The organism is Streptomyces sp. NPDC043896 (assembly GCF_056435605.1).
On record NZ_JBWKEE010000015.1, the window covers coordinates 1 to 196,886 of the forward strand.

Below are 196,886 nucleotides of genomic sequence, written 5' to 3' on the forward strand. Positions count from 1 at the left end.
ACGCCTCGCCGGTGGCGAGGACGCGTCCGACGTCGTAGCGGATAGCGGGCCGCCGATTCTTTGAGCCGGGCGGCCTGCCGGGGCCGGGGCGGGTGAGTTTTGGTGCACCGGCTGGCGTGCCGGTCTTCGCGCGCAGGTTCCTGAACCCGCGGCGGACCCGAGCAGGGGTGAGTCTGTTCGGTTCCGCCGGCCTCTCCCACGGGCCGCGAAGATCACGCGTGAGGGGGCGGGCGAGGCGGAGCTGAGCGTGCGCGGCCAGGCAGGAAGGACTGCCAACACCGATCGACGTCCTGGGTGGTGGCAGCGGTGCCGGACCACCACAGCCAGACGGGCTTGTTCACTCCGCCGCTGGGCAGCTTCTCGACCGTCAACCGGATCACGGCCTCGATGACCGGCAGAGGGCCTTCGTGATCACCCCAGGCTGCCCTACGGGTCAGCCGGGGGTGGAGCCGGTCCCAGCCCTGCGCGGTCGCCACCCCGTACCGGGAGGTGTTGGTGACGGTCACCGCGGTGACCTCGCCCCATGTGGCCTCGTCGCCGAAGACGAACTCACCGCCGTGCTTGGGCGGCCGTCCACCCTGCGGCGGGCAGATCCACGGAACCGGCACGGGCTTGCGCATCACCCGGTCGGAGCGGAGCCTGCCCAGAACCTCCACGGGCAGGTCGGCCAGGAGGTGGGCGATGCGGGGCGCGTCGTAGCCCGCGTCCAGCACGACCAAGACTTCCGGGTCCCCGTCCCGCCACTGGCCAGCATCCACAAGACGTTGGACGACATCACGGACTTGGCTGGCGGTGACCGCGGCCAAGTCGGCGCCGGGCTCCAGCCGGATCGCATCCAGCAGCGCGGTCCACGAAGTCCGGCCTCTCTCCAACGCGGCGACGATCGAGTACGGCCAGCCGGGCACCATCTGATGCTTGCCCGACCGAAGGTGTGGCAGAAGGAGCGGTCTGAGGAGGTGTCGGCGTCCGGCCGCAACCATGGTGAGACGTCCACCGCCAGCACCAGCCGACCGTCGCCGGCTCGGGGAAGCGGGACACCAGTCTGCCCGCCGCAGCCGGGCGACATCGAACCGACCGTGGTTGATCCCGGAGTACAAGGCTCCGTGCCCGCGCCGGTGCTCGGGAGCGAGCGCCAGGTCCACGAGGGTGCGGACCAAACCGTCGGTGCACAGCAGCGCGTCGCACAGCTCGAACAGGGCGTCGCTCCGCGCAGTCAGGCACGCGTACAACTCGGACCTGAACTCCGTCACCACCGACAAGGCGTCTCTTTGAACCTTGTGCCCGACCCGTCCCACGCTCCCGGCCTCCGTGCTCCGTTGTCGCTCAGCACAGGACCGGCCCGCGACCCCTCACACATCTGGTGAACTGGGAAAACACCGAACGAGCTCGATCCCCGTTCGATGGTGGACCAGCTACCAGCGGTGCGGGGCCCACGGGTCGTCGTACCCCACCGGATCGGACGCTTCGGGGTGGAGCATCTTTCGGATGCAGCGCCGCAGACCTGTCTCGCCGGATTCGCCGGCGGCGGCCATCCAGGGCAGGGCGTCCATGGTGTGGGCGCGCTCGTCGGTGGCGAGGTCGTCGACGGCGGCGCGCAAGTCGTCGGAGGCGGGTTCCTCGGTGAGGCAGAGCCAGCCGATCGCGGCTGCCAGCCGGACCTCGGGCGCCTGTCTTCGGTCCCGCCACCGCTCCCCTATCCACTCGGCGGTCGGCGGGTGGGGGTGAGCGCGGGTGGCTTCGGCGGTGGCGAGGACCAGGGCGGCGCGGACGATCGGATCCTGCTCGGCGGCCAACCGGATGCGGAAGGCTGCACGGACCGCGCGCTCGGGGTCGGCGTCGGTGGCCAGGGCGTAAGCGGCGCGGATCCTGATTGCAGGGTCGGCGTCGTCGAGAAGGGGCTTCAGAAGGGCGGTGTCGGCAGTGATCGCGGCCCGGGCAGCTGCGACCGACCAGCCCGCCGGGTAGCCGCTCACCTCGACGCCGTAGCCGTCGTAGAGGTCGTCGTGGGTCTCGGCGCGATGGAGCAGTAGTTGGCCGCGGGACGCGACGCCGAAGTAACCGGCGCGGGCCGGGCAGGACACTTCGGCGAGCGCGTCGGCACGGTGAGGGTGGCCGGTATCGGCGGCGATCCGGATCAGAGACGGGACGGCGAGCACGGCAGCAGCCCGCATGTCGTTGGCGCACATGCCGCTCACCACGCCCGTTCCGGTGCGACCGGGCGAGTCGCCGGTACGCAGCAGGCGGACGACCTCCCTGACACGATTCCCCTCAGGGAAGTGCTCCCAGGGAACTTCGCCGAGCAGAAATCCATGCTTGGCTTCGGGCCGGATGTCGGCCATCACCGCCCGCACGTCGAACGGCCCGCCCACGAACGGGGACAGCTCGGCCCCGTCCACCAGCGCCCGGCACATCGCGAACGTAGGATCAGTCCGCCACTCACCCACCCCGCACCGCCCCATCGCAAAGTCCGATCCGAGCTGATCATGCCCGAGCGGACCGACATCGGTGTCGACGTACTGCCCTCGCGCCGCGGGGTAGACACGAGGCCGACCCTTCCCGAGGCAGGCCCGTGAACGGTGCACGTCAGGCCCGCCTATTCGGAGCCGGACGTTAAACGACAAGGTCAGGGCAGTCGGCTCGAAGGGAAACACGGTGCAGCCGTGTCGGCTGGTGTGCGAGTCTCCGCGGGCGTCACCCACGAGAGCCAGGGGCTCGAGCCTCGTGCGCGGCATCCCGCCCATCCGCTCCCGTAGCGGACCCCCGTCGACGGCGGCCCGCCAAACTCCATGCGGACAAGGGGTACGACTATGACCACCTGCGCCGGTGGCTGCGCTCCCTGAGTATCACCCTGCGTATCGCACGCAAGGGCATAGAGTCCTCCCAGCGGCTGGGGCGCCGCCGCTGGACCGTGGAGCGGACAGCGGCATGGCTGGCCGGGTGCCGTCGCCTGCACCGCCGCTACGAACGCAAGGCCGAGCACTTCCTCGCCTTCGCCGGGATCGCCGCCGCCCTGATCTGCTACCGCAGGCTGGCATGATCCGTACTGTCATTCGAACAGTCCTGCCCGGCGCTGGCCTGCCGCTGAGCATCGGGCCAGGCACCCACACCGACGAGGTACCCCATGACCGACTACCTGGCCGCCGCCATGGCAATGCTCGGACCGGCCCAGAACCGCTACGCGGACCCGTCCGCCTGGGACCGGCTTCACAAAGACCTCGGGGTGTACTTGCCGTCTGACTACCAGGTCCTCATCGACGCCTACGCTCCGGTCAAGCTCAACAGTCACCTGTACCTCCATCACCCGGCAACCGCGCGGTGGAACCTGGGCGCCGAGATACGGAACACTGCCCAGGCTTGGTCACAGGTGGCCTGGGATGCCGCCGACCCGGACGAGAACCCGCGTGTCCTGTTCGGCCTGGAGGAGCTTGCGTTCGGGACCGAGAACGGCCTGTGGCCGATCATCAGCAGTGACCGAGGCGAGACAGTGTTCCTTGTCCAAGGGCCGAATGCTCCCTACCTCCTCGTGGAGGACGGGGAAGGCGGATGGTGGCAGTACAGCATGGGCTTTGCCGAATGGCTGTACCGCTACCTGATCGGCGAGGACATGGCCGGTCCCAACAGCTCCGCCTTCTACCCAGGCCCGGTGAAGCTGCAGCACCTCCCGATGTCCGCTGGCGAACGCCCCAAGTCTTGGTACGGCCCAGACCGCGGAATGTGATGCACCGATATCACAGCCAGCCCCAAACGAGATGGCTCTTAGCGGAAGCTTGCCCAGCCGATCAGGAGGCTTGCCTGCGGCGGAAGCGGGAGCGCCGGGTGCGGCCTTCGCGGCGGTCGCGGCGTCTCCGATCCAAGTCTCTGCGGCCAGCGAATCCGCAGGCCAGACATCCTGAATGACGGTTCTTCAGCGGGGATGGCGAGGGCCCGCCGACCGGGACTTGCGGGGCTAACCACCACGCGGGGCACCCTCATCCCACAATGGCGGACGGCCCCAGTGTCAAGTCCTCGCGAATCCGTGTTCTTAAGCCCTCTGACCAGGCGCAGGACGGATATTCGCGAGAGCTGGGCCGCACCCGGTCCGCAGTCGCACTGTTGCTCGCACTCACCCACTCCGGCCTCGTCCTGCGCAGCTACCCGCCCAAGTCGCTTTCGGTGGCGCCGTAGACCGCGCCCAGGCCCTCGGACGTCTGAGGGCCGGGGCTCGAAGGCCGAAGGCGCGGGCTCTCACCCCTTGTAGGAGTCGATGAGCCTGGACAGGTGCTCACCCGCGACCGTCAGCGGGGTCTCGCTCCTGGAGACCTGTGCGGTGAGCTCGGCGCCTTCGAGGGTGCTGATGACGGTGCTGGCCAGGTCGTGCGCGTCACCCTCCGGGAACCCGGCTGCGCGAAGCCTGTCTGCCACCATGTCCCGCCAGTGCTGGAAGGCTTGGGCAACGGCCTGCTCGATGGCGGAGGCTCGCCCGACGGTTTCCAGCGCGGTCGCACTGATCGGGCAGCCGTCCATCCACTCGGAGTCGCGCAGGTGGCGGGCAAGCGCGCGGGCGCAGGCGGCCACGGCCTTGGCCGGGTCGGCTTCCGCGGACAGCGACGCCGCCAGCAGATCGGCGAACTCCTGGTCGGCGTGCTGGACTGCCGCCACGCCCACGGCCTGCTTGCCGCCGGGGAAGAAGTGGTAGACCGAGCCGAGCGTGGCCTGGGCCTCCTGGGCGACCTGCTTGATGCCGGTCCCCTCGTACCCCTGCCGCTGCATCAGCAGGGAGGCCGCACGGACGATGCGCTCGCGGGTACCCGGCTGTGGTGTGTTCGCCATACCGCCGAGCTTACTAGATAAAGCGTTCGTTCTAGCTTGTGGGCCGCGTGACCGCCGTGCTAGCTTCCGACTCGTTAGAACGTTCTTTTTAGAAGTTCTCGAAGACGAGGAGCTGGTGATGGAACACAAGCGGATCACCGTCAACGGCCTGGACCTGGCCTACGTCGACGCAGGGGAAGGGCCGCTCGCCCTGATGCTGCACGGCTTCGACACACCCAGGCTCTACCGGTACCTCATGCCTGCGCTGGCCGAGGCGGGATACCACGCCGTAGTCCCCACCATGCGGGGCTTCGCCCCCTCCCAGGTGCCGCCGGACGGCAGCATGCGCCTTCCCGACCTGATCGCCGACGCCAACGCCCTGCACGACGCGCTCGGCGGCGGCTCCGACGCGGTCCTGATTGGGCACGACTGGGGCGGCTTTACCACCTGGGGAGCCGCCGCGGCCGCACCTGAGCGGTGGGCGAAGGTGGTCGTCAACGACGTCCCGCCGCTGCCGTTCTACGAACGCGACAGCGCGGATCCCGGCAGGATCGAGCGGTACGTCCACTTCTACTTCTTCCAGATGGCCATCGCCGACCAGCTCGTCGCAGCCAACGACCTCGCCTACCTCGACTGGCTCTGGGACCACTGGACGGGAACCGTCCCCGGCTACGACTCCGCCGAGGACCGCAAGGCCATGAAGGAAGGACTCAACACGCCCGAGAGGCTCCACCTCGGCCTGGAGCTGTACCGACAGAACTTCCCCGCCGCAACCTTCGGCACCCCGCAATGGGAAATGACCCGCGTCCTGGACAAGCTGCCCTCCCAGCCCACCCTCTACCTCCACGGAACCGAGGACCCCGTGGTCGACGAGGAGGCCCTCGCCGACATCATCGCCATGCTGCCCCCCGGATCGGACGGCGCGATGATCGAAGGCGCCGGCCACCACCTCCTCGCCGAGAAACCGCAGGAAGTCAACGAGCGCATCCTCGCCTTCCTGGCGCGCTGATCACCCCTGCGGCGCAGGCCGTCCGCCTCCCGAAGGCCGGCCTGCGTCGTGGCGAGCAGCACATCCACCGGAAGCCGGGCCTGCGCACGAGGCCCGGTGAACCCGCCCTCGAAGGCCAGCTCGACTGGACCGGCCCCACCGCCTGGCCCGGTCTCATCGGGCAGGCCATCCTCGGCCCCCGCTCCGCCGCCACCCAGGCCGGCATCGGCCGCCAGGTCCTCATCGGCGACTTCTCCCCCGAGGACTGCCTCTACCTCGACCTCGCCGTCCTCCGCTCCCTCGAACTCCGCCGCACCGGCCGCACCCCTCCCCCGACGAACCCCACCTCCTCAGGTCCGTCCTGCTGGACGCCTTCGACCTCCCCTCGCCACCGCCAGCCTCTCCCACCAGGCCGCCGCCGCCCGCCTCGCCGACGTTCCTTCGTCCGCGAGAACCCGTACGGGCTGTGGCCGTACCACCTGCCCGCAATTACGCTGGCGCCACCGCCGGTCCGGGCCTCACCGGGAGGACAGAGGGCCTGGACCGACACGCACGACGTCGTCGGCCTGGGCTGCCTTCGGAGCGACATCGTCATGCACAGAATCACGAGGCGCTTCATCTTGCCTCGGGCCTTCGAGGTTCTCAGCAGTTCGTGGTCGGGGGCTTAGCAGACGCCCTTGGCCCTCAGCGGTCGTGTTGTTGAAGACGGCGCGGATGCGGGGGTGGTCCGGGTGCTCAGGCACGGCCAGGTGGGGCGGCAGGGGAGCCGGTCGGCGAGGCCGGTGACGGTCGTGCGTGAGGTTCGTGTTGACCCAGTCGATGATCTTGCCCGTTACCGGGGTCGGAGGCCACCCGCAGTGGTGGAGGGGTCAGGGGGGCGCGGGCAAGGTGCGACGGAGCCGGTCGAGCCGGCGGATGGCCGGGGTGGCGGCTACCCCGTGCAGGACCACAGACAGCAGCACCGTGAACGCGGTGGTGGCCCACAACAGCGTGGCGTGCCTGTCGAAGCGGGCGCTGTGGCCGAGAGCGTACGCAAGGTAGAACAACGAGCCGATCCCGCGGATACCGAACACTGACGTCACCAGGCGCTCCCGAGGGCCGGCACTCGTACCGAGCAGGCTCAGCCACGCGGTAGCGGGGCGTACGAGAAGAATGAGAAGGAGTGCGACGGCGGCGGCCTGCCAGGTCAGGTGGGCCAGCCCGTGGGTGACGAGGTAGCCGCCGAGGAGGAAGAGCAGGAAGACCGTCAGCAGCCGTTCGATCTGTTCGGTGAACTCGTGCAGGACCTTGTGGTAGCCGTGGCTGCGTTCGGCGGCGCGGATAGTGCAGGCAGTGACGAAGACGGCGAGGAAGCCGTATCCGTGCAGCAGTTCTGCCGCCCCGTAGGCAACGAACGTCGCGCCCAGGGCGACGAATCCCTCCATGTGCTCGGAGAGCCGCAGTGCCGAGGGCCGGGCGCGGAAGAACAGCAGGCCCAGTAGCCATCCGGCGACCATGCCGACCGTGATACCGATGGCCGTCCGGGCCAGCAGGTCGACGAGGAACCAGTGCCCAATCCAATCCGTCGACGCCCCGCCCGCTGGGACCGCGGCAACGGCGAGGGCGGCCAGGACGAAGGGGAAGGCCAGTCCGTCGTTCAGGCCTGCCTCGGCGGTCAGGGAGAAGCGGACTTCGTCCTCGTCGTCTTCCGCGTCGGTAGGCTCGCCCACTCTGACCTCGGCCGCCAGCACGGGGTCGGTGGGCGAGAGTACGGCGGCCAGGAGGAACGCCGGCGCGAGCGGCCAGCCCAGGAGCAGCGCCGCCAGGGCGGCGGTTGCCGCGATGGTCAGGGGCAGGGCGATGCCCAACAGCCGCCAGGGACCCATCCACCGCCGCCACCCGATGGGCCGGTTGAGGGCGAGTCCGGCGCCCATCAGGGAGACGATCACGCACAGCTCGGTGGCGTGCTCGACCCAGAGCCGGTGCCGCGCCGGTTCCACCACCGGGCCCGCCACCGGAAGCACAGCGACCAGCATCCCTGCCGCGAGGAACACCATCGGCATGGACAGCGGCCGGCGAAAAACGAGCCGGGGGAGGACGGCCGCGCCGAGCGCGCCGATTCCCATGGCCAGATACACGGCTTCGGAGAGCGTCACCCGGGCCATCCTGTCCGACATCCGCCTTCGCAAGCCGGACCACGGCCCTCCCACGCCGCAGTTCCTGCGAGCACCGGCACCCGAAGCGGTAGGAGCCCTCGCCGGGAAGGCGTCCGGATGAGTGCACGCGGCGTGGCGCCGTGGCCAGCTGGCCAGGCCGCCAAGCCCGTGGGTCAGCAAGGTCGCGAAGACAGGGAGGATGAGGGTGCCGGCGGTCGCCGTCATGTAGCCGGGGTTGCCGCCCACGTCTCCGCGCAGCCGCCCGGGCACCTCCTCACCCAGGCCACCGCGCTCACCGTGGAAGCAGGCGCAGATGGCCAGCCTCGCCAGCGCGCTGAACCAGGCGCTGCGCGACGCGATGGCCTACGGCGGTGTCTTCCCTGTCACCAACGGGCTGGCCGCGCACTTCGGTCCCAGGCGGTGTTTCGACACCCCGCTGTCGGAGTCCGGCATCGTCGGCTGCGCGGTCGGCATGGCCATGAACGAGCTTCTGCCCGTGGTGGAGATCCAGTTCGACGCGTTCGTTTACCCGGTCTTCGGAGCAGATCACCAGCCACGTCGCCAAGATGCGCAACGCACGATCGGTCGCGTCGGCCTCCCGATGGTCATCCGGATCCCGTACGGCGGCGGGATCGGGGCCGTCGAGCACCACAGCGACTCTTCCGAGGCGTACTACACGCACACCCCCGGCCTGACCGTCATCACGCCCTCCACCGTCACCGATGCCTACTCGCTGCTGCGGGAGGCCATCGATTATCCCGACCCGGTGATCTTCCTCGAACCCAAGCGCCCGTACTGGTCCGCGGACGACACCCCGCACCCACGGCGGACCGAGCCGTTCGGGCAGGCCGTCGTCCGCCGCCGCGGCACCAACGCCACGCTCATCGCCTATGGCCCCACCGTCGACATCGCCCTCAATGCCGCCGGGCACGGCAGGGCATCCGGCTGGGACCTGGAGGTCATAGACCTGCGCACGCTTGTCCCGCTCGACGAGCACACCCTGGCGGCCAGCATCCGCCGGACCGGACGAGCGGACGTGATTCACGAGGCAGCCGGTTTCAGCGGCTTCGGCGCCGAACTCGCCGCCCGGCCTACCGAATCCTGCTTCTGCCACCTCGAAGCGCCGATCCGGCGCGTCACCGGCCGGGACACCCCCTACCCGGCGCCCCGGCTGGAGGAGTACTACCTTCCAGACCCCGACCGCGTCCTGGACGCAGCTCGCTTCCTGTTGGAGTACACGTGAATCCCCGCCCCGGGCCGTCAGCGGTCCTTGACGGTGACACCCAGCGCCTGCGCGAACGCCGGTGCGAGGTCCAGCAGCTGACCGTGGTCGATCGTGGCGCCCTTGAGGGCCTCGACGCCTTCGCTGATCCCCAGGGCCGCGCCGCGCAGATCGACCTTCCTCAGCTGGGCCTTGCCCAGCCGCACTCCCTCCAGGGTCGAGCCCGGGAAGGTCACGTTCGTGAGCGTGGCGCCGCCGAAGTCCACATCTCGCAGCAAGCAGTCCACGAAGCGGACCTCCTGCAGGGTGGCTGTGCGCCAGTTCACCGAGTCGAACTTGCAGTTGAAGAACGTCACCCGGCGCATCTCGGCGCTGAACGCCTCCACTCCGGCCAGCGCCCCGCAGACGACCTCGGCGTCCAGCCAGTTCGTCTCCGCCAGGTCGGTGCCCACCCAGCGCACGGTGTGGAACCACACCTCGTTGAACCGGGCCCGCCGCATCCGCCCGCCGTTGAACGTCACCGACGTGAACGCCGCCTCGGTGAACCGCGCGCTGCCGGCATCCGCCTCCTCGAACGTGCTGCCGTCGGCGTGGACGGTGTCGTAGTCGCCTTCCCGCTCCAAGTCGCCGCGCAGCGGCTCCAGGTAGCTCGCGTAGGGCAGATCGGCCAGTGCACGGCGGGCGGCAGACACTGCGGACCTCACAGACATCGAAGAAGGCACACGGCACCGGTCGGACCCGGCGACGGCCTCGCACACCGGGCCCCGGCAGGAGATCCCGACTCTATCGGCGTACCCCTCGGCCAGGACACCAAATGAGCCAACACCTCGCCACCACGAGCCGCCTCGCCGACTCTTCCCTGCACTAGCATCAGTCCGGTCCGTGGAAGCCGGCGGCCGCAACGGTCGAGCACGCGGGGGTCGACGTGCTCGAATGGACCCGGACGAACCTGTCTACCATGCGCGGCCTACTCACCGGCTACGGCGCCCAAGGGGCTGGGGCTCCCCGGCCTGCGGGTCGGCTGGTGCTTCGCTCCGGAGGAGCTCATCGAGGAACTCGTGGTCTTGCGCGGACTACACCACCCTGGCCCTGTCGCCCCTGGTGGAGACAGCCGCGCTGCACGCGGTGCGGGGCGCGGACGCCTTGCTGGAGCCGAAGATGCGCCTCGTGCGCGAGGACGTGGAGCGGGTCGCCGCTTGGGTGGACGACCACCAGGAGCACGTCGGCCGGGTGCGCCCGCACGGCGGTGCCGTGGCCTTCCCCCGACTTCACGGAGTCGACGACGAGGTCTTCTGCGACCGGCTCATGCGGGAACAGGGCGTCCTCCTCGTCCCCGGCAGCTGCTTCGGTTCACCCGGCCACGTCCGGCTGGGATTCGGCGTTCCGGCCGACCAGCTCGACAACGGTCTGCTCGCCATGCCCGGCCTCCTGCGGCAGGGCCTGGGGACCTAGTGCTGCTCCGCGGAAGTTCGTGGCGGGGCGGTCAGTAGGATCGGGCGATGTTCAAGTTCGAGGTGGCTGCTGAGGGTCTGGACCCGCTGATCGTCCAGTTCGAACCAGCGGGTAACGAGATGGTTGTGGCCCCGGGGGACCACATCACTATTGAGTGGCCGGAGATCTATCCAGGTCGAACCGGGGTGGGGACCTTTGTGCACGGCCCCGGTCGGTTGACCATCCTTGAGCCGAACTTTCTGCCAGGCCAGTGTTGGGCGCGAGTGTGGAACTCTGACGGTGAAGAGATCACGTACTGACGGCCCTTGCTCTGCCTGTGGGGATGGGACTGGTCAGCTGGTCTTGAGTGGAGCGCCGTCGTAGGTCCAGCGGTAGGGCTTCGCGGTCTCGTTGTGCTGGATGACGTAGGTGTCCATCTTGTCGATGAGGTCGTCGCGGCTGCGGAAGTCGCCGTGTCGCAGGGCGCGGCGGGTCAGCGCGGAGAAGAACAGCTCGACCTGGTTGAGCCAGGAGGCGTGCGGGGGTGTCCAGTGGACATGCCATCGCGGGTGGGCGGCCAGCCAAGCTTTGGTGTGTCCGGCGGTGTGTGAAGAGCCGTTGTCCAGCACGACGTGTATCTCCTTGCCGGGGTCGATGACGGTATCGAGCCAGGCGAGGAAGGCGGTAGATGTTGCCGCGTCGTTCCGGGTGATGGTCTCGGTGAGGACCTGCCCGCTGGTGATGTCCAGGGCCGCAACGATGCAGGCGGTGCCGTGCCGGCGGTACTCGAACTCCTGCCGGACCGGCACGCCAGGCGCAGGCGCCTGGCCCGGATGGCGGCGGGAACGGGCCGCGATCGCCGTCTTCTCGTCGATGGACAGGACCACCGCGCCATCGGGCGGGTCAAGGTAGAGGCCGCACACATCGGCGACGCGGTCCCAGAAGTCCGGAGTGTCCCGGCGGGTGAGCCAGCCCCGCACCCGATGCGGCTGGGACGGTGAGACCGCAGCGAAGACCGTGCCCGCGACCTGCGCGGCGATCGCCCGGTGGGACCAGGTCGACTCCGGATGTGGAGGAGCACTGGTGGCAGCGGCGACGAGGGCAACCCGCACTTCGGGGCCATAACGCCGTGGACGGCCCGGACGGGCGGCATCAGCCAGCCCGTCCAGGACCAGAACGGCGAACCGGCCCCGCCACTTGCGGACCGTGTTCACGCTCACTCCCAGCTCCCGGGCAATGGCCCCATTGCTCTCCCCAGCCGCCGCGGCAAGCACGATCCGGGCCCGCAGCACCTGCCGGACCTGGGACTTCACCGCGGTCACCGTGTGGATCAGCCGCTGGCGGACCCCCGCATCCAGCTCGACCACGACCGCTTGCCCGCTTCCCGCCATCCCCCCGCCCTACGACCACCCCGAGAGGCGATCATGGCGTGAGGCCGACGGGCCGGGCAGGATGGGGGCCGTGCCGAAGAACCCGCCCGAGTCCATGCAGCACCACCTCCGCCAACGCCTGACGGCCCACGCGAAGGAACACTGGCCGCAGCTGAACGGCGTCACCGTCCGCTTCCGCACCGGATTCGCCTACGTGGACGGTCAGTTGCCGGCACGGGAATCACTGCCCCTGTGCCGGCTGCGATTCGGTGGAGTCCTGCACACCTGGGGATTCGCGCTCTACCTCGCCAGCAGCGGTCGCTACGAGGACAACATCCTGCCCAGCGGCTTGCCCTCCGGCTCACCCGAAGAGGCCCTCGACTGCGCATGCACCCTCTACCTCGGCGAACCCCTCACCTGACCAACACCCCTCCACGAACTTCCGCGGAGCAGCACTTTCTTACCGTTCATCTGATCGTTGGTTGATGTGTGTCGTTGACTGACGCGCAGTGGGCGCGGATCGAGCCGTTGCTGCCGGACCGGACGCCTCGGCGGGGTGGGCGGTGGCGTGATCACCGCCAGGTGATCGACGCGATCGCGTTCAAGCACCGCACCGGAACGCCGTGGATGGATCTGCCCGAGCGCTTCGGTTCGTGGAAGGGCGCCTACAGCAGGCCGCGGATGTGGGCGATCGACGGCACGTGGGAACGTGTCTTCGCCGCCCTGCTGGCCCAGGCCGACGCCGAAGGCGACCTGGACTGGGTCGTCGCGGTCGATTCCACGATCGTCCGTGCTCGTCAGCACGCCGCCGGGGCCCGTCAAAAGGGGCTCCGGCCGGCGAGCCGGCCGACCATGCCCTCGGGCGGTCCCGCGGCGGACTGACCACGAGAATCCACCTTGCCGCCGATGGCCGCTGGCCTTCGTCCTCGCTCCCGGCCAGGCTGGTGACGCACCGGCGTTCACCCAGGCCATGGCCGCAATCCGGGTGGTGAGGCCCAGAGCCAGGCCGCGAACCCGGCGCGCCGTCGTGCTGGCTGACAAGGCGTACCGGGGGGACTTGCCCACGGCCTCTGACCTGGGCAAACGAAAGATCGCCGGATTCGGGCGTTGCCACCTCCGGTCAGTCCTACGGTCTCCCTCCGAGTGCAACCGTGCAGACAACCCTCCAGCCGCCCTCCGGTGCAACCCTTTCCTTGCCTCAGCGCGACCGGTGCTGGACCGCGTACGTGTCGTACGGCACGACAGGCCCCATCGGGGGCAGGTTGGTCAGTGGTGCCGGTGCGGGTGAAGCCGGTTTGACCAGGACGCGGCCGGAGGCCGGGTTGGCGGGGCGGTGCATGGATTCCACCCGTTCCAGGCCGGCGGTGGTAAAGGCGAAGGCGACGGACCTGATGGGCGGCGTCGGTGGCGTAGCCGTTTGCCCACGTCCGTTGTGGGAGTAGATCCGGGCAGCGCGGCTTCGACCTTGCGCCCTCGTCCGCATGACCGCCGGCGCCCAGCCTGCCCGTGGCCTCGACGGGGGAGCCGACCGGGCGAGCCGCGGCAGCTCGGTGCGCGCGACGCGGGTCACAGGAACGCTCGCAGCGGACCGACCTGCGCACAGGCCGCCAGTTCCGCCCCGGCGTACGGGAAACGCGCGAGTTCCCCGATTCCTGCACCGCTCGCAGTGGAACCCGTCCGGACATCGGACTACCGTCTCTGGGGAGCCGACAGGTTCCTCAGATCAGTGCTGGCTCGATCCATGGGCCGCAGGGTGGTCACCTTGGCCTCGTTGCCGTTTGGCCTGGCTGCGCTTGGGCCCCCGGCAACGCTGCGTCCACCTGTCGTCGCCGGGGCGGGCCAAGCACATCCCTGATGCCAGCCCAGACACGGATCGGGGCCGCGCGGCAAGAGCTGCGCGGCCCCGATCTCGGTCTTCCCACCTCCGACCGCCGCTCGCGCCTGACGCTTCGAGCGCGGTCGCCGAATCTGCGGGCGGTGGTGGAGACGGTCAGGCCAGGTTGATGTTCTCCGCCTGCGGGCCCTTCTGGCCCTGGGTGACGTCGAACGTCACGGCCTGGCCCTCCTGGAGCTCACGGAAGCCAGAGGAGTTGATCGCCGAGTAGTGGGCGAAGACGTCCGGACCGCCACCGTCCTGCGCGATGAAGCCGAAGCCCTTCTCCGCGTTGAACCACTTCACAGTGCCCGTAGCCATATCCATGCCTTCCAGTCGATGTACGCCTCCGCGACGTGCGGAAGGCGGAGGTGATCGCCCTGGTCCCTGCGGCACAGCACAGCAAAATGCCCACGCCTCGGCGCGGGCACAACGGCAACCTACGAACCACGACAGCTAACCCAGACGGTACACGCACACACATCCTGTCACCAGACCAGAAAGGTCGCGTCATAGCAGCGCCACGCGCCGGGCTCTGACGACGGTAGGCCGCTTCAGGATGCGGCGGGCGGCCTCGCTTCTTCGGCTGCCCGGCGGTATTCGGCGTTGAGTCGCTGAGCCTCTTCGAGCTGGTCCTCGAGGATGACGATCCGGCAGGCGGCCTCGATCGGGGTGCCCTGGTCGACGAGCTCCCGGGCCCGGGCGGCGATCCGCAGCTGGTAGCGGGAGTAGCGCCGGTGTCCTCCGGCGGAACGGAGCGGGGTGATGAGGCGGGCTTCGCCGATGGCGCGGAGGAAGCCCTGGGTGGTGCCGAGCATGTCGGCGGCCCGGCCCATGGTGTAGGCGGGGTAGTCGTCGTCGTCCAGGTGGCCGTCGAGGGGGCCTGTCGGATCCGGTGCTGTCATGGAACCTCTCTCGTGGAACGCGTGGAGGGGCCCTGGCGCCTATGGCACCAGGGCCCCGAAGGAACTGCTACACCATCTGCCGACCCTGATACTGCGTCGGCCTTCTGTGTCCGCCTGCCCGACCGGAATGCTGTCGGGGCTGCGGGGATCGCGGTTGCTTGACCGGAGACCACCTCACTATCGATGTCCTGCGGTACCCGGGCTCCAACTTCCGCCCGGGCGATCCTGATGGCGTCCCGTTCCTCCGTTCTTCCCTCGGTGATCAACTTCTTCAACTGCGGGTACTGCGAACTACTTGTCTTGCCGGTACTGCGTACTGCTCGTGGCCTGATCCAGCGCCACGTTCCGGCGGCCGGCCCCGTCGCCCGTCCTGCGTCTGCTCGGGCTGGATTCCCACTGCCGGACCTCCCGGTGCGCGCGCCCGCAGCCGACGCCTTCACCGAGGTAACGCTCACTGACCTTCACTGCGGGGTACTGCGAACTGCATTTACTGCGGGTACTGCCACTGCATCAACTGCGGCACTGCTTGCGGCAGCCCCTGATTGTGCGGGCCACCGGGTGCGGTCACCAGTCCCGTCGCCGTCCTGCAACCAGCCTGGCTCCGAAACTCCGTCACCGCACCGTCCAACCAACTGCAACTGCGGGTGTTGCGGTCCTGCTGCCCGGCAGTTCGTCTCTGCCGGGCCCTTCGATCTCTTTGGGCTACGAGAGAAACCATACCGGTGCCGCACCTCAATGTCTACTTCAGCCAACATAGATTTTTGTGGATTCGAAGACGAGGTAATCGGTCTCGAACAGCGACACCGAGGGGACGCGGAGGCGACCGATGCCGGCTGGCCCACCCACGGCCGGGGCGCGAGCACCGCGCGGACAAGCCCGGCACGGGAGCAGGTCAAGGGCGACGCCCCCAGGCCAAGGGGAAGATCAAGGACACCTTCAAGCACTGAGACTCCGCCTCAGGCGACGGGTCCGGGACCGCGGTAGCGGTCCCGGACCCGTTTCTCATGCGCCCGCGCGCCGGGGCGCCGGTCAGGCGGCGGCGGGCTGGGGGTGGCCGAAGAGGAGGTCGTAACCGGGCGGGAGCTGGAGGAGGACCTCGCGGGTGAGGACGTCACCGGCTGCGGCGGCAGCGGTGGACAGAACCGCGCCGATGTCCCACAGGGCGGTCTCCTCGGTGGCGCCCTCGATCCAGGCCGCCGTCGCCCGCACGAACCGTTCGGGAGAGAGTGGTTCGGCGGCCTGCAGCGGGTTGAGGAGGATCAGGGCGTATGTCTCGGGGAGCCGGGCGGCGAGCTCGGCCCGAACTGTTCCGACCAAGTGAGCGCCGAGCAGGGCCAGGACGACACGGGCAACGCGGTCGGCTTCCTCAGCGGTTGCGTACTCGCCGCGTTCCCGGACGTGGGCCAGGAACGACTCCCTGCGCATCGACATCGACATCACCTCCGGGGAGGGGTGAGAAAGATCAGGGTGGTGACGGAGGGCGGGTACCGGAGGGGGATCGGCGCTTCCCCGCCCTCCGCTGACTGCGGGTGCGCCTCAGGCGGAGATCTGCTTCGGACCGGCGTCGGCGCGGATGCTGATCTTCCGCGGCTTGGCGCGCTCGGCGATCGGGATCCGCAGGGTCAGGACACCCGCGTCGTAGTCCGCCTCGATGTGCTCGGTGTCCAGGGTGTCGGCCAGCATGATCTGGCGGGAGAAGACACCCAGCGGCCGCTCGGAGAGTTCCATCTTCACGGAGTCGGCCTTCAGGGCCGGGCGGCGCTCCGCCTTCACGGTCAGCATGTTCCGCTCGACGTCGATGTCGATCGCGTCGGTGCTCACACCGGGCAGGTCGAACGCGATCACGTACGCGTCGCCGTCGCGGTAGGCGTCCATCGGCATGACCGACGGCTTCGACCACGTCCCGGACGTACCCGACAGCTGCTGGACGATCCGGTCCATCTCGCGGAACGGGTCGGTGCGCATCAACATCGCGAAACACCTCCAGTTGGTTCAGGCAGAAACTGCCAATGCGCTTCAACGTGCCACCGTTGTAACATGTCATCGGAACGATGACAAACAGGACGTCATCTGGAGGATGACAAGACGACGGAGTACGCCGTGACCCCAGCAGATACACCCCCCGCACCCGTGTCCTTCCACGCCGCCGCAGCAGCCCTGGAGGCCATCAACCGGTCCGTGGAGCAGGCACAGCAGCCCTCAACAGCAGCCCCGGCCGCAGCGCCTCCCGGCGCGGCCTCCGGTCCGCACCCGGCGCTGGCCGCGCTGCTGATGCTGCGCGAGGTCCGCGAGCAGCTCGCCGGCTGGGAGAGCTCACTGATCGAAACCGCTCGGGGGCAGGGCGCCAGCTGGGCTGACCTCGCGGGCCCCCTGGGCGTGGCCAGTCGGCAGGCCGCCGAACGCCGCTACCTGCGCCTGCGCCCCGGCACCGCCGGAAGCACCGGCGAGGAACGCGTCCAGGCCACCCGCGACACCCGCGCCGGCGACCGCACCGTCAACGCCTGGGCCAGAGACAACGCAGCCGACCTGCGCCGCCTCGCCGGACAGATCACCGCCCTCACCGGCCTCCCCGCCAGCGCCGGCCCCTCAGTCTGCGAGCTGAACCAGGCCCTCGCCGACAACGACGCCGCCCGCCTGGTGCAACCCCTGGCCGCCACACGGACACACCTGCGGCCCCAGGACGCGCACCTCGCCGAACGCATCGACGCCCTCACCCGGCACACCGAGCAGCTCCGGCAGGACACACGCGACCGGCGGAGCACGTGAAACACCCCCTCGCCTCCCCGCCCGCAGCAGCGGGCAGTACGCGAACTCCGCTCCGAGAGACACCGCTCACGACGCCTGCCCCGTCCCCACGACCTCCGGTGACGCACCCACCGGGTGCCCAGAACTCATACTGAAGTCGCCACCGGACCGATGGCGGGTGCCGGCCAGATCAGCTTCTCCCGAAGCCCGCCCGCACCGCCGACCACATCACACACGCCTCGACGGAGGAGTTGGTGCTGGTGTTGGCGGGAGCGGGCGTACGGTCCACGGCATGCTCCTGGTACTCGGGGGAAGTGGTCGGGCCGGTGGTCACGCAGCCGGCCCCGGCGGAGGGCCGGGGCCGGCGGGGCGAGCGCCAGAGACGCGCGGCCCGGGGCGGTCCGGGATGTCCGGTCCGCCCCCCGCGGGGGTTCGTTTTCGCGGTACGGTCAGCGGGCGGCCCGCCCCCGCTTCTCTCGGGGACGGGCCGCTGCGCGTACCGGGGGCGGTCAGACGCCTTCGGGTCGGTAACCCTCGGCGATCTTCTCGGCGGCCCACTTCTGGCGGATCCGACCGCCAGGGCGAACGGCTCGGGAGCGTACGGCCCGTGCTCAGAACTCGACCGCAACCCGGAAGAGTGCGGGATGGGCGATGGCGAAGTCAGGGGAGGTGGCCAGGCGCTGTTGGAAGCGGGGGTCGTTGACTGCTGTGCGCCATGCGTCGGGGCTGTCCCAGTGCGCGATGCTGACCAGCTGGAAGCGAGCGTCCGGGTTCACCGCACGGTGCAACCGGCTGTCCCGGAAGCCGGGCGCCTCGCTCATCAGCTCTGCGCGGCCGAACCAGTACGGCAGGAATTCATCGATCCGCTCGGCAGGCAGCTCGAAGGCATTGACGAAGGTCACTCCCGGCCCTCCGCCCGAGCCGTTTCCCACCGTGCGGAATTCGGCCGCCACCTCGTACCAGCCGCCGTGCACGGTGGCATAGCCGGCCGCGGTGGCTGCCGACGCGGTGAAGCCGGGATCCGCCAGCGCTTCGTCCCGGGCTTCGATGCTGTCCCAGTGCGCCACGTTGACCAGGCCGAGCCGGGACTCCGCAGACAGTCTGCGATGCAGCCGCGCGTCCCGGAAACCGGGGGCGGCGTGGATGAGCCCGACGCGTTCCCGCCAGCGTCCGATGGACTCGTCGATCCGGTCCTCGGGCAGTTCCCACGCGTCGATCAGGGTGATTCCGGAATCAGTCACCGCACCATCATGAAACCTCAACCACGGTTCAGGTCAAGGGGATCCGGTCACGCCACCGGACGAGCGACGCGACTACGTCCAGGACCTGCCTGCGCATGATGGGCCCGTCCCGGCCGGCGGCCGGATCCGCACGACCCGTTCTCATGCACGGGAGGCGCCAGGTCCGCTTCCCGAAGGACGTGGGCGCCTCGGTCAGGGAGGCGACGACAACGTGCACGGACGCGTCCAGCGGTGGCGACTTTTTGCCGGCTCCGGCTGCCTTGAGCATCTGGTACGCCCTCGCTGCGGGTCAGGAGCAGGAGCCGTCGCGACGCGCCCGGTCGGCGTCGGCCGACCGGGCGTGGAGAACCTCTGGGCGGGGCGGCGTTCGGGAGGGAAGTGGCCCTGCCGTCGGGCGGTCAGCGGTTGTCGCCGAGTTCTCGGTGCATCTGGGGTTGGTCGTCCTGGCCGTGGGTGAGCGCGGCCTTCTCCATGTCGCGGGACGCGGCGGAGGCGATGCCGAGGAGTTCCTCGTACGGGTGGGCTCCGGTGGCGTTCTCCGCGCTGCCGCCGAGAAGGGGGCCGCCGATCCCGCTGACGACCTTGTGTCCGGCGGCGATCGGCTTGCCCGCCGTGGCCAGGACGCTCTGGGGCAGGCCGGCCATGTCGGCGTGGTCGACAGCTGGATCCCGCAAGGACGCTTTCGTCAGCCCCGGTGAGTGCGCGGCGTGTCCCTGAGACGGGCAGGGTGTCACCTGGCCCGCTCAGCCGATCGCGGCTGCGGCCCACCGGGCGAAACCGGCCACATTGTGCGGGCAACGCCATCGGGACCCCTCCTCCGGGATCTGCTCGGGGTAGCGGTGAGTTCGGCGGCGTCGCGGCCGAGCCGCTTCATCTCGTACGCGGTGCAGATGACCCGGCAGTGCGGGGCGTGCGCCTCGGCCTCCCGCGCGGTGCGCACCGCCCTCCGGCACCTGGTCACCCTCGCCCGCTGGCCCTGCGGGCGAGGGATCCGGTCGACGGAACGCATGAAGATGCGCGGTCGGCCTGTGCCGGGCAGGGTGATGCACCCAGCCCTTTCGCATCGGAGGTACGACGGCGATGCCGCAGAAGGCCATCACGGTGCCGGGTCCCCCGACCGCCCGGACCGGCACCGTCGCGGTCCTCGGCCGTCCGGGCGACCTGGTCCGCCTGGGCTCGGTCGCCGCCGCATACGGCGTCGTCCAGCTCCTCCTCGTCGTACCGGGCACCGGGCTGGGGTGGGACGAGACGGTGTACGTCAGCCAGGTGTCCGCCCAGGCCCCGGCCGCGTTCTTCAGTGCCCCGCGCGCCCGCGGCGTCACCTACCTGGTGGCCCCGGTCACCGCGCTCACTTCCTCCGTAGTGGCGCTGCGGGTCTACCTGGCCTTGCTGTCGGCGGCGGGGTTGCTGCTCGCGCTGTGGGTGTGGCGGGGACTGCTGCCCACCCGCGTGCTCGCTCTGGCGGGCGGCGTGTTCGCGGGGCTGTGGATCACCCTCTTCTACGGTCCCCAGGCCATGCCCAATCTCTGGGTGGCCCTCGGCGCACTCTTCACCGTCGGGTGTTTCCTGAAGGCCGCACGCGATCCCGGGGACCGCCCCGCGGGGGTGGGTGCCGCCGCGGGGGCGGGTGCCGCCGCGGGGGTGGCGTTCGTCGCGCTCATGCGTCCCGGTGACGCGGTGTGGATGGTCCTGCCCCTGCTCTGCGCCGCGTTGGCGGTCCCCCGTCGGCGGGTCGTCCTCGTGGCGGCGCTGGTGGCCGGGCTCGTGGTGGGCGGCGCGGAGTGGGTCGTGGAGGCCCACCTCCGCTACGGCGGTCTCCTGCCCAGGCTCCGCAGAGCGAGCGAGATCCAGGGCGGCCTGGGCTGGAACCCGGCCTTCGCCGACCAGCTGCGCGCACTCGGCGGGCGGACCCTGTGCCGTCCCTGCGACGTGCCGTGGTCGCGGCCCGTCACGGGCCTGTGGTGGTTCGCCCTGCCCCCGCTGGCCGCGGGCGGTCTCCTCGCCGCATACCGCGGTGGCATGGGGAAGCCCGTCGCCCTGCCCGCCGCGGTCGCGCTCTTCCTCGCCGTGCCCTACCTCCTGATGATCGGCTACGCGGCTCCCCGCTTCCTGCTGCCCTCGTACGCCCTGCTCGCGATCCCCGTCGCGCTGTGTCTGGACCGGCTGTTCGCCGCATGCCGGAGCCGCCCGCTGGCCCTGAGCGGGCTGTGCGCCATCCTGGTGGCCCATCTGGCCCTGCAGTGCCTCATCGCCGGCGGCGCGGCCGCCCGCAGCCGCGCCGACCGGGCGGCGTTCACCGCAGTCGCCGGCGAACTGCGCCGTCTGGGCGTACGCCCGCCGTGCACCCTCAGCGGCACCGAGGCGGTCCGTGCCGCCTTCGCCACCGGCTGCGCCGCCCGTCAGGTGTACGGCGGCCACGACGGCAGCATCACCGCGCGCGAGCTCGTCTCCCTGGCGCGTACGCGGCCGACGGCGGTGCTCGTGTCGGGCAACTCCGCACCGCCCCGGTGGGCCCGCGCCTGGCGCCCCCGTCTCCTGCCCGACCTGCCGGGCCACCCCGGGTACCGCGCGTACCTGGCACCCGCGCCGTCCCCGGCACAGCGCGTTCGCTTCGTGGCGCTCGGCCGGCGGATGCCATCCGCTTACCCCGGGGCCCGCGGGGCCTTGCTACTTCTTCGCGGTCCGGCTGACGCCGGAAGCGATCTGAGAGACCCGCGGCATGGAAATGCCGAGGGCGTTGGCCACCTCGGCCAGGGACTTGGTGGCACGGAGCTCGACGACGGCGTCTTGCCGTGTCGCGCGCAGTTCGGCCTGGAGATCGGGGACGGCGTCAAGGACAGTGCCGACTGCGCGGGCGCGGTCGGTTGGGTCTGGAATGGCTGCAAGATCGGCGATCACGGAGCGGATCGCGTCTACGGCAGGCGAAGTCTCGATCATGAAAGTTAGGGTACCCCTAAGCAAAGAGTTAGGGGTACCCAAAATCAATGTCGGCGCGGACGGTGGTGGACTGCGCCGGTGTCACCTTCGTCGGCGTGGCCCTGGTACACGTACTCGCGCCGAGGCCGCGGCCGGCCGGGACCTGGTGCCGGGCGGGCCGCTGCCCTCGCGTCCGCCGCTTCTCCTGGAAGCCACCGACCCCACGAACGCCTTCACGGCGGCTCCCGCCCTCCAGCACGGCATCGGCGCCTGACCGCGACCAGCCCCGGGGTGGAAGGACGGGAGACGCCCGGTGTGGTGTTCGCTCCGGCCGTCCCCATTCGTCTGTGGGCTGGCTGCCGGGGCGTGGCGTCGTCGCGGCTGGTGAGGCCGTACGGTCGCGGGTGGGTCGGCACTGGGCCGCCCAGGCCTGGACGGGAGGCGTGCACGGCTCTCTTCTGCGGGCGGCCGCGGCCAGGGGCCAGCGGGAAGGCGAGGACCAGGAGGACGACACCGGCGCGGCCGCAGCGTCGGCGCTGCTGCACTTCTCCAGCCCGCCGCGTGACGCCGCCACGATCGCCACGTTTCTGCGCACCCGCCTCTACCGGCCGGAGTCGCTGGTGTGGCTGGAGGGCTACCCGTCCCTGATCCGGTGGCGGGCCGGGAACGAGATCGTCGGACTTCATGCCGTCCCTTGCGACGTCGAGGCCGGCGTCACCAAGGCGTTCCCGCTGGGGCGGTGGGTGTGCACCAGCAGCACAGGGCCCTGCGCACCGGGGAGCTCGAGGCGCGGCGCGAGACCCTGCTGGACGCGCCGGAGGCCGGGATGATCTGGGAAGCCGGCGAGGAGGCGTGGGAGGCCAGGCTCGCCGTGCTGAGGTCCTACCGGCGCGCTACCGAGCACCTGGCGCCGCACCCCGGCAGGACGCGGTGTGGGGCGAGGACGGCGCCATGGTGTCCGTCCGGCCAGTACATGACCAACTCCGGCGCAAGGGCGCCAGAAGACGGGCTCGGGAGGACGGGGACACCGCAGCGACCCGAGGCGCGCAGCTCGCCGCGATCGACAAGGACTGGAACTGCCCCTGGGCACTGGACTGGTGCAGGCACCAGCCCGTCCTGGCGAGCCGGGTCGACGCCGACGGCCAGCTGCCCGGTCGCGGCCAGCCGTACGGCGAAGGGCCCGAGCAAGGCGCGGCAGACATCCCAGCGCGGCCTGGCAGCCCTCGCCCAGTGGGTGGAACGGGAAGGCGCCCACCGGCCAGTACCCCGCGCCCACGGCGAGGAGATCACGGTCGAGGGCGAAGCGGAGCCGGTGATCGTGAAGCTGGGCGTATGGGTCGCGAACACTCAGAGCCGATGCGACGAACTCACCGCCGACCAGCTCGCCGCCCTCGCACAGGTGCAGCACCCTGGAAGCGTCAGTGATCCACCAGATCCGCTGCACGTGGGCAGGCCGTATCAGCCTTCCTCGCGCAGGACCCTGACACTGGTCGCGTGGGTGTCGACGGCATCTGGCACGACCATGCCGCTCTCGACGCCGGTACGGAGGTAGTTCAGGACGTCCGCGGTCAGTCGTTCACCGGGTAGGGCGGCTGGGATGCCGGGCGGGTAGGGAGTGAGCATCTCGGCGGCGATTCGCCCTTCGGCCCGTTCCCAAGGGACTTGCTCGGTAGGCCCGAAGAAGGCGTCCCTGGGCAGTGCCGCCTGCTCCAGCCGGAGTTCGGCGGGCGAGGGGACCTGCACGGGCTGTTCGGTGCGCAGTTGAGGGGCGCGGGCGGCGAAATCGGCGAGTGCGGTGAGCAGGGTGTCGGCTGTGTGGTCGTCGTCGGCGTGGGTGAGCTGGGCGCTGATGCGGCGGTGGTCGGATATGTGGAGGTTGATGCGGTGGTGCCTGCGCAGCCAGTCGGCGGCTCGGTATCCCGTGACCTGCAAGGCGCTGATGTCGATGATGATCTGGAGGGGGTCGAGGTCGGTGGCTTTTCCGGGGCCGCAGAAGTCGATGCGGTCGTGGACGTGGAGGCCCTCGATGTGAGAGATCCGGTCGCGGACCTGGCCTGCGAGGGCGAGCGCGTCGTCGTAGAGGGCTTTGCCGTGTTCGACCATCTGTCGTCGCCAGCCGTCGAGGGCCGCGTAGACGAGAACGGAGGGGCTGGTGGTCCCCAGCAGGTCCTCGCGGCTTTTGAGGACTTCGGGTGCCACCAGGTTGCCCTGGAGGTGGAAGACCGAGCTCTGTTCGATTCCGGAGCCCATCTTGTGGACCGAGGTGACGCAGACGTCGGCGCCGGCGTCCATCGCCCAGGTCGGCAGGTCGGGGTGGAAGGGCAGGTGGGCCCCCCACGCCTCGTCGACGATGAGGGGGACGCCGCGGCGGTGGCAGACCTCGGCGATGGCCGCGAGGTCCGAGCAGGTGCCGTAGGGCGTGGGGGTGGTGACCAGCGCGCCGCGTGCGCCTGGGTGGCGGGCCAGAGCCTCTTCGAACGCCTCGGCGGATGGAGGGTGGGCCAGGTGCCGTTCGGCGTCCCACTGCGGATCGACCCAGACGGGGCGGATGCCGGACAGGACCAACCCGGAGATCACCGACTTGTGGGCGTCCCGTCCCACCAGCAGCTCCTCGTGCGGCCCCGCAACAGAAAGCATGGCGGACTTGACGGACAGCGAACTGCCGCAGGTGGAGAAGAAGGCGTGCTCGGCGCCGACGGCGTCGGCCATGAGTGCCTGGGCTTCCTCGACAATCCCTTGGGAGGAAGTACGGTCGTCCAGGCCGCTGGTGGCCAGAATGTCCGAACGGAACACCCCGTCGCCGAGAACGGCGCGCACACGGGGGTCCGCACCCCGTCCCTGCTTGTGTCCGGGCGGAGTGAACGGCGTCTGGCCCGATGCGTGGTAGGTGGCCAATGCGTCCAGTACGGGTGTCCTCGACTGATCCATGCTTGCCCGCCTGCCCACCGCAATGGTGCGGAAACGGTGTTCTCACGCCCTCACTTGGTACTGGGGGATGTCCCGACCAGGGGTACTGCTTTCGACGGGGGAATCGCGCCCTGCTCCTTATGTGACGGACGAACCGCAGGGGCCCGCGACAGGTGATGAGCTGCGGAGGACGATGGCGAAGGCCGTGGCCCGGCTGAACGCTGAGGTCTCCCGCGTGCAGGACACCGTCTCAGCCTCGGCGGTGATCGAGCAGGCCAAGGGCGGCTTCCTGCTCCTGCACTCCGACGACAGCGTCACAGCAGGTACGGCCACCGTGATCCTGGCCCGCTACCAGCCCGGCACCCGCACCCTGACCTGGGCGCGGGCCGGCCATCTGCCGCCCCTGCTCGTTCACGACGGCCGAGCCCGCTACCTGGACCTACCGGAAGGCGTTTTCCTGGGCGCCACCCACGACGCCCGATACGCCGAAGCCACTCCCGCTCTGGGTTGGGGCGATGAGTTGCTCCTCTACACGGACGGCCTGACCGAAGGCCTGGCGAGGACCTCGGCGACAGCCTGGCCCGTCTGGTCCGCGCGGTCACCGCCACCCTCGGCTGGGACCGGCCTCAGCGATCTGGTGACCGCCCTGGCAGCCCCGGGCGAACGCCGGGACGATGTGTGCGTTCTCCGCATCACCTCCAGCCGGCGCCACGGGGCAAGGGGCGGTGAGGCGCCCGGACCACTCAGCGGTCAGGGGTGGAAGAGGACCTTCACCATGTTGTCCCGCTTCTTCTGGAAGTCCTCGTACGCCTGTGGGGCGTCGTCCAGGGGCAGGTGGTGGGTGGCGAAGCCCTCGACGCCGAGGGGGTCTGCGTCGGTCAGCAGGGGCAGCAGGTCGTCGACCCACCGGCGGACGTTGGCCTGGCCCATGCGCAGCTGGATCTGCTTGTCGGACAAGGTGAGCAGCGGCAGCGGATCGGCGGCTCCGCCGTAGACGCCGGAGAGGGAGACGGTGCCGCCGCGGCGTACGAGTTCGTCCGGCGGCTCTTCGGGAACCCGGATGGGGAGGGTGTCCGCGAAGGGGACGCGCAGGTACTCGGCCTGTCCGCCGGGCACCTGACCGTAGAGCTTCGTGTACCCGAAGAGGCTCGCGCCGCTGCCGTGCTCGCGGACCTGGGTCGTCTCGCACTGCGAGTGCAGGCCCCGCTCGCACATGAAGCACCTGCCGCAGGACACGTTGAACGGGACGACGACCCGGTCTCCGGCCTTCAGTTCCCGTGCCCCGGGCCCCACCTCGGCGACGACTCCCATCGGCTCGTGGCCGAGGACGTCCCCCGCGTCCAGGAACGGGCCGAGCACCTCGTACAGGTGCAGGTCCGATCCGCACAGGCCCGTCGTCGTCACTTCGATCACGGCGTCGGTGGGATCGACGATCCGCGGGTCCGGGACGGTCACCACCTCGATCTTGCGGCGGCTCTGCCAGGTCACGGCTCTCATCGCACCTCGCCTCCTCGGTCAGGTATGCGTGTTCCGCCGCCTCGCGCAGGCCCTGCAGGGCTCAGTGCGCCTTGCCGCCGTGGGAGGGGTCCTTCGGGTCGACGCCGGTGACAGCGCTCGCGTCCCTGGTCCCGCTGGGACGCCGGCTGCGCCCCTTGGGGCCGGTGTCGTGCATACCCTCGTCACCGCCCCCGGCCTTGGCCTGCCGCTCGCCGCGGCGGCCCGAGCTGTCCACGGGCCGCCCGTGCGGGTTGCCGGCCTCCTCCTTGGAGACGCGGCGTCCGGCACCCCTCTGCGGAGCGTGCTCGTCCGGGTGGAACGAGCGCCGCGCGCTCGGGTTGTCCTGCGTGTGAGTCGCGTCCACATCGGGAGACCAGCCGTGCTGCGCGGTCCCCTTGTACGGACTGGCACCCTCACCGTGCTTGGGGTGGGACCTCGGTTCCTTCGTCATGACACTCGCCTTGCCTTCCGGCCCACGGTCTTCGCTGGGCCCGCGGATCTTCCAGTTGCCGAAGCGCGGATTCACAGCCGCTATGCGGCGGCTGTCCACTCACGGCCAGCCCATGCCTCCCGCGCTGTCAGTTGGAGAGGGCTTCGAGGAGTTCGCCGACCTGCGGGTCGGGCAGGGAGCGGGCGACGTCGGCCTGGGCGACGATGCCGACCAAGGTGTGGCCGTCGATCACGGGCAGGCGCCGGACCTTGTGCTCGGTCATGGTGCGCAGGATCTCGGCGGTGTCGTCGTCGGCGCCGATGGTGACCGCCTCGCCCTGGGCGAACTCGCCGGCGGTGCATGTGGCGGGGTTCTTGCCGGCGCCGAGGACCTTCACGACGATGTCGCGGTCGGTGAGCATGCCCCTCAGGCGCTGGTCGCTGCCACAGATCGGCAGCGCACCCACCCCGAGCTCGGTCATCTTCTTCGCCGCGTCCAGGATGCTGTCCTCAGCACCGATGCAGGTGGCGTCGGGGGTCATGATCTCGCGTGCGGTGGTCACGGTGTCTCCCGAGATTCCTCGGCCACCGGGCCGGCGGCCTGATATCCGCGCGCCTGCCCCTTACCGGACGTTCCAAGCGGCCCACGCCCGGCCCGTTCGACAGAGGCTCCCCGGACCGTGAGACGGGGGCCGCGCGGCGGGTGATGGAGGCGAAGCCGGGTAGGCGCGTACACAGGAAGGGTCGACGGACGGTGTGAGGAGGGTTGCGGCAGCCGAGAGACCGCTGGCCCACTACCACCGGCGCGTGCTGGAGCGCCGGGTGCCTGGTCCAGGGAGCGGCCGTCCGGAAGTCCGGCCCGGTTCGGACTGGATCGGCGAAGAGACGTCGACGGATGCGTTCTGCGCGACCGGCGCCGAACTCGTCGTACCCGATGCCACCGTGGCGGCCTTGGCCCGTCCCGTGAGCCGCAGCTCTTCTGCCACACCTGCGCTGCGCGTGTCGCCGCCTGTGGATCGCACCGTCAGATGCCCAGCACCTGCTCTGCCCTGCCCTGCCCTCGACCATGCCGCCGCTCTGCGCGTCCTACTCGGTCCCGCTCCCAAAGGCCAGCAGGTTGCCGACGGTGCCCCGCCTCGGATCCCGACGCCCCGTGCAACGACTGGAAGGACTGGGCGCACCCGCCGCCCGAGCAGGCACGAGTCGGGCTGGTCCACTCGGCTCCCACAACCTGCTACACCGCGTCACTGCCAGTGCGGCTCCGCGGCCGCTCGGCGACAGGCTGTCGGAGCACACAGCACGCCACAAGCCGAGGCGGACCGGCGGTCACGAGGGGGGCGCTGCCGTGTGGTCAGGGTGGTGGGGAGTTCGGCGGATCGTTTTGAGGCGGACCTCCAGGAGGTGGTCCCGCCCCCGCCCACCTCCTCGACGACTTACCGTTCCACTGCGGCGAAGGGCTGGTCGTAGGTGGAGTTGTATGCCTCGACGATCTGAAACGTCCAGTGGCCCGGGATGACTTGCGGCCCACGATTTCACGCTCCACCCGATCGGCCTGCTCCTCGTGCCCCGCCTCGCGCAGGAGCCGCACCGCGTCGCCGAGCTCGAAGTCCGCGGTCCCGGTCAGCTGGTGGAACCCGTAGAGGTGTCCACGGGCCCGCTCCGTGGTTTCCAGCGCCTTCGACAACTCACCCAGAGTGCGCACCGTCTTCTCGTCGAAACCGTCCGGACCGTGGTGCGCCGGATCCAGCTCGTGGTTGCTGTCCGCAACCGACGTTCTGCCCGTGGGACGCTCCACCGGTCGGAGGGTGGGGCCAAGTGGCACAAGAAAGTACCCCGGGATGCTTCGGCCACGACACGGATCCTTCGCACCATCGCATCATGCGGGCCGAATCCCCTGTCCAGCCATAGGACAAGAAGACGAAGAAGAATCGAATGCATGTCCCCTGTGTGCTCGGGCACATGCTGCTTCGGAGGTTGATACCTATGGTTCCCCTGCTTCTCGTTCTTCTGCTGGTCCTTCTCCTCTTCGGCGCGGGTTTCGCGGTGAAGATTCTCTGGTGGGTGGCTATCGCAGTCCTGATTCTTTGGCTGATCGGTTTCGTCGCCCGGCCCAAGGGTGGTAGCGGCCGCTGGTACCGCTGGTAGCCGGCCAGCAGTACCGCAGGTCAGACACACTGCGTGGTGGTGCCGGCACCACTTGGGCGAGGCCGCCCGGCCACCACCATGTCGTTGTCCGCACACCGTCGTGAACCCGGAACGACTGGCTGCGGACATCGGGGGCACGCGAAAAAGCAGCCAAGGCGGTCGCCGTGACACAGCGGGGACCTGCTCGCCTCCAAAGGCCGACGGCCGACCCGGTCCCGCATTTTTGTTTCGACCCGGGTGTGTGCAGCGGTGAAAGCGGGGCATGCGAGCGTCCGGGCGGAACGCAATACATCCGCCAAGTACAACGTACGAAACAAGAAAGATCGGCGGGAAGCGCTTTCCCGCCGTCCTCTATTGACCGAGGAGTTGTTTTCGCGTGACTGAACATGTGTGGAGTTACAAGTCGACGTCGGGCCACCTGGCCGGTACCGATCTGACCGGCTACAAGGTCGAGGCGACCGACGGCAGTATCGGCAAGGTCGACAAGCACTCCGACGAAGTCGGTGACGCCTACCTGGTGGTCGACACGGGCGTATGGATCTTCGGCAAGGAGGTCCTCCTGCCGGCGAGCACCGTCGTCAAGGTCGACCCTGAGGACAAGAAGGTCTTCGTCGACCGCTCCAAGGAACAAATCAAGAACGCCCCCGAATTCCACCGGGACAAGCACCTCGGTGACGCCGGCTACCGGGAGGAGCTGGGTACCTACTACGGAACCGGCGCCCCCTTCGGCGGCCGACCCGCCTGATCGCATCCCCGCATCACGAGGCCGGGCCCGGCACCCCTTGGGTGCCGGGCCCGGCCTCGTGACGGGTTCAACCACCCTCGCATTCGAAGACCTCGGCCAAGCCAGCCGCCCACCTCCCCCAACCACCCGTCGACACCGGTACTGCGCGGACGCGAATGTGGCCCTACAAGTCCATTTCGAATACTTCGTCGATGCTGACGTAGCGACATTCTCCGGATGCGGGATTCACTTCGATAGGCATGTTTCCCCCAAGTCCCCATGAATCCCCCAGGGTGGGGCGATAGCTGACGTAGAAATTCTCTCCGCGCACCTGAACGGCAGTAACGATGAAGCCATTCCCGATGAACGCCTGAGCCATTTCTTTGACCTCGGTTGTGTCCATTTTCAACCCTCATGAACATGTAGGCGTCATATAGTATAACATTCCGCGACGGACCTGACTGGGAATCAATAAGCATCACTTGGCCATTCCTGTTGATCACGTTGAAGAAATGGCCGACTCCTTCAGGGTTGGCCTGTGTTTTCTTTCGCTGCCCAAAGACTATACCTTGCGCGCCGCGACCAGCCCGATCGATCGACCAACCGACCGCACGATGCCGGCAAAGCTCTCTCGCTGTCGGAAGCGCTTGCCGAGAACTTTCTCGATGGACTGGTGATGCTGGGCGTGATGTCTGGTGCGGCTTTCCACCCTCTTCCCGCAAGTACGCTGTCTGATTCGATCGCGCAGACCATGCAATTGCTCTTTCCGCCGACCGAATTGATCAGTTTCTGCAGGCGCCCGAGCCAGATCCAAGGCTCCTGCACCACCGGCCAGTACAGCGCCGGTGCCGACGACATGAGGGTCGAGGTCGCCCGGCTGACCAACACCGGCGGACCTGGTGTCAAGGAGGGTGCCAAGGCCGCCCTCGCCGACGGCACTGGCAAGGCCCTTGCGACTTTCCTCCAGATCAACCAATACACGCAACGCCTTGATGACGGGAGGGTCATCGCCGCCCAGCTCGCCACCGCGGGCGGGGACGAGGTGCGGGCCGCCGCCAAGATCGCCACGGTCGGACGCCCAACCAACTGCACGAGTTCGTCGCCACCGGCCAGTACATGGCCCAGCGCAAGGACGGCCTCGCAGACCACCACAAGAACCAGATCGAAACGCTCCTCGCCGCAGGCGACGAGGGTCGTCGGCAAACTCGCCGCCAACGGCATCGAGGCAGTAATAGAGAACAGGAAGTTCCTGCGCTCGAAGGCTCAGATCAACCTGCCTGACGTTGGTGGCATCCGCCTAAAGTCGGATACGCCGTCAGGGAATGTGGCCGCATACGGCGGAATCAAGTATTGGATGCCTCAGACCCCAGAGCCCCCTGAGCGCCTCGACCGCTGCGGCACGTACCCCGGCATAGGGGCTCTGCGTGCTGATGTGCAGGACGCGCTGGCGTACGTCCTGCTGCTCGGCTTCCTTCCAGCGAGTGCGCAGGTAGTCCAGGACGTCCTGGTCGGTGCCGGCGAGCGCGCGGGCGGCGGCCTCCTGGTGCCAGGGGCTCAGGAGCTTCATCGCCTGCATCGCCGGCTCGCGGCCCTTCCTGGCCGTGGAGACGACGTCGACGTCGGGCCTGCCCACTTCCTGGGCGAGGAGGGTGGCTGTGTCCTGCAGTTCCAGGGCGTCGGCCTGGGAGGCGGCTGAGGCGGAGATGACCTGGTCCGTGGCGGACTTTGCCGAGCGGGCCCGCTCGATGGCAGCCTCAGTGCGAGTGGCCAGGTCGGCAGCTTCGTCCTCGTTGGCGAGATCAAGGACCTCCCGGGCCTTCTTCACCGCGGCCGTTGCTGCCTGCGCCGCGGTCTTGGCGGCCTCGGCGTTCTTCTTGGCCCGGTCCGCGTACGTGGCGGCGTTGCCGGCCTGACGGGCGGCTCCCTCCGCGAAGTCCGCGGCGTTCTCGGCTTGCGCGGCCGCGGAGTTCGCGGAGTGCTTCGCACTGTAGGCCGCGCTGGCCGAGCGGCTTGCCAACGAGGACGAGCGGTCGGCAGCGGCTCGCGCGGCGTTGGCGTGGCGACGTACTCACCCGCGGCCTGACGAGCCTCGCCCGAGTGGACGCCCGCCTGGTCGGCGTAGCCGTTCGCCTCCTCGGCGGCGGCCGCGGCGGCATCGGCGTTTGCCGCCGCGCCCTTGACCGCGCTTGACGCCTCACCAGCAGCTCTGACGGCCTTGCCCGCAGAATCCGCCGCGGCGGCAGACTCCCGTGCGAACTCGGCTGCGGCACGCGCGGAGCTCCGCCTCACAGCAGCCTCGGCTACCAAAGCCCAGCCCCCGTACGAAACGGACCGCAGCCTGACCAACACAGAGAACCTGTCCGCCAAACAGGAACAACCTCAAGTCCGCGTTCGCTGTGCGCGGCTCCGTTGAGGACTGCCCGCGGTGCGAGGACCAGTAGCCGGACGCAGCGCCCAGCGCTACGCCGTCGACGCTGCGGTGCCCGGCGTCTCCGAGGCGGAGCGCCGAGCGGCCGCGGTGCGCACCTCCGTGGCCTGTCGGCGTGTATGTCCCGCATGGCGGGCGGATCGGCCTCGTGCGCCCGCCCGCACCGCCTCCGCCCGCGACCAATACCGCCCGTACTGGCATCCGCCGGCGGGACCAAGCCGGTACGGGCCAGCCGGCCTCGTCACGAATACCGCTGGCCGACGGGGGCGACGGGGGCAGCGGGCCACAGTGCTGCGCACGGCGCCAGCTGCGTACCGGGCGATCCCTTGGCGGCGGGGGCCACCGACAGGGATAGCCCGATCATCCATGTCGCCACGCCGGGGCCGGGCCGGCGGTCTGGGTCCGGGATCGCGCGTGTCTAAGCCGCCCTTTCGGGTGTTCCCGGTGTCGCGGTTCGCGCGGTCTGGAGCAGTTCCTGGCGGGTGCCGCGCCGTGACATGAGGTGCAGCCGGTACCCGCCGGGCTTGTGCGCTTCGTCGGCCAGGTGCTTGACGACGCCCTTGCACACGAACTCCTTGAGCTTCGCGCCGGGCCCGCCGTCGATGTTGAACCGCACCGCGACGTCGAAGCGGTTGGCGAACTGGAAGATGCCGTCGTGTCGGCCCAGGCTGATGTACTGGGCGCCGAACGCCTGGTTGAGCCTCTCGGGCTGCGCGCCGGCGATGCGGCTGAGAACCGTGTCCGCGGCTCGCGCGCCCAGCGGCATCGCGGCCTGGCAGCTCATCCGCAGGGGCAGCCCCGAGGGCGCCGGCGAGTCTCCCGCCGCGATGATGCGTACGTCGTCCACGCTGGTGAGGGTCTCGTCGGTGAGCAGGCGGCCCAGGGCGTCGGTGCTCAGGCCGCTGCGGGTTGCCAGGTCGGGCACGCCGAAGCCGGCGGTCCAGATGGTGACCTCGCTGGGCAGTTCGCGGCCGTCGGCGAGGCGTACGGCGTTGCCGGTCACGGCCGTCACCTTGGTGTCGGCTCCGTCGATGACCGTCACACCGAGCTTGGCCAGACGTCCGCCGACGGAGCGCCGGCCACGGGTGTGGAGGTACGGGCCGAGTACGCCGCCGCAGACCAGGGTCACGCTGCGGCCGGCCTCCGCCAGCTCGGCGGCGGTCTCGATGCCGGTTGGGCCGGCGCCGACCACGGTGACCCGGGCGGCGGCGGGCGCGGCGTCGAGGACCGGGCGCAACCGCTGTGCCTCTTCCAGAGGGAGATCGGGTAGGCGAACTCTGCCGCTCCGGGCACGCTGGGGTCGGCGCTGCCGCTGCCCACCGCGTAGATCAGGTGGTCGTAACCGATCGTGGCGCCGGAGGCCACGGTCACGGTTCGGTTGGCCGCGTCGATCCGGGTTGCGGTATCGGTTCTCAGCCGGACGCCTTCGGCCAGGACGTCCGCGTAGTCGACAACGGCGGTGTCGGTCCCGCCGACCAGCTGGTGGAGGCGGATCCGGTGGACGAAGTCCGGGCGGGGGTTGATCAGCGTCACGGTGATGCCGGGGTGCTGCGTGAGGCGGTTGGCAGCCATGACGCCGGCGTATCCGCCGCCGATCACGACGACGTCGATGTTCTCGGTCATGGTGTTCTTCCTCCGGGTTTGACGAGAGCGGCATCCAGTCGCCGCATGATCATCGGATGTGACGGTCTGTATGGGCGATGGGCCGTCAGGCGTGAGGCTGGAGATGTCCTGGACCGGCCGGCCATGGGGCCCGGCCGGGGTCAGCGGGTTGCGGCGGCCGGGCCGCCGTGCGCTTCTGCCGAGAGGTCCTGCCAGTCGTCCCAGGTCTTGAGCCGGTCGGCGTAGACCTGCTGGAGCAGAGGGTGGAAGCCCTGTCCGAAGAGCACCCGCAGAGGCGGGTTGCCGGAGTCGACGATCTTGAGGAGTGCCTGGGCGGCGGCCGACGGGTCGCCGGCGGGCTGCTTGCTCATGACGGCGGCGAGGCTTCGACGCAGCCCGTCGTAAACCGGGTTGGGCTGTGCCATGTGGCCGTTGGCGAGGGGGTCGGGGTTCTCGCCGGACCTGGTGGCGAAGCCGGCGGGCTCGATCACGGTCACCTTGAGGGCAAGCTCGGCGACCTCTTCAACGAGCCGCCGGTCGAAGCGGCTCTCTCTGACCCCGCACTGGCCGACGACGCCGCCGGCCGGGTCGACACGCTGATCCGCACCTTGCTGAAGTACTCACCGGAGTCACTCCCCCTGGGCAGGAGGCTGATACGCCTGACCGTCGACCCTCCCGCGACCGACGGCGACGAACCGACCGGCCCCCGCCGCACCCAACGCCGGATCATGTGGCTGGAACAGGCCTGCGAACCCCTGCGCGCAACCCTGGGCGAGGAGGCGTTCGAGCGCCTGATCTCCGCCCTGACCATCGTCGTCGGCTGGGAAGCCCAGATCGCCCTGCGCGACGTACGCGGCCTCGACCCCCAGGCCGAAGAAGAAACCATCACCTGGGCCGCACGCGTCCTGGTGGAAGCAGCCATCAGGGAGAACGACCGTCGATAGCCGCCAGGCGTGATCAGCGCCCGCTCAGCCCCGGCCCGATCTGTGCGGGCGTGGTGCGCGGCATGCACGGCGACGGCCAACTCGGCGTCCGCCTCGCGGTCCGTACCGTCATCCTCTTCCACGCGGAGGACGCTGCCCGCGCCGGCTGTCTCGCCGAGCCTGCCGGCCCAGGCGGCGCCGCACCGATCAGAGAAACCGGAACGCACGCAACGCGGCGGGTCAGCCGTCCAGCTGACAGATCATCTGCGATCACTCGCGAGCCGGGTGTCAGCACGGCCGTGACCGTGTCCTTGGCAGCCTGCGTGCGGACGGCAGAGCCTGGAACCCGATGCCAGGCCTCAGATGTTCGAGGATTGCGCCGGCGGGGCTGGTCAGCCTTCGATGCCGGTGGTGGTGTGGGCGGCGCCGACCGGTTTGGATTCGGGGGAGCCGCGCTGGCGGAGGTAGATGGAGAGGACGACCATGGCGGCGACGGCGAGGAGTTCGGACTGCCAGTTCTGCAGGGTCCGGTTCCAGAAGTCGGGGGTGGCGATGTACCCGGCCCAGCTGACGGGGTCCTCGAGCCGGCGGAGCTGCTGGTCGTTGTAGGCGGCGGCGCCGGTGATGGACTGGGCCAGCAAGGACAGGATGAACAGGGTGCCCATGACGGCGCCCAGGGAGCGGGCGTAGAGGGTCTGGCGCCAGTCCTTGGTGCCCGCCCAGCGGGGCGAGTCGGAGCGGGCGTGGTCGCCCATGCGCTGCTCCTGCTCGCTTTCGATGCCGGTCTTGTGGACCTTCTTTGACTCCGGAGAACCGCGCTGGACGAGGTAGACGGTGCCGAAGACGTAGAGGAAGAACTGCAGGAACTCCGACTGCCAGTTCTCGGTGACGTCCACGGCGAAGTCCGAGGACGTCACGTACTCGCCGAAGCTGAGCGGCTGGAGGCCTTCGACCGTCATCTGCTCGTTGAAGTCGGCGTGCCCGGCGATCGCCTGGCAGACGAGCACCACCAGGAAGGCGATGCCGAAGGCGAGGGTCAGGCTGTTCTCCCGCCAGAACCCTCTGCGCGGTTCGCGGCCGTCGGTCATCGCTGGAGCACCCCGATGGTGATGAAGTAGCCCAGCCCTCCGAGGATGACCACCAGGGTCGTGACGAACAGGATCCGCACGCTTCACGCCCCCTTGATCAGACAGCTGTAGGGCCGACCCGGACGCGGTGTGCAGCCGGCGGCCACCACCTTCCAGCCGGTGGTGAACAGCGACAGGAACAAGGTGTCGCCTGCCATCCGCACCATCGCCTGCCGCCCGTACGCCTCGGTTTCCTGGATCCCGCGTGTCCTGGGCAGCTCCTGCGACGCGAATGCGGCGGGGCAGGCCTTCCGCTCGTCCTGCTCCAGCTGCTGACGTGTTTTCGGAGCCAGCAGCTCGCAGGCCCGGACGTGACCGCCGGCCGCCGCGGCGGCTTCGAAAGCGGCTGCCGCCGCGGCCGCGGCTTCCTGCCGCGGCCCCGGGCCTGCGCACCCCGTCGCTCCGAGCGCCACCGCGGCCGCCAGGAACAGCGCCCACCAGGGGCTGCCGGCTCCGGCCCGCCAAGGCCGCGACCGGGTCACTGCGAATCTGCGCCGGGGACGGCCGGCGGATCGCGCGGTGCCTGCTTCATCCCTGCCTCCGGCTCGTCGCCCGGTTCTGTGAGCCGGTTGCGGCCCATCCCCTTGCGGACCTCGGGGAACCAGTGCTGTTCCTCCTCCTCGACGTGGTGGCGGACCTGCTCCATGAGCACGCTCGTCTTCGCCTTGCACCGCTCGACGCCCGGGCCCATTTCCTTGATCTCCGGCAGCATCCACACCGCCGCGTGCTGTTCCTCGCTGCTCCTCGCCGCTCTCCAGGATGTGGTCCGTCGTGTCCGGTGCGGCCTCGCGGGCGGCCTCACGGGCGGCCGGGTCGAAGAACTTCTTCCCGATCCAGGCGTGGACGGTGACCTCCTCGATCACCTCGTCGGCGATCCGGCGGCGTTCGGCCGTGTCGTCGTCGGAGGTCTTCTCGGAGCGCGCGAACGGCTTCTCGACCGTCTTGTGGACTTCGCGCAGCAGCACGATCGCGTCCATGCGGGTGCTCGTGGTCAGGTGTTGACGCGGCTGTTGGCGCCGTCGTGGCCGTCGGCCTGGTCGTCGTCGAACCAGTAGTCGCCGGCCGCCAGGTAGCGGAAGGAGTGGCCGCTGTGCGCGGGCAGGACGACCGTGGCCGCACGCATGCCGTCGCCCCGGACCCGCAGCGGGTGCGCGGCGGGGTTCCAGTGGTTGAAGTCCCCGACGACACTGACCGGACCGTCCGGGTTGTCGGCGGGAAGTACGAAGGTGACCTGGGTGCGGCCCTTGAGCTGTTTGCGTTCGAGCACCTGGGGCACTCCTGGTGGGTGAGGCTGGCAGAGGCCCGAGCACCCTCGCACGGTGCATTCCGGTACCGCCCGGCACACGCCGCCGCAGGCGTCACCTTCACTCGCCTGGTGGCCGGACGCAGTCACCTCCCCCTGCCGGACCCATCGCGCCGGGGTGCGTTTCGACGTCGCTCCGTACCTGCCGATTGGCGAGTACGGCCCCTGCCCGTCGCGGTTGCGGCCGCAGTTCGAGGGCGGGATCCGGCGGTTCAGCACGCAAGCAAGCCCGTGTCCCGAGTCGGCGTCCGTCGGATCACCGCTCCGCCTGGTCGGGCGTGATCTTCACGTCTCCGTGGGCTCCTGATCGGTGTGTTCTTGTGCCTGCGCCCAGGTGATCGCCCATTCGTCGAGTGGACCGAGGGCTTCACGGAGGGCTGTCCCCAGCCGAGTCAGCTCGTAGCCATCGGCCGAGGGGGCGATGATCCCGCTCGATGCGAGTTCGCGGAGCCGCTGGTAGAGGACGCTGGATGACAGCCCTTCGCACCGTGCCAGCAGCGCGCGGGCGCCGAGCGGACCCGCACGCAGTTCCCAGAGAATTCGCAGCGCCCACCGACGGCCGAACAGGTCCAGCGCGGCCATGAGGGGACGGCCGGTAGTCGATCCGCGAACCGGTGTGCCTGGGCGCGGTGTCGGCATGGCCCTTACTCTCCTTGTGTTTCGTTATTCGAAACACTAGCATCCACCACCACTTTCGCGACTATTACGTGACCAACCACCTTCCGCTGGTCAAGAATTGGCCCGGCCCGCTTGCATGGCGCTACAGCTTCGACGTGGCGGCGACCGAGGGAGAAGCGGCGTATTTCGCGGTCTTCGAAGCCGACTTCGCCGACGTCGCCGCCATGGACGCGGCGCTGACGTCGCCGCACGGCGAGCGGCTGGCAGCCGATGTCGCCAACTACGCCACCGGCGGTGCGGTCATCATCCACTATCCGGTACAGGACGGCACCGGCTGAGGCAGGACGGTACGCTCCGGGACGCGTTCGGTCGGCCGCTTGTAGGGCTTTGTTAGACGGTCTTGTCACGTCGGGTGTCTGGTAGTGCGCTGGTTGTACGAGGGCTGGGGAGCTTGCTGCGGTTCGGGGCCGGTTGGAGGAGTTCGCTTCGGAGGTGTTCGCGCCGTTGGTGCGGCGGGACTGGCTGGAGAAGGGCCAGTTGTATCTGCGGGGTCTGCTGCTGGACGGCCGCAGGAAGTCGATGCAGCCGATGGCCGCACGTCTCGGGGTGGACCATCAGCGGTTGCAGCAGTTCTTGACGTCCTCGACCTGGCCGGTCGCCGGCGTGCGGGCCCGGCTGGCCTGGCGGGCAGTGGCCGTGGTCCGCCCTGAGGTGTGGGTGGTGGACGACACCGGTTTCCCCAAGGACGGTGTCTGTTCGCCCGGGGTGGCCCGGCAGTACTCCGGCACCCTAGGCAAGGTCGGCAACTGCCAGATCGGCGTCAGTGTCCACGCCGCCTCAGACACGGCCTCGTGCCCGTTGTCCTGGCGGCTGTTCCTGCCACAGTCGTGGGACAGACCCGAGGCGGCCGCACGCCGGGCTGCCTGCCGGATCCCCCAGGACGAGCATCACCGCCCGAAGTGGCAGCTTGCCCTGGAGATGCTGGACGAGCTGTCGGGGATCGGTCTGCGGCCCGCCGCGCTGGTCGCCGACACCGGCTACGGCGCGAACGCCGACTTCCGCCGCGGTCTGGAAGACCGTGGACTTGCCTACGTCCTGCAGGTGAAAGGCGAGATGACCGCCCACGGTGAGGAAGCGGTGCCGCATCAGGCGGCCTACTCGGGGCCCGGCCCCGAGACGCTGCCCCGTTACCGCACCCGGCCGGTCTCCTTACGCGAGCATGTGCCGGCCGCCGGACGCCGGCGGGGCCGGGCCGTGACCTGGCGCAAGGGCTCGAAAGCAGCGTTGAGCTCACACTTCGTCCTCCTGCGGGTCCGCCTCGCAGGCCGGCGGCCCAAGCCTGCCGAGGACGGCACGATCGGTCTGGTCTGGCTGATCGCGCAGTGGCCCGAGGGCGAGGCGGAACCGGTGAAGTACTGGATCTCGAACCTGCCCGCGAACATCCCCGCCAAAGACCTCGTGCGGCTGGCGAAGTCCCGGTGGCGGATCGAGCACGACTACCGCGTACTGAAGACAGCCTTGGGCCTGGACCATTTCGAGGGACGTTCGTTCATCGGCTGGCACCGGCACGTCACCCTGGTCACCGCCGCCCACCTGTTCCTGACCGAACAGCCGAGCAGCCCAAAAGCCCCTGCCAGAGCCTGACCCTCTACCAGGCCCTGGACCTCCTCCAACACCTCATCGCCACCTGGACCGGCACCTGCCCCACCTGCCAGCAGACCGTCCCACCGCAGCCCTACGACACCAGCTGACAAAGCACTAGTAAGGCGTGTATCGAAAGCACGGACAGGCCGGGCGGGGTGATGTCCCGGTCCGGCCCGTCCGCTCTCTGCCAAAGGTCGAGCTGAGATTGGTGTGTCGTGTGCGTGGGTGTGCAGCCGAGACCGTCGTTGACCCGTCGCATGTGCGCGTTGCTGTCGGCGGCGTCGGTCAGGAGGTCGCCGAGGTCCGGATAGTCCCTGTGGGCCTGTCGGATCTACTCGGCCTTCATCCATCGGCCGAGGCCGTGACCTCGGTGCTCGGCAGCACCCCCGTGCCGTAGTGCTGGCCGTCACCTGTGCCGTTGGCGGGGATGACAAGTTCGGTGAAGGCGGCGATCGCGCCGCATAGTTGAGCTCGGTCGCCTCTGACTGACTGACCCGATGGGGAACGCCGCGGCTTGCCGGGGCGTTTCCTCAGTTCAGCGCAAGCCGTCTGTGTCGTCGTGCTCTTCGCCAACTGGCAGTGGCCGACGGTCCTCCACCGGGTCATCGCTGTAGATGACCGCGGAGACCGCGCTGTCGTAGGCATCGTCGAGGCCGTTACCGCTTGCGCCGAGTATGTTCTCCCAGTCAATTCCCATACCTGCGAGCCTACCCGTAGTGTTCGAGGAACCGAGCGATGTGGTCGTTGAGCACGTCCGCCTGGGCAAAGATCGCAGCCGCTGCCGTCTTGTCGTAGCGAGTGGCCAGGCCGCGCCATCGCGGACAACTCGTCCTCCCCCTCCGCGTCGTCGGCGAGGACCAGGTGCGGGCCGTCGAGGCGGAACCGGACCGTGGGGCGGCCGGCGCCGACCACGGCCAGCGAGGCCGCCGGCATGCCCACAGGTACTTCGATCTTGTCGTGGGCGAGCAGCCACGCGACCACCGCCGACCGGTCGAACTGCGGGTGCACGTCCGTGCCGCCGGACGGGGCGGGGAAGTCGGCGTACTGGCGCCGCCAGGCGTCCACCGCAGCCCGGCCCACCCCAGCATCCGCGCCACCTCCGCCGGCAGCACCCAGTCCCGGCCCGGGACCACCGACTCCAGGCCAGCGAGCGGGGACCGGCTTCCCGCGCGGGCGGCGCGCACCCGCCTGCCAGTCGACCCAGGGGCGGACGACGGGGGGCAGGGCGACCTCCTCGGCGTTGAACAAGGGCACCGAGGTCACGCACCCTGCCGCTTGTAGTCGACCGTCACCGATCCCACGGGTGAGACGAAACCAAGTCGCACCGCGGCGTCGAAATCGACGCGGCGAACCCCCGATCCGGCGGGCGGCCTGGTTAGGGCCGAGGGGGACGTGCCGGTCGAGGAGGACCGGCAGGTCCCGGCGGCGGCCGGGGGCGGCCACCTGGTCCGGGTGGACGTCGGGGCACTCGGCGTCCCCGCCGAGGCGGACCAGCAGACCCGCGCGGGCAAGGTGACCGACCGCCGCCGCGGTGGGGGTCGTGGAACTCGTCCGTATACCAGTAGCGTCGCTCGTCCGTGAAGGCGATCAGCGCGTAGTGGACATGGAACAGCGCGACGTGTGTTCTGTCACCGGTGCCGATCGTCGCGCTGTGGAAGTTCTGCGGGTACCACTGCTCCGTGAAGTCCTCGACCTGTCCGCGGGCGGCCCGGGCCGTGGCCTATCAGGCGGCACGACAGTCTTTGAGGGCAACGCCAGGTAGCGGCACCTCGCTGACGTGACGGAACCCCGTCCATCCCCGCTCCAGGCGGAAGGCGCTCTGCGAGCCGTCCACCTCCACCCCCATCCCGAACAGGCCGCTTCGATGCACGAACCTACTGGTGAGCAATCTTCGACGGCACAGGGCTGCGCCGCCAGCTCCGCGACGACGGGTCCGGCAGGCCACCGCTCCGCGCGGAGCGGCGCAGAATCCTGTGGCAGTGCGTGCGTTCGGCCTCTACAGTCGCGGCATGGCCGGCGAGGACGCGAGCTCAAGGCAGCCGGGCATCACCGCGATGCTCAAGAACCAGACCAGTGCCTGCAAGGCAGCACGCGAGGCCATCGCCGCCGGCGGCGAAGTGAGGATCTACGACGGACAGGCGCCGGTGTGGATGGTCCTTGGCATCGCTGCGACCAGGCTGAGGCGGTCGCTCAAGATCGGCCGGACGACCCTCGGTCTCGACGAGAGTGTGGAGATCCTCCGTGCTCGGCACCGTGACGGGAAACTGCGTACCGGCAACATCGTCGCCGCAGACCGGTCCTGGTTCTTCACCCTGTACTTCGACGCCACCGGAACCGAGCTCCTGGCCTGCAGCGCCGTCAAGAGCCAGCCTCCCACGCGGCCCCCGGCCCGGTCACGGCCGACCGCCAGCTGACGGCCAGGAGCACCGTACTGCGTACCGGGCGGCTGCCCCTCCCCTGCGCCAAGCACGGGCCTGTGGATACCCCATGTCAGCGAGCAGGCGCCTTTAGTCCTCCAGCAGATCCTCCAGCGGCACACCCCGGTGCTGGGCAGCCTCGGCGATCATGCAGGCGCTCTGGCGGCCGAGTCCCGAGAGGACCTCCCCTGAACTCTGTCGTCATGATGTCGTGCATCAGCCCGGGAGCGGGAGACGAAGACTGCTTCGCCGAAAGCCGGTTCAGGCGACAGCACCCCGGCGGTGTCAGTGACTCCCTCTACGCTTCCAGCCGTGAACATGGATGATCTTTCATGGCAGTCCGGCAACTACGGAGGGCTTGCTCCCCGGAAAGTGGATCTCCTGCTGGAGCACGGTCACCTGGACCTGATGATCCGGGCTGCGAAGGATCGCGGTGAGTGGTTCTGCGCGGAGCGCGCGGCGCAGGAGTTGTGCCGGGCGAGCGCGTTCGCGCAGGCCGTGGAAGTTGTGGAGCCGTTCGCCGCTCTCGGCTGGCGGCCGGCCCTGTGGGCGAAGGCGGACGTTCTGTTGCGGGCGGGCCGGACAAACGAGGCCCTGTATCTGGTCCGTCCGGACGAGGAGGGACGTGCCTCGGAGTATGTGTGCCGGGACTTCGCCGAACTGCTCGTCAGAGCGGGGCGTGTTGACGAGGCCATCGATCTGCTCGTGCCGCATCTCGGGGGGTGGTGGATCCGGTCGGTACTGGTGGAGATCACAGAAGGGCAGGGCCGCGATGAGCGGGTACTGAAGCTGATCGCCTCGCACGCCGGTACCGCGCGGCAGGCGCTCGAGAAGGACCGTTGGGCGTCCACCGACGACCAGGCCCTGGTACTCCAGGCCCGGATGCTGGAACGCATGGGCCGCGTTGACGAGGCAGTCCGCGTCCTCGGTGCGGACATAGCCGCGAAACGCTACGGTACCCAGAACACCCTGACTGGCTATGCCGAACTGCTGTCACGCCACGACCGGCTCGACGACCTGCGCAATCTGGCCACCGGAAAATACGCACACGCCGTCCTGGACATCTTCGCCGGTGCCCTCCGCGACCGCGGCCGGGCCGACGAGGCCGAGGCGGTGATGCGTGAGGCCATCGCCAGGGACGACTGGGTTGGGTATCGGGCCTGGCTCTCCTCGACCCTGCTCCAGGACGGCCGGCTGGACGACGCGATCACCGTGGCCGAACCCGGCTTCAGCTGGTACGACTGCTCCAACCTCCTGGCCCCACTTGTCCACGCACTTTCCGACCGCCCCGAGGAACTGCTCTACCTCCTGGACCACCCCCTCACGGTTCCCCACCACGGCCACGAAGAGTTCCGCCACGCATGGCGGGCCCTCGCCCTCGCCGGCCTCGGTCGCGCCGAGGAAGCGATCGCCGTGGTCGAAGCCCACCCGGACCCGTTCAACGACCCCCGCCTCGTCAGAGCCGACCTCCTCAGTACCGCCGGCCACCTCGCACAAGCCGCGGCGGAACTGCGGGACCTGAACACCGTCGAAGCACGTGAGGAACTGTTCGAGGTCCTGGTCAAGCAAGGGCGAGCGGCCGAGGCGATCACCGCCCACCCCACCGTCGCCGAACAGCGTGCCGCCAGGGCGAAGACCGCATCCGTCCCCCTGAGGGAGGACGGGTACTCCGCGGAACCCCCTTTCTAGACGACGCCTTCAATTGGTCTTGCTCGATGGATCATGGCGCCGTGATACACCGCCCGCCAGCCGCACCCTCCGCACCCGCCGCGCCCCGGCGGCTGGGTCACCTGGCCATGCCGGCCGCCGCGCTCGTCGACGCCGCCATCACCGGCATGGCCCGGGACACCTGGGCAGACGCCGACCCGCCGGCAGCCGTTCGTACGACTCGGCCAGCGACCCCCGCACCCTGCGCAGGTCATTCGGGTTGCTCTCCAGTGCGCGCCGAGTGCCGTGGTCAGGCCGCGGCTCCGCCGACGGGTACCGGACCGGAGAGGCTCTGCGCGAGCGGGTCCGGCACGCGGCGGCGCAGGGGCGCGAAAGCCAGCAGGTAGCACAGACCGCCGACCGGCATGAGGTCCAGGTTCGTCGCCATCGCGGCCGTGCCCACGACGAAGAGCAGCGCCGAGCGGATGGCGCCCGGGCCCCTGAGCGTGGCGAGCAGCGTGATCATTCCGAGGTAGAGGAAGAGCGGCCCGACGGTGTAAACGGCCGGCATCACCCCTGGGATGTCCTGGATCCGGGCGAAGATCTCCTGCATCTCCGGCTTGTCGTCAGCCCGGATTCCCGCGTACAGGTCGATCGCGGCCTGAGCGGCGGCCGCGCTCACGCCGACCAGCCCGGCGATCGCGCCCGCCCCCGCTGTCCGCCGCCGGGCCGGTCCGCCGGTAGCGGCCGCCGTGCGACGCAGCCCCTCGCAGGCCACCCCGAAGAACAACACGCCGAGGAGGAAGGCGAAGTGACCGACGACCCACGCGGTGCCGGGCTCCTTGGAGCCCTCCACCAGCAGGCGTACGGACCCGTACACGATGAGGAGTACGGGTGCCGCGATGAAAGAGAACCGGGTGAGTGCTGCCGCTCGCTGTGTCATGCCCCCACCCTGCCGCCCGTCCCGCCCCGCGACCATGGGTGATGACCCGGACACAGCCCTACCTGACAGGCAGGCTGACCTAGGGTCACCCTCAGGGGCATCGGGGCGGCTGACTCGATGGTGCACATGGCCGGTGCGGGCTGCGCTGTCGTTGTGCGCGACGGCGCCCGGATTCGGATCGTGCCCTCAGGCGCCGTACCGGCCGCGACGGGCGCGCGAAGCCGGGAGAAGAGGGTCGCGGCTCCTTATGCGCGCTAGGGGACGTGCGAAGGCGTACCTGCGGGTCGCGGGCTTTGTCGGCGTCGAAGGTCTGGCTGACCGCGGCGTGGGCCCCGCGGCGGCGGCGCGGACCCCGCATCGTGGAGCAGGGTGTCGAGGCTCCGCGGGTGTCAGGGGCCTGAGCTCGCTCAGAGGGCGACGACCGATCCACGGGGGGCGGCACCCTTCCCGGATCCGGAGCCCGCTATCGGCCGCGCCCCTGACACGGCGTCGGCGTGGACTGCTGCCGGTGCGCAGGCACCGCCGGCTCCGTCGGGGCCGCTTGCCCCGGCGCGGGCCCAGCGGTGGTGGTGGCGGGAACGGGGGCGGGCCGGTGGAACGCGGGGCTGGTGTCCTCGACAGGCCGGATGGTGAGCGGGTGGCGTCGGGGGTCAGGTGCGCGGGCGGCTGTTGTGCCCGCCCCGCACCCTGCCGCCACCGGTCCCGCTTGGTGGTTTCGCGGACACCGGCGACACCGGGACGGTAGTGAGAGACGAGGCGGGGTATGAGCCGGGCGTGAGCGTGGAGGGACGGCGCGGGCCGGACCCGCAGGAAGCCCTGCTGGCGGGCCTGAGTGTGGACGCGAGCCGGCCCGAGCAGCCCGTACTGCTCGACGGGGCCGGACGGCCGATTCGCACCTGGCGGGAGAACTACCCCTATGACCGCAAGATCCGGAGGTCCGAGTACGAGCGGAGCAAGCGGATCCTGCAGATCGAGCTGCTGAAGCTGCAGCGCTGGGTCAAGGACACCGGAGCGCGGGTCGTGGTGGTCTGCGAGGGGCGGGACGCGGCGGGCAAGGGCGGCACGATCCAGCGTTTCACCGAACGCCTCAACCCGCGCGGGGCGCGGATCGTGGCCCTGGACAAGCCGAGCGAGCGGCAGGCCGGCCAGTGGTACTTCCAGCGCTACGTCGCCCATCTGCCCGGCCCCGGGGAGATCGTCTTCTTCGACCGGTCCTGGTACAACCGGGCCGGTGTGGAGAAGGTCATGGGTTTCTGCAGCGACGAGCAGTACCGCCTCTTCCTCCACCAGTGCCCGGCCTTCGAGGCCATGCTCGTCGAGGACGGCATCCTGCTGGTCAAGTTCTGGTTCTCCGTCTCCCGCGCCGAGCAGCGCACCCGCTTCGCCATCCGCCGGGTCGACCCCGTGCGCCAGTGGAAGCTCTCACCCACCGACCTGGCCTCCCTGGACCGGTGGGACGCCTACACCACCGCCAAAGTGGAGATGTTCCGTGCCACGGACACGGCCCATGCCCCCTGGACCGTGGTGAAGAGCAATGACAAGCGCCGCGCCCGCCTGGAAGCGATGCGCAGCCTGCTGTGGCGGGTCGATTACGCCAACAAGGACGTAACGGCGGCCGGCCGCCCGGACCCCTTGATCGTCGGAGCCGCCAACACCCTCCTCGAAGCCGGCGAGGACCCCGCCGGGCTGTCCCCCACACCTTTGGCAGGCCTGACCGACGGCCCCGGCCACCACCCAGCGGCGCCCGACGGTCCGCCACGGGACAGCACACCCCCCGGCCCAGCCCCCTTCTGAAGCGTCGTTCTCCTCCGCCGCAGCCGTGTACTAGTTCTTCCGCACCCGTCACGCACGTGCGCGCTCCCGCCTGATTACCCCGTCACCGTTCGCGCCCCCTGGGCCCCGGACCGCGAGCACACCGGCGCGCCAGGGGGCCCGTGCGTCCGGGCGGAGGTAAAGGCTGCGGCCGGAGCCCGCATCATCACCGCAGGTCAGGCGCCCAGGCTCCCACGATGGCAGGACGTACGTTCGACAGCGGGTGGTGGGGTACCTGTCAGTGGGGTAGGTATGAGGTAGCCATTGGCGATATCCGCGCTGCCGCGTCCCCGCTCTCGGGGGGCACCCCGGTACGGGCCTCCTCAATCACGCGGCCCCTGCGCCGCGCACTTCTTTCCCGCGGTAGCGCGCGGAAGGGGAGGGCTCCGGACCACACCCAGGGCGGCAGCCATGCACGCCAGGCACCCCGATGCCCCCGTCACATCCTGCACCGGCACCCCGGCCTCCGATGGCCGGCCTGCTGCCGAGGCAGTCTGCTGGAAGCAGCCCCACCACACCCTGGTCCGCGCACACGGGGAGTTCGACCGGGAGACCGCCCACATTCTGCGCGACGCCCTGAGCGCCCTCGACGGAGAGGCCACCGTCGTCGACCTCAGCCAGGTCACCTTCGCCGACACCGCCCTCCTCCATGTCCTCCTCGACGCCCGTGCCGACCACGAGCTCGTCCTCGCCGGCCCCCTCCCCCACCACCTCCACCTGCTCCTCGACACAAGCGGCACCCGCGACTGCTTCGCCTACACCCCCGACACCGCGCCCGACACCACGTCCGCGTCCTCGGGCCCGGGCCCGGGCCGCCACTGATCTACACCAGGAAGCCGACCTGACCCACGAGGAGGCACCGGCCTGGTCGTCGTCGGCGACGCAGGCAGTGGCGGGGGCGGCCGACGACGCGCCGTTCGCCGGCCCCACGGCGCATGCTCCGCACCGCGCATACCCCGATCCTTCCGTACTTACGGTCATCAACCGAAGTGGGGCGCGGCCCGGTCGGACGAATCGTGACCGCCACCAGGCGGCCGTCCTGGTCATGGACCGCGATCACGCAGCCGCCGTCGCACGGTATCCGGCACCATCGGTCGGCCGTGCGCGGTCCGCCTCCGTTCCCTTCGCCGTCCAGGGCCGCCTTCACCTCGTCGTGGTCCATCCCGAACCGCAGCGGCCCCACGGCCCCCAGAGGATCGAGCACCCAACGCGCCCGCTCCTCCGGCTTCCTGCCCCATCAGCCCATTCCGGCTCCCTCCCCCGCCACCTCAGGCGTCCACTGCCTCGTGGTCCTCTGGAGGCTGCGCAGCTCTTCTGACAACGCCGCTGGTCAGCAAGTCACCGGGAAACGGCACGTACCTGATGCCGACGCGAGCAGTCCGCGCACGATCTAGGTCCGCCATTGTCCTCATTGGGCCCTACGGTCGTCACATTGCGAGGGAGACGACGAAAGGACGAGACCGATGAGGCACTCTGCACCCGAGGGTTACACCAGCGTCGCGCCGTGGGTGGTCACCGATGACACGGGGGCGCTGCTCAACTTCATCACCAATGCCTTCGACGGCGAGGAACTCGCACGGGTGCCGGTGGAGGACGGCACCATCGGCCACGGTGAGATCCGAGTCGGCGACACGGTGGTCCTGGCCTTCGACCGACGGCCCGACTGGCCAGTGATGCCCTCGCTGCTGAGGATCTACGTCCCGGACGCGGACGCCGCCATGGCCGCTGCCGTCGCACACGGGGCGCAGGTGATCACCGAGCCCGCTGACAGCGCCTGGGGTGATCGTGGCGGCCGGGTGCGGGATCCGTTCGGCAACATCTGGTGGGTGGTGAGCCGGGTCGAGGACGTCGCACCGGACCGCGCCTGGGAGCGCATGTCCGAGCCGAGGTACGCCGAGGCGATGCGTCTCGCCCAGGAGACGCTGGACGCGACGCTGAGCGGACGGGACTCAGGGGTGGCGAGTGCCCCGCGGCGCCCGGCACAGTGAACCCTTCCGGGCTCGTGGTGGCGACTGCGAGCCCGGACAGGCCCGCACGGCAGCGAGGGCCCTTGGTGGGCGGGTTCGAGCCGAGGGGATCAACGGGGTGACGGGGTGCCCGCGTTGCATCGCCGTGGGGTCGGCGAGCAGCCGGGAGGCCGGCCGCGGCAAGGAACTGCTTTCACGGTTTTCGTCATGCCCGAGGGCGGTGCTCCGTCTTCCGTGTCGAGGGCGTGGGAACAGCGCCCTCCGCACCGGTCCGCGTGGATACGACGCCACCGCGGCCGTAACGAAGGAGTACCAGCATGGCGCTTCACCGCCGTGTCAGAAGCAGGTCCGTGAAGATCGCCGCAGGGGTGACCGCCCTCACGGGCGGCGTCCTGGCGGCCGGGCTGACCGTTGGCCCGGCCGGCGCGGCGGCACCCGGGAGCGTGTGCGTCCGCGGCTCGCTCGCCTTCGACGCCGTCGATTCGGAGACCGCGGGCAAGCCGCTGGTCACCTCGGTCGCCCGCAACGCCAACGGGGAGCTGTGGGGCAGGGCCACGGCGTCCGGGCCGGAATCCCGTCTGGCCACCCCGGGCTGACCTCGTACAAGGACGGCACCTTCAACGCCTGCCACACCACCGCCGGCAAGCCGGTGAAGGAGCTGCGGGTGAGGTTCCTGTCGTCGTCCACCCGTAGCTGGAGGGTCGTCAGCGACGCGAAGACACTGCAGGAGTACAGCTTCTTCTCCGCGGCCCGCCCCGGCTCCTCCGCCGTGCAGGACCTGGGCACGGTGAAGGTGCCCACCGACATGGCCCTGGCCTGGAAGACCGTCGACACCACCGACAAGCTGTGGTGGAAGCGCGCGAACACCCAGGCTCCGTGCTGGACCCGCAACGAGACCGCCGGCGAGTGCACCACTTTAACGTACGTGTGGAAGAACGGCGGCAGGAAGGGTTCCTGGTGGGACGGCGGTACCGGCTACGTCACGCTCGCCGGACTCGACCCGTTCAGACAGCGGGACGGCGGGCGTGGAAGAGGCCCCAGCGCAGCAGGCTGCGGCGGCTGATGTCGACCCAGAGGGGGAGGTTGTCCAGAAGTCCGTCGAGGTAGGCGTCGCTGATGACCTCGCGCAGTTCGCCGCTGCGGCGGCGTACCTCCTGATCGAGGCGTGCGTAGTGGGTGACCAGGTGCTCGGTGCGGTCTTCGAAGTCGGCCTTCAGGCCGAGCTTCGACAGGTGCTCCTGGTAGAACGACGGGGTGGCGAGGTCCTCGACCCCGAGCCGGGAGAGCGCGGGCCGCAGGTCCTGGGCCGGGGCCCCCTCGGCGGCCATGATGTCGGAGAACACCAGCGCTCCGCCCGGCTTGAGGACCCGCGCCGCCTCACGCAGCGCACCGGCCCGGTCGGCCACGTGGCACAGGACCTCCAGCGACCAGACCGCGTCGAAGCGACCGCTCTCGTAGGGGAGGTGGCTCACGGAGCCGGTCTCGACCTCGATCAGACGGTCGAGCCCTTGCCGGGCGTTGGCGGCGCGGTGGCGGCGGTTGTGCGCCTCGCTGAGGTCCAGGGCCACCACCCGGCAGCCGAAGCGCTCGGCGAGCGCGCGGGACGAGCCTCCGTACCCGGAACCGAGGTCGAGCACCGTCGCGTTCGGGCCCAGCAGGTCCGCGATGCGGTCCGCGGCGTGCTCCACCGTGCGGCGCGAGGCGTCCGCGATCGCCTCTCCCGGGTGGGCGTACACGCCGATGTGGATGTCCTCACCGCCCCAGACCGCGTCATAGAAGGCATCGACATCGCCGGTGTCGTAGTAGAGACGGGTGGCCGCCTCATGGGCAGGAGTGGTGGCCGCGTACGTGGCGTCATCGGTCATGAGGGGTGCATTCCCCACATCCGGCGCCGTCGACCCCCATCGGCCGGCCAATCACCCACAGACCGGCAGACCGGTCCCCACCGCGCGGGGCGGCCCGGTTCGTCGTGTGAGTCCGGCCGTGGTAGCCGGGCAGGCAGGGGGCCACACCGCTGGGGACCGTTGCCTCACCACGCTCGCCGTCCGGTGGGCGCCGTCATGCATTCGATGAGGTAGTCGCCCGATTCAGGGTCGGTGACGACACCGTGGGCCTCGCTGCCGAAGCCGGGGAAGGCCCGGTCGAAGGCTTCGAGGGCGGTGAGGTAGCGCAGCAGGGGGCCTTCGGGGGTGCCGAGGGATTCGCCGGGCATCAGGACGGGGATTCCGGGCGGTGTGACGGTGACCATGGCCGCCGCGATCCTTCCGGCGGCGTCGGCCAGGCGGACGCGTTCGGTGCCGCCGCGGATGAGCTGCTGGTAGCAGTGGCGGGGCGGGTGGACAGGGGTGGGCAGGTCGTGGAAGGCCTCGTCAAGAGCGGTGATGAACGCGCCGCGGGTGAGATGCTGGTGCATCTGCGTGCACAGTTCGCGCAGGGTGGTGTCGCGGTAGCGGGACCGGTGGCGTTCCGTGAGGGCGGGCAGGACCCGGTCGAGGGGTGCGTCGGTGTCGTAGAGGGCTTTGAAGTCCATCAGGGCGTCCATGAGGGTGCCCCACTTGCCCTTGGTGATGCCCATGGAGAACAGGACGAGGGTGGTGTAGCTGTCGGTCTTCTCGACGACGATGCCGCGGGTGGCGAGGTATTCGGTCAGGACCCGGGCGGGGATGCCCCAGTCCTGGGTCTGGCCGGTGGCGGTGACTCCGGGGCAGGTGAGGGTGACCTTGACGGGGTCGAGGAGGCAGTGTCCGTCGGTGAGACCGTCGAAGCCGTGCCAGGCGGCGCCGGGTTCGAGCTTCCAGCAGGCGGGCTCTGTGGTCAGGAGGGCGACGGGCGCGTCAACGAGGGGGAGGCGGCCTCCGGTCGCGGGGTCGGTGACGTGTTCGGGCTGCCAGACGCCGAAGAACCAGTCCGGGCGGTCCGCGGCGGCGGTGATGCGTCGGGTGGTGCGGACGACCGCCTGGCGGAAGCGGATCGCCTCGGTGACGGCCTCGTCGATCAGCCACCGGCCCTGCGGGCCGTCCATCATCGCGGCGGCCACGTCGAGGGAGGCGATGGCGGGATAGAAGGCGGAGGTGGTGCCGTGCATCATGAACGCCTCGTTGAAGCGGTCGTGTTCCACCGGCGCGCGCGGGGCAGGGCGGACGTAGACCATCGCGCACTGGGAGAGCGCGGCGAGGAGCTTGTGGGTGGAGTGGGTGGCGAACACGGTGGGACGGTCGTCGGCCGGGAGCGTGTCCGCGCTCACGGCCATGCCGTAGCGCCCCTCGTAGAGGGGGTGGAAGCGGGCGTAGGCGAACCACGCCTCGTCGAAGTGGAGCCGCGGGGTGACGGGGGCGAGGGCGCGGGCGGTGGCCACGGTGTCGTAGCACAGTCCGTCGTACGTGGAGTTGGTGAGGACCGCGTACTGAGCGTCGGGCGAGACGGCGGCTTCGGTGAACGGGTTGGCGGCGATACGGGCGGCGATGGCGTCCGGGGCGATGGCGGCGGGCGGGAGCGGTCCGGCGAGTCCGTATCCGTTACGGGTGGGCACCAGGTAGACGGGGCGGGCGCCGGAGACGACCAGGCCGTGCAGTACGGACTTGTGGCAGTTGCGGTCGACCAGGGCGATCTCGTCTGCGGTGACGCTGTAGTGGCCGACCATGCGGTTGCACGTGGAGTCGCCGTGCAGAACGAAGTAGGTGCGCTCGGCACCGAAGACCCGGGCGGCATTGCGTTCGGCCTCGCCGATAGGACCGCTGTGCTCGTAGAGCGAGCCGAGCTCTCCGACGGAGATCGACAGGTCGGTACGGAAGAGGCGCTCACCGTAGTAGTCGAAGAACGCCCGGCCGGCCGGCGACTTCAGGAACGCAACCCCACCCGAGTGGGCGGGGGTGTGCCACGAGTACTCGTGTGCGTCCTCGAAGCGCTTCAGGGCCCGGAAGAACGGAGGCAGGACGTCCGTCACGTAGGTGCGGGCGGCGGCCGCGACACGGCCCGCGATGAAGACGGGGTGTCCTCCAACGGCCAGATGTATCCGACGACCGTCTCCGATACCCACAAGGGAAGGTGCTCCAGGTCGTGGTCGGAGCTGTCGGTCATCAGCAGGAACACGGGCAGATCCTTGAAACGGTGCCGGATCCGGTCCAGCACCTCGGCCCCGCCCGTCGGCATCCGGCGCCCGTCGGGCGCCGCTCCCGCCGCTCCCTCCGGCTCGCGGTCGACGGGGCCGGGCCGGGAGGGGAGGTCCCAGGCCACCACCGCGGCCGCGATGCCCGATTCCGTCTGCAGCATCGCCCGGGCGTCACGCGCGTCGCCGGCCCGCCGCAGCTCCAGGCCCCGGTTCTCCAACTCCTTGCCGATCCGCCTCAACTGCTCGGCACTCACCCCGCCACCCAGGGAGTCCTCCCGCACCGCCAGCAGCACCGTGCCGTTCGCCATCGATCCGCCCGCCTTCCCGCACACACGAGCACCCCTGTCAGGCCGGGGCGAAGAACCACCCCGGCACCGGTCGGAGCAAATGTGCAGGGCGCAACCAGTCTGGTCCGCCGATACGCACCGCAGACGACCTGGACGGAGGGTTTCACCCGCACGGGGACGGGAATCGCACGGCGATTTGACCAGGCCACGCCCACTCCGGGCGGGTGGCGGGACCGCCCCAGGGCCGCCGCCCCGGCCCTCCTGGGCAGACGCCCCGGACGACACCGCTGACTCCCGGCCGGCGGCAGCCACGACGCATCGGAGTCCGCGGAGTGGCCGGCCTCCCGGCGACATGCTCCACACCGTGCGCCGCCGTCGTGCAGGGTGTTCGCTCTGTGGGGCCGGGCGAGCAGGGCCTTCGATCAGGCCGGGGGCTTCGCCGCGCATGGTCCCGTGGACCGCGCTATCCGGGTGGCGCCGTTACGGCCCCGGGAAACGGTCCGGTTTAGAGGTACTCGATATACAGGTTCTCGGCGTAGCCGCCCCAGCCGCAGTCCCACACGGAGGCCTGCTCGGTGACGTTGTTGCGGTACGCCTTGCTGCCGTAGAACCTGGCGGCACCCTGGAGATTGGCGCACACGCCGACGACCCGGAAGTACCCGGCGCCGCCGCTGCACCAACCGACGGCCTTGTGACCGCTGTTCGCCGTATAGGTGGTGCAACCCGTCAGCCCTGCGGCCTGCGCCTGGGCCTGGGGTGCCAGGGCAGTCGTCGTCCCCAGCAGCGCGGTCAACGCGAGTCCTGAGGCACCAAGTAACTTCGCGATCTTCTGCATGTCGTCGCCCCTTCGAATCCGTGAACTCGAACTCTTCACGCGGTCCGGCCGCTCGCCGGACACCCGGCGCGCCAAGCTAGCAACGACGGCGTGAGTACGTCTTCCGCTCCGGAGGTCCTCTCGGAGATGCACACAATCGGAACCTCCGGCATCGGCGGAAGGCGACCGGAGGGACAGCGCTTGACCGCCGCCCTCGTAGCCGCGGTACTGAGGGCGTCCCCGCTGGCGCCGTCGTCCGAGCAGGTGCGCCGCGCTCCTGGCGCCGTGTGACCGCCTGCCCGCTCTCCCGGTCGTCGAGGTGGTCGTCAGCCGGGGCAGGGCGGCCCGGATGCCGCGTACGGTCCTGGTTTCCGGCAAAGGTGCGGCGCGGTCACTTTTTTACGGACCGTGCGCAACCGTTCCGCCGTTCTGCATGTCACACCATGCAGGAGCGACCAACTCCAATGACCGCCAGGGGGAAACATGAAACTCACCCGTTCCGTCCTTGCCACGACCGCATTCGCCGCGCTGGCCCTGGGGGCCACGACCGCGCTGGCGGCGCCCGCGACCGCCGCGCCCAACACCACGCCGCAGAAGGTCTGCGGAAGCGCCTACAAGACCGTCAACTCGGCCGCCATCGGCTCACTGGGCACCGTCTACCTGACGTACAACGCCTCGAACGGCAAGAACTGCGTCGCGACCATCCGCAACAACCCGGGTACGGCCGTCGACATGGCCCTCTGGATCGAAGTCCCCGAAACCTGGGAGCGGGGCGAGGACTTCGGCCGCTATACCTCGTACGCGGGCCCGGCCTACGTGTACGGCAAGGGCCACTGCGTCGACTGGGGCGGGGGCATCAGCAACGTGCACGTGCAGGTGTACAACTCCAACTGCGGCGCGCGCAAGGAGCACCGGGTCACCGAGGTCCGCTGACCCGAGCTCCTGCTGACCGCACCGCGACGTTCTGAGCCGTCGTGCGGTCGTCGGGGGCAGGACCTGCGACCCGACGGCCGCACGGGAACCGTTGTGGTCCGGCTCGCCCCGGCAGACTCGCCGAGTTCTGCCGGGGCGAGGGCGTGTCCGGCCTCCTCGTTCGAGCCCGTCTGTCACCGGTGCGCGTGCACCGGAAGCCCCGCGGGCGAACCCCGCCCGGGGCCGGTGTCAGCAGGTGGTGGGCGGGGTCTTGTCGGCGAAGCGGTCGGCGAGCCAGGGTGCGCCCTCGGTGCTGGTGGCCGCCGCGGCGGCGATGTGGCCGGGCACGTGGTTGGTGCTGAACTTCACGACGGTCCCCTTGTTGCACCAGTCGGCGGCCAGCTGCCGGCCGACCCGGTGCGGGATGACGTCGTCGAGGCTGCTGTGGGACAGCAGGACGGGCACCGCGGGCTTACGCACACCGAGCCGCTGGTCGGCGACGATGGCCTTCCAGGGCGCGTACGTCAGGCGCTCGGTCAGGGGCCGGCCGTCGGCGGTCAGGAACCGGGAATTCAGGAACGGGTACTTGGCGATGGCCTGGGTGGTGCACTGGTTGTCCCGCAGGTCGCTCGTGATCCTCTTCCCGTTCCAGTTGAGGTACGGGTCGATGTCGATGCCGTACGAGGCGCCGAGGCCGGACAGGGAGTAGTTGAAGAACGCGCCGTAGGCGGAGCCGTCGAGGTTGGCCGCGACCGCTTCCAGGTCCGCGGGGGGAGCGCCGACGACGGCGCCCTTGATCCGGAGCTCCGGTGCGTAGGCCGGTGCGAGTTCGGCCGCGGAGGCGGCGCCGCCGCCTCCCTGGGAGTACCCGTAGAGGGCGACCGGCCCGGCGGCCGGCAGCGACGCCTCGGGCAGCCGCTGGGCGGCCCGGACGGAGTCCAGGACCGCGCGTCCCTCGGCCTCGCGGTCCATGTAGGTGTGGACCCCGGGGGTGCCGAGACCCTGGTAGTCGGTGACCACGACGGCCCAGCCCCGGTCGAGGAGGTGCTTGACGGGCAGCGCCTCGTATTCCGTGCCGTCGGCCATCTGACGTGAGGGGGCGCACTTGTCGGCCAGCCCCTGGGTGCCGGGGGCGAAGGCGACGATCGGACGTGGCCCGGTGTGGGCGGCGTTCGGGACCAGCACGGTGCCGGTGACCGCGATCGGCGCGCCGGTACGGTCGGTACTGCGGTAGATGATCCGCCAGGCGGCGGCGTCGACCTTGACCAGCTTCAGTGCGTCCAGGTAGAAGGCGGACCGCTCCGCGCCGATGACATCACCGCTGCCTGCACGGGGGACGGCCGGCGGCCGGTGGAGTGCGGGGCGTTCCACGGCGCGGCCCGCCGCCGAGACCGGCTGGGCACCGGCCGGCCAGGCAGCCAGGGCCAGGGTCGAACAGGCGGTCACCATCGCAGCGGCCGAGCGCATCAGGGCTTTCACGCGTCCACACTCCCTTCGCAAAGGAACCACACCGCACGGAACCCAAAGTCGATCTTCGACGCCGAGAGGGCGGCTGACATGCGCGACCAGCCGGAACGTCCCCCGAATGCCCGGCCCGCCCGCCGCAACGGCACCCGAAGACCTCGGCAGCCGGTCCCGGTAGCCAGGAGGGCGCGCCGGGTGTGCCTGCCGAGGATCGGGGCCGCGGGCGAGGCTGCGAGGCGCGATGGGGCTGGGTTCCGAGGCCGTGGTCCGGCAGGCCGGTCTGCTGGCCCGGCGGGGCTGGTACCCGCACTGGGACGAGACCCGCTCCACCGCCACGGCTCCCTCACCGCCGGCGAGGAGGGCGGCAGCGCTGCTGCCTGGCTTCGGGCGGGCCTCCCCCGCCGGGATGACCGTGGCGATCCGCCGCACGGCTGAATCCGCGGCGGGCGCGGCCGGGACGGCGGGCGTGGCGTCGGGATGTGTGCGGGTCGTCGGGCGACGATGGCGCCGTGCGACTTGATCACGTGTCCTATGCGGTGGCCCGCGACAGCTTCGTCTCGACCGTCCAGTGGATCGGATCGGCCCTCGGAGCCGGGTTCGTCGACGGGGGCGTGCACCCGCGATTCGGCACCCGCAACTTCATTCTCCCGCTGAGCGGCGGCACCTACGTCGAGGTCGTCACCACCCTCGACCACCCCGCCGCCGACCGCGCGCCCTTCGGCCAGGCGGTCGCGCGGCGCGCCGCCGAGGGCGGTGGCTGGCTCGGCTGGGTGGTCTCCGTCGACGACATCGCCCCGGTCGAAGCCCGCCTTGGCCGCACTTCGTCCGAGGGGCACCGTGTCCGGCCCGACGGGTTCGACCTGAGGTGGAAGCAGATCGGCCTGCTGGAACTGCTGGAGGACCCGCAACTGCCCTACTTCCTGCAGTGGCTGGTCCCCAGCGAGGAGCGACCGAGCGCCGGCCCCCGCACCTCCACCACCATCCACGGGGTCTCCATCGCCGGCGACGCCGCCTCCATCGCCGAATTCCTCGGCGAACCGGCCGACCATCCCCTCGACCAGATCGACGTGACCTGGGTCGAGGACGAGGAACCGGGCCTGGTCTCGGTCGAGTTCGCCACCGCCCACGGCCCGGTCACGATCTGACCCCAGGGCCCGACCGTCCCGCGGGAGCGGCCGACTGGGATCTCCTGTCGGAAGAATGTCGCCGGCGGAACCCCGGCCCGGGACAACCGGGAGAGGGGTGGTCGGTGGGGAGCGGTGGACTCCTCACGGTCGGAGCCTGCGACGGCCTTGAGTCTTGCGGTGGGGTGGTTCGCGGGCTGGGGGCGGTGCGCGCCGCGCGTGATGTGGTCAGTCGGCCACGGCCTCGATCAGGGAGTACGGGGCGGCCCCCGCGAGCGGGGTGACCGACGTGACGCGCAGATCCGCCCGGCGGCACACCTCCTCGAAGTCTTCGCGGGTGCGTTCCCTGCCGCCGACGTTGACCATCATGTTGAGGTCGCTCAGGTAGGTGCCCGCGTCCTCGGCGCCGACGACTTCGGGAAGGACCGGCTCCACGATCAGGACGACGCCGCCGGGCGGCAGCGCCCGGCGGCAGTGGCGCAGGATCGTGACCGCCTGGGCGTCCGTCCAGTCGTGCAGGATGCTCTTCACGAGGTACACGTCCGAGCCCTGCGGGACCGATTCGAAGAAGTCCCCGGCGACGAGGGAACAGCGTTGCTCCAGCCCGTGCCGCGCCAGTGTCTTCCCGGCCTCTGCCAGGCCGTCGGCGGTATCGAAGATGACGCCGGCCAGGCCTGGGTGTGCTTCGAGGACGGCGGCCAGGAGGGTGCCGCTGCCTCCGCCGACGTCCGTGACCGAGGCGAACCGGCTGAAGTCGAAGGCGCTCGGCAGCACGCCGGCGGTCTCGGTGGTGACCTGGCTCATGGCCGCGTTGAAGTCGGTGGAGAGCTCGGGGTGGCGGGCGAGGTGGCTGAAGAAGTCCGTGCCGAAGACGGTGTCGAAGGCGATCTCCCCCGTACGGACACTGGTGTCGAGGTGCTCCCAGGCGCGGACGATCGCCGGATCGGTGAACATCCGGACGAACGACGCGAGGGAGTCGGGGTGGCCGGGGCCGAGGAGCGCTCCCGCCGGGGTCAACGAGAAGGTGTCGGGGGTGTGTTCCGCGAGCAGGCCGAGGGCGGTCAGGGCGCGCAGCAGGCGTGTCATGGGCTGGTGCGCGGTCCCGGCTCCGGCGGCCACCTCGGCAGCCGTGCGCGGCTGGTCGCCGATCAGTTCCACGACTCCCAGGCGGACCGCCGCGCGCAGGGTGTGTGCGGCCATGGTCCCGCAGGCGAGCTGGACGACGAGTTCCCGGCCCGCCGCCGTCTGTGCCGCTCGGATCTCGGTGTTCATCACGGGTCTTGCTTCCTTCCTTCGATCCGACCGATCACCGGTCGGTCCGGTCAGGGCTCGGTGGACTCGGTCAGGCCGGCCAGCGCGCCGGGCGTGCACCCGGCGAGGGCCTGGACGTCGCGGTGGAGATGGGGCTGGTCGGCGTATCCGCACGCCACGGCGACGTCGCCGGCGCGTTCGCCCGCGAGGAGCGCCCGGGCGGCGTGGTCGAAGCGGACCAGCATGGCGGCGCGCTTGGGGGTCAGGCCGACCTGGGAGCTGAACCGGGCCCAGAGGCGCTTGCGGCTCCATCCGCAGGACGCGGCCAGGTCACCGACCCGCACTCGGCCCCGGCCGGCCACGATGGCGTCCCAGACGGCGGCGACCTCGGGCGCCATGGGTGGCGCTCCTGCGGCCCTCCGTCTGAGGAAGCCGTCCGTGAGCGCGAGGCGTTCCTGCCAGGACGCGGTGTCGGCCAGCTGCTCGCGCAGCAGCCGGGCGTGCCGCCCCCACAGGTCTTCGAGTCCGGTGATGGAGCCGTCCAGTTCGAGCGGGGAAACGCCCAGCAGGGCATAGGCGGCCCTGGGTGACAACGCCACCTCGACGCATTCGACGCCCTCGCCGCGGATACGGGCCGGACCCGGCGCCAGGGAGGCGACGAGACCCCTCAGTGGCCGCTGCCCGGAGGCGTTCTCCACCGTGAGCGGTCCGGCTCCGAGCCCGATGACGACGATCACGGCGGGCTGCGGGAGCACGCGCATGCGCAGCCCGCCGGCCATGCGGTCCCGGAATCCGGCCATCCGTACGCCGTCGAGAGACATGCCGCCCAGGGGGCGGGCCACCTCCCAGCGGTCGGATGCAGTGCGCTCCGGGGGTGCGTCCCCCGCGTCGTGTCTGGACATACCCAAAGGCTCGCTTAAGCCGCCGGTCTTGTCTTGGACGAAAGTTCCACGGCCGTTCCGCCGTCGGTTCGGCGGTTCTGGGGTGTACGGGGCGCAATGGCTCGGAGAGGCACGGTGGTGCCGCACACCGGGGTCGGCCAGCGGGCGTCGTGTCGGGGTGTCAGCGGGTGCGGCGGATGCGGATCGGGCCCCGGGCCTCGTCCGGCCGGACGGGGTGGCCGCCCTGGGTGATCTCGACCTCGCCCGCCGCGACCAGCCGGCGGGCCGCGCGGCGCACCGGGTCCATCAGCGCGCGCCAGCCGTCGTCGTCCCCTCCGTACGCCGCCCGTGCGGCGTCCGAGGGGCAGATCGTGGCGCCCGGCCCACGGCGGTCCAGGAGGTCGAGGATGGTCCGCTCCAGACGCCGTCCCGTCCGGTGCTCGTCGTCCGCCACTCCCCCAGTGTCACATCAGCGGTCGTCGGCCGTCGCAGCTGTTCGGGCGGGCCTGTCCCGTCTGACGTGGGACGGGATCGGCGGCGTGCGCTCGCGGGCGGGCATCCTGCGGAACCGCCGAAGGCGAGTGGACGGCGCGTTCCCGGGTAGGCGCGCCGGAGGACATCTCCTGACGACCGCCGCGACCGTGGAACCGGAGGCGAAGATGAATGCGTCCAAGATCGCCTACAAGCCCGTCGGGCTCATGCTGGGTGCCCTGAGCGGCATGGTGGCCGGCACGGCCTTCAAGCAGGCTTGGAAGATGATCAGCCGAGAGAACGATGCGCCGGACGCCACGGATGAGGACCGCACCTGGCGGGAAGTGCTGACCGCCGCGGCCCTTCAGGGCGCGGTCTTCGCCGTGGTCAAGGCCGCCGTCGACCGCGGCGGGGCAGCCGCCACCCGGCGCGTGACCGGCACCTGGCCCGGCTGACCGCCGCTGGAGGAACGCCGCGCCGCGCACCGGCACGCCTCCGACGGGCACGTGTCATCTGTCGCCGCGCCGTCCCGGTCGGCGGCGGCCAGGTCCTCGCCGGGAACGGCTTCTCGGCGGCGGTGATGCCGTACCCGGGCGAACGCAGGCGGCCGCCCGGGCGGTGAGCAGCCGGTGTCCAGGGTGTGGTCCGGGTCCGGTTCGCCGAGGGCGTTTTCCATGTCCGGCTGCGATTCGCCGGGCTCGGCGCCCTGTGCCGGCTGATGCGCCTCGTCCCCCGGGCTTCGTTCCCGCTCTTGAGCGACCTCCTCTCGGACGAGCGCCGCCTTCCCCGGATCCGGGCCGTCATGCCGCCTCTTCGCCCGCCCGTTCAGGGGTTGGCGAGGAGGTGCTCGATCGGAGACCAGTCCAGGTGGTGCTCCTCCGTGCCCGGCGGTACCAGGGCGTACGTCGTGGTCAGCCAGGCCGAGAGGCGGGCTCGGTCGACGCTGAGGAGGGCATGGCCTTCATGGGGACCGAGCCGCAGCCACACCCGGCCGTGGTGCGGGGTGGTCTGCGTGGGCCAGACGAGGACGTCCCCGCCGCCGGCCAAGGTGCGGGTCCCGGTGGCCATCACGTCCCGTCCCAGCGTCCAGACGATGTCGCTGCCGCGCGGGGTGTGGAAGCTGGCCTGGACCTGCAGAGGGCGGCTGCAGCGGTAGAGGAAGGTGACCGGCACCGCGATCGGACGCCAGGCGTGCGGCAGGTACTGGTGGGCCATGGTGGACCAGCCGGCGTCGTCATGGCGCGCGGCGCCGGGGCTGGGCGTGATGTGCACGGCATCGAGTCCTGGGTCGTCGGGGCAACGTCGCGCCCACGCGTGTACCCGTGAACCGGACTCTCAAGCGGACCGGCCCGCCTTCCGCGGGGTGATCCCGTCATGCCGCGGGGGGTGTGGTGAGGCGGGTGCATTCCGCCACCACGGCGCGCAGGTCGCCGGTGGTGTGCAGGAGGCGGCGTTGGAGGCGGGCACCGTTGCCCCGTTCGAGGAGGCGGGCGACGCCCGCGCGTGCGAGGTCGAGATCGCCGTGGTCGTCGAGGGCGTCCCGTACGTGGTCCAGCAGGACGTCGCAGACCGCCGCCGCGGGAGCGGGGTCCATGCCGCGGGGGTCGAGCAGCGGGCCGTCCAGGCCCGACTTGGCCGCCTGCCAGGCGGCGAGGCGCAGCACGCCGCTTCCGATGCGGGCCGGCGGCAGACCGGCACGCCAGTCGCGGGCGGCGGTCTCCACCAGGGCACGGGCGAGAGCGGCGAGCAGGACGGGGGTTTCGGGTTCGAGGCAGACGTCGGCGACGCGGATCTCGACCGTGGGGTAGCGGGCGGAGAGCCGGGCGTCGAAGTAGATCATGCCGTCGTCGCGCAGGACACCGGTGGCGAGCATGTCGCCCACCTGCTGGTGGTAGTTCTCGGCGCTGCCGAAGACGTCGGTGGGCCCGGCGGAGGGCAGGCGGTTCCACACCCGGCTGCGGTAGCTGCCGTAGGCGCTGTCCTGGCCCTGCCAGAAGGGTGAGTTGGCGCTGAGGGCGGTCAGGACGGGGAGCCACGGGCGGATGCGGTCGAGGACGGCCACGCCCTCGTCGTCCGAGGCGACGGACACGTGGACGTGGCAGCCGCAGGTGAGCTGCTCCTGGGCGGTCAGGCCGAATTGCCGGCTGACCCAGCGGTAGCGTTCGCCGGGCACCGTGGACGGGCGCACCGGCAGCGGTGAGGTGGCCAGCGCGGCGACGGCTCCGCCCGCTTCGGCGGCGTGCCGCGCCGCCTCGGCCCGCCAGCGGAGGATCTCCTCGGCCAGCTCCCCCATCAGCAGGACGGGCCGGGTCGAGAACTCCACCTGCTCCCGCTTGAGCTCTGGCTCCAGGGCCCCTTCCGCCGGTCCGTTCGCCGCGTTCCCCTCGCGGGACGCGGCAGACATCACCGCGGCCGAGAGGGCGAGTGGTTCCCCCGTCCCGGGGTCGACCAGCAGGAGTTCTTCCTCCACTCCCACGCTGCGCATACGTCACGTTCCTTTCGTCGGCTTCGTACGCCCGGTCCATGCCCTTTTCGGGCGGAAGGCGGCCGGGCTGGTTCGCCCCGCGCGTCTCACGTGCCCCGGCAGTCACGGTCGTACCCCTCTCGGGCGCGCGAGTCCACACCGGACACGGTGGGGGGGCGGCGGATCATCCCTCGGTGTGGCGGCGCGGCCCCCTGCGGGGGCTACCGCTCCGTCCCGGGCGCGGATGCGCGCAGGGCCGCGGTGCGGGCCCGCACCTGGTCGGCGGACAGGTAGGCGTCCGTGTACTCGAACTGCCGCAGGGTCGGCGGCTCGGCGGGCTGCAATCCCGTCCTGACGAAGTCGTCGCCGGCCGTCGCGTTGAGCAGCCAGTTGGTCAGCACCCGGGTCTTGGCGACGCCTGTGCGCAGCGCCGACCAGTGGTACCCGCGGGCCACGGCCTGGGCGGGGAGGCCCCGCAGCGGGATGCCGAGGGGTTTGGACACCGCGTCGGCACCGCCCAGGTCGACGACGAGCCCCAGGTCCTTGTGGACGTAGGGCCGCAGGGGCTGCCGGCGCAGCGTGGCGATCAGGTTGTCCGCGAGCGTGCGCCCCTGGCGCAGGGCGTGCTGCGCCGTGGGCGGGCAGATCGCGCCTTCCTCCCCCGCGGTGAGGTCCGGCACGGCCGCGGCGTCTCCCAGCGCGAACACCCCGTCGGCACCGGGCACGGTCATTTCCGGGGTCACCAGCAGCCTTCCCCGGACGGTCTCCGCGTCGAGCGTGGCGACGAGCGGGCTCGCGGCGACTCCGGCCGTCCAGATGAGGGTCCTGCTGGGCAGCACCCGGCCGTCGGTCAGCACGATCTCGGTGGGCCCGGCCTGGGCGACGCTGACGCCGAGGGAGACCTGGACGCCCCGTCGCCGCATGATGCCGAGGGCCGCCCGCCCCAGGGAGTCGCCGAGTTCGGGCATGAGCTTCGGGGCGAGGTCGAGGAGGTGCCAGCTGATCTGCCGGGGGTCCAGGCGGGGGTAGCGCTTCACGGCGTGGTGGGTGAGCCGCTGCAGGCAGGCGGCCGTCTCCGTGCCGGCGTAGCCGCCGCCGACCACGACGAAGCACAGGCGTGCGGCCCGCTCCGCCTCGTCCTCGCTCGCGTCGGCCAGGTCGAGCTGGGAGATGACGTGGTCGCGGAGGCAGGCGGCTTCGGCCAGGGTCTTCATGCCCCGGGCGTGCTCGGTGAGTCCGGGGACGTCGAAGGTGCGGGTGACGCTTCCGGGGGCCAGTACGAGGTGGTCGTACGCGTGGTCCGTCAGCTCGCCGGTGATCTTCCGTACGACGCAGGTCTTCGCCCGGAGGTCGACGCCGACGACGGTGCCGGGGATGATGCGGGTCCGGTGGCGGCTGCTGCGGCGCAGCGAGACGGCGACGGACTGGGGGGTCAGGACGCCGGATGCCACCTGGGGCAGCAGCGGCAGGTACAGCTGGTAGGAGTTCGGGGTGACCAGGGCGATGTCCGCTTCCGCCGGGGCGAGCCCGCGCTCGAGCCGTCGGACGCATTCGACTCCGGCGAAGCCGGCTCCCACCACGAGGATCTTCGGTCGTGCCACGGTGTCCGTCCCTTCTCGGGCCTGCCATGTCACTCCGCCCCTGCCCCGTCGGCGCCGGTCCGCACCCGGCAGGTCCGTCGTGTGAGCGGTCGGCCGCACGTTCGGGGGTTTCGGCCGGATCCTGGCGGAAACACGCGAAGACGTCGCACAGGCCGATGAGGTACCGGTCCCGTCGAGGGAGGGGTGAAGGGCGTGGCGGTTCGAGCGGTGGGCTGGGCCCGGTCGATTCCTGTCCACCGGGGGGTCCGTGAGGCCCGCCGGTGGTGCCTGTCCCATCTGAACACCCTGCCGTGGGCCGAGGACGCGCCCGACACGGTCCACTCCGTCCTGCTCACGGTCTCCGAGCTGATCACCAACGCCCACGTGCACGCGCAGAGCAGTGCCCACCTCGTCCTGACCTGGGACGGCAGCTGTGTGCACGTCAGCGTGGCGGACGACGACCCGCGCATACCGACCCCCGGGCAGGCCTCCACCCGGGCGACGTCGGGCCGGGGCCTGGCCATCGTCGACGCCCTGGCCGACCGGTGGGACGCCCACGCCTTTCACGGCGGCAAGACGATCACGGCGTGTTTCCATCCGCCGGAGCTGCCCTCCCCGCACGGGCGGACCGGCGACGACGCCGGGAAGCCGCCGGCCGGACGGCCCTGAGGCATGGGGCGCCGGTCGCCTCCGGGTGCCCCGGAGGCGACCGGTCCGCGTGGCGGTCGCCGTGCCGCTCGGTGATGCCCGGGATCCGGCCGATGGACTCGGCGATCGCGGGGGCGTGGGTGCCGCGCCAAGCCCACCGGGCGCTACGGACTGCGGCTGTTCGTGTGGGGCACACTCGTCGGGCGCTCCGAAGATCAGCCCCACCCCCACTCCGTCTGAGGACGCGATGCGGGACCGGCGGCCCCGAAGCAAGGACGAGGCACGATGAAGATCGCGACAGACGACCTTTCCGGACCCGAGATCGCCGGGTTCCTCGATGAGCACGTCCAGCAGATGCGGTCCATCTCGCCCCCGGAGAGCAAGCACGCGCTCGATCTCGACGCCCTCCGCCGGCCGGAGGTCACGTTCTGGACGGTGCGGGACGGTGACCTCCTGGTGGGCTGCGGCGCGCTCAAGGAGCTGGACGCGGGACATGCCGAGCTGAAGTCGATGCGCACCACGGCGGCGCGCAAGCGCAGCGGGGTCGCGTCCGTGCTGCTGGAGCACATCATCACCGAGGCCAGGCGCATGGGGTTCACGCGGCTGAGCCTGGAGACCGGCAGCGCCGAGTTCTTCCTGCCGGCCAGAAGGCTGTACGAGAAGTTCGGCTTCGTCCCCTGTGCACCGTTCGCGGACTACGAGCCCGACGCGAACAGCACGTTCATGACGAGAAGGCTCTGAACGGCGGGCGTCCGTCCGTGTTCGGTGCCGCTGACGGCCTGACAGGCCGGCCGGCTACGCGCCAGGAGCCCGGTACCGGACCTGCTCCGCTCCGCGCAGGGCGTCCAGCGTTTCGTCGACGCTCAGGAGGACGGTCGTCTCGAACGAGCTGAGCGCACCGCCTCCGCTGATCGCCAGCGCGACCGAGGCCATGGACACGTTGTCCGGGGCTTCCCAGAGGTTGTAGCCGTCGTGCGTGCCGAAGGCGTACCAGAAGCCGTGCAGCCTTCCGCCAACGGATTCGATGTAGGAACGAGCGGCCTCCGCGCGGTCCTCGGGGTGGCCGATCAGCCTCGCCCACGTCTCAGGCGTGTAGCTGAACCTCGACAGGTAGAGCGGCATCGTGTCTCCCTTTCGTCGCGCCCATGCATGCCCGCGCCGGACGGGAGAGGGGCCGGGGAGGAGCACGGTTCGCCCGAACAGCCGGACGGCCGGCCCGGGCGAGGGCTTCAAGGCGGTGGCCGCCGGCACCTGGCCGCCGGCACCTGGTCACCGCCCCCTTGTCGCCGCGACGGAGGCGGGCGGACCATGGGGGCATGGAGCGGCGACTGACGGCTCATCGGATCCGCGTACTGACGGAGCGGGCCCTGCGGCCCGGGAGCGGGTTCCCGGCCCGGCGCGCCGCGGCCCGGCTGTGCCGGCCGGAGGCCGTCCTGCTGTCGGGCTCCGGCCTCGTCGAGCAGTTGGTCCGGATCCTGCGGTCCGCACCCGACCCCGGCATCGCGGCCCAGGCCGCCCGGACCCTGGCCGACCCCCGGGTCAGCGGCCGTCCGGAACTTCTCGCCTCGGCCGTCGTCGCCATGATCAAGCGGCCGGACCATGTGGGCGACCCGGCCGCCGAACTCGGCGCCCGCGTCCTGGACTTCCTCCTCGGCCCCCAGGCGGGCGCGACCCGTCTGGAGGCGTTCCTCGGAGCCGTTCAGCCCCGGTCCGACTGGCGGACGAGCCCGGATACAGTGGCCTTCTGCTTTGTCGAGAAGGCCTGCGCCACCCCGGACGACACGGTGCGGGCACGCGCCGGGGCGTTCCTGAGCGGGACCGCCGAGCCGCACCTGCTGCGTGCGCTGGACAGGGTCGTGCTCTTGGACATCTGCAAGACGTTCCACCTGCCGGCCCTGCACACCCTGCCCCCGCGCTGGGAGTCGCGGCCCCTGTGGAACGGCAGCGAGCCCTCCCCCCGGCTCCGTCCGCACCTGGCCAATCCCCGCCTGCCCTTGCGCCCGCCCCAGGACACGTCGTACTTCGGCGCGTTGGAGGCATGGGCGGGCCCGCTGCTGGCCGTCCTCTCGGAGCGGCAGGATCTGATCGGGGACCATCTGGCCGTCCACGGGCCGGAGCCGACGGTGAGCGCCCTGCTGGCGGGGGCCGCGAAGGCCGACGGCCCGGCCGGTTTCGCCGCCGACTGCCGTCGTGCCCTGTGTGCGCTGCCGCCAGGTCCCGCCAGGGAGGAGCTGTGCCGGTGTGCGGCACGCGACGGCTCGGCCGTGGGGCGGAGCGTCGTACGGGAGACCGGCTGGGTCTGGGACGGCGACGAGGCCGCGTTCTGCTGGTTCACCGAGCAGTGGGATCGGTACGACGCCCTCGACCCGGACGGTGCCCGCCTGCGCGCGTTCGGCCTGACCCGCAAGGGCGACCGCGGGCTGTTCCGGCGCGCCGAGCGGATCGCCGGGGAGACCGGCCGCCCGAACCCGATTCCGAAACCGCCCCCGTTCCCGCAATCCGCTCCGCCGAGCTCCTCCCCCTGGCGGGGAGGCTCCTGGCCCACCTCCCCGGGAACTTCGTACGGCGGCAGCTTCTGACGCCCGGGGGGTGACCCGCCTCTTCCTCTACGAGCTCGGCGCCGCGGGCCGGGACGTCCGGCCGTCCGCCCCACGGCGGTTGCGCCGATCGGGTACAGGCTGTGGGCGCCGCGCGGTGGGCGGGTGGGTTGCGGGCAGTGGACGGGCGGGAACCCCACACCGCGGAGGTACATCACATGACCGTAGTCTTCTTCGACATCGGGGCCACTCTGGCGGACGCCCGCGTGGAGCCCGACGGCTCGCTGACGCTCAGGCCCCGGCCCCGCGTGATCGCCGTTCTCGACGCCTTCCGGGACGTGCGCAAGGGCATCGTCTCCAACCCCGGGCCGGGTGACGGCGCGGCCGAACGGGCGGCGGCGGCCCTCGACCGGGCGTTCCCCGGCCGGTTCACGGACGCCGGTCTCGTGCACTGGGGGGTGAAGGACAGCCGCGGGCTCTTCGACCGGGCGGTCGCGAGTGCCGGTGAGGTGGCGGCCGGGGGCTGCGTGTTCGTGGGCGAGGACGCCCAGGAGAGGGCGTTCGCGCGGGAGGCGGGGATGCGTACGGCTCCGCATCCGGTGTTCGCGCTCGCCGCGGCGGAGGACCGTCCCGTGTTCTTCGCGCGGATCGGGCTGCCGGACGGCCGGACCCTGGCGGAACTGGCCGCGGCGGCGGAGGCGACCGAGGTCGTTCCCGTGCACGTGGCCTCGGACCGGCTCGTGCTCGTCATGGCGAGCGCCCTCGGTGCCGAAGCCCTCGAACGCGCCGGGTTCACGGTGGACGGGCGCGAACCGGTGGAGGACAGGGCGGCCTTCCTGGTCCGTGACGACCGTCCGGTCACGGACGCCGAGTCGCTCACGGGTCCCGCCGGCACCGCGGGGCCGGGGGACGGGGCCGCGCGGCGGGCCACGGCCGTGTACGGCTTGGTCGCCGATGCCCTGGCCGGACGGGGCGCCCCTCCGGCCGCTCTGCTCGGGCCCGCACCGGGTGGTGTGTACCTCGCCGTGCCCGCCGGTGCGCCGGTCGAGGAGGTGCACCTGCCGGGTGCCAAGCCCGGGCACACGGAACGGCTGCTGCCGGACCCGGCGCTCCTCTCGCGGCCCGGGGAGGCGCAGGCGGACGCGCTCGCCGGTTCAGCGGCCGGAGGCCGGGGCCCGGGCCGGGCCGGTGCGGCGTCCGGCAACGGCCTGCCGTCGCCCGGGACGATCGCCGCGGTGCGGGCGGCGGTGACCTCCGAGGCCCTGCGGGGGCATGTGGCGCGCATCTCCGGCGCGGAGCCGCTGGTCGAGGGCGAGTCACTGAGGGTCCGCAGCCGGGACGCGGCGGCCGAGGACAACGCGCTGGTCGTCGAGGCGCTGGCCCGCCGGTTCCGGGAACTCGGGCTGCACGTGCGAAAGCACCCGTTCCGGTGGCGGGGGCGGCAGCTGTTCAACCTGGAGGCCGAGCACCGGGTCGTGGGGGCGGACTCCGCCGTCCTGATCACGGCCCACCTGGATTCGACCGCGTCCAGCGGTGACTTCGTGGACGCGGACGGCGACTTCCGCCCCTACGACCCCGCGGTCGACCCGGCGCCGGGGGCCGATGACGACGGGAGCGGCACGGCGGGGGTGCTGGCCGCGGCCGAATGCCTGGCCGGCTTGCTGGCGGACGGCGGGCAGCCGACGCGCAATGTGCGCTTCGTGCTCTTCAACGCCGAGGAACAGGGCCTCGTGGGAAGCAAGTTCTACGCCCGGGCCGCCGCCGCGGAGGGCGACCGTATCGCCGGGGTCTTCCAGATGGACATGATCGCGGGATTGCAGCGGGGCAGCGCGCCCCGGGTCGAGATCCACGCGGGGTCCTCCGTACCGGGCCCGGTCGTGGGGGCTTCCGACGCGCTCGGCGAGCTCGTCGCGCGCACCGTGCCGGCCTTCGATCCCGCGGTGATTGTCCAGCACCTCACGGGCCCCGACGACCCGGCGGTGGGGCGCAGCGACCACGCGAGTTTCCACGAGCGGGGATGGGCGGCGGTCGCCGTGTCCGAGGACCTCTTCTCCACCCCCGACGGCGCGCCCGGGACCGGCACGCGGCAGTACCACACCCCGGGGGACACGCTCCTCGACCAGGACCACGACACCGGTTTCGCCGCCACGATCGCGGGCTCGGTCACCGCGACCGCTCTGACGTTCGCCGGACTGTGACGACGCCGCCGGGATGAAGTCCCGGCACGGGGACGGGCGATGGCACGTGCCCGGTCCCCGGTCGGGCCCGGTCAGGCGCCGTTCCCCGGGGGCCGGGGAGCAGCCGGGGAACTCGTCAGCAGCCCGTTCTCCATCGCGACGACCACCGCGCGGGTGCGGTCGCTGACGTCGAGCTTGGCGAAAACGCGCAGCAGGTGCGTCTTGACCGTGGCCTCTCCGATGAACAGCCGTTTGCCGATCTCGGCGTTGGACAGCCCGTCCGCGACGGCGCGCAGCACGTCGCTCTCGCGGGGGGTGAGGGACACCCTCGCCGGCCGCCGCATCCGGGCGACCAGTTGCCGTGCCACGCGCGGGGCGAGGACGGTCTCGCCGCGGGACGCGGCGTGGATGGCGTCCACCAGCTGCTCGCGCGTGGCGTCCTTGAGCAGGTAGCCGGTGGCGCCTGCCTCGACGGCCCGTTCGATCTCGGTGTCGGTGTCGTACGTGGTGAGGATCAGCACCCGGGTGCGCGGGTGCGCGGCCGTGATCGCGGCGGTGGCCCCGACGCCGTCCAGTACGGGCATCCGCAGGTCGAGCAGGGCCACGTCGGGCTCCAGCCGGGAGACGAGTTCGAGGGCGGCGGCGCCGTCCTCGGCTTCGCCGACGATCTCCAGGCTGGGCTCGGCGGACAGCAGGGCCACCAGGCCGGCGCGCATCACCGTGTGGTCGTCCGCCATGATGACGCGGAGGCGGTCCGCGCCGTCGTCCGGGGCGCCGGGGGGTGTGGGGCTCACATCGTCTCCTCGCTGTGGGCGGGTATGAGGACCAGGACGCGGGTGCCGTCGCCGACCGAGCTGGTGACGGTCAGCTCTCCGCCGAACTCCGCCAGCCGGCGCCGCATCCCGTTCAGGCCGAAGCCGCGGGACGCGGCGACGACGAACCCGCGCCCGTCGTCGGTGACCTCCAGTTCGATGAATCCCGGCTGCCGGGCCAGGACCACGGAGACCGTGGAGGCCTCCGCGTGTTTGCGGACGTTGGCCAGCGACTCCTGCGTGCACCGCAGGAGCGCGATGCGGGTCGGCTGGTCGCAGTCGACCTCGGCCAGCTCCGCCTCCACCGTCAGCCCGGTGTCCTCGGCGAAGCGGTCCAGCGTGCGGCGCAGGGTCGTGGCCACCGAGCCGGCGGCCGTCCCGCCGGCGGGGGCGGCGCCGACCAGCACGCGGGCTTCGGCCAGGTTCTCGCGGGCCGTGCGCTCGATGGACCGCAGTTGCCGGTCGCTGCGGTCCGGGTCGGCGGCGAGCCCGGAGCGGGCCGCCTCCGCCAGGACGATGATCGAGGCGAAGCCCTGGGCGAGCGTGTCGTGGATCTCCCGGGCCAGCCGCTCGCGTTCCTCCGCCGCGCCCTGTCGCCTCTGCGCCTCGGCCAGTTCGGTCCGGGCCCTGGCCAGTTGGGCCCGCAGCCGGGCCCGCTCGTCCCGTAGCGCCAGCGCCCTGGGGGTGACCAGGACGGCCACGGCGCTGACCGCGTAGACGCCGACGGAGGAGACGGAGTTGCCGCCCAGGGCCGCCAGGCTCCACCCTTCCCGCAGCGTGCCGCCGACGCTGACCGCGGCCGCTCCGAGACCGCTGGAGAGGAGGGCGGAGCGGGCACCGTTCGCGTAGACCACGAACTGCGGGAGGAACACCAGGTAGAGGGCCCCGAAGCCGTCCCGCATCCAGGACAGGGCACACAGGCAGGCGACCAGCAGCCCCAGGTAGAGGTATCCCGTCCGCACCGGATCGCTCCCGGGGCGCAGGCGCACCAGGACGTTCGCGGCGCCGAGTGCGGCCATCAGGGCGAGCGACCCGTAGGCCTGCGGGGCGGGTACGTCTCCGAAGACCGTGATCACGCAGAGCAGTCCGGTGATCGCCCAGCCGAGGAGTTCCCCGCCGTGCAGCAGCCAGATCCAGTACGGGTCGCCGCGCTGCGGTCGTTGCATCATGATCACCAGCGTACGGGTGCGGGCAACTCTCCTGCCGGGCACGCCCCTTCGGGGACCACCGTGGCCGCCGCCGGGTGCGGTGCCTTCGGCCGCCGGGGCCACCAGGAGCGCTCGCCGAGGAGCAGGAGCGCGGCGGGGAGGACCAGCAGCCGGATGACGACCGTGTCGAGGAGCACCGCGACGGCCAGGCAGAAGCCCATCTGCTTCATCTCGGTGAGGTGGAGTGCGACGAAGGCGCCGAAGACGGTGACCATCACGACGGCGGCGCTGGTGACCACCTTGGCGGAGGCGCCGATGCCGTGGAGGACCGCTTCGCGGTGGGGCATGCCCGCTGCCCGGGCCTCCTGGATCCGGCTGACCACGAACACCTGGTAGTCCGTGGACAGGCCGAAGAGGATCACGAGGAGGAACAGGGGGACGCGGGAGGCGATGGCGCCGAGCGAATCGAACCGGAGCAGGTCCTGCGCCCAGGTGCCCTGGAAGACCAGGACGAGCGCGCCGAGCGCGGCCGCGGTGGACAGCAGGTTGAGCAGGACGCCGAGGAGCGCGACGACAACCGAGCGGAACGCGATCGCCATGGTGAGGAAGGACATCAGGAGCAGGGCGCCGACGACCAGGGGGAGCTTGGCGCGCTCGTCGGCGACGTAGTCCTGGCCTCGGGCGACGTCGCCGGTGACGGCGGTCTCCACTCCTGGCAGGGCGCCGACGGTGGCCGGCAGGAGGCCGGAGCGGATCCGGCCGAGGGAGGCGATGGCCTCGGGCGCGGGCGCGGGGTGGGGCACGGCCAGCGCGAGGACGTGGACGCGGCCGTCCTGGGAGGTGCGCAGCCGGGGCGCGGTCCGGGCGGCGAACAGCGTGTCGGCCTGGGCCCGCCGGCCGAGTTCGGTCAGGGCCCGGCGGACGTCGTGGGCCTGGGCGGGGTCGGCGCGTACCACCACCTCGTGTTCGACGAGGAGTTCGGGGAAGGCGCCGGTGAGCCGGTCGTACACCTGCATGGCGGGGATGGCCCGGGAGAAGGTGTCCTTGCCCGGGTCGACCAGCTTCATGCCTACGGCGGGCGCGGCGAGGGCGACCAGGAACAGCACGGAGGCGGTGAGGGTGGCGACGGGGTGCTCGCGGGCGGCGGTGAGGAGGGCGGTGAGGATCCGGCCGTTGCCGTGGACGTCGTCCCGGTCGTGGGCGTCCCGGTCGTGGGCGTTGCGCTTCCTGCCCTTCAGGACGGACGCGCGTCGGCGTCCGGCGGGTGCGGGCGTGGCCGCCGACCGGCCGCGCCCGGACCGCCGCTCCGCCTTGCGTGCGGCCCGCTGCCCGGTCTTCACCAGCAGGGCGGGCAGCACCGTGATCGAGCCGGCCACGGCCACGGCGACGACCAGGATGGTGCCGGTGGCGAGCGAGGAGAAGATGACGTCCGTGGCCAGGTAGAGGGTCGCGGTGGACGCGATCACGGCGAGGCCGGAGGTGACGATGCTCCGGCCCGCGGTGGCCGCGGCCAGCTCCACCAGCTGTTCGGAGGTGAGGCGCCCGGCGTTGCGGGCTCGTTCCTCTCGTTCGCGCTTGAGGTAGAAGAGGGCGTAGTCGACGCCGACCGCGAGGCCGATGAGCAGGATCAGATTGGTGCCGACGCCGGCGTCGGGCAGGAGGTGCGAGACGGCCATCGACAGGCCCAGTGCGGCGGCGATCGAGGTGAGGGCCAGCAGGAGGGGCACCGCGGCCATCACCACGGAGCCGAAGACGAGCAGGAGGGTGACGATGGTGATCGGGAGGGTGATGCGCTCGGACAGTGCGAGGTCCTTGCCGCGCTGGTCGTTGACGCCCTTGCTGATCGCGGGTGAGCCGGTCTCCTCCACCACCACGCCGGGGTGCGCGGCGGCGATTCGCGCGGTCTGCTCCAGCAGCGGGGCGACGCGCTTCCTGCCCTCCAGCTCGGGTCCGTGCAGGACGACGGGGATCCGCAGGGCGGTGCCGTCCGCGGAGAGGAGCGGCTGCCCCACCTCGGCGACTTCGGGCAGCTTCGCCATCCGGGCCCGGACGTCACGGGCCGCGGCGTCGGCCGCCGGCCGGTCGAGCGGCCCGGACCCGGAGCGGATCAGGACGTGTTCGGTGGGCCGGCGCTGGAGGCCGCCGTCGGTGGCGATGGCCTCGGCGCGTCCCGCCTCGCCGACGCGGAAGTCCTCGGCGGTCGCGGTGTTGTTGCCGAGGGCGATGCCGGTGCCCAGGCAGAGGGCGACGAGCAGGAACCAGGCGGCGATCGCCCGCCATGGGTGCCGGGCGCTCCAGCGCGCCGTGCGTACGGGAAGGTTTCTCATGCAGGGAATGCTGGCCGCCGGGGCCCTGCGGCCGGCAGCCCCGGCCGGTGGAACCCCTTGTCCACCGGCCGGTGGACAAGGGGTGTGCGGTCCTAGGCGAACGGGTCCTCGGCCTCGTGGCGGGGACGTGTGAGGGCCCGTGTGTAGGCGGCGCGGTCGAAGACGTACGGGCCGAGGGGCAGTACGTCCTCCACCGGCCGGTACGGCATCCGGAACCCGGACCAGGTCACGGTGTCGTCCGTGACGTCGATGCGCGCGTACAGGGGCCCGCATTCCCAGACCCCGCACACGCAGCCGAGCACGACGACCGTCCCGGTCTCCGGGTTCTTCAGTTCCTCGGGGCCCCGGCCCAGGAAGTGGCGGAGCATCCCGTCGCCCTCGCCGACGTCGAGGGCGGTCAGGCCTCCGTACTGGTGGCGGAGGAACTCCTCGCGCTCCGCCGCCCCCTTCTCGCGGTAGAAGTCCTCCTCCTCCCACACGGGCCGGACGGCGTCGGCCAACGGCACCCGGAGGTCCGTACCGTCGACCCGGATGCCCAGCCTGCGGTCCAGGCCGTAGGTGAAGAACTCGATGTGGTGCACGGACCCCATTGTGCTGCGGCGGGAGGGCACTCGCCCGGCGGGCGAAAACCAGTGGAGCGGCCGCGCCGTCCGCCGTTACCGTGCTGCCGAACCACGTCGTCGAGGCAAGGACATGCCGTTGTACACCCTGTGAGACCTCCCGAGAGCTGATCTGTCGCGCGTCGCGCCTGTGCGCCGCGCTGCTTCCTGCTGCGGACTTCTCACTGAAACCGGTGTACTCCTGTGCTCACGACCTGGTGGGTCACGCCCACCTGCCTTCCCCTTGTCCGGCGCCGCTGCCACGCGTGCCCGTCCGACCGCTTCCGGGCTGACGGCAAGTTCCGTGTCAACGCGAACCACAAGCTCCTCGACGCCTGGATCCTCGTCCTCTGCACCGGCTGCGGTGCGACGGCGAAGCTCACGTTCCTGGAGCGGACGCACGTACGCTCCGTCCGGCCCGGGCTGCTGGACCGGATGCACGGCAACGACCCGGGCCTCGCGGCCGAGCTGCTCCGGGACCCGGTGCTGCGGCGCCGCAACCGCATCGCCCTCGACTGGGACGACGCCTGGCGCCTCGACACCGGCGGACCGGTGGACGCGGACGCCGAGGCCGTCGACGTCTCGGTCCGCTTCGCGGCCCGGATCCCCGTCCGGCCGCTGCGGCTGATAGCCGAAGGCTTCGGCTTCCCGCGGGCCGAAGCCGAGCGGCTGGCCGCCGAAGGACGGATCGTCTCGACGGTCCGGCTGGTCGGCAGGCTGTCCGGCGACTTCGCCTTCACGCTCAAGCGCTGAGCCGCATCCCTGTGGCGTCTCGTGGAACCGGTGGTTCCACGAGACGCCATCCGGCGGAGCGGCCCGTCCGGCGCAGGGTCCGCCGGGCGTCCTGGCGGGCCTCTGACCGAGGATGGGGGGATGACGGACACCTTCACCACCCGGACCCTCGACGTCACCACCGGCTCCGCCGAGACCGTGCACGATCTGACCGCCGCCTGCGCGGGCTTCCTCCGCGAGGTCGCCCGCGGCCGCGACGGACTGCTCAACGTGTTCACCCCGCACGCGACGGCCGGGCTCGCGGTCATCGAGACGGGGGCGGGCAGTGACGACGACCTGCTGGACGCCCTGCGGACGCTGCTGCCCGCCGACGACCGCTGGCGGCACCGGCACGGGTCCCCCGGCCACGGCCGCGATCACGTGCTCCCGGCGTTCGTGCCGCCGCACGCCACGCTGCCCGTCGTCGGCGGCGAGCTCGCGCTGGGGACCTGGCAGTCGGTGGTCCTGGTGGACACGAACGGGGACAACCCCCGGCGCACCGTGCGGCTGTCCTTCCTCGGCTGAGTCCGTCCGTACGACGGGCCCGGCGCCCGGGCCCGTCGTACGGACGCCACGCCCGGCCGGCGTCGTGGTGATCCACCGCACACCCCCCTGCCTGGACTCTCGTCGGCGGGCCCGCGTAAACATGGATCATGCCGGAAGAGTCACCAGCCCCCGAATCCCCGTTGATACGAAGCCTGCGCACAGCCGTGGCCGCTGCCCCCGGGGACGTCCCGCTGCGGCTGCACCTCGCGGAGTTGCTGCTCGCCGCGGGGCTGCACGACGCCGCGGTGACGGAGGCCGCGGCAGCCTTGCAGCATGCGCCGGGGGACGGAGCGGCGCGGGAGTTGATGGTGCGGGCGATGGGGATGCCGGCGCCCCCGGCCCCCGCGGCACCGGCGGCACCGGCGGAGCCCCTGGGCGGCACGGCCGGCCCGGCGGGCGGCGCCGGCGCGGCCGCGCCCGCGGAGACCGCCGGCCCGGCCGAGTCGTCCCGGCGCGACCGGTTCGACTGGCGGGCGGCCGAGCAGGAGGTCGACGGCATCGTCGAACCCCGCTTCGTCGAGCCCCCGGTCAGCGCCTGCGACAGCGGCGACCCCGGGGACGCCGCTGCCTGGGAGGTGGCCGCTCCCGGCGTCGTACGGCTCGCGGACGTCGGCGGCATGCAAGAGGTCAAGGACCGCCTCGAAGCCGCGTTCCTCGCGCCCATGCGCAACCCCGAACTGCGCAGGCTGTACGGCAAGAGCCTGCGCGGCGGGCTCCTGCTCTACGGTCCGCCCGGCTGCGGCAAGACGTTCATCGCGCGCGCCGTCGCCGGCGAGCTCGGCGCGAGCTTCCTGTCCGTGTCCGTGAACGACGTCCTCGACATGTGGATGGGCAACTCCGAACGCAACATGCACGAGGTGTTCGAGACCGCCCGTCGTCAGGCGCCCTGTGTCGTCTTCCTCGACGAACTGGACGCGCTCGGCGCCAAGCGCAGCCGTACGCAGCACAGCGGCATGCGCAACACCGTCAACCAGCTCCTCACCGAGCTCGACGGCATCCACTCCGACGCCAATGAAGGCGTGTTCGTCCTGGCCGCCACCAATGTCCCCTGGGACGTGGACATAGCGCTCCGGCGTCCGGGACGGCTCGACCGCACGCTGCTCGTGCTGCCGCCCGACGCGACCGCCCGCGAGGCGATCCTCCGCTACCACCTGCGCGAACGTCCCATCGAGGCGGTCGACCTGAGACGTCTGGTCAAGGCGACCGACGGCCTGTCCGGCGCGGACCTGGCCCATGTGTGCGAGTCGGCGGCCGAGAGCGCGCTGCTCGACTCGGTGCGCACCGGCGTGATCCGCATGATCGGGACGAAGGACCTGCTCGACGCCGCGAAGTCGGTGGTCCCCTCGACCGAACCGTGGTTCGCGGCGGCGCGGAACGTGGCGATGTTCGCCAACGAGGGCGGCATGTACGACGACCTGGTGACGTACCTGAAGAAGAGGCGGAAGCTGTGAGCGAGAACCCGGTGGTGGCCCGCGCCGGTGCGCTGCAGGCGGCGGAACGTTTCGAGGAGTCCAAGGCCCTGCTGGCCCCGCACCTCGCCGAGGAGCCGGACGACGACTGGGCCTGGCAGATGCTCGCCGTCGCCCACGAGAGGCTCGGCGAGTACGAGCTCGCGGAGCGGGCGGCCACCGAGATGGTCCGGATCACACCCGGGCACGTCGGCGCGCTGATCCTGCTGTCCCGGGTGCTGCTCCGCATGGACCGGCCGTCCGAGGCCCGGGCGGCGGCGGAGGAGGCCGTCCGCAGGGCGCCCGACAAGTGGTCCTCGCACTTCGCGCTGGCCCAAGTGCTCGTCGCCTATGCGACGGCGCCGCCTTCGGACCACGAGCGCGCGTACGAGGCGGCCTGCGAGGCCGTGCGCCTCGCCCCGCAGGAGTCCGACGCCCACCAGGCCGTGTGCTTCACGGCCGTGCGCACGCAGCGTCAGGACGTCGCCAAGCAGGCCCTGGTCGAATGGCTGCGCCTCGACCCGTCCAACGCGACGGCACAGGCCATGTACACCGACGCGATGGCCGGCGGCCCGGACGTCACGGCCGCCCAGGCCGCGGGCATGTACTCCGCGGGCCTGGCGGGCGCGCCCCAGTCCCCGATGCTGCGCAACGGGCTCGACCACGCCACGTACCGCCTGCTGCGGGGTACGCGCTGGCTCGCGCTGGTCTGCCTGGCGGCCGCGGGAGCGATGATCGACCTCTTCGCCACGGCCAGGCACCCGGCCTTGCGGGAGCTGCCCGTACCGCTCGGCAACCGGCTGTGGGTGCTGCTGGTCATGGCCGCGGTCTGGGGCTTCGGCGCGCTGTTGCGCTACCGCCGGCTGCGTACCGGAGTACGGCTCAACATCGGCTCCCTCGTACGCCGTGGCCGCTGGGCCCGGGTCGTGCTGGCGCAGGCGGCGTGGACCATGCTCTGCGCACTGCTGATATCGCAGATCCCGTGGACCGACCGGGGTGTGCCCGGGGTCCTCTTCTGGGCCGGCTTGGTGGTGCCCCTGTCGACCATGGTGTTCGACCGCAGGAAGACCGGGTGACGGGGCGTGGCCGGATGAGCGGATGAACGGATGATCTGGTGGTCCGCAGAACCTCTTTGAGGATCGCGGGAGTACGCGCACGGTGTGACATGCTGCGGGAATTCCGGCGGGCCTGCCGCCGGCGGCGGAGAGGACCCCCATGACCCGCAGCGCGCTCCTGGTCGGAGCCACCGGGCTGGTCGGCGGACAGCTGCTGGCGCGGCTGCTGCGCGACCCGCGCTACGACCGCGTCACCGTACTGGCACGCCGCCCGCTCGGCCTCGAACACCCGCGGCTGGACGCCCGGGTGGTGGACTTCGCCAAGCTCGAAGCCGACGACTTGCCGCGAGGAACGGGCGGTACGGACGTGTACGGCGCGCTGGGCACCACCATCCGGCAGGCCGGCTCGCAGGACGCCTTCCGCGAAGTGGACCAGCACCACACCGTGCGGGTGGCCGAGCTGGCCCGGGACGCGGGTGCCGCACGGATCGCCGTGGTCTCCTCGGTCGGGGCCGGATCCGGCTCCCGGGCCTTCTACCTGCGGGTCAAGGGGGACATGGAAGCGGAGGTCACGGCCCTGGGCTACCGCCAGACCGAATTCTTCCGGCCCTCCTTCATCCTCGGCCACCGCCCCTCGCACCGCCGGGGCGAAGGGCTCGGCGGCTCCGCCGCGACCGTGCTGGCCCCACTGCTGGCCGGGCCCACCCGACCGTACCGGCCGGTGCCCGCGGGACGGCTGGCCGCCGCCATGATCGCCGCGCTGTCCCAGGACCGGCCCGGGGTGCACGTCCGCACCTACGACGACTTCCTGGCCCTCGCTCCGGAGCCGGTCGCCGCCGACGGCGCGTAGGCGGGGGGCCGACCGGCGCCGCCCTTCTCCGCCGCCCCGGACGGCTGGTGGTACTCCTCCCGGCCGGTGCGGCCGCGGCAGGTCGGTCAAATCAGGTCAGGTCAGGTCAGGTCGCATGGGGTCCGGTCAGGTGGGCGGTGACGAGTTCTTCCCAGGAGCGGATGAAGGACGGGTAGTCGGCGGCGAACCCGTCGAGCGCCCTCGCGGCGGCCGGGGTCAGCGGCGTCATGTCGTAGGTGACCGTCACCTCGCTGCCGGCCCCGGTCGCGGCCAGGGCGACGGTGACCGTCCCGGCGCGGACGCCCGGGGTGACGCGGGCGTAGGAGACCGACCGGGGGAAGTCGCGGGAGGCGACCAGCCAGGTCGTCTCCTCTTCGGGCGACGAGGTGAGCCAGACGGTCCCCGGCGCGGTGTCGTCCGGCGTCTCGACCGGAAAGACCGGATCCCAGCCCGGCACCCAGTCCCGCTCGCCCCGGGCGGTGAAGAGCCGGAAGGCCGCTTCGGGCGGAAGCGGAACGTGCAGCGCGGCGCTCAGGACCCGGCGGATCACTTCTCCTCCAGGGCGTGGGCGTCGGCGGCGGTCAGTTCCAGCCCGTAGACGTCCTTGAGCTGCCCGATCTTGGCCAGGGTCTCCGCCGAGAAGGGGGTTTTGCCGTCGAACGCGTGCAGGACGATCCCCTCGACCAGCTCACCGAGGGGCATGTCGAGGTATTCGGCCAGCCCTTTGAGCACCTTCAGCAGGTTCCGCTCGATCCGCAGACCGGTTTGTGCCCGTTCAATCGTTACCATGGTACCAAGGTAACAGCGCGCCCGGTCGTAGAACGGTCACGCATCGCGTACGAGGAGCCGCGCCCCGGGCCGGGGCGCGGCTCGTCGCGTGGCGCGGCTCGTCGCGTGGCCGGGTCAGCCGTTGTCGCCGTCGGAGTCGGTCTCGGCGGTGACCTTGCCGGTCGTGGCGTCCACGGAGCCGTCCCAGGTCTTGCCGCCGGAGTCCCGTACCTCGACGTGCCAGGACGCCGCCTTGCCGTTGTCGTCGTCGGATTCCCACTCGACGCTCCACGCCTCGCCGGGGTGGGCGGCGACGGCGGCCTTGAGTGCCTGTTCCGCGGTGACCTTGGCGGCCAGCAGGTCCTTGTGCTCGCCCGCGTCCTCGTCGGTGTCGACGTTGTCCCGGGTCACCTTGCCGGTCGCCGCGTCGACCGTCAGCTCGGCGTGGCCCTTTCCGTCCTTGGTGATCACGTCCACGTGCCAGACGTTGCCCTCCCTGTCGAGGGACTCGACCACCCCGGGATAGTCCTTGAGGGCCGCGGCGGCGGCCCCCTCCGCCGTGACGTCGACCAGGGGGGCGGTGACGGCCGCGGGAGCCGTCCGTACCGCGTCGGCGGGCGCCGCGACGGCTGCGGCCGCCGGGCCGCAGGCGAGCAGGACCGTGGCCGCCGCGGAGACGTACGTGTTGCGCTTCATGGGCTCGACCTCCTCAGGCCGGCCTGGACCGCGTGTCCGCGGGTGCCCCGTGCGGGCGGCCGGCAGCGAGCGTTCCCGCCCATTGTGCGGCCGGTCGCCGCAGCCCGCCGCCCGGAGCACGACGCGCGCCTGCGCGGCGGCCTCCCGGCGGCGAGCCGGGCGAAGGCGTCGCCCACAGCCCGCACCCGGGGCCGGGCGGCCGGCACCTCCGCCTCCCCGGCGCGGACCCGGCGTACGCGTACCGGCCGGCCGCGCTGCCGGGTGGGGCGCGACGGCGGGCTCACGACCGGACGGCCGCCGGGTGTACGCGGGCGTGAGCCTCACGCGGGTTTCCGTTCCGGAGCCCTGGCGTGGCCCCATGACGAGGAATCAGTACGTGGAGCAGAGGGCCGCCGTGGCGCTCTGTGTGGCAGCGCGTCGCTGACGGGATCGGGGCGTCCGGCCGGCGCGGCCGCCGAAACGCCGGCCGCCGGGCAGCGCTCGCGCCCGATGCCCTCGTCTACGTCGCCGACCTCCACTCGGACACGGTGTTGGTCGTGGACAGCGTTCCCGCCGGGAACGGACCGGACAGCGTGGCCGTCGTGACCGCTCGCTGAGCGCGGTGGCGCTACGCCTGAAGGCGGCCGGCCCGGCGGCGGGCCGCCGCGACAGGCCCCGGGACGCAGGCCCACAGCGCGACGGCGATGAAGAGCACCTGCTCGGGAACCCTGAACCACAGCGGGGTCGCCGGTTCGCCATGGAACGGGACATGTGCGACGGCCGCGTGCACGTTGGCCGGGAGCATCAGGACGAACAGCACGGCGAGGCCGAGGCCGGCCATCGGCCGGGTGGCCTCCCGGACGAGCCCGGCGGCACCGAGGAGTTCCAGGACACCCGTCGCGTAGACCGCGAGGCGGGGGAACGGCACGAACGGCGGGACCATCGCGACCAGGTCGTGGTGGCCGGGCATGGGCCCGAAGGCGGAGGGAACGAAGTGCGCGGTCGCTGTGCACACCAGCATGACCGCCAGGCCGTGCAGGACGGACACCCTCCAGGTCGCGAACCGTCCGAGGCCGAAGGCACCCCACAGTCTGAACAGCACGGTGGGAACGGCGATGAGCATGAGCGTGCCGAACATGGAAGAGGGTCCCTTCGCCAGGTGAGCGGGTACGGGCGTGCCGTGGCCGGAGTGAGGAGCGGACGCGCACCGCACGGGTGGCGGGGCTGGGGTGTCGCACGCTCACGAGGAACATGCTGGCGGCCGGTCCGCCGCCGCCCCAGAGTCCGGATTGACGTGGGAGGGTACTTTCCTGCCATGAGCCTTCACCGCGTGGTGTGCCTGCTCCTGCCACCGCAATCCACGTTCGAGCTGGCCTGCGCCGCCGAGGCCTTCGGGCTGAACCGCCCTGGCCTGCCCGCCCGTTACACGTTCGAGGTCTGCGCGGAACAGCCCGGCCCCCTGCCGACGCTGGCCGGCTACGACATGGCGGTCGCGCAAGGGTTGTCGGCCCTGGAACACGCCCAGACCGTGCTCCTCCCCGGCTGGGTGCTGCGCACCGCCGCCGCCCCGCCCCAGGTCGTCGACGCGATACGGCGGGCACACGGCCGCGGCGCCCGGATCGTCGCCCTGTGCTCAGCCGCCTTCCTCCTCGCCGAAGCCGGGCTGCTGGAGGGCCGCAGGGCCACCACCCACTGGCGCATGGCCGACGAACTCGCCGCCCGGTATCCCGGGGTCCGGGTCGAACCGGACGTGCTCTACGTCGACTTGGGCGACGTCGCCACGAGCGCGGGCACGGCCGCGGGCATCGACCTGTGCCTGCACCTGATCCGCACCGACCACGGCGCCGCCTACGCGGCCCAGGTCGCCCGGCACATGGTCATGCCGCCCCATCGCGAGGGCGGGCAGTTGCAGTACGCCACGCTCCCCCTCACCGACCGCACCCCCGACTCCCTGGCCCCCGTACTGGACTGGGCCGCGGAGCGTCTGCACGAGCCGCTGACCGTCGAAGACCTCGCCTCGTTCGGGGCCGTCTCCACCCGCACGCTCGCCCGGCGGTTCGCCGAGCAGGTCGGCACGAGCCCCGGCAACTGGCTGTTGCGGCAGCGTGTCATGGCGGCCCGGGCCCTGCTGGAGGAGACGGATCTGGCCGTCGAGACGATCGCGGCCAGGACCGGACTCTCCTCCGCCGCCAACCTCCGTCGGCGCTTCCACGCCTTGGTGCACACCACGCCCGCCGCCTACCGGCGCTCCTTCCGGCACGACGCGGCACGTCACGCCGGCGCCGCGCCGCCGTCCACCGCGCGGGTGGTGCCGGGGACGTAGGCGTCGGCCGGGACGAAGAGACGGGCCGCCGCCGGTGATCCCTGCCGTGGGCCGACGACGAGGCGCGATACGGAGGACGACCGCGCCGATCAGCCTGCGCGCCCGCGGCGGCCCGTCTTCGCCCCGGCGGCCTCCCGCCTCTCGCGCTCCTGCGCCGCCCAGGCGTCCGAGTCGATGCGCTTGCGGAAGACCTGCTCCGGTTCTGCCGCGCCCAGGTGGACCGTCCACACCCACAGAACGGCCGACAGGACGAAGAGGACGCACGCCACGACCAGGTACGAGCCGATTTCCTCGGACTCGTCGACGCCCTCCTCGTGCATGAAGCCCGGTACGCCGGAGACGAGTGCGTTCACCCACCAGGCGAGCGCCGCGTTGAACAGGGCCAGGGAGACCCAGTACACGACCCGCATGCCCTTCGCGTGGCCGCTCAGGTCCCCCAGCAGGAGCAGGCGCCGCAGGGACACCGGACCCGTCCGGTGGCGGGCCCCCGTGTCGGTCTTGGCACGGCGCACCGACGCGTAGCAGTCGTCCAGCCAGCGGCCGGGGTCCGGGTCGGGGTCGGGGGCGCCGGTCCCCGCCTGCTCCCTCGCCTGGATCCAGCCGGTGATGAACTGGATCTCCAGCTGTGCCTTCTCCAGCTGCCGCCGGTAGTGGTGGTCGGCGCTCCGCGCCTCGCGCCGGTCCCGGATGAGGAGGCTGGCCCCGCCCACCAGGCCGCTGATCACGGGCACGAAGAAGGGGGCGAACAGCACCAGCGAGTCCATGACAGCCACCGCACGCGCCTCCTCTCCCCCAGCGTCCCATCACCGCCGCCGGCGGCCCCGCCCTGCTGGGCCGATCGGGTGCCCGCCCCGGAGGTTACCGGACTCCGTCCGCGAGTTGCTGTTCCAGCTTGCGGACCCGCTTCACCACCGCCGGCTTGACCCGGCGGCTCTCCAGGGTGCGGGCGAGACCGTTCATCAGGCGGGTGGCGCCCTCGCCCGCGCCCTGCTGGTCGAGCGAGCGGGCGAGGTGTGCGATGTTGCGCGTCAGGCGGATGTGGCCGAACGTCTCGGCCGCGGCGTTCAGGTCCCCGTACGCCTGATCGGCGCGCTGCCGCCCCGACTCGGTGTCGGGCGTGGTGAGTTCCAGGCGCGGGCCCGCCCCGTCGGCACCGCCCCGCATGATCTTGCCCGGTACGGTGTCCGTCAGCGCCAGGCACGCGGCGGCGTGCTTGGCGACGGCCTCGTCGGGAATCCGGTCCACGACCTCGCGCAGCACGTTGTTGGCTCCCTGGAGCACCCGGCTCCCGCCGAGCGCCAGTACGCGGCCCACCGTGTCCGTGAAGACGTCGTCCGCCAGCCGCTCCTGCTCACGGCTGGCCGGCCGTTCGACCCGGAGCATGAGCGGTTCGGCCATGGCCTGCCCGGCCTCGGCACCGCCGGCGGCCGTGCGCAGCGCGGCGTACACGCGGTAGGTGCCGGGCTCGGCGATCTGCCAGCCGCCGAGTCCGGCGCTCAGCACGATCTGCCCGTAGAGTGCCTCGCCGGGCTGGAGCACCACGGGTTCGGGGCGCATGCAGTACTTCACGTACGGGCGGTGCATGCGGGCCTCGGTCTCCCCGTCGCGCTGGATGACGATGCCGAGGTCGTCGCCCATCAGCTTGTTGCGGTCGACCATCACCGGGTCCGTCGAGGTGTTGGCGAGCTTCAGCTCTCCGATCACCGGTTCGAGCATGGCGTAGCGGTACATGCCCTGGTGGTCGGGGTCACGGCTGACGCGGAGCGAGAGCGTCAGCGCGCCGGGGGCGGAGAAGTGGCGCACCCGCTCGAAGCCGTGGTGGTCGAACCAGGGGATGTTGCCCATCTCCACGAACCGCTCGGGTGCGTGCCGCAGGAAGCGCAGCTCGTTCTCCGAGAAGAAGTACGGGAAGTCGGAGAAGAAGGCCTGGGGTCCGCCGGGCACCCGGAAGGGGTAGTTCATGAAGCTCCGGGCACCGGGCTCGTTGACGAGGGGCAGCCACGGGGCTCCGAGCGACTTCTGCCAGGAGTGTGCGAGGTTGAAGCAGTGCCCGAGTTCGTGCACGGCAGTCCAGAAGCGCATCCGGCGGACGAACGCGTCGGGGGCGGGGTCGTTCGGCGGCCGCTCGGAGATGAACGAGTCGGAGAAGATCGCGCAGCCTTGCCGCTGGGCGGTGCCGATGCTGTCGAACATGATGCCGCCGAGGCTGCGGCCCTCGTCGTGCACGCCGGCGAACAGGGTCCACACCTGCCACTGGGCGACGCCCTGCCCGCCGGGCCCGGGCTTCCACTCGGACCAGTGCTGCTGCATCGCGTCGTGCATCTCGATGTCGGACCACTTGTCGTTGACGGACGCCGAGCGGGGGATCACGTTGCTGCCGCGGGTGCGGCTGACCTTGATTCCCTGCCGGGTGAAGGCGTCCTCCACGGTGAGGGTGATGTCGGGGAGGCCGAGGGGCCGCACCGGATGGTCGTGCAGCGCGTAGGCGTCCGTCTGCTCGGCGCCCTCGACGCGGTCGAACTCGATCCCGACCTCACGGAACGCCGACCGTGCGAAGGCGTAGCCGAGGACCAGGTCGGCCGCGCCCGGGCTGCTGAAGGTCACCCGGGCCGAGAGCGGCTGCAGCGGCGGGCGGCCGGTGAGCTGTACGCGGACCGAGGTGGCGGGGCGCAGGGACTCGTTGCCGTCGCGATAGCCGATCGGGCCGGCGTACGAGCCGTCCGGCTGCTTGGTCACCTTGGCGATCCAGGTGAGACCGCCGGTGAGGAGCCGCCAGACGCGGCCCGAGACGGTCATCGTGGGGGCTGCCCCGTCCACGTCGACACGGAGTTCCTCGAACAGGTCGAGGGCGGTGCCGGGCGCGAGCGTCTCGGCCGCCGGCCGGCCCGTCGGGGGCTGCTGGTACGTGATCGCCGTCTCGTCGGGAAGGGTGGCCGCCTGCGTCGTCGCCGCGGCGTTCGGCCGTACGTCGGGCATCCCCGTCCCGGGCGTCGTCGGTGCGCCCTGCACGCCCTGCGCGCCGTCCTGGTCGGGAGTGGGGAGGGGCAGGTCGGTGCGGACGTACACGCCGCTGCGCTGGACCAGGAGGCCCGAGGCCGCCGCTTCCGGCTGGGCGCCTGCCGCCGTGTCCCAGCCGCTCTGGGCCGCGGCCTCGGCGTACGGGCCCGAGGCCGAGGCGGTGCGGGCCCGGCCGTCACCGGCCCGGCGGGAGATCTCGTCGACGACGGCGCGGACGAGCTCGTCGAGCCCGCTCTGCGAGTGCTGCTTCTGCGTGGTCATGCCGGCCTCTCCTCAGCCGGGCTCCGTCGCCCGGGCGTGGTGGTGCAGCGGAAGGGGTGGGGGTGTCCGGGCGCTCCGGAGCGCGTGGCGCGTGCCGCGCGGTCTGCGGGCGTGTTGTTCGGCGGACGTGTGGTCTGTGGACGTGTGGTCTGTCGTCACGTCGTGCCCGGGCCACGTCCCGCGCAGGGCGCCGCGGCGGGCGGGCAGCCCCAGGGCCTGTCGTCGAACTGCCGTCGTCGCCCGCAGGGCGGGGCCGAAAGAAGTGTGGCGACGAGCCCTGGCGAGGTGGGGACGGCCCGCGGACCGGCGCCGGAGCAGGCGCTTTCGTCCGTCTGTTCGTGCGGCCGAGCCCACACCCCTGCGTCGGCGGGCCTGACCCTTCAAGTGGAAGTGCAACCACCCCGGGGCGCAATCCGGCCGCGTCCGATCGAGCCGTCGGCAGGGCGCCCCGTCGGCGGGGCGAACCTGCCGGAGGAGTCGCCGGTCACATGTACCGGGGCATGTCCGCGCTCGCGCGGAGGGTGAGGGCTCCGTCCGCGTCAAGGTCTGCCAGGACCGCCTTGGTGACGGTGGTGTCGACCTCCAGGCTCTCGTGCGGCCCTCCCTGGACCGAGACCTCGACCCTGACCGTGCCGTCCCGTACCGGGACCTCGATGGAGCGGGCCAGGCCGGCCTGCGTTCTGGTGTGCAGCGACGGTTCGTCGAGGACGACGGCTGCGTCGACCGCGACCACGACGTGTTCGCCCCGGAAGCCCTCCTGCAGTGCGATCTGAAGCACGCTCATGGCATCCGCCTCGTTTCGTCATCCCCGCGAAGTCCTCTGCCGCCCCGACGATACGGCGGCCGGGCCGGCGCGGCCTTCCGGCGCCGGCCGGGGGGATTCCGCAGACCTCGCACGCACGGACCAAAACGATCAGGGCCTCGGATCGTTGGCGGAACATGAATCACACCACGCGTGGTCTCGCCTTCGGCGTCCTGACGGCCACGGCCGTCCTGCTCGCGGTTCCCTCCGCGCAGGCCGTGCCTCACGAGTCCGGGGGCGCGAGCGTCTCCGGCCGCTGCGGTTCCGCCCTGCGCACGGACTACCTCGCCACGGCCGAGGGCACTGCCGACACGGCTTTCGCCGGCACGCTGACCGTGGCCGGAGGCGCGTCTCCCATCGCCATGGCCCTCACTCCGCAGGCTTTCGCAGGGGTGGTACCCAACGGCCTCGTCCGCACGGAGTTCTCCCACCCGGCCCTCTCGGACCCGGCCGTGACCTCCGCCCCGAGTCTGCTGGAAGACCGTTCCGGCAGGAGCCGGATCCGGTTCGAGACCCCGTGGGGCCCGACGGTCGCCACGGCGGGATGTACCGGAGCCACGACCCGGGTCACCACGCTGACCGGCGGTCTCACCTTCCGCGGGGTCGCCTACCAGTACGTCCTCACCCGCCCCTGAGCATCCGCGCGACGGGCGCACACCCGCACGGCCCGCCGGACCCGGGCCTTCCGGCGCGCCGGCTGATCGAAAAGCACCGGAGGACTCGACACCGGATGGCGGGCTTACCCTGAAAGAGCGGCCGGGCAGGTGAGCGGCCTTCCGGCCGCCGGGCCCGGCCGTGGGCGTCTCCTCCCCCTCAGCAGACGCCCACGCCGGGCCGCGCCGCCCCCCGGGGGGGCCGCCGTCGGCAGGGCGCCCGGCAGCATCCCTCCCCCGCCGTCGACGCCGGGACCGGTTCAGCCGAGGACCGCGGTCACCTCGCGGCGGGTCGCCTCCGACAGGAGGGGCGCCCAGCGCGTGAACAGCGCGAGCAGGTCCGCCCCGTTGCGTTCGCGGAAGGACTCGTTCACCTTGGCCAGGTCCAGCTCGTTGGCCACCGTGAGCTCGGCGAAGTCGCGACGCTGCTGGAGGGTGGGCGTGAACACCTCACCGGTGAAGCGGTCCCGGAAGGTCACCGCCGCCCCGTCGGGCGCGGCGAGGCTGGGGTAGGAGGCCTTGCGGTCGCAGCTGGCGTAGAAGTACACGAGCTCCTCCGCCTCCGTGCCGATCGCCCCGGCGAGGCGGTCGCGCTCGGACAGCTCCAGGAGCACCAGCGGCAGCCCGTCGGTGCCGTAGAAGGCGTGGCACAGCGCCGCGGTCCGCAGCGCGGGCCGCGCGCCCCACGCGGCGAGCAGCTCCTCGACCCGCAGCAAGTGGGTCATGAGCGTGCCGCCGGAGTGCTTGGTCGTCTCCGCTCCCACCTCCTTGAGCAGGGCTATGGCCGGAGAGTCGGTGTACTTCTCGTCGCTGTGCGTCATGGGCCCATGATGACGAGGCCGGCGCGCCGGCGTATACCGGGACCGGCATGCGGACACCGGTCCGCCGGCCCGCCTTCCGCCCGGGACCGCCCGGCTACCGCGCGAACCGTTCTCTCAGGGCCGCCAGACCCGTCGCGTACGCGCCGTCGCCGAAGAGCTTCTCGACCTGGGCGACGGCCTCGGGGGACTCCGCCTCGTACGTACCCCGCCAGCGGACCTCCGCACCCTCCTCGTGGGGGTGGACGGAGAGCGTCGCCTCGTAGCCGCTGATGGGGAAGACGGGGGCCTCGACGGAGTAGCGGTACGCACGGGCCGCCGGATCTTTGGCGAGGAGCCGCTCCCGGAGGACGACCTGGCCCTCGTAGGTGAAGGCTCGTACCGCTCCGGGGGTTTCGGGATCGGCGCCGTTCTCGATGGCGGAGGGCAGGAGGAGGGGGTGCCAGTCGGGGAAGGCGCCGAAGTCTCCGATGACCCGCCAGACCTCGCCTGGTTCGGCGTCCACGACGACGGTGCGCAGGAGCGTGCGGGTCACCACGCCCCCTCGCCCCGCACGGCCGCGTCGGCTCCGCCGTCGACGAAGACGACCTGGCCGGTGACGTGGGTGTTCTCGGGTGAGGTCAGGAAGTCGAGGAGCGGGGCGATCTCTTCGGCGGCGGCGTGCCCGTGGAGGGGCATGGGGATGGCCGAGTCCATGACCTCGCGTATGCCGGGGGCCGCGAGCATGGGTGCGGTCATGGGGGTGATGACCGTGCCGGGTGCGATGGCGTTGAGCGGGATGCCGGCGCCCGCCCACGCCCCGGTGGCGGCGGTGCGGCGGACCCAGCGGGCGAGGGCGTTCTTGGACGAACCGTAGATGAGGTGGCCTTCGCCGCGGTCCGCGGCGGCTTCCGCGGCGGCGGTCGCGGCGGGCTCGTCGTCGGCAAGGGCCGCGTCGGTGATGGCCGGGTCGTGGGGGTAGATCGCGGTGACGGACGAGATGACGACGGCCCGCGGGTCGGTGCCGGCGGCGAGCAGGGGGCGCAGCCCCTCCAGGGCGGCCACCGCGCCGAAGTAGTTGACCCGGACGGTCTGCGGGCCGAAGAGGTGGACGCCGGCGGAGGCGATCACGGCGTCGAGGCGGCCGCCGGTCAGCTCCCGGGCGCGGTCCACGAGCAGCGCGCGGCCCTCGGGCGTGGACAGGTCGGCGTCTATGTCCGAGCCGGCGAGATCGGCGCCGAGGACGGTGTGGCCCTGGGTTCGGAGGCGGGTGGCTACTGCTTCGCCGATGCCGGAGGCGGCACCGGTGACGAGGTACGTGCGGGGGCGGACACGGGACATGGGCACTCCTTGACTCATATCGACTCATATCGCTCGCTTGTGACCTGCGATGGCTCGACCATACATTTTTTGGCACGTCGTGCCAAACTGCTGGTTCATGCCGGAAGTCGCCTGCCTGCCACCCGACCGGGCACCATGACCCTGACGGACGGACGCGCACGGGACAGGACGGGGGATCACGCGATGGCGGTGGAACGGGGCCGGCCGCCCCTGACCGAGCGACGGCGGCAGGCGACCCGCGTCGAGATCGCGGAAACCGCGGCGGCGCTCTTCGCCGAGCGCGGGTACGAGGCGACGACGGTCGAGGACATCACCGCCGCGGCCGGCATCTCGCTGCGCACCTACTACCGCTACTGCACCTCGAAGGAGGACGCGCTCACCCCCCTCGTCACGTCCGGCATCGGCCAGTTGGTCGACGCCCTGGCGGCCCAGCCGGCAGACGAGCCGCTGATCGCCGCCGTGGAACGGGTGTTCGTGACGCCGATGTCCGAACGGCGGCTCTCGGACGAGGAGCCCGGACGGGCCCTCGTCCGGCTCATGCGCGACATCCCGGCACTCCGCTCGCGCTGGCTGACGGCCGTACAGGAGATGCGGGACCGGTTGCAGCCGGTACTCGCCGAGCGGACGGGAAGGCCTGCCGAGAGCCTGGAGGCACGCCTGCTGGCGGGCGCCGTGCTCGACGCGTTCACGGCGGCCGTCGAGCACTGGGCCACCGGGGAACAGCCCGATGACCTCCTGACGCTCACCCGCCGGGCGCTCGCCCTCCTCCGGCTCGACGAGCTGTGACGCGCCGGAGGCGACGGGCTCCCGCCTCACCTCCGGGCGGAGCCGCGTGTGGGAACGGGCGGGCAGAGGGGTAGACCGAAGGTCGCGGACAGACGTACGGACGGACAGACCGGCCCAGGTTCAGGCTCAGGGCCGGGCCCAGGCCCAGGCTCAGGGGAGAACTCGATGACCATGTCGTTGACGGCGCGGCTCGCCGTCGCCGTGGGAGCCGCGGCGGTGTTCGCCACGGGCTCGACCGTCAGTGCCGGCGCCGTGGCCCGGACGCCGGAGCCCAAGGCACCGCGGGAGTTCGTCCCGCTGAGCTCCGTCGACCCCACGATCATCCAGGACATGCGCTACGTGTCGGCGCACAACTTCATCGGCGAGCCGATCGACGGCTACCGGCAGCCGGTCTGCATCCTGACCCGGCCGGCGGCCGAAGCCCTGCACCGGGCGCAGACGCGGCTCCTGCCGCAGGGGTACTCGCTCAAGGTGTACGACTGCTACCGGCCGCAGCGGGCGGTCGACCACTTCGTACGGTGGGCGAAAGACCTGTCCGACGAGAGGGCGAAGGCGGAGTTCTATCCGCGGGTGGACAAGTCCCGCCTGTTCGAGGACGGCTACATCGCCGAGAAGTCCGGGCACAGCCGTGGCAGCACCCTGGACGTCACGATCGTCCCGCTGCCGGCCCTCCCGGCCCCCCGGCCGAAGCCGGGGCAGGAGTCCGTGCCCTGCTACGCCCCGCAGGCGGAGCGTTATCCGGACAACTCCGTGGACATGGGCACGGGTTTCGACTGCTTCGACACCCTCTCGCACACCGAAGACCCGCGGGTCCAGGGGGCACAGCGCGCCCACCGCCGGCTGCTGAAGACGACGCTGGCCGCGGAGGGGTTCGTCAACCTGCCCGAGGAATGGTGGCACTTCACGCACAAGCCCGAGCTCTTCCCGGACACCTACTTCGACTTCCCCGTCGCCCGCCGGTCGGTGGCCGGGCACCGCCCCTGACGGACGGGCACGCGCGGGTGCGGACCGGCCCCCGGGGTTCCGGGGGCCGCTCGCCGCCGCGTCAGGGGGCGGAGGGGGCGGGCTCCGGGGTCCATTCGAGTGCGGAGATCTCGGCGAGGGGCAGCCGCAGGCCCTCGTGCAGGAAGCGGACGATCGTCCAGTGCGGCAGGATCCCCTCGTCCATGGGGCCGAACTCCGCGCAGTACAGCGGGATCCAGCGCAGTGCCTCCTCGACCGCCTGCTCGCGCCCGGGCTCGGCCTGGTACTCCTCGTAGCCGATGCTGCGGTGGTGGACGAAGAAGCCTCCGGGGAGGCGTTCCTCGCACAGCGTGCGGTACTCGCGGGTCTGGAGGATGAGGTAGTGCCAGATCTCGTCGATCTCCTGCTCGACGGGCAGGAAGAGCCCGCCGAGCCGGTCGGGGTGGGCCGAGACCAGGTAGAGGTAGCGCAGGCACTCCAGGACTTGGCGTTCGGCGTACGGCCGCGCGGCGCCGTTGTGGCGTTCCGCGTACCGCACCGCCTCCTCGTGGAGCCGCTCGCCGAGCAGCGCGCGCAGGGCTTCGGGCGTCACACGGGGGCTCATGCGGTCCCTCCTCGGGGGTCTCCGGCCGGCAGGTCCGGGCCGGTGGCGGCCGTCAGCCAGGCGTACTTGCCCGACGCGCCGATCGGCAGGTGGGTGGTGTGCCCGGTGGTGCAGGGGCGTCCGGTGAGGGCGGTCAGTCCGGCGGCGAGCGCGGTGGCCGTTGCGGCGGGCAGCGGGTTCCCGTCGAAGGTGGTGTAGCGCAGACGCGCCGCGGAGCCGGGGCCGTCACCGTCCGTTTCGAGGCGGTAGAGGAAGACCTGCGGTGCGGCGGCCGCCACGCGGTCGTCGAGGTCGGCTTGGGCGACGGGGCCGTTCGGGGTCTCCAGCAGTTCCTTCTCGCGGCCGCAGAAGGCCACCACCTTCCCCGGGTCGGTGCTGCCGTCCGACGTGCGGACGCAGTCGCCGGAGCGGTAGCGCACGAGCGGCATGTACGGGTTGCGGATGCTGGTGACGATCAGGCTGTGGATCCCGCTCCCGGGGGCCACCGGGACGAGCTCGATGCCCATCCGGTCCAGGTAGGGGTGGTAGCGGCCGTGCCGGTCGCTGTAGTAGAGGTAGCCCAGTTCGGTGCTGCCGAAGAGGTCGATCACCGGTACGCCGAACCGCTGGGTGAGGTACCGGCGGACGTTGGCCGGGGTGTACTCGTACGCGGTGACGATGCTGGCCGGCGGCGGGAAGTCCTGCGGGGCCGAGAGGCCGAACTCCGCTGCGCGGTGCACCAGGTGGGCGAGGTGGTACCCCGAGCAGTCCAGGTGGTAGGCGCCGTCGGGATGCGCGGAGCAGACCTCGCGGATCTCGGCGAGCATCCGCTCGACGTCGGCCCGGTCCCAGTGCGCGGGGTCGAGGCGCGTGTTGAGGTACAGGGTGCGCTCGTCGAGCCGGCGGTCCTCCAGTGTCGGCGAGGCGGCCGGTTCGGTGCCCTTGCGGCGGGCGTTGACGCGCGCCACGTGCTCGGTGGCGAGCACGGTGGTCAGCGAGACCCGTCGGCAGCCGCTCTCCCAGGTCCTCGCCAGGTCCGGATGCTCGCTCCACAGCCGGTAGTAGGAGCGCAGCAGGAAGTACGGGGGCCGGATGAGCCGCATCCGGGCGTGGTGGGTTCCGGTCGACCAGACGTACTCGGCTTCGCCGGCCTCCAGGGCGGCGGAAAGGCGCGGGGTCATCCAGTTCTCCGGGAAGTCCCGGGCGATTTCGGGCTTCTCGAGGATGGGGAAGGCGCCCTGGTCGAGAGCCGGGCGGTAGACCGGGATGTCCCGGACGCAGTCGATGACGTCGGAGACCGGCAGGCCCTCCGAGTGCGGGATTCCGGTCGGGGCGGTTGTGCCGTCCATGGCCACTTTCGGTCGTGGGGCGTACGGGGCGTGCGGGGGCGTGCGGGTCCCCGGGGTGTGGAGCGCCGGGCCGGGCGGGCGCAGACCGTGGTCCGCCGCACCGCTCCGGCCCGACGGCCCGTCACCTCGGGTGGCCAGGCGTGATCGGATGCGTCGGCAGGCGCGTCAGGAGATACAGCCGCTCTTGCCGGCCATGCTGATGCAGCCTTCCTTCGGCGAGGCGCTGATGCAGCCGTCCTTCGCGCCCTGCGCGGAGTTGACCTCGACCCAGCGGCGCCAGACGTCGTCCTGGGTCATCGTACGGATGAGCTGCTCCATTGGTATACCTCCTGATATGTTGAAAGATGCGGCTTCTGTGCTGCTTTGCTCCGCCTCTCGAAGATAAAAGGCAGGGCAAAGAACGGTCAACGGGAAACCAAGAGTTGGCGGGTAAGCGGCAGGAAGTGGGCCGAAACCGTCACAGAGACCCGGCGGTTCTGGTGTACGGCACACCCACCAGACCGGCGATCCGATGAACCGAAGGGAAACCATGGACACCAGCACCGAGCGTTCCTCCGCCCGCCCCGTCGACGCCGTCGTCGTCGGGGCCGGACTGTCCGGCCTCTACCAGCTCCACCGGCTGCGCGAACTCGGCTTGACGGCGGTGGTCTTCGAAGCCGGTGACGACATAGGCGGAACCTGGTACTGGAACCGGTACCCCGGCGCCCGCTGCGACGTCGAAAGCATGTCCTACTCCTACTCCTTCTCCCCGGAACTGGACCAGGAGTGGGAATGGAGCGAACGCTACGCCTCCCAGCCGGAGATCCTGCGCTACGTCCATCACGTCGCCGACCGTTTCGACCTGCGCCGGCACGTCAGTCTCGGCACCCGCGTCACCCGCGCCGCCTACGACGAGGACAGCCACACCTGGCGCGTCTCCACGGACACCGGACGGACCGTCACCGCCCGGTTCGTCGTCCTGGCCTCCGGATGCATGTCCGCGCCCAAGGATCCCGGAATCCCCGGAGCGGACGACTTCACGGGCACCATCCACCACACCGCCCGCTGGCCGCGCACGGAGGTCTCCTTCGCCGGCCGGCGGGTCGCCGTCATCGGAACCGGATGCTCCGGCGTCCAGGCCATCCCCGTCATCGCCGAGGAAGCCGCCGCGCTCACCGTCTTCCAGCGCACCCCCGCCTACGCGCTGCCGGCGCACAACCGCCCGCTGCGGAGCACGGAGATCGCCGACCTCAAGTCCCGGTACCCGGAGTTCCGGAAAGCTCAGCGCCTGTCCCGGGGCGGGACCGTCGTCGAGCCGCCGACCCGGTCGGCCCTGGAGGTGGACGAGGCGGAACGCACGGCCGCCTACGAGGCCGGCTGGAACTCGGGGCTGCTGAGCGGGCTGCTCCGTACGTACACCGACATCCTGACCGACGAGAAGGCCAATGAGACCGTGGCCGAGTTCGTCCGGTCCAAGATCCGGTCGATCGTCACCGATCCGGCTACGGCCGAGCTGCTCTCGCCGCGCACGTTCCCGTTCGCGACCAAGCGCCCCTGCCTGGATACCGGTTACTACGCCACCTACAACCGGCCGCACGTGACGCTGGTCGACCTGCGCGCCACCCCGATCGAAACGCTCACCCCCCGCGGCATCCGGACCACGGACGGGGAACACGCCTTCGACGTGATCGTCTTCGCCACCGGGTTCGACGCCCTGACCGGGTCGCAACTCGCCATCGACATCGTCGGCAAGGGCGGCGTGACGCTACAGGAGAAGTGGGCGGACGGCCCGCGGAACCACCTGGGGCTCGTCTCGTCCGGCTTCCCCAACCTCTTCACCGTCGTCGGCCCCCTCAGCCCGTCCGTGCTCTCCAACATCGCGGTGTCCCTGGAACAGCAAGTGGAGTGGATCACCGACTGCATCGCCCATCTGAGGCGGAACGGCCTGACGGAGATCGACGCCGATCCGGCGGCCGAGGCGGCGTGGACGGCCCACGCGGCGGAGCTCGCGTCCAGGACGCTCTACCCGGCCGTGGCCTCCTGGTACACGGGAGCGAACGTACCCGGAAAACCGCGGGGGTTCCTGGCCTACACCGGTGGCCTGGACCGGTACCGGGCGGAGTGCGACGCCTCGGCCCGGAGCGGATACACCGGCTTCGTGCTCTCCGCCACCTCCTAGGAGGGATCCGGCCCCGTCCGGGGCGTGCGCCGCAGGCCGGGCCGCGCCCCGCTCGACGGCCCACGCGGGGCCTGGCGGGCGGGGCGCGGGCCGCTCCGGGGCCGCCGCCGGAACGCCGCGGCGGGGCCGCGCGATCAGCGATCGCGGAGCAGGGCGACCGCTTCGGCGAAGTCGGCGTGCGCGGGTTCGAAGGATCGTGCCGCGACGAGGAACATCGACCGGTCGGTGAGGGCGCGGGCGAGGCGGGCGGGGTCGTCGGGCAGACGGCGGGCCAGCGTCACGCCCTCGTCGAAGGACGGCGTGAACCGCTCCTCGAACAGGTAGGGGTTATCGCCTTCGCTGACGGCCGCGCGGATGCCGATCCGGCGTTGGACGTCGGCCAGTTCGGGCAGCCGGCCGGCCTCGCGCAGTCCCGCCGCCTCCGCTTCGAGGCCCGGCAGCATGCCGAGGAACCGGTCACGCACGTCGCCCGACCATCCGAGCGCCGTGCCGAAGGGCGGCATCGGGGACTCGGGGCTCGCGGCGGGTTCGGCTGCCCGCCCCGACAGGACGAAGAGCGTCCTCCACCACCCGAGGATGCAACTCCAGTTCTTCGGCTCGCCCGTGGCCGCGAGCTCCTCCAGGATGCTCAGGGCCTCCTGCCGGGCGTCTGCGGCCTCCTTCCCGTCCCCGGCGGACTCCCGCATCCGGGAGAAGTGGACCAGCTCCCAGGTGAGGATCGCCAGGGCGGTGCGCTGTTCGGCCGCCTCGCGCCGGGTTTCCTCCAGGAGCTCGCGGAAGACGGCCGCCGCGGCGTCGTGCAGTCCGGCGCCCTCAAGGTTCGCTGCCCACTGCACCATGTTCCAGAAGGAGTGTTCCGGGATGCCGTTGCGGGTGTTCTCTTCGTCGAGCTCCGCGGCTTCCTTGAAGCGCCCCTCCTCTGCGAGAACGATCGACAGGGGCTGGCTCCGGCCGGCCCCGGCCAGTTCTTCACAGATCGCGCGTCCTTCCTCCCTGCGCCCGAGGCCGATCAAGGAGGCCTGGTAGGCGTCCAGGGCCCTGCGCAGCCACTCCGCCCGGTTCGGCGCCCCCGGCTCGATCCCACGGGCGGACCGGGAAGCCTCGGCGGCCAGCGCGGCGCCCACCTTCGGATCCCGGCTCTCGTGGCGCAGCGAGAGCAGGGCGTCGACGAGCTTCGGCACGTACGCCTTCGGACTCACCTCGGCCAGAACCCGGTACGCGTCGACCAGTTCGGCCCGGCTCGGCCGGCCGGACCCCAGCAGCAGCACGCGGGCGCGAAGCACCGCGTCGTGATCGATCGTCACCATTCCCCCTGTCTCCGGATGACGTACGAAGGAGATTCTGAGAGGAGGGGAACGGATCGGACAAGCCTCACGAACTGTGCGTTCCGTCCTACGGAAAACGGCGCTGACCTGTCATGATGGATGTGCTTACGCGTTTCGCCGGCGAGCCCGCGCACCACCACCTCGGCCCAGGCGGCCGGCCTGATCCCAAAGACACCCCCTAGCGGCGTGCGGCGGCGTGTTCGAGGACCGTGCGGACCTCCGCGGTGATCGCGCTCTCGTTGCGTTCGAATTCGGGGCCGGTCAGCAGCTGGGGGTCGGCCGGCAGGCCGGTGAGTACCGGTGTGTGGAGGTGGCCGCCGGGCAGGTGCGGGGCGAGTTCGGTGCGCAACCTGTTGGAGCGGTAGGCGACCTCGTTGGAGAGGTAGCCGCCACCGCCGCCGGCCACGGCGCGGGAGCCGGGTGTCGGGCCGTCCGTCCGGTCGACGGGGGTGGTGCCGCCTGCCGGGATCTCGGTCACGTCGGAGTTGAGGAGTACCGGGTACGGGGTCTGGACGGCGGCGGTCACGGCGTCGGCGGGCAGCGTGGTGCGGATGAACTCCGGTCCCGGGCCGAGGCCGGGGGCTGTCACCGGGTTCTCGCGGGTGCCGCCGGAGAGGGCACGCGCGTTGTCGGGGTACGGGTCGGCGGACCGGGCCCGCCCCGCCCAGTCCTCCAGGGTGAAGATGCCCGGGTAGCCCTGACTGACGGTGGTGACGATGTCCGCCCGGGCGGGTCCGGCGGCCAGTCGGGGGGCGAACGCCCGCTCCACGATGCCGGCGTCGAAGTCGGCGTACCGCACGGGCAGGACGACGGCACGGATCTCGGCCCGGCTGCCGTCGGCCAAGGTCACGCGGCGGCCGTTGAGCTGGAGGGCGGCCGATCCGGAGGGGTTGGCGCGGCGGATCTCGGCGTCGAGGCCGAAGGGGTCGAAGCCGCTGATGAAGACGCGTCGTACGCCGGGCGCGGGCCGGAAGGCGTTGTCGGTGAGGCCGCGGGAGGCGTCTTCGAAGCGGGCGCGGAGCGCGGCCCGGTCGGCGGTGAAGGCCGGCTGCCAGCGGGCGAGTGCGGCGGTCATGGAGAGCCGCGCCCAGTACAGGGGGCGGTCGTCGCCGGGGGCGAGGTCGCCTCCGGGCCACTGCCCCTGGGCGCGCCGTACGGAGGCCTGCCAGAGGGCCTGGCCCCAGGAGTCGAGGAGCCGTTCGGCGTCGGCGGTGGTGCGTGTCGTGCACAGGGCGGCGGGGAAGTGTCGTACGAAGTCCCCGAACCCGGCCCGCTCGACCAGGGCGGTGGTGCGGGTGTCCGTGAGCCGTGCCTGTTCGGCGTCGAGCGGTACGGACGCCGGGGGGCGGCAGGCGGTGGTGGCGTCGGCCGCGTGCGCGGTCGAGGGGAGGGTCACGGGGAGGACGGTGACGAGGAGGGCGGCGGCCGATGCCGCACGGCGTAAGAACGTCATGCGATGTGACATTACATAGCGTCGGAGAGCCCCACCAGGTACACCTGAGCCGGTTGCCGGGCCCGGCTCAGGTCAGGGCCGCAGGCCGGCCCGCCTGAGTGCGACCTCGGACAGGGCCGCGACGACCTGCTCGTCGCCGCGGCGCCAGGCGTCCGCGAGGCCGCCGGGCGGGGCGGGGACCGCGCGGAGGTCGCCCGGCGGTCCGGTGAGGGCGCGCAGCGCGAGGAGGTCGGCGCCTCCGGGTGCGTCGAGGAGGCTCCGGACGGTGGCGCTGCGACGGATCCAGCGCAGGCGCGGGGGAAGCCACACCAGGAGTACGAACGCCACGGGGACGACGATCAGGACGACCACGGCCAGGGTGGCCACCTGGCTGACGGCGTCCTGCAGGGACTGTCCGGCGTCGGCGAGCCCGGTGCCGGCGTCGGCAGCGGACTGGAACGGCTTCTTCAGGAGGCCGCCCACCAGCGGCACGTCCGAGGCCTTTTCGCCGGCGTCGTCGAGGGCGCCGGCGAAGCCCTCGCCCGCGCTCTCCACTTTTCGTCCCGGCTCGGCGAGCAGCATGATCGCGTCGCGGACGGCCAGCGCGAACCACACCGCGCCGGCGATCACGGCCACGGCGACCAGGTCCGCGAGGATCTGGCGGTTCCGCCGTGCTGGGGTCTGGGCGTAGAGAAGCATCCGCTGCTCCGCTCCTGTTCCGGTCATGGCGCCGAGAGGCCTGCCCCGGCGGTGTGCGATGCCGTCCGGTCGGCTTGCCGTCGGGATCGTCCCGTCGTTCGACCGTACGTCGGCCCCGGCGCTTCCGCCGGTGTTCACGGGTACGTGTCCGCACCACCTTGCCGGGCTGACACAGCGGCGACGCACGCGGGCAGGCCCGGCCGCGTCGGTCGGGCGGCGGACGCGTAGTGGTCGGCGTACGCCTGGAGTCGGGGAGCGAGCGGGCTCTCGGCGCCTCGACCCTGTTCGGCGGTGTGCCGTCATCCTCGCGCCCGTCACTGACAACGGCCGGCCGGACAGCGGCAGGGGTGCGTGCGATGATCCACGGCATGGACCACGAGGCAGTGTGGACGTACGGAAGGGCGGAGCAGCCCTCCGCGGGATCTGAGGACCTGTTGCGGCTGGTGCGCGGTGCCGCCCGCGCGGAGCCGGGCGGACGCGTCGAGGCCGTGGTCGCCGAGTGCGCGCTGTGCCGTGACGGCACGGACGAGTTCGAGGTCGCCAAGGGCGAGTGCTTCTGCGTGGGTTGCTGCATACCGGTCGGCATCACGGACGGGGACGTGCACCCGCCCGCGTACCCGTGGACGCTGGAGCCGTCCGAGGTACCGCTGCCGCCCGCCTCGCCGGGACCGGGCTTCGAACCGTCGGACCTGCCGTCCTGCCCCGCGGGGCACGCGGTGTTCCAGGTCGCGGTCGCGCTCGCCTTCGCACGGGACGGGGCGGTCCGGGGCATCTCGGTCGCCCTGAGGTGCCCCGAGGACGGCGCACTGTGCCTGTACGTCGACAACGCCCGCGTGGCGCCGAGCACGACCTGACCCGGCTGATTCCCCGGAGGGCCCCGCTGCGCGGATGTCAACCCGTCGCCGGCCGGGGGCGACGGCTTGGTCGGTTCCCGCTCGGCCGGCGGCCTTCGAGATCGGTACGGGCGACGACCGCTTACCTGTCGGGATGCCGGGGCAGGGCGAGCCAGTCCGGCCAGGAGATCTCACGGCCGAGGAAGCGCGGCTGCTCGAACGGCCAGTCGGCGGCGATCCACTGCGGCACCAGCTCGTCGAGGGCCTGCTCGACCTTGCCGCCCACCAGCTCGTCCACCACCCACCAGGAGATCTCGCCGTCCGCGCCGGCCCTCTCCGGCGGGTCGATGTAGACACAGCCGAGCAGAACCGTCTCCGCCGCGTCGAACAGCGCGTAGTTGAAGGACTGGTGCGCGGCGATCTCCTTCTCGTGCCGCAGGAGGTCGGCCCGGTCGGCCTCGTAGGTCATGGTGTCCGCGGGCCAGCCCCACGCCGGGCCGTAAATGGTCCACAGCCGCTCGCGCGAACCCATCACAGCCGGATAGTCGAGCGGGGTGTCCGCCTCCCGGATCGGCCGCAGGTGATGGCCACCGCCCGGCAGCGGTACCAGGACGGGGTGGACGAAGTCATCGGGAAGCCAGCTCATGGCGCCCGACCGTAGCAGCGCGCGGCCGTCCGCTCCCCCTAGGGGGTGGGGAGGAGAGCGGCGACGAGGTCTGCGAATTCCTCCGGGCTGAGGATGCGGATGCCCAGTTCTTCGGCCTTGGCGCGCTTGGAGCCGGCCTTCTCGCCCGCCACCACGAGGGTGGTGCGCTTGGACACCGACGATGACGCCTTTCCTCCGGCCCGCTCGATCAGCTCGTTCATCTCGTTCCGCGACAGCACCGCCAGGGGGCCGGTCATGGAGCCGGTCACCACGACGGCCTGTCCTGCCAGCGGGCCGCCCGCCGCGGCCTCGCCGCCGTTCGCGTGGGGTGCGTCCGTCGCGTCGGGCGCGGGCTTCTGCGGTTCGGTGACCTGCGTGCCGACCTGCTGGGCCTGGAGTCTGTCCAGGAGCGGGGCGAGTTCGACGAGTTCGGCCGCGATGACGCGGGCCTTCTCCGTGCCGATGCCGTCGACACCGGCCAGCGTGTCCGCGTCCGCGGCCCGGATCGCGGCCATCGAGCCGAAGTGTGCGGCGATCCGGCGGGACATGGTGCGCCCGGTGCCGCGTACCCCGAGGGCGCAGAACACGCGGCTCAGCGCGGCCCCGCGGGCGGTCTCGATCGCGGCCAGGAGGTTGCCGGCGCTGGTCTCCCCCATCCGTTCCAGACCGAGGAGCTGTTCGCGGGTCAGCGTGAACAGGTCGGCGATGTCCTTGACCAGGCCGGCCTCCACCAGCTGGACGGCGCGGGTGCCGCCGAGGCCTTCGATGTCGAGCTGGTCCCGGCCGGCCGCGTAGATGACCGAGGCCACGGCCTGACAGCTCCGGCCGCGCACGCACCGCCACCGCTGCTCGGAGGTGTCGATCCCGTCGCCGCAGCGGGGGCACGCCTCGGGGAAGACGATCGGGCTCTCGGCGCCGGTGCGCTGGTCGGCCAGTGGTGCCTCGACGCGGGGGATCACGTCCCCTGCCCGGTACACGAAGACCTGGTCGCCGATCATGAGCCCGCGGCGGGTGATGTCGGACGGGTTGTGCAGCGTGGCGTAGGTGACGGTCACCCCGTCGATGACGACGGGCTCCAGGACGGCGCGCGGGGCGATGATCCCGGTCCGGCCGACGTTCCACTCCACCGCCAGCAGGCGCGTCACCTTGTGTTCGGCGGCCAGTTTCCGGGCCACGGCCCACCTCGGGGCGCGCGAGCCGTTGCCGGCCTGCCGCTGGTCCTCGGCCGTGTCCGCCTTGACCACGACGCCGTCGATCCCGAACGGCAGCTCTCCGCGCAGGGCGGCGATCACGTCGATGCGTTCCCGGACCTGTTCCATGGTCTCGCACCGCATCGGAGCGGCGGCCGTGCCGGCGGCCGTGTTCGCGCCGAGCTCGGCCAGTCGCTCCAGGAGAGCGGCGTGGCCGAGGTCGTCCAGGCCGATCGCGCCGTAGGCGAAGAAGGTCAGCTCGATGCGGTAGGGGCGGTCCTTGGCCCGCAGGGTGCCGGCGGCTCCGCTGCGCGGGTGCGCGAAGGGCGTGGCCTCGTGCGCGAGGCGGATCCGGTTGGCCTCCTCGAACTGCTCGGTCGTCAGCAGCACCTCGCCGCGCAACTCGATGTCGGCCGGCGTGGCGAGGACGGGCGGCAGACCGAGGACGGCGTCGGCGGCGTGGGTGATGTCCTCACCGGCCAGGCCGTCACCGCGGGTGAGGACCTGGACGAGCCGGCCGCCCCGGTACCGGGCGGCCACCGCGAGCCCGTCGAGCTTCGCCTCCACGCACCACCCCGCCACCGGGTGCCCGAGGCGCCGTTCCAGCCCCGCGGCCCACTCGGCGAGCTCGTCGGCGTCGAAGACGTTGTCGAGGGAGAGCATGGGCACCGAGTGCGGGACGTCACCCTGTACCGCCCCGCCCGCCACCTTCCCGGTGGGCGACTCGGCGAGCGCCTCGTCCGGGTGGGCGTCCTCGTAGGCCGCGATGGCGCGGAGGAGCCCGTCGTACTCGTCGTCACCGAGCGGGGTGGTCCCGTCGCCGTAGTAGGCGGCCGACGCCGCGAGGGCGGTGGTCACGGCCTCCGTGTAGTCGGCGGGAGAGAGCAGAGCACTGTTTCCGGTCATGAAGGTCATCATGCTGCCCGGCACTGACAATGCCACCGCCCGCGCCGTGACCTGCGCGGATACCGCCGTTCCGACATGTGGCGGGATTCTCGCGGGCCGGCCGCAGGGGGGTATCGTCGTCCGGTCACGGACGGCAATCGGCTCGTCTGTCCAAGCCGGGAGAACCAACATGACCGATCTGAACGCGCTGCGGGCGAGCCTTGCGTCGGGTGAGCACGAGTTCGCCGACACCCTGGCGTTCATCGCCGCGCACTACGAGTACCGGCCGCAGGCGTTCCGCAACGGGAAGCTGGAGAACGCGGCGGGCGAGAACGAGGGTTCCTGCAAGACGCTGGGACTGGCCCTGCTGGAAGGCCTGAGCGACGAAGAGGCGCTGCTGGCCTTCGGTGAGCACTACCGCAGCGTGCTGGCGACGCCGGACGACACCGACCACGGCAACATCCGCAACCTCATCGCCCACGGCCTGGCCGGGGTGAGCTTCGCCGGAGAGCCGCTGGCCCGCAAGAGCTGACCACGGCCTCCGGGATCCGCCCGCCCGAGGTCAGCGCCGGGCGTCGGGCCGGCCCATCCACCAGTTGCCCGGAGCCGTGGGGTCGGCGCTGGACCAGTACTCGATCACGGCGGACTCGAACTCGGCCGGGTCCAGGGCGCCGTCGCCGTCGCGGTCGAGGTGGCCGAACGCCGCGTCCAGGTCCGCCTGTCCGATTCTCGGGAAGTGGCTGCGCTGGAAGGCGTCGAACTCGGTCCTGCTGACCCGGCCGTCGCCGTCGACGTCGGCGATGGCGAAGAAGGCCCGGGCGATCGCCCCGACGGTGGTGGCGGCGGCCTCGGGGTCGGCGGCCAGGGTGAGGGTGCTGGTGACGAACTCCCCCTTGGTCATGCGGCCGTCGGACCCGCCGATGTGCGGGGCGTGCAGATCGCGCCAGATGGCGACGTAGGCGTCGACCATGCGGGTGTGCTCGGCCGAGCCGCGGGCGTAGCCGAGTTGGTCGGCGGCCCGGTCGCCCATGATGACGTGGTCGGCCTCGGTCAGGGCGCCGTCGCCGTCGGCGTCCAGCAGGTCGAAGCCGTGGCTGATCTTCTCGCGCAGGATGTCCATGGCGGTGAACGTAGCCCAGGCGCCCGGGGCCCGGGAGGCGGTTTGCGTTCCGCCCCACCATCGGATGACGCCGGGAGTACGGCGCGGTGCGGTCCGGTGCGTACGCGCCTACGGCCGCGCGGCGGCCGGTGCACCGTCATTCCGGTCCCGACCGGCCCCGAAGCCCCTGGTCAGGCCGCGGAGTCCTCAGGGCTCCGGGGCCCTGGGGTCCCGGTCGGAGGCGGGCCACACGTAGGGCAGGTCGTCCGGTACGCCGGGGAAGCGGTCCTGGTAGAAGGCCGGGTCCTTGCGGAGCAGCGCGGACTGGTGGCTGCGGTGGAACTCCGGCGAACCGAGCCACGGAGGCAGGTCCGCGTCGGCCGCCAGCCGGTCCTGCGTGCGTACGGCGCCCCCGGCCCGCCACGCCCGGAAGTCCCGCGTCAGCGTCGCGGCGCAGGTGTCGGCACGCTCCCCCTCGGTCCACACCCCGCACACGTCCAGCCCGTACCGGACGAGGGCCTCCTCGTAGCCGGTCCACATCCGCACGGCCGGATGGTGGCGCCATCCGTATCCGGGGACGATCAGCCCGCGCAGCACCTGGAGCGCCTCGACGCGCTGTTTGCCCAGCCGGCGGGGGTCGAGCGCCCGGGCCGACGCCTCGAAGGACGGGAAGGGGAGGAACGTCTGCACGGGCTCCAGTGTCCTCCGGCCGCTGCCGTTCGGCCCGCTCCGGCGCGGCCGGTGCGCGGAGGCGGCAGGCCGCGTGGGGTCACCAGTCCGGATTCGCGGGCGAGGAAGACCAGTTGGGGCCCGGCAGCGGGCAGGGAGCTTGTCATGGTCCGATGACGTGGGTCTTCGGACGTCAGCGGAGTGATCGTCATGCGGTCGGCGGTCCCGTCGTCGGACAGGCACCGGGCCCGGCGGATCGGGACGATGCCGCCGGGCCCGGGTGATGGTTCAGCAGTACTTGAAGGAGCTGATCCTGTCGTTGATCCACGACGGGACGGACGGCCACTTCTCCCAGGGGCCGATCCTGAACTCCGCACCGCCGTAACCGTTGTGCTCGTAGAAGCAGATGCTGCTTCCCGTGTTGTTCACCACCGACGAGGTGACGTCCTGCATGCCCGACCACAGGGCGCCGCTCCGCTTCAGCTTCCCCATGTCGTCGATGTTCTGATTGGCCGCGATGGAGCCGAACTTGCCCGCGGGCGAGCCGCTGACGAAGTCACCGTCGGCCCACAGGCAGACGTAGTTGCCGGGGCACGCTCCCGCGCCCGTTCCCAGGCCGAGGACGGTGGCGGCGCTCGCGGAAGCGGTCGCCGTCATGATCAGCCCCGTGGCGGCCGCGGCGCACAGGCCGAGCTTCACCATGTTCATGCGCATTTCCCGGTCTCCGTTCAGATCGAGTCGGTGGTCAGCAGTACTTGAAGGAGCTGATCTTGTCGTTGATCCACGACGGGAGGGAGGGCCAGTGTTCCCAGGGGCCGATCCTGAACTCCGCACCGCCGTAACCGTTGTGCTCGTAGAAGCAGATGCTGCTTCCCGTGTTGTTCAGCACCGACGAGGTGACGTCCTGCATTCCCTTGTCCCCGCCGGATTCCCGCTTCAGCTTCCCCATGTCGCCCACGTTCTGGTTCGAGGCGAAGGAGCCGAACTTGGCGTAGTTGACGAACTTTCCCTCGATGAAATTGCCTTCCGACCACAAGCAGACGAAGGCGTTGGGACAGGACCCCGCCCCGTGACCGATCGAGAAGGCGTTGGCGGCACTCGCGGAGGTCGCCGCGGTCATGATCAAGCCGGCGGCGGCCGCGACGCTCAGTCCGAGCCGGGCCGTCTTCCCCGTAGAACGCTTCATGTTCTGTTCCCCCTCTTTGTGTTCAGCAGTACTTGAACGAGCTGATCTTGTCGTTGATCCAGGACGGCACCGAGGCCCACTTCTCCCGGGGGCCGATCCTGAACTCCGCTCCCCCGTAACCGTTGTGCTCGTAGAAGCAGACGGCGCTGCCGGTGTTGTTCACGACCGAGGACGCGCTGTCCTGCATGCCCTTCCAGCGCCAGAGCTTGCTCTCGAAGAAGAAGTTCCCCATGTCGGAGACGTTCCCGTCCGAACCGACGGCCCCGTAGTCGGATCCACCGCGCGGGTTCCCCCTGATGAAGTCATTCTCGCTCCACAGGCACACCCAGTTGGCGGGGCACTTGCCGGATCCGGTCTGGATGTCGGTGAGGACGGCGGCACTCGCGCTCGTCGTGGTGGCGGCGATCGCCCCGGTCATCGCGGCGGCGCCGATCGCGAGCCGCAGTGCCGTCCTGCGCAGGTTCGTCATCGTTCTCCTTGCCTTCTCCATCCGGGACACCCCGACAGGGTGTCACCGGTTCAGGTGGTGACGTCACCATGACAGCAACGCCCGTCACCGGTCAAGCCGGTGATGATTCGTTCGGGGGGAAAGCTGTCGCGGAACACGGGGATTGAGTCATTCGACTGTCGTCCCCGGCCTGTGACCCAGACCATGCTGGGGCGGTCGCCCGGGTGCAGGAGCGCGGGCGGAGGGCTCGCTCGGAGGGACCAGTGGTGAACCGTACGCCCGTCGTCTTCATCCATGGCGCGTGGCTGCGCGCCTCGGCGTGGGAGTCATGGGCGGAACGCTTCACCAGGCGCGGGTTCCGGACCTTCGCGCCGGGCTGGCCCGGGGAGGGCTCCGGCGCCGGCTCGCCCCTCGCTCCGCGTGTGCTCGCCGGTGTGGGGCTGGACGTACTGACCGACCACTACGCCGCGGTCGCCCGGTCGCTCGGCGCGTCGCCCGTCCTGATCGGGCACTCGGTCGGCGGGCTGGTGGCGCAGCACCTCGTGGGCGCCGAGATCGGCCGGGCCGCCGTGGCCATCGCCCCGGCTCCGGTGGGCCGCGTCGTCCTGCCGGCCGACGCGGCCCGGACGTGGACGCCTCCGGCCCCGGCGGCGGAACCACTGGTGTCCTTGACCGCGCACCGGTTCCACCAGGTCCTCTCGAACACCGTCGGAGCGGCCGAGTCCCGGCGGCTCTTCGCGCGCCACGCGATGCCCGCTCCGCGGCGCCTGCTCGCCGACCTCGTGGCGCCGCCCGCCCCGCCGGCCCTGTCCGACACCGGCAACCCGACCCGGGGCCCGCTCCTGCTGATCTCCGGTCAGGAGGACCGGCTGGTGCCGGACTCCGTGACGCGTACGCTCTACAAGCGGTACGGCGACTGCGCGGCGGTGACCGATCTGAAGCAGTTCGCGGACCGCGGCCACTCCCTGGTCCTCGACGGCGGCTGGCGGGACGTCGCCGACTACGTGCTGGGCTGGCTCGACGGCCAGGGCATCCGCGCGCAGCCCACCCGTACGCGCTGAGCACCGTGGCCGCGCGGCGCCGCCCCCCGCTCCCGCCGTCCCGTCAGCCGGTCCGCTCCCGCCGGTCCCCGGTCAGCAGCCGGTCCGCTCGGTGGGGAGCTTGCCCAGCGCGTCCCGCAGGGCCGCCCGGGAGGTGATGCCCAGCTTGGGGAACACCCGGTAGAGGTGGGAGCTGACCGTGCGCGGCGACAGGTGCATCCGCGCGCCGATCTCCTTGTTGGTCAGACCGCCGGCCGCGAGATCCGCGATCCGGTGCTCCTGCCAGGTCAGCGCGGGCAGCTGGGCCGCGTTCACGGCCGTCGCCGGTCCGGCCGCGCGCAGCTCGGCCCTGGCCCGCTCGGTCCAGGCCGTTGCGCCGAGCTGCTCGAACGTCTCCGCGGCCGCCGTCAGCGACGGGCGGGCCGCCTTCCAGCCGTGCGTGTGCCGGAGGCGGACGCCGTGGGCGAGGCGGATGCGGGCGAGCTCGAAGGGGAAGCGGCCCGCCTCCGGGTGCGTCGTCGCGCGTGCGTACAGGGCGTCCGCCTGCGCGGAGTCCGGGGCGGTCATGGCGAGGGCGCCGTACGTCAGCAGGGCCAGTCGCGGGGAGACGTCCGGCAGGCCGGCCTCCTCGGCGGCGAGGGCGTGGCGGCGTGCCTGCTGCGAGCGGCCGGTGTGCAGGGCCGCCTCGACGAGGTCGAGCAGGGTGCGCGGGGCCTGGTGGACGCAGGGCGCGAAGGTCCCGGGCCGGGTGATGCCGATGGCGTGCAGGTAGGCGGCCTCGTGGTCGCCTTCGCCGAGCGCCGCGGCGGTACCGATGGCGTCGGCGATCTGCGTGAGGAAGCCGACTCCGCGCGGACGTGCCCAGGCGTCCACGACGGCCTGCGCCTCGCGCGCCTGGTCGGCATCGCCGCGCAGGGCGGCCAGGAGCCCCAGGTAGGCCCGTGTCTGGTGGGCGAACAGGGCGTACCCGTGCGACGTCGTCAGGTCCAGGCAGCGCTGCCCGGTCCGCTGGGCCTGCGGCCATTCGCCGGCCGAGATCTGGTCGAGCATGATCAGGTGCAGCATGGTCATTCCGGTCGCCACGGCGCCCGTCCGCACCTCGCGGTCCACGGTGCGCTGCAGGTGGGGCCGGAACGCGCCGAGCGCGTCCAGGTGGTAGGCGGACACGGAGAGCCGTGCGAGGTCCCACGGTTCGAGGTCGCGCAGGCCGGTGAAGGCCTGTTCGAGCCGCTCGCGCGCGCCGCCCCCGCGCCGCACCACGTCGCTCCACGTGTCCTCGTAGACGAGGGAGTTCTCCGGGACCCGCGTGCCGAGGGAGCGGAGCAGTTCGTGCGTGCGGCGCCACATGGCTTCGTCGCCGGCGTACTGGCTGATGGCCAGGAGCAGGTTCACCAGCCGAGGCGGTATCCCGTCCCGCTCGCCCGCGTCGGCCCCCTTCCCGCTGTCGCGCAGTTCTTCGATCGCCGCGAGGACCTGACGGTGCGTCGAGCGGACGTCTCCGTCCTCGTACAGCGCGACGTAGGCGGAGGTGACCACGGAGGCCGTGGGGTCGGAGGTGCCGGGCGCGGTACCCGTACGGACGAGTGTGCGCGCGTGGTCGAGGAGCCCGGCGTGCCCGGCCACGAACGCCGCGTCGCCCAGCAGCCCGGACCGCTCCTCCGGGGTCTCGCTCAGTTCGGCGGCCCGGGTCAGCCAGGTCACGGCGGTCACCGCGCCGCCCCGCCGGATCGCCGATTCCGCCGCCGCCCGGAGCGCCGCCGAGGCCCTGGCGTCGGGGTCGACGGTCGCCGCCGCCAGGTGCGTGGCGTGCCGTTCCACGTCGTCCTGGTGCACCCGGGCGAGGGCCGCGTGGGCCGCGCGCCGCGCGTTGGGGGTGGCCATCTGGACGACCGTCGACCGGACCAGGGGGTGCCGGAAGACGAAGTCGCCGCCGGCCGGGTCGTCGTCCAGCAGGCCGCAGGCCGCGGCCGCGTCGACGTCCCGCATGCGGTAGCGGGAACCCTGGGGGGCGCCGGTCGCCGTTCCGGCTCCGACGCCGTCCAGGGCGCCGCGCAGCAGCTCCGCGCGTACGGCGTCGTCGAGGGACGCGATGCGGGTCCCGTACACGTGCTGGAGGCGCAACGGGAGCTGGACGCCGGTGTACCCGAACAGCTCCTGCGGGGTGCGTCCCGGGCGGCCGGCCCGGACGTGCGGCGGGAGCTCCAGCAGGGCCAGGGGGTTGCCCCGGGCCTCGTCCAGGACCAGTCGCCGGAGGGGCGGGGCGAGGCCGGGGTGACGCAGCTCGAGGAGCTCCTCGGAGGCCTCCTCGGAGAGGGCGGTCACCGCGAGCTCGGGCAGCGCGGCGGAGTCGAAGCCGGACCGCACGTCGGAGCGCAGCCCGACCATCAGCTTCATCGAGCTGCCCGTGAGCCGGCGTCCCACGAACCCGCACACCTCGGTGCTGGACGTGTCCAGCCACTGGCCGTCGTCGAGGACCAGCAGGACGGGCTGCCGTGAGGCCACGAGGGAGAGCAGGTCGAGCACGGCGATGCCGAGCGTCATGACCGAGGGCGGGGGGCCGTCGCTCCGGCCGAAGACGGCGTCGAAGGCCTTTCGGTGGGTGTCGTCCAGCTGGTCGACGAAGGAGAGGAGCGGATAGAGGAACTGGTGCAGACCGGCGAAGGGGAGCTGAGACTCGGCCTCGACGCCCGCCGCCCGGATCACCCGGTGCCGCGGCGCCGCCAGGTCCGCGGCGTGGTCGAGGAGCGCGGTCTTGCCCACGCCGGATTCCCCCCGCAGGACGAGGGCCCTTCCTTCGGGTGCTGCCACGAACGCGGCCAGCGCCTCCCGCTCGCCGTCACGACCGACCATCGACCGAGCGCTCAACTCCACCGTTCCCCAGCTCCGTTCACCGCGGCCGCGGCGCCTCGGCCGGACTGCTTGATCCAGAGAGTAGATGTCCGTCCGGGGCATCGTCACGCGGCGGACCGGCGCCTGGCGCGTTCCTGACGGGCGGGCGGATCCGTACGCCGGTGCGTCACCGCCGTCGGCGGTCGAGATGGCCGGAATCTGCGTCACCGGTTTGACGGGTGACGCTCCCTGTGTGAGGGTCGCTGTGCCGACGGCGGTCCAGCGCCGGGCGGTCACCGGGCCGTGCGACGGAAGGGTTCGTCATGATCGACAGGCGTATGTTCGGCAAGGCCGCGGGTCTGAGCACCGGCGCCGCCGCGGTCTCGCTGACCGGGCTGGGGTCCCCCGCCTCCGCCACGGGGAGCGGGTCCGGCGCGGCGCGCCCGTCCACCCCGGCGCACCCGTCCGCCGCGGCGGGAACGCCCGCGGCCCTCACCTCCTTCCGCACGGTCAAGCAGGTCAGGGCGGGCGTGCTCGACGTCGGATACGCCGAGGCCGGACCGGCCCACGGCCCGGCCGTGCTGTGCCTGCACGGCTGGCCCTACGACATCCACAGCTACGTGGACGTCGCTCCCCTGCTCGCCGGACTCGGGTACCGCGTGATCGTTCCGTACCTGCGGGGCCACGGCAGTACGCGGTTCCTGTCCCGCCGCACGCCCCGCACCGCCGAGCAGTCCGCCGTGGCGCTCGACACCGTCGCCCTGATGGACGCCCTGGAGATCGACAGGGCCGTGCTCGCCGGCTTCGACTGGGGCTCGCGGACCGCGGGCGTGATCGCGGCCCTGTGGCCCGAACGGGTCAAGGCGCTGGTCTCCACCGGCGGTTACCTCATCACCGACCGCAAGGCGCAGCAGCTGCCCGCCGCTCCGGCCGTCGAGCACACCTGGTGGTACCAGTGGTACTTCGCCACCCCACGCGGCAAGCAGGCGATGGAGAACGTCGAGGAACGCATCGCGCTGTGCCGCTACGTGTGGACCCTGGTCTCACCCGGCCCGCACTTCGATGAGGCCGTCTTCCAGCGCACCGCCGAGGCGTTCAGGAACCCCGATTACGCGGCCGTGGTGCTCCACAACTACCGCTGGCGCATCGGCCTGGTCGAGGGTGACCACCGGTACCGCCGCCTTGAGGAGCGGCTCGCCGCCCGGCCGCCCGTCCGGGTGCCCACGATCGCCCTCGACCCCGCCCTCGACCCCTTCACCGCGCCGCCCGGTGACGGTTCCGGGTACCGCCACCACTTCACCGGGCCGTACGAGCACCGGACCATCGCCGGGGTCGGCCACCACCTGCCGCAGGAGGCGCCGGCGGCCTTCGCGCGCGCCGTCGTCGACGCCGACCGCCTGGTGCGGTAGGCAGGCGCGTCAGCGTCCGGCCTCGGCCGGTGACGCCTTCTTCCGCGCCCGGTAGGCCGCCGCCTTGATCCTGTTCCCGCAGGACTCCATGCCGCACCACTGCCGCCGCATCCCGCGGGAGCGGTCGACGTAGACGCGCGTGCACTCCGGGTTCCCGCACTCTTTGAGGAGGTGGACGTCCGGGCCGCTGAGCAGTTCGACGGTCTGCCGGGCCACGAGGGCCAGGGCCTGGGCGGGCGTCGCGTCGGTGTGCCGGCCCGCCGGGGTGAGCTGGGGGGCCGCCGGGACCTGACGCGCGGCGGCGTTGAGCACCCCGAGCGCCTGCCGGTCGAAGTCCTCGCCCAGACGGCCGTTGCCGACGAGCCGGTACACCGCCTCGCGCAGCGTGATCGCCTCCCGGACGTCGCCCTCCGCACCGGGCGTGACGGTGTCCACGAGTCCGGACTCCAGGTACCAGGCGTTGAGCCGGTCCGGCGTCACGAACATCTCGAACCGGGTCGAACGCCGGGCGCGCAGCGTCGCGACGAAGTCGAGCACCGGGTGGCCGCAGACGAAGACATGGTCGAGATTCACATCACCATCCTGACAGGTGACGGTGGTGCGGGCAAGGCTCGTCACCGCTCCGGCGGGCGGGGGCCCGGAGCCGGGGCCCCCGCCGGGGGCTCACACGGCCGGGCCGCCCACCTCCTCCAGCTTCCCGCCGGCCAGCCGCAGCCGGCGGTTCACCCCGATGCCGGCGAGGAACCGCTCGTCGTGGCTGACCACCATGAACGCGCCCCGGTAGGAGTCGAGCGCGTTCTCCAGCCAGCCCACCCCGACCAGGTCGAGGTTGTTGGTCGGCTCGTCGAGCAGCAGCAGGTGCGGCGCCGGTTCGGCGCACAGGACGCAGGCCAGGGTGGCGCGCAGCCGTTCGCCGCCGGAGAGCACACCGACGGGCAGGTGGGCGCGGGCGCCCCGGAAGAGGAAGCGGGCGAGCAGGTTCATCCGCTCCGCCTCGGGCCGCCGGGGTGCGAACGCCGCGAAGTTCTCCGCCACGGTGCGGTCCGGGTCGAGCAGGTCCAGGCGCTGCGAGAGGTGGGCGACACGGCCGTCGCCGCGCCTGATCTCCCCGCCGTCCGGTGCGAGGGCGCCGGTGACCAGGCGCATCAGAGTGGTCTTCCCAGCGCCGTTGGGGCCGGTCAGGGCGATGCGCTCGGGTCCGCGTACGGACAGGTCGACGCCGCCGTCGGCGAAGACGTCGCGTCCGCCGTGCCGGACCTGCATCCCGGTGCCGAGGAAGAGGTCTCGTCCGGCCGGCACCCGGGTGTCCGGCAGGTCCAGGACGATGCGCTGCTCCTGGCGCAGCGCGCGTCCGGCCTCGTCGAGGCGGGCCTTGGCCTCGTCGACGCGGGAGGCGTGCAGCTGTCCGGCCCGGCCCGCGGACTCCTGGGCGCCGCGCTTCATGTTCCCGGCGAAGATCCGGGGCAGGCCGGCGTTCTTGAGGTTGCGGGCGGCGTTGCTCGCGCGGCGCTCGGCGCGTTCGCGGGCCTGCTGCATCTCCCGCTTCTCCCGCTTCACCTCCTGTTCGGCGTTGCGGACGTTCTTCTCGGCGACCTCCTGCTCACCGCGCACGGCCTCCTCGTACGTGGTGAAGCCGCCGCCGTACAGGCGCAGCCGGGAGCCGCCGAGTTCGGCGATGGCGTCCATCCGGTCGAGCAGCTCGCGGTCGTGGGCGACGACCAGCAGGAGGCCGGGGAAGTCCGCCAGCACGTCGTACAGCTTGTGCCGGGCGTCGCGGTCGAGGTTGTTGGTCGGCTCGTCGAGCAGGAGGACGTCGGGGCGCTTGAGCAGTTGCGCGGCGAGGCCGAGCTGCACGGCCTGGCCGCCGCTGAGCGTGGCGAGGGTGCGGTCGAGGGCGAGGCCGCCCACGCCCAGGCGGTCCAGCTGGACACGGGTGCGATCCTCGATGTCCCAGTCGTCGCCGATGGTGGTGAAGTGCTCCTCGCCCACGTCGCCGGATTCCACGGCGTCCAGGGCGCGGATCACGTCGGCGACACCGAGGACGTCGGCGACGGTGAGGTCCCCGGTCAGCGGGAGCGTCTGGGGCAGGTGGCCGAGCGTCCCGCTGACGGACACCGAGCCGGTGGCGGGCCGCAGTTCTCCCGCGATCAGCTTGAGCAGGGTGCTCTTGCCGGAGCCGTTGGGGGCGACGAGACCCGTGCGGCCGGCGGCCAGGGCGAAGGACAGGTCCTGGAAGACGGGGGTGTCGTCGGGCCAGGAGAAGGACAGGCTGGAGCAGACGACGGTGGCGTCGGACATGTGGGTGACCTCGGGAGGCGGGGAGCGGAGACAGCTCCGCCCCGGGCAGACGTACGGAAGGGGGGTACGACGAACCGGCCACCCGGCAGCGCCTCTTCAGCGCGCCATGCGGCCGTCAGGACCGGGTCTCACCCGGAGATGTCGTCTTCACCCGCCACGTCGATGACTCCTCGGTACAAGGTCAACTTCACGGACAGGCTAACAGCCCGCCTGCCCCTCCGTCGCGGAATACCGGGCCGGGGACGGTTCACGGCCACTGCGCGTCCGGTCCGCCGAGGAGTTCCCTGAGGAAGCCGTCCCAGTTCAGGCCGCCCGGCTCCGCCTCGGCGGGGACGGCGCGGTAGGTGTCCTCCAGCCACGCCGCCAAGCGGGCCGTCGGCACCTCGAACAGGGCCTCCACCTCCGGCGCCTCCAGCAGCAGCCAGGAGGAGGGCCGCCGGCGGGGCAGCGTCGGCCACATCCGCACCTCACCGCCGCCGCTCATCGCGGTGAGTCCGCCGTAGAGCAGCTCACGGCCGATGCTCCGTACGAACGCCCGCCCGCGCTCCGTCGCGAACTCGACCGTGACGACCGACGGCAGGGTCACGTCGAACCGGAAGGTGGCCCGCATCGGCAGCCGGGTGAACTCGTCGAGCATCCGGTCCACGTCCAGGCGGAGCGACGGCACCTGCCGGGGCTGCGAACGCACCGGTGTGTGCGACTGATCGGGGTGCATGGCGGGGGTTCCCTTCGGTAGGACGAAGCCTGTGCCGAGAACTCTCCGGCCGGAACGGGAGCCGCGCATCCGTCAGTTGACGGTGGAGGGAGGCTGCAGTCAGCCGTCGCCGGCCCTGCGCGGACGGCAGGGTGGCCCGCTCACCTGGCCGGGCCGGCGGTGGGACGACCGCCCCGCCGGCCGGTGGAGTGGCGCGGCCGCTGCCGCCCCTGGGCTTCCCGCAGGAGGAAGGCGGCGCCGGTGGCGCACGTCGCGGCGAACGACAGCAGGACGGCGGCCGGCCACCAGTAGTTGGCGGTCCCCGCCGCCACCGGCCACAGCAGTGCCGTGGCTGCCGCGAAGACCGGGAGGGAGACGCTCCGGGCCCACAGCGGCAGCGTGCGGCTCCCCAGCACGAAGACGAACCCGAGGAGGGCGCCGGGCACGACGGCGGCGACCAGGCCCAGGGCGGCGAGGAGGAGCAGGGCGAAGATCATGCGGCTGGCCTCCGGGGGCGCGACGCGACGGACGCGGGCGGGCGTGGCCGGCCTGCGGAGCCGCTCATGCCGGGAGGCCCGTCCGCGGAATCATCCTGCCAGAGGAGTTGAACACGTTCAACGCCGGGTACCGGGGCGCACGGGACGGTGGCGTCGCGTGCGGGTGCGTGACACCCTGGGGGCCGTGATCATAAGGGTGAGCGAGGCACGCGTACGTCCCGGGCGCTTCGACGCGTTCCACAGCATGATCGTCTCCGCGGTGCGCGGGTTCCCCGCCCTCCACCCGGGGCTGGTGGACCACGAGGTACTGCTCGCACCGCCCGACTCGCTGCTGTACGTCAGCCGCTGGCGCAGCGAGGAGGACCTGGTCCGCTACGCCGGCGAGCACTGGCGTGACCAGCCCGTGGTGCTGCCGGGCGAGGACGAGTACCTCCTCGCACCCCTCCGGGTGAGGCACTTCACCCTCGCCTCCCTGTAGCGGCGGGCGGGCGGCCGGCGTCGCGGTGTCAGCCCAGGGTGAGCCACCGGATGCCGAGCCGTTCGGCCCGTGCGGTCTCCGCGGCGTCGAGCGGCTCACGCCCGGTGACCTTGCGCAGGAAGGTGAGCCGGTCCCAGCCGAGCGCCTGGGCCGCGCCCGACCGGTCCGGGCCCAGCAGCAGCTCCAGCACGACGTCGGCGGCCTGCGAGGTCAGCCACGGCTCGCGGCCCAGCCCCTCGGCCAGGTCCAGGCCGTGGACGGCGACCTCGACGACGCGGGTGACCAGGAACTGCGACAGGAGCATCGCGTCCCCGTGCCGGGTCCGCACGACGCGGTCGTCCGGTTCGGCGCGGCACAGCCGGTCCACCTGCCGCCAGGTCCTGGCGAAGTCACCGGCGAGCGCGGCACCGTTCTCATGGCCGGCCGCTTCGTCCTGGGCCAGGGCGATGCGGGCCGAATTGGTCTGCGGGGCGAAACGGCCGTCGGGACGGTAGTACTCCACCGCGGACACCTCGGCCCTGGCCGGCGGCGGAGCGTCCAGCATGCCCGGCAGCCAGGCGATCACCACACGGACATGCCCCAACAGGTCCCGTACGGACCACGGTTCACACCGGGTCGGCAGATCCCAGTCCGCCTCCGGCAGAGCCGAGACCGCGCGCGTGAGTTCGCCTGCTTCGAGCCGGAACGCCTCCAGCACCTGACGCTGATTCATGATGATCAAGCTAGCACCGGCCCCGGCTGAGCCCCGGTCCGGCCGGTCACAGGGCCAGGACGACGATCGCCGTCGCACCGGCCGCGTCGACGACGCCGCACCACTCCGACCAGGCGCGGGGGACGACGGCGCCCGAGCGGTGGTGGACGAGGTCCCAGGCCGCGTGCGCGTACCAGCCGACGGCCACGACCCACAGGGCCCACGGGCCGCCCAGGGCCGCGGCCACCACGGCCAGGGCGCCGAAGCCCGCCAGGCCTGCCAGCTGGAGGGCCAGCGCGCGCCGGCTGCGGAGCTCCGCGCGGGCCCAGCCGAAGGCCAGGTAGCACAGGGGCATGACCACCAGGAGCCCCGCCAGGAAGCCGGCCGGCGGAAGACCGTCGAAGAAGGTGACCAGCACCAGGGCGAGTGCCAGGAGCGTGGGCCACCGGTGTCCGAGAGAACTGAACTTCATGGCCCCACCCTCCGGCGCGGCACCGGGGGGAGGCGCGGATGCGGGCCCTAGATGTCCGTTCGGTTGGGGCGGAGGTCCGTCGGGGGTATGGTCGCGGCCATGAGGGAGCGCGCGGTCGTCGTGGTCGGGTACGAGGCGGCCGAACTGCTCGACATCGCATGCGTGACGTCCGGGCTGGTCATGGCCAACGAACTCGGGTCCCCGCAGGTGCCCTACGCCGTGCGGCTGGTGGCGCCGGGCGGCGGCCCCATCCGATGCGGTACCGGTCTCACGCTCTGCAGCGACGCGTCCCTGGAACGCACCACCGGTCCGCTGGACACACTGGTCGTCTCGGGCGGCCTGGGCGTCGGGCGCGCCGCCGCCGATCCCCGCCTCGTGGGGCACGTCAGAAGGCTGGCCCGGGAGAGCCGCCGGGTGGCGTCGGTGTGCACCGGGGCCGGCGTCCTCGCCGCCGCCGGTCTCCTCGCCGGCCGGCGGGCCACCACGCACTGGCAGTTCGCCGCGCGCCTGGCCGCCGAGCACCCGGACGTCTCGGTGGATCCGGCGCCGTTGTGGATCCGGGACGGGAACGTGTACACGGCGGCCGGCATCACCAGCGCGCTCGACCTCACCCTGGCCTTCGTCGAGGAGGACCACGGGGCCGAACTGGCGCGGCGGCTGGCCCGTCATCTGGTCGTCTACCTGCAACGACCGGGGAACCAGGCGCAGATGAGCCTCTTCACCGCGGCTCCGGCGCCACGGGACGACACCGTCCGCGACCTCGTCGAGTACATCGCCGCCCATCCGGCCCGCGATCTCGGAACGGCAGCCCTCGCCGCGCGCGCGGGCCTGACCCCCCGCCACCTCACCCGGCTGTTCACCCGGGAACTGGGCCGGGCTCCGGGCCGCTACGTCCGTGTGGTCCGCACCGAGGCCGCCGCCCAGCTCCTCTCCTCCACGACGCTGCCGGTGGCCTCCGTGGCGGCGCGCTGCGGCCTGGGCACCCCGGAGGCCCTGCGCAAGGCGTTCACCGCCCAGTACGGCATCAGCCCTTCCCGCTACCGTGCCGTCATGCGCCCCGCACCGGCCGCCGGGCCTCGTGGGCGCCCCGGCGGGGGCGGCGGCCCTCCCCCGGAACCCGGGGCGCGTACGACGGCGTAAGCGCCCGTGCCGCCTGGGCGGCGCGGACCGGCCGGCCCCGCAGCCACGTCCTCGGGCAGCAGGGCGGCCCGCCGGCCTGGCTCCAGCGCGACGAGACCCGTTCCTGTGGCAGTGCCGACCGCACCCGCGCCACCGCCCCCGCCGGGGCCCCCGGCCGGCGACTGCATCCTTTGGCCTACCGCGTTCTCGGCCCTGTGGAGGACGATCGCGCGGGACGGCCGCGAGAGGGTTGGTCCGTGCGAACAACCATCGGATACACCATCGAAAGCATCGGCTACGTCGTGGGCGGCCAGGGGCTCGTCAGCTTCGCCTCGAAGACCTTCTTCGGCACGGAGTGGGGCTGGCTTCACAAGGTCGCCGACCTTCCGTCCACCGCCTGCCTCGGCGTCGTCGTCGTGGGGCTGGCACTCGTCGTCGGCGGGATGAGGACGCGGAAGGCACCCCGGCGCCCGGAGGCCGCCTGAAGCCCGCACACCGGCTCGGGGCAGGCCGGGACGCTGGGTCGGCCCCGCTCTGCCGGAGCGGCCGCGGCGGGTGGGGGTCGGGTGAGGGTGCGGTCAGCCGAGTTCCCCGTAGGTCATGAACCAGTGGGTGTCGAAGTAGCACGCCAGCGTGTACGGGTGGTCCGGTTCGGTGAGGACGCGGCAGACGAACTCGGCGGTCTGACAGCCGAAGGATGTGTCCTCCTCGTCGCAGGACCGCACCACGACGGGCCAGCGGTCGGGATCCGGACCGTCGGCCTTCCAGCCGAAGAGGTTCTCGTGCTCCGTGCTCGCCCAGACGAGCAGGCGGTCCTCCTCCCACAGGTGCGTCCACGGCTCCTGGTTCAGGCTCAGGAACCCGTCGAAGGCACCCCTGCCGAAGGTTTCGACCAGGCGCTTGTAGTCGCCCGGCAGCGCCGTGCCCAGCCTGGATTCCACCTCCGCCCAGTCCAGGTCCGGCCGCCAGTCGGGCCCGGTCCAGCCGGTGATGAGGCGGAGCCTCTCCGGCCAGTCGACGTCCTCCGCCCGGTCCGGAGCGTCCGGCAGGGGTTCGGGCACGTCCCTGCGCGCGAGCGCCAGAACCGGCCTCACGGCCCCTTCGGCATCCCGCGCCGTGCCCGCTCCGATCCACTCCCCGCCGTACGCCCAGGCCCGTATCGTCACGGCCCGGTCCTCGAAGGGGACGAGGAGGGCGGAACCCTTGGCCCCGTCGGCCGTCGGATCGGTGAAGCCGTCCAGGACGAGGGTGCGGGGCACTCCGTACATGCCGGAGAGCAGCTCGATCAAGTGGTGCGGATCCGGATCGCCGGGCAGGAACAGGTGCCCGCCCCCGGGACCGAGACGGGCCAGCAGGTCGTTGACGTCCTCTTGCGTGAGTTCCATGACGGGCAGTGAAGCGCACCGCACTGACAACGGACGCGGCCGCCCTGGACCACGGCATCGGGTACCCGCTGACGGCTCCTTCAACGGCTCTCCCGGCTGGCGGCCGTCGCGGTGGGCCGGCGCCTCGCGCACCGGGCCGGCCGGGGCCGGGAGCTAGAGTCGGGTCTGGATCGACCACTGCGTGAGGGGGGCTGACGACACGTCTACGTCTGGCGGCCCGCGCCTCCACCCTCGTGCTCTGCACGGCCCTCGCCGCCTCCCTCGCCCTCCCGGCGCAGGCCGCGTCGATCGGCAGCGTCCGGCCGAAGGCCGAGACCGCGCCGCTGTACGACGACGAGGCCGGCGGCGACGCCAACGCGGACGACCCGGCGATCTGGCGCAACACGGCCGACCCCGGCCGCAGCCTGGTCGTCGCCACCGCCAAGCAGGGCGGCCTGCGGGTGTACGACCTGGACGCGCGGCAGGTGCAGTCGATCCCCGCCCCGGGCGGGCCGGGCGCCGACGACGCCCCGGGCCGCTTCAACAACGTCGACCTGGTCCACGGCCTGCGCCTGGCCGGCGGCCCCGCCGACGTCGCGGTCGTCAGCGACCGCGGCAACGACCGGCTGCGGATCTACCGGATCGACCGGGACCGGCCCGGCGGCCCGCTCACCGACGTCACCGAGCCCGGCGCGCGCCCGGTCTTCTCCGCCGACCAGGCCGAGATCAACGGGCAGAAGACCGCCTACGGCCTGGCCACCTGGACCGACCGCAAGACCGGCCGCTCCTACGCCCTGGTCAGCCAGCGCAACCGCACCCGGATCGCCCTGCTCGAACTGCTCCCCACCCCGGCCGGCACGGTCGGCTACCGCCAGGTGCGCACGATCGACCTGCCGTCCTCCTTCCGCCTGCCGAACGGCACCGCCTGGACGCCCTGCGCCGAGCCGGGCGAGCTGCCGCAGGTCGAGGGCATGGTCGTCGACCCCGCGGACGGCACCCTGTACGCGGGGCAGGAGGACGTCGGCATCTGGCGCATCGACGCGGGCCTCACCGGCACGCCGAAGCTGATCGACAAGGTCCGCGAGTACGGCGTCCCCGCCGCCTACGACCCGGGGACCGAGGAGTGCACGCCGGGCACCGACCCCGGCTACGGCGGCAAGCGCCTGACGGCCGACGTCGAGGGCCTCACCCTGGTCACCGAGCCGGACGGGGACGGCTACCTGCTCGCCTCCAGCCAGGGCGACGACACCTTCGTCGCCTACGACCGCGAACGCGACGACCACCACGAGTTCGAAGGCGCCTTCCGCGTCGCCGCGGCCTCCTCCGCCCTCGACGGCTCCGAGGTCTGCGACGGAGCATCCGCCCTCAACGCACCGCTCGGCACACGCTACCCCCACGGCCTGCTGGTCGTCCAGGACGGCAAGGAGACCCCCGGCGACGGCGACCGCGAGGCCACCGGCTTCAAGTTCGTCGACCTGGGCGAGGTCCTCAAGGCCGTCGGCTGAGGCACCGCGGCGGGCGCACCGGTTCCCCACGGTGCGCCCGCCGTACCGCTTCCCCGGTCCGGCCCTCCCCCGCCGGCTCCGCGGGGCCCCTTCAGCCCCGGTCCGGCTCCCGGCCCTGACCGAGGCGTGCCGATTCGACGAGGGTGACGAGTGCGTCGACGGCGCTGCCCTCGTTGTCGCTGCCCGCGGTCCCGCTGCCGCTCTGGAGATTGGCCGTGCGGTCGACTTCGACCACGGAATCGGCGTGCGAGTTGTCGATGACGGTGATCAGGCTTCCGCTCGCGGCGGCCGGTGCCGCTCCGCTCCCGAGCACGGCGACCGCGAGACAGGCCGCGGCACGGATCCGCCCGCCGGTCACACGCTCACGCTCCCCCGCGCCCCGGGTACGGGGTGGTGGCGCGTGATGTTGTTGGCCAGCAGCCGGGTGGACTCCCCGACACCCACCTCGTCGTGTCCGTCCGCCGCGGGCAGCCGTCCGTCGGAGCGCCTCAGGTCGGCCAGGGCCGAGTCCATCGCCTTGTGCGCGGCGAAGAGGCAGGGCGTACTGTAGATCGCCACGTCGACGCCGAGGTCGGTCAGCTCGCCGAGGGACAGGCGGGGTGACTTGCCGCCGGCGATCTGGTTGAACAGCAGCGGCTTGCCGCCGACCGCCTCACGGATCCGTTCGATCCACTCCACGCTGCGGACCCCGTCGACCAGGACGACGTCGGCGTCCGTCGCCGCCAGCGCCTGCGCGCGCCGGATGATGTCGTCCTCCTCCGTCGCGTCGGTGCGTGCGACGACGACCAGGTCCTTGCGGGTCTGCAGGACCATGTCCAGCTTCTCCAGGTACTCCGCCAGTGGCAGTACCTGCTTGCCGTCGGCGTGACCGCACCGCCGGGGGCGCTTCTGGTCCTCGAGGATGACGCCGGAGGCGCCCATCCGTTCCAGGCCCTCCACGACGTGGCAGGCCACTTCGGGGTCGACGTAGCCGTCGTCGATGTCGACGAGGAGGTGGTGGCGGGGGAAGGCGCCGCGCAGCCGCTGGACGAAGGCCACCATGTCGGGCCAGGCGATGAATCCGATGTCGGGCAGGCCGTAGTACGAGGCGGCGAATCCGAATCCGGACACGAACATCCCGTCGTAGTGCTGGGCCGCCACGGAGGCCGAGTACATGTCGTACACGCCGATCAGCGGTGTGGTGCCCGGCTTCGCGATCTGTTCCCGCAGCTTGTTCCCGTAGGTCATCGTCGGCTCCTCCGAAGGGCGCATCGGCACAGGGAAGGGAAGGAGCCGCAACGACGCCGCGGCTCTTTACCCAAAGCAGATACTTCCTTGGCGGAGTCCATAGGCTTTGCTTGCGATTGCTTTACTCACCCGAACGGCGCAGCCCGTTCACCACAGAAACGTCACTGATGGGTCAGCCGGCCGCCCCGTGATGCGCCAGGCGCGCTTCGAGGCTGTCGAGGATGAGGCCGAGGCCGTACGCGAACTCGTCGGCGTAGGCGTAGTCGCGGTGCACGACCTGCTCGGTGATCAGCTCGACCAGGTGCGGGTAGGCGTCGGGCGACAGCCGGTCCTGGATCTCGGCGACGAACTGCTCGGCTCCGGCGTCCGCATGGGCGTCGAAGGGCAGGCTGAGCTCGGTCAGCACGAAGCCGTGGACGTAGGCGTCGATCGCGGAGAAGGCGTGTGCCGCCAGTGCCACCGGGAAGCCGCCGTGGCGCAGGCAGCCGAGCACGGTGTCGTGGTGCCGGAGCAGGGCCGGCCCCGGGGAGCGGCGGGATTCGACGAGGCCGAGGGCCCAGGGGTGTCGGGCCAGGGCCGCGCGGGCCGACCCGGCGCGGTTGGCCATCGCCCGCCGCCACGGCTCCCCGGGACCGGGCAGCTCGATCCGGGTGAAGATCCAGTCCGCGAGGGCGTCGAGCAGCTCCTCCTTGCCCGCGAGGTGGTGGTACAGCGACATCGCCTCGACGCCCAGTTCCCTGCCGACGTTGCGCATGCTCACCTGGGCGAGGCCGCCGCGGTCGGCGACCCGTACCGCGGCGTCGACGATGCGGTCGCGGGTGAGTGCGGGACGCCGGGACATGAAGGCACCTCTCGGATCGGGGACTTGCCGCCTTGCAAGGGCTTGCCGCCTTACATCCGTAAGGCTAGCGTGAGACGCAGACTTACACATGTAAGGAGGGGGCATGAAGGCAGCGGTCGTCGACCGGTACGGCGCGCCCGACGTCGTGCGCATCGGCGAGGTCCCGCGGCCCGTGCCGCGCGCGGACGAGGCACTGGTGCGCGTCAGGGCGGTGGCGGTCACCTCGGCCGACGCCCGCATCCGCGGGGCCCGGTTCCCCTCCGGCTTCGGGCCGTTCGCCCGGCTGGCGTTCGGCGTCCTGCGTCCCCGGCGGCCGGTCCTGGGCAGCGCCTTCTCCGGGGAGGTCACGGCCGTCGGCGCCCGGGTGCGTGACATGGCCCCGGGTGACGAGGTGTGCGGCATGACGGGCGTGCGCATGGGCGCGCATGCCGAGTACGTCGCGGTGCCGGTGAGGAAGCTCGCGCGGAAGCCGGCCGCGGTGAGCCACGAGGACGCGGCGGGGGTGCTGTTCGGGGGCTCGACGGCGCTGTTCTTCCTCCGGGACAAGGCGTCGGTGGGCCCCGGCGCGTCGGTCTGCGTCAACGGCGCTTCGGGCGCGATCGGCACGAACGCGGTCCAGCTGGCGAAGCACTTCGGCGCGACCGTCACCGGTGTGACCAGCACGGCCAACGCCGGCCTGGTGACCGGGCTGGGGGCGGCCCGGGTGATCGACTACACCCGGGAGGACCTGGCCGCCACCGCCGACCGGTTCGACGTGGTGCTGGACACCGTCGGCAACCTCTCGATCGCGTCCGGGCGGCGCCTGCTGAGCCCCGAGGGGGTGCTGCTGCTGGCCGTCGCGGACCTGGGTGACACGGTCCGCGCCCGGGGCGACGTCGTCGCGGGCCCGGCACCCGAGCGCGTGGCGGACTTCGAGTTCCTCCTGGGCCTGGCCGCCGACGGTGCGCTCACCGTCGTGATCGACCGGGTCTTCGGCCTGGCGGACATCGCCGAGGCGTACCGCCGCGTCGACAGCGGGCGCAAGACCGGCAACATCGTCGTCCGTCCGTAGTCACCGGGGCGACGACGCCGCCGTCCGGCAGCTGCCGCGGACGGCGGGTCGTCGCGTCACATGCGGTCAGGCCGTGACGAGTTCCTCGGCGGCGAACCGCTCCACGAACTCCCGGGCGCGCCGGTCGAGATCGGCGTACTGGGCCTCCCGCTCGGCGCCCGCGACCGCTTCGCCGATCAGCAGGTTGCCCTCGGCGTCGACGCGCTGCGGACGCTCCTCCGCGTCCGTGAGGAGGGCGACGGTGGAACGCGAGAAGCCGCAGTAGTCGGCGATGCCTTCGCTCAGGTTGGTTTCGAGTACGGCCTGCATCCCCTGCACGACGTCGTCCTCGGCCGCCGCTCCGGCCAGGCCCAGCCACAGGATGCGCTTGCCCGCGAGGCGGGGCTTGCTGCGGCCGTAGGCGAAACCGTAGTTCCACACGCGGTCGATCCAGCCCTTGAGGATCGCGGGCACGCTCATCCAGTACACCGGGAAGACGGCGACGACGACGTCGGCGTCGAGGATGCGCCGCATGTGGGCGTGCACCTCGTCCGAATAGGACTTCTCCCGGTTGCCCCAGTCAGGCTGGTCCGCCACGTTCATCCGGGGGTCGAACCCCTCGGCGTGCAGGTCGAGCAGGTCGACGCGGTACCCGGCGGCCTCCAGCCGGGCGGCGGCACGGCGGGCCGTGTGGGCGGTGAGGGAGTCGGTGCGGTGGTGCGCGACGACCACGAGGGCTGTCCTGGCGTCGCTGCTGCCGTGCTGCGTCACTGTTTCTCCTGGCTGGTATCGGTTCGGTCGGGTGGGTTCGACGGATCAAGTACAGCCCGCGGCCGCGTAGATGATCCATGGGAGAAACGCTCCGGAACATAGGAGATCGTCTACGATTCCCGTGTGGATCCCCTGAGTTCGCTGCTGAGTGGCATCCGGGCCGAGGGCTCGGTCGTCAGCCACGCCGTACTGACGGCTCCCTGGACCGTCCGCTTCGCCGACGACGCACCGCTCACCATGATCAGCGTGCTGCGCGGCGGGGGCACGCTGCTGCTGCCCGACGGCACCGAGCGGGCGGTCGGGACGGGAGACACCGCCGTCGTGACCGGGTCCGCGCCGTTCCACCTCGCCGACCATGCCGGCACCCTCCGCAGCTCCCACGCCGCGTACGAGATCGCCTGCTTCACCGCCGACGCGGAATGCGGCGGCCGGGAACTCGGCGGCATCCGCTGGGGAGCCGACGCGGAGGAGGCCACCACCCTGATCGTGGGCGCCTACCGCGCCTCGGGCCACCGCCACCAGCGGCTCCTGCGGGCCCTGCCGCCCGTCCTGGTGATCCATGAGGACGCCGACGTCTGCGCCCTGCTGGAGACGGCCGCCATCGACGCCGCCCGGCTCTCGGCCGGTTCGCAGGCGCTGATGGACCGGCTCCTCGACTGGGCGCTGGTGTGCACGTTGCGCACCTGGTTCGACCAGGCCGGCGCCGACGCGCCCAGCTGGTACCGGGGGCTGGCCGACCCGGTCCTCGCACCCGCCCTGAAGGCCTTCCACGACCGGCCCGCGGATTCCTGGACCGTAGCGTCGCTGGCCGCCCGGTCCGGCGTCTCGCGGGCCCTGTTCGCCAGGCGTTTCACCCAGTTGATGGGCCGCCCGCCCCTCGCCTACCTCACCGAGTGCCGTATGGACGAGGCCGAGGCCCTGCTGACCGACACCGACCTCAGCATCGCCCAGATCGGAAGGTCGGTCGGCTACGCCGACGCCTTCGGCTTCAGTGCCGCGTTCAAACGCCACAGGGGCCTGAGCCCCAGCACGTTCCGCGCCGCGGCGGCCTGAACCCAGGCCTGAACCCCGTCCCGGGCCCCGGCCTGAGCCTCGGCCTGAGCGGGAGCCTGAGCCTGCACGAGAGCCTGCGCTGCAAATACTGACGGATGTGGCCGCACTGGCCGGAAATCCTTGCCCGGTTTGGTGAGAAGCGCACTGATGTTTCATCATCATGACTGCGCGTCAACTTTTGGCGTGCACCGAGGAGGCGGGGGCACCGGGGGGTCCCCCGCTCACACCGGCCGGGCCGGCAGGAGAGCGGACACCCGCTCCCACCGCGCCCCGCCGTGGCTCCGGTCCCGTTTCCGTCACCTAGGCAAAGGCCCATGTCCGCCCAGCAACTCTCGGACCTCATCCGGTTCGCGCGTCACAACTCGCCCTTCTACCAGGAGCTCTACGCGTCCCTGCCGCCGAACGCCGACCACCTCACCGACCTGCCGGTGGTCGACCAGCAGGCGTTCTGGGCAGCCAACACCCTGCACGACAGCCGCGTGCTGACCGGCCCGCTCAGCGAGGCCACGGTCTACAAGACCGGCGGCACCACCGGGTCCCCCAAGTTCTCCGTCTACACCCGTGACGAGTGGCGCACGTTCGTCACCGCCTTCGGTCAGGGACTCGTGGACACGGGGCTGCGTCCGGGACACCGCGTCGCCGACCTCTTCTACGCCGGGGAGCTGTACGCCAGCTTCCTCTTCGTCCTCGACTCGCTCGGCCACGCGCCCGTGGACAACGTCCGCCTGCCCATCGGCGGCGGCGCGCCCCTGGAGTCGACGATCCCGACGCTGCGCGAACTCGCCGCCCAGGTACTGGCCGGCACGCCGACCAGCCTGTGCCGGCTCGCCGAGCAGACCGTGTCGTCCGGTGTGCGGCTCGAGTCGGTCGAGTTGCTCCTGTTCGGCGGCGAGGCCCTCTTCGACGACCAGCGGCGGCTGCTGGCCACCGCGTTCCCGCACGCCGAGGCGCGTTCCATCGGCTACGCCAGCGTCGACGCGGGCCTGCTCGGCCGTCCTGTACCCGGCTCCGACGCCCGGGTGCACCGCGCCTTCACGCCGTACTCGATCGTCGAGATCCTCGACGACTCCACCGGCGAGCCGATCACCGAACCGGGCCGGCCCGGGCGGGTCGTCGTCACCAGCCTCTTCCGCCGCCTCATGCCGATCATCCGCTTCCCCGCGGGCGACCGCGCCGAGTGGACCGGCACCGGGCCCGGGCACTTCCGGATACTCGGCCGCGCCGAGGAGGGCGTACGGGTGGGCCCCGTCTCCCTCTACACCCAGGACGCCCAGTCCGCCGTGGCCGCGGCGGACACCGCGGGGCGCGTGGTCGGCATGCAGCTCGTGGTCCGCCGGTGGGACGGCCGCGACGGGCTCGTCCTGCGCCTGGCGACGGCCCCCGGTGACCCCGGCGGTGAGCGACTGGCCGAGGCCGTCGTCGCGGAGCTGGAGAGGGTCCGGCCGCTGTATCCGGAGAGCGTGAGCGCCGGATTCGTGCACCCGCTGTCCGTGGAGTGGGCGCGCCACCGCGATCTCGCCGTCAACCCGCGCTCGGGCAAGCTCGTCCGGGTCATCGACGAGAGGCCGACCGCATGACCGCCGCCCCACCCGTGGCCGGGGAGACCGGGACCCCGACCCGGGCCGACGCGCGACTGGCTCCGCTGGTCCTGCGCAACCGGGCCTTCGGCTCCGTCTGGCTCGGCCAGGTCCTCGCCCAGGGCGCCGTACGGATGTTCCAGGTCGGCGTGGCCTGGTGGATCGTCGCCTACGCCGTGCAGGACGCGCGGGGGCTCGCGTCCGGGCTGTTCATGGCGGCCTGCACCCTGCCCGCCGTGGCACTGGCGCCCGTGGTGGCCGCGGCCGTCGCCCGCTCCGCGCACCGTTCGGTGCTGCGGAACGCCGCCGCCCTGGCCGGGGGCGTCTCGGGCGTCCTCGCGCTGTGGGCGTACGGCGGCGGACCGCCGCTCGCCACCGTGTACGCCGCCGGCCTGGCCCTGGCGACCTGTCAGGCGTTCTTCGACCCCTGCCTCACCACCTCGGTGCCCGAACTCGTCGACGACGCCGACATCGAGACCGCCACCGGCTTCGAGCTGTCCACCCAGTCCCTGGCGGGCCTCGGCGGCGCACTGCTCGGCGCCCTGACGGTCGACCGTGCCGGGGTGGCCGGACTGGCCGCCGGCTGCGCGGCCGCCTACCTCGGCGCCGCCCTCCTCGTCGCGAGCGCCCGCTTCCGCACCCTCGCGCAGGGTCCAGGGGCCGGGACGCCGCCCCTGGCCGCCGAGCGGCGCACGCTGCGCCGCATCCTCGGGGAACTCCCCTACGTGCGGCGGATCCTGGTCTGCTTCACCGCGGCGAACCTCTTCACCACCGCCGTGTTCGTCGTCATCCCGCTCTACACCCGCTCGGTCCTGGCGGGCGGGGGCGGCACGGTGGCCCTGCTGGAGGCCTCCCTGGGAACCGGCGCGCTCGTCGGCGCCTTCACCGGCGCCCGCGTGCCTGGACGCCCCACGGTCGCCGGTGCCTGGTGCCTGGGCCTGATGGCCCTCGCCCTCGCGCTGCCGGGTCTGGTCGCGCACCGGCTGGTGATCGCGGGCTGCCTGGCGGTGGCCGGCTGGTGTGCCGGGGCCGTCAGCGTCCGCTTCGTGGCCCTCTTCCAGCGGCTGGTGCCGCCGGCGGACAAGCCCGGCTTCTTCGCCGTGATGCAGGCCGTGCTGGGTGCCTCCCTGCCGGTGGCGTCCCTGGTGTTCGGCTTCGCCGGAGACCTCGTCTCACCCCGGACCCTGTGCCTGGTGCAGGGCGTCGGACTGGTCCCCGCGGCCTGCGCACTGGCCCTGCTGCGGTCCCCCGCGGCCGCGCCGGCCGCGGCGGAACCCGCCGGAGGTGAGCGGTGAACCCCGTCGTCACCCCCGTCGTCACCCCCGCCGCCTGCTCGGACATCGCCGAACTGCGCCAGCTCTACTACGCCGTCTACGGACCGCACTACCCCGTGGCCCTCGGCACCGACCCGGCCGAGATGGCCCGGCTGATCGAGGACCCGTACTCCCTGTGGCTCGTCGGCCGCTGCCCCGACACCGGGGCCCTGACCGGGTCCGCCGCCATCCACGGTGAGGCCGGAAGCCGCATCGGCCGGCTGGAGGGCATCGCCGTGCACCCCGGGCACCGCTCGGCGGGCCTCGCGGCCACCCTGACGGAGGCCCTGTGCGCGGGCATGCTGGACTCGGGGCGGCTGGACTCGGTCTACGCGACCGTGCGCACCGTGAGCGCCGGCCCGCAACGCGTCGTCGCACGCAACGGCTTCCGTCCGCTCGGCATCCTGCCCAACGCGGTGGATCTCCGCAGCCGCGAAAGCCTCGCACTCTACGCGCGTCACTCCGCGGGGGTGCTGGACCGCCGGATCCCCGTCACCGAAGTGCCCGCCCCGCTCCTGCCGTTGCTGCGCACAGCCGAGGCCGCGCTGGGCATCCGCTACCCCGGAGTGCGGGCCGCCGCCGGCCCCCTCCCGGCCCCGCCCGTGCCGCACGGCGCCGGCGACCGGCTGGAGATGATCGAGGCGCCGGCCTTCGTACGCCGCCGCTTCCGCGAGCGGTTCCCGAGCGCCGAGGGCTGGTTCTACCCGCTGCACACCCCGAACGTGCTGCTCACTCCCGAGGACGGCCGCTTCGAGGTCTACGCCTACCTCAACCGCGCCGGCGGGTACTGCTCCCTGCTGACCGCCCATCCCGACCCGGCCGCCGCGGCCGCGTGCCTCGAACCCGTCACCCGGGCCCTGGCCCGCGCGGGCGCGGGCTACGTCGAGGCCCTGGTGCCGCTCGCGCACCGGGAGGTCCTCTCGGCCTTCCTGTCCGAGGGGTTCGTCGCCGGGGCCGTCTACCCGGCGATGCGCGCGGACGGCGACGGCTTCCACGACTACGCCGTCCTGTCCCGCTCCGGCGAGCGCATCGACTTCCGCGGCGTCGCCGTCGAACCGCCCCTCCAGCCCTATCTGGACTGCTACGTGTCGGCCTGGACGTCGACGCACCTGCCCACATCATCCGAGGTTGCCCCATGAACCCCCATCTCGCGCCGGTCTCCGTACCCGACCCGGCCCTCCTGCCGCACGTACAACAGCTGTGCGACCTGACCGACCCGTACGCCCACGGTCCCGCGGAGGACGAGCTGTTCGCCGCCGCCATGGCGGAGACCAACGCCTGGCACGTCGAGCGCTCCTCCTTCTTCCGCTCGCTGTACGAGGCCACTCCCCCGGCGCCGCCGTACCGGACGCCGCTCGTCCACGCGAACTTCTTCAAGCGGCACGAGGTGCTCTCCGTCCCGCGCGAGGACGTCGAGCTGCACCTGACCTCCTCCGGCACCACCGGCCAGAAGTCGCAGATGTTCTTCGACCACTGGACCATCCGCTCGGCCCAGCGGATGGTCGCCCGGATCTTCGAGCGCAACGGCTGGATCACTCCCGGCCAGGAGGTCAACTACCTCCTGTACAGCTACGAGCCGGCCCCTTCGCTGAACCTGGGCACCGCCTTCACCGACAACTACCTGTGCGATTTCGCCCCGGCGCGCAGCGTCGAGTACGCGCTGCGCCACACCGGCGGGGACCACGAGTTCGACCCCTTCGGCTGCATCGCCGCGCTGCGCCGCTTCGAGCGGGAGGACGCCCCGGTCCGCATCCTCGGCTTCCCGGCCTTCCTCTTCTTCACCCTGGAGCGGATGCGGGCCATGGGGCTGCCCCCGCTGCGCCTGCCCGAGGGCTCCCTCGTCGTCCTCGGAGGCGGCTGGAAGGGGCACTCCGACCGGCGGATCGAGAAGGAGGAGCTGTACGCGCGCGTCACCGAGCAGCTCGGCATCCCGGGCGAGCGGATCCGGGACACCTTCGGCTCGGTGGAGCACTGCATCCCGTACATCGAGTGCGACCACCACCGGCTGCACGCCCCCGTGTGGTCCCGGGTGACGATCCGCTCCACGCGCACGCTCGAACCCCTGCCGTACGGGGAGCGCGGCTACCTGCACCTCGTGTCGCCCTACATCACCTCGGTGCCGGCGCAGAGCGTGGTCATGGGCGACCTCGCCTCCCTCCAGCCGGGCGACGCCTGCGGGTGCGAGCTGGAGACCCCCTGGTTCACCGTCCACGGCCGTGCCGGAGTGAGCCGCAACCGGAGCTGCGCGGTGGCCGCGGCGGAACTGATGAAGGGCATGGCGTGACCGTGACGGAGAGCATGACCGAGAACGCGTACGAGCAGCAGGGCGACGGCGGCGCGCACCACTACTGGCAGGGTGCCTTCATCGGCGACGAGGAGGCCGGGCGCCGGCTCGCCGGCCTGCCCGCCGCCGTCGAGGCCGCGCTGGCGACGGTGCTGGAGACCGAGACCGTGCTGGCGGCCTGCGACGCCCTCGCCACCGCCCTGTGCGACCCGGCCCACCCGGTGCGCGGCCGGCTCGCCGCGCACCTGCCCGAGGGGGAGGACCCGGCCGTCCTGGCCGAGCTGGGCGGCCTGCTGGGCCGCCGGGAGCTGACCCGCAAGCTGCGCCGGGAACTCGGCGGCGCGACCCCCGGACGGCTGGACCGCGCCGATCCGCGCGAGACGGTCTACGAGGCGTGGGCGCCCGTCGGCCTGGTCGCCCACATCGCTCCCGGCAACGCGGTGACGGTCGCACCGCTGAGCATCGTCGAGGGGCTGCTCGCCGGGAACGTCAACGTCCTGAAGACCAGCGGCGCCGACACCCTCTTCACCCAGCACCTGATGGCCGAGCTCGCGGCCCTCGATCCGGGCGGCGCGCTGGCCGCGCGGGTCGTCGTCCTGCGGTTCCCGTCCTCCCGGCAGGAGTGGCTGCGCCTGATGTGCGCACCCGCGGACGCCGTCGCCGTGTGGGGCGGGGAAGGTGCCGTGGAAGGGGTGGCGGCCCATGTGCCGGCCGGCTGCCGGCTGGTGGAGTGGGGCCACCGGATCTCCTTCGCGTACCTGACGGGAGACGCCTGGTCGGACGCCGGGACGCTCGACGCCCTCGCGGACGACGTGTGCCTGCACGAGCAGCAGGCGTGTTCCAGCCCCCAGGTGGTCTACCTCGACACCGAGGACGAGGAGGAGGTGTTCGCCTTCGCCGAGCGGTTCGCGGCGGTCCTCGCGGCCCGCCCGCCGGCCGCGGACGCCGCCGCGGCGGGCGGGCCGGACCCCGCCGAGGCCGCCGAGCTGACCACCACGGAGCTGGTGGCCCGGCTGGAGGAACACCTCGGCCTCACCCGGGTGTTCGCCGCGCCCGACGGCTCGTGGCGGGTGATGGCCGACACCCGGTCGCCGCTCACGGCCTCGCCGCTGCACCGCAGCGTGTGGGTCAAGCCGCTGCCCCGGAAGCGGCTGATCTCCACCCTGCGTCCGATGCGCCGCTACCTGCAGACGGCGGGCCTCGCGGGCAGCCCGTCCGACATCGCCGAGCTGTCGCGCACCGCCCTGGCCGCCGGCGTCACGCGCGTCACGCCGGTCGGCGCGATGCTGCGCAGCTACGCGGGCGAGCCGCACGACGGTGTGTACGCCCTGCAGCGCTACAGCCGCCGCGTCGCGGTCCAGGCCGACCCGGACCGGTTCGCCACCACCGCCTGCCTCGACGACCTGGTCCGGCCCGTCGTCCTGCCGCCGCCGGCGGGCCCGCTGCTGGGCAAGGAGGACGTGCAGGCTCCGGCGCGGGAGCTGGGCCGGGCCGACGCCGAGCTGTACTTCCGCAGCGGCGGCAGCACGGGCGCCCCCGCCCTGTCGGTGTTCAGCTACGACGACTACGACACCCAGATGCACGCCGCCGCCCGCGGCCTGCTCGCGGCGGGCTACGACCCGGTCGGGGACCGCACCGCCAACCTCTTCTACTGCGGCGGCATGTACGGCAGTTTCATCAGCTTCTTCTCCGTACTGGAACGGCTGGGCGGGGTGCAGCTGCCGCTGGCCGCCGGACCGGACCACCGGGCCACGGCCCGGGCCCTCGTCGAGCACCGGGCCGACACCCTCTTCGGCATGCCCTCCTACCTGTGGCAGCTGCTGCACGCGGAGGCGGACGCGCTGCGGGCGTACGGCGGGCTGCGGAAGGTCTTCTACGGCGGCGAGCACTTCACGGCGGAGCAGCAGCGCACGCTGAGGGAGGAGTTCGGCATCGAGACCGTCCGGTCGATCACCTACGGCAGCACCGACCTCGGCCCGCTGGGCTACCAGTGCGCGGAGAGCTCCGGTGGCGTCCACCACCTGCACGCCGACCTCCACACGATGGAGATCGTGGACGTGGACGAGGACCGGCCGGTGGCCCCGGGCGAGACGGGCCGGCTGGTCTTCACCACGCACGCCCGGCGCGGCCAGCGGCTGGGCCGGTACCTGATAGGCGACCTCGGCCGGGAGGTCCCGGGCCGCTGCCCCTGTGGCCGTCGGGCGCCCCGGTTCGAGCTGATGGGGCGCACCGGTGACGTGATGCGGGTGGCGACGTACTTCCTGAACCACCGCCGGTTCCTGGCCCTGGCCGAGGAACAGGGCGGCCACCGCGGCGAGCTGCAGATCCGGCTCGACGGCACGGACGCCCGCGAGCGGCTCACCGTACGGGTGGAACGGACGCCGGCGACGGACCCGGAGCGGCTGCGGGAGGTCCTGCTGTCCGGCTACCCGGAGCTCCGCTCGGCGGTGGCGGAGCGGCTGCTGGACCTGGCGGTCGAGGCGGTGGAGGGCGCGTCGCTGGACCGCAGCCCGACCAGCGGCAAGCTCCTGGCGGTGGTGGACGCCCGCCGCTAGGGCGTGTCGCGGTTGCGCCCTGCCGACGGCCCCGGTCCGACGACCGGGGCCGTCGGCGGACCGGGGGTCAGCCGTTCAGGGTGTGCATGTACTCCGGGGCGTAGCGGTCGCCGGAGGCGATGCCGCGCGGGGCCGCGGCTTCGATCGCCGCGACGTCCTCCTCGGTGAGGGTGACGGCGGTGGCGGCGACGTTCTCCTCCAGGTAGCGGCGCCGCTTCGTGCCCGGGATCGGCACCGCTCCGCTGCGCAGCACCCAAGCGAGGGCCAGCTGGGACGGGGTGACCCCCTTGGCCTGCGCGAGGGCCCGGACGGCGTCGACGACGGCGAGGTTGCGGGAGAAGTTCTCGCCCTGGAAGCGGGGGTCGGTGCGGCGGTAGTCGTCCGCGGCGAAGTCGTCCGGGCTGGTGATGGCGCCGGACAGGAAGCCGCGGCCGAGCGGGGAGTAGGCGACCAGGCCGATGCCGAGTTCGTCGAGGGCGGCGCCTGTGCCGTCGTCCTCCAGGCCCCGTTCGAAGAGGGAGTACTCGCTCTGCACGGCGGTCAGGGGGTGCACGGCGTGGGCGCGCCGGATGGTGGCCGCGGCGGCCTCGCTGATGCCGAGGTAGCGGACCTTGCCGGCGGCCACCAGCTCCGCCATGGCCCCGATGCTCTCCTCGACCGGCACGTCCGGGTCGACGCGGTGCAGGTAGTACAGGTCGATGTGGTCGGTGCCCAGGTGGCGCAGCGAGCGCTCGGCGGCGCGGTGGATGTACTCGCGGCGGCCGTTGAGGCCCCGGAAGGTGCCGTGGTCGTCGAACTCGATGCCGGTCTTGGTGGCGATGACCACCTGGTCGCGGCGGCCGGCGACGGCCTTGCCGACCAGCTGCTCGTTGAGGAAGGGGCCGTATCCCTCGGCGGTGTCGAGGAGGGTGACGCCGAGTTCCAGGGCGCGGTCGATGGCGGCGAGGGACTCCGTCTCGTCGGTGGCTCCGTAGAAGGCGCTCATGCCCATGCAGCCGAGGCCTTCGGCGCCGACCCGCAGACCCTGGGAGCCGAGTGCGCGCAGTTCCATGATGCTTCTCCTCTCCCCTCCACGGGGACGTAACTAACTGGTTATCTACACGATGCACGAGGCCTGCCCCGCATGTCAATAACCGGATAGTTACTTGCTAGCCTGGGGATCATGGCACGTGATTCCCAGGCGACGAAGGCCCGCATCCTCTCGGCGGCCTTCAGCGAGTTCGCCGCGTACGGCATCGCCGGCGCCCGGGTCGACCGCATCGCCGACGCGGCCGACGCGAACAAGCGGATGATCTACGCCTACTACGGCAACAAGGAGCAGCTGTTCGACCAGGTGCTCCTGCGGGCCGTCGAGCAGGGCACCGAGTCCGTTCCCTTCGACGCCCGGAACCTGCCCGGCTACGCGGGTGCCGTCTTCGACCACCTGACGGCCGACCCCCGGCTGATGCGGCTGGTGATGTGGAAGCGGCTGGAGCGCCCGGAGGCCACCCCCCTGGAGGCGGAGGCGTACGCGCGCAAGACGGCCGCACTAGTGGCCGCCCAGCGCGACGGGCTGGTGGATCCCGCGCACGACCCGGCCGACCTGCTCACCCTGATCCTCGGCCTGGCCCAGGCCTGGTACACCACGGCCGGCGGCGACGTGGCCGCCGAAGCGCACCACGCGCGTCACCGCGCGGCCGTCGTCGACGCCGTGGCCCGGCTGGCCGAGGTCCGCGACCGTCCTGCACCGTAGGGCCTGTCGACGCAGGCGGTGTCGTCCGGCCGCGGCCTTCACGCCGCGCCGCGGCCCCGGGCCGGGCGGGCCGGGCGGGCCGGGCGGGCCGGGCGGGCCGGGCTCAGGATTCCCGGTCGGCCGCGGGGGCCGCGGCCGGCGGGGCGGCCTTCCTCCTGCGGTAGAGCACCACCCCGCACGCCACGAGGAGGAGGACGGCCACGGCGGACACCCCGAGGGCCGTCCGCTCGGCGAAGAGCCTTCCCAGTACTTCCAGGATGCCGAGCCCCGCGGTCGCGTAGATCAGCGCCCAGGCCGCTCCGCCCAGGAACAGGGCGGGGAGGTAGCGCGTCAGCGGCATGCGCATGCTGCCGGCGAGGAAGTTGGCGGCGGTCTGAAAGCCGACGGTGAGGAAGGAGACGGCCACCACCGGCGCGCCCCAGCGCTGGATCGCCCGCTCGGCGCGCTGGAACTTCGCCGAGGAGACCCGCTCGGAGAACCGGCTGCGCCGGGCACCGGCGCCGGCGAGCCACCCGACGGCGAACGTCCCTCCGGCGCGGAGCAGGACGATGGCGTACAGGGCTCCGGCCGTGACGATGATCTTATCCACGGCGCCTCTTCCCGAACTCCGGGCCGGTTGCCAGGGCACCCGTGATCCTCATCGGCGCCCCGCCCCGGCGGGCGTACGACGTGCACAAGCCCGGTCACCGTCTCTCACCTGTGCCCTGCCCCTGCCCGTTCCGTCCCGTGGGTTGCCGCCTGCGGCACCGTAACCCGGACCTGCGAACCCGCACTCCAGGCAAGGTCAGCCTAACCGAACTCGCATACGGGGGTACAGGGCCGGGGCCGGGCCCGCTCAGCGGACCACGGACCCGTGACGCCGTCAGGCCGGTCCGCCGTGCGCGCGGTCGGCTCCCGGTGAGCCGGGGCGCGCTCCGGGCGTCCGGATCATGAGGGCGGTGTAGAGCAGCAGGGACGCGGCCAGGCCCACGGCCCAGCCGTAGTCGGCGAGGGGTTTCAGCAAGGGGATCAGGCCGTCCTCGGGGAACGGGCCCTTGCCGGGGGCCGAATGGGAGCCGCCGACGGCGAGTACCCCGCCCACCGCGAAGGCCGCCAGTGCCCGGAGGTTCCAGCCGCCCGTGTACCAGTACGGCCCGCCTTCCCGGTAAAGGCCGGGCAGCGAGAGCCGGGTGCGGCGCACGATCCAGTAGTCCGCGATCAGGACGCCGGCGACCGTGCCGAGCAGGCCGCCGACCAGGCCCAGCCAGGTGAAGATGTACAGCTCGGGGGTGGAGGTCAGCTTCCACGGCATGATCAGCACCCCGACCACCCCGGTGATCAGCGCGCCCCGGCGGAAGTCGATCAGCCGGGGCGCGAGGTTGGCCAGGTCGTAGGCCGGGGAGACGACGTTGGCCGCGATGTTCACCGAGATCGTCGCGATCAGTACGGTGACCAGGCCGAACAGCAGCCCGAAGACGCTGTCGGTCTTGGCGACGAGCTCCACCGGGTCCCAGATCGGGGCGCCGTACACCGCCTCCGAGCCGGAGGTGACGAAGACCGACAGCAGCGCGAAGAGGGTCATCGTCGTCGGCAGCCCGAGGGTCTGGCCGACGATCTGGGAGCGCTGGCCGGCGCCGAAGCGGGTGAAGTCGGGGATGTTGAGCGAGAGGGTGGACCAGAAGGCGATCATCCCCATGAGCGAGGGGAAGAAGACCGGCCAGAAGTCCTCGCCCCAGCCGAGCCGGGACGGCTGGTCGAGCAGTTCGCCGAAGCCGCCCGCCTTCGTCCCGATCCACACCAGCAGCACCAGGGCGCCGACGATGACGAAGGGCGCCGCCCAGTTCTCGAAGCGCCGCAGGGCCTCCATCCCCCGGTAGATGATGGCGAGTTCGAGGGCCCAGAAGACGATGAAACACAGCCACAGCGTCCACGGCTCGCCGCCGATCTCGGCGGCCCCCGCCCATCCGCCGAAGATCTTGCCGAGCAGGACGAAGATCCCCGACCCGCCGATCCAGGTCTGGATCCCGAACCAGCAGCAGGCCACGGCCGCCCGGATGAGCGCGGCCATGTTGGCTCCGCGCACCCCGAACGAGGCCCGGGCCAGCACCGGGAACGGGATCCCGTACTTGGGGCCGGCGTGGCCGGTGAGGAGCATCGGCACGAGCACGATGAGATTGGCCAGGGCGATGGTGAAGACGGCCTGCTTCCAGTCCATCCCCAGCGCCACCAGCCCGGAGGCGAGCAGCCAGGAGGGGATGTTGTGTGCCATGCCGACCCACAGGGCCGTGAAGTTGTACGTGGTCCAGCGCCGGGCCCCGACCGGGACGGGCAGGAGGTCGGGGTTGGCGAAACGGCCGTCGGAGGGGACTTCGCCGGGAGCGAGCTCGACGCGGTCCCCGGTATCCGCGGGATCCGCCGCCGGGTGGTCGGACATGTGCGCACGCCCCTTCGGGTCGGGTGGGCGGTCTCGGCCGGGACCGGACACCGGCCCGCGGCTCCGCTGTGCGGGAGCCACTCCATGGTGGCGTCCCGGGCCGCTCCGGAGCGAGAGGGACACCGCCTCCTTCTGCCCGCGTGAGCGGCTCGACCCGCTCCTGTGCCTGCCGGAGGCGGCGGTGCGCCACACGGAGCAGTGGGGCGAGACCGAACGGCGGGCCGGAGGAGTCAGGCCGTCCGAAGGGCTCGCTCACGGCCCTCGCCTCGGAGCACGCGGTCCGGCCTGAGCCGCGTCAGGCCGGTCGCGTACCCTAACGCCTTCGCCTCCGGCGCGGGCAGGCCTTCGTCCGCGGCGATCAGGGCGGTGAACCGGTCCCACGCCTTCGGCCGGGAAGCGAAGCCGTGCACGAACACCACGCAGAGGCCGTCCGCTTCCCCCATCGGCCCTCCTCGCCTTCCTGCCCCGCACCGCCGCGGGTTCAGCCGCCCGGGTTCCGGCACGCCGGGCAGGGGAACCTACCCACGGGGCCGGTTCCGCGAACGGGCGTACCGTGGTCACATGGAGCAGCGCATCACCCTGGTCACCCTGGGAGTTTCCGATCTCCCCCGTGCCAAGGCCTTCTACCTCGCCCTGGGCTGGCGGGGGCAGGAAGTCGAGGAGACCGTCTTCTTCCAGGCGGGCGGCCTGGGGCTCGTCCTGTGGGACCGCGGCAGACTGGCGGCGGAGTGCGGGGTGGAGGCGGGTCCGGCGGGCGGGTTCGGCGGGATCGTCCTGTCGCACAACGTGCGTTCCGATGCCGAGGTGGACGCCCTGCTCGCGGCGGCGGAACGGGCCGGCGGGACGGTCACCCGGCCGGCGGCCGTGAACGCCGTCGGGTTCTACTCCAGCGCCTTCGCCGATCCCGACGGCCACCTGTGGGAGGTCGCGCACAATCCCGGGTTCCCCTTCAACGAGGACGGCTCGATCACCCTTCCGGACTTCGGCGGCCGGTAGGGCTCGCGGCGGAGGGTCGACCGGTCGACACCCCGGCTCCGGCCGGGCTGGGTGGGCGTTCTCCGCCGCGCGGTACGGGCGGCGGGTTCCGTCATGGGGCGCCGGCGGCGGGGCCGGGCGTACCGGCGGCCGGTGGGGCCAGGACGGCTGCCGCGAGGTGTTCGCGGAACCAGCGGTGGCCCGGATCGGCCGAGTTGCGGGGGTGCCAGGCCATGCCGAGGTCCAGGGGTTCGAGGTCGAGGGGGACGGGGAAGGTCCGCAGGCCCATGGCCGCGACGGTGCCGGGGAGCCAGCCGTCCAGGCTGAGGGCGACGAGATCGGTGTCCCGGGCGAGCATCATCGCGCTCGTGTGGCTCGGTACTACGACGGCGGTCCGGCGGTGCAGCCCGAGTTCGGCGAGCGCGCGGTCGATGGGGCCGTGGCGCTTGCCGAGCCGGGAGATGCCGATGTGGTCGGCCGCGGCGAACCGGCGGGCGTCGATCCGTCCTCCGAACAGCGGATGGCCGCTGCGGGCGATGCCGACCAGCGGCATCCTGGTGAGCTGCCTGGTGCGGATCTCGGGGTCGAGGTGGGCCAGGACGCCCAGTTCCACGTCCACCCGGCCCTGGCGCAGCCCGGGGCCGCCCTCCACCGCCTCCGGCAGGAACACCACGTCCACGTGCGGGGCTTCGGCGTGGATCCGTTCGGTCAGGCTCCCGGCGAGTCCGGCCAGGAGCAGGTCGGCGGCTTGCACGGTGAAGGTGCGCTGGAGGTGTACGGCGTCGAAACCGGCTCCGGGCCTGAGCACGTTCTCGCAGCCGCGCAGCAACGCGCCCACCTCCTCGCGCAGTTCCACGGCGCGCGGGGTGGGGACCAGCCCCTGCCCGGCCCGGACGAGCAGGGGGTCGCCGACGGCGCGGCGGAGCCGGGCCAGGGTGCGGCTGACCGCGGCGGGTGAGGATCCGAGGCGTTCCGCGGCACGGGTCACGCTGTTCTCCTGGAGCAGGGCGTCCAGGACGCGCAACAGGTTGAGATCCACCGGTTCCTCGCTCCCGAGCTGCGCTTTTGCGTTTTCGGCAATGATGGGATGCCCATCTTTGCATGGCTGTCGCGCCGGCCGGCAGCGGAGAGTGGAGACGTCCGCGAACACGCGTGACGTTCCCCTTCCTCCCCCTTCAAGGAGCCGCTGTGCCGCAGTCCCCCCGTTCCGGCCGGGAAGGCGATGTCCTGGCCGTCGTCAGTCAGAGCGGACCGGCGGTCTCGTTCTTCGACGCCGCCCGCGACCGGTACCTCGGATCGGTGGAAGTTCCCGCCGAGCCGCACGAGTTGTGCTTCGACGCGGCACGGAGGCTGCTGTGGTGCACCCTCACGTACCGCTCGGGCTACTACCACGCGAACGGCGGCCGCCGTACCGAGCTGGCCGTCATCGACCCCGATGCCCGCCGTGTCGTCGAGATCGTCGACCTCGCCCCCGAACACGGGCCGCACGGGCTGGCGCTCGACGCTGCGCGCGGGCGGCTCTACGTCAGCGTGGAAGGCGCGGCGGACCGGCCCGGCGGTGTCGTGGTGGTGGACACGCGGACGCGCCGGCCGCTGGGCAGGATCGACACGGACGCGCCCGGCCCGCACTGGTTCGCGATCGACCCGGCGGGGCGGACGGGCTTCGCCACCAACAAGGAAGCGCCGTTCGTGTCCGTCGTGGACCTCGAACGGGGCGTCCTCACCGCGAAGGTGGAGGTCCCGGGCAGCGAGGGGCTCGCCGTCTCCGCGGACGGCGCGCACGCCTTCGTCGCCGCGCCGTACGGTGACTTCTCCGGCGGCGCCGGGGAGCGGCCCGCCACCGGCGTCCGGGTCGTCGACCCGAGGACGGCGACCGTCGTCGGCATCCTGCCCACGGAGGACGTCGTGCTGCCGGTGCACCTGACGTCGACGGGCAGGCTGCTCGTGGGCGAGCTGCGCATGACGGCGGAAGCGGGGGCCCGGCTCGGACGTCACGCACCGGGCCGCCTCACCGTGTTCGACGCCGGCACCCGTGAGGAACTGGGCGGGGTCGAGGTCGGGCTGTTCCCGCTGACGATCGCCTCTTCCCCCGACGGCCGGCTCGGCTACGTGTCCTGCGTCATCTCCTCGACCGTCGACGTCGTGGACCTGGACACGCTGGAGCGGCTGGCCCGGCTGGACGTCGCCAGGCTGGGCGAAGCCGGGGCGCACGGCCTGGCGTACGTCCCGCGCCCCGCGTGACCGGGGGCCGCGCAGGAGGTCCGCCGGCCGGTCCGCCGCCGCCCGCCCGTCCGTGAGGGGAACGGGTGTCGGCAGACCGGAACATGACGTGTCGTCAGCGTTCCAGCGCGGTACGGAGCCGGTCGGCCATGGCCTCGATGACCTCGGCGTGGTCCCGGAGCAGGTAGAAGTGGCCCGGGGAGAACACCCGCAGCTCGAAGGGGCCTTCGGTGTGCTCGGCCCAGGCGGCGGCCTCGTCCACGGTCACCTTCGGGTCCTCGGTGCCGACCATGGCGAGCAGGGGGCAGCGCAGCCTCTCCCCCGGCTCGGGGGCGTAGGTCTCGGCGGCCCGGTAGTCGGCGCGGATGGCCGGGAGGACCATCCGCAGCACCTCCTCGTCGCCGAGCAGTTGGGTGTCGGTGCCGCTGAGGGCCTTCACCTCCTCGATCAGGCCGTCGTCGTCGCGCAGGTGGACGGTCTCGTGGCGGTGGGCGGAGGGGGCGCGGCGGCCGGAGGCGAACAGGGCCGCCGCCACGATGCCCTTCTCCCGTTCGAAGCGGCGGGCCACCTCGAAGGCGACGGAGGCGCCCATGCTGTGCCCGAAGAAGGCCAGCGGGCGGTCCGCCCAGGGCAGCAGGGCGGTGAACACCTGGTCGGCGAGTTCGGGGATGCTGTCGACGAGGGGTTCGGCGCGCCGGTCCTGCCGGCCGGGGTACTGGACGCACAGGACGTCGGCGAAGTCCGGCATGGCGCGGGCCACGGGCAGGTAGAAGCCGGCGGAGCCGCCCGCGTGCGGCAGGCAGACCAGCCGGACGGCGCTGTCCGGCCTCGGCTGGAAGCGGCGTATCCACAGGCTGCTGTCGGTGGTGGTCGGGGTGTTCACGGATCTCGTCCTTTCGGGGGTTCGTGGATCGGGTCAGGGGAGCTTGAGGATCCACTCGTCGACGGCGGTCGCCGTGGACTCGGCGTGGCGTTCCATCAGCGTGTAGTGGTTGCCGGGCACTTCGGTGACGGTCTGGGCGTGTTCGGGGGCCGGCGGGCGGTCGTCGGTGGGGCCGTCGGACGGGTCCGCGTCGTGGGTCGTCCGGCCGGCGGCCATCCGGTCGGCGGCGCGGACGACGAGGGTGGGGGCTTCGGCCTCGGGGGCGTTCCAGTCCTGGAAGAGGGCGAGGTAGCCGCCCATGGCGGTGAGCTGGGTGCCGGGTGCGGAGATGAACTCGAAGCGGTCGGACTGTTCCCGGACCACCGCGGCCTGGAACCGGTCGCCCATGCCCTGGTGCCGGGTGAAGCTGTCGAGCATCACGATGCCCTCGACGGGCCGGCCCATCCGCTCCAGCCGGCAGGCGACGGCGTGGGCGACCCAGCCGCCGGAGGAGTAGCCGACGAGGACCACGGGCTCTTCTCCGGCGCAGGCGGTGACGGCCCTGACGTGGACCTCGACGAGGGCCTCGACGTCCCGGGGCAGGGACTCGCCCGGGGCGAAGCCCGGCTCGGGGAGCCCCCAGATGCTGCGACGGCCGCCGAACGCCGCCGCGAAGCGGGCGTACTGGTGGATTCCGGAGGGTGCCATGTAGGGGCCGAAGCAGACCAGGTGGGGGCCTTCGTCGCCGTGGGCGAGGCGGACCGGGACGGGCTGGTGGGCGTCCGCGTCGGCGGCGTCGAAGGCGGGGCGCAGCCGGGCGGCGGCGGTGACCATCTCGATGCCCTCGGTGAGGCGGCCCAGTTCGGCCGCCCGCCGGTAGAGGCCGACGAGCAGGTCCTCCCCGGCGGCCTGTCCGGCGCTGCCCGCCCCGGCCCGCGTGGCGGGGCCGCCGCCGGGGCGCTGGTCGAGCAGGTCGAGGAGGCGGGCGGTCAGGGCGGTGGGGGTGGTGTGGTCGAAGACGAGGGTGGCGGGCAGTTTCATGCCGGTGGCCCGGCCGAGCCGCTTGGCGAGCCGGACGGCGGTGAGCGAGTCGAAGCCGAGTTCCAGGAAGACCTGCCGCTCCCCCACCGCGTCGGCGGACGGGTGGCCGAGGACGGCGGCGGCCTCGGAGCGTACGAACTCCAGGGCGGCCGGGGCGCGGTCGGCCCCGGAGAGTCCGGCGAGGCGGCGGAGCAGCGGCGGTTCGCCGTCGGCCGGGGTGTCCGCGCCGCTCTCCTCGGCGGCGGCCGGGCGGCGCACCTCGGGCAGGTCGGCGATCAGGGGGCTGGGCCGGGCGGCGGTGAAGCCGGGGACGAAGCGGGTCCAGTCCACGTCGGCGACGACCTCGGTGGTGTCGCCCCGTTCGACGGCGCGGCGCAGGGCCAGCACCCCGAGGCCGGGGTCCATGGGGTCGAGCCCGCGCAGCCGCAGCCGTTCCTCGGCCGCCCGGTCGACCATGCCCCCGCCGCCCCAGGCGCCCCAGGCGACGGAGGTGGCGGTCAGGCCGCGGGCCCGGCGGTCCTCGGCGAGGGCGTCCACGAAGGCGTTGGCCGCCGCGTAGCCGGACTGGGCGCCGCTGCCCCAGGCGGCGGCTCCGGAGGAGAACAGCACGAAGGCGTCGAGTTCCCGGTCGGCGAGGAGTTCGTCGAGGTGGGCGGCGCCGGCCGCCTTGGCCCCCATGAGGGCGTCGAACGCGGCGACGGTGGTGTCGGCGATCATGGCGGGCGTACCGGTGCCGGCGGCGTGCACCACGGCGCTGAGCGGGGGCAGGGCGTCGAGGGAGTCCAGGAGGCGGGCCACGTCCTCGCGGTCGGCCAGGTCGCAGGCGGCCAGGGTCACGCCGGCGCCCAGGGCCTCCAGTTCGGCGGCCAGTTCCGCGGCGCCCTCGGCGTCGGGGCCCCGGCTGCCGGCCAGCACCAGGTGGGTGGCGCCGGCACCGGCGAGCCAGCGGGCGACGTGGCCGCCGATGTGGCCGGTGCCGCCGGTGACCAGGACGGTGCCGCGCGGCTGCCACCCGGGGGCGGATGGTGCTCCGCCGCGGGTGGCGCGGAGCATCCGGCGGGCGAGGAGGCCGTCGGGCCGCAGGGCGAGCTGGTCCTCGCCGGAGGCGGCGGTGAGGACGGCGGCCAGCCTGCGGCCGGTGCGGCCGTCGGTGGCCCGTACCCCGTGGGGCAGGTCGATGTGGCCGCCCCACCGGCCGGGGTGCTCCAGGGCGGCGACCCGGCCCAGGGCGGCCACCGGTGCCTGGCGGACGGCTCGGACGGGGTCGGCGGGGCCGGTGGAGACCGCGCCCCGGGTCAGGCACCAGAGGGGGGCGTCGAGGCCCGCGTCGCCGAGTGCCTGGACGAGGAGGAGGGTGGTGGCCAGGCCGAGCGGGACGGCGGGGTGGTCCGGGTGGGGGCGGTCGTCGAGGGCCAGCAGGGACAGGACGCCGGTGGCGTCGTGTCCGGCCGTGCGCAGTGCGTCGGCGAGGCCGTCGCGGCCGGCGTCGCCCGCCACGTCCAGGCGTACGATCCTGGCGCCGTGGGCGGCGAGGGAGTCCAGGGCCAGGTCGACGGCGGGGTCTTCGGGCAGGCCGCGGGGGACGAGGGTGAGCCAGACGCCGGCGGGGGTGGCGGGCGGTGCCGGGTCGGCCACGGGCTTCCAGGTGATGCGGTAGCGCCAGGCTTCGGTGGCGGCCTCGTCGTGGCGGTCCTGGTGCCATGCGTTCAGGGCCGGGAGCGCGGTGCGCAGGGTGGCGTCCTCGTCGATGTCCAGTTGCCGGGCGAGGGTGGTGAGGTCCTGCCGGGCCACGGCTTCCCAGAATCCGGCGTCGGCGGCGGGTCCGGCCGCGGGGGCCGGGCCGTCGGCGGTGGTGGCGGGTGCGTCGAGCCAGTACCGCTGCCGCTGGAAGGGGTAGGTGGGGAGGGCGGGGGCCGGGCCGGGGCGCCCGGTGTCCTCGCCGAGGACGGCGTCCCAGTCGACGGGGACGCCGTGCGCGTGGGCCTCGCCGAGGGAGGTCAGGAAGCGGCGGGCTCCGCCTTCGGCGCGGGAGAGGGTGGTGAGGACGGCGGCGGGGGTGTCCGCCGGGGTGTCGTCGATGGTGTCCTGGAGCCCGTAGACCAGTACGGGGTGCGGGCTGATCTCGATGAACACCCGGTGTCCGTCGGCGAGGAGGCGCCGGGCGGCCTGGTCGAAGCGGACGGTCCGGCGCAGGTTGCCGTACCAGTAGGCGGAGTCGGGCGCGGTGTCGAGGGGTTCGCCGGTGACCGTCGAGTAGAACGGGATCCGGGGCGCCGTGGGTGCCAGTCCGGCGAGTTCCGCGGCGAGTTCCTCGCGCAGGGACTCGACCTGGGCACTGTGCGAGGCGAGGTCGACCCGGACCCGCTTGGCGCGTACGCCGTCGGCGGCGCAGTCGGCGAGGAGTCCGGCCAGTGCCTCGCGGTCGCCGGCGACGACGACGGAGCCCGGGCCGTTGACGGCGGCGACGGCGAGGCGGCCGTGCCAGGGGGCGATGCGTTCGGCGGCCTCGCTCTCGGGGAGGGGGAGGGAGACCATGCCGCCCTGTCCGGACAGGCGCAGCAGGAGGGCGCTGCGGCGGGCGACGAGGCGGGCGCCGTCGTCCAGGGTGAGGGCTCCGGCGATGACGGCGGCGGCGATCTCGCCCTGGGAGTGGCCGACGACGGCGGCGGGGCGGACCCCGCAGGAGCGCCACAGTTCGGCGAGGGAGACCATCACGGCCCACAGGACGGGCTGGACGACGTCGGGGGTCTCCAGGGGCGGGGCGCCGGCCGCCCCGCGCAGGACGGCTTCGAGGTCCCAGTCGACGTGGGGGGCCAGGGCCCGGGCGCAGGCGGTGATCCGGTCGCGGAAGACGTCGGAGGCGTCGAGGAGTCCGACGGCCATGCCGGCCCACTGGGAGCCCTGGCCGGGGAAGACGAACACGGGCTGGGCGGGGGCGGCGGCGGTGCCGCGGACGGCGCTGGTGTGGGAGGCGCCGGAGGCGAGCGCGTCGAGGGCGGCGATCAGCTCGTCGCGGTCCTCGCCGACGACCACCGCGCGTTCGGCGAAGGGGGTGCGGGTGGTGGCGAGTGCGTGTCCGGTCTCGCGCGGTCCGGCGGCGGGGTCCTCGCGCAGGAGGGCGGCGACGCGGGCGGCCTGTTCCTCCAGGGCGGGGACGGTGCGGGCCGCGAGCGGCAGCGCGGTGGCGGCCGAGCTCAGCGGGCGGGGCCGCGGGGTGCCGGCCGGGGTACCGGCCGGGGCGGTGTCCGCCGTGGGGGCGGGCTCGGGGTGGGGGGCCTCCTCGATGATGACGTGGGCGTTGGTGCCGCTCATGCCGAAGGAGGACACTCCGGCGCGGCGGGGCCGGCCGTCGGTCTGCGGCTCCCAGGTGACCGGTGCGGTGAGCAGCCGGACGGCGCCCGCGCTCCAGTCGACGTGCGGGGTGGGCTCGTCGGCGTGCAGGGTCCTGGGGAGCAGGCCGTGCCGCAGCGCCTGGACCATCTTGATGACGCCGCCCGCTCCGGCCGCCGCCTGGGTGTGGCCGATGTTCGACTTCAGGGACCCCAGCCACAGGGGCCGGGCGGCCTCGCGGTCCTGGCCGTAGGTGGCCAGCAGGGCGGAGGCTTCGATGGGGTCGCCGAGGCGGGTTCCGGTGCCGTGTCCCTCGACGGCGTCGACGTCGGCGGCGGAGAGGCCGGCGGTGGCGAGGGCCTGGCGGATGACGAGCTGCTGGGCCCGGCCGCTGGGTGCGGTGAGGCCGTTGGAGGCGCCGTCCTGGTTGACGGCCGAGCCGCGGACGACGGCGAGGACGGGATGGCCGTTGCGGCGGGCGTCGGAGAGCCGCTCCACCAGCAGCATGCCGACGCCCTCGCCCCAGCCGGTGCCGTCGGCATCGGCCGAGTAGGCCTTGCAGCGGCCGTCGGCGGCCAGGGCCCGCTGGCGGCTGAACTCGACGAAGGCGCCCGAGCTGGACATCACGGTGACGCCGCCCGCCAGGGCCAGTTCGCATTCGCCCTGGCGCAGGGCCTGGACGGCCATGTGCAGGGCGACGAGGGAGGAGGAACAGGCCGTGTCCACGGTCACGGCCGGTCCTTCGAGCCCGAGGGTGTAGGCGATGCGCCCGGAGGCGACGCTCGCGGCGTTGCCGGTGCCGAGGTAGCCCTCGACGCCTTCGGGGACGGCGATGCCGCGCCGGAGGTAGTCCTGGTAGCCGGAGCCGATGAACACGCCGGTGCGGCTGCCGCGTACGGTCGCCGGGTCGAGGCCGGCCCGCTCGAAGGCCTCCCAGGAGGTTTCCAGGAGCAGTCGCTGCTGGGGGTCCATGGCGGTGGCCTCGCGCGGTGAGATGCCGAAGAACGCGGCGTCGAAGTCGGCCAGGTCGTAGAGGAAGCCGCCGGCCCGGGCGTAGGTGGTGCCGGGGTGGTCGGGGTCGGGGTGGTAGAGCGCGTCGAGGTCCCAGCCGCGGTCGCCGGGGAAGACCGACATGGCGTCGGTGCCCTGGGCCACGAGCTGCCACAGCTCTTCGGGCGAGCGGACGCCGCCGGGGTAGCGGCAGCTCATGGCGACGATCGCGATCGGTTCCCCGTCGGCAGGGGCGCGGGTGGCGGTGGGCGCTGACGGCTCCTGGGTGCCGAGGAGTTCGACGAGGAGCCGGCCGGCGAGGTCGAGGGCGCAGGGGTGGTCGAAGACGAGGGTGGTGGGCAGGGCCAGTCCGGTGGCGCGGACCAGCCTGCCCCGCAGTTCGACGGCGGTGAGGGAGTCGAAGCCCAGGTCGCGGAAGGCCCGTCCCGGTTCGACGGCTTCGGGGCCGGGGTGTCCCAGGACGGCGGCGGCCTCGGTCCGGACGAGTTCCACGAGGGTGCGGTCCCGGTCGGCGGGGTCGGCCTGGGCGAGGGTGCGGCGCAGGGCCCGGGCGGTGTCCTCGGCCCCGTCGGAGTCGGCGGAGCGGGCGCTTCCGGTGTCGCGGAGCTCGGGCAGCCGGTCGAGGAGGGGGCTGGACCGGCCCACGGTGAAGGCCGGGGCGAAGCGGGCCCAGTCGACGTCGGCGACGGTCACGGCGGTGGCCCCCCGGCCGACCGCCCGGCCGAGGACGGTGAGCGCCCGGTCGGCGGCCAGGGGCTCCAGGCCGCGCTTGCGGAGGCTGTCGGCTATGCCGGGGTCGGCGGCCATGCCGGAGCCGGCCCAGGGGCCCCAGGCCACGGCGGTGGCGGGCAGGCCGTCGGCGCGGCGGGCGGCGGCGAGCGCGTCGAGGTGAGCGTTGGCGGCGCTGTAGGCGGCCTGTCCGCCGGCGCCCCACACCCCGGCGATGGAGGAGAACAGCACGAACGCGTCCAGGGGGTGCCCGTCGGGCAGTTCCCGCAGCAGTGCGTCGAGGTGGACCGCTCCGGCGGCCTTCGCGGCCAGGACGGCGTCGAAGGCGGCCGGGCCGGTGTCGTCGAGCAGTCCGGGGGTGTCGGTTCCGGCGGCGTGCACGACGGCGGTGAGGGGCGGTGCGGCGGCCGGGCCGGTCAGGTCGCCGAGGAGCCGGGCGACGGCGTCCCGGTCGGCCAGGTCGCAGGCGGCGACGGTCACCCGGGCTCCCAGCGCCTCCAGTTCGGCGGTGAGTTCCGCGGCGCCCTCGGCGGCGGGGCCGCGGCGGCCGGCCAGGACGAGGTGCTCGGCGCCGCGTCCGGCGAGGAGCCGGGCGACCTGCCCGCCGAGGGCGCCGGTCCCGCCGGTGATCAGGACCGTGCCGCGGGGCCGCCATTCCCGGTCGCGCCGCGCCTCTTCGTCGGGGACGCGGGTGAGGCGGCGGGCGAACACGCCGTCGGGGCGTACGGCGAGCTGGTCTTCGGGGCCGCCGGCGGTGAGGACGCCGAGCAGCCGGTCCAGGGCGCTGGTGTCGCAGTCCGCCGGGAGGTCGACGAGACCGCCCCAGCGGCCCGCGTGTTCCAGGGCGGCGACCCGGCCGAGGCCCCAGGTCCGGGCCTGGGCCGGGGACGTCGGCGGGTCCTGCGGAGAGGTGGTGACGGCGCCTCGGGTGGCGCACCACAGCGGGGCTTCGATCCCGGCGTCGCCGAGGGCCTGGACCAGGGTGAGGGTGGCGGCGTCGCCGCCGGCGAGGGCGGCCCGTCCGGCGGCGGGGCGCTCGTCCAGGGCCAGCAGGGAGACGACGGTGCGGGGGGCCGCGCCGGCCACGGCCTCCCGCAGCCGGCCGGCGAGGGCCTCGCGGTCCTCGGCGGCGTCCACGGTGAGGGTGGTCGTGCGGGCGCCCCGGGCCGTCAGCGCGGCCGCGAGGCCGGTGGCGGCGGGTTCCGCGCCGGCCGTCGGCACCGCCAGGAGCCAGTGTCCGTCGACGGGGCCGGTGGCGGGGGTGCCCAGCCGCTTCCAGGTGATCTCGTACTGCCAGTCCTCGGCCGCGGAGCGGCGGCCGGCGGGTGCGGCGGGTTCGAGCCAGTAGTTCCGGCGCTGGAAGGCGTACGTGGGCAGGTCGACGCGGCGCGCGCCGCGGCCGGCGTGCACGGCGGCCCAGTCCACGGGGGTGCCGTGGACGTGGAGCCGGGCGAGGGCGGTGGTGACGGCCAGGTCCTCGGGGCGGTCGTCGCGCAGGACGGGGACGAGGAGGTGGGTGTCGTCGAGCACGTGCCGGGCCAGGGCGGTCAGGACACCGCCGGGGCCCACTTCCAGGAAGGTGCCGGCGCCTTCGCCGGCGAGGGCGCCGACGGCGTCGGCGAAGCGGACCGTTTCGCGGACGTGGCGGACCCAGTGGTCCGGCGAGCAGAACTCCTCGGCGGTGACGGTGCCTCCGGTGAGGGTGGAGACGACCGGCAGCCTGGGCGGTGCGAAGGCGACGGATTCGACGGCGGCCCGGAACCGGGCCAGCATCGGGTCCATCAGGGGTGAGTGGAAGGCGTGCGAGACGGCGAGGGCCCTGGTCTTGCGGCCGTCGGCGGAGAGCCGGTCCACGACGGCGGCGACGGCGTCGGCGGCACCCGAGACCACCACGGAGGCCGGGCCGTTGACGGCGGCGACACCGGCCCGGTCCTCCAGGCCGGCCAGCAGCTCCCGGACCTCCGCCTCGGAGGCCTGGGCGGCGACCATCACCCCGCCGGCCGGGAGCTCCTGCATCAGCCGGCCCCGCAGGGCCACGAGCTTCGCCGCGTCCGGGAGCGACAGGACGCCCGCCGCTTGGGCGACGGCGTACTCGCCGACGGAGTGCCCGGCCAGGAAGTCGGGGCGCACCCCCCAGGACTCCAGCAGCCGGTACAGGGCCACCTCGACGGCGAACAGGGCGGGCTGCGTGTACTCGGTGCGCTCCAGCGTCTGCGGGTCCTGCCCGAACACCACCTCCGGCAGGGGGCGTTCGAGGTGCGGGGCGAGGGCGTCGCAGACGGCGTCGAAGGCCTCGGCGAACACCGGCTGGGAGGCGTACAGTTCCCGCCCCATGCCCAGGCGCTGGCTGCCCTGGCCGGAGAACAGGAACGCGGTCGCGGTCTCGCGCCGGCTCACGCCCTCGACGAGGTGCGCGGCGGGTTCGGCCGCGGCGAGGGCTTCCACCCCGGCGACGAGTTCGGGCAGTCCGGTGCCGACGACGGCGGCGCGGTGTTCCAGGGCGGCCCGGGTGGTGGCCAGGGAGTGGGCCACGTCCACCGGGCTGACCTCGCCGAGTCCGAGGACGTGCCGCAGGAGGCGTTCGGCCTGTTCGCGCAGGGCCGTGGTGTCGCGGCCGGAGAGGGTCCAGGCGACCGGCAGCGGGCCTGCGGCCCCGGCGGGGCCGGGGGCGGTGTGGGTGTCCGGGCCGGGGGTCTCCGCCGGGCCGGGGAGCTCCGGGGCCTGCTCGATGATGGTGTGGGCGTTGGTGCCGCTCACCCCGAACGAGGAGACGGCCGCCCGGCGCAGCCGTCCGTCCGCCGTCCAGGTCACGGGTTCGGTGAGGAGGCGTACGGAGCCGGAGGTCCAGTCGACGTGCGGGGAGGGTTCCTCGGCGTGCAGGGTCCTGGGCAGGACGGCATGGCGCATGGCCTCGACCATCTTGATGATCCCGCCGACTCCGGCGGCGGCCTGGGTGTGGCCGATGTTCGACTTGAGGGAGCCCAGCCACAACGGCCGGTCCTCCGGCCGGTCCCGGCCGTACGTCGCCAGCAGCGCCTGCGCCTCGATGGGGTCGCCGAGGGTGGTGCCGGTGCCGTGCGCCTCGACCACGTCCACGTCGGCCGCGGACAGCCCGGCACTGGCCAGGGCCTGCTCGATCACCCGCCGCTGGGCGGGGCCGTTGGGAGCGGTGAGCCCGTTGGAGGCGCCGTCCTGGTTGACGGCCGAGCCCCGGACCACCGCGAGCACCGGGTGGCCGTTGCGGAGGGCGTCCGAGAGCTTCTCGACGAGGAGCACGCCGACTCCCTCGCCCCAGCCGGTGCCGTCGGCGCCGGCCCCGAAGGACTTGCAGCGGCCGTCGACGGCCAGCCCCTGCTGGCGGCTGAACTCGGTGAACATGCCGGTGGCGGCCATGACGGCGGCGCCGCCGGCCAGGGCCATGGAGCATTCGCCGCGGCGCAGGGACTGGACGGCCAGGTGCAGGGCGACGAGGGAGGAGGAGCAGGCCGTGTCGACGGTCAGCGAGGGGCCCTCCAGCCCGAAGGTGTAGGAGATCCGGCCGGACGCGACGCTGGGGGCGGTACCGGTGAGCAGGAAGCCCTCCAGTTCCTCGCGGGTGTCGCCGCTGCCCGCGTACCCCTGGTAGGCGAGGCCGACGAACACTCCGGTGCGGGAGCCCTTGACGGCGGTGGGGGCGAGCCCGGCCCGCTCGAAGGCCTCCCAGGCGACTTCGAGGAGCAGCCGCTGCTGCGGGTCGGTGGCCAGGGCCTCGCGGGGGGACATCCCGAAGAGGCCCGGGTCGAAGCGGCCGGCGTCGTGGAGGAAGCCGCCCTCGCGGGTGTAGCACTTGCCGGGGACGCCCGGGTCGGGGTCGTAGAGCCCCTCCAGGTCCCAGCCGCGGTCGCCGGGGAAGCCGGTGACCGCGTCGGAGCCGCTCTCGACCAGCCGCCACAGGGCTTCGGGGCTGTCGACGCCGCCGGGGTAGCGGCAGCTCATGGCGACGATGGCGATGGGCTCCTGGTCCTTGGTCTCCACCTCGTGCAGGCGGCGGCGGGTCTGCTTGAGGTCCGCCGTCACGCGCTTGAGGTAGTCCAGCAGCTTCTGCTCGTTGCCGTTCTGCCGGTTCTCGGTCTGCTCGTGCTGCTCGTTCTGTTCGTTCTGCATGTTTCGTCACCCGTCGAGAAGGGTCGGGAAGGGGTGCGGTGGTGCGGCCGCGGTCGTGTGCACCTGCTGGTCCGGGCTCTTCCGGGTGTTCAGGAGCCGTCGAGCTCCTGGTCGATGAGCGCGAAGATGTCGTCGACGGTGGCGCTCCGCAGCCGCTCGTCGGAGGTCTCCGCGGGGGTGGGGGCGGGGCTTTCGGTGAAGGCCGCGAGCACCCCGTGCAGGCGGCTCCTGATCCGGGAGCGGACGAGTTCGTCGTCGGCTCCGACGGCGGCGAGGACCTGCTCCAGCCGGTCGAGTTCCCCGAAGACCGACACGGCCGACGGGGCCGGGGCCTCCTCTGGGGCGAGGTCGGTGCCGATGCGGGCCGCGAGCGCGACGGGCGTCGGGCAGTCGAAGACGAGGGTGGCCGGGAGGCGCAGTCCGGTGGCGGAGTTCAGCCGGTTGCGCAGTTCCACCGAGGTGAGGGAGTCGAAGCCCAGCAGCTTGAACTCCCGGTCGCGGTCCACCTCGCGGGGGCCGCCGAGGCCGAGGACCGCCGCCACCTGGGTGCGGACCAGGTCCAGCAGGGCGCCGTCCCGTTCGGGCCCGGAGAGGCGGGCCAGCCGCTCGCGCAGGGCGTCCGGGCCGGCTCCGGGTGCGGAGTCCCGTGCGGTGCGCCGGGCGGCGGGACGCAGCAGGCCGCGCAGCACCGCCGGTACGGCCCGTTCCGCGTCGGGCCCGGCAGCGGCCGGGGCCGCGGTGCCGAAGCGTACGGGTACGGCGACGGCCTGCTCCGCGGTCCGGGCCGCGTCGAAGAGGGCGAGGCCCTCCGCCGCGCGGAAGGGGACCAGCCCGGAGCGGGCCATCCGGTCCTGCCCGGACGCGTCCATGCCCGAGGCCATTCCGCCGTCCGCCCAGGGCCCCCAGGCCAGGGAGGTGGCGGGCAGCCCGGCCGCGGCGCGGCGCTGGGCGAGGGCGTCGAGGAAGGCGTTGGCGGCGGCGTAGTTGCCCTGGCCCGCGCTGCCGAGGGTCGCGGCGACCGAGGAGAACAGCACGAAGGCGGACAGGTCCGCGTCCCGCGTCAGTTCGTGCAGGTGGAGCGCCGCGTCCACCTTGGGGCGCAGTACGGTTTCCAGCCGGTCCGGGGTGAGCGAGGTGACCAGGCCGTCGTCGAGCACGCCGGCGGCGTGGAACACGGCGGTCAGCGGCCGGTCCCCGGGGATTTCCGCCAGCAGGGCGGCGAGCGCCTCCCGGTCGGCCGTGTCGCAGGCCGCGAGGGTGACGGTCTCGGCCCCGGCCGCGAGGAGGCCGGCGCGCAGGGCGTCGGCCCCGTCGGCGGCGGCGCCGCGCCGGCTGGTCACCAGCAGGTGGCGCACGCCGTGCTCGGCGGCCAGGTGGCGGGCGACGAGCCCGCCCAGCGCACCGGTGGCGCCGGTGACGAGGACGGTGCCCTCCGGGTCGGGCGCGGCGGGGACGGTGAGGACGAGCTTGCCGATGTGCCGGGCCTGGCTGAGGTGGCGCAGGGCGGCGGGCGCCTGCCGGACGTCCCAGCAGGTGAGCGGCAGGGGCCTCAGGTGTCCGGCGTCGAACAGCGCGACGAGTTCGTGGAGCATGGCGCCGATCCGGTCGGGGCCCGCCTCGATGGTGTCGAAGGCGGTGTACGCGGCGCCCCGGTGCTCCTCGGCGACCTGCCGGGGGTCGCGGACGTCGGTCTTGCCCATCTCCAGGAAGCGGCCGCCGTCGGCCAGGGTCCGCAGCGAGGCGTCCACGTACTCCCCGGCGAGGGAGTTGAGGACGACGTCCACGCCGCGGCCCGACGTCGCGGCCATGAACCGCTCCTCGAAGCCGAGGTCGCGGGAGGAGGCGAGACGGCCGGCGTCCAGGCCCCCCTTCGCCTCCAGGGCCGCCCATTTGCCCGGTCCCGCGGTGCCGTAGACCTCGGCGCCGAGGTGGCGGGCGAGCTGGGTGGCGGCCATGCCGACGCCGCCCGCCGCCGAGTGCACCAGCAGGGTCTGACCGGCCCGCAGGCCGGCCAGGTCGACCAGTGCGTAGTAGGCCGTCAGGAAGACGACGGGCACCGATGCGGCCTCGGTGAACGTCCAGCCGCGCGGCATCCGCGCCACCATCCGGTGGTCGGCGACCGCGAGCGGGCCGAAGGACTCGGGGACCATGCCGAACACCCGGTCGCCGACCGCCAGGCCGGAGGTTCCCGGTCCGGTCTCGACGACGACGCCGGCGGCCTCGCTGCCGAGGGTGGCCTCGCCGGGGTACATGCCGAGGCCGATCAGGGCGTCGCGGAAGTTGACGCCGGCGGCGCGTACGGCGATGCGTACCTGGCCCTCGCCGAGTGCGCCGGTGGCGGCGGGGTTGTCGGTGAGCGCGAGGGCGTCGAGGGTTCCGGCGGCCCCGGGGGCGCCCGCCGTGCCGGTGGTCAGCCGCCAGCCGGCCGCGCCGGGGGCGGGGCTCAGGGCGTCGGCGGGGGTCCTGCGGGCGAGCCGGGGCACGCGGGCGGTGGTGCCGCGCAGGGCGAACTGCGGTTCGCCGGTGGCCAGCGCGGCGGTGAGGACGGAGCCCCCTTCCGGGGCCGGGGCAGGGGCCGGGGCCGGTGCCGGTGCCGGTGCCGTGTCGGCGTCGCCGCCCGTGTCCGGGCCGGCGGGGTCGTCGAGGTCGGCGAGGACCAGGCGGCCCGGGTTCTCCGACTGCGCGGAGCGGACCAGTCCCCACAGGGCGCTCTGCGCCGGGTCGGAGAGGACGGCCCCCGCTTCGGGCGCCACGGCCCCCCGGGTCAGCACCACGAGCCGCGAGTCCGCGGTCCGGTCGTCGGCCAGCCAGGTCCGCAGCAGGGCCAGGCCCTCCCGGGTGACGGTGTGGACCTGCTCGGCTTCCGGTGCGCCGAGGGGGGCGCGCGGTGCCGGGACCAGGACGGTCCCGGCGAGCCGGCCGGTGCCGCCGAGGCCGGCCAGGAGCGCGAGCAGGCCCGCGTGGTCCTCGACCCGGACGAGGTCGTCCTGCCCGCCGGGCGCCAGCGGCGGCAACGGCAGGACGGGCCAGTCCAGCCGGTACAGCGCGTCCTGGTGCCCGACCCGCCGGGCGGCGGGCAGCCGGTCGGCCGTCACGGCCCGCAGGACGAGCGAGTCCACGGATACGACCGGCCGCCCGGCTCCGTCGGCTGCGAACAGGGACACCGTGTCCGGGGCGGGCGCGGTCAGCCGGACCCGCAGGACGGTCGCTCCGGTCGCCTCCAGCCGTACGCCGCTCCACGCGAACGGGATGCGTCCCTGGCCGGTGTCGGGCAGCAGCCCGCCCAGGCCGACGGCGTGCAGGGCGGAGTCCAGCAGCGCCGGGTGCACGCCGAAGCCGTCGGCTCCGGTGTCCTGCGGGAGGGAGACCTCCGCGAACACCTCGGTGCCGCGCCGCCACAGGGCCCGGAGCCCCTGGAAGAGGGGTCCGTAGCCGAAGCCGAGCTCGGTCAGGCGCTCGTAGGAGCCGTCCAGGGGGAGGGGTTCGGCGTCGGCGGGCGGCCACTGCGCGAGGTCCTGCGCGGTCGTGGCGCCGGCCGTCGGGGCGAGCACCCCGGTGGCGTGGGTCGACCAGGGCTCTTCGGATCCCGTCCCGGTCCCGTCCGGACGGGAGTGCACGCCGAGGCTGCGGCGCCCGTTCCCGTCCGGTCCGGCCACCGTGACCTGGAGCTGTACGGCGCCCTGCGCGGGCAGGGCCAGCGGGGCGTGGAGGGTGAGCTCCTCGACCCCGTCGCAGCCGGTCTCGTCGGCGGCCCGGATCGCGAGGTCGACCAGGGCCGTTCCGGGGAGCAGGGCGGCGCCCATGACCTGGTGCTCGGCCAGCCAGGGCTGGGCCGCGAGGGAGAGCCTGCCCGTCAGGACGAGGCCCTCGCCGTCGGCGAGCGACACGGCGGCGCCGAGCAGCGGGTGGCCGGCGGGACCCAGCCCGGCACTCGCCAAGTCACCTGCGGCGGGACGGGTTTCGAGCCAGTAGCGTTGGCGCTGGAAGGCGTACGTGGGCAACTCCACGCGGCGGCCGCCCAGACCGGCCAGGACCGCCGCCCAGTCGACGTGCACGCCCTGGACGTGGAGCTGCGCCAGGGCGGTGAGCACCGCCGTCTCCTCCGGCCGCTCCCCCCGCAACACCGGCAGCACGGTCCTGTCACCGTCCACGACCGCCGCCGCCAGACCCGTCAGCACACCACCGGGACCGATCTCCACGAACGTGGCGACACCCTCACCCGCCAACACCTCCACCACGTCCCCGAAGCGCACCGCCTCCCGGACATGAGCGACCCAGTAATCGACCGAACACCACTCCCGCGCCGACACCACAGCCCCCGTCAGCGCCGAAACCACCGGCAGCAACGGCGTCCCGAAGGACACCCCTTCCACCACCGTGCGGAAGTCCGCCAGCACCGGATCCATCAACGGCGAGTGGAACGCGTGTGAAACCGCCAGCGCCTTCGTCCTACGGCCCCGCGACGCCAGTTCCGCCACCACCGGCGCCACCGCCTGCGCAGCACCCGAAACCACCACGGAACAAGGCCCGTTGACCGCCGCGATCCCCACCACGTCCTCGGAGCCGTCCAGCAGGACACGGACCTCGGACTCCGGGGCCTCCACCGCCACCATCACTCCCCCACCGGGAAGCCCCTGCATCAATCGACCCCGCGCCGCCACCAGAGCCGCCGCGTCCTCCAGCGAGAACACCCCCGCCACATGAGCCGCCGCGAACTCACCGATCGAATGTCCCGCCACGAAGTCCGGGACCACACCCCAGGACTCCACCAGCCGGAACAACGCCACCTCCACCGCGAACAACGCCGGCTGCGTGAACCGCGTCTCATTCAGCAACCCGCCGTCATCCCCGAACACCACCTCCCGCAACGGCCGCTCCAGGAACCCGTCCACACGCGCACACACCTCGTCGAACGCGTCCGCGAACACCGGGAACGCCGCATACAGCTCCCGCCCCATTCCCAGCCGCTGACTCCCCTGCCCCGAGAACAGGAACGCGGTCCTGGGCTGGGACACCGCCGTGCCGCGCAGGGCCGTGTCCCTCTCCGGGGCCGGGGCGTCCGAGGCCAGGGCGCGCAGCGCGGGCAGGAAGTCCTCCAGCCGGGTGCCGACGACGGCGGCACGGTGTTCCAGTGCCGCGCGTGAGGTCGCCAGGGACAGGGCCACGTCCGCCGGTTCCAGGGCGGGGTGGCGCGTGAGGTGGTCCAGGAGGCGTCCGGCCTGCTCGCGGACGGCTTCGGGGCCGGCTCCGGAGAGCAGCCAGGGCACCGGCTTCGGTTCGGGACGGGCCTCGGCGGGGGCCGGGGGTTCGGCGGGCGGCTGCTCGATGATGACGTGGGCGTTGGTGCCGCTCACGCCGAAGGAGGAGATGCCGGCCCTTCGGGTGTGTTCCCTGCGGGCCGGCCACTCGACGGCCTCGGTCAGCAGCTCGACGGCTCCCGCCGTCCAGTCGACGTGCGGGGTCGGTTCGTCCACGTGGAGGGTCCGGGGCAGCAGGCCGTGGCGCATGGCCTCGACCATCTTGATGATCCCGCCCACCCCGGCCGCCGCCTGGGTGTGACCGATGTTCGACTTCAGCGAACCCAGCCACAACGGCTTCTCCGCATCCCGCCCCTGACCGTACGTCGCCAGCAGCGCCTGCGCCTCGATCGGATCCCCCAGCCGGGTACCCGTACCGTGCGCCTCCACCGCGTCCACGTCCGCCGCCGTCAGCCCGGCGTTGGCGAGGGCCTGCCGGATCACCCGCTGCTGGGCGGGACCGTTCGGGGCGGTCAGCCCGTTGGAGGCGCCGTCCTGGTTGATCGCGGAGCCGCGTACGAGGGCCAGTACGGGGTGGCCGTTGCGGCGGGCGTCCGAGAGCCGCTCCACCAGCAGCATGCCCACCCCCTCACCCCAGCCCGTACCGTCGGCCGCCGCCGCGAACGGCTTGCAGCGGCCGTCGGCGGCCAGCCCCCGCTGCCGGCTGAACTCGACGAAGGCGTTGGGGCTGGACATGACGGTCACCCCGCCCGCCAGGGCGAGGTCGCACTCCCCGCGCCGCAGGGCCTGCGCGGCGAGGTGGAGGGCGACGAGGGAGGAGGAGCAGGCGGTGTCCACGGTGAGGGCCGGCCCCTCCAGGCCGAAGGAGTAGGCGATGCGCCCGGAGACGACGCTCGCGGAACTGCCGGTGCCGATGTAGCCCTCCAGGTCCTGCGGGATTCCCGTCAGGCGGGAGGCGTAGTCCTGGTAGCCGGAACCGATGAACACGCCCGTGCCGGTGCCGCGCAGGGAGGTGGGGTCGAGGCCGCCGCGTTCGAAGGCCTCCCAGGCGGTTTCCAGGAGCAGCCGCTGCTGCGGGTCCATGGCCAGGGCCTCGCGGGGCGAGATCCCGAAGAAGGAGGGGTCGAAGTCGGCGACGTCGTAGAGGAAGCCTCCGTCCCGGGCGTACGTGGTGCCGGGCCGGTCCGGGTCCGGGTCGTAGAGGGTGTCCAGGTCCCAGCCCCGGTCGGCGGGGAAGGCTCCGACCGCGTCCCGGCCCTCGGCGACGAGGCGCCAGAGGTCGTCGGGGCCGCGTACCTCGCCGGGGTAGCGGCAGCTCATGGCGACGATCGCGATGGGGTCGTCCTCGTCGGCGGTGCGGGTGACGGCCGTCGGGGCGGGGGCGGCGGACCGGCCCGTGACGGCCCCGGTGAGTTCGGTCAGCAGGTGGGCGGCCAGGGCGGACGGGGAGGGGTGGTCGAAGACGAGGGTGGCCGGGAGGCGGACCCCGGTGGCGCTGCCCAGCCTGCCCCGCAGTTCGACGGCGGTCAGGGAGTCGAAGCCCAGTTCGCGGAACGCCCGGTCGGCGGGGACCGCTTCCGCGTCCTGGTGGCCGAGCACCGCGGCGGCCTCGGCCCGTACCAGGGCGAGGACGGCACGGGCCTGCTCGGCCCCGGTGAGGGCGATGGTGCGGCGGGCGAACTCGGGGAGTTCACCGTCGCCCGGGCCGTCGGAGGCCGTTCCCGCGGCTGCCCCGGTGACGGCCTCGACGGCCGCGACCGCCTCGGGGATCCCGCCGAGCAGCGGGCTGGGCCGCAGCAGCGTGAAGGAGGGCGCGAACCGCTCCCAGGCGACGTCCGCGACCGTGACCGCCGTGTCGTCGCCGGTCAGGGCGGCGCGCAGGGCGGCGATGGCCGACGGCGGGCTGAGGGCGGGCAGTCCGCGCTTGCGGAGCCGTTCCTCGGCGTCGCCGTCCTCGACCATGCCCCCGCCGGCCCAGGGGCCCCAGGCGACGGCGGTGGCGGCGAGTCCTCGGGCCCGGCGGTGTTCGGCGAGGGCGTCGAGGGAGGCGTTGGCCACGGCGTACGCCGCCTGCCCGGCCGCACCCCACACGCCGGAGACCGAGGAGAAGAGGACGAAGGCGTCCAGGTCCCGGCCGGCCAGCAGGGCGTCCAGATGCCGGGCGCCGGCGGTCTTGGCGGCGAGGACTGCGGCGAACTCCTCGGCGGTCGTGTCGGCGAGCATGGCCGGGGTGCCGACTCCGGCCGCGTGGACGACGGCGGTGAGGGGGTGTTCCCGCGGAAGGCCGGCCAGCAACCGGGCCACGGCCTCGCGGTCGGCGATGTCGCAGGCCTCGATGGTGACCCGGGCACCGCGTTCCTCCAGTTCGGCGCGGAGCGCTTCGGCGCCGGCCGCCGCCGCTCCCCGGCGGCTGGTGAGGACGAGGTGCTCGGCTCCGGCGTCGGCCAGCCAGCGGGCCACGTGGGCGCCGAGGGCTCCGGTGCCGCCGGTGATCAGGACGGTGCCGCGCGGCTGCCACGACTCCGTGGGGGCCTCCGGGGCCGGGGCGCCGGCCCCGGCCGGGTGCTGGGGCGCGCGCAGCAGACGGCGTACGAAGACGCCCGTACCGCGTACGGCCAGCTGGTCCTCGTCGGCGTGGGCGCCCGCGAGGACGGCCGCGAACCGGCGGGCGGCGCGGTCGTCGAGCACCTCGGGCAGGTCGACCAGACCGCCCCAGCGTCCGGGGTGTTCCAGCGCGGCGGTCCGGCCGAGGGCCCAGACCGCTGCCTGCCCGGGGCTGCGCAGGGGGTCGGCGGTGCCGGTGGAGACGGCGCCCCGGGTGGCGCACCACAGGGGCGCGTCGATGCCCGCGTCGCCGAGGGCCTGGATCACCGCGAGGGTCGCGGCGAGCCCTTCCGCCAGGACCGGGTGTGCCGCGTCCGGCTGCTCTTCGAGGGCCAGCAGCGACAGGATCCCGTCGACGGGGTGCTCGGCGGAGGCGGTGCGCAGCAGGTCGGCGAGTTCCTCCCGGCCCGTGCCGGGTCCGGCCGGTACGGACCGTACGGTCGCGCCGTGCTCCTTCAGGGCGCGCAGGACGGCGGCCGTCCACGGGTCGTCGGCCTGGCGGGCGGCCGGGACGAGGGCCAGCCAGTTTCCGCCGGGGCGGCCGGGGGCGGTGGCGGACGCGGGTTGCCAGGCGATGCGGTAGCGGCGTCCGTCGAGGGTGGACCGCTCCTGGTGGGTGCGCCGCCAGAGGGAGAGGGCGGGCAGGACCGAGCTGAGGGGCGCGTCGTCCGCGAGGCCGAGGCGCTGCGCGAAGGCGGCGAGGTCGGCCCGTTCCACGGAATCCCAGAATCCGGCTTCCGCCTGGTCTGCGGGCCGGGCGGGATCGGCGGTGGCCCCGCCGGAGAAGGCCGTGGACTCCAGCCAGTAGCGGCGCCGCTGGAAGGCGTAGGTGGGCAGGTCGTGGAGGGCCGGGCGGCCGGCTCGCCCGGCTCGGTCGCCGGAGACTGCGGTCAGGTCGAGCGGGGTGCCGTGGACGTGGAGCCGGCCCAGCGCGGAGACCGCCGCCAGTTCCTCGGTGCGGTCCGGGCGCAGCAGGGGGACGGCGCGAGCGGAGTCCCCGTCGAGCAGGGTCTCGGTCAGGCCGGACAGGACGCCTCCGGGCCCGACCTCGACGAACACCGAGGTTCCGGCGTCCGCCAGGGCGCGTACCGCGTCGGCGAACCGGACCGTCGCTCGGACCTGGCCCACCCAGTAGCCGGGGTCGGCGAGTTCGGCGGCGCTCAGGCGGCGGCCCGTGACGGTGGAGACGATGGGGAGGGCCGGTGCGGCGCAGGGGACGGCTTCGACGAGCTCGCGGAAGGCGTCGAGCATCGGGTCCATGAGCGGCGAGTGGAAGGCGTGGGAGACCGGCAGGGCCTTGGTCTTGCGGCCCTCTGCCGCGAGCTTCCCGGCCAGTTCGGCGACCGCGTCCCCGTCGCCCGAAACCACCACCGACGCAGGCCCGTTGACGGCGGCGATACCCACCCGGTCCTCCAGTCCGGCGAGGAGGGGCCGTACCTCCTCCTCGGAGGCCAGGACGGCCACCATCACACCACCGGCCGGCAGCTCCTGCATCAGCCGGCCACGAGCGGCCACCAGCCTCGCCGCGTCATCGAGGGAGAACACCCCCGCGACGTGGGCCGCCGCGAACTCCCCCACCGAATGCCCGGCCAGGAAGTCCGGGCGCACGCCCCACGACTCCACCAGCCGGAACAACGCCACTTCCACCGCGAACAACGCCGGCTGGGTGAACCGCGTCTCGTTCAGCAACCCGTCGTCAGTGCCGAACACCACCTCGTGTAAGGGGAGTTCCAGATGCGGATCCAACGCCGCGCACACCGCGTCGAAGGCCTCCGCGAACACCGGGAACGCGGCATGCAACTCACGCCCCATCCCCAGGCGCTGGCTGCCTTGGCCGGAGAAGAGGAACGCCGTCCTGGCCTTGCGGGCCGCTGTGCCCTCGAAGGCCAGGCCCGTGGGTTCCCGGCGGGTGAAGGCCGTGAGAGCGGCCGTCAGTTCGTCACGGTCGCGCCCCACGACGGCTGCCCGGTGGGGCAGTTGGGCTCGGGTCGTGGCGAGGGCCCGGCCGATGTCGGCGGGTTCGGCGTCCGGGTGTTCCCGTACGTACGCCAGGAGCCGGCGGGCCTGTTCGGGAAGGGCGTCGGGGGTGCGGGCCGAGAGGGGCCACAGGAGCGGGCCCGGGGCGGATCCGGCGGCAGGGGCCGCACCGGTCTCGGGAGCGGCGGCCGGTTCGGGAGCCGGTTCGGGAGCCGGTTCGGGAGCCGGTTCGGGAGCCGGCTGTTCCAGGACGACGTGGGCGTTGGTGCCGCTGACGCCGAAGGAGGAGACGCCCGCCCGGCGCGGGCCCTCCCTCTCCGGCCACGTGACGGCCTCGGTCAGCAGCCGGACGGCGCCCGCCGACCAGTCCACGTGCGGGGAGGGCGCGTCGAGGTGCAGGGTCTTCGGCAGCACCCCGTGGCGCATCGCCATCACCATCTTGATGACACCCGCCACACCGGCCGCGGCCTGCGTGTGCCCGATGTTCGACTTCAGTGCGCCCAGCAGCAGGGGCCGTTCGGTGGGGCGGTCCTGGCCGTAGGTCGCGAGGAGGGCGTGGGCCTCGATCGGGTCCCCGAGCGAGGTTCCGGTGCCGTGGGCCTCGACGGCGTCGACTTCCGCGGCGGACAGTCCGGCGTCGGCGAGGGCCTGGCGGATCACCCGCTGCTGCGCCGGCCCGCTGGGCGCGGTCAGCCCGTTGGAGGCACCGTCCTGGTTGACCGCGGAACCCCGCACGACCGCCAGCACCCGGTGCCCGTTGCGGCGCGCGTCCGAGAGCCGCTCCACGAGCAGCATGCCGACGCCCTCGCTCCAGCCGGTGCCGTCGGCGGCGGCCGCGAAGGGCTTGCAGCGGCCGTCGGCGGCCAGCCCGCGCTGGCGGCTGAACTCCATGAAGGCGCCGGGCGTGGACATCACCGTCACCCCGCTGACCAGGGCGAGGGTGCACTCGCCCTTGCGGAGCGCCTGGGCGGCGAGGTGCAGGGCGACGAGGGAGGAGGAGCAGGCCGTGTCGACCGTCACGGCGGGGCCTTCGAGGCCGAAGGTGTAGGCGAGCCGTCCGGAGATCACGGCGGCGGCGTTGCCCGTCCCGAGGTACCCGTCGAAGTCCTCCGGGGAGGTGGAGAGGCGGGCGTAGTCCTGGCCGTTGGTGCCGGCGAAGACCCCGGTACGGGAGCCGCGCAGGGCCGCCGGGTCGATCCCGGCGCGCTCGAAGGCCTCCCAGGCGGTCTCCAGGAGCAGCCGCTGCTGCGGGTCCATCATCAGGGCCTCGCGCGGCGAGATCCCGAAGAACCCGGCGTCGAAGTCCCCGACGCCGTCGAGGAACCCGCCGTGGCGGACGTAGCACGTGCCGGCGTGGTCCGGGTCGGGGTCGTAGAGCGCGTCCAGGTCCCAGCCCCGGTCGGCCGGGAAGCCGGATATCGCGTCGCCGCCTTCCGCGAGGAGGCGCCACAGCTCCTCGGGGGAACCGATGCCGCCGGGGAAGCGGCAGCTCATCGCGACGATGGCGATGGGTTCGCGGGCTTCGGCCGTGATCTGCCGGTTCTGGCGGCGCAGCCGCTCGGTCTCCTGGAGGGAGGCGCGCAGTGCCTGAACGATCTTGTCGTTCGATGTGGTCATGATGTGCTCCGTACTCAGGCCGTTGATCAGGCTTCGCTGTCGCCGAGCGCCAGTTGGATGAGGTGGTCGAGGTCCATGTCCGCGATCGCGGAGTCGGTGTCGGTGTCGGTGTCGCGGTCGCGGTCGGGTGGCGTATCCGTCGGACCGGCCAGTCCGAGCAGGGCGTCCATGAGCCCGGCTTCGCGCAGGCGGGCCAGCGGGATGGCGGCGAGGGCCCGGCGTACCCGGGTCTCGTCCGGGCCCTCCGGGGCCCGCTCGGCCGTCCCGTGCGGCAGCAGGGTGCTCAGTAGCCCATTGGTGAGGGCGCTGGGGGTGGGGTGGTCGAAGACCAGCGTCGTGGGGAGCCTGAGCCCCGTCGCCGTGCCCAGCCGGTTGCGGAGTTCGACCGCGGTGAGCGAGTCGAAGCCGAGGTCCCGGAAGGCCCGGTCGGGCTCGATGGCATCCGTCGCGGGGTAGCCCAGGACCGCCGCGGCCTCCTTCCGCACCAGGTCCAGCAGCAGGTCGTGCCGTTCCTCCGGGGGGAGGCCGGACAGGTCCCGTACGAGGTCCACGGCCGCCGGGGTGCCGACGGTGTCGTCGGCCGCGGCCGTGGCGGCGAGCGCCGCCCGTGCCTCGGGCAGGTCGGCGAGGAGGGCGCTGGGCCGGCCGATGGTGAAGGAGGGCGCGAACCTGGACCAGTCGACGTCCGCCACCACCACGGCGGTCTCGTCCCGGTCCGTGGCCAGGCGCAGGGCGGAGACCGCCAGCGCCGGGGGAAGCGAGGGCAGTCCGCTGCGCCTCAGGTACTCCTCCGCCCCTCCGTCGGCGGCCATCCCGCCCTCGGCCCAGGGGCCCCAGGCGACGGCCGTCGCGGCGAGGCCCCTGGCCCGGCGGTGCTGGGCGAGGGCGTCGAGGAAGGCGTTGCCCGCGGAGTAGGCGGCCTGGCTGCCGCTGCCCCACACCCCGGAGACGGACGAGAAGAGGACGAACGCGTCCAGCTGCCGGTCGGCGAGCAGTTCGTCCAGGTGGACCGCGCCGGCCACCTTGGCCGCGACCACGGCGGCCAGCTCCTCGGGGGTGGTCTCCGCGACGGTGGTGAACTGCGGCAGCCCTGCGGCGTGGACGACGGCGGTCAGCGGGGCGGGGTCCTCGGACAGGGTGTCCAGCAGGGCCGCCACGGCCGCCCGGTCGGCGACGTCGCACGCGGCCACCGTCACCCGGACCCCCGACTCCCGCAGTTCGGCGGCGAGTTCGACCGCGCCGGCTGCGGCTTCCCCCCGCCTGCCGACGAGGACCAGGTGTTCGGCACCGGCCTCGGCGAGCCAGCGGGCGGTGTGACCGCCGAGCGAGCCCGTACCGCCGGTGATCAGTACGGTGCCCCGGGGCTTCCAGCCGTCGCCGCCGGTACCGGCGGCTCCCGTGGTGCGGGGCATCCGGGTCAGCCTGCGGACCTGGATCCCGGTGGCGCTCACCGCGAGCTGGTCCTCGCCGTCGGCCCCGCCGAGGACCTCGGCGAGCCGGGCGAGGGTCCGCTCGTCGGGGGTGCCCGAGCCGGTGGCGTGACCGGAGCCGGAGTCGGGCAGGTCGACCAGGCCGCCCCAGCGGGCCGGGGTCTCCAGCGCGACCGCGCGTCCCATGCCCCAGACCAGGGCCTGGAGCGGGCGGGTGACCGGCCGGGAGCCGCTGACGGCCACGGCCCCGCTGGTGAGGCACCACAGCGGTGCCTCGGCATCCAGGTCCCCGAGCGCCTGGACGAGGGCGACGGTGGCCGTGAGACCGGCCGGCAGGCCGGCGTGCGCCGGGTGGCTCCGCTCGTCCAGTGCCAGCAGGGACAGGACCCCGGCCGGCGGGACGCCGTCCGCGGCTCCGGCCTCCCGCAGCAGCGCGGCCAGCGCCTCGCGGTCGGCCCCGGGGTGGGTGACGGTGACGAGGAGCGGGTCGGCGGCCCGGTCGCGGAGCATCCGGACGTAGGGCTCGGCGGTCGCCGTGTCCGGGGCCACGACCAGCCAGGTACCCGAGGGGGAGGCGGCCGGCAGGTCGGTACGGGGCCTCCACACCGCCTGGTAGCGCCAGCCGTCGAGGGTGCTCCGGGTCCGGGTCTCCCGGCGCCAGGCCGCGAGCGCGCCGAACACCGAGTCCAGCGGTGCCCCGGCCGCCACCCCGAGCCGTGCGGCGAGGGCCTCCGGGCCGCCGTTCTCGACGGTGTCCCAGAACTCCGCTTCCGCCGCGTCGGCCGGTGCGGGAACGCCCGCGGCCGGTGCGGGTCCGGCCGTCAGCCAGTAGCGCTCGCGCTGGAAGGCGTAGGTCGGCAGGTCGACCCTGCGGGCGCCCTGACCGGCCAGGACTGCCGTCCAGTCCACCGGGATGCCCTGGACGTGGAGCTGCGCCAGGGCGGTGAGCAGCGCCGTCTCCTCCGGCCGGTCCGCCCTCAGGACCGGGAGTGCTGTCCGGTCGCCGTCCACCACGGCCGCCGTCATACCGGCCAGCACGCCTCCCGGACCGATCTCCACGAACGTAGCGACCCCCTCGGCCGCCAGCGCCTGCACCGCGTCCGCGAAACGCACCGTCTCCCGGACGTGAGCGACCCAGTAATCGGCAGAGCAGAACGCCTCCGCCGACACCACAGCCCCCGTCAGCGCCGAGACCACCGGCAGCGTGGGTGTCCCGAAGGACACGCCTTCCACGACCTCGCGAAAGTCCGCGAGCATCGGGTCCGTCAACGGCGAATGGAACGCGTGCGAAACCGCCAGCGCCGTCGTCCTACGGCCTGCGGCGGACAACCTCGCCACCACCCGTGACACGGCCTCCTCAGCGCCTGAAAGCACCACCGAAGCAGGCCCGTTGACCGCCGCGATGCCCACGGCGTCTTCGCAGCCGTCCAGCAGGTCGCGGACCTCGGCCTCCGACGCCTCCACCGCCACCATCACTCCCCCAGCGGGAAGTGCCTGCATCAAACGACCCCGCGCGGCCACCACGGCCGCCGCGTCCTCCAGCGAGAACACCCCGGCGGCATGGGCGGCAGCGAACTCACCGATGGAATGCCCGGCCAGGAAGTCCGGGCGCACGCCCCAGGACTCCACCAGCCGGAACAACGCCACTTCCACCGCGAACAACGCCGGTTGGGCGAACCGCGTCTCGTTCAGCAGATCGCCGTCCTCGCCGAACACCACCTCCCGCAACGGCCGCTCCAGATGCCCGTCCACACGCGCACACACCTCGTCGAACGCGTCCGCGAACACCGGGAACGCCGCATACAGCTCCCGCCCCATCCCCAGCCGCTGACTCCCCTGCCCCGAGAACAGGAACGCCGTGCGGGCTGCCGCTGCCGCCGCGCGGCCCCGTACGAGGCCGGCCGACGGCTCGCCCTGGATCAGGGCGGCCAGGCCCGCGGCCAGTTCCTCGGTGGTCCCGCCCAGGACCACCGCGCGGTGGGACAGGGCCGTGCGGGACTCGGCCAGGGAGAGGGCCAGGTCCGCCGGGATGAGGCCCGGGTGGGAGCGCGTGTGGGCGAGGAGGTTGCGCGCCTGCTCGCGCAGGGCGGCTTCGTCCCCGCCGGACAGCGTCCAGGGCAGGCAGCCGCGCCCCGTGGCGCGGGCCGGCCGGGTCCCGGGTCCCTCGGCCCGCTCGGTGTCCTCGGGGGCCGTCGGGGCCTCTTCGATGACGGTGTGGGCGTTGGTGCCGCTCACCCCGAAGGAGGAGACGGCCGCCCGGCGGGGGCGATCGCCCTCCGTCCAGCGGACGGGCTCCGTGAGCAGGCGTACCGCGCCGGCCGACCAGTCCACGTGCGGGGAGGGCTCGTCGACGTGGAGGGTCCTGGGGAGCAGGCCGTGCCGGAGCGACAGCACGGTCTTGATCACGCTCGCCACGCCGGAGGCGGCCTGGGTGTGGCCGATGTTGGATTTGAGCGAGCCCAGCCACAGTGGCCGTTCCGCGTCCCGCCCTTGTCCGTACGTCGCCAGCAGCGCCTGCGCCTCGATCGGGTCGCCGAGGGCCGTGCCGGTGCCGTGTGCCTCGACGGCGTCCACATCGGCCGCCGTCAGCCCGGCGTTGGCGAGGGCCTGCCGGATCACCCGCTGCTGGGCGGGACCGTTCGGGGCGGTCAGCCCGTTGGAGGCCCCGTCCTGGTTGACGGCCGAGCCACGGACGACGGCGAGGACGGGGTGGCCGTGGCGGCGGGCGTCCGAGAGCCGCTCCACCAGCAGCATGCCCACCCCCTCACCCCAGCCCGTACCGTCGGCCGCCGCCGCGAACGGCTTGCAGCGGCCGTCGGCGGCCAGCCCCCGCTGCCGGCTGAACTCGACGAAGGCGTTGGGGCCGGCCATCACGGCCGCCCCTCCGACCAGTGCCAGTTCGCACTCGCCCTGGCGCAGCGCCTGGGTGGCCAGGTGCAGGGCGACCAGGGAGGAGGAGCAGGCCGTGTCCACGGTCAGCGCGGGCCCTTCGAGGCCCAGCGCGTAGGCGATGCGGCCGGACATGACGCTGCTGGAGGTGCCGGTGAGGAGGTGTCCCTCGACTCCGTCGGGCAGGGCGCCCGGCATGGCGCCGTAGCCCTGGTAGCCGGAGCCGATGAAGACGCCGGTGCGGCTGCCGCGCAGGGAGGAGGGGGCGAGCCGGGCCCGTTCCAGGGTCTCCCAGGCGGTCTCCAGGAGCAGCCGCTGCTGCGGGTCCATGGCCAGGGCCTCGCGCGGGGAGATCCCGAAGAACCGGGCGTCGAAGCGGCCCGCGTCGTGGAGGAATCCGCCCTCGGCGACGTACGTGGTGCCGGGGTGCTCGGGGTCCGGGTCGTAGAGGGAGTCCAGGTCCCAGCCCCGGTCGGCGGGGAACGGGGTGACGGCGTCGACCCCGTCGGCCAGCAACTGCCAGAACCGCTCCGGGGTGTCGGCGCCGCCGGGGAAACGGCAGCCCATGGCGACGATCGCGATGGGCTCGTCGGGGGCGGCGCCCGCCCCGGTGGGTCCGGCAGGTGCGGTGCCGCCCGTCGGAAGGGCCCCGGTCGTGCGGCCCGACACCTCGGAGGAGATGAAGGCGGCGAGGGCCTCGGCGTTGGGGTGGTCGAACACCAGGGTGGCGGGCATGCGCAGCCCGGTGGCCCCGTTCAGGCGGTTGCGCAGTTCGACGCCGGTCAGGGAGTCGAAGCCGAGGTCCTTGAACGACCGGTCGGAGGCCACCGCGGCCGGGCCCGAGTGGCCCAGGGCCCGGGCCACTTCGGCCCGCACGAGGTCCAGGAGCGCGCGGTGGCGTTCGGCAGCCGGGAGGGCGGCGAACACGGCGGTGCGGGAGGGCGCCGTGCCCTCGTCCGTGCCCTCGGTGTCCGCGTCTCCGCCGGCGGCCGTGAGGGCCGTACGGGCCTCGGGCAGGCCGGCGAGGAGGGCGCTGGGCCGGGCGAGGGTGAAGGCGGGCGCGAACCGGTCCCAGTCGACGTCGGCGACGACGACCGTGGTGTCGTCGAGGTCCAGTGCCCGTTGGAGTGCGGCGACGGCCGTGTCCGGGGCCATGGCCGGCAGGCCGCGCCGGCGCAGGTGGGCCTCGGCCGCGTCGTCACCCGCCATGCCGCCGTCGGCCCAGGGGCCCCAGGCGACGGAGGTCGCGGCGAGGCCTCGGGCGCGGCGGTGTTCGGCGAGGGCGTCGAGGTGGGCGTTGGCCGCGCAGTAGGCGGCCTGGCTGCCGCTCCCCCAGACGGCGGCGACGGAGGAGAACAGGACGAAGGCGTCCAGGTGCCGGTCGGCGAGCAGTTCGTCGAGGTGTCGGGCGCCGGCCGCCTTGGCGGCGACGACGGCGGCGAGGTCGGCCGGGGTGAGGGTGTCGGTGGGGGTGAACTGGGGCAGGCCGGCGGCGTGGATCACGGCCGTGAGCGGGTGGCGGTCCTCCGGCAGGGCCCGCAGCAGTCCGGCGACCTGCTCGCGGTCGGTGAGGTCGCAGGCGGTGAGGGTGACCCGGGCTCCCAGTTCCTCGATCTCGGTGGCGAGTTCGCGTGCGCCGGGGGCCTGCGGTCCCCGTCGGCTGGTGAGCACGAGGTGGTCGGCTCCGTTCCGCGCGAGGTGCCGGGCGACCCGGGCGCCGAGGGCTCCGGTGCCGCCGGTGATCAGGACGGTGCCGCTCGGCCGCCACGTCCGGGCGGCGGACGTCGGCGTGGCGGCGTCGGCGGCATGGGCGCGGACCAGGCGGCGGGCGAAGAGGCCGGACGGCCGGATCGCGATCTGGTCCTCCGCCCCGGTCCCGTCGGCGTCGGCGAGGACCGAGACGAGGCGGTCGGCGGCCCGCTCGTCCAGGGCGGCGGGCAGGTCGACGAGTCCGCCCCAGCGGTCCGGGTGGTCGAGGGCCGTGGAACGTCCGAGTCCCCACACCATGGCCTGCTGCGGGCTGGTCAGGGTGTCCGACCGCCCCACGGCGACCGCTCCCCGGGTGGCGCACCAGAGGGGCGCCGTGGTCCCGGCGTCGCCCAGGGCCTGGACCAGCAGGATGGTCAGGGCCGGCCCGGCGGGCAGGTCGGGGTGGTCCGGGTGGGGCGCGTCGGTGAGCGCGAGGAGGGACAGCACCCCGGCCGGCGCCGTCGCGCCGGGGTCGCGGCGCAGGCGTGCGGCGAGTTCCGTACGGGTCGCGTCCGCGCGTACGGACAGCAGGGCGACCTCGGCGCCGTGGCGGGCCAGGGAGTCGGTGACGGCGGCGACGGCGGGGTCGTCCGCGACACCGTCGGGGACGACGAGCAGCCAGGTGCCGGTCGGCTCGGCGGTGTTCCGGCTGCGGGTCAGCGGCTGCCAGGTGATCCGGTAGCGCCAGGAGTCGACGACGGACCGGCTGCGCTGCCGTCGGCGCCATTGGGAGAGCGCGGGCAGGACGGAGCTGAGCGGGGAGTCCCCGGCGAGTTCCAGCCGTTCGGCGAGGGCGTCCAGGTCCTGGTTCTCGACGGTGTCCCAGAACGCGGCCTCGGCCGGGTCCGCCGGCTCGGTGCCGGCTCCCCGGGGTCCGGCGGGGACCAGCCAGTAGGGCTGGTGCCGGAAGGGGTAGGTGGGCAGGTCGGTGCGGCGGGCGCCGCGACCGGCGAACACGGCCTCCCAGTCGACGGGGGTGCCGTGGACGTGGAGGTGGGCGAGAGCGGTGGTGACGGCCAGGCCCTCGGGGCGGTCGGCGCGCAGGACGGGCACGGTGACGGCCTGCTCGTCCAGGGCCTCCTGGGCGAGGGCGGTCAGGACGCCGCCGGGGCCGATCTCCAGGAAGGTGCGGGCCCCTTCGGCGGCGAGGGTGGTAACGGCGTCGGCGAACCGGACCGGTTCCCGGACGTGCCGCACCCAGTACCCGGGCGAGCAGAACTCCTCCGCCGTCACGATCCGGCCCGTGAGGGTCGACACGATCGCAACCTTCGGCGCCTGGAAGGACACCGACTCCGCAACCTGCCGGAAGGCGTCGAGCATCGGGTCCATCAACGGCGAGTGGAAGGCGTGGGACACCGGCAGCGCCTTGGTCTTGCGGCCCTCTGCCGCGAGCTTCCCGGCCAGTTCGGCGACCGCGTCCTCGACGCCCGAAACCACCACCGACGCAGGCCCGTTGACGGCGGCGATACCCAGCCGGTCCTCCAGTCCGACGAGGAGGGGCCGTACCTCATCCTCCGAGGCCTGGACGGCCACCATCACACCACCGGCCGGCAACTCCTGCATCAACCGACCACGAGCAGCGACCAGCATCGCCGCGTCTTCCAACGACAGCACACCGGCCACATGAGCCGCCGCGAACTCCCCCACCGAATGCCCGGCCAGGAAGTCCGGGCGCACCCCCCACGACTCCACCAGCCGGAACAACGCCACCTCGACGGCGAACAACGCCGGCTGGGTGAACCGCGTCTCGTTCAGCAACCCGTCGTCAGTGCCGAACACCACCTGCTTCAGCGGCAGTTCGAGGTGCACGTCCAGCGCCTCACACACCGCGTCGAAGGCCTCCGCGAACACCGGGAACGCGGCATGCAGTTCACGCCCCATCCCCAGGCGCTGGCTGCCCTGCCCCGAGAACAGGAACGCGGTCCGTCCGGCGCCTCCCGTGGTTGCCGTGCCGCGCACGGTCTCCTGTCCCGGGGTCTCTCCGCGCGCGAGGGTGGTCAGGCCGCGCAGCAGGTCCTCCCGGCCGTTGCCGGTGATGACCGCGCGGTGCGGGAAGGCGGTGCGGGTGGTCGCCAGGGAGAGGGCGATGTCCGTCGCGTCGGGCCGGCCGGCGGAGCGGATGTGGGCCAGGAGCCGTTCCGCCTGGGCCCGCAGGGCGTTCTCGTCCCTCGCGGAGATCAGCCAGGGGACGGGGAGGGGCGGCGCCGCGGGGGCCTCGTCCGGGTCGTTGTCCACCCGGCCGGTGTGGTCCTCCTCCGGGGCCTGTTCGATGACGACGTGGGCGTTGGTGCCGCTGACGCCGAAGGAGGAGACGCCCGCCCGGCGCGGTCGGCCACCGTCCTGCGTCCACTGCCGGGCCTCGGTCAGCAGGCGTACGTCTCCCGCCGACCAGTCCACGTGGGGCGACGGCTCGTCCACGTGCAGGGTCTTCGGCAGCACCCCGTGGCGCATCGCCATCACCATCTTGATGACACCCGCCACACCGGCCGCGGCCTGCGTGTGCCCGATGTTGGACTTGACCGTGCCCAGCCACAGCGGCCGGTCCGCCTCCCGGCCGGTGCCGTAGGCCTTCAGCAGGGCCTGGGCTTCGATGGGGTCGCCCAGGGTGGTTCCGGTGCCGTGGGCCTCGACGGCGTCGACTTCCGCGGCGGACAGTCCGGCGTCGGCGAGGGCCTGGCGGATCACCCGCTGCTGCGCCGGCCCGCTGGGCGCGGTCAGCCCGTTGGAGGCACCGTCCTGGTTGACCGCGGAACCCCGTACGACCGCCAGCACCCGGTGCCCGTTGCGGCGCGCGTCCGAGAGCCGCTCCACGAGCAGCATGCCGACGCCCTCGGCGAGGCCGGTGCCCTCCGCCGACGCGGCGAAGGCGCGGCAGCGGGCGTCCGGTGCCAGTCCGCGCTGGCGGCTGAAGCCGATGAGGGCACCCGGGGTGGACATGACGGTGACCCCGCCCGCGAGGGCCAGGTCGCATTCGCCCCGGCGCAGGGACTGCGCGGCCAGGTGGAGGGCGACGAGGGAGGAGGAGCAGGCCGTGTCGACGGTCACCGCCGGGCCTTCGAGGCCGAAGGTGTAGGCGACCCGTCCCGACACCACCGAGGCGGAGTTGGCGGTGAGGAGGTGCCCTTCCATGCCTTCGGCCTGCTCCGGTGAGAGTCCGACGGCGTAGTCCTGGCCGTTGGTGCCGGCGAAGACCCCGGTACGGGAGCCGCGCAGGGCCGCCGGGTCGATCCCGGCGCGCTCGAAGGCCTCCCAGGAGGTTTCCAGGAGCAGCCGCTGCTGGGGGTCCATGGACAGGGCCTCGCGGGGCGAGATGCCGAAGAACTCGGGGTCGAAATCGCCCGCGTCGTGCAGGAATCCGCCCTCCCTGACGTAGCTGGTGCCCGGGTGGTCGGGGTCCGGGTGGTAGAGCGCGTCGAGGTCCCAGCCGCGGTTGGCGGGCAGGCCGGTGATGGCGTCGGTGCCGTCGGCGAGGAGCCCCCAGAGGTCTTCGGGGCTGCGGACCTCGCCGGGCAGCCGGCAGCTCATGGCGACGATGGCGACGGGTTCCTCGCCGCCCGTGGCGGTGGGCCGGCGGGGCGCGGTGGGCACGGTGGTGACGAGGGCCGTGCCGGGGTGGCCGCCGGGGATTTCGTCCAGGAGGTGGCCGGCGAGGGCGGCGGGGGTGGGGTGGTCGAAGACGGCGGTGGCGGGCAGGCGTACGCCGGTGGCGGCGGTGAGCCGGTTGCGGAGTTCCATCGCGGCGAGTGAGTCGAAGCCGAGTTCGCGGAAGGCCCGGCCGGGGTCGACGGCCTCGGGGGTGGTGTGGCCGAGTACGGAGGCCACCTGGTTGCGCACGAGGGTGAGTACGGTGTCCTCGCGCTCGGCGGGCGGCAGGGCGGCCAGCCGGGACAGTTCGGCGGAGAGGCCGCCGGGGCCGGGTGCGGTGCTGTGGGCGGCGCGGCGCGCGGGGGGCCGTACGAGTCCGCGGAGCAGGGCGGGTACGGGGCCTGCCGTCCGGGTGCGCAGCGCGGCGAGGTCGAGGCGTACGGGGGCCAGGGCCGCGTCGTCGAGGGTGCGGGCGGTGTCGAGGAGGCGCAGGCCCTCGTCGGCGGTGAGGGGGACGAGTCCGGCGCGGGTCATCCGCCGCAGGGCTTCGTCCGCGAGGCGGGTCTGGTCGCCGCGTTCGTCCCAGACGCCCCAGGCGAGGGCGGAGGCGGGCAGGCCGTGGGCCCGGCGGTGGTGGGCGAGGGCGTCGAGGAAGGCGTTGCCCGCGGCGTAGGCGCCCTGACCGGCGCCGCCGAAGGTGCCGGCGAGGGAGGAGAAGAGGACGAAGGCGGAGAGGTCCAGGTCCCGGGTCAGTTCGTGGAGGTTGAGTGCGGCGTCGACCTTGGGGCGCAGCACGAGGTCGAGGTCGTCGGCGGTGAGGGAGTCGACGGGGCCGCCGGTCACGACGGCGGCGGCGTGGACGACGGCGGTGAGCGGCCGGTCGGCGGGGACGGCGGCGAGGAGGGCCGCGAGGGCGTCGCGGTCGGCGGCGTCGCAGGCGGCGACGGTGACGGTGGCGCCGAGGGCGGTGAGTTCCTCGCGGAGTGCGGTGGCCCCTTCGGTGTCGGGGCCGCGGCGGCTGGTGAGGAGGAGGTTGCGGACGCCGTGGGCGGTGATGAGGTGGGCGGCGACGAGCCGGCCGAGGGCGCCGGTGCCTCCGGTGATCAGTACGGTGCCCGCGGGGTCGAGGGCGGGGGTGTCGGCGGGTTCCGCCGCGACCGGGACGCGGGCCAGCCGGGGTACGGACATCCTGCCGTCGCGCAGGGCCAGTTGGGGTTCGCCGGTGGCGACGGCGGCGGGCAGGCGGCGCAGGGAGTCCGGGGTGCCGTCGGTGTCGGCGAGGACGAGGCGGTCGGGGTGCTCGGACTGGGCGGAGCGGATCAGGCCCCAGACGGGGGCGTGGTCCGGGCGGGTGTGCGGTGCGCCGTCGGTGTCCTCGGCCGGTACGGCCACGGCGTCGCGGGTGAGGAGGACCAGCCGGGAGGCGGCGAAGCGGTCGTCGGCGAGCCAGTCCCGCAGGAGGGCGAGGGCGCCCCGCGCGGTCTCGCGGACGGCGTCCGGGGCGGCGCCGGCGTCGGGCGCGGCGCCGGTCACGGGGAGGACGACGGCGACGGTGGCGGGGACGGGTGCGCCGGCCGTGACGGCCCCGGCCAGGGCGGTGAGGTCGGGGTGGGTGGCGGGTCGCGGGCCGCAGGCCTCCAGGGCGGCGGCGGTCTCGTGGAGGGCCGCCGTGTCCCCGGTGCCGGTTGGCACGCCGGTACCGATGAGGGTCCAGGCTTCGGCGGGGCCGGGGACGGTGTCGGCGATGGGCCGAACTGGCCACTCCACCCGGTAGAGGGATTCGTGGTGGCGGGTGAGCGCGGCCCGCAGGTGTTCCTCGCTCGCCTCCCGGAAGGCGAGCGTGCCGACGGTGGCCACGGTCCGGCCGCTGTCGTCGGCGGCGGTGACGGTGACCGCGTCGGGTCCGGCCGGGGTCAGCCGGACCCGCAGCCGGGTGGCTCCGCCCGCGTGGAGGCGTACGTCCTCCCAGGAGAAGGCCATCCGGCCGGTGCCCATGTCCCCGAGCGGGCCGAAGCCGACGGCGTGCAGCGCGGCGTCCAGCAGGGCCGGGTGGAGCCCGTACCGGTCGGCGTCGGCGCGGGCGTCCTCGGGGAGGACCACCTCGGCGAAGACGTCGTCGCCGAGCCGCCAGGCGGCGCGCAGGCCCTGGAAGAGCGGGCCGTAGGCGAAGGAGCGGGCGGCGAGGCCGGCGTAGAAGCCGTCGAGGCCGATGGGGGCCGCACCGGCGGGCGGCCAGTCGGCCGGCGGGGCTTCGGCGGCGGGGCTCGCCGTGGCGGGGGCGGAGTTCAGTACGCCGGTGCCGTGGCAGGTCCAGCCGTCTTCGGCGGCGGTGTCGGCGGCGTTGCCGGTGTCGGGGCGGGAGTGGACGGCGAAGCGCCGGTCTCCGGCTCCGTCGGCCGGCCCGACGGCGACCTGGACGAGGACGCCTCCCTGCCCGGGCAGGACCAGCGGTGCCTGGAGGGTGAGTTCGGCCAGGTTGTCGCAGCCGAGGTGGTCACCGGCCCGTACGGCGAGCTCCACGAAGGCGGTGCCGGGGAGGACGACCGCGCCCAGCACCTCGTGTTCCGCGAGCCAGGGGTGCGTGCGCGTGGACAGCCGGCCGGTCAGCAGCAGCCCGTCCGTGTCGGCGAGGGTGGTGACGGCGCCCAGCAGGGGGTGGTCCGACGGGGCGAGGCCCAGGCCCGCCGCGTCCGCCGGGGCGTGCGGGGCGTCGAGCCAGTACCGCTCGTGCTGGAAGGCGTACGTGGGCAGCGGGATCCGCCGGGCGTCAGGGGCGGCGAGGACGGCGGGCCAGTCGAGGGCGACGCCGTGCGCGTGGGCTTCGGCGGCGGAGCGCAGGAAGCGGCCGGTGCCGCCCTCGTCGCGGCGCAGCGTGCCGAAGGTGACGGCGCCGCCGCCCAGCTCGTCGAGGGTCTCCTGGATGCCGACGGTCAGCACCGGGTGCGCGCTGACCTCGATGAGGGCGCCGTGGCCGTCCCGGACGAGGGCGCGGGTGGCCTCTTCGAAGCGGACGGTCTGGCGCAGGCTGCGGTACCAGTACTCGGCGTCGAGCCGGCCGGTGTCCACGACGCCGCCGGTGACGGTGGAGTAGAACGGCACCTCGCCGGCGCGGGGGGTGATGTCGGCGAGGGCGTCGAGGACGCGGTCGCGGACGGCCTCGACGTGCGCGGAGTGGGAGGCGTAGTCCACGGCGATCAGCCGGGCCCGGAAGCCGTCGGCGTGCAGGGCGTCGCGGAGCTCGGCGAGGGCGTCGGCGTCTCCGGAGACGACGGTGGAGGACGGGCTGTTGACGGCGGCGACGGACAGCCGCTCGCCCCACGGGGCCATCCGGGGGGTGAGCCGGTCCAGGGGCAGGGCGACGGAGAGCATGCCGCCCCGGCCGGACAGTACGGTCAGCGCCCGGCTGCGCAGGGCCACGACCTTCGCGGCGTCCTCCAGGCTGAGCGCGCCGACGACGGCCGCGGCGGCGATCTCGCCCTGGCTGTGGCCCGCGACGGCGGCGGGGTGCACGCCGTGGGAGCGCCACAGTTCGGCCAGCGAGACCATCACCGCGAACAGGACGGGCTGTACGACGTCCACCCGGTCGAAGCCGGGGGCGCCGGGCGCGCCGCGCAGGACGTCCGTCAGCGACCAGTCGACGTGGGGGGCGAGGGCTTCCTCGCACTGGCGCAGGCGCTCCGCGAAGACCGGTGCGGTGTCGAGGAGTTCGACGGCCATGCCGGCCCACTGGGAGCCCTGGCCGGGGAAGACGAAGGCGGCCTGGCGGGTGTCGGCTGCGGTGCCGCGTACGACGTGGGTGCCCGCGGGGGCGGGTGTGCCGGGGTCCGCGTCGGCGAGGTGGTCCAGTGCCCGGTCCAGGCCGGCCCGGTCGGCCGCGAGGAGTACGGCGCGGTGGGGGAAGGCGGTACGGGTGGTGGCGAGGGAGTGGGCGACGTCGGCGGCGGTCGGGGTGGCGCCGTCGGGCGCGGCGGGCAGCGCGGCCAGGTGGGCTCGGAGCCGGGCGGCCTGGGCGGCGAGGGCGGCCGGGGACTTGGCGGAGAGCGGCCAGGGGGTGAGCGGGAGGGCACGTCCGGCCGCGCCGGGGGTGGTTTCCGCGCCGGGGGCGGTGTCGGGCGCGGTGCCCGTGCCGGGAGCAGTGTCGGGCGCGGATTCCGTGCCGGGGGTGGTGTCGGGCGCGGTGTGCCCCGGGGTGGTGTCGGGCGCGGTGCCCGTGCCGGGAGCAGTGTCGGGTGCGGGTTCCGTGCCGGGGGTGGTGTCGGGGTGTCCCGTCGCGGCTGCCGGATCGGGTGCGGATTGCGGATCGGGGGCGGCTTCGGGTTCCGACGCGGATTCCGGCTCCGTCGCGGCGAGGTGCTGTTCGATGACGACGTGCGCGTTGGTGCCGCTGACGCCGAACGCGGAGACGGCCGCCCTGCGGGGCCGGCCGGCCCCGGTCTCGGGCCATGCGGTGTTCTCCGTGACCAGGGAGACGGCCCCCGAGGACCAGTCGACGTGCGGGGTCGGCCGCTGCGCGTGCAGGGTCTTCGGCAGGATGCCGTGGCGCAGCGCCTGCACCATCTTGATGACGCCCGCGACGCCGGCCGCGGCCTGCGTGTGTCCGAGGTTGGACTTGACCGAGCCCAGCCACAGCGGCCGGTCGGCGGGCCGCTCCTGGCCGTAGGCCGCGAGCAGTGCCTGTGCCTCGATCGGGTCGCCGAGGGTGGTGCCGGTGCCGTGGGCTTCGACGGCGTCCACGTCGGACGGGGAGAGCAGGCCGTTGGCCAGGGCCTGCCGGATGACGCGCTGCTGGGCGGGCCCGTTGGGGGCGGTGAGCCCGTTGCTGGCGCCGTCCTGGTTGACGGCGGATCCCCGGACCACGGCCAGGACGGGGTGTCCGAGCCGGACCGCGTCGGAGAGCCGCTCGACGAGGAGCATGCCCACGCCCTCGGACCAGCCGGTCCCGTCGGCGTCGGCGGAGAAGGCGCGGCAGCGGCCGTCGGGCGAGAGCCCGCGCTGGCGGCTGAACTCGACGAAGGTGGTCGGTCCCGCCATCACGGTGACGCCGCCGGCGAGGGCGAGGTCGCATTCGCCCTGTCGCAGGGCCTGGACGGCGAGGTGCAGGGCCACGAGGGAGGAGGAGCAGGCCGTGTCGATGGTGACGGCCGGGCCCTCCAGGCCGAGGGTGTAGGCGATGCGGCCGGAGACCACGCTGCCGGTGTTGCCGGTGCTCACGTATCCCTCGATGCCGTCGGGCATGGCGGGGAGGCGGGAGACGTAGTCGTGGTACATGACTCCGGCGAACACGCCGGTGCGGCTGCCGCGCAGGGACTGCGGGTCGAGTTCGGCGCGTTCGACCGCCTCCCAGGAGGCTTCGAGGATGAGCCGCTGCTGGGGGTCCATGGCGAGGGCCTCGCGCGGGCCGATCCCGAAGAACGCGGGGTCGAAGTCTGCGGCCCCGTGCAGGAAGCCGCCTTCCCGGGTGTAGGTGGTGCCGGGGTTCTCGGGGTCCGGGTCGTAGAGCGCGTCGAGGTCCCAGCCGCGGTCGTCGGGGAAGCCGGATATCGCGTCACGGCCCGAGGCGATCAGCTCCCACAGGTCTTCGGGTGACTCGACGCCGCCGGGGAAGCGGCAGCTCATGCCCACGATCGCGATCGGCTCGCGGTTCTTGCCCTCGGCTTCGCGCAGTCGTCGGCGCGCGTGACGCAGATCGACGGTGGCGCGCTTGAGGTAGTCGCGGAGCTTGTTCACATCGGTCGTCATCTGGGTTCTGTTCCTCAACGCGAAGGGATGGGCGTGCTGGTGGATCAGTGGGTGTCGAGCTCGCTGTCGAGCAGGTCGAAGAGCTCTTCGTCGGAGGCCTGCGCCACCTCGGCCTCGGCGCCCTCGGCGGTCCCGTCGCCGGGGGCCGGGGTGGAGCCGGGTGCGGCGGCCTCGCGCCATTTCGCGAGGAGGACCTCCAGCCGCAGGGCGGCGGCGGCGCGCACCGCCCGGTCCTGCGGAGCCCGGGCGAACACGGATTCCAGCCGGTCGATCTCGGCGAGCAGCGAGGGGGCCGCCGGGTCGGCACCCGGTCCGGCGGCGGGCAGGGCGCCGGCCAGGTGGTCGGCGAGGGCCACCGGGGTGGGGTGGTCGAACAGCAGGCTCGCCGGGAGCCGGAGCCCGGTGGCCGTGCCCAGGTGGTTGCGGAGTTCGACGGCGGTGAGCGAGTCGAATCCGAGGTCCCGGAATGCCTGGGAGGCGCCGACGGCCTCGGCGGAGGTGTGCCCCAGTACGGCGGCGACCTGGGCCCTGACGAGACCGAGGAGGATCCGCCGGCGGTTCTCGTCGGAGGCGCCCGCCAGCTGCGCGGCCAGCGCTCCGGTCCCGGTCGCGGGGTCCGCCGCCGGGCGGGCGGGGACCCGTACGAGACCGCGGAGCAGGGCGGGCACGGGGCCGCTCCGGGCGCGGCGCCGCAGTGCGGCCGGGTTCAGCCGTACGGGCAGGAGGACGGCCTCCGCGTCGGCGGCGGCCGTCGCGGTCGTGGCGGTCGCCGCGTCGAAGAGGGCGAGGCCCTCGTCCGGGGAGAGTGGCGACACCCCTGCCCGTGCCATCCGGGCGAGTGCCCCGTTACCGGCTTCGGCCGCCATCCCCCGCGGGTCCGCGGCGTCCGCCCAGGGGCCCCAGGCCAGCGAGACGGCAGGCAGTCCGGCCGCCCGGCGCGATTCGGCGAGGGCGTCCAGGGCGGCGTTGGCGGCCGCGTAGTTGGCCTGGCCCGGAGTACCGAGGGTGCCGGCGAGCGAGGAGAACAGCACGAAGGCCGCGAGGTCCCGGTCCCGGGTCAGTTCGTGCAGGTGGAACGCCGCGTCCGTCTTGGGCCCGAAGACCCGGTCCAGCCGTTCGGCGGTGAGCGCGCCCACGAGGGCGTCGTCGAGCACACCGGCCGCGTGCACCACCGCCGTCAGCGGGTGGGCGGCGGGGATCGCGTCGAGCACTCCGGCCAGCGCGGTCCGGTCGGCCGCGTCGCAGGCCGTCAGGGTCACTTCGGCCCCCAGGGCGCCCAGTTCGGCGGCCAGGTCGGCCGCTCCCTCGGCGTCGGGCCCCCGGCGGCTGGTCAGCAGGAGGCGGCGGGCACCGTGCGCGGAGACCAGGTGCCGGGAGACGAGCCGGCCCAGGGCGCCCGTCGCCCCGGTGACCAGGACCGTCCCGGCCGGGTCCAGGACCGGCGGGGCCCCGTCCCCGGCAGCCGTGGCGGCGGTGCTGCGCACCAGCCTCGGCACGAGGACCCTGCCCGCCCGGAGGGCGCACTGCGGTTCGCCGGTGGCGAGCGCCGCCGCCAGCCGGCCGGGCTCGGCGTCGAGGTCCGCTCCGGTGTCCACGAGGACGAAGCGGTCGGGGTGTTCCGACTGGACGGACCTGACCAGGCCCCACACGGCGGCCTGGGCCGGATCCAGCCCGGCCCCGTCCCCGTCGGCCGCGCGGACGGCGTTCCGGGTGACGAGGACCAGCCTCCCCGGGTCCTCCTCCCCCGCCTCGTCAGCCGCCAGCCGCTCCTGTACGAGGGCCAGGGCGCGGGCCGTCGCGTGCCGCACGGCGGCGGCCGCCTCCGCCGGGCGGTCCGGCAGCTCCGCCTCCAGCAGGACGATCCGGTCGGCGGCCGGGGTCAGGGGCGGGGCCGGGGGTGCCTCGGTCCACTCGACGCGGAACAGGGCGTCCTGGGGCCGGCCGGCCCGCGCGGCGGCGAGCTGCCCGGCGGAGACCGGCCGCAGGACGAGGGAGTCCACGGAGACCACGGCCCGGCCCGTCGGGTCGGCGGCCAGCAGGGACACGGCGTCCGGGCCTGCGGGGGCCAGCCGTACCCGAAGGGCGGCCGGTCCTCCGGCCGGGCGGGCGGACAGCCTGACCCCCGTCCACGAGAAGGGGACCCGCGCGCGGTCGGTGCCGGTTTCGGTGTCGGTGTCGGTGTCGGTGTCGAGCAGGCCGTCGCCCAGCGCGACGGCGTGCAGGGCCGAGTCCAGCAGGGCCGGATGGATCCCGAACCCGGAGACGTCGGTCCCGTCGGGGAGTTCGAGTTCGGCGTAGAGCGCCCCGTCCCCGCTCCACGCGGCCCGGACGCCCCGGAACAGCGGACCGTAGTCGAGCCCTAGGCCGGCCATCCGTTCGTACAGGGAGTCCAGGGACCCGGCGGCGACGGGGGCGGCCTGCGGCGGGGGCCACGCGGCCAGGGCGGCGTCGTCCCCGGGGGCCGCCGCGGCGGACAGGGTGCCCACCGCGTGGCTCGTCCACGGCTCCTCGGCGGGCGCGCCGTGCGGCCGCGCGTGCAGCTCCAGCACCCGGCGGCCGTCGGCGTCGGGGGCCGCTACCCGTACCTGTACCTGGACGGCCCCGTCCTCGGGGACGACGAGCGGGGCCCCGAGCGTCAGCTCGTCCACCCGGTCGCAGCCGACGCCCTCGGCGTGGGCGGCGTGCAGCGCCAGGTCCACGAAGGCGGTGCCGGGGACGAGTACGGAGCCCAGCACGACGTGGTCGGCGAGCCAGGGGTGCGTCGCGAGCGACAGCCGCCCGGTGAGGACGAGCCCTTCGCCGTCGGCCAGCGGAACGGCGGCACCGAGCAGGCGGTGGTCCGCCTCGGCCAGGCCGGCGGCGGAGACGTCACCGGGAGCGGGGGACGCCGCCAGCCAGTAGCGGGTGCGCTGGAAGGGGTAGGTGGGCAGGTCGGTGCGGCGGGCGCCGCGCCCGGCGAACACGGCCTCCCAGTCGACGGGGGTGCCGTGGACGTGGAGGTGGGCGAGGGCGGTGGTGACGGCCAGGCCCTCGGGGCGGTCGGCGCGCAGGACGGGAACGGTGACGGCCTGCTCGTCCAGGGCCTCCTGGGCGAGGGCGGTCAGGACGCCGCCGGGGCCGATCTCCAGGAAGGTCCGGGCCCCTTCGGCGGCGAGGGTGGTAACGGCGTCGGCGAACCGGACCGGCTCCCGGACGTGCCGCACCCAGTACCCGGGCGAGCAGAACTCCTCCGCCGTCACGATCCGGCCCGTGAGCGCGGAAACGATCGCAACCTTCGGTGCCTGGAAGGACACCGACTCCGCAACCTGCCGGAAGGCGTCGAGCATCGGGTCCATCAACGGCGAGTGGAAGGCGTGGGACACCGGCAGCGCCTTGGTCTTGCGACCCTCGGCCGCGAGCTTCCCCGCCAGTTCGGCGACCGCGTCCTCGACGCCCGAAACCACCACCGACGCAGGCCCGTTGACGGCAGCGATCCCCACCCGGTCCTCCACCCCGACGAGGAGGGGACGAACCTCATCCTCCGAGGCCTGGACCGCCACCATCACACCACCGGCCGGCAACTCCTGCATCAGCCGGCCCCGAGCAGCGACCAGCATCGCCGCGTCTTCCAGCGACAGCACACCGGCCACATGAGCCGCCGCGAACTCCCCCACCGAATGCCCAGCCAGGAAGTCCGGGCGCACACCCCACGACTCCACCAGCCGGAACAACGCCACCTCCACCGCGAACAACGCCGGCTGGGTGAACCGCGTCTCGTTCAGCAACCCGTCGTCAGTGCCGAACACCACCTGCTTCAGCGGCAGTTCGAGGTGTACGTCCAGCGCCTCACACACCGCGTCGAAGGCCTCCGCGAACACCGGGAACGCCGCGTACAGTTCACGCCCCATCCCCAGACGCTGACTACCCTGTCCCGAGAAGAGGAAGGCGCGCTTGCCGCTCCCGGGCGCGGCCGCCTCGGCCCGGACCACCGCGCGCGAGGGCGCACCGTTCGCCAGGGCCGTCAGGGCCTCCGCCGTCCCGGCCCGGTCCTGCGCGATGACGGCCGCCCGGTGCTCCAGGGCGCTGCGCCCCGTGGCGAGGGAGTACGCCACGTCCACCGTCGGCCGGTCCGGGTCCAGGGCGTAGGGCAGGAGGTCGCGGGCCTGCGCGCGCAGGGCTTCCGGGCTCCTGGCGGAGAGCAGCCACGGTGCCGTGAACGGTGGGGTGGGGCCGGCCTCGACGACGGCCTCCGGGGCCTGTTCGAGGACGACGTGGGCGTTGGTGCCGCTGAACCCGAAGGAGGAGACGGCCGCCCTCCGGGGCCGGGTGTCCTCCGCCCACTCCACGGGTTCGGTGAGGAGGCGTACGGAGCCACTGGTCCAGTCGACGTGCGGGGTCGGTTCGTCCACGTGGAGGGTCCGGGGCAGCAGGCCGTGGCGCATGGCCCCGACCATCTTGATGATCCCGCCCACCCCGGCCGCCGCCTGGGTGTGACCGATGTTCGACTTCAGCGAACCCAGCCACAACGGCCTCTCCGCATCCCGCCCCTGACCGTACGTCGCCAGCAGCGCCTGCGCCTCGATCGGATCCCCCAGCCGGGTACCCGTACCATGCGCCTCCACCGCGTCCACGTCCGCCGCCGTCAGCCCCGCGTTCGCGAGGGCCTGCTCGATCACCCGTTCCTGCGCGGGGCCGTTGGGGGCGGTGAGGCCGTTGGAGGCGCCGTCCTGGTTCACCGCCGAGCCACGGACCACCGCGAGGACGGGGTGGCCGTTGCGCAGGGCGTCGGAGAGCCGTTCCACCAGCAGGACGCCCACGCCTTCCGCCCAGCCGGTGCCGTCCGCGTCGGCGGAGAAGGCCTTGCAGCGGCCGTCGGCGGCCAGGCCGCGCTGCCGGCTGAACTCGACGAAGGCGCCGGGGCCGGCCATCACGGTGACGCCGCCCGCCAGGGCGAGTCGGCATTCGCCCTGGCGCAGGGACTGGACGGCGAGGTGGAGTGCGACGAGGGAGGAGGAGCAGGCCGTGTCGACGGTGACGGCGGGGCCTTCCAGGCCGAAGGTGTACGAGAGCCGGCCCGCGATGACGCTGCCCGCGTTGCCGGTGCCGAGGAAGCCCTCCACTCCTTCGGGCACCGTCTGGAGGGAGGAGGCGTAGTCGTGGTACATGACGCCCGCGAACACGCCGGTCCGCGTCCCGCGCAGGGTGGCCGGGTCGATGCCGGCGCGTTCGAAGACCTCCCAGGAGGTTTCCAGGAGCAGCCGCTGCTGCGGGTCCATGGCCAGGGCTTCGCGGGGCGAGATCCCGAAGAAGGCGGCGTCGAAGTCGCCCGCTTCGTAGAGGAATCCGCCCCGGAGGGTGCTGCTGGAGCCGGCGGTGCCGCCGCCGGCGGAGAGCAGGTCGAGGTCCCAGCCGCGGTCCTCGGGGAAGCCGGCGATGGCGTCGGTGCCCTCGGTGAGGAGCCGCCACAGGTCCTCGGGTGAGCGCACTCCGCCGGGGTAGCGGCAGCCCATGGCGACGATGGCGACGGGCTCGTCGGCGGCCGTGCCGCCGCGCGCGGCCGTGCGGTCGGCGGCCGCGGGCCGGGGGGTGTCCGTGAGCCGGGTCAGGAGGTGGCGGGCGAGGGCGTCCGGGGTGGGGTGGTCGAAGACCAGGCCGGCGGGGAGGCGGAGCCCGGTCGCGGAGGCGAGGCGGTTGCGCAGTTCGACGGCGGTCAGCGAGTCGAAGCCGAGTTCCCGGAAGGCCTGGCCGGGCCGGACGGATTCGGGGTGGCCGTGGCCGAGTACGGCGGCGGCGTGCGTGCGGACGAGGTCGGCCAGCAGGGCGGTCCGGCCCGCCTCGGGCAGTGCGTCCAGCCGCTGCGCCAGCGCGGAGCGGATGCCCCCGTCGGACGGTACGGCCACGGCGGCCTCGCCACGGCGGACGGGGGCGGGGACGAGGTTCCGCAGCAGGGCGGGCAGGGTGCCGGTGCGGGCCTGTTCGCGCAGGGCGGGCAGGTTCCAGCGGACGGGTACGAGCAGGGGTTCGGCGGAGGCGAGGGCGCCGTCGAGGAGGGCGAGGCCCTCGTCGGTCTCCAGGGCGAGGAGTCCGGAGCGGCCGATGCGGCGCTGGTCGGCCTCGGCGAGGGCGGCGGTCAGGGTGCTGCTGCGGGCCCACAGGCCCCAGGCCAGGGACACGGCGGGCAGGCCGGCCGCGCGGCGCTGCTGGGCGAGGGCGTCCAGGGCGGCGTTGGCGGCGGCGTAGTTGCCCTGGCCGGGGTTGCCGAAGACGCCGGCGGCGGAGGAGAACAGGACGAACGCCGAGAGGTCCAGGTCGCGGGTGAGCTCGTGGAGGTGGAGGGCGCCCGCGACCTTGGGGTCGAAGACCCGCCGGATCCGTTCCGGGGTGAGGGCCGGTACGACGCCGTCGTCGGTGACGCCCGCCGCGTGGACGACCGCGGTCAGCGGGTGTTCGGCGGGAAGGGCCGCCAGCAGGGCCGCCAGCGCCTCCCGGTCGGCCACGTCGCAGGCCACGGTGTCCGCGACGGCTCCGTGGGCGGCGAGTTCGGCCGCGAACTCCCGGGCGCCTTCCGCGCCGGGGCCGCTGCGGCTGAGGAGGAGCAGCCGGCGGACTCCGTGCCGGGTCACGAGGTGGTGCGCCACCAGCCGTCCGAGGGTGCCGGAGGCTCCGGTCACCAGGACGGTGCCGTGCGGCGGGAAGGCGGGGGCCGGGCCGGTTCCCGCCCCGGGGGCCGGGCGGGTGTCCGGCGTGTCGGCGCGGAGCAGCCGGGGCGCGAGCAGGGCGCCGTCGCGTACGGCCAGCTGCGGTTCACCGGCGGCCGCGGCGGCGGTGAGCAGGGCGGGGCCCACGTCGGGGCCGGAGGCCTCGGCGTCGAGGAGGAGGAAGCGGCCGGGGTTCTCGGACTGTGCCGAGCGCACCAGGCCCCAGACGGCGGCCTGCGCCGGGTCGGCGCTCTCGGCGGGGCCGGTGGAGACCGCGCCCCGGGTGACGACCAGCAGGCGCGAGGCGGCGAAGCGTGCGTCGGCGAGCCATTCCTGGACGAGGGCGAGGGCGGCCCGCGCGGCGTCGGCGGGGCGGCCGGCCGGTTCCGCCCCGGGGGTGTGCCCCTCGGCGGGTGCGGTGACCGCCGCCGTGTCCGGGACCGGGGCGGCTGCGGCGCGCAGGGCGGCGAGCGAGTCGTGCCGGGTGACGGGGGCGGGAGCGGCGTGCTCGGCGGTGGCCGGGTCCACGGGGGTCCACACGGGCCGGAAGAGCCCGGCGTCGCGCGGACCCGCGGCGGCGGCCAGCTGCTCGGCCGCCACGGGGCGCAGCACCAGGGAGTCCGCGGAGAGCACGGGCCGGCCCGCGCCGTCGGCGAGGAGCAGTGTGACGGTGTCCGCCGCGTCCGGCGAGGGGGTGAGGCGGGCCCTCAGCGTGGTGGCTCCGGTCGCGTGCAGGGTCACCCCGTTCCATTCGAAGGGGATGCGGGGGGTGCCGTCGTCCGGGCCGGTGTCGCGGAGGCCCGCGGTGTGGAGGGCGGCGTCGAAGAGCGCGGGGTGCAGGCCGAATCCGCTGGTGTCGGTCCCGTCGGGCAGGGCGATCTCGGCGAAGAGTTCCCCGCCGCGCCGCCAGCCGGCGCGGACTCCCCGGAACAGGGGCCCGTACTCCAGGCCGAGGCCGGTCATGCGGTCGTAAAGGGCCTCGGGGGCGGCGGGTTCGGCGCCGGCCGGGGGCCACTGGGTGAGCGCGGTGGGGTCGGGGGCGGTGGCGGGTGCGGGGGCCAGCAGGCCGGAGGCGTGGCAGGTCCAGGTGTCGGCCGCGAGTGCGTCGTCCGGCTGGGAGTGGATCCGTATGCCGCGCCGGCCGTGGGCGTCGGCGTCGTCGACGACGGCCTGGAGCCGGACCCCGCCGTGTGGGGGCAGGACGAGCGGTGCCTCCAGGGTGAGCCGCTCGATGGTGCGGCAGCCCACCTGGTCGGCGGCGCGGACGGCGAGTTCGACGAGGGCGGTGCCCGGCAGGAGGGGGGTGTCCAGTATTCGGTGGCCGGCGAGCCAGGGGTGCGTGGTGAGCGATGCCCGGCCCGTCAGGAGGGTGCCCTCGCCGTGGGCCAGGGTCACGACGGCTCCGAGGAGGGGGTGGCCGGCGGGCCGGAGGCCGGCGCCGGAGACGTCGCCGGTGGCGGGCCGGGTTTCGAGCCGGTACTCCTCCCGCTGGAAGGCGTACGTGGGCAGGTCGACGCGGCGTGCGCCGCGGCCGGCGTGGACGGCGGCCCAGTCGACGGGGGTGCCGTGGACGTGGAGCCGGGCGAGGGCGGTGGTGACGGCCAGGTCCTCGGGCCGGTCCGCGCGCAGGGCGGGGGTCACCACGGCGTCCTGGTCGAGGAGGTCCGCGGCGAGCGCGGCGAGGACGCCGCCGGGGCCGATCTCCAGGAAGGTGCCCGCGCCTTCGGCGGCGAGGGATGCGACCGCGTCGGCGAACCGCACCGCCTCGCGGGCGTGCCGCGCCCAGTATCCGGCGGAGCGGAGCTCGTCGGCGGGGACGGGACGGCCGGTGAGGGCCGAGACGACGGGCACGGACGGGGTCCCGAAGGACACGCCGTCGAAGGCCCGGCGGAATTCCGCGAGCATGGGGTCCATCAGCGGGGAGTGGAAGGCGTGGGAGACCGGCAGTTCCCTGGCCTTGCGGCCCCGGGCGGAGAGCCGGCCGGCCACCGCGGCGACGGCCTCGGCGGCGCCCGAAACCACCACGGAGGACGGTCCGTTGACGGCGGCGACGCCCGCCCGGTCCTCGTACCCGGCCAGCAGCTCCCGTACCTCCTGCTCGGAGGCCTCGACGGCGGTCATCACTCCCCCGGCGGGCAGGGCCTGCATGAGGCGGGCCCGGGCGGCCACCAGGCGGGCCGCGTCGTCGAGGGAGAACACCCCGGCCGCGTGGGCGGCCGCGAACTCGCCGACCGAGTGGCCGGCCAGCAGGTCCGGGCGCACGCCCCAGGACTCCATGAGGCGGAACAGCGCGACCTGGAGGGCGAACAGGGCCGGCTGGGCGTGGCCGGTCCGGTTCAGCGGGTCGGCGTCCGCGCCGAACACCACGTCCTTGAGGGGGTGTTCGAGGTGCGGGTCGAGGGCGGCGCAGACGGCGTCGAAGGCCTCGGTGAACACGGGGAAGGCCGCGTACAGTTCGCGCCCCATGCCGGGCCGCTGGCTGCCCTGGCCGGAGAACAGGAACGCGGTCCGGTTGCGCGGCAGGACGACGCCCGTGGCCGTGCCGGTGCCGGGGGTGTCGGTGGGGGTGTCGCCGCGCGCCAGCAGCTCCAGGGCCCGGCGCAGGGCCGCGGGGTCCGGGGCGACGACCGCTGCGCGGTGGTCGAGGGCGGCCCGGGTCGTCGCCGTGGAGAGGCCGAGGTCGGCCAGGGACTGTTCGGGGTGGTCGGTGGTGTGGCGCAGGAGGCGGGCGGCCTGCGCGCGCAGGGCGGCCGGGTTCTTCGCGGACAGCAGTACGGGCGTGTACGCGGTCCGGGGCGGGGTGGCCGGCTCCGTGTCCGCGTCCGGTGCGTGCTGCGGCGCCTGCGCATCCGGCTGGGTGTGCGGGGGCGTGTGCGGGGGCTCTTCCAGGACGACGTGGGCGTTGGTGCCGCTGAACCCGAAGGAGGAGACGGCCGCCCTGCGGGGCCGTTCGCCCTCGGTCCACGGTACGGGCTCGGTGAGCAGGCGCACCGCGCCGGAGGACCAGTCGACGTGCGGGGAGGGCTCGTCCACGTGCAGGGTCCTGGGGAGCATGCCGTGGCGCATCGCCTCGACCATTTTGATCACTCCGCCGACGCCGGCGGCCGCCTGGGTGTGCCCGATGTTGGACTTCAGGGAGCCCAGCCACAGGGGCTCCTGCTGCGGGCGTCCCTGCCCGTACGTGGCCAGGAGCGCCTGGGCCTCGATCGGGTCGCCGAGGGTGGTGCCCGTGCCGTGGGCCTCCACCGCGTCCACGTCGGCGGGGGTCAGCCGGGCGTCGGCCAGGGCCTGACGGATGACCCGCTGCTGGGAGGGGCCGTTGGGCGCGGTGAAGCCGTTGGAGGCGCCGTCCTGGTTGACGGCCGAGCCGCGGACGACGGCGAGGACGGGGTGGCCGTTGCGGCGGGCGTCGGAGAGCCGCTCGACGAGCAGCATGCCGAGGCCCTCGCTCCAGCCGGTGCCGTCGGCGGCGGCCGCGAAGGGCTTGCAGCGGCCGTCGGCGGCCAGGCCGCGCTGCCGGCTGAAGTCCACGAAGGAGGTCGGGGTGAGCATGGTGGTGACGCCGCCGGCGAGGGCCAGGTCGCATTCGCCCTGGCGCAGGGCCCGCACCGCCAGGTGCAGGGCGACGAGGGAGGAGGAGCAGGCCGTGTCCACCGTGACGGCCGGTCCTTCGAGGCCGAAGGTGTAGGAGACCCGGCCGGAGACGACGCTGGCCGCGCTGCCGGTGCCGATGTAGCCGTCGACGTCCTCCACCGCCTGCTGGAGCAGGGCGGAGTGGTCGTGGTACATCACGCCGGTGAACACCCCGGTGCGGCTGCCCTTGAGCGAGGTGGGGTCGATGCCGGCCCGCTCGAAGGTCTCCCAGCAGGCTTCCAGGAGGATCCGCTGTTGGGGGTCCATGGTGAGTGCCTCGCGGGGCGAGATCTCGAAGAGGCCGGCGTCGAAGAGGCCCACGCCGTCGAGGAATCCGCCTTCGCGGACGTGCGTGGTGCCCCGGGCTTCCGGGTCGGGGTCGTAGAGCCCTTCCAGGTCCCAGCCCCGGTCGCCGGGGAACTCCGTGATGGCGTCTCCGCCCTCCGCCAGGAACTGCCAGAGCTCCTCGGGAGTGGCGATCCCGCCGGGGAAGCGGCAGCTCATCGCGACGATGGCGATCGGTTCGTGGCGGGCCTCGTCGAGGTCGCGCAGCCGCTCGCGTGCGTCGTGGAGGTCCGCCGACACCCGCTTGAGGAAGTAGCGGAGCTTTTCCTCGTTGTTCTTCGCCTGAAGGTCAGTCACCTGGGGTCACCTTTTGCATCGAGCCCGTGCGGGCCATGGGGCCTGAGGGAGGCCGGAGGGCCTGGGGGCGGGCCAGAGGGCCTGGGGCATGGGGCCTGAGGGCAGGCCGGAGGGCCTGGGGGCAGGCCGGAGGGCCTGGGGGCCGTGGGGCCTGGGGGTTCGGGGGGGCTTGTGCGGTCGTGGGGCCGGGGGCGGGGCGGGCTCGTGGCCGCCCCGCGCCCCGGTGCGGTTCAGGAGATGCCGAACTCCTTGCCGATGAAGTCGAACATCTCGTCGTCCGTGGCGGCGTGGAGCCCGTCCACGGCGGCGGCGTCCGTCTCCTCCTGGCCGGCGGGTACGGCCCACCGGTCCAGGAGCCGGCGCAGGTGCGCCGTGACGGTGTCGCGGAGGTCCCCGTCGGCCGTCGCCTTGCCCTGCAACCGCCCCTCGATCCGGTCGAGTTCGGCGAGCAGCTCCGAGACGTCCCGGCCGGCCGGTGCGGCCTCCGCCTTGAGGTGGTCGGCCAGTTCGGCGGGGGTCGGGTAGTCGAAGACGAGCGTCGGCGCAAGCCGCAGCCCGGTCTCCTTGCCCAGCCGGTTGCGCAGCTCGACGGCGGTCAGCGAGTCGAAGCCGAGGTCGCGCAGCGCCTGGCCGGGCCGTACCGCCTGCGGCGAGGCGAGGTCCAGGACCGCGGCCACGTGCTCGCACACCAGGTCCAGCAGCAGGGCGCGCTGTTCGGCCTCGGAGAGACCGGCCAGCCGGGCCGCCAGGTCACCTCCGGCGGTGCCGGACCGGACGCCGGGGGCGTCCGGTCCGGCACCGGCGGCGGAGCGCCGTGCCGGGATCCGGACCAGGGAGGTGAGCAGGGCCGGCAGGGTGCCGGCCGAGGCCTGCCGGCGCAGCTCCGCCTGGTTCAGGCGGACCGGGACCACCGTGCTCCCCGGGTGCGCCGTCGCCGCGTCGAAGAGGCCGAGGGCCTCCTCGGTGCTCAGCGGCAGGACGCCGCTGCGGGACATCCGGCTCCGGTCGGCGTCCGTCAACTCGCCCGTGATGCCGCTGCTCTCGGCCCACAGCCCCCACGCCAGGGACACCGCCGGCAGGCCGGCGGCGCGGCGCTGGCGGGCGAGGGCGTCCAGGAAGGCGTTCGCGGCGGCGTAGTTGGCCTGGCCCGCCGCACCGAAGACACCGGCGGCGGAGGAGAACAGGACGAAGGCGGAGAGCTCCATGTCGCGGGTGAGCTCGTCCAGGTGCAGGGCCGCGTCCACCTTCGGGCGGAAGACGCGGTCGACCCGCTCCGCCGTGAGGCCGGTGAGGATCCCGTCGTCCGTCACCCCGGCCACGTGCACCACACCGGTCAAGGGGTGGTGGTCGGGTATCCCGCCCAGCACCCGGGCGAGGGCCTCGCGGTCGGCCACGTCGCAGGCGGCGACCGTGATCCGGGCCCCCAGCGCGGTGAGCTCCGCCTCCATTTCGGCCATGCCGTCGGCCGCACCGCCCCGGCGGCTGACGAGCAGCAGGTCCCGTACGCCGTGCCCGGTCACCAGGTGCCGGGCGACGTGCCGGCCCAGCAGTCCCGAAGCTCCCGTCACGAGGACGGTACCGCCGGCGGTGAAGGCGGGGCCGGCCTCGCCGGAGAGGAGCGGGGGCTCGGTCCGTGCCAGCCGGGGCACGAGGACGGCTCCGCCGCGTACGGCGAACTGCTCCTCGCCGGAGGCGAGCAGGGCGGGCAGGGCCCGTGCGGACGCCGGATCGCGGTCGAGGTCGACCAGGACGAAGCGTCCCGGGTTCTCGGCCTGCGCCGAACGCACCAGACCCCAGATCGCGGCCTGCGCCGGGTCCACCTCCTTGTCCCCGTCCTCCACGCCCCGGCCCCTGGCGGCGACGGCGTTGCAGGTCAGGACGGCCAGCCGGGAGGCGGCGTACCGGTCGTCGGCGAGCCACCGCTGGAGCAGGTCCAGGGCGCGGTGGGCCGTCGCGTGGACGTGGGCGACGGGGTGGTCCCGGTCGGGCTGGACGTCGACGGCCGCCAGGAGGACGGCGGGCGCCGGGCCCTCCGCGCCGCCGGCCGGATCCGCCGGAGCCGCCGGAACCGCCGGATCGGGGCGGAACGCGACGTCGATGCCGGAGTCCTCCAGCGCGGCGCGCAGCCCGTCGTCCCCTCCGACGAGGGTCCACTGCCCGCCCGGACGGTTCACGGGGTCCTCCACGGTGAGGGGAAGGGGCGTCCAGTCGAGCCGGTACAGCGAGTCCTGCCGCCCGTGCGCCCGGCCGGCCCTGGCCAGCTGCTCCGCCGAGACGGGGCGCAGCACCAGCGAGTCGACGGAGGCCACGGCCCGGCCGGCCTCGTCGGTGGCCAGCAGGGCCACCGAGTCGGCGCCGGCCGGGGCGATCCTGACCCGCAGGGCACGGGCGCCGGTGGCGTGGACGGTCACCCCGTTCCAGGCGAAGGGGATCCGGCCCCGTCCGGCATCGGGCAGCAGGCCGCCGAGGCCGATCGCGTGGAGGGCCGCGTCCAGCAGGGCCGGGTGAACCCCGAAGCCGCTGACTCCGGTCTCCTCGGGCAGCCGCACCTCGGCGAACACCTCGTCGCCGCGCCGCCACAGGCCGTGCAGGCCCTGGAACACCGGTCCGTAGCCGAAGCCGAGCCCGGCCAGCCGCTCGTACGCGCCACCGGTGTCCAGCGGCTCTGCCCCGTGGGGCGGCCATGCGGAGAGGCCGGAGGGCTGCTCCTGCGGGCCGTGGGCGTCCACGGAGACCACCCCGGTCGCGTGGCGGGTCCACGGCTCGGCCGCATCGGCGGTCTCGGGGCGCGCGTACACGTCGACCGTACGGTGCCCCGTCGCGTCGGGCCCGCCGACCACGGCCTGGAGCTGCACGGCCCCGTCCTCCCGCAGGACCAGCGGGGCGCCGAGCGTCAGCTCGTCCACGCGGTCGCAGCGCACCTCGTCGGCGGCGCGGAGCGCCAGGTCGACCAGTGCGGTGCCGGGCAGCAGGATCGCGTCCATCACGGTGTGGTCGGCGAGCCAGGGGTGGGTGGCCGGCGACACCCTGCCGGTCAGCAGGGCCCCCTGGCCGTCGGCGAGGGGTACGGCCGCCCCCAGGAAGGGGTGCTCGGCGTCCACGAGCCCGGCGGCGGCCACGTCGCCGGCCGGTGCGACCGGGCCGAGCCAGTAGCGCCGGTGGTGGAAGGCGTAGGTGGGCAGGTCGACGGGGCGACCGGCCGGTCCGGCGTGGACGGCCTCCCAGTCGACGGGGGTGCCGTGGACGTGGAGGTGGGCGAGGGCGGTCGTGAGGGCGAGCTCCTCGGGGCGGTCGGCGCGCAGGACGGGTACGGTGACGGCGTCCTGGTCGAGGGAGTCCTGCGCGAGGGCGGTCAGGACGCCGCCGGGGCCGATCTCCAGGAAGGTCCGGGCCCCTTCGGCGGCGAGGGTGGTAACGGCGTCGGCGAACCGGACCGGCTCACGGACGTGCCGCACCCAGTAGTCGGCCGAGCAGAACTCCTCCACCGTCACGATCCGGCCCGTGAGGGTCGACACGATCGCAACCTTCGGCGCCTGGAAGGACACCGACTCCGCAACCTGCCGGAACGCGTCGAGCATCGGGTCCATCAACGGCGAGTGGAAGGCGTGGGACACCGGCAGGGCCTTGGTCTTGCGACCCTCGGCCGCGAGCTTCCCCGCCAGTTCGGCGACCGCGTCCCCGGCACCCGAAACCACCACGGACGCAGGCCCGTTGACGGCAGCGATCCCCACCCGGTCCTCCACCCCGGCCAGCAGGGGGCGTACCTCATCCTCCGAGGCCTGGACCGCCACCATCACACCCCCGGCCGGCAACTCCTGCATCAACCGGCCGCGAGCCGCCACCAGCCTCGCGGCATCCTCCAGCGACAGCACACCGGCCGCATGAGCCGCCGCGAACTCCCCCACCGAATGCCCGGCCAGGAAGTCCGGGCGCACACCCCACGACTCCACCAGCCGGAACAACGCCACCTCCACCGCGAACAACGCCGGCTGCGTGAAACCGGTCCGCTCCAGGAGCCCGGCATCCCCGCCGAACACAACCTCCCTGAGCGGAAGTTCCAGATGCGGATCCAACGCCGCACACACCGCGTCCAAGGCCTCCGCGAACACCGGGAACGCCGCGTACAGTTCACGCCCCATCCCCAGACGCTGACTACCCTGCCCCGAGAAGAGGAACGCGGTCGGGTTCCCGCCGGGCTCGGTCTCGCCGCGTACGACTCCGGCCGGCTGCCGGCCGTCGGCAAGTGCCTCCAGGCCGGCCAGCAGCTCCTCGCGGCCGGCCCCCACGACGGCGGCGCGCACGTCCATCGAGGCGCGCGACAGGACGAGCGAGCGTCCGATGTCGGCGAGTCCGAGGCCCGGGTGGTCGGTGACATGGGCCGCGAGGCGCTGCGCCTGGGCACGCAGGGAGGTTTCGTCCTTGGCGGACAGCACCCATGCGACGGCGCCGGGCTCGGCAGGGGCGTCCGTGTCGGATTCCGCGGCGGGAACGTGTTCCAGCACCACGTGGGCGTTGGTGCCGCTGACGCCGAAGGAGGAGACACCCGCCCGGCGCGGACGGGCATCGTCCCCGGCCCACTCACGGGCCTCGGTCAGCAGCCGTACCGACCCGGCCGACCAGTCGACGTGGGGCGACGGCCGATCGGCGTGCAGGGTCTTGGGAAGGACACCGTGGCGCATCGCCATCACCATCTTGATGACACCCGCGACACCGGCCGCCGCCTGCGTGTGCCCGATGTTGGACTTGAGGGAACCCAGCCACAACGGCCGCTCCGCCTCCCGGCCCTGGCCGTACGTGGCCAGCAGCGCCTGGGCCTCGATCGGGTCGCCGAGGGTGGTACCCGTACCGTGCGCCTCCACCGCGTCCACATCACCCGCCGACAGCCCGGCCTGCGCCAGGGCCTGCCGGATCACCCGCTGCTGCGCGGGCCCGTTCGGCGCCGTCAGACCATTCGAGGCACCGTCCTGGTTCACCGCGGAACCCCGCACCACCGCCAGCACCCGATGCCCGTTGCGGCGCGCGTCCGAGAGCCGCTCCACCAGCAGCATCCCCACACCCTCGGCCCAGCCCGTCCCGTCGGCATCCGCCGAGAAGGCCTTGCACCGCCCGTCGACAGCCAGCCCACGCTGCCGGCTGAACTCCACGAAGGTGTTCGGGGTCGCCATGACGGTGACACCGCCGACCAGGGCCATGGAGCACTCGCCCTGCCGCAGCGCCTGCGCCGCCAGGTGCAACGCCACCAGCGACGACGAACACGCCGTGTCCACCGTCACCGCCGGCCCCTCCAGGCCGAAGGTGTACGAGAGCCTGCCGGAGGCCACGCTGCCGGAGGTGCCCATGCCGAGGTGGCCTTCCAGCCCTTCGGGCACGGTCCCGCCGAGCTGGGAGCCGTAGTCGTGGTACATGACGCCGGCGAAGACACCCGTACGCGAACCCCTCACCGTCCCCGGATCGATCCCGGCCCGCTCGAACACCTCCCACGAAGCCTCCAGCAGCAACCGCTGCTGCGGATCCATCGCAAGCGCCTCACGCGGCGAAATCCCGAAGAACCCCGCATCGAACTCCCCAGCCCCATACAGGAACCCACCCTCACGCGCATAACTCGTCCCCGCATGATCCGGATCCGGATGGAACAACGAATCCAACGCCCAGCCACGGTCCACCGGGAACCCGCCGACCGCGTCACCACCCCCGGCCACCAACCGCCACAAGTCCTCCGGAGAACGCACCCCACCCGGATAACGACAGCTCATCCCCACGATCGCGATCGGATCGTCAGCGGCAGCGACCTGGGATGCCGTGGCCGGTTCCGCCGGGACGGTGGTGACCGTGCCCAGCATCTCGGTCAGCAGCATGCGGGTCAGCGCCTCGGGCGTCGGGTGGTCGAAGACGAGGGTCGCGGGCAGCCGCAGGCCGGTGGCGGAGTTGAGGGTGTTGCGCAGTTCGACGGCGGTGAGCGAGTCGAAGCCGAGGTCCCTGAACTGCCGGTCCACCGCGACCGATCGGGCGGACGTGTGGCCGAGGACGGCCGCCACCCGGGTCCGTACCAGGTCGAGGACGTACGCGTACCGCTCGTCCTCCGGCAGGGCGGCGAGCCGGTCCGCCGGGGCGGTCTGCCCGCCCGCCGTCGGCCGGGCCGCGTCGAGGCCGGGCCGTACGGGGGTGCGTACCAGCTTCCGCATCAGCGGCGGCAGGGCACCCGCGCGGGCCTGGGCGTGCAGCGCCTCGGTGTCCAGGCGGACCGGGACCAGCGTGGCGCGCTCGGAGCGGCAGGCGGCGTCGAAGAGCGCCAGGCCCTCCGCCGCTTCCAGGGCGATCAGTCCGGAGCGGCTGATCCTGTGACGGTCGGCGGCGGCAAGCCCGGCCGTGAGGGTGCTGCTCTGCGCCCACAGGCCCCAGGCGAGGGAGACGGCGGGGAGCCCCTCGGCCCGGCGGGATGCGGCGAACGCGTCGAGGTAGGCGTTCGCGGCGCTGTAGTTGGCCTGTCCGGCGCTGCCGAGGGTGCCCGCGGCGGAGGAGAACAGGACGAAGGCGGACAGGTCCGCGTCGCGGGTCAGTTCGTGGAGGTTGAGGGCCGCGTCGGCCTTCGGACGGAACACCTGGTCGACGCGGTCCGGGGTGAGGGCGGGGACGATGCCGTCGTCGGTCACGCCGGCCGCGTGGACCACGGCGGTCAGCGGGTGCTCGACGGGAACCGTCGCCAGGAGTGCGGCGAGCTCGGCGCGGTCCGCCACGTCGCAGCGCACGGTCCGGGGCTCGGCGCCCAGGTCCCGCAGCTCCTGCGCGAACTCGGCGGCGCCCGGAGCGTCCTGGCCCCGACGGCCGGCCAGCAGCAGGTGCCGTACCCCGTGGGCGGTGACGAGGTGGCGGGCGACCAGCCGGCCCAGCGCACCGGAGGCCCCGGTGACCAGCACCGTTCCGCCGGCCGGGAAGGGCACGGGGGCGTTCGCGACGGGGGCCGGTTCCTCGGCGCGTACGAGCCGAGGGACGAACAGGGCCCCGTCGCGGACCGCCACCTGTGGCTCGCCGCAGGCCACGGCGGCGGGCAGCAGAGAGCCCTCGTCGCCTTCGAAGTCCACCAGCAGGAACCGGCCCGGGTTCTCCGACTGGGCCGATCGTACGAGCCCCCAGACGGCGGCCTGTACGGGGTCCACGGCACGGCCGTCGGCGGAGGCGTCGACCGCGCCGCGCGTCACCAGCACCAACCGCGAGCCCGCGAACCGCTCTTCGCGCAGCCACTCCTGGAGCAGCCCGAGCACCCGGCGCGCGGCGGCGGCCGGTGCGGCCGCCTCCTCACCCTCGGGCAGGGCGGCGGAGACGTCGACGGCGACGGACTCCGGCAAGGAGTCCAGGTCCGCGAGGCGCTCCCACCCCACCACTTCGGCGGAGTCGGTCTCGGCGACCGGTTCGCACGGCTCCCACGCCACGCGGAACAGCGCCTCGCCGAGCCCCGCGCCGGCCTCGGCGAGTTGCCCGGGGGTGACCGTGCGCAGCAGCAGGGAGTCCACCGACGCGACGGGGCGTCCCAGGCCGTCGGCGATCCGCAGCCGCACCTCGTCGGAACCGGTCCCGGCGCGGCTCACGCGGACGCGCAGGGTCTCGGCGCCGCTGCCGTACACGCTCACACCGGTCCAGGAGAACGGCAGCCGGCCGGCGTGGCCGGCGGCGTCGGAGTCGGCGGTCTCCCCCACGACGATGGTGTGCAGGGCGGCGTCCAGGAGTGCGGGGTGCAGGGTGAAGCCGTCGACCGGGGTCCCTTCGGGCAGGGCGACCTCGGCGAGCAGTTCCTCGTCCCCGCGCCGCCAGACGGCGCGCAGTCCCCGGAACACCGGCCCGTAGTCGAAGCCGGCGTCGGCCAGCCGGTCGTAGCAGTCGTGGAGGTCGACGGCGGTGGCGTCGGCGGGGGGCCACGCGCCGTCCGTCGCGGGCGGTGCCGGCTCGGTGTCCGGGACGAGGAAGCCCGTCGCGTGACGCGTCCAGGAATCCACCCCGTCGGCCTCGGCGTCGGCCTCGGCGCGGGCGTGGACCTTCACCGTGCGGCGGCCGGACGCCCCTTCCGCGGGGCCGACGAGCACCCGGACCTGGACCGCGCCCCGCTCCGGGAGGACCAGGGGTGCGGCAAGGGTGAGTTCCTCGACCCGGCCGCAGCCGAGTTCGTCACCGGCGCGTACGGCCATCTCCAGGAAGGCTGTGCCGGGGAGCAGGGTCACGCCGGAGACGGCGTGGTCCGCAAGCCAGGGGTGGGTGGCGAGGGACAGGCGTCCGGTGAGGAGGGAGCCCTCCCCGTCGGGCAGCAGGGCCGTCGCCCCGAACAGGGCGTGGTCGGCGCCGGACAGGCCGGCGGCGGTCACGTCGCCGGTGCCCGCGCCGGACGGGGCGTCCAGCCAGTAGTGCTCGTACTGGAAGGGGTAGGTGGGCAGGTCGATGCGGCGGGCACCGCGGCCGGCGTGGACGGCGGTCCAGTCGACGGGGGTGCCGTGGACGTGGAGGTGGGCCAGGGCGGTCGTGGCGGCGAGCTCCTCCGGGCGGTCGGCGCGCAGGACGGGCACGGTGACGGCCTGCTCGTCCAGGGCCTCCTGGGCGAGGGCGGTCAGGACGCCGCCGGGGCCGATCTCCAGGAAGGTCCGCACCCCTTCCAGGGCCATGCAGTCGACGGCATCGGCGAAACGCACG

Annotated in this window: 145 protein-coding genes and 8 pseudogenes; 61 read left to right on the forward strand and 92 right to left on the reverse strand. The window is 73.1% G+C overall.

Going from position 1 to position 196,886, the window contains the following annotated elements:
- Positions 1-212 precede the first annotated feature (212 nt).
- Together AC069X_RS21995 and AC069X_RS22000 are read right to left on the reverse strand one after the other, a co-directional pair.
- Complete coding sequence (locus AC069X_RS21995) at positions 213-1,253, reverse strand: transposase (RefSeq protein WP_478730769.1); 1,041 nt, start codon at positions 1,251-1,253, stop codon at positions 213-215.
- Between the two features lie 159 nt (positions 1,254-1,412).
- Positions 1,413-2,411, reverse strand: a complete 999-nt coding sequence (locus AC069X_RS22000; protein ID WP_478730516.1) for a HEAT repeat domain-containing protein — start codon at positions 2,409-2,411, stop codon at positions 1,413-1,415.
- A gap of 353 nt (positions 2,412-2,764) precedes the next feature.
- On the opposite strand from AC069X_RS22000, the pseudogene AC069X_RS22005 reads away from it, so the two are divergent.
- A pseudogene (locus AC069X_RS22005) lies at positions 2,765-3,037 on the forward strand (transposase); the annotation flags it as partial.
- Between the two features lie 84 nt (positions 3,038-3,121).
- On the forward strand, positions 3,122-3,718 hold the full coding sequence (locus tag AC069X_RS22010; RefSeq protein WP_478730518.1) for an SMI1/KNR4 family protein: 597 nt from the start codon (positions 3,122-3,124) through the stop codon (positions 3,716-3,718).
- 506 nt (positions 3,719-4,224) lie between these two features.
- Here AC069X_RS22010 and AC069X_RS22015 read toward each other — a convergent pair.
- Entirely contained in the window at positions 4,225-4,809 is a 585-nt protein-coding gene (locus AC069X_RS22015) for a TetR/AcrR family transcriptional regulator (RefSeq protein WP_478730520.1), read from the reverse strand.
- Between the two features lie 118 nt (positions 4,810-4,927).
- On the opposite strand from AC069X_RS22015, the gene AC069X_RS22020 reads away from it, so the two are divergent.
- Positions 4,928-5,797, forward strand: a complete 870-nt coding sequence (locus tag AC069X_RS22020) for an alpha/beta fold hydrolase (RefSeq protein WP_478730522.1) — start codon at positions 4,928-4,930, stop codon at positions 5,795-5,797.
- An 848-nt stretch (positions 5,798-6,645) separates the two neighbouring features.
- On the opposite strand, the gene AC069X_RS22025 is transcribed toward AC069X_RS22020, so the two are convergent.
- Positions 6,646-7,920, reverse strand: coding sequence for a cation:proton antiporter (locus AC069X_RS22025; protein ID WP_478730771.1), 1,275 nt, complete (start codon positions 7,918-7,920; stop codon positions 6,646-6,648).
- 304 nt (positions 7,921-8,224) lie between these two features.
- Here AC069X_RS22025 and AC069X_RS22030 point away from each other — a divergent pair, with 304 nt between their 5' ends.
- Positions 8,225-9,154, forward strand: a complete 930-nt coding sequence (locus AC069X_RS22030) for an alpha-ketoacid dehydrogenase subunit beta (protein WP_478730524.1) — start codon at positions 8,225-8,227, stop codon at positions 9,152-9,154.
- Positions 9,155-9,171: 17 nt separating this feature from the next.
- Here the strand turns inward: AC069X_RS22030 and AC069X_RS22035 are convergent, their stop codons facing one another.
- On the reverse strand, positions 9,172-9,843 hold the full coding sequence (locus tag AC069X_RS22035) for a pentapeptide repeat-containing protein (RefSeq protein ID WP_478730525.1): 672 nt from the start codon (positions 9,841-9,843) through the stop codon (positions 9,172-9,174).
- A 391-nt stretch (positions 9,844-10,234) separates the two neighbouring features.
- Here AC069X_RS22035 and AC069X_RS22040 point away from each other — a divergent pair, with 391 nt between their 5' ends.
- Positions 10,235-10,585, forward strand: a complete 351-nt coding sequence (locus tag AC069X_RS22040; RefSeq protein ID WP_478730527.1) for an aminotransferase class I/II-fold pyridoxal phosphate-dependent enzyme — start codon at positions 10,235-10,237, stop codon at positions 10,583-10,585.
- A gap of 47 nt (positions 10,586-10,632) precedes the next feature.
- Positions 10,633-10,884, forward strand: coding sequence for a hypothetical protein (locus AC069X_RS22045; RefSeq protein ID WP_478730529.1), 252 nt, complete (start codon positions 10,633-10,635; stop codon positions 10,882-10,884).
- A gap of 33 nt (positions 10,885-10,917) precedes the next feature.
- On the opposite strand, the gene AC069X_RS22050 is transcribed toward AC069X_RS22045, so the two are convergent.
- Positions 10,918-11,955, reverse strand: a complete 1,038-nt coding sequence (locus AC069X_RS22050; protein ID WP_478730531.1) for an IS630 family transposase — start codon at positions 11,953-11,955, stop codon at positions 10,918-10,920.
- A gap of 70 nt (positions 11,956-12,025) precedes the next feature.
- Here AC069X_RS22050 and AC069X_RS22055 point away from each other — a divergent pair, with 70 nt between their 5' ends.
- Together AC069X_RS22055 and AC069X_RS22060 are read left to right on the forward strand one after the other, a co-directional pair.
- Complete coding sequence (locus tag AC069X_RS22055; protein ID WP_478730533.1) at positions 12,026-12,355, forward strand: hypothetical protein; 330 nt, start codon at positions 12,026-12,028, stop codon at positions 12,353-12,355.
- A 68-nt stretch (positions 12,356-12,423) separates the two neighbouring features.
- Positions 12,424-12,982, forward strand: a pseudogene (locus AC069X_RS22060) (IS5 family transposase); the annotation flags it as partial.
- 942 nt (positions 12,983-13,924) lie between these two features.
- Here the strand turns inward: AC069X_RS22060 and AC069X_RS22065 are convergent.
- The 4 genes from AC069X_RS22065 to AC069X_RS22080 all read right to left on the reverse strand — a co-directional run bounded on the left by AC069X_RS22065 (position 13,925) and on the right by AC069X_RS22080 (position 16,683).
- Positions 13,925-14,128: a cold-shock protein gene (locus tag AC069X_RS22065; RefSeq protein ID WP_065965692.1), complete on the reverse strand. Its 204-nt coding sequence runs from the start codon at positions 14,126-14,128 to the stop codon at positions 13,925-13,927.
- A gap of 233 nt (positions 14,129-14,361) precedes the next feature.
- Positions 14,362-14,712, reverse strand: coding sequence for a MerR family transcriptional regulator (locus AC069X_RS22070; RefSeq protein WP_478730535.1), 351 nt, complete (start codon positions 14,710-14,712; stop codon positions 14,362-14,364).
- A 1,029-nt stretch (positions 14,713-15,741) separates the two neighbouring features.
- Positions 15,742-16,143: a DUF2267 domain-containing protein gene (locus tag AC069X_RS22075; RefSeq protein ID WP_478730537.1), complete on the reverse strand. Its 402-nt coding sequence runs from the start codon at positions 16,141-16,143 to the stop codon at positions 15,742-15,744.
- A 105-nt stretch (positions 16,144-16,248) separates the two neighbouring features.
- Positions 16,249-16,683 carry an Hsp20/alpha crystallin family protein gene (locus AC069X_RS22080; RefSeq protein WP_478730539.1) on the reverse strand — a complete coding sequence of 145 codons (435 nt, stop codon included), beginning with the start codon at positions 16,681-16,683 and terminating at the stop codon, positions 16,249-16,251.
- Between the two features lie 129 nt (positions 16,684-16,812).
- Between AC069X_RS22080 and AC069X_RS22085 the strand changes: the two genes are divergently transcribed.
- A complete protein-coding gene (locus tag AC069X_RS22085; protein WP_478730541.1) occupies positions 16,813-17,478 on the forward strand; it encodes an HSP18 transcriptional regulator in 666 nt (221 codons plus the stop codon).
- A 590-nt stretch (positions 17,479-18,068) separates the two neighbouring features.
- Here AC069X_RS22085 and AC069X_RS22090 read toward each other — a convergent pair.
- On the reverse strand, positions 18,069-18,698 hold the full coding sequence (locus AC069X_RS22090; RefSeq protein ID WP_478730543.1) for an antibiotic biosynthesis monooxygenase family protein: 630 nt from the start codon (positions 18,696-18,698) through the stop codon (positions 18,069-18,071).
- Positions 18,699-19,096: 398 nt separating this feature from the next.
- Positions 19,097-19,372 (reverse strand): hypothetical protein, encoded by a 276-nt coding sequence (locus AC069X_RS22095; protein ID WP_478730545.1) that lies wholly within the window; start codon positions 19,370-19,372, stop codon positions 19,097-19,099.
- 406 nt (positions 19,373-19,778) lie between these two features.
- Here AC069X_RS22095 and AC069X_RS22100 point away from each other — a divergent pair, with 406 nt between their 5' ends.
- Together AC069X_RS22100 and AC069X_RS22105 are read left to right on the forward strand one after the other, a co-directional pair.
- A complete protein-coding gene (locus tag AC069X_RS22100) occupies positions 19,779-21,644 on the forward strand; it encodes a hypothetical protein (protein ID WP_478730547.1) in 1,866 nt (621 codons plus the stop codon).
- 413 nt (positions 21,645-22,057) lie between these two features.
- Entirely contained in the window at positions 22,058-22,444 is a 387-nt protein-coding gene (locus AC069X_RS22105; RefSeq protein ID WP_478730549.1) for a hypothetical protein, read from the forward strand.
- Between the two features lie 628 nt (positions 22,445-23,072).
- Here AC069X_RS22105 and AC069X_RS22110 read toward each other — a convergent pair.
- Positions 23,073-24,542 carry an aminotransferase class I/II-fold pyridoxal phosphate-dependent enzyme gene (locus tag AC069X_RS22110; RefSeq protein WP_478730551.1) on the reverse strand — a complete coding sequence of 490 codons (1,470 nt, stop codon included), beginning with the start codon at positions 24,540-24,542 and terminating at the stop codon, positions 23,073-23,075.
- A 172-nt stretch (positions 24,543-24,714) separates the two neighbouring features.
- On the opposite strand from AC069X_RS22110, the pseudogene AC069X_RS22115 reads away from it, so the two are divergent.
- Positions 24,715-25,203: pseudogene (locus tag AC069X_RS22115) on the forward strand (PP2C family protein-serine/threonine phosphatase); the annotation flags it as partial.
- Between the two features lie 68 nt (positions 25,204-25,271).
- Here the strand turns inward: AC069X_RS22115 and AC069X_RS22120 are convergent.
- From AC069X_RS22120 to AC069X_RS22135, 4 genes and pseudogenes are all read right to left on the reverse strand, one after another.
- Complete coding sequence (locus AC069X_RS22120) at positions 25,272-26,018, reverse strand: alcohol dehydrogenase catalytic domain-containing protein (protein WP_478730553.1); 747 nt, start codon at positions 26,016-26,018, stop codon at positions 25,272-25,274.
- A 61-nt stretch (positions 26,019-26,079) separates the two neighbouring features.
- Positions 26,080-26,469: a hypothetical protein gene (locus tag AC069X_RS22125; protein ID WP_478730555.1), complete on the reverse strand. Its 390-nt coding sequence runs from the start codon at positions 26,467-26,469 to the stop codon at positions 26,080-26,082.
- A 127-nt stretch (positions 26,470-26,596) separates the two neighbouring features.
- Complete coding sequence (locus AC069X_RS22130; RefSeq protein WP_478730557.1) at positions 26,597-27,010, reverse strand: CBS domain-containing protein; 414 nt, start codon at positions 27,008-27,010, stop codon at positions 26,597-26,599.
- Positions 27,011-27,773: 763 nt separating this feature from the next.
- Positions 27,774-28,194: pseudogene (locus AC069X_RS22135) on the reverse strand (hypothetical protein).
- Between the two features lie 212 nt (positions 28,195-28,406).
- Between AC069X_RS22135 and AC069X_RS22140 the strand changes: the two are divergent.
- Entirely contained in the window at positions 28,407-28,592 is a 186-nt protein-coding gene (locus AC069X_RS22140; RefSeq protein WP_478730559.1) for a hydrophobic protein, read from the forward strand.
- A 376-nt stretch (positions 28,593-28,968) separates the two neighbouring features.
- The gene (locus AC069X_RS22145) at positions 28,969-29,337 is read left to right on the forward strand and encodes a PRC-barrel domain-containing protein (RefSeq protein WP_478730561.1); all 369 of its coding nucleotides are present in this window, start codon (positions 28,969-28,971) and stop codon (positions 29,335-29,337) included.
- 163 nt (positions 29,338-29,500) lie between these two features.
- Here the strand turns inward: AC069X_RS22145 and AC069X_RS22150 are convergent, their stop codons facing one another.
- Together AC069X_RS22150 and AC069X_RS22155 are read right to left on the reverse strand one after the other, a co-directional pair.
- Entirely contained in the window at positions 29,501-29,719 is a 219-nt protein-coding gene (locus tag AC069X_RS22150; RefSeq protein WP_478730789.1) for a hypothetical protein, read from the reverse strand.
- A 112-nt stretch (positions 29,720-29,831) separates the two neighbouring features.
- Positions 29,832-30,038: pseudogene (locus AC069X_RS22155) on the reverse strand (hypothetical protein); the annotation flags it as partial.
- Between the two features lie 134 nt (positions 30,039-30,172).
- Between AC069X_RS22155 and AC069X_RS22160 the strand changes: the two are divergent.
- Positions 30,173-30,241 (forward strand): annotated as a pseudogene (locus AC069X_RS22160) (ALF repeat-containing protein); the annotation flags it as partial.
- A gap of 390 nt (positions 30,242-30,631) precedes the next feature.
- Here AC069X_RS22160 and AC069X_RS22165 read toward each other — a convergent pair.
- From AC069X_RS22165 to AC069X_RS22175, 3 genes and pseudogenes are all read right to left on the reverse strand, one after another.
- Positions 30,632-31,333 carry an ALF repeat-containing protein gene (locus AC069X_RS22165; RefSeq protein ID WP_478730563.1) on the reverse strand — a complete coding sequence of 234 codons (702 nt, stop codon included), beginning with the start codon at positions 31,331-31,333 and terminating at the stop codon, positions 30,632-30,634.
- Positions 31,334-32,162: 829 nt separating this feature from the next.
- Positions 32,163-33,367, reverse strand: a pseudogene (locus AC069X_RS22170) (NAD(P)/FAD-dependent oxidoreductase).
- A gap of 140 nt (positions 33,368-33,507) precedes the next feature.
- Positions 33,508-33,771 (reverse strand): hypothetical protein, encoded by a 264-nt coding sequence (locus AC069X_RS22175; protein ID WP_478730565.1) that lies wholly within the window; start codon positions 33,769-33,771, stop codon positions 33,508-33,510.
- Between AC069X_RS22175 and AC069X_RS22180 the strand changes: the two genes are divergently transcribed.
- A complete protein-coding gene (locus AC069X_RS22180; protein WP_478730567.1) occupies positions 33,772-34,290 on the forward strand; it encodes a hypothetical protein in 519 nt (172 codons plus the stop codon).
- Positions 34,291-34,661: 371 nt separating this feature from the next.
- Here the strand turns inward: AC069X_RS22180 and AC069X_RS22185 are convergent, their stop codons facing one another.
- The 3 genes from AC069X_RS22185 to AC069X_RS22195 form a co-directional block, all read right to left on the reverse strand.
- Complete coding sequence (locus AC069X_RS22185; protein ID WP_478730569.1) at positions 34,662-35,357, reverse strand: DUF6766 family protein; 696 nt, start codon at positions 35,355-35,357, stop codon at positions 34,662-34,664.
- An 83-nt stretch (positions 35,358-35,440) separates the two neighbouring features.
- Complete coding sequence (locus AC069X_RS22190) at positions 35,441-35,809, reverse strand: hypothetical protein (protein ID WP_478730571.1); 369 nt, start codon at positions 35,807-35,809, stop codon at positions 35,441-35,443.
- A 65-nt stretch (positions 35,810-35,874) separates the two neighbouring features.
- Positions 35,875-36,048, reverse strand: coding sequence for a hypothetical protein (locus tag AC069X_RS22195; RefSeq protein WP_478730573.1), 174 nt, complete (start codon positions 36,046-36,048; stop codon positions 35,875-35,877).
- Between AC069X_RS22195 and AC069X_RS22200 the strand changes: the two genes are divergently transcribed.
- On the forward strand, positions 36,041-36,451 hold the full coding sequence (locus tag AC069X_RS22200; protein ID WP_478730575.1) for a hypothetical protein: 411 nt from the start codon (positions 36,041-36,043) through the stop codon (positions 36,449-36,451). The genes AC069X_RS22195 and AC069X_RS22200 overlap by 8 nt on opposite strands.
- Here the strand turns inward: AC069X_RS22200 and AC069X_RS22205 are convergent.
- A complete protein-coding gene (locus AC069X_RS22205; protein ID WP_478730577.1) occupies positions 36,388-36,663 on the reverse strand; it encodes an isoamylase early set domain-containing protein in 276 nt (91 codons plus the stop codon). The two genes, AC069X_RS22200 and AC069X_RS22205, sit on opposite strands and share 64 nt — an antisense overlap.
- 321 nt (positions 36,664-36,984) lie before the next feature.
- Positions 36,985-37,281 carry a winged helix-turn-helix transcriptional regulator gene (locus AC069X_RS22210; RefSeq protein WP_478730579.1) on the reverse strand — a complete coding sequence of 99 codons (297 nt, stop codon included), beginning with the start codon at positions 37,279-37,281 and terminating at the stop codon, positions 36,985-36,987.
- 47 nt (positions 37,282-37,328) lie between these two features.
- On the opposite strand from AC069X_RS22210, the gene AC069X_RS22215 reads away from it, so the two are divergent.
- Positions 37,329-37,655, forward strand: a complete 327-nt coding sequence (locus tag AC069X_RS22215) for an EthD family reductase (protein ID WP_478730773.1) — start codon at positions 37,329-37,331, stop codon at positions 37,653-37,655.
- Between the two features lie 133 nt (positions 37,656-37,788).
- Positions 37,789-38,961, forward strand: a complete 1,173-nt coding sequence (locus AC069X_RS22220; protein WP_478730581.1) for an IS701 family transposase — start codon at positions 37,789-37,791, stop codon at positions 38,959-38,961.
- 190 nt (positions 38,962-39,151) lie between these two features.
- On the opposite strand, the pseudogene AC069X_RS22225 reads toward AC069X_RS22220, so the two are convergent.
- Together AC069X_RS22225 and AC069X_RS22230 are read right to left on the reverse strand one after the other, a co-directional pair.
- Positions 39,152-39,420: pseudogene (locus AC069X_RS22225) on the reverse strand (GNAT family N-acetyltransferase); the annotation flags it as partial.
- A 76-nt stretch (positions 39,421-39,496) separates the two neighbouring features.
- Positions 39,497-39,658, reverse strand: a complete 162-nt coding sequence (locus AC069X_RS22230; RefSeq protein WP_167346444.1) for a hypothetical protein — start codon at positions 39,656-39,658, stop codon at positions 39,497-39,499.
- 1,312 nt (positions 39,659-40,970) lie between these two features.
- Between AC069X_RS22230 and AC069X_RS22235 the strand changes: the two genes are divergently transcribed.
- Both AC069X_RS22235 and AC069X_RS22240 read left to right on the forward strand, forming a co-directional pair.
- A complete protein-coding gene (locus tag AC069X_RS22235) occupies positions 40,971-41,375 on the forward strand; it encodes a hypothetical protein (protein WP_478730582.1) in 405 nt (134 codons plus the stop codon).
- Positions 41,376-41,696: 321 nt separating this feature from the next.
- Positions 41,697-43,067 carry a tetratricopeptide repeat protein gene (locus AC069X_RS22240; protein ID WP_478730775.1) on the forward strand — a complete coding sequence of 457 codons (1,371 nt, stop codon included), beginning with the start codon at positions 41,697-41,699 and terminating at the stop codon, positions 43,065-43,067.
- Positions 43,068-43,335: 268 nt separating this feature from the next.
- On the opposite strand, the gene AC069X_RS22245 is transcribed toward AC069X_RS22240, so the two are convergent.
- Positions 43,336-43,968, reverse strand: a complete 633-nt coding sequence (locus tag AC069X_RS22245) for a hypothetical protein (protein ID WP_478730584.1) — start codon at positions 43,966-43,968, stop codon at positions 43,336-43,338.
- 774 nt (positions 43,969-44,742) lie between these two features.
- Here AC069X_RS22245 and ppk2 point away from each other — a divergent pair.
- The 5 genes from ppk2 (at position 44,743) to AC069X_RS22270 (ending at position 48,810) form a co-directional block, all read left to right on the forward strand.
- Positions 44,743-45,762 (forward strand): polyphosphate kinase 2, encoded by a 1,020-nt coding sequence (gene ppk2, locus AC069X_RS22250; RefSeq protein ID WP_478730586.1) that lies wholly within the window; start codon positions 44,743-44,745, stop codon positions 45,760-45,762.
- Between the two features lie 429 nt (positions 45,763-46,191).
- Positions 46,192-46,602, forward strand: a complete 411-nt coding sequence (locus AC069X_RS22255) for an STAS domain-containing protein (protein ID WP_478730588.1) — start codon at positions 46,192-46,194, stop codon at positions 46,600-46,602.
- A 641-nt stretch (positions 46,603-47,243) separates the two neighbouring features.
- Entirely contained in the window at positions 47,244-47,768 is a 525-nt protein-coding gene (locus AC069X_RS22260; protein WP_478730590.1) for a VOC family protein, read from the forward strand.
- Between the two features lie 329 nt (positions 47,769-48,097).
- Positions 48,098-48,343 carry a hypothetical protein gene (locus tag AC069X_RS22265; RefSeq protein ID WP_478730592.1) on the forward strand — a complete coding sequence of 82 codons (246 nt, stop codon included), beginning with the start codon at positions 48,098-48,100 and terminating at the stop codon, positions 48,341-48,343.
- On the forward strand, positions 48,289-48,810 hold the full coding sequence (locus tag AC069X_RS22270; RefSeq protein ID WP_478730594.1) for a hypothetical protein: 522 nt from the start codon (positions 48,289-48,291) through the stop codon (positions 48,808-48,810). The genes AC069X_RS22265 and AC069X_RS22270 overlap by 55 nt, the downstream gene beginning before the upstream one ends.
- Here AC069X_RS22270 and AC069X_RS22275 read toward each other — a convergent pair.
- The 4 genes from AC069X_RS22275 to AC069X_RS22290 form a co-directional block, all read right to left on the reverse strand.
- Entirely contained in the window at positions 48,752-49,612 is an 861-nt protein-coding gene (locus tag AC069X_RS22275) for an SAM-dependent methyltransferase (RefSeq protein ID WP_478730596.1), read from the reverse strand. The two genes, AC069X_RS22270 and AC069X_RS22275, sit on opposite strands and share 59 nt — an antisense overlap.
- Positions 49,613-49,776: 164 nt before the next feature.
- Entirely contained in the window at positions 49,777-51,690 is a 1,914-nt protein-coding gene (locus tag AC069X_RS22280) for an Orn/Lys/Arg family decarboxylase (protein WP_478730597.1), read from the reverse strand.
- Positions 51,687-52,163, reverse strand: a complete 477-nt coding sequence (locus AC069X_RS22285) for an Orn/Lys/Arg decarboxylase N-terminal domain-containing protein (protein WP_478730599.1) — start codon at positions 52,161-52,163, stop codon at positions 51,687-51,689. Before AC069X_RS22285 ends, AC069X_RS22280 begins: the two co-directional genes overlap by 4 nt.
- 484 nt (positions 52,164-52,647) lie before the next feature.
- Positions 52,648-52,977: a hypothetical protein gene (locus AC069X_RS22290; protein ID WP_478730601.1), complete on the reverse strand. Its 330-nt coding sequence runs from the start codon at positions 52,975-52,977 to the stop codon at positions 52,648-52,650.
- Positions 52,978-53,439: 462 nt separating this feature from the next.
- Between AC069X_RS22290 and AC069X_RS22295 the strand changes: the two genes are divergently transcribed.
- Positions 53,440-53,889 carry a spore-associated protein gene (locus AC069X_RS22295; RefSeq protein WP_478730603.1) on the forward strand — a complete coding sequence of 150 codons (450 nt, stop codon included), beginning with the start codon at positions 53,440-53,442 and terminating at the stop codon, positions 53,887-53,889.
- A gap of 228 nt (positions 53,890-54,117) precedes the next feature.
- Here AC069X_RS22295 and AC069X_RS22300 read toward each other — a convergent pair whose 3' ends face one another.
- Positions 54,118-55,347: a lipase family protein gene (locus AC069X_RS22300; protein WP_478730605.1), complete on the reverse strand. Its 1,230-nt coding sequence runs from the start codon at positions 55,345-55,347 to the stop codon at positions 54,118-54,120.
- A gap of 494 nt (positions 55,348-55,841) precedes the next feature.
- On the opposite strand from AC069X_RS22300, the gene AC069X_RS22305 reads away from it, so the two are divergent.
- Positions 55,842-56,477 (forward strand): VOC family protein, encoded by a 636-nt coding sequence (locus AC069X_RS22305; RefSeq protein WP_478730607.1) that lies wholly within the window; start codon positions 55,842-55,844, stop codon positions 56,475-56,477.
- Positions 56,478-56,684: 207 nt separating this feature from the next.
- On the opposite strand, the gene AC069X_RS22310 is transcribed toward AC069X_RS22305, so the two are convergent.
- The 3 genes from AC069X_RS22310 to AC069X_RS22320 form a co-directional block, all read right to left on the reverse strand.
- On the reverse strand, positions 56,685-57,728 hold the full coding sequence (locus AC069X_RS22310) for a methyltransferase (protein ID WP_478730609.1): 1,044 nt from the start codon (positions 57,726-57,728) through the stop codon (positions 56,685-56,687).
- 50 nt (positions 57,729-57,778) lie between these two features.
- Entirely contained in the window at positions 57,779-58,609 is an 831-nt protein-coding gene (locus tag AC069X_RS22315; protein ID WP_478730611.1) for a helix-turn-helix transcriptional regulator, read from the reverse strand.
- Between the two features lie 160 nt (positions 58,610-58,769).
- Positions 58,770-59,042, reverse strand: a complete 273-nt coding sequence (locus AC069X_RS22320; RefSeq protein ID WP_478730612.1) for a DUF3253 domain-containing protein — start codon at positions 59,040-59,042, stop codon at positions 58,770-58,772.
- Between the two features lie 205 nt (positions 59,043-59,247).
- Between AC069X_RS22320 and AC069X_RS22325 the strand changes: the two genes are divergently transcribed.
- Positions 59,248-59,514: a DUF4235 domain-containing protein gene (locus AC069X_RS22325; RefSeq protein WP_478730777.1), complete on the forward strand. Its 267-nt coding sequence runs from the start codon at positions 59,248-59,250 to the stop codon at positions 59,512-59,514.
- 370 nt (positions 59,515-59,884) lie between these two features.
- On the opposite strand, the gene AC069X_RS22330 is transcribed toward AC069X_RS22325, so the two are convergent.
- The 3 genes from AC069X_RS22330 to AC069X_RS22340 all read right to left on the reverse strand — a co-directional run bounded on the left by AC069X_RS22330 (position 59,885) and on the right by AC069X_RS22340 (position 63,124).
- Complete coding sequence (locus AC069X_RS22330) at positions 59,885-60,331, reverse strand: SsgA family sporulation/cell division regulator (RefSeq protein WP_478730614.1); 447 nt, start codon at positions 60,329-60,331, stop codon at positions 59,885-59,887.
- A 100-nt stretch (positions 60,332-60,431) separates the two neighbouring features.
- Entirely contained in the window at positions 60,432-61,544 is a 1,113-nt protein-coding gene (locus tag AC069X_RS22335; RefSeq protein ID WP_478730616.1) for a glutamate--cysteine ligase, read from the reverse strand.
- Positions 61,545-61,744: 200 nt separating this feature from the next.
- Positions 61,745-63,124 (reverse strand): NAD(P)/FAD-dependent oxidoreductase, encoded by a 1,380-nt coding sequence (locus AC069X_RS22340; protein ID WP_478730618.1) that lies wholly within the window; start codon positions 63,122-63,124, stop codon positions 61,745-61,747.
- A 183-nt stretch (positions 63,125-63,307) separates the two neighbouring features.
- Between AC069X_RS22340 and AC069X_RS22345 the strand changes: the two genes are divergently transcribed.
- Both AC069X_RS22345 and AC069X_RS22350 read left to right on the forward strand, forming a co-directional pair.
- The gene (locus tag AC069X_RS22345) at positions 63,308-63,772 is read left to right on the forward strand and encodes an ATP-binding protein (protein ID WP_478730620.1); all 465 of its coding nucleotides are present in this window, start codon (positions 63,308-63,310) and stop codon (positions 63,770-63,772) included.
- A 264-nt stretch (positions 63,773-64,036) separates the two neighbouring features.
- Positions 64,037-64,492 carry a GNAT family N-acetyltransferase gene (locus tag AC069X_RS22350; RefSeq protein WP_478730622.1) on the forward strand — a complete coding sequence of 152 codons (456 nt, stop codon included), beginning with the start codon at positions 64,037-64,039 and terminating at the stop codon, positions 64,490-64,492.
- Positions 64,493-64,546: 54 nt separating this feature from the next.
- Here AC069X_RS22350 and AC069X_RS22355 read toward each other — a convergent pair whose 3' ends face one another.
- Positions 64,547-64,873, reverse strand: a complete 327-nt coding sequence (locus tag AC069X_RS22355) for a GYD domain-containing protein (RefSeq protein ID WP_478730623.1) — start codon at positions 64,871-64,873, stop codon at positions 64,547-64,549.
- A 194-nt stretch (positions 64,874-65,067) separates the two neighbouring features.
- On the opposite strand from AC069X_RS22355, the gene AC069X_RS22360 reads away from it, so the two are divergent.
- Both AC069X_RS22360 and AC069X_RS22365 read left to right on the forward strand, forming a co-directional pair.
- Positions 65,068-66,330: a hypothetical protein gene (locus tag AC069X_RS22360; protein WP_478730625.1), complete on the forward strand. Its 1,263-nt coding sequence runs from the start codon at positions 65,068-65,070 to the stop codon at positions 66,328-66,330.
- 176 nt (positions 66,331-66,506) lie between these two features.
- On the forward strand, positions 66,507-68,486 hold the full coding sequence (locus tag AC069X_RS22365; RefSeq protein ID WP_478730627.1) for a M20/M25/M40 family metallo-hydrolase: 1,980 nt from the start codon (positions 66,507-66,509) through the stop codon (positions 68,484-68,486).
- Between the two features lie 71 nt (positions 68,487-68,557).
- Here the strand turns inward: AC069X_RS22365 and AC069X_RS22370 are convergent, their stop codons facing one another.
- The 4 genes from AC069X_RS22370 to AC069X_RS22385 all read right to left on the reverse strand — a co-directional run bounded on the left by AC069X_RS22370 (position 68,558) and on the right by AC069X_RS22385 (position 73,333).
- Positions 68,558-69,202, reverse strand: a complete 645-nt coding sequence (locus tag AC069X_RS22370; protein WP_478730779.1) for a response regulator — start codon at positions 69,200-69,202, stop codon at positions 68,558-68,560.
- Between the two features lie 53 nt (positions 69,203-69,255).
- Positions 69,256-70,446, reverse strand: a complete 1,191-nt coding sequence (locus AC069X_RS22375) for a sensor histidine kinase (protein WP_478730629.1) — start codon at positions 70,444-70,446, stop codon at positions 69,256-69,258.
- Positions 70,447-70,448: 2 nt separating this feature from the next.
- Entirely contained in the window at positions 70,449-72,752 is a 2,304-nt protein-coding gene (locus AC069X_RS22380) for an MMPL family transporter (RefSeq protein ID WP_478730631.1), read from the reverse strand.
- 92 nt (positions 72,753-72,844) lie between these two features.
- Entirely contained in the window at positions 72,845-73,333 is a 489-nt protein-coding gene (locus AC069X_RS22385; protein WP_478730633.1) for a hypothetical protein, read from the reverse strand.
- A 222-nt stretch (positions 73,334-73,555) separates the two neighbouring features.
- On the opposite strand from AC069X_RS22385, the gene AC069X_RS22390 reads away from it, so the two are divergent.
- The 5 genes from AC069X_RS22390 to AC069X_RS22410 all read left to right on the forward strand — a co-directional run bounded on the left by AC069X_RS22390 (position 73,556) and on the right by AC069X_RS22410 (position 78,021).
- The gene (locus AC069X_RS22390; protein WP_478730635.1) at positions 73,556-74,104 is read left to right on the forward strand and encodes a DUF1062 domain-containing protein; all 549 of its coding nucleotides are present in this window, start codon (positions 73,556-73,558) and stop codon (positions 74,102-74,104) included.
- 120 nt (positions 74,105-74,224) lie between these two features.
- Positions 74,225-74,647 carry a YjbQ family protein gene (locus AC069X_RS22395; protein ID WP_478730637.1) on the forward strand — a complete coding sequence of 141 codons (423 nt, stop codon included), beginning with the start codon at positions 74,225-74,227 and terminating at the stop codon, positions 74,645-74,647.
- A gap of 128 nt (positions 74,648-74,775) precedes the next feature.
- Positions 74,776-76,119: an ATP-binding protein gene (locus AC069X_RS22400; RefSeq protein WP_478730639.1), complete on the forward strand. Its 1,344-nt coding sequence runs from the start codon at positions 74,776-74,778 to the stop codon at positions 76,117-76,119.
- Positions 76,116-77,192: a tetratricopeptide repeat protein gene (locus tag AC069X_RS22405; RefSeq protein WP_478730641.1), complete on the forward strand. Its 1,077-nt coding sequence runs from the start codon at positions 76,116-76,118 to the stop codon at positions 77,190-77,192. The genes AC069X_RS22400 and AC069X_RS22405 overlap by 4 nt, the downstream gene beginning before the upstream one ends.
- A gap of 139 nt (positions 77,193-77,331) precedes the next feature.
- On the forward strand, positions 77,332-78,021 hold the full coding sequence (locus tag AC069X_RS22410; RefSeq protein ID WP_478730643.1) for an NAD(P)H-binding protein: 690 nt from the start codon (positions 77,332-77,334) through the stop codon (positions 78,019-78,021).
- A 106-nt stretch (positions 78,022-78,127) separates the two neighbouring features.
- Here the strand turns inward: AC069X_RS22410 and AC069X_RS22415 are convergent, their stop codons facing one another.
- The 4 genes from AC069X_RS22415 to AC069X_RS22430 all read right to left on the reverse strand — a co-directional run bounded on the left by AC069X_RS22415 (position 78,128) and on the right by AC069X_RS22430 (position 80,602).
- On the reverse strand, positions 78,128-78,571 hold the full coding sequence (locus AC069X_RS22415; RefSeq protein WP_478730645.1) for an SRPBCC family protein: 444 nt from the start codon (positions 78,569-78,571) through the stop codon (positions 78,128-78,130).
- The gene (locus tag AC069X_RS22420; protein ID WP_478730647.1) at positions 78,568-78,810 is read right to left on the reverse strand and encodes a hypothetical protein; all 243 of its coding nucleotides are present in this window, start codon (positions 78,808-78,810) and stop codon (positions 78,568-78,570) included. The genes AC069X_RS22415 and AC069X_RS22420 overlap by 4 nt, the downstream gene beginning before the upstream one ends.
- Before the next feature lie 114 nt (positions 78,811-78,924).
- Positions 78,925-79,485, reverse strand: coding sequence for a PepSY domain-containing protein (locus tag AC069X_RS22425; RefSeq protein ID WP_478730649.1), 561 nt, complete (start codon positions 79,483-79,485; stop codon positions 78,925-78,927).
- Between the two features lie 607 nt (positions 79,486-80,092).
- Positions 80,093-80,602, reverse strand: coding sequence for a DoxX family protein (locus AC069X_RS22430; protein WP_478730651.1), 510 nt, complete (start codon positions 80,600-80,602; stop codon positions 80,093-80,095).
- Positions 80,603-80,779: 177 nt separating this feature from the next.
- On the opposite strand from AC069X_RS22430, the gene AC069X_RS22435 reads away from it, so the two are divergent.
- Complete coding sequence (locus AC069X_RS22435; protein ID WP_478730653.1) at positions 80,780-81,787, forward strand: helix-turn-helix domain-containing protein; 1,008 nt, start codon at positions 80,780-80,782, stop codon at positions 81,785-81,787.
- 89 nt (positions 81,788-81,876) lie between these two features.
- On the opposite strand, the gene AC069X_RS22440 is transcribed toward AC069X_RS22435, so the two are convergent.
- The 3 genes from AC069X_RS22440 to AC069X_RS22450 all read right to left on the reverse strand — a co-directional run bounded on the left by AC069X_RS22440 (position 81,877) and on the right by AC069X_RS22450 (position 85,850).
- Complete coding sequence (locus AC069X_RS22440; RefSeq protein ID WP_478730655.1) at positions 81,877-82,560, reverse strand: hypothetical protein; 684 nt, start codon at positions 82,558-82,560, stop codon at positions 81,877-81,879.
- A gap of 85 nt (positions 82,561-82,645) precedes the next feature.
- On the reverse strand, positions 82,646-85,066 hold the full coding sequence (locus tag AC069X_RS22445) for a hypothetical protein (protein WP_478730657.1): 2,421 nt from the start codon (positions 85,064-85,066) through the stop codon (positions 82,646-82,648).
- A gap of 484 nt (positions 85,067-85,550) precedes the next feature.
- Positions 85,551-85,850, reverse strand: a complete 300-nt coding sequence (locus tag AC069X_RS22450) for a hypothetical protein (protein ID WP_478730659.1) — start codon at positions 85,848-85,850, stop codon at positions 85,551-85,553.
- Between the two features lie 155 nt (positions 85,851-86,005).
- Between AC069X_RS22450 and AC069X_RS22455 the strand changes: the two genes are divergently transcribed.
- A complete protein-coding gene (locus AC069X_RS22455) occupies positions 86,006-86,503 on the forward strand; it encodes a hypothetical protein (protein WP_478730661.1) in 498 nt (165 codons plus the stop codon).
- A 278-nt stretch (positions 86,504-86,781) separates the two neighbouring features.
- On the opposite strand, the gene AC069X_RS22460 is transcribed toward AC069X_RS22455, so the two are convergent.
- The 3 genes from AC069X_RS22460 to AC069X_RS22470 all read right to left on the reverse strand — a co-directional run bounded on the left by AC069X_RS22460 (position 86,782) and on the right by AC069X_RS22470 (position 88,659).
- Positions 86,782-87,342, reverse strand: a complete 561-nt coding sequence (locus AC069X_RS22460; RefSeq protein ID WP_478730663.1) for a DUF6817 domain-containing protein — start codon at positions 87,340-87,342, stop codon at positions 86,782-86,784.
- A 94-nt stretch (positions 87,343-87,436) separates the two neighbouring features.
- On the reverse strand, positions 87,437-87,874 hold the full coding sequence (locus AC069X_RS22465; RefSeq protein ID WP_478730665.1) for an SRPBCC family protein: 438 nt from the start codon (positions 87,872-87,874) through the stop codon (positions 87,437-87,439).
- Positions 87,871-88,659 (reverse strand): SDR family oxidoreductase, encoded by a 789-nt coding sequence (locus AC069X_RS22470; RefSeq protein WP_478730667.1) that lies wholly within the window; start codon positions 88,657-88,659, stop codon positions 87,871-87,873. Before AC069X_RS22470 ends, AC069X_RS22465 begins: the two co-directional genes overlap by 4 nt.
- A 183-nt stretch (positions 88,660-88,842) precedes the next feature.
- Between AC069X_RS22470 and AC069X_RS22475 the strand changes: the two genes are divergently transcribed.
- On the forward strand, positions 88,843-89,445 hold the full coding sequence (locus AC069X_RS22475) for a TetR/AcrR family transcriptional regulator (protein WP_478730669.1): 603 nt from the start codon (positions 88,843-88,845) through the stop codon (positions 89,443-89,445).
- 165 nt (positions 89,446-89,610) lie between these two features.
- Entirely contained in the window at positions 89,611-90,429 is an 819-nt protein-coding gene (locus tag AC069X_RS22480; RefSeq protein ID WP_478730671.1) for a M15 family metallopeptidase, read from the forward strand.
- Positions 90,430-90,490: 61 nt separating this feature from the next.
- On the opposite strand, the gene AC069X_RS22485 is transcribed toward AC069X_RS22480, so the two are convergent.
- The 3 genes from AC069X_RS22485 to AC069X_RS22495 all read right to left on the reverse strand — a co-directional run bounded on the left by AC069X_RS22485 (position 90,491) and on the right by AC069X_RS22495 (position 92,658).
- Positions 90,491-91,012, reverse strand: coding sequence for a glycine-rich domain-containing protein (locus AC069X_RS22485; protein ID WP_478730673.1), 522 nt, complete (start codon positions 91,010-91,012; stop codon positions 90,491-90,493).
- The gene (locus tag AC069X_RS22490; RefSeq protein ID WP_478730675.1) at positions 91,009-92,340 is read right to left on the reverse strand and encodes a hypothetical protein; all 1,332 of its coding nucleotides are present in this window, start codon (positions 92,338-92,340) and stop codon (positions 91,009-91,011) included. Before AC069X_RS22490 ends, AC069X_RS22485 begins: the two co-directional genes overlap by 4 nt.
- Positions 92,341-92,505: 165 nt before the next feature.
- Positions 92,506-92,658: a hypothetical protein gene (locus AC069X_RS22495; protein ID WP_478730677.1), complete on the reverse strand. Its 153-nt coding sequence runs from the start codon at positions 92,656-92,658 to the stop codon at positions 92,506-92,508.
- A 211-nt stretch (positions 92,659-92,869) separates the two neighbouring features.
- Here AC069X_RS22495 and AC069X_RS22500 point away from each other — a divergent pair, with 211 nt between their 5' ends.
- On the forward strand, positions 92,870-94,498 hold the full coding sequence (locus AC069X_RS22500) for a flavin-containing monooxygenase (RefSeq protein ID WP_478730679.1): 1,629 nt from the start codon (positions 92,870-92,872) through the stop codon (positions 94,496-94,498).
- Positions 94,499-94,632: 134 nt separating this feature from the next.
- On the opposite strand, the gene AC069X_RS22505 is transcribed toward AC069X_RS22500, so the two are convergent.
- The 3 genes from AC069X_RS22505 to AC069X_RS22515 form a co-directional block, all read right to left on the reverse strand.
- Positions 94,633-95,805, reverse strand: coding sequence for a hypothetical protein (locus AC069X_RS22505; RefSeq protein WP_478730681.1), 1,173 nt, complete (start codon positions 95,803-95,805; stop codon positions 94,633-94,635).
- Between the two features lie 196 nt (positions 95,806-96,001).
- The gene (locus AC069X_RS22510) at positions 96,002-97,276 is read right to left on the reverse strand and encodes a pyroglutamyl peptidase (RefSeq protein WP_478730683.1); all 1,275 of its coding nucleotides are present in this window, start codon (positions 97,274-97,276) and stop codon (positions 96,002-96,004) included.
- A gap of 72 nt (positions 97,277-97,348) precedes the next feature.
- Positions 97,349-97,981, reverse strand: a complete 633-nt coding sequence (locus tag AC069X_RS22515; protein WP_478730685.1) for a hypothetical protein — start codon at positions 97,979-97,981, stop codon at positions 97,349-97,351.
- 341 nt (positions 97,982-98,322) lie between these two features.
- Between AC069X_RS22515 and AC069X_RS22520 the strand changes: the two genes are divergently transcribed.
- Positions 98,323-98,808: a hypothetical protein gene (locus AC069X_RS22520; protein WP_478730687.1), complete on the forward strand. Its 486-nt coding sequence runs from the start codon at positions 98,323-98,325 to the stop codon at positions 98,806-98,808.
- 121 nt (positions 98,809-98,929) lie between these two features.
- Here the strand turns inward: AC069X_RS22520 and AC069X_RS22525 are convergent, their stop codons facing one another.
- The gene (locus tag AC069X_RS22525) at positions 98,930-99,433 is read right to left on the reverse strand and encodes a GNAT family N-acetyltransferase (protein WP_478730689.1); all 504 of its coding nucleotides are present in this window, start codon (positions 99,431-99,433) and stop codon (positions 98,930-98,932) included.
- 38 nt (positions 99,434-99,471) lie between these two features.
- Positions 99,472-101,538, reverse strand: a complete 2,067-nt coding sequence (gene ligA / locus AC069X_RS22530; protein WP_478730781.1) for an NAD-dependent DNA ligase LigA — start codon at positions 101,536-101,538, stop codon at positions 99,472-99,474.
- Positions 101,539-101,698: 160 nt separating this feature from the next.
- Between ligA and AC069X_RS22535 the strand changes: the two genes are divergently transcribed.
- The gene (locus AC069X_RS22535) at positions 101,699-102,040 is read left to right on the forward strand and encodes a HopJ type III effector protein (RefSeq protein ID WP_478730691.1); all 342 of its coding nucleotides are present in this window, start codon (positions 101,699-101,701) and stop codon (positions 102,038-102,040) included.
- Positions 102,041-102,070: 30 nt separating this feature from the next.
- Here AC069X_RS22535 and AC069X_RS22540 read toward each other — a convergent pair whose 3' ends face one another.
- The 5 genes from AC069X_RS22540 to AC069X_RS22560 form a co-directional block, all read right to left on the reverse strand.
- Positions 102,071-102,628, reverse strand: a complete 558-nt coding sequence (locus AC069X_RS22540) for an EF-hand domain-containing protein (RefSeq protein ID WP_478730693.1) — start codon at positions 102,626-102,628, stop codon at positions 102,071-102,073.
- 186 nt (positions 102,629-102,814) lie between these two features.
- Positions 102,815-103,297, reverse strand: coding sequence for an MSMEG_6728 family protein (locus tag AC069X_RS22545; protein ID WP_478730695.1), 483 nt, complete (start codon positions 103,295-103,297; stop codon positions 102,815-102,817).
- 267 nt (positions 103,298-103,564) lie between these two features.
- Positions 103,565-103,984 carry a peptidase inhibitor family I36 protein gene (locus AC069X_RS22550; RefSeq protein WP_478730697.1) on the reverse strand — a complete coding sequence of 140 codons (420 nt, stop codon included), beginning with the start codon at positions 103,982-103,984 and terminating at the stop codon, positions 103,565-103,567.
- A gap of 37 nt (positions 103,985-104,021) precedes the next feature.
- Positions 104,022-104,462, reverse strand: coding sequence for a peptidase inhibitor family I36 protein (locus AC069X_RS22555; RefSeq protein WP_478730698.1), 441 nt, complete (start codon positions 104,460-104,462; stop codon positions 104,022-104,024).
- A gap of 22 nt (positions 104,463-104,484) precedes the next feature.
- Entirely contained in the window at positions 104,485-104,931 is a 447-nt protein-coding gene (locus tag AC069X_RS22560) for a peptidase inhibitor family I36 protein (RefSeq protein WP_478730700.1), read from the reverse strand.
- Between the two features lie 245 nt (positions 104,932-105,176).
- Here AC069X_RS22560 and AC069X_RS22565 point away from each other — a divergent pair, with 245 nt between their 5' ends.
- Complete coding sequence (locus AC069X_RS22565) at positions 105,177-105,971, forward strand: alpha/beta hydrolase (RefSeq protein ID WP_478730702.1); 795 nt, start codon at positions 105,177-105,179, stop codon at positions 105,969-105,971.
- 72 nt (positions 105,972-106,043) lie between these two features.
- On the opposite strand, the gene AC069X_RS22570 is transcribed toward AC069X_RS22565, so the two are convergent.
- Complete coding sequence (locus AC069X_RS22570; protein WP_478730783.1) at positions 106,044-108,800, reverse strand: helix-turn-helix transcriptional regulator; 2,757 nt, start codon at positions 108,798-108,800, stop codon at positions 106,044-106,046.
- Positions 108,801-109,102: 302 nt separating this feature from the next.
- On the opposite strand from AC069X_RS22570, the gene AC069X_RS22575 reads away from it, so the two are divergent.
- Entirely contained in the window at positions 109,103-110,188 is a 1,086-nt protein-coding gene (locus AC069X_RS22575) for an alpha/beta fold hydrolase (RefSeq protein WP_478730704.1), read from the forward strand.
- A 9-nt stretch (positions 110,189-110,197) separates the two neighbouring features.
- Here the strand turns inward: AC069X_RS22575 and AC069X_RS22580 are convergent, their stop codons facing one another.
- The 4 genes from AC069X_RS22580 to AC069X_RS22595 form a co-directional block, all read right to left on the reverse strand.
- On the reverse strand, positions 110,198-110,761 hold the full coding sequence (locus AC069X_RS22580) for a CGNR zinc finger domain-containing protein (RefSeq protein ID WP_478730706.1): 564 nt from the start codon (positions 110,759-110,761) through the stop codon (positions 110,198-110,200).
- Positions 110,762-110,851: 90 nt separating this feature from the next.
- A complete protein-coding gene (locus tag AC069X_RS22585; RefSeq protein ID WP_478730708.1) occupies positions 110,852-112,486 on the reverse strand; it encodes an ABC-F family ATP-binding cassette domain-containing protein in 1,635 nt (544 codons plus the stop codon).
- Between the two features lie 247 nt (positions 112,487-112,733).
- A complete protein-coding gene (locus tag AC069X_RS22590) occupies positions 112,734-113,201 on the reverse strand; it encodes an SsgA family sporulation/cell division regulator (RefSeq protein WP_478730710.1) in 468 nt (155 codons plus the stop codon).
- A 140-nt stretch (positions 113,202-113,341) separates the two neighbouring features.
- Positions 113,342-113,677: a hypothetical protein gene (locus AC069X_RS22595; RefSeq protein WP_478730712.1), complete on the reverse strand. Its 336-nt coding sequence runs from the start codon at positions 113,675-113,677 to the stop codon at positions 113,342-113,344.
- A gap of 184 nt (positions 113,678-113,861) precedes the next feature.
- Between AC069X_RS22595 and AC069X_RS22600 the strand changes: the two genes are divergently transcribed.
- The gene (locus tag AC069X_RS22600) at positions 113,862-114,155 is read left to right on the forward strand and encodes an antibiotic biosynthesis monooxygenase family protein (protein ID WP_478730714.1); all 294 of its coding nucleotides are present in this window, start codon (positions 113,862-113,864) and stop codon (positions 114,153-114,155) included.
- A 28-nt stretch (positions 114,156-114,183) separates the two neighbouring features.
- Here AC069X_RS22600 and AC069X_RS22605 read toward each other — a convergent pair whose 3' ends face one another.
- Together AC069X_RS22605 and AC069X_RS22610 are read right to left on the reverse strand one after the other, a co-directional pair.
- Positions 114,184-114,867: a maleylpyruvate isomerase N-terminal domain-containing protein gene (locus AC069X_RS22605; RefSeq protein ID WP_478730716.1), complete on the reverse strand. Its 684-nt coding sequence runs from the start codon at positions 114,865-114,867 to the stop codon at positions 114,184-114,186.
- Between the two features lie 46 nt (positions 114,868-114,913).
- Positions 114,914-115,318 (reverse strand): hypothetical protein, encoded by a 405-nt coding sequence (locus AC069X_RS22610; protein WP_478730717.1) that lies wholly within the window; start codon positions 115,316-115,318, stop codon positions 114,914-114,916.
- A gap of 99 nt (positions 115,319-115,417) precedes the next feature.
- Here AC069X_RS22610 and AC069X_RS22615 point away from each other — a divergent pair, with 99 nt between their 5' ends.
- Positions 115,418-116,458 carry a GlxA family transcriptional regulator gene (locus tag AC069X_RS22615; RefSeq protein WP_478730719.1) on the forward strand — a complete coding sequence of 347 codons (1,041 nt, stop codon included), beginning with the start codon at positions 115,418-115,420 and terminating at the stop codon, positions 116,456-116,458.
- A 236-nt stretch (positions 116,459-116,694) separates the two neighbouring features.
- Positions 116,695-116,922 (forward strand): hypothetical protein, encoded by a 228-nt coding sequence (locus tag AC069X_RS22620; protein ID WP_478730721.1) that lies wholly within the window; start codon positions 116,695-116,697, stop codon positions 116,920-116,922.
- A 93-nt stretch (positions 116,923-117,015) separates the two neighbouring features.
- On the opposite strand, the gene AC069X_RS22625 is transcribed toward AC069X_RS22620, so the two are convergent.
- A complete protein-coding gene (locus AC069X_RS22625) occupies positions 117,016-117,822 on the reverse strand; it encodes a hypothetical protein (RefSeq protein ID WP_478730722.1) in 807 nt (268 codons plus the stop codon).
- Positions 117,823-118,013: 191 nt separating this feature from the next.
- On the opposite strand from AC069X_RS22625, the gene AC069X_RS22630 reads away from it, so the two are divergent.
- Complete coding sequence (locus AC069X_RS22630; RefSeq protein ID WP_478730785.1) at positions 118,014-119,306, forward strand: phytase; 1,293 nt, start codon at positions 118,014-118,016, stop codon at positions 119,304-119,306.
- A gap of 91 nt (positions 119,307-119,397) precedes the next feature.
- Here the strand turns inward: AC069X_RS22630 and AC069X_RS22635 are convergent, their stop codons facing one another.
- The 3 genes from AC069X_RS22635 to AC069X_RS22645 form a co-directional block, all read right to left on the reverse strand.
- Complete coding sequence (locus AC069X_RS22635) at positions 119,398-119,664, reverse strand: hypothetical protein (protein WP_478730724.1); 267 nt, start codon at positions 119,662-119,664, stop codon at positions 119,398-119,400.
- Positions 119,661-120,533, reverse strand: a complete 873-nt coding sequence (locus tag AC069X_RS22640) for an isocitrate lyase/PEP mutase family protein (RefSeq protein WP_478730726.1) — start codon at positions 120,531-120,533, stop codon at positions 119,661-119,663. The genes AC069X_RS22635 and AC069X_RS22640 overlap by 4 nt, the downstream gene beginning before the upstream one ends.
- A 172-nt stretch (positions 120,534-120,705) precedes the next feature.
- Positions 120,706-121,374 (reverse strand): TetR/AcrR family transcriptional regulator, encoded by a 669-nt coding sequence (locus AC069X_RS22645; RefSeq protein WP_478730728.1) that lies wholly within the window; start codon positions 121,372-121,374, stop codon positions 120,706-120,708.
- 103 nt (positions 121,375-121,477) lie between these two features.
- Between AC069X_RS22645 and AC069X_RS22650 the strand changes: the two genes are divergently transcribed.
- On the forward strand, positions 121,478-122,425 hold the full coding sequence (locus AC069X_RS22650) for an NAD(P)-dependent alcohol dehydrogenase (protein ID WP_478730729.1): 948 nt from the start codon (positions 121,478-121,480) through the stop codon (positions 122,423-122,425).
- A gap of 66 nt (positions 122,426-122,491) precedes the next feature.
- On the opposite strand, the gene AC069X_RS22655 is transcribed toward AC069X_RS22650, so the two are convergent.
- The gene (locus AC069X_RS22655; protein WP_478730730.1) at positions 122,492-123,175 is read right to left on the reverse strand and encodes an NAD(P)H oxidoreductase; all 684 of its coding nucleotides are present in this window, start codon (positions 123,173-123,175) and stop codon (positions 122,492-122,494) included.
- Between the two features lie 123 nt (positions 123,176-123,298).
- Between AC069X_RS22655 and AC069X_RS22660 the strand changes: the two genes are divergently transcribed.
- From AC069X_RS22660 to AC069X_RS22685, 6 genes are all read left to right on the forward strand, one after another.
- On the forward strand, positions 123,299-124,228 hold the full coding sequence (locus tag AC069X_RS22660) for an AraC family transcriptional regulator (protein ID WP_478730732.1): 930 nt from the start codon (positions 123,299-123,301) through the stop codon (positions 124,226-124,228).
- Between the two features lie 314 nt (positions 124,229-124,542).
- Positions 124,543-125,805 carry a phenylacetate--CoA ligase family protein gene (locus AC069X_RS22665; RefSeq protein WP_478730734.1) on the forward strand — a complete coding sequence of 421 codons (1,263 nt, stop codon included), beginning with the start codon at positions 124,543-124,545 and terminating at the stop codon, positions 125,803-125,805.
- Entirely contained in the window at positions 125,802-127,100 is a 1,299-nt protein-coding gene (locus tag AC069X_RS22670; RefSeq protein WP_478730736.1) for an MFS transporter, read from the forward strand. The genes AC069X_RS22665 and AC069X_RS22670 overlap by 4 nt, the downstream gene beginning before the upstream one ends.
- Positions 127,097-128,257 (forward strand): GNAT family N-acetyltransferase, encoded by a 1,161-nt coding sequence (locus tag AC069X_RS22675; protein ID WP_478730738.1) that lies wholly within the window; start codon positions 127,097-127,099, stop codon positions 128,255-128,257. Before AC069X_RS22670 ends, AC069X_RS22675 begins: the two co-directional genes overlap by 4 nt.
- On the forward strand, positions 128,254-129,402 hold the full coding sequence (locus AC069X_RS22680; RefSeq protein ID WP_478730740.1) for a LuxE/PaaK family acyltransferase: 1,149 nt from the start codon (positions 128,254-128,256) through the stop codon (positions 129,400-129,402). The genes AC069X_RS22675 and AC069X_RS22680 overlap by 4 nt, the downstream gene beginning before the upstream one ends.
- The gene (locus AC069X_RS22685; RefSeq protein ID WP_478730742.1) at positions 129,399-131,957 is read left to right on the forward strand and encodes an acyl-CoA reductase; all 2,559 of its coding nucleotides are present in this window, start codon (positions 129,399-129,401) and stop codon (positions 131,955-131,957) included. The genes AC069X_RS22680 and AC069X_RS22685 overlap by 4 nt, the downstream gene beginning before the upstream one ends.
- A 67-nt stretch (positions 131,958-132,024) precedes the next feature.
- Here AC069X_RS22685 and AC069X_RS22690 read toward each other — a convergent pair whose 3' ends face one another.
- Complete coding sequence (locus tag AC069X_RS22690; RefSeq protein ID WP_478730744.1) at positions 132,025-133,008, reverse strand: aldo/keto reductase; 984 nt, start codon at positions 133,006-133,008, stop codon at positions 132,025-132,027.
- A 111-nt stretch (positions 133,009-133,119) separates the two neighbouring features.
- Here AC069X_RS22690 and AC069X_RS22695 point away from each other — a divergent pair, with 111 nt between their 5' ends.
- Positions 133,120-133,689, forward strand: a complete 570-nt coding sequence (locus tag AC069X_RS22695; RefSeq protein WP_478730746.1) for a TetR/AcrR family transcriptional regulator — start codon at positions 133,120-133,122, stop codon at positions 133,687-133,689.
- Positions 133,690-133,792: 103 nt separating this feature from the next.
- On the opposite strand, the gene AC069X_RS22700 is transcribed toward AC069X_RS22695, so the two are convergent.
- From AC069X_RS22700 to AC069X_RS22710, 3 genes are all read right to left on the reverse strand, one after another.
- Positions 133,793-134,278, reverse strand: coding sequence for a DedA family protein (locus AC069X_RS22700; RefSeq protein ID WP_478730748.1), 486 nt, complete (start codon positions 134,276-134,278; stop codon positions 133,793-133,795).
- A 273-nt stretch (positions 134,279-134,551) separates the two neighbouring features.
- Positions 134,552-136,102: an NCS1 family nucleobase:cation symporter-1 gene (locus AC069X_RS22705; RefSeq protein ID WP_478730750.1), complete on the reverse strand. Its 1,551-nt coding sequence runs from the start codon at positions 136,100-136,102 to the stop codon at positions 134,552-134,554.
- Between the two features lie 230 nt (positions 136,103-136,332).
- Complete coding sequence (locus tag AC069X_RS22710; RefSeq protein WP_478730752.1) at positions 136,333-136,545, reverse strand: hypothetical protein; 213 nt, start codon at positions 136,543-136,545, stop codon at positions 136,333-136,335.
- A gap of 118 nt (positions 136,546-136,663) precedes the next feature.
- Between AC069X_RS22710 and AC069X_RS22715 the strand changes: the two genes are divergently transcribed.
- Entirely contained in the window at positions 136,664-137,098 is a 435-nt protein-coding gene (locus AC069X_RS22715; protein WP_478730754.1) for a VOC family protein, read from the forward strand.
- A 91-nt stretch (positions 137,099-137,189) separates the two neighbouring features.
- On the opposite strand, the gene AC069X_RS22720 is transcribed toward AC069X_RS22715, so the two are convergent.
- Entirely contained in the window at positions 137,190-138,116 is a 927-nt protein-coding gene (locus AC069X_RS22720; protein ID WP_478730755.1) for a LysR family transcriptional regulator, read from the reverse strand.
- A gap of 149 nt (positions 138,117-138,265) precedes the next feature.
- Here AC069X_RS22720 and AC069X_RS22725 point away from each other — a divergent pair, with 149 nt between their 5' ends.
- Positions 138,266-139,318: a YncE family protein gene (locus AC069X_RS22725; RefSeq protein ID WP_478730757.1), complete on the forward strand. Its 1,053-nt coding sequence runs from the start codon at positions 138,266-138,268 to the stop codon at positions 139,316-139,318.
- 94 nt (positions 139,319-139,412) lie between these two features.
- Here AC069X_RS22725 and AC069X_RS22730 read toward each other — a convergent pair whose 3' ends face one another.
- The 6 genes from AC069X_RS22730 to AC069X_RS22755 form a co-directional block, all read right to left on the reverse strand.
- Positions 139,413-140,180: a thioesterase II family protein gene (locus AC069X_RS22730; protein ID WP_478730759.1), complete on the reverse strand. Its 768-nt coding sequence runs from the start codon at positions 140,178-140,180 to the stop codon at positions 139,413-139,415.
- Between the two features lie 33 nt (positions 140,181-140,213).
- Positions 140,214-150,413, reverse strand: a complete 10,200-nt coding sequence (locus tag AC069X_RS22735) for a type I polyketide synthase (protein WP_478730761.1) — start codon at positions 150,411-150,413, stop codon at positions 140,214-140,216.
- A gap of 89 nt (positions 150,414-150,502) precedes the next feature.
- Positions 150,503-161,899, reverse strand: a complete 11,397-nt coding sequence (locus AC069X_RS22740) for a type I polyketide synthase (RefSeq protein WP_478730787.1) — start codon at positions 161,897-161,899, stop codon at positions 150,503-150,505.
- Complete coding sequence (locus AC069X_RS22745; RefSeq protein WP_478730763.1) at positions 161,896-177,261, reverse strand: type I polyketide synthase; 15,366 nt, start codon at positions 177,259-177,261, stop codon at positions 161,896-161,898. Before AC069X_RS22745 ends, AC069X_RS22740 begins: the two co-directional genes overlap by 4 nt.
- A gap of 44 nt (positions 177,262-177,305) precedes the next feature.
- A complete protein-coding gene (locus tag AC069X_RS22750) occupies positions 177,306-188,213 on the reverse strand; it encodes a type I polyketide synthase (RefSeq protein ID WP_478730765.1) in 10,908 nt (3,635 codons plus the stop codon).
- 230 nt (positions 188,214-188,443) lie between these two features.
- Positions 188,444-196,886 (reverse strand): type I polyketide synthase (locus tag AC069X_RS22755; RefSeq protein WP_478730767.1); only part of this gene is annotated, 8,443 nt, incomplete at its 5' end.

Coding starts and splice junctions, on each gene's coding strand:
- AC069X_RS22000 (WP_478730516.1), bottom strand. CDS start 2,411: ATGTGCCGGGCGCTGGTGGACGGGGCCGAGCTGTCCCCGTTCGTGGGC.
- AC069X_RS22010 (WP_478730518.1), top strand. CDS start 3,122: ATGACCGACTACCTGGCCGCCGCCATGGCAATGCTCGGACCGGCCCAG.
- AC069X_RS22015 (WP_478730520.1), bottom strand. CDS start 4,809: ATGGCGAACACACCACAGCCGGGTACCCGCGAGCGCATCGTCCGTGCG.
- AC069X_RS22020 (WP_478730522.1), top strand. CDS start 4,928: ATGGAACACAAGCGGATCACCGTCAACGGCCTGGACCTGGCCTACGTC.
- AC069X_RS22025 (WP_478730771.1), bottom strand. CDS start 7,920: ATGGCCCGGGTGACGCTCTCCGAAGCCGTGTATCTGGCCATGGGAATC.
- AC069X_RS22030 (WP_478730524.1), top strand. CDS start 8,225: ATGGCCAGCCTCGCCAGCGCGCTGAACCAGGCGCTGCGCGACGCGATG.
- AC069X_RS22035 (WP_478730525.1), bottom strand. CDS start 9,843: ATGTCTGTGAGGTCCGCAGTGTCTGCCGCCCGCCGTGCACTGGCCGAT.
- AC069X_RS22045 (WP_478730529.1), top strand. CDS start 10,633: ATGTTCAAGTTCGAGGTGGCTGCTGAGGGTCTGGACCCGCTGATCGTC.
- AC069X_RS22050 (WP_478730531.1), bottom strand. CDS start 11,955: ATGGCGGGAAGCGGGCAAGCGGTCGTGGTCGAGCTGGATGCGGGGGTC.
- AC069X_RS22065 (WP_065965692.1), bottom strand. CDS start 14,128: ATGGCTACGGGCACTGTGAAGTGGTTCAACGCGGAGAAGGGCTTCGGC.
- AC069X_RS22070 (WP_478730535.1), bottom strand. CDS start 14,712: ATGACAGCACCGGATCCGACAGGCCCCCTCGACGGCCACCTGGACGAC.
- AC069X_RS22075 (WP_478730537.1), bottom strand. CDS start 16,143: ATGTCGATGCGCAGGGAGTCGTTCCTGGCCCACGTCCGGGAACGCGGC.
- AC069X_RS22080 (WP_478730539.1), bottom strand. CDS start 16,683: ATGTTGATGCGCACCGACCCGTTCCGCGAGATGGACCGGATCGTCCAG.
- AC069X_RS22100 (WP_478730547.1), top strand. CDS start 19,779: ATGCCGCAGAAGGCCATCACGGTGCCGGGTCCCCCGACCGCCCGGACC.
- AC069X_RS22110 (WP_478730551.1), bottom strand. CDS start 24,542: ATGGATCAGTCGAGGACACCCGTACTGGACGCATTGGCCACCTACCAC.
- AC069X_RS22120 (WP_478730553.1), bottom strand. CDS start 26,018: ATGAGAGCCGTGACCTGGCAGAGCCGCCGCAAGATCGAGGTGGTGACC.
- AC069X_RS22125 (WP_478730555.1), bottom strand. CDS start 26,469: ATGACGAAGGAACCGAGGTCCCACCCCAAGCACGGTGAGGGTGCCAGT.
- AC069X_RS22140 (WP_478730559.1), top strand. CDS start 28,407: ATGCTGCTTCGGAGGTTGATACCTATGGTTCCCCTGCTTCTCGTTCTT.
- AC069X_RS22150 (WP_478730789.1), bottom strand. CDS start 29,719: ATGGACACAACCGAGGTCAAAGAAATGGCTCAGGCGTTCATCGGGAAT.
- AC069X_RS22175 (WP_478730565.1), bottom strand. CDS start 33,771: ATGGCACAGCCCAACCCGGTTTACGACGGGCTGCGTCGAAGCCTCGCC.
- AC069X_RS22185 (WP_478730569.1), bottom strand. CDS start 35,357: ATGACCGACGGCCGCGAACCGCGCAGAGGGTTCTGGCGGGAGAACAGC.
- AC069X_RS22200 (WP_478730575.1), top strand. CDS start 36,041: ATGAGCACGCTCGTCTTCGCCTTGCACCGCTCGACGCCCGGGCCCATT.
- AC069X_RS22210 (WP_478730579.1), bottom strand. CDS start 37,281: ATGGCCGCGCTGGACCTGTTCGGCCGTCGGTGGGCGCTGCGAATTCTC.
- AC069X_RS22230 (WP_167346444.1), bottom strand. CDS start 39,658: ATGGGAATTGACTGGGAGAACATACTCGGCGCAAGCGGTAACGGCCTC.
- AC069X_RS22235 (WP_478730582.1), top strand. CDS start 40,971: ATGGCCGGCGAGGACGCGAGCTCAAGGCAGCCGGGCATCACCGCGATG.
- AC069X_RS22240 (WP_478730775.1), top strand. CDS start 41,697: ATGGATGATCTTTCATGGCAGTCCGGCAACTACGGAGGGCTTGCTCCC.
- AC069X_RS22245 (WP_478730584.1), bottom strand. CDS start 43,968: ATGACACAGCGAGCGGCAGCACTCACCCGGTTCTCTTTCATCGCGGCA.
- AC069X_RS22255 (WP_478730588.1), top strand. CDS start 46,192: ATGCACGCCAGGCACCCCGATGCCCCCGTCACATCCTGCACCGGCACC.
- AC069X_RS22260 (WP_478730590.1), top strand. CDS start 47,244: ATGAGGCACTCTGCACCCGAGGGTTACACCAGCGTCGCGCCGTGGGTG.
- AC069X_RS22275 (WP_478730596.1), bottom strand. CDS start 49,612: ATGACCGATGACGCCACGTACGCGGCCACCACTCCTGCCCATGAGGCG.
- AC069X_RS22285 (WP_478730599.1), bottom strand. CDS start 52,163: ATGGCGAACGGCACGGTGCTGCTGGCGGTGCGGGAGGACTCCCTGGGT.
- AC069X_RS22290 (WP_478730601.1), bottom strand. CDS start 52,977: ATGCAGAAGATCGCGAAGTTACTTGGTGCCTCAGGACTCGCGTTGACC.
- AC069X_RS22295 (WP_478730603.1), top strand. CDS start 53,440: ATGAAACTCACCCGTTCCGTCCTTGCCACGACCGCATTCGCCGCGCTG.
- AC069X_RS22310 (WP_478730609.1), bottom strand. CDS start 57,728: ATGAACACCGAGATCCGAGCGGCACAGACGGCGGCGGGCCGGGAACTC.
- AC069X_RS22315 (WP_478730611.1), bottom strand. CDS start 58,609: ATGTCCAGACACGACGCGGGGGACGCACCCCCGGAGCGCACTGCATCC.
- AC069X_RS22325 (WP_478730777.1), top strand. CDS start 59,248: ATGAATGCGTCCAAGATCGCCTACAAGCCCGTCGGGCTCATGCTGGGT.
- AC069X_RS22335 (WP_478730616.1), bottom strand. CDS start 61,544: ATGCGCAGCGTGGGAGTGGAGGAAGAACTCCTGCTGGTCGACCCCGGG.
- AC069X_RS22350 (WP_478730622.1), top strand. CDS start 64,037: ATGAAGATCGCGACAGACGACCTTTCCGGACCCGAGATCGCCGGGTTC.
- AC069X_RS22355 (WP_478730623.1), bottom strand. CDS start 64,873: ATGCCGCTCTACCTGTCGAGGTTCAGCTACACGCCTGAGACGTGGGCG.
- AC069X_RS22360 (WP_478730625.1), top strand. CDS start 65,068: ATGGAGCGGCGACTGACGGCTCATCGGATCCGCGTACTGACGGAGCGG.
- AC069X_RS22365 (WP_478730627.1), top strand. CDS start 66,507: ATGACCGTAGTCTTCTTCGACATCGGGGCCACTCTGGCGGACGCCCGC.
- AC069X_RS22370 (WP_478730779.1), bottom strand. CDS start 69,202: ATGGCGGACGACCACACGGTGATGCGCGCCGGCCTGGTGGCCCTGCTG.
- AC069X_RS22375 (WP_478730629.1), bottom strand. CDS start 70,446: ATGATGCAACGACCGCAGCGCGGCGACCCGTACTGGATCTGGCTGCTG.
- AC069X_RS22380 (WP_478730631.1), bottom strand. CDS start 72,752: ATGAGAAACCTTCCCGTACGCACGGCGCGCTGGAGCGCCCGGCACCCA.
- AC069X_RS22395 (WP_478730637.1), top strand. CDS start 74,225: ATGACGGACACCTTCACCACCCGGACCCTCGACGTCACCACCGGCTCC.
- AC069X_RS22400 (WP_478730639.1), top strand. CDS start 74,776: ATGCCGGAAGAGTCACCAGCCCCCGAATCCCCGTTGATACGAAGCCTG.
- AC069X_RS22410 (WP_478730643.1), top strand. CDS start 77,332: ATGACCCGCAGCGCGCTCCTGGTCGGAGCCACCGGGCTGGTCGGCGGA.
- AC069X_RS22420 (WP_478730647.1), bottom strand. CDS start 78,810: ATGGTAACGATTGAACGGGCACAAACCGGTCTGCGGATCGAGCGGAAC.
- AC069X_RS22425 (WP_478730649.1), bottom strand. CDS start 79,485: ATGAAGCGCAACACGTACGTCTCCGCGGCGGCCACGGTCCTGCTCGCC.
- AC069X_RS22430 (WP_478730651.1), bottom strand. CDS start 80,602: ATGTTCGGCACGCTCATGCTCATCGCCGTTCCCACCGTGCTGTTCAGA.
- AC069X_RS22435 (WP_478730653.1), top strand. CDS start 80,780: ATGAGCCTTCACCGCGTGGTGTGCCTGCTCCTGCCACCGCAATCCACG.
- AC069X_RS22445 (WP_478730657.1), bottom strand. CDS start 85,066: ATGACCACGCAGAAGCAGCACTCGCAGAGCGGGCTCGACGAGCTCGTC.
- AC069X_RS22450 (WP_478730659.1), bottom strand. CDS start 85,850: ATGAGCGTGCTTCAGATCGCACTGCAGGAGGGCTTCCGGGGCGAACAC.
- AC069X_RS22455 (WP_478730661.1), top strand. CDS start 86,006: ATGAATCACACCACGCGTGGTCTCGCCTTCGGCGTCCTGACGGCCACG.
- AC069X_RS22460 (WP_478730663.1), bottom strand. CDS start 87,342: ATGACGCACAGCGACGAGAAGTACACCGACTCTCCGGCCATAGCCCTG.
- AC069X_RS22470 (WP_478730667.1), bottom strand. CDS start 88,659: ATGTCCCGTGTCCGCCCCCGCACGTACCTCGTCACCGGTGCCGCCTCC.
- AC069X_RS22475 (WP_478730669.1), top strand. CDS start 88,843: ATGGCGGTGGAACGGGGCCGGCCGCCCCTGACCGAGCGACGGCGGCAG.
- AC069X_RS22480 (WP_478730671.1), top strand. CDS start 89,611: ATGACCATGTCGTTGACGGCGCGGCTCGCCGTCGCCGTGGGAGCCGCG.
- AC069X_RS22485 (WP_478730673.1), bottom strand. CDS start 91,012: ATGAGCCCCCGTGTGACGCCCGAAGCCCTGCGCGCGCTGCTCGGCGAG.
- AC069X_RS22490 (WP_478730675.1), bottom strand. CDS start 92,340: ATGGACGGCACAACCGCCCCGACCGGAATCCCGCACTCGGAGGGCCTG.
- AC069X_RS22495 (WP_478730677.1), bottom strand. CDS start 92,658: ATGGAGCAGCTCATCCGTACGATGACCCAGGACGACGTCTGGCGCCGC.
- AC069X_RS22500 (WP_478730679.1), top strand. CDS start 92,870: ATGGACACCAGCACCGAGCGTTCCTCCGCCCGCCCCGTCGACGCCGTC.
- AC069X_RS22505 (WP_478730681.1), bottom strand. CDS start 95,805: ATGGTGACGATCGATCACGACGCGGTGCTTCGCGCCCGCGTGCTGCTG.
- AC069X_RS22510 (WP_478730683.1), bottom strand. CDS start 97,276: ATGACGTTCTTACGCCGTGCGGCATCGGCCGCCGCCCTCCTCGTCACC.
- AC069X_RS22515 (WP_478730685.1), bottom strand. CDS start 97,981: ATGACCGGAACAGGAGCGGAGCAGCGGATGCTTCTCTACGCCCAGACC.
- AC069X_RS22520 (WP_478730687.1), top strand. CDS start 98,323: ATGGACCACGAGGCAGTGTGGACGTACGGAAGGGCGGAGCAGCCCTCC.
- AC069X_RS22525 (WP_478730689.1), bottom strand. CDS start 99,433: ATGAGCTGGCTTCCCGATGACTTCGTCCACCCCGTCCTGGTACCGCTG.
- ligA (WP_478730781.1), bottom strand. CDS start 101,538: ATGACCTTCATGACCGGAAACAGTGCTCTGCTCTCTCCCGCCGACTAC.
- AC069X_RS22535 (WP_478730691.1), top strand. CDS start 101,699: ATGACCGATCTGAACGCGCTGCGGGCGAGCCTTGCGTCGGGTGAGCAC.
- AC069X_RS22540 (WP_478730693.1), bottom strand. CDS start 102,628: ATGGACATCCTGCGCGAGAAGATCAGCCACGGCTTCGACCTGCTGGAC.
- AC069X_RS22550 (WP_478730697.1), bottom strand. CDS start 103,984: ATGAACATGGTGAAGCTCGGCCTGTGCGCCGCGGCCGCCACGGGGCTG.
- AC069X_RS22555 (WP_478730698.1), bottom strand. CDS start 104,462: ATGAAGCGTTCTACGGGGAAGACGGCCCGGCTCGGACTGAGCGTCGCG.
- AC069X_RS22560 (WP_478730700.1), bottom strand. CDS start 104,931: ATGACGAACCTGCGCAGGACGGCACTGCGGCTCGCGATCGGCGCCGCC.
- AC069X_RS22570 (WP_478730783.1), bottom strand. CDS start 108,800: ATGGTCGGTCGTGACGGCGAGCGGGAGGCGCTGGCCGCGTTCGTGGCA.
- AC069X_RS22575 (WP_478730704.1), top strand. CDS start 109,103: ATGATCGACAGGCGTATGTTCGGCAAGGCCGCGGGTCTGAGCACCGGC.
- AC069X_RS22585 (WP_478730708.1), bottom strand. CDS start 112,486: ATGTCCGACGCCACCGTCGTCTGCTCCAGCCTGTCCTTCTCCTGGCCC.
- AC069X_RS22590 (WP_478730710.1), bottom strand. CDS start 113,201: ATGCACCCCGATCAGTCGCACACACCGGTGCGTTCGCAGCCCCGGCAG.
- AC069X_RS22595 (WP_478730712.1), bottom strand. CDS start 113,677: ATGATCTTCGCCCTGCTCCTCCTCGCCGCCCTGGGCCTGGTCGCCGCC.
- AC069X_RS22605 (WP_478730716.1), bottom strand. CDS start 114,867: ATGAATCAGCGTCAGGTGCTGGAGGCGTTCCGGCTCGAAGCAGGCGAA.
- AC069X_RS22610 (WP_478730717.1), bottom strand. CDS start 115,318: ATGAAGTTCAGTTCTCTCGGACACCGGTGGCCCACGCTCCTGGCACTC.
- AC069X_RS22615 (WP_478730719.1), top strand. CDS start 115,418: ATGAGGGAGCGCGCGGTCGTCGTGGTCGGGTACGAGGCGGCCGAACTG.
- AC069X_RS22625 (WP_478730722.1), bottom strand. CDS start 117,822: ATGGAACTCACGCAAGAGGACGTCAACGACCTGCTGGCCCGTCTCGGT.
- AC069X_RS22640 (WP_478730726.1), bottom strand. CDS start 120,533: ATGACCTACGGGAACAAGCTGCGGGAACAGATCGCGAAGCCGGGCACC.
- AC069X_RS22645 (WP_478730728.1), bottom strand. CDS start 121,374: ATGTCCCGGCGTCCCGCACTCACCCGCGACCGCATCGTCGACGCCGCG.
- AC069X_RS22650 (WP_478730729.1), top strand. CDS start 121,478: ATGAAGGCAGCGGTCGTCGACCGGTACGGCGCGCCCGACGTCGTGCGC.
- AC069X_RS22665 (WP_478730734.1), top strand. CDS start 124,543: ATGTCCGCCCAGCAACTCTCGGACCTCATCCGGTTCGCGCGTCACAAC.
- AC069X_RS22670 (WP_478730736.1), top strand. CDS start 125,802: ATGACCGCCGCCCCACCCGTGGCCGGGGAGACCGGGACCCCGACCCGG.
- AC069X_RS22680 (WP_478730740.1), top strand. CDS start 128,254: ATGAACCCCCATCTCGCGCCGGTCTCCGTACCCGACCCGGCCCTCCTG.
- AC069X_RS22690 (WP_478730744.1), bottom strand. CDS start 133,008: ATGGAACTGCGCGCACTCGGCTCCCAGGGTCTGCGGGTCGGCGCCGAA.
- AC069X_RS22695 (WP_478730746.1), top strand. CDS start 133,120: ATGGCACGTGATTCCCAGGCGACGAAGGCCCGCATCCTCTCGGCGGCC.
- AC069X_RS22705 (WP_478730750.1), bottom strand. CDS start 136,102: ATGTCCGACCACCCGGCGGCGGATCCCGCGGATACCGGGGACCGCGTC.
- AC069X_RS22710 (WP_478730752.1), bottom strand. CDS start 136,545: ATGGGGGAAGCGGACGGCCTCTGCGTGGTGTTCGTGCACGGCTTCGCT.
- AC069X_RS22715 (WP_478730754.1), top strand. CDS start 136,664: ATGGAGCAGCGCATCACCCTGGTCACCCTGGGAGTTTCCGATCTCCCC.
- AC069X_RS22735 (WP_478730761.1), bottom strand. CDS start 150,413: ATGCAGAACGAACAGAACGAGCAGCACGAGCAGACCGAGAACCGGCAG.
- AC069X_RS22745 (WP_478730763.1), bottom strand. CDS start 177,261: ATGACGACCGATGTGAACAAGCTCCGCGACTACCTCAAGCGCGCCACC.